This window comes from Pseudomonas poae RE*1-1-14 (assembly GCF_000336465.1).
In the GTDB taxonomy this organism is placed as follows: domain Bacteria; phylum Pseudomonadota; class Gammaproteobacteria; order Pseudomonadales; family Pseudomonadaceae; genus Aquipseudomonas; species Aquipseudomonas poae.
Genome location: NC_020209.1, coordinates 971105 through 1201790 on the forward strand (window position 1 = coordinate 971105; position 230686 = coordinate 1201790).

At 59.4% G+C, this 230686-nt stretch carries 205 protein-coding genes, 4 tRNA genes and 7 pseudogenes (1 of these 216 only partly in view); 136 read left to right on the forward strand and 80 right to left on the reverse strand.

Annotated elements, in window-relative coordinates:
• Positions 1 to 863, reverse strand: the 5' portion of a protein-coding gene (gene punR / locus H045_RS04500; RefSeq protein WP_015371550.1) for a DNA-binding transcriptional activator PunR. It extends 52 nt beyond the left edge of the window; only the first 863 of its 915 coding nucleotides appear in the window; it begins with the start codon at positions 861 to 863; its stop codon lies beyond the left edge, outside the window.
• Between the two features lie 123 nt (positions 864 to 986).
• Here punR and punC point away from each other — a divergent pair, with 123 nt between their 5' ends.
• Positions 987 to 2177 (forward strand): purine nucleoside transporter PunC, encoded by a 1191-nt coding sequence (punC, locus tag H045_RS04505; RefSeq protein WP_015371551.1) that lies wholly within the window; start codon positions 987 to 989, stop codon positions 2175 to 2177.
• A gap of 77 nt (positions 2178 to 2254) precedes the next feature.
• On the forward strand, positions 2255 to 3757 hold the full coding sequence (locus H045_RS04510; RefSeq protein ID WP_015371552.1) for a nucleobase:cation symporter-2 family protein: 1503 nt from the start codon (positions 2255 to 2257) through the stop codon (positions 3755 to 3757).
• A 42-nt stretch (positions 3758 to 3799) separates the two neighbouring features.
• On the opposite strand, the gene H045_RS04515 is transcribed toward H045_RS04510, so the two are convergent.
• Positions 3800 to 4732, reverse strand: a complete 933-nt coding sequence (locus H045_RS04515; protein ID WP_003235313.1) for a proline iminopeptidase-family hydrolase — start codon at positions 4730 to 4732, stop codon at positions 3800 to 3802.
• 92 nt (positions 4733 to 4824) lie between these two features.
• Complete coding sequence (locus H045_RS04520; RefSeq protein WP_003235316.1) at positions 4825 to 5589, reverse strand: LuxR family transcriptional regulator; 765 nt, start codon at positions 5587 to 5589, stop codon at positions 4825 to 4827.
• Positions 5590 to 5772: 183 nt separating this feature from the next.
• Between H045_RS04520 and H045_RS04525 the strand changes: the two genes are divergently transcribed.
• Genes H045_RS04525 through H045_RS04550 form a run of 6 tightly spaced genes read left to right on the forward strand, consistent with a single transcriptional unit; the run spans position 5773 to position 11934 of the window.
• Positions 5773 to 6660: a proline iminopeptidase-family hydrolase gene (locus H045_RS04525; RefSeq protein ID WP_015371553.1), complete on the forward strand. Its 888-nt coding sequence runs from the start codon at positions 5773 to 5775 to the stop codon at positions 6658 to 6660.
• 3 nt (positions 6661 to 6663) lie between these two features.
• Positions 6664 to 7611: an ABC transporter permease gene (locus H045_RS04530; protein WP_015371554.1), complete on the forward strand. Its 948-nt coding sequence runs from the start codon at positions 6664 to 6666 to the stop codon at positions 7609 to 7611.
• Positions 7608 to 8465 carry an ABC transporter permease gene (locus tag H045_RS04535; protein WP_003235322.1) on the forward strand — a complete coding sequence of 286 codons (858 nt, stop codon included), beginning with the start codon at positions 7608 to 7610 and terminating at the stop codon, positions 8463 to 8465. Before H045_RS04530 ends, H045_RS04535 begins: the two co-directional genes overlap by 4 nt.
• Positions 8462 to 9418 (forward strand): ABC transporter ATP-binding protein, encoded by a 957-nt coding sequence (locus H045_RS04540; RefSeq protein ID WP_015371555.1) that lies wholly within the window; start codon positions 8462 to 8464, stop codon positions 9416 to 9418. The genes H045_RS04535 and H045_RS04540 overlap by 4 nt, the downstream gene beginning before the upstream one ends.
• Positions 9415 to 10386, forward strand: a complete 972-nt coding sequence (locus H045_RS04545) for an ABC transporter ATP-binding protein (RefSeq protein WP_015371556.1) — start codon at positions 9415 to 9417, stop codon at positions 10384 to 10386. Before H045_RS04540 ends, H045_RS04545 begins: the two co-directional genes overlap by 4 nt.
• Before the next feature lie 33 nt (positions 10387 to 10419).
• Complete coding sequence (locus tag H045_RS04550) at positions 10420 to 11934, forward strand: ABC transporter substrate-binding protein (RefSeq protein WP_015371557.1); 1515 nt, start codon at positions 10420 to 10422, stop codon at positions 11932 to 11934.
• A gap of 238 nt (positions 11935 to 12172) precedes the next feature.
• Here H045_RS04550 and H045_RS04555 read toward each other — a convergent pair whose 3' ends face one another.
• The 4 genes from H045_RS04555 to H045_RS04570 form a co-directional block, all read right to left on the reverse strand.
• Entirely contained in the window at positions 12173 to 12913 is a 741-nt protein-coding gene (locus H045_RS04555; RefSeq protein ID WP_015371558.1) for a YciK family oxidoreductase, read from the reverse strand.
• A gap of 78 nt (positions 12914 to 12991) precedes the next feature.
• On the reverse strand, positions 12992 to 13663 hold the full coding sequence (mupP, locus tag H045_RS04560) for an N-acetylmuramic acid 6-phosphate phosphatase MupP (RefSeq protein ID WP_003235332.1): 672 nt from the start codon (positions 13661 to 13663) through the stop codon (positions 12992 to 12994).
• A 4-nt stretch (positions 13664 to 13667) separates the two neighbouring features.
• Entirely contained in the window at positions 13668 to 14366 is a 699-nt protein-coding gene (gene ubiG, locus H045_RS04565) for a bifunctional 2-polyprenyl-6-hydroxyphenol methylase/3-demethylubiquinol 3-O-methyltransferase UbiG (protein ID WP_003235334.1), read from the reverse strand.
• A 62-nt stretch (positions 14367 to 14428) separates the two neighbouring features.
• Positions 14429 to 15760, reverse strand: a complete 1332-nt coding sequence (locus H045_RS04570) for a TRZ/ATZ family hydrolase (protein ID WP_015371559.1) — start codon at positions 15758 to 15760, stop codon at positions 14429 to 14431.
• A 109-nt stretch (positions 15761 to 15869) separates the two neighbouring features.
• On the opposite strand from H045_RS04570, the gene mtnA reads away from it, so the two are divergent.
• From mtnA to H045_RS04700, 26 genes are all read left to right on the forward strand, one after another.
• On the forward strand, positions 15870 to 16940 hold the full coding sequence (gene mtnA, locus H045_RS04575; RefSeq protein ID WP_015371560.1) for an S-methyl-5-thioribose-1-phosphate isomerase: 1071 nt from the start codon (positions 15870 to 15872) through the stop codon (positions 16938 to 16940).
• 151 nt (positions 16941 to 17091) lie between these two features.
• Complete coding sequence (locus H045_RS04580; RefSeq protein ID WP_015371561.1) at positions 17092 to 21915, forward strand: membrane-targeted effector domain-containing toxin; 4824 nt, start codon at positions 17092 to 17094, stop codon at positions 21913 to 21915.
• Between the two features lie 379 nt (positions 21916 to 22294).
• Complete coding sequence (gene gyrA, locus H045_RS04585; protein ID WP_003235343.1) at positions 22295 to 24949, forward strand: DNA gyrase subunit A; 2655 nt, start codon at positions 22295 to 22297, stop codon at positions 24947 to 24949.
• Between the two features lie 246 nt (positions 24950 to 25195).
• Complete coding sequence (serC, locus tag H045_RS04590) at positions 25196 to 26281, forward strand: 3-phosphoserine/phosphohydroxythreonine transaminase (protein ID WP_015371562.1); 1086 nt, start codon at positions 25196 to 25198, stop codon at positions 26279 to 26281.
• Positions 26281 to 27375 carry a prephenate dehydratase gene (pheA, locus tag H045_RS04595; RefSeq protein WP_015371563.1) on the forward strand — a complete coding sequence of 365 codons (1095 nt, stop codon included), beginning with the start codon at positions 26281 to 26283 and terminating at the stop codon, positions 27373 to 27375. Before serC ends, pheA begins: the two co-directional genes overlap by 1 nt.
• Before the next feature lie 9 nt (positions 27376 to 27384).
• Positions 27385 to 28497, forward strand: coding sequence for a histidinol-phosphate transaminase (gene hisC / locus H045_RS04600; protein ID WP_015371564.1), 1113 nt, complete (start codon positions 27385 to 27387; stop codon positions 28495 to 28497).
• A gap of 28 nt (positions 28498 to 28525) precedes the next feature.
• Positions 28526 to 30736, forward strand: a complete 2211-nt coding sequence (locus tag H045_RS04605; RefSeq protein ID WP_015371565.1) for a bifunctional prephenate dehydrogenase/3-phosphoshikimate 1-carboxyvinyltransferase — start codon at positions 28526 to 28528, stop codon at positions 30734 to 30736.
• Positions 30733 to 31422 carry a (d)CMP kinase gene (cmk, locus tag H045_RS04610; RefSeq protein WP_015371566.1) on the forward strand — a complete coding sequence of 230 codons (690 nt, stop codon included), beginning with the start codon at positions 30733 to 30735 and terminating at the stop codon, positions 31420 to 31422. The genes H045_RS04605 and cmk overlap by 4 nt, the downstream gene beginning before the upstream one ends.
• 119 nt (positions 31423 to 31541) lie before the next feature.
• The gene (rpsA, locus tag H045_RS04615; protein ID WP_003235361.1) at positions 31542 to 33233 is read left to right on the forward strand and encodes a 30S ribosomal protein S1; all 1692 of its coding nucleotides are present in this window, start codon (positions 31542 to 31544) and stop codon (positions 33231 to 33233) included.
• A 160-nt stretch (positions 33234 to 33393) separates the two neighbouring features.
• Positions 33394 to 33678, forward strand: a complete 285-nt coding sequence (locus H045_RS04620) for a hypothetical protein (protein WP_003235363.1) — start codon at positions 33394 to 33396, stop codon at positions 33676 to 33678.
• Positions 33679 to 33799: 121 nt separating this feature from the next.
• Positions 33800 to 34096, forward strand: a complete 297-nt coding sequence (ihfB, locus tag H045_RS04625; RefSeq protein WP_003189779.1) for an integration host factor subunit beta — start codon at positions 33800 to 33802, stop codon at positions 34094 to 34096.
• 24 nt (positions 34097 to 34120) lie between these two features.
• Positions 34121 to 34363, forward strand: a complete 243-nt coding sequence (locus tag H045_RS04630; protein WP_015371567.1) for a lipopolysaccharide assembly protein LapA domain-containing protein — start codon at positions 34121 to 34123, stop codon at positions 34361 to 34363.
• 419 nt (positions 34364 to 34782) lie between these two features.
• Positions 34783 to 36120, forward strand: coding sequence for a Wzz/FepE/Etk N-terminal domain-containing protein (locus H045_RS04635; protein WP_414860459.1), 1338 nt, complete (start codon positions 34783 to 34785; stop codon positions 36118 to 36120).
• A gap of 478 nt (positions 36121 to 36598) precedes the next feature.
• A complete protein-coding gene (gene tviB, locus H045_RS04640) occupies positions 36599 to 37876 on the forward strand; it encodes a Vi polysaccharide biosynthesis UDP-N-acetylglucosamine C-6 dehydrogenase TviB (RefSeq protein WP_015371569.1) in 1278 nt (425 codons plus the stop codon).
• 44 nt (positions 37877 to 37920) lie between these two features.
• On the forward strand, positions 37921 to 38946 hold the full coding sequence (locus tag H045_RS04645) for an NAD-dependent epimerase/dehydratase family protein (protein WP_015371570.1): 1026 nt from the start codon (positions 37921 to 37923) through the stop codon (positions 38944 to 38946).
• Between the two features lie 50 nt (positions 38947 to 38996).
• Positions 38997 to 40421 (forward strand): lipopolysaccharide biosynthesis protein, encoded by a 1425-nt coding sequence (locus tag H045_RS04650; RefSeq protein ID WP_041931436.1) that lies wholly within the window; start codon positions 38997 to 38999, stop codon positions 40419 to 40421.
• Positions 40422 to 40500: 79 nt separating this feature from the next.
• Entirely contained in the window at positions 40501 to 41334 is an 834-nt protein-coding gene (locus tag H045_RS04655; RefSeq protein WP_244159691.1) for a glycosyltransferase family A protein, read from the forward strand.
• Between the two features lie 49 nt (positions 41335 to 41383).
• Positions 41384 to 42607, forward strand: coding sequence for an O-antigen polymerase (locus H045_RS04660; RefSeq protein WP_015371573.1), 1224 nt, complete (start codon positions 41384 to 41386; stop codon positions 42605 to 42607).
• Between the two features lie 10 nt (positions 42608 to 42617).
• A complete protein-coding gene (locus H045_RS25350; RefSeq protein ID WP_208597734.1) occupies positions 42618 to 43649 on the forward strand; it encodes a glycosyltransferase family 4 protein in 1032 nt (343 codons plus the stop codon).
• A gap of 56 nt (positions 43650 to 43705) precedes the next feature.
• Positions 43706 to 45592 carry an asparagine synthase (glutamine-hydrolyzing) gene (asnB, locus tag H045_RS04670; protein ID WP_041931438.1) on the forward strand — a complete coding sequence of 629 codons (1887 nt, stop codon included), beginning with the start codon at positions 43706 to 43708 and terminating at the stop codon, positions 45590 to 45592.
• Positions 45589 to 46731, forward strand: a complete 1143-nt coding sequence (locus H045_RS04675) for a glycosyltransferase family 4 protein (RefSeq protein WP_015371576.1) — start codon at positions 45589 to 45591, stop codon at positions 46729 to 46731. The genes asnB (H045_RS04670) and H045_RS04675 overlap by 4 nt, the downstream gene beginning before the upstream one ends.
• Complete coding sequence (gene asnB / locus H045_RS04680) at positions 46731 to 48686, forward strand: asparagine synthase (glutamine-hydrolyzing) (protein ID WP_015371577.1); 1956 nt, start codon at positions 46731 to 46733, stop codon at positions 48684 to 48686. The genes H045_RS04675 and asnB (H045_RS04680) overlap by 1 nt, the downstream gene beginning before the upstream one ends.
• Position 48687: 1 nt before the next feature.
• Positions 48688 to 49815, forward strand: coding sequence for a glycosyltransferase family 4 protein (locus tag H045_RS04685; RefSeq protein ID WP_041931439.1), 1128 nt, complete (start codon positions 48688 to 48690; stop codon positions 49813 to 49815).
• Between the two features lie 104 nt (positions 49816 to 49919).
• Positions 49920 to 50522 (forward strand): sugar transferase, encoded by a 603-nt coding sequence (locus tag H045_RS04690; RefSeq protein ID WP_015371579.1) that lies wholly within the window; start codon positions 49920 to 49922, stop codon positions 50520 to 50522.
• A gap of 74 nt (positions 50523 to 50596) precedes the next feature.
• Entirely contained in the window at positions 50597 to 51772 is a 1176-nt protein-coding gene (locus tag H045_RS04695; protein ID WP_015371580.1) for a DegT/DnrJ/EryC1/StrS family aminotransferase, read from the forward strand.
• Between the two features lie 74 nt (positions 51773 to 51846).
• The gene (locus tag H045_RS04700) at positions 51847 to 53841 is read left to right on the forward strand and encodes a polysaccharide biosynthesis protein (protein ID WP_041931593.1); all 1995 of its coding nucleotides are present in this window, start codon (positions 51847 to 51849) and stop codon (positions 53839 to 53841) included.
• Between the two features lie 65 nt (positions 53842 to 53906).
• On the opposite strand, the gene H045_RS04705 is transcribed toward H045_RS04700, so the two are convergent.
• The 5 genes and pseudogenes from H045_RS04705 to H045_RS25415 all read right to left on the reverse strand — a co-directional run.
• Positions 53907 to 54761 (reverse strand): 3-hydroxyacyl-CoA dehydrogenase family protein, encoded by an 855-nt coding sequence (locus H045_RS04705; RefSeq protein WP_015371582.1) that lies wholly within the window; start codon positions 54759 to 54761, stop codon positions 53907 to 53909.
• Between the two features lie 14 nt (positions 54762 to 54775).
• On the reverse strand, positions 54776 to 55432 hold the full coding sequence (locus tag H045_RS04710) for an acetyltransferase (RefSeq protein ID WP_015371583.1): 657 nt from the start codon (positions 55430 to 55432) through the stop codon (positions 54776 to 54778).
• A gap of 463 nt (positions 55433 to 55895) precedes the next feature.
• Positions 55896 to 56320: pseudogene (locus H045_RS24325) on the reverse strand (transposase); the annotation flags it as partial.
• Positions 56321 to 56469: 149 nt separating this feature from the next.
• Positions 56470 to 57654: an acyltransferase family protein gene (locus H045_RS04720; protein ID WP_081602875.1), complete on the reverse strand. Its 1185-nt coding sequence runs from the start codon at positions 57652 to 57654 to the stop codon at positions 56470 to 56472.
• 276 nt (positions 57655 to 57930) lie between these two features.
• Positions 57931 to 58101 (reverse strand): annotated as a pseudogene (locus tag H045_RS25415) (IS66 family transposase); the annotation flags it as partial.
• A 147-nt stretch (positions 58102 to 58248) separates the two neighbouring features.
• Between H045_RS25415 and H045_RS04725 the strand changes: the two are divergent.
• Both H045_RS04725 and H045_RS25710 read left to right on the forward strand, forming a co-directional pair.
• Positions 58249 to 58581 (forward strand): ComEA family DNA-binding protein, encoded by a 333-nt coding sequence (locus H045_RS04725; RefSeq protein WP_015371586.1) that lies wholly within the window; start codon positions 58249 to 58251, stop codon positions 58579 to 58581.
• A 185-nt stretch (positions 58582 to 58766) separates the two neighbouring features.
• Positions 58767 to 58972 (forward strand): annotated as a pseudogene (locus tag H045_RS25710) (hypothetical protein); the annotation flags it as partial.
• A 7-nt stretch (positions 58973 to 58979) separates the two neighbouring features.
• Here the strand turns inward: H045_RS25710 and H045_RS24340 are convergent.
• Together H045_RS24340 and eat are read right to left on the reverse strand one after the other, a co-directional pair.
• On the reverse strand, positions 58980 to 59147 hold the full coding sequence (locus H045_RS24340) for a DUF2897 family protein (protein ID WP_003238624.1): 168 nt from the start codon (positions 59145 to 59147) through the stop codon (positions 58980 to 58982).
• 111 nt (positions 59148 to 59258) lie between these two features.
• Positions 59259 to 60623: an ethanolamine permease gene (gene eat / locus H045_RS04730; RefSeq protein WP_015371587.1), complete on the reverse strand. Its 1365-nt coding sequence runs from the start codon at positions 60621 to 60623 to the stop codon at positions 59259 to 59261.
• 397 nt (positions 60624 to 61020) lie between these two features.
• On the opposite strand from eat, the gene kdpF reads away from it, so the two are divergent.
• The 6 genes from kdpF (at position 61021) to H045_RS04760 (ending at position 69131) form a co-directional block, all read left to right on the forward strand.
• Complete coding sequence (gene kdpF, locus H045_RS04735) at positions 61021 to 61110, forward strand: K(+)-transporting ATPase subunit F (protein WP_003218754.1); 90 nt, start codon at positions 61021 to 61023, stop codon at positions 61108 to 61110.
• Positions 61111 to 61119: 9 nt separating this feature from the next.
• Positions 61120 to 62814 carry a potassium-transporting ATPase subunit KdpA gene (gene kdpA / locus H045_RS04740; protein WP_015371588.1) on the forward strand — a complete coding sequence of 565 codons (1695 nt, stop codon included), beginning with the start codon at positions 61120 to 61122 and terminating at the stop codon, positions 62812 to 62814.
• Positions 62815 to 62825: 11 nt separating this feature from the next.
• Positions 62826 to 64883, forward strand: a complete 2058-nt coding sequence (gene kdpB, locus H045_RS04745; protein WP_015371589.1) for a potassium-transporting ATPase subunit KdpB — start codon at positions 62826 to 62828, stop codon at positions 64881 to 64883.
• Between the two features lie 33 nt (positions 64884 to 64916).
• A complete protein-coding gene (kdpC, locus tag H045_RS04750; RefSeq protein WP_003238631.1) occupies positions 64917 to 65462 on the forward strand; it encodes a potassium-transporting ATPase subunit KdpC in 546 nt (181 codons plus the stop codon).
• A gap of 290 nt (positions 65463 to 65752) precedes the next feature.
• Positions 65753 to 68404, forward strand: coding sequence for a sensor histidine kinase (locus H045_RS04755; RefSeq protein ID WP_015371590.1), 2652 nt, complete (start codon positions 65753 to 65755; stop codon positions 68402 to 68404).
• A gap of 37 nt (positions 68405 to 68441) precedes the next feature.
• Positions 68442 to 69131, forward strand: a complete 690-nt coding sequence (locus H045_RS04760) for a response regulator (protein ID WP_015371591.1) — start codon at positions 68442 to 68444, stop codon at positions 69129 to 69131.
• Between the two features lie 115 nt (positions 69132 to 69246).
• Here the strand turns inward: H045_RS04760 and H045_RS04765 are convergent, their stop codons facing one another.
• On the reverse strand, positions 69247 to 70284 hold the full coding sequence (locus tag H045_RS04765) for a patatin-like phospholipase family protein (protein ID WP_015371592.1): 1038 nt from the start codon (positions 70282 to 70284) through the stop codon (positions 69247 to 69249).
• A 217-nt stretch (positions 70285 to 70501) separates the two neighbouring features.
• Between H045_RS04765 and H045_RS04770 the strand changes: the two genes are divergently transcribed.
• The 3 genes from H045_RS04770 (at position 70502) to H045_RS04780 (ending at position 72488) form a co-directional block, all read left to right on the forward strand.
• Positions 70502 to 70780, forward strand: coding sequence for a hypothetical protein (locus tag H045_RS04770; RefSeq protein ID WP_003238638.1), 279 nt, complete (start codon positions 70502 to 70504; stop codon positions 70778 to 70780).
• A 38-nt stretch (positions 70781 to 70818) separates the two neighbouring features.
• Positions 70819 to 71580: a CHAD domain-containing protein gene (locus H045_RS04775; RefSeq protein ID WP_015371593.1), complete on the forward strand. Its 762-nt coding sequence runs from the start codon at positions 70819 to 70821 to the stop codon at positions 71578 to 71580.
• A gap of 110 nt (positions 71581 to 71690) precedes the next feature.
• The gene (locus H045_RS04780) at positions 71691 to 72488 is read left to right on the forward strand and encodes an acyl-CoA thioesterase (protein ID WP_015371594.1); all 798 of its coding nucleotides are present in this window, start codon (positions 71691 to 71693) and stop codon (positions 72486 to 72488) included.
• Positions 72489 to 72497: 9 nt separating this feature from the next.
• On the opposite strand, the pseudogene H045_RS04785 reads toward H045_RS04780, so the two are convergent.
• The 5 genes and pseudogenes from H045_RS04785 to H045_RS04805 all read right to left on the reverse strand — a co-directional run.
• Positions 72498 to 72707 (reverse strand): annotated as a pseudogene (locus tag H045_RS04785) (terminase); the annotation flags it as partial.
• Positions 72708 to 73276: 569 nt separating this feature from the next.
• Positions 73277 to 73687, reverse strand: coding sequence for a hypothetical protein (locus tag H045_RS04790; protein ID WP_015371595.1), 411 nt, complete (start codon positions 73685 to 73687; stop codon positions 73277 to 73279).
• A complete protein-coding gene (locus H045_RS04795; protein WP_015371596.1) occupies positions 73684 to 78321 on the reverse strand; it encodes an RHS repeat-associated core domain-containing protein in 4638 nt (1545 codons plus the stop codon). The genes H045_RS04790 and H045_RS04795 overlap by 4 nt, the downstream gene beginning before the upstream one ends.
• Before the next feature lie 198 nt (positions 78322 to 78519).
• Entirely contained in the window at positions 78520 to 79989 is a 1470-nt protein-coding gene (locus tag H045_RS04800) for a methyl-accepting chemotaxis protein (RefSeq protein ID WP_015371597.1), read from the reverse strand.
• 97 nt (positions 79990 to 80086) lie between these two features.
• On the reverse strand, positions 80087 to 80893 hold the full coding sequence (locus H045_RS04805) for a TatD family hydrolase (RefSeq protein WP_015371598.1): 807 nt from the start codon (positions 80891 to 80893) through the stop codon (positions 80087 to 80089).
• A 235-nt stretch (positions 80894 to 81128) separates the two neighbouring features.
• On the opposite strand from H045_RS04805, the gene H045_RS04810 reads away from it, so the two are divergent.
• From H045_RS04810 to H045_RS24345, 3 genes are all read left to right on the forward strand, one after another.
• Positions 81129 to 82550 carry an MltF family protein gene (locus tag H045_RS04810; protein ID WP_041931441.1) on the forward strand — a complete coding sequence of 474 codons (1422 nt, stop codon included), beginning with the start codon at positions 81129 to 81131 and terminating at the stop codon, positions 82548 to 82550.
• Between the two features lie 102 nt (positions 82551 to 82652).
• Positions 82653 to 83087 carry a DoxX family protein gene (locus H045_RS04815; RefSeq protein WP_003233408.1) on the forward strand — a complete coding sequence of 145 codons (435 nt, stop codon included), beginning with the start codon at positions 82653 to 82655 and terminating at the stop codon, positions 83085 to 83087.
• A 258-nt stretch (positions 83088 to 83345) separates the two neighbouring features.
• Complete coding sequence (locus tag H045_RS24345; protein ID WP_081602876.1) at positions 83346 to 83654, forward strand: hypothetical protein; 309 nt, start codon at positions 83346 to 83348, stop codon at positions 83652 to 83654.
• Between the two features lie 4 nt (positions 83655 to 83658).
• Here the strand turns inward: H045_RS24345 and H045_RS04820 are convergent, their stop codons facing one another.
• The 3 genes from H045_RS04820 to H045_RS04830 are packed head-to-tail and all read right to left on the reverse strand — an operon-like array spanning position 83659 to position 87053.
• Positions 83659 to 85389, reverse strand: a complete 1731-nt coding sequence (locus H045_RS04820; protein ID WP_015371600.1) for a GldG family protein — start codon at positions 85387 to 85389, stop codon at positions 83659 to 83661.
• A 15-nt stretch (positions 85390 to 85404) separates the two neighbouring features.
• Positions 85405 to 86130, reverse strand: coding sequence for an ABC transporter permease (locus H045_RS04825; protein WP_015371601.1), 726 nt, complete (start codon positions 86128 to 86130; stop codon positions 85405 to 85407).
• The gene (locus H045_RS04830) at positions 86127 to 87053 is read right to left on the reverse strand and encodes an ABC transporter ATP-binding protein (RefSeq protein WP_041931442.1); all 927 of its coding nucleotides are present in this window, start codon (positions 87051 to 87053) and stop codon (positions 86127 to 86129) included. Before H045_RS04830 ends, H045_RS04825 begins: the two co-directional genes overlap by 4 nt.
• 246 nt (positions 87054 to 87299) lie before the next feature.
• Here H045_RS04830 and H045_RS04835 point away from each other — a divergent pair, with 246 nt between their 5' ends.
• Both H045_RS04835 and greB read left to right on the forward strand, forming a co-directional pair.
• Entirely contained in the window at positions 87300 to 88292 is a 993-nt protein-coding gene (locus H045_RS04835) for a hypothetical protein (RefSeq protein WP_003233402.1), read from the forward strand.
• A 127-nt stretch (positions 88293 to 88419) separates the two neighbouring features.
• Positions 88420 to 88893 (forward strand): transcription elongation factor GreB, encoded by a 474-nt coding sequence (gene greB, locus H045_RS04840; RefSeq protein ID WP_003233400.1) that lies wholly within the window; start codon positions 88420 to 88422, stop codon positions 88891 to 88893.
• Between the two features lie 45 nt (positions 88894 to 88938).
• Here greB and H045_RS04845 read toward each other — a convergent pair whose 3' ends face one another.
• Positions 88939 to 91449 (reverse strand): ABC transporter permease, encoded by a 2511-nt coding sequence (locus tag H045_RS04845; protein ID WP_015371604.1) that lies wholly within the window; start codon positions 91447 to 91449, stop codon positions 88939 to 88941.
• Positions 91449 to 92132, reverse strand: a complete 684-nt coding sequence (locus tag H045_RS04850; protein ID WP_003233397.1) for an ABC transporter ATP-binding protein — start codon at positions 92130 to 92132, stop codon at positions 91449 to 91451. Before H045_RS04850 ends, H045_RS04845 begins: the two co-directional genes overlap by 1 nt.
• A 10-nt stretch (positions 92133 to 92142) precedes the next feature.
• Here H045_RS04850 and H045_RS04855 point away from each other — a divergent pair, with 10 nt between their 5' ends.
• From H045_RS04855 to H045_RS04865, 3 genes are all read left to right on the forward strand, one after another.
• Entirely contained in the window at positions 92143 to 92748 is a 606-nt protein-coding gene (locus H045_RS04855) for an arylesterase (RefSeq protein ID WP_003233395.1), read from the forward strand.
• 58 nt (positions 92749 to 92806) lie between these two features.
• On the forward strand, positions 92807 to 93100 hold the full coding sequence (locus H045_RS04860) for a hypothetical protein (protein ID WP_003233393.1): 294 nt from the start codon (positions 92807 to 92809) through the stop codon (positions 93098 to 93100).
• Between the two features lie 112 nt (positions 93101 to 93212).
• Entirely contained in the window at positions 93213 to 94181 is a 969-nt protein-coding gene (locus H045_RS04865; protein ID WP_003233391.1) for a L,D-transpeptidase family protein, read from the forward strand.
• Positions 94182 to 94377: 196 nt separating this feature from the next.
• On the opposite strand, the gene oprI is transcribed toward H045_RS04865, so the two are convergent.
• Positions 94378 to 94629 carry an outer membrane lipoprotei OprI gene (oprI, locus tag H045_RS04870; RefSeq protein ID WP_003172710.1) on the reverse strand — a complete coding sequence of 84 codons (252 nt, stop codon included), beginning with the start codon at positions 94627 to 94629 and terminating at the stop codon, positions 94378 to 94380.
• Between the two features lie 608 nt (positions 94630 to 95237).
• On the opposite strand from oprI, the gene H045_RS04875 reads away from it, so the two are divergent.
• Positions 95238 to 95519, forward strand: a complete 282-nt coding sequence (locus H045_RS04875; protein WP_003233387.1) for a GNAT family N-acetyltransferase — start codon at positions 95238 to 95240, stop codon at positions 95517 to 95519.
• A gap of 58 nt (positions 95520 to 95577) precedes the next feature.
• Here H045_RS04875 and H045_RS04880 read toward each other — a convergent pair whose 3' ends face one another.
• Entirely contained in the window at positions 95578 to 96654 is a 1077-nt protein-coding gene (locus H045_RS04880; protein ID WP_015371605.1) for a 3-deoxy-7-phosphoheptulonate synthase, read from the reverse strand.
• Positions 96655 to 96843: 189 nt separating this feature from the next.
• Here H045_RS04880 and H045_RS04885 point away from each other — a divergent pair, with 189 nt between their 5' ends.
• The 5 genes from H045_RS04885 (at position 96844) to cysB (ending at position 100699) form a co-directional block, all read left to right on the forward strand.
• Complete coding sequence (locus tag H045_RS04885) at positions 96844 to 97179, forward strand: YbbN family protein (RefSeq protein ID WP_003233385.1); 336 nt, start codon at positions 96844 to 96846, stop codon at positions 97177 to 97179.
• The gene (locus H045_RS04890) at positions 97176 to 98129 is read left to right on the forward strand and encodes a putative 2-dehydropantoate 2-reductase (RefSeq protein WP_015371606.1); all 954 of its coding nucleotides are present in this window, start codon (positions 97176 to 97178) and stop codon (positions 98127 to 98129) included. Before H045_RS04885 ends, H045_RS04890 begins: the two co-directional genes overlap by 4 nt.
• A 16-nt stretch (positions 98130 to 98145) precedes the next feature.
• On the forward strand, positions 98146 to 99051 hold the full coding sequence (locus H045_RS04895; protein ID WP_003233380.1) for a 5'-nucleotidase: 906 nt from the start codon (positions 98146 to 98148) through the stop codon (positions 99049 to 99051).
• A 68-nt stretch (positions 99052 to 99119) separates the two neighbouring features.
• Complete coding sequence (locus H045_RS04900) at positions 99120 to 99620, forward strand: universal stress protein (RefSeq protein WP_003233378.1); 501 nt, start codon at positions 99120 to 99122, stop codon at positions 99618 to 99620.
• A gap of 104 nt (positions 99621 to 99724) precedes the next feature.
• Positions 99725 to 100699: an HTH-type transcriptional regulator CysB gene (cysB, locus tag H045_RS04905; RefSeq protein ID WP_003233376.1), complete on the forward strand. Its 975-nt coding sequence runs from the start codon at positions 99725 to 99727 to the stop codon at positions 100697 to 100699.
• Positions 100700 to 100704: 5 nt separating this feature from the next.
• Here the strand turns inward: cysB and H045_RS04910 are convergent, their stop codons facing one another.
• Complete coding sequence (locus tag H045_RS04910) at positions 100705 to 101187, reverse strand: GreA/GreB family elongation factor (RefSeq protein WP_003233374.1); 483 nt, start codon at positions 101185 to 101187, stop codon at positions 100705 to 100707.
• 5 nt (positions 101188 to 101192) lie between these two features.
• The gene (locus H045_RS04915; RefSeq protein WP_003233372.1) at positions 101193 to 101561 is read right to left on the reverse strand and encodes a hypothetical protein; all 369 of its coding nucleotides are present in this window, start codon (positions 101559 to 101561) and stop codon (positions 101193 to 101195) included.
• A 132-nt stretch (positions 101562 to 101693) separates the two neighbouring features.
• Here H045_RS04915 and earP point away from each other — a divergent pair, with 132 nt between their 5' ends.
• From earP to H045_RS04930, 3 genes are all read left to right on the forward strand, one after another.
• Positions 101694 to 102827 carry an elongation factor P maturation arginine rhamnosyltransferase EarP gene (earP, locus tag H045_RS04920; RefSeq protein WP_015371607.1) on the forward strand — a complete coding sequence of 378 codons (1134 nt, stop codon included), beginning with the start codon at positions 101694 to 101696 and terminating at the stop codon, positions 102825 to 102827.
• Positions 102828 to 102876: 49 nt separating this feature from the next.
• Positions 102877 to 103449 (forward strand): elongation factor P, encoded by a 573-nt coding sequence (locus H045_RS04925; RefSeq protein ID WP_003233368.1) that lies wholly within the window; start codon positions 102877 to 102879, stop codon positions 103447 to 103449.
• Positions 103450 to 103615: 166 nt separating this feature from the next.
• Positions 103616 to 104365, forward strand: coding sequence for a sulfite exporter TauE/SafE family protein (locus H045_RS04930; protein WP_015371608.1), 750 nt, complete (start codon positions 103616 to 103618; stop codon positions 104363 to 104365).
• Here the strand turns inward: H045_RS04930 and H045_RS04935 are convergent.
• Positions 104355 to 105236: a LysR family transcriptional regulator gene (locus tag H045_RS04935; RefSeq protein WP_032870343.1), complete on the reverse strand. Its 882-nt coding sequence runs from the start codon at positions 105234 to 105236 to the stop codon at positions 104355 to 104357. The genes H045_RS04930 and H045_RS04935 overlap by 11 nt on opposite strands.
• 70 nt (positions 105237 to 105306) lie before the next feature.
• On the opposite strand from H045_RS04935, the gene H045_RS04940 reads away from it, so the two are divergent.
• Complete coding sequence (locus H045_RS04940) at positions 105307 to 105513, forward strand: DUF1127 domain-containing protein (protein WP_015371609.1); 207 nt, start codon at positions 105307 to 105309, stop codon at positions 105511 to 105513.
• Between the two features lie 205 nt (positions 105514 to 105718).
• Here H045_RS04940 and H045_RS04945 read toward each other — a convergent pair whose 3' ends face one another.
• Positions 105719 to 107065 carry a class II 3-deoxy-7-phosphoheptulonate synthase gene (locus H045_RS04945; RefSeq protein WP_015371610.1) on the reverse strand — a complete coding sequence of 449 codons (1347 nt, stop codon included), beginning with the start codon at positions 107063 to 107065 and terminating at the stop codon, positions 105719 to 105721.
• A 125-nt stretch (positions 107066 to 107190) separates the two neighbouring features.
• Here H045_RS04945 and H045_RS04950 point away from each other — a divergent pair, with 125 nt between their 5' ends.
• Positions 107191 to 107946: a spermidine synthase gene (locus H045_RS04950; protein ID WP_015371611.1), complete on the forward strand. Its 756-nt coding sequence runs from the start codon at positions 107191 to 107193 to the stop codon at positions 107944 to 107946.
• A 106-nt stretch (positions 107947 to 108052) separates the two neighbouring features.
• Here H045_RS04950 and H045_RS04955 read toward each other — a convergent pair whose 3' ends face one another.
• Positions 108053 to 108844, reverse strand: coding sequence for a crotonase/enoyl-CoA hydratase family protein (locus H045_RS04955; RefSeq protein ID WP_015371612.1), 792 nt, complete (start codon positions 108842 to 108844; stop codon positions 108053 to 108055).
• Positions 108845 to 109266: 422 nt separating this feature from the next.
• Between H045_RS04955 and H045_RS04960 the strand changes: the two genes are divergently transcribed.
• The gene (locus H045_RS04960; protein WP_003233351.1) at positions 109267 to 110940 is read left to right on the forward strand and encodes a DEAD/DEAH box helicase; all 1674 of its coding nucleotides are present in this window, start codon (positions 109267 to 109269) and stop codon (positions 110938 to 110940) included.
• Positions 110941 to 111107: 167 nt separating this feature from the next.
• On the opposite strand, the gene H045_RS04965 is transcribed toward H045_RS04960, so the two are convergent.
• A complete protein-coding gene (locus H045_RS04965) occupies positions 111108 to 111875 on the reverse strand; it encodes a DODA-type extradiol aromatic ring-opening family dioxygenase (RefSeq protein ID WP_015371613.1) in 768 nt (255 codons plus the stop codon).
• A gap of 103 nt (positions 111876 to 111978) precedes the next feature.
• Between H045_RS04965 and H045_RS04970 the strand changes: the two genes are divergently transcribed.
• Complete coding sequence (locus H045_RS04970; RefSeq protein WP_003233347.1) at positions 111979 to 112635, forward strand: thiopurine S-methyltransferase; 657 nt, start codon at positions 111979 to 111981, stop codon at positions 112633 to 112635.
• A gap of 185 nt (positions 112636 to 112820) precedes the next feature.
• On the opposite strand, the gene htpX is transcribed toward H045_RS04970, so the two are convergent.
• Positions 112821 to 113708: a protease HtpX gene (htpX, locus tag H045_RS04975; RefSeq protein ID WP_015371614.1), complete on the reverse strand. Its 888-nt coding sequence runs from the start codon at positions 113706 to 113708 to the stop codon at positions 112821 to 112823.
• 304 nt (positions 113709 to 114012) lie between these two features.
• The gene (locus tag H045_RS04980; RefSeq protein WP_003233343.1) at positions 114013 to 115224 is read right to left on the reverse strand and encodes a pyridoxal phosphate-dependent aminotransferase; all 1212 of its coding nucleotides are present in this window, start codon (positions 115222 to 115224) and stop codon (positions 114013 to 114015) included.
• A 202-nt stretch (positions 115225 to 115426) separates the two neighbouring features.
• Between H045_RS04980 and msrB the strand changes: the two genes are divergently transcribed.
• Positions 115427 to 115819, forward strand: a complete 393-nt coding sequence (msrB, locus tag H045_RS04985; protein ID WP_003233342.1) for a peptide-methionine (R)-S-oxide reductase MsrB — start codon at positions 115427 to 115429, stop codon at positions 115817 to 115819.
• A gap of 121 nt (positions 115820 to 115940) precedes the next feature.
• The gene (locus H045_RS04990) at positions 115941 to 116426 is read left to right on the forward strand and encodes a glutathione peroxidase (protein ID WP_015371615.1); all 486 of its coding nucleotides are present in this window, start codon (positions 115941 to 115943) and stop codon (positions 116424 to 116426) included.
• 31 nt (positions 116427 to 116457) lie between these two features.
• On the opposite strand, the gene H045_RS04995 is transcribed toward H045_RS04990, so the two are convergent.
• Positions 116458 to 118767, reverse strand: a complete 2310-nt coding sequence (locus H045_RS04995; RefSeq protein ID WP_049818525.1) for a hybrid sensor histidine kinase/response regulator — start codon at positions 118765 to 118767, stop codon at positions 116458 to 116460.
• 170 nt (positions 118768 to 118937) lie between these two features.
• Between H045_RS04995 and H045_RS05000 the strand changes: the two genes are divergently transcribed.
• Both H045_RS05000 and H045_RS05005 read left to right on the forward strand, forming a co-directional pair.
• Positions 118938 to 119828 (forward strand): ATP-binding protein, encoded by an 891-nt coding sequence (locus tag H045_RS05000; protein ID WP_003233336.1) that lies wholly within the window; start codon positions 118938 to 118940, stop codon positions 119826 to 119828.
• On the forward strand, positions 119825 to 120307 hold the full coding sequence (locus H045_RS05005; protein WP_003233334.1) for a GAF domain-containing protein: 483 nt from the start codon (positions 119825 to 119827) through the stop codon (positions 120305 to 120307). Before H045_RS05000 ends, H045_RS05005 begins: the two co-directional genes overlap by 4 nt.
• Here H045_RS05005 and H045_RS05010 read toward each other — a convergent pair whose 3' ends face one another.
• The 8 genes from H045_RS05010 to H045_RS05045 form a co-directional block, all read right to left on the reverse strand.
• Positions 120308 to 123946 (reverse strand): transporter substrate-binding domain-containing protein, encoded by a 3639-nt coding sequence (locus H045_RS05010; RefSeq protein WP_015371616.1) that lies wholly within the window; start codon positions 123944 to 123946, stop codon positions 120308 to 120310.
• An 8-nt stretch (positions 123947 to 123954) separates the two neighbouring features.
• Positions 123955 to 124581 carry a response regulator transcription factor gene (locus H045_RS05015; RefSeq protein ID WP_015371617.1) on the reverse strand — a complete coding sequence of 209 codons (627 nt, stop codon included), beginning with the start codon at positions 124579 to 124581 and terminating at the stop codon, positions 123955 to 123957.
• Positions 124582 to 124837: 256 nt separating this feature from the next.
• The gene (locus tag H045_RS05020) at positions 124838 to 125233 is read right to left on the reverse strand and encodes a response regulator (protein ID WP_003233329.1); all 396 of its coding nucleotides are present in this window, start codon (positions 125231 to 125233) and stop codon (positions 124838 to 124840) included.
• Between the two features lie 169 nt (positions 125234 to 125402).
• On the reverse strand, positions 125403 to 126734 hold the full coding sequence (locus tag H045_RS05025; protein WP_003233327.1) for a deoxyguanosinetriphosphate triphosphohydrolase: 1332 nt from the start codon (positions 126732 to 126734) through the stop codon (positions 125403 to 125405).
• Between the two features lie 71 nt (positions 126735 to 126805).
• Entirely contained in the window at positions 126806 to 127969 is a 1164-nt protein-coding gene (locus H045_RS05030; RefSeq protein ID WP_015371618.1) for an EAL domain-containing protein, read from the reverse strand.
• 102 nt (positions 127970 to 128071) lie between these two features.
• Entirely contained in the window at positions 128072 to 128413 is a 342-nt protein-coding gene (locus H045_RS05035) for a hypothetical protein (RefSeq protein WP_003233325.1), read from the reverse strand.
• Entirely contained in the window at positions 128410 to 128799 is a 390-nt protein-coding gene (locus H045_RS05040) for a phage holin family protein (RefSeq protein WP_003233323.1), read from the reverse strand. The genes H045_RS05035 and H045_RS05040 overlap by 4 nt, the downstream gene beginning before the upstream one ends.
• 3 nt (positions 128800 to 128802) lie before the next feature.
• Positions 128803 to 129117, reverse strand: a complete 315-nt coding sequence (locus tag H045_RS05045; RefSeq protein WP_003233321.1) for an ElaB/YgaM/YqjD family protein — start codon at positions 129115 to 129117, stop codon at positions 128803 to 128805.
• A gap of 220 nt (positions 129118 to 129337) precedes the next feature.
• On the opposite strand from H045_RS05045, the gene H045_RS05050 reads away from it, so the two are divergent.
• The 3 genes from H045_RS05050 to H045_RS05060 all read left to right on the forward strand — a co-directional run bounded on the left by H045_RS05050 (position 129338) and on the right by H045_RS05060 (position 130944).
• Positions 129338 to 129574, forward strand: coding sequence for a glutaredoxin family protein (locus H045_RS05050; protein ID WP_003233319.1), 237 nt, complete (start codon positions 129338 to 129340; stop codon positions 129572 to 129574).
• 74 nt (positions 129575 to 129648) lie between these two features.
• Positions 129649 to 129984 (forward strand): hypothetical protein, encoded by a 336-nt coding sequence (locus H045_RS05055; protein WP_032870336.1) that lies wholly within the window; start codon positions 129649 to 129651, stop codon positions 129982 to 129984.
• Positions 129985 to 130053: 69 nt separating this feature from the next.
• The gene (locus tag H045_RS05060) at positions 130054 to 130944 is read left to right on the forward strand and encodes a pseudouridine synthase (protein ID WP_003233316.1); all 891 of its coding nucleotides are present in this window, start codon (positions 130054 to 130056) and stop codon (positions 130942 to 130944) included.
• Between the two features lie 53 nt (positions 130945 to 130997).
• On the opposite strand, the gene H045_RS05065 is transcribed toward H045_RS05060, so the two are convergent.
• Both H045_RS05065 and mobA read right to left on the reverse strand, forming a co-directional pair.
• Positions 130998 to 131219, reverse strand: coding sequence for a YgdI/YgdR family lipoprotein (locus H045_RS05065; protein ID WP_015371619.1), 222 nt, complete (start codon positions 131217 to 131219; stop codon positions 130998 to 131000).
• Positions 131220 to 131300: 81 nt separating this feature from the next.
• Positions 131301 to 131903 carry a molybdenum cofactor guanylyltransferase MobA gene (mobA, locus tag H045_RS05070; RefSeq protein ID WP_015371620.1) on the reverse strand — a complete coding sequence of 201 codons (603 nt, stop codon included), beginning with the start codon at positions 131901 to 131903 and terminating at the stop codon, positions 131301 to 131303.
• A 76-nt stretch (positions 131904 to 131979) separates the two neighbouring features.
• On the opposite strand from mobA, the gene moaB reads away from it, so the two are divergent.
• The gene (gene moaB, locus H045_RS05075) at positions 131980 to 132519 is read left to right on the forward strand and encodes a molybdenum cofactor biosynthesis protein B (RefSeq protein ID WP_003233310.1); all 540 of its coding nucleotides are present in this window, start codon (positions 131980 to 131982) and stop codon (positions 132517 to 132519) included.
• Positions 132503 to 133729, forward strand: coding sequence for a molybdopterin molybdotransferase MoeA (locus H045_RS05080; RefSeq protein ID WP_015371621.1), 1227 nt, complete (start codon positions 132503 to 132505; stop codon positions 133727 to 133729). The genes moaB and H045_RS05080 overlap by 17 nt, the downstream gene beginning before the upstream one ends.
• 275 nt (positions 133730 to 134004) lie before the next feature.
• On the opposite strand, the gene H045_RS05085 is transcribed toward H045_RS05080, so the two are convergent.
• Both H045_RS05085 and fliK read right to left on the reverse strand, forming a co-directional pair.
• A complete protein-coding gene (locus H045_RS05085) occupies positions 134005 to 134334 on the reverse strand; it encodes an EscU/YscU/HrcU family type III secretion system export apparatus switch protein (RefSeq protein ID WP_003233306.1) in 330 nt (109 codons plus the stop codon).
• The gene (gene fliK, locus H045_RS05090; protein WP_041931598.1) at positions 134331 to 135908 is read right to left on the reverse strand and encodes a flagellar hook-length control protein FliK; all 1578 of its coding nucleotides are present in this window, start codon (positions 135906 to 135908) and stop codon (positions 134331 to 134333) included. Before fliK ends, H045_RS05085 begins: the two co-directional genes overlap by 4 nt.
• Before the next feature lie 199 nt (positions 135909 to 136107).
• Here fliK and ccmA point away from each other — a divergent pair, with 199 nt between their 5' ends.
• From ccmA to H045_RS05150, 13 genes and pseudogenes are all read left to right on the forward strand, one after another.
• Positions 136108 to 136743 carry a cytochrome c biogenesis heme-transporting ATPase CcmA gene (ccmA, locus tag H045_RS05095; protein ID WP_003233303.1) on the forward strand — a complete coding sequence of 212 codons (636 nt, stop codon included), beginning with the start codon at positions 136108 to 136110 and terminating at the stop codon, positions 136741 to 136743.
• The gene (gene ccmB / locus H045_RS05100; RefSeq protein WP_041931599.1) at positions 136740 to 137408 is read left to right on the forward strand and encodes a heme exporter protein CcmB; all 669 of its coding nucleotides are present in this window, start codon (positions 136740 to 136742) and stop codon (positions 137406 to 137408) included. Before ccmA ends, ccmB begins: the two co-directional genes overlap by 4 nt.
• Before the next feature lie 70 nt (positions 137409 to 137478).
• Positions 137479 to 138234, forward strand: a complete 756-nt coding sequence (locus H045_RS05105) for a heme ABC transporter permease (protein ID WP_015371624.1) — start codon at positions 137479 to 137481, stop codon at positions 138232 to 138234.
• Positions 138231 to 138407 (forward strand): heme exporter protein CcmD, encoded by a 177-nt coding sequence (ccmD, locus tag H045_RS05110; RefSeq protein ID WP_003233298.1) that lies wholly within the window; start codon positions 138231 to 138233, stop codon positions 138405 to 138407. The genes H045_RS05105 and ccmD overlap by 4 nt, the downstream gene beginning before the upstream one ends.
• Positions 138404 to 138865, forward strand: coding sequence for a cytochrome c maturation protein CcmE (ccmE, locus tag H045_RS05115; RefSeq protein ID WP_015371625.1), 462 nt, complete (start codon positions 138404 to 138406; stop codon positions 138863 to 138865). Before ccmD ends, ccmE begins: the two co-directional genes overlap by 4 nt.
• Entirely contained in the window at positions 138862 to 140850 is a 1989-nt protein-coding gene (locus tag H045_RS05120) for a heme lyase CcmF/NrfE family subunit (RefSeq protein ID WP_015371626.1), read from the forward strand. Before ccmE ends, H045_RS05120 begins: the two co-directional genes overlap by 4 nt.
• Positions 140847 to 141383 (forward strand): DsbE family thiol:disulfide interchange protein, encoded by a 537-nt coding sequence (locus H045_RS05125; protein ID WP_003233293.1) that lies wholly within the window; start codon positions 140847 to 140849, stop codon positions 141381 to 141383. Before H045_RS05120 ends, H045_RS05125 begins: the two co-directional genes overlap by 4 nt.
• Positions 141380 to 141853, forward strand: a complete 474-nt coding sequence (locus H045_RS05130) for a cytochrome c-type biogenesis protein (protein WP_015371627.1) — start codon at positions 141380 to 141382, stop codon at positions 141851 to 141853. The genes H045_RS05125 and H045_RS05130 overlap by 4 nt, the downstream gene beginning before the upstream one ends.
• Entirely contained in the window at positions 141846 to 143030 is a 1185-nt protein-coding gene (gene ccmI, locus H045_RS05135; RefSeq protein ID WP_015371628.1) for a c-type cytochrome biogenesis protein CcmI, read from the forward strand. Before H045_RS05130 ends, ccmI begins: the two co-directional genes overlap by 8 nt.
• Positions 143031 to 143045: 15 nt before the next feature.
• The gene (locus H045_RS05140) at positions 143046 to 143441 is read left to right on the forward strand and encodes a lipoprotein (RefSeq protein WP_015371629.1); all 396 of its coding nucleotides are present in this window, start codon (positions 143046 to 143048) and stop codon (positions 143439 to 143441) included.
• A 172-nt stretch (positions 143442 to 143613) separates the two neighbouring features.
• A complete protein-coding gene (gene phnN / locus H045_RS05145; RefSeq protein WP_015371630.1) occupies positions 143614 to 144174 on the forward strand; it encodes a phosphonate metabolism protein/1,5-bisphosphokinase (PRPP-forming) PhnN in 561 nt (186 codons plus the stop codon).
• A 115-nt stretch (positions 144175 to 144289) separates the two neighbouring features.
• Positions 144290 to 144477, forward strand: a pseudogene (locus tag H045_RS24355) (type II toxin-antitoxin system HicA family toxin).
• Between the two features lie 11 nt (positions 144478 to 144488).
• Positions 144489 to 144892, forward strand: a pseudogene (locus H045_RS05150) (type II toxin-antitoxin system HicB family antitoxin).
• Here the strand turns inward: H045_RS05150 and H045_RS05155 are convergent.
• Complete coding sequence (locus tag H045_RS05155) at positions 144889 to 146085, reverse strand: MFS transporter (RefSeq protein ID WP_041931443.1); 1197 nt, start codon at positions 146083 to 146085, stop codon at positions 144889 to 144891. The pseudogene H045_RS05150 and the gene H045_RS05155 overlap by 4 nt on opposite strands.
• Positions 146086 to 146225: 140 nt before the next feature.
• Here H045_RS05155 and H045_RS05160 point away from each other — a divergent pair, with 140 nt between their 5' ends.
• The gene (locus tag H045_RS05160; protein WP_015371632.1) at positions 146226 to 146840 is read left to right on the forward strand and encodes a DUF5666 domain-containing protein; all 615 of its coding nucleotides are present in this window, start codon (positions 146226 to 146228) and stop codon (positions 146838 to 146840) included.
• A gap of 65 nt (positions 146841 to 146905) precedes the next feature.
• Here the strand turns inward: H045_RS05160 and H045_RS05165 are convergent, their stop codons facing one another.
• From H045_RS05165 to gcl, 5 genes are all read right to left on the reverse strand, one after another.
• A complete protein-coding gene (locus tag H045_RS05165) occupies positions 146906 to 147910 on the reverse strand; it encodes a sulfate ABC transporter substrate-binding protein (protein ID WP_015371633.1) in 1005 nt (334 codons plus the stop codon).
• A gap of 94 nt (positions 147911 to 148004) precedes the next feature.
• Positions 148005 to 148829: an ion transporter gene (locus H045_RS05170; RefSeq protein WP_015371634.1), complete on the reverse strand. Its 825-nt coding sequence runs from the start codon at positions 148827 to 148829 to the stop codon at positions 148005 to 148007.
• A gap of 136 nt (positions 148830 to 148965) precedes the next feature.
• Positions 148966 to 149856, reverse strand: coding sequence for a 2-hydroxy-3-oxopropionate reductase (locus H045_RS05175; protein WP_015371635.1), 891 nt, complete (start codon positions 149854 to 149856; stop codon positions 148966 to 148968).
• An 18-nt stretch (positions 149857 to 149874) separates the two neighbouring features.
• The gene (gene hyi / locus H045_RS05180; RefSeq protein ID WP_015371636.1) at positions 149875 to 150657 is read right to left on the reverse strand and encodes a hydroxypyruvate isomerase; all 783 of its coding nucleotides are present in this window, start codon (positions 150655 to 150657) and stop codon (positions 149875 to 149877) included.
• A 10-nt stretch (positions 150658 to 150667) separates the two neighbouring features.
• A complete protein-coding gene (gene gcl / locus H045_RS05185) occupies positions 150668 to 152443 on the reverse strand; it encodes a glyoxylate carboligase (RefSeq protein ID WP_015371637.1) in 1776 nt (591 codons plus the stop codon).
• A 240-nt stretch (positions 152444 to 152683) separates the two neighbouring features.
• Between gcl and H045_RS05190 the strand changes: the two genes are divergently transcribed.
• On the forward strand, positions 152684 to 153124 hold the full coding sequence (locus H045_RS05190; RefSeq protein ID WP_015371638.1) for a GlcG/HbpS family heme-binding protein: 441 nt from the start codon (positions 152684 to 152686) through the stop codon (positions 153122 to 153124).
• 105 nt (positions 153125 to 153229) lie between these two features.
• On the opposite strand, the gene H045_RS05195 is transcribed toward H045_RS05190, so the two are convergent.
• The 4 genes from H045_RS05195 to H045_RS05210 form a co-directional block, all read right to left on the reverse strand.
• Positions 153230 to 153688 (reverse strand): REP-associated tyrosine transposase, encoded by a 459-nt coding sequence (locus H045_RS05195; protein WP_015371639.1) that lies wholly within the window; start codon positions 153686 to 153688, stop codon positions 153230 to 153232.
• Positions 153689 to 153893: 205 nt separating this feature from the next.
• Complete coding sequence (locus H045_RS05200) at positions 153894 to 154499, reverse strand: TetR/AcrR family transcriptional regulator (RefSeq protein ID WP_015371640.1); 606 nt, start codon at positions 154497 to 154499, stop codon at positions 153894 to 153896.
• Positions 154500 to 154684: 185 nt separating this feature from the next.
• The gene (locus tag H045_RS05205; RefSeq protein ID WP_003233263.1) at positions 154685 to 155473 is read right to left on the reverse strand and encodes an MlaA family lipoprotein; all 789 of its coding nucleotides are present in this window, start codon (positions 155471 to 155473) and stop codon (positions 154685 to 154687) included.
• Positions 155466 to 156764: a serine protein kinase PrkA gene (locus H045_RS05210; RefSeq protein ID WP_015371641.1), complete on the reverse strand. Its 1299-nt coding sequence runs from the start codon at positions 156762 to 156764 to the stop codon at positions 155466 to 155468. The genes H045_RS05205 and H045_RS05210 overlap by 8 nt, the downstream gene beginning before the upstream one ends.
• A 237-nt stretch (positions 156765 to 157001) precedes the next feature.
• On the opposite strand from H045_RS05210, the gene H045_RS05215 reads away from it, so the two are divergent.
• Positions 157002 to 157370, forward strand: a complete 369-nt coding sequence (locus H045_RS05215) for a hypothetical protein (RefSeq protein ID WP_003233259.1) — start codon at positions 157002 to 157004, stop codon at positions 157368 to 157370.
• Positions 157371 to 157476: 106 nt separating this feature from the next.
• Here H045_RS05215 and H045_RS05220 read toward each other — a convergent pair whose 3' ends face one another.
• Positions 157477 to 159030, reverse strand: a complete 1554-nt coding sequence (locus H045_RS05220; RefSeq protein WP_015371642.1) for a glycoside hydrolase family 17 protein — start codon at positions 159028 to 159030, stop codon at positions 157477 to 157479.
• A 332-nt stretch (positions 159031 to 159362) separates the two neighbouring features.
• Between H045_RS05220 and H045_RS05225 the strand changes: the two genes are divergently transcribed.
• From H045_RS05225 to H045_RS05235, 3 genes are all read left to right on the forward strand, one after another.
• The gene (locus H045_RS05225; protein WP_003233255.1) at positions 159363 to 160214 is read left to right on the forward strand and encodes a glycine betaine ABC transporter substrate-binding protein; all 852 of its coding nucleotides are present in this window, start codon (positions 159363 to 159365) and stop codon (positions 160212 to 160214) included.
• A 259-nt stretch (positions 160215 to 160473) separates the two neighbouring features.
• Complete coding sequence (locus tag H045_RS05230; RefSeq protein WP_003233253.1) at positions 160474 to 160785, forward strand: DUF485 domain-containing protein; 312 nt, start codon at positions 160474 to 160476, stop codon at positions 160783 to 160785.
• Positions 160782 to 162440 carry a cation acetate symporter gene (locus tag H045_RS05235; protein WP_003233251.1) on the forward strand — a complete coding sequence of 553 codons (1659 nt, stop codon included), beginning with the start codon at positions 160782 to 160784 and terminating at the stop codon, positions 162438 to 162440. Before H045_RS05230 ends, H045_RS05235 begins: the two co-directional genes overlap by 4 nt.
• Before the next feature lie 241 nt (positions 162441 to 162681).
• On the opposite strand, the gene gltA is transcribed toward H045_RS05235, so the two are convergent.
• Positions 162682 to 163971, reverse strand: a complete 1290-nt coding sequence (gene gltA, locus H045_RS05240) for a citrate synthase (protein ID WP_003233249.1) — start codon at positions 163969 to 163971, stop codon at positions 162682 to 162684.
• A 364-nt stretch (positions 163972 to 164335) separates the two neighbouring features.
• On the opposite strand from gltA, the gene sdhC reads away from it, so the two are divergent.
• The 11 genes from sdhC (at position 164336) to H045_RS05295 (ending at position 178365) form a co-directional block, all read left to right on the forward strand.
• On the forward strand, positions 164336 to 164710 hold the full coding sequence (gene sdhC / locus H045_RS05245) for a succinate dehydrogenase, cytochrome b556 subunit (RefSeq protein WP_003233247.1): 375 nt from the start codon (positions 164336 to 164338) through the stop codon (positions 164708 to 164710).
• Entirely contained in the window at positions 164704 to 165072 is a 369-nt protein-coding gene (sdhD, locus tag H045_RS05250; RefSeq protein ID WP_003233245.1) for a succinate dehydrogenase, hydrophobic membrane anchor protein, read from the forward strand. Before sdhC ends, sdhD begins: the two co-directional genes overlap by 7 nt.
• Positions 165073 to 165075: 3 nt before the next feature.
• A complete protein-coding gene (gene sdhA, locus H045_RS05255; protein ID WP_003233243.1) occupies positions 165076 to 166848 on the forward strand; it encodes a succinate dehydrogenase flavoprotein subunit in 1773 nt (590 codons plus the stop codon).
• Positions 166849 to 166859: 11 nt separating this feature from the next.
• Entirely contained in the window at positions 166860 to 167564 is a 705-nt protein-coding gene (locus tag H045_RS05260) for a succinate dehydrogenase iron-sulfur subunit (protein WP_003172807.1), read from the forward strand.
• A 261-nt stretch (positions 167565 to 167825) separates the two neighbouring features.
• The gene (locus tag H045_RS05265; protein ID WP_015371643.1) at positions 167826 to 170657 is read left to right on the forward strand and encodes a 2-oxoglutarate dehydrogenase E1 component; all 2832 of its coding nucleotides are present in this window, start codon (positions 167826 to 167828) and stop codon (positions 170655 to 170657) included.
• Positions 170658 to 170701: 44 nt separating this feature from the next.
• Positions 170702 to 171925 (forward strand): 2-oxoglutarate dehydrogenase complex dihydrolipoyllysine-residue succinyltransferase, encoded by a 1224-nt coding sequence (gene odhB, locus H045_RS05270; protein WP_003233239.1) that lies wholly within the window; start codon positions 170702 to 170704, stop codon positions 171923 to 171925.
• Between the two features lie 100 nt (positions 171926 to 172025).
• Positions 172026 to 173462, forward strand: a complete 1437-nt coding sequence (gene lpdA / locus H045_RS05275; protein WP_003233237.1) for a dihydrolipoyl dehydrogenase — start codon at positions 172026 to 172028, stop codon at positions 173460 to 173462.
• A 204-nt stretch (positions 173463 to 173666) separates the two neighbouring features.
• Complete coding sequence (sucC, locus tag H045_RS05280; RefSeq protein WP_003233235.1) at positions 173667 to 174833, forward strand: ADP-forming succinate--CoA ligase subunit beta; 1167 nt, start codon at positions 173667 to 173669, stop codon at positions 174831 to 174833.
• A complete protein-coding gene (gene sucD, locus H045_RS05285) occupies positions 174833 to 175714 on the forward strand; it encodes a succinate--CoA ligase subunit alpha (protein WP_003233233.1) in 882 nt (293 codons plus the stop codon). Before sucC ends, sucD begins: the two co-directional genes overlap by 1 nt.
• Before the next feature lie 430 nt (positions 175715 to 176144).
• Positions 176145 to 177458, forward strand: coding sequence for a branched-chain amino acid transport system II carrier protein (gene brnQ / locus H045_RS05290; RefSeq protein WP_015371644.1), 1314 nt, complete (start codon positions 176145 to 176147; stop codon positions 177456 to 177458).
• 169 nt (positions 177459 to 177627) lie between these two features.
• On the forward strand, positions 177628 to 178365 hold the full coding sequence (locus H045_RS05295; RefSeq protein WP_015371645.1) for a DUF599 domain-containing protein: 738 nt from the start codon (positions 177628 to 177630) through the stop codon (positions 178363 to 178365).
• Between the two features lie 92 nt (positions 178366 to 178457).
• Here H045_RS05295 and H045_RS05300 read toward each other — a convergent pair whose 3' ends face one another.
• Positions 178458 to 178700, reverse strand: a complete 243-nt coding sequence (locus H045_RS05300) for a hypothetical protein (RefSeq protein ID WP_003233227.1) — start codon at positions 178698 to 178700, stop codon at positions 178458 to 178460.
• A 158-nt stretch (positions 178701 to 178858) separates the two neighbouring features.
• On the opposite strand from H045_RS05300, the gene H045_RS05305 reads away from it, so the two are divergent.
• The 5 genes from H045_RS05305 to H045_RS05325 all read left to right on the forward strand — a co-directional run bounded on the left by H045_RS05305 (position 178859) and on the right by H045_RS05325 (position 183736).
• Positions 178859 to 179335: a PaaI family thioesterase gene (locus H045_RS05305; RefSeq protein ID WP_015371646.1), complete on the forward strand. Its 477-nt coding sequence runs from the start codon at positions 178859 to 178861 to the stop codon at positions 179333 to 179335.
• Complete coding sequence (locus H045_RS05310; RefSeq protein WP_015371647.1) at positions 179332 to 179784, forward strand: PaaI family thioesterase; 453 nt, start codon at positions 179332 to 179334, stop codon at positions 179782 to 179784. Before H045_RS05305 ends, H045_RS05310 begins: the two co-directional genes overlap by 4 nt.
• Positions 179785 to 179873: 89 nt before the next feature.
• Positions 179874 to 181778, forward strand: a complete 1905-nt coding sequence (gene htpG, locus H045_RS05315) for a molecular chaperone HtpG (protein WP_015371648.1) — start codon at positions 179874 to 179876, stop codon at positions 181776 to 181778.
• 67 nt (positions 181779 to 181845) lie between these two features.
• On the forward strand, positions 181846 to 182574 hold the full coding sequence (locus H045_RS05320; RefSeq protein WP_003233221.1) for a dienelactone hydrolase family protein: 729 nt from the start codon (positions 181846 to 181848) through the stop codon (positions 182572 to 182574).
• A 154-nt stretch (positions 182575 to 182728) separates the two neighbouring features.
• A complete protein-coding gene (locus H045_RS05325; RefSeq protein ID WP_015371649.1) occupies positions 182729 to 183736 on the forward strand; it encodes an amidohydrolase family protein in 1008 nt (335 codons plus the stop codon).
• Between the two features lie 122 nt (positions 183737 to 183858).
• Here the strand turns inward: H045_RS05325 and fabB are convergent, their stop codons facing one another.
• The 5 genes from fabB to H045_RS05350 all read right to left on the reverse strand — a co-directional run bounded on the left by fabB (position 183859) and on the right by H045_RS05350 (position 190805).
• Positions 183859 to 185079, reverse strand: coding sequence for a beta-ketoacyl-ACP synthase I (fabB, locus tag H045_RS05330; RefSeq protein WP_003233214.1), 1221 nt, complete (start codon positions 185077 to 185079; stop codon positions 183859 to 183861).
• Positions 185080 to 185090: 11 nt separating this feature from the next.
• A complete protein-coding gene (gene fabA, locus H045_RS05335; RefSeq protein ID WP_003210552.1) occupies positions 185091 to 185606 on the reverse strand; it encodes a 3-hydroxyacyl-[acyl-carrier-protein] dehydratase FabA in 516 nt (171 codons plus the stop codon).
• Between the two features lie 249 nt (positions 185607 to 185855).
• On the reverse strand, positions 185856 to 187757 hold the full coding sequence (locus tag H045_RS05340; RefSeq protein WP_003233212.1) for an ATP-binding protein: 1902 nt from the start codon (positions 187755 to 187757) through the stop codon (positions 185856 to 185858).
• Positions 187754 to 188683, reverse strand: coding sequence for an ABC transporter substrate-binding protein (locus tag H045_RS05345; protein ID WP_015371650.1), 930 nt, complete (start codon positions 188681 to 188683; stop codon positions 187754 to 187756). Before H045_RS05345 ends, H045_RS05340 begins: the two co-directional genes overlap by 4 nt.
• A gap of 1 nt (position 188684) precedes the next feature.
• Positions 188685 to 190805, reverse strand: a complete 2121-nt coding sequence (locus H045_RS05350; RefSeq protein ID WP_329609550.1) for a TonB-dependent receptor plug domain-containing protein — start codon at positions 190803 to 190805, stop codon at positions 188685 to 188687.
• A gap of 195 nt (positions 190806 to 191000) precedes the next feature.
• Between H045_RS05350 and H045_RS05355 the strand changes: the two genes are divergently transcribed.
• The 8 genes from H045_RS05355 to H045_RS05390 all read left to right on the forward strand — a co-directional run bounded on the left by H045_RS05355 (position 191001) and on the right by H045_RS05390 (position 197104).
• Positions 191001 to 192026 (forward strand): NAD(P)H-dependent glycerol-3-phosphate dehydrogenase, encoded by a 1026-nt coding sequence (locus tag H045_RS05355; RefSeq protein WP_003233207.1) that lies wholly within the window; start codon positions 191001 to 191003, stop codon positions 192024 to 192026.
• 10 nt (positions 192027 to 192036) lie between these two features.
• The gene (locus H045_RS05360; protein WP_003233205.1) at positions 192037 to 192384 is read left to right on the forward strand and encodes a DUF4389 domain-containing protein; all 348 of its coding nucleotides are present in this window, start codon (positions 192037 to 192039) and stop codon (positions 192382 to 192384) included.
• Complete coding sequence (gene sixA, locus H045_RS05365; RefSeq protein ID WP_003233203.1) at positions 192381 to 192830, forward strand: phosphohistidine phosphatase SixA; 450 nt, start codon at positions 192381 to 192383, stop codon at positions 192828 to 192830. Before H045_RS05360 ends, sixA begins: the two co-directional genes overlap by 4 nt.
• A gap of 32 nt (positions 192831 to 192862) precedes the next feature.
• Positions 192863 to 193306: a hotdog fold thioesterase gene (locus H045_RS05370; protein WP_003233201.1), complete on the forward strand. Its 444-nt coding sequence runs from the start codon at positions 192863 to 192865 to the stop codon at positions 193304 to 193306.
• A 97-nt stretch (positions 193307 to 193403) separates the two neighbouring features.
• The gene (locus H045_RS05375; RefSeq protein WP_015371652.1) at positions 193404 to 194207 is read left to right on the forward strand and encodes an alpha/beta fold hydrolase; all 804 of its coding nucleotides are present in this window, start codon (positions 193404 to 193406) and stop codon (positions 194205 to 194207) included.
• The gene (locus H045_RS05380; protein ID WP_015371653.1) at positions 194204 to 195058 is read left to right on the forward strand and encodes an alpha/beta hydrolase; all 855 of its coding nucleotides are present in this window, start codon (positions 194204 to 194206) and stop codon (positions 195056 to 195058) included. Before H045_RS05375 ends, H045_RS05380 begins: the two co-directional genes overlap by 4 nt.
• Before the next feature lie 102 nt (positions 195059 to 195160).
• Complete coding sequence (locus H045_RS05385) at positions 195161 to 195979, forward strand: DUF4892 domain-containing protein (RefSeq protein ID WP_015371654.1); 819 nt, start codon at positions 195161 to 195163, stop codon at positions 195977 to 195979.
• Between the two features lie 72 nt (positions 195980 to 196051).
• Entirely contained in the window at positions 196052 to 197104 is a 1053-nt protein-coding gene (locus H045_RS05390; protein WP_003233193.1) for an AI-2E family transporter, read from the forward strand.
• 373 nt (positions 197105 to 197477) lie between these two features.
• Here the strand turns inward: H045_RS05390 and H045_RS05395 are convergent, their stop codons facing one another.
• On the reverse strand, positions 197478 to 198515 hold the full coding sequence (locus H045_RS05395) for a sensor histidine kinase (RefSeq protein WP_003237164.1): 1038 nt from the start codon (positions 198513 to 198515) through the stop codon (positions 197478 to 197480).
• Positions 198515 to 199276, reverse strand: a complete 762-nt coding sequence (locus H045_RS05400) for a response regulator (protein ID WP_032871333.1) — start codon at positions 199274 to 199276, stop codon at positions 198515 to 198517. The genes H045_RS05395 and H045_RS05400 overlap by 1 nt, the downstream gene beginning before the upstream one ends.
• A gap of 248 nt (positions 199277 to 199524) precedes the next feature.
• Between H045_RS05400 and pyrF the strand changes: the two genes are divergently transcribed.
• Positions 199525 to 200223 (forward strand): orotidine-5'-phosphate decarboxylase, encoded by a 699-nt coding sequence (pyrF, locus tag H045_RS05405; protein WP_003237161.1) that lies wholly within the window; start codon positions 199525 to 199527, stop codon positions 200221 to 200223.
• A 138-nt stretch (positions 200224 to 200361) separates the two neighbouring features.
• Here pyrF and H045_RS05410 read toward each other — a convergent pair whose 3' ends face one another.
• A complete protein-coding gene (locus H045_RS05410; protein ID WP_015371655.1) occupies positions 200362 to 201369 on the reverse strand; it encodes an NADP-dependent oxidoreductase in 1008 nt (335 codons plus the stop codon).
• A 227-nt stretch (positions 201370 to 201596) separates the two neighbouring features.
• Between H045_RS05410 and H045_RS05415 the strand changes: the two genes are divergently transcribed.
• The 4 genes and pseudogenes from H045_RS05415 (at position 201597) to H045_RS25720 (ending at position 206054) form a co-directional block, all read left to right on the forward strand.
• A complete protein-coding gene (locus tag H045_RS05415; RefSeq protein ID WP_003237158.1) occupies positions 201597 to 202358 on the forward strand; it encodes an SDR family oxidoreductase in 762 nt (253 codons plus the stop codon).
• Between the two features lie 201 nt (positions 202359 to 202559).
• On the forward strand, positions 202560 to 203972 hold the full coding sequence (locus H045_RS05420; RefSeq protein ID WP_015371656.1) for an aminotransferase-like domain-containing protein: 1413 nt from the start codon (positions 202560 to 202562) through the stop codon (positions 203970 to 203972).
• Positions 203973 to 205040: 1068 nt separating this feature from the next.
• Positions 205041 to 205148, forward strand: a pseudogene (locus H045_RS25715) (HAMP domain-containing protein); the annotation flags it as partial.
• Positions 205149 to 205349: 201 nt separating this feature from the next.
• Complete coding sequence (locus tag H045_RS25720) at positions 205350 to 206054, forward strand: methyl-accepting chemotaxis protein (protein WP_422394099.1); 705 nt, start codon at positions 205350 to 205352, stop codon at positions 206052 to 206054.
• A gap of 36 nt (positions 206055 to 206090) precedes the next feature.
• Here H045_RS25720 and H045_RS05430 read toward each other — a convergent pair whose 3' ends face one another.
• Both H045_RS05430 and H045_RS05435 read right to left on the reverse strand, forming a co-directional pair.
• Entirely contained in the window at positions 206091 to 206903 is an 813-nt protein-coding gene (locus tag H045_RS05430) for an alpha/beta fold hydrolase (protein ID WP_015371658.1), read from the reverse strand.
• Between the two features lie 292 nt (positions 206904 to 207195).
• Entirely contained in the window at positions 207196 to 207954 is a 759-nt protein-coding gene (locus H045_RS05435) for a hypothetical protein (RefSeq protein ID WP_041931444.1), read from the reverse strand.
• A gap of 371 nt (positions 207955 to 208325) precedes the next feature.
• Here H045_RS05435 and H045_RS05440 point away from each other — a divergent pair.
• The 5 genes from H045_RS05440 (at position 208326) to gltS (ending at position 210178) form a co-directional block, all read left to right on the forward strand.
• Positions 208326 to 208401, forward strand: a tRNA-Glu gene (locus tag H045_RS05440).
• Between the two features lie 3 nt (positions 208402 to 208404).
• Positions 208405 to 208480: transfer RNA gene (locus tag H045_RS05445), tRNA-Gly, on the forward strand.
• 105 nt (positions 208481 to 208585) lie between these two features.
• Positions 208586 to 208661: transfer RNA gene (locus H045_RS05450), tRNA-Glu, on the forward strand.
• Positions 208662 to 208664: 3 nt separating this feature from the next.
• Positions 208665 to 208740 (forward strand) — tRNA-Gly (locus H045_RS05455).
• Positions 208741 to 208966: 226 nt separating this feature from the next.
• Complete coding sequence (gene gltS, locus H045_RS05460) at positions 208967 to 210178, forward strand: sodium/glutamate symporter (protein ID WP_003237150.1); 1212 nt, start codon at positions 208967 to 208969, stop codon at positions 210176 to 210178.
• A gap of 63 nt (positions 210179 to 210241) precedes the next feature.
• Here the strand turns inward: gltS and H045_RS05465 are convergent, their stop codons facing one another.
• From H045_RS05465 to H045_RS05490, 6 genes are all read right to left on the reverse strand, one after another.
• Positions 210242 to 211981: a dipeptidase gene (locus H045_RS05465; RefSeq protein WP_015371660.1), complete on the reverse strand. Its 1740-nt coding sequence runs from the start codon at positions 211979 to 211981 to the stop codon at positions 210242 to 210244.
• Between the two features lie 145 nt (positions 211982 to 212126).
• A complete protein-coding gene (locus H045_RS05470; RefSeq protein WP_015371661.1) occupies positions 212127 to 213344 on the reverse strand; it encodes a phospholipase D-like domain-containing protein in 1218 nt (405 codons plus the stop codon).
• A gap of 55 nt (positions 213345 to 213399) precedes the next feature.
• The gene (locus H045_RS05475) at positions 213400 to 214047 is read right to left on the reverse strand and encodes a MotA/TolQ/ExbB proton channel family protein (RefSeq protein WP_003237144.1); all 648 of its coding nucleotides are present in this window, start codon (positions 214045 to 214047) and stop codon (positions 213400 to 213402) included.
• A gap of 17 nt (positions 214048 to 214064) precedes the next feature.
• Positions 214065 to 216344: a TonB-dependent receptor gene (locus H045_RS05480; RefSeq protein WP_015371662.1), complete on the reverse strand. Its 2280-nt coding sequence runs from the start codon at positions 216342 to 216344 to the stop codon at positions 214065 to 214067.
• A 23-nt stretch (positions 216345 to 216367) separates the two neighbouring features.
• Complete coding sequence (locus tag H045_RS05485) at positions 216368 to 217132, reverse strand: energy transducer TonB family protein (protein WP_015371663.1); 765 nt, start codon at positions 217130 to 217132, stop codon at positions 216368 to 216370.
• Positions 217133 to 217134: 2 nt separating this feature from the next.
• Positions 217135 to 217542, reverse strand: a complete 408-nt coding sequence (locus H045_RS05490) for an ExbD/TolR family protein (protein ID WP_003237138.1) — start codon at positions 217540 to 217542, stop codon at positions 217135 to 217137.
• Between the two features lie 190 nt (positions 217543 to 217732).
• Between H045_RS05490 and H045_RS05495 the strand changes: the two genes are divergently transcribed.
• Positions 217733 to 218287 (forward strand): GNAT family N-acetyltransferase, encoded by a 555-nt coding sequence (locus tag H045_RS05495; RefSeq protein ID WP_015371664.1) that lies wholly within the window; start codon positions 217733 to 217735, stop codon positions 218285 to 218287.
• Positions 218284 to 219858, forward strand: a complete 1575-nt coding sequence (locus H045_RS05500; protein WP_015371665.1) for an alkaline phosphatase D family protein — start codon at positions 218284 to 218286, stop codon at positions 219856 to 219858. The genes H045_RS05495 and H045_RS05500 overlap by 4 nt, the downstream gene beginning before the upstream one ends.
• Positions 219859 to 219928: 70 nt before the next feature.
• Here the strand turns inward: H045_RS05500 and H045_RS05505 are convergent, their stop codons facing one another.
• Both H045_RS05505 and H045_RS05510 read right to left on the reverse strand, forming a co-directional pair.
• Complete coding sequence (locus H045_RS05505; RefSeq protein ID WP_015371666.1) at positions 219929 to 220336, reverse strand: PA2817 family protein; 408 nt, start codon at positions 220334 to 220336, stop codon at positions 219929 to 219931.
• Between the two features lie 75 nt (positions 220337 to 220411).
• Entirely contained in the window at positions 220412 to 222859 is a 2448-nt protein-coding gene (locus H045_RS05510) for an acyl-CoA dehydrogenase (protein WP_015371667.1), read from the reverse strand.
• A 277-nt stretch (positions 222860 to 223136) separates the two neighbouring features.
• Between H045_RS05510 and H045_RS05515 the strand changes: the two genes are divergently transcribed.
• The 3 genes from H045_RS05515 to H045_RS05525 all read left to right on the forward strand — a co-directional run bounded on the left by H045_RS05515 (position 223137) and on the right by H045_RS05525 (position 225598).
• Positions 223137 to 223754: a glutathione S-transferase family protein gene (locus tag H045_RS05515; RefSeq protein ID WP_015371668.1), complete on the forward strand. Its 618-nt coding sequence runs from the start codon at positions 223137 to 223139 to the stop codon at positions 223752 to 223754.
• 135 nt (positions 223755 to 223889) lie between these two features.
• Positions 223890 to 224822 carry an ABC transporter ATP-binding protein gene (locus tag H045_RS05520; protein ID WP_003237125.1) on the forward strand — a complete coding sequence of 311 codons (933 nt, stop codon included), beginning with the start codon at positions 223890 to 223892 and terminating at the stop codon, positions 224820 to 224822.
• A complete protein-coding gene (locus tag H045_RS05525) occupies positions 224819 to 225598 on the forward strand; it encodes an ABC transporter permease (RefSeq protein WP_015371669.1) in 780 nt (259 codons plus the stop codon). Before H045_RS05520 ends, H045_RS05525 begins: the two co-directional genes overlap by 4 nt.
• Before the next feature lie 59 nt (positions 225599 to 225657).
• On the opposite strand, the gene H045_RS05530 is transcribed toward H045_RS05525, so the two are convergent.
• On the reverse strand, positions 225658 to 226197 hold the full coding sequence (locus H045_RS05530; protein WP_080627577.1) for a TetR/AcrR family transcriptional regulator: 540 nt from the start codon (positions 226195 to 226197) through the stop codon (positions 225658 to 225660).
• Positions 226198 to 226288: 91 nt separating this feature from the next.
• On the opposite strand from H045_RS05530, the gene H045_RS05535 reads away from it, so the two are divergent.
• From H045_RS05535 to H045_RS05545, 3 genes are all read left to right on the forward strand, one after another.
• The gene (locus H045_RS05535) at positions 226289 to 227488 is read left to right on the forward strand and encodes an MFS transporter (RefSeq protein WP_015371670.1); all 1200 of its coding nucleotides are present in this window, start codon (positions 226289 to 226291) and stop codon (positions 227486 to 227488) included.
• A gap of 77 nt (positions 227489 to 227565) precedes the next feature.
• Positions 227566 to 228714: a TDT family transporter gene (locus H045_RS05540; RefSeq protein WP_015371671.1), complete on the forward strand. Its 1149-nt coding sequence runs from the start codon at positions 227566 to 227568 to the stop codon at positions 228712 to 228714.
• Positions 228715 to 228772: 58 nt separating this feature from the next.
• Positions 228773 to 230647 carry an MFS transporter gene (locus H045_RS05545; RefSeq protein WP_015371672.1) on the forward strand — a complete coding sequence of 625 codons (1875 nt, stop codon included), beginning with the start codon at positions 228773 to 228775 and terminating at the stop codon, positions 230645 to 230647.
• Positions 230648 to 230686 lie beyond the last annotated feature (39 nt).

Here is a 230686-nt window from a genome sequence, read left to right on the forward strand (position 1 = left end):
AGGTACTCCAGCAACCACGTCATGGCCGGCGACACTCTGTTCTGCGCCCAGGCCACACACGACGGGCTGGCGGGGAAGGGCCGGTGCAGGTGCAGCGCCATCAACTCGCCACGCTCGATCCACGGCAACACCTGATGTGCCGGTGCCATGCCCACGCACAGACCGTCGCGCAGGCAGTCGATGGCCGAGGCCCAGTTGGGCACCACCAGCCGCCGTTGGTTGTCCAGGGTCCATGTGTCGCGCTTGGGCAGGTTGCGAGAGGTATCGGTCATGCACAGCGAGGCGAACGGGCGCAGTTGATCGTCGCTGAGCAAGCCGTCCACCGCCGCCAACGGATGCCTGGCACTGACCACGCACAGCCAGCTCATGAGGCCCATGTCACGAAAGGTGAAATGGCTGGCCACCGGCACCGCGCTGGTCGCGCCGATCACAAGATCGGTGCGCTCATCGGCGAGGGCGTCCCACACGCCGTTGTACACCTCGTATTCCAGCAGCAACTCCACCTCGGGAAACTGCCGGTAGAAATCCACGACCAACTGCCGACAGCGCTGCGGTTTGACGATGGAGTCCACCGCCACCTTCAACTGACCGCTCCAGCCATTGGCCACCTGCTGGCACAGGCGCCGGGTGCCGAGCATTTTTTTCATCACGCCACGGGCTTCATCGATAAACAGACGGCCTGCGGGAGTCAGCTCCACATCCCGGTGGCGGCGGATGAACAGCGGCACCGCCAGCCATTCTTCAAGCTGGCGCACGGTGTAGCTGATAGCCGATGGCACACGGTGCAGCTCTTGGGCAGCGGCACTGAAACTGCCATGGCGCGCCACGGCATCCACCACATCCAGCGAATATTCGGACCACATGAGTGACTGCCTTCAAAATAGTTGATAGGAGTATCCAATTATTCTCGCTTCACACAGGATTTGTCAGCCTCATAATGGGTGCTATCCAGCAAATAGTTTGATGGCAAGGTTAAAAAGGCTTCAATGAAAAATTCGTTTGGTTTTATCGGCTATTTGGCGGGGCTGAGCATGCTCGGTTATCTCGCCATGGACATGTACTTGCCGGCGTTTGGCGCCATGGGCGAGCAGCTGCAGATCGGCGCGGGCGCAGTGGGCGCCAGCCTGAGTGTTTTTCTCGCAGGTTTTGCCGTGGGCCAGTTGCTGTGGGGGCCGCTGTCGGACCGCCTGGGGCGCAAGCCGATCCTGCTGGCAGGCCTGAGCCTGTTCGTGCTGGGTTGTGCCGGGATGTTCTGGGTCGAAACTGCGCCGCAGTTGCTGGCCTTGCGTTTCATTCAGGCGATTGGCGTGTGTGCCGCGGCCGTGAGCTGGCAGGCGCTGGTGATCGACCGCTACCCGGCCGCCAAGGCCCATCGTGTGTTCGCCAGCATCATGCCGCTGATGTCGCTGTCGCCGGCCCTCGCGCCGCTGTTGGGGGCGATGGTGTTGAACCACTTCGGCTGGCAGGCGATTTTCGCCGTGTTGCTCGGGGTGTCGCTGTTGCTGCTGCTGCCCACCTTGTTCCTGCGCAGCTTGCCGAACCCCCCTGCAGACAAACCGGCAGCACGCCTCAGCTACGGGCAGTTGCTCACCTCGCGAGTGTTCACCGGCAATGTGATGATTTTTGCCGCGTGCTCTGCGAGCTTCTTCGCCTGGCTCACCGCTTCGCCGTTCATCCTCGGGGGCATGGGCTACAGCCCCAGCGATATTGGCCTGAGCTATGTGGTGCCGACGCTGGCCTTCCTGATCGGCGGCTACAGTTGCCGCAGTGCCCTGCGGCATGTTGAGGGCAAGGCGTTGCTGCCGTGGCTGCTGGTGGCGTACTGCATCAGCATGATGGCGCTGTACCTGGTTGCCACCTTTACCGCCCCGACCCTCACCACCTTGCTGATTCCCTTTTGCCTCATGGCGTTGGTCAACGGTGCGAGCTACCCCATCGTAGTGGCGAATGCGCTCATGCCGTTCGCGGAAAACTCCGGCAAAGCAGCAGCGCTGCAAAACACGTTGCAGTTGGGGTTGTGCTTTCTCGGCAGCCTGCTGGTGTCGTCGAGGCTCGACCAGCCGCTCATGATCACCGTAGGCGTGATGCTGGCAACCGCACCGGTGGCGGTGTTGGGTTATTGGCTGGCGCGGCCGAGGGCTGAGTGCGGCACGCTGGCGAGTGAGATGTCCGACTGATTGTATACAACTCTATGGACATATAACCTTTACATTGCATACAGTGGTCTCACAACAAAAACAGAGACCTTCTCACCATGACTACCCCGAAGGCATCACCGCAGCGGCCAGAAGATGAGAATCTGGGCGTTGCCGCCAACCTGGCTTACGGCCTGCAGCATGTGTTGACCATGTATGGCGGCATCGTTGCCGTGCCGCTGATCGTCGGCCAGGCGGCCGGGTTGGCGCCGGCACAGATCGGCCTGCTGATCGCCGCATCTCTGTTTGCCGGTGGCTTGGCGACCCTGTTGCAGACCCTTGGCGTGCCGTTTTTCGGCTGCCAGTTGCCACTGGTGCAGGGCGTGTCGTTCGCGGGCGTGGCAACCATGGTGGCGATTGTCGGCGACGACGGTGCGGCGGGGCTGCCGGCAGTTCTCGGGGCGGTGATGGCCGCGTCATTTATCGGCCTGCTGATCACCCCCGTATTCTCGCGGATCACCCGTTTTTTCCCGCCGCTGGTGACCGGCATCGTGATCACCACCATCGGCCTGACCTTGATGCCCGTGGCTGCGCGCTGGGCCATGGGCGGCAACAGTCATGCGGCGGATTTTGGCAGCGTATCGAATATCGGACTGGCCGCGCTCACGCTGGTATTGGTGCTGCTGCTTAGCAAGATCGGCAGCGCGGCCCTCTCACGGTTGTCGATCCTGCTGGCAATGGTGATCGGTACCGTGATCGCAGTGGTGCTCGGCATGGCGGACTTTTCCGGCGTTACCCAAGGGCCGATGTTCGGTTTTCCCGCCCCCTTGCACTTCGGCATGCCCACTTTCCAGGTGGCCGCGATCATTTCCATGTGCATCGTGGTGATGGTGACGCTGGTGGAAACGTCGGCGGACATCCTGGCGGTGGGTGAGATCATCGACACCCGGGTCGACTCAAAACGCCTGGGTAATGGGTTGCGCGCCGATATGCTGTCAAGCCTGTTCGCGCCGATCTTTGGCTCGTTCACCCAAAGCGCGTTCGCCCAGAATGTCGGGCTGGTGGCCGTCACCGGAGTGAAGAGCCGGTTTGTGGTGGCCACGGGTGGGGCGTTCCTGGTGATTCTTGGCCTGCTGCCGTTCATGGGCCGGGTGATTGCCGCCGTGCCCACGTCGGTGCTGGGCGGCGCGGGCATCGTGTTGTTCGGCACCGTGGCGGCCAGCGGTATTCGCACGTTGTCGAAGGTGGATTACCGCAACAACATGAACCTGATCATCGTCGCCACTTCCATCGGTTTCGGCATGATTCCGATTGCCGCGCCGAGTTTCTACGACCAGTTTCCCGGTTGGTTCGCAACCATTTTCCATTCAGGGATAAGCTCGTCGGCGATCATGGCGATCGTGCTGAACCTGGCGTTCAATCACTTCACCGTCGGCAACTCGGACCAGCAGTCAGTGTTCGTGGCCGGCACCGAGCGCAGGCTGTGCTTTCACGATGTGGCGGCGTTGCGTGATGGCGATTATTTTCGCGGCGGCAAACTGTTTGATGCCGAGGGGAAGGAGGTTCCGTTGTTGGCCGACATTCCAGGGAAAACAGCGAAGCCTGAAGTCACTAAGGTCTGAATGTGAGAGGGGGATTGCCATTGCCCCCCTCGCATCACCTGTTCAACCGGCCTTGAGTTCACCGTGCCGTACCGAACACACCTCATCCAGAAACTTCACCACCGTGCCCATGCACGCCTGGCGTTCTTCTACATGGGGCATGTGGCTGGAGTCTTCAAACAGTGCCCAGCGCACATCGGCGATCTCATCCAGGAACGGCTTGACCACCAGCGGTGTGGCCTCATCGTGCCGTCCGGAGATCACCAGCGTCGGCACGTTGATCGCCGACAGCCGACCGATCACATTCCAGTCCTTCAAGCTGCCGATCACATGGAACTCGGTCGGGCCGCTCATGGCGTGGTACACCGTTGGATCGGCGTCGACCTGGGCGAAGGTGCGTGCCACTTCTTCGGGCCACGGGTTGACCCGGCACACATGCTGGTCATAGAAAATTCGCGAAGCGGCGAGGTATTCCGGGTCCTGATAGGTGCCGGCTGCTTCGTGCTTGAGCAGGGTTTCATCGACGCCTTCGGGCAATAATTTGCGCAGGCGGTTGGCTTCGCTGACCCAGGTGCGCATGCAGGTGGGCGAGTTGGCCGGGATGAAGGCGCGCAGGCCCTTGGGTTGCGCAATGGCGTGTTCGCTGCCGAGCATACCGCCCCAGGATTGCCCGAGGATTGCGTAGTCATTGCTGATTTGCAGGTGGTCCAGCAGGTTGTTCAACTCGTCGAGGAACAGGCCGACGGTCCAGAAGGCGGCGGGTTTGTCGGGCAGGTGGGTGGAGCGGCCGTTGCCCAGCTGGTCGTAGTGGATGACGGCGTGGCCGCTGGCGGCGACGTCCTTGAACGCGTCGACGTAATCATGGGTGCAGCCGGGACCGCCGTGAATGATAACCAGCGGCGTGCGCCCGGTGCTCAGGTCGCCGGTGACGCGGTACCAGGTCTGGTAGGCGCCGAAGGCCGCGTAGCCTTCGCGGATTTTGTCGATGAATTCCATTTCGTACCCTGCTCTGAAAAAAAGGATCAGGGCTACGATAATTGGCCTGGGCGATTCAGGTAACTAGCAAAACAGCTAGGTTTTGCCGAGTTTCAGTCTTCCAGTAGCCGGTAATGGCTGGCACGCACCACCGCCTGCACGCGGTTCCTGGCCCCCAGCTTGTGCATCGCCGAGGCCAGGTGCAGGGTGACCACCGCCAGCGAGCGGCTCAATTGCGCAGCGATTTCGGCGGCGGTCATGCCCTCGGCGGCCCATTTGAGGCACTCGCGTTCGCGTTTGGTCAGGTGAATATGCGGGTAGGTGCGCAGTTCTTTGCTGAACAGCGGGTAGGCCGCTTCCTGCAAGGCGTGGGTAATGAGGCTGAAGTCCGGCAGCGTCTGCCGTGCATCCTGCAGCACCGCGCCGGCCTTGCCGGTGCGCAGGCCGGTCAGCGAAGCGAAGCCGCCGCGCGGCAAGTGGATGGGCACGCTGACGCCGCAGGTCAGTTGCTGGTCGTGCAGGTAGGAGGATACCGGGGCGTGGCAGGGATCGATGATGGTTTGCAGTGCGGTTTCGGCCTTGGCTTCGTAGGACCAGACAAACGGCGACACCGTGCGCAAGGCCAGGTGCTGCACTGGATCGATCTGGTAAAACCCTTCGCCGCACCACAAGGCATGCCAGTCGGGCGGTGTGTTGCGCAGCTCCAGCACCGAGGGAGTGATCAGGCTGCCGTCGTGATCGATCGGCACCGGGGTGTAGTCGTACACCAGCGCATCGAAACCCAATTGCTGAGCAAGAACAAACGTATTGTCCATCTGCTCATCCAGGCTCCTGCCCGGCATCAGACGATTGTTGAAGGCAGTTAGCTTGGCCAGCATCCGTTCTGCTCCCGAATTCATTTGAATCTCGACTTGCGGCAAGTAGAATGCCACGCCCCGGCGAAGGACTGCCAGACCAAACCTATAAGAAATACTAGGTTATGGACACGCGGCATCCTCGGTAGTGTTGGCCTGATCAGCGGCCACTGCCAGCCAGGCCGATACCACACAAGGAATGTACGCATGTGGCGTGAAATTGCCCCCGACCAGCAGTACAACGTGCAAGTCGACGGCCACAACCTCGTGGTCTACAGCTTCGGCGAAGGCGATGAGGTGTTGCTGTGCCTCAACGGCGGCCCGGGCCTGCCATGTGACTACTTGCGCGACGCCCATGGCTGGCTCAAGGACCATAACCTGCGAGTGGTTGCATTCGACCAGCTTGGTACGGGCGCTTCTGCCAGACCCACCGACGTCTCCTTGTGGGAAATCGGCCGTTATGTCGAAGAAGTTGAAACCGTACGCCAAGCCCTGGGCCTGGGCCGCGTGCATCTGCTCGGCCATTCCTGGGGCGGTTGGCTCGGCATCGAATACGCCATTCATTACCCGCACGCGCTGAAAAGCCTGATCCTGGACAATACCGTCGGCGACATCCCGCACCTGTCCCAGGAGCTGCAACGCCTGCGTGGCGCCCTGGGCAGTGAGACTGTGGCGATGATGCAGCGCCACGAAGCCATGGGCACCCTGGACCATCCGCAATACCAGGCCGCAATCACCTTGCTCAACTATCGCCATCTGTGTCGCCTGGACGAGTGGCCGGAGCCGGTCAAACGCTCCCTCGGCGACTGGAACATGGGGCCCTACGAAACCATGCAGGGCCCCAATGAATTCCTCTACATCGGCAACCTCAAGGACTGGAACCGTCTTGAGGAGATGGCCGCGTTCAGCATGCCGATTCTGATCACCACCGGCCAGCACGACGAACTCACGCCGGCCTGCGCACTGCGCATGAAACTCGCGGCCCGGCACGCCGAGTTGCATGTGTTCCCCAACAGCAGCCATATGCCGTTCTACGAAGAACCCCAGGCGTATTTTCCGGTGCTGCTGGACTTTCTCGCGCGTCATCGAGGCTGACGAATGAACCTTGCGCGCTACCGTTTCGTGCTGTCCCGGCCGCTGCAATTGCTGCCGGTGCTGTTTGGCATCAGCCTGATCACCTTTGTGCTGGTGCGCTCGATTCCCGGCGACCCGGCGCGGGCCTTGCTCGGTTCGCGCAGCACGCCGGATGCGTTGCTGAAGATTCGCGCGCAATTCGGCCTCGACCAGCCGCTGTGGCTGCAATATTTCTACTTCCTGAAGAACCTGCTCAAGGGCGACCTTGGCCAGTCGCTGCTGTACAAGGTTGACGCCCTGAAGCTGATCGTGACCCGCATCGAGCCGACCCTGGTGCTGGTGCTCGGCAGCGTGCTGCTGGCGCTGCTGATCGCGGTGCCGCTGGCCACGGTGGCGGCACGCCGCAAAGGTGGCTGGGCAGATAACCTGATCCGCGTGTTCACCACCTTCGGCCTGGGCATGCCGGCGTTCTGGCTGGGCCTGATGCTGATTCTTGTGCTGAGCGTGCAATGGGGCCTGTTCCCGGTGTCCGGTTACGGTCGGACCTGGCTGGACAAGGCCCACCACATGGTGCTGCCATGCCTGACCATTGCCCTGGCGCTCTCGGCGGTGCTGGTGCGCAACCTGCGGGCGAGCATGTTGATGGAGTTGCAGGCCGACCATGTCACTGCCGCCCGTGCCCGTGGGCTGTCGGAAGCGGCGGTGTTTCGTCGGCATGTGCTGCCCAATTCCCTGGTGCCGGCGGTCAACCTGCTGGCGGTGAATATCGGCTGGTTGATCAGCGGCACAGTGGTCATTGAAAGCCTGTTCGCCATTCCCGGTATCGGCCAACTGTTGGTACGCGGCATTTTTACCCGCGACTACATGGTGGTGCAGGGCGTGGCGATGGTGCTGGCGTGTGCGACGGTGCTGGTCAACTTCATCGCGGACATAGTGACCGTGACCCTCGACCCACGGGTGAAGATGCAATGACCAGCCGCCCGATGATTGCGCCATGGCGCCTGCGCCTGCGTCTGGGTTTTCGTAATGGCCGGCTGACCGCTGCGTGGGGGCTGTTGATGCTTCTGGTGTGGCTGGCCCTGGCGCTGTTTGCGCCCTGGATCGCGCCCTATGACCCGATTGCGCAGAACACCGAGTTCAGTCTGCTGGCGCCGAGCCTGGCGCACCCGTTCGGCACCGACAACTATGGGCGCGACATCTTGTCCCGAGTGATCTGGGGCGCGCGGATTGACCTGCAACTGGCCATTATTGGGGTGATCTTTCCGTTCATGATCGGCACCTTCGTCGGCGCGGTGTCCGGTTATATCGGCGGGCGCTTCGACAGCGTGTGCATGCGGGTGATCGACGTGATCCTGGCGTTCCCGTTCCTGGTGCTGATGCTGGCGATCATGGCCATCCTCGGCCCTGGCCTGAAGAGCTTTTATATCGCCATGGCGCTGGTGGGCTGGGTGTCTTACGCGCGGCTGATCCGCTCGCAGATTCTGGTGCTCAAGGAAAGCGAGTTCGCCCTGGCCGCCAAGAGCCTGGGCTTTGGTCATGGGCGCATCCTGTTCCGCCATTTGCTGCCCAACGCGATGTTTGGCTCGATTGTGTTTTCCATGTCGGATGCGGTGCTTGTGCTGCTCAACGGCGCCGCCGTGAGTTACCTGGGCCTGGGTGTGCAGCCACCGACAGCTGAGTGGGGCACCATGGTGGCGGAGGGGCAGGCATTCATCACCACGGCCTGGTGGATCTGCACTTTTCCAGGGCTGGCCATCGTGACTCTGGCCATGGGCTTCAGCCTGCTGGCCGACGGCGTGGCGCAGGTATTGGGGGACCGCACATGAGCCTGCTGCAGGTGCGTGACCTGAGCGTGATCGCCAACAACGCCGGGCGCGATGTCACGCTGGTCGACCGCGTGTCCTTCGACCTGGCCGAAGGCGAAATCCTCGGCTTGGTGGGCGAGAGCGGCTCGGGCAAGACCATGGCCTGTCGTGGCCTGATACGTTTGCTGCCGTCGCCGAACCTGCGGGTGCAGGGCGGCGCCGTGCGGCTGGCCGGCCAGGACTTGCTGGCGCTTGATGAGGCCGGCATGCGTGCGGTACGTGGTGGGCAGTTGGGCATGATCTTCCAGAATCCCAGCAGTCACCTTGACCCGTTGATGCGCATCGGCGAGCAGATCGCCGAAGGCATCCGCCTGCATCAAGGCGCTTCGAAAAAGGAGGCGCGCCAGCAGGCCATCGAGGTGTTGCGCCAAGTGGGCATCCCTGACCCGCAGGCGCGGGTCGATAATTATCCCCATGAGTTTTCCGGTGGCATGCGCCAGCGCGCGATGATCGCCGTGGCCCTGGGCTGCAACCCGCAGGTGCTGATCGCCGACGAGCCGACCACCGCGCTGGACGTGACGGTGCAGGCGCAGATCCTGCGCCTGTTGCTGGAGCTGCGTGACACGCGCGGCCTGTCGATCATCATGATCACCCACGACCTCGGCGTGGTCGCGCAAACCTGTGATTCCATCGTGGTGATGTACGCCGGGCGCCTGTGCGAGCACGGCAGCAAATACGCGGTGCTGGCTAATCCGCAGCATCCCTACACCGCCGGCCTGATCGACTGCCAGCCTGCCCACAGCAGTGGCCACGCCTTGCTGCGCACCATTGCCGGCCAGCCGCCATTGCTGGATGCGCTGCCGCCCGGTTGCCGTTTCAATCCACGCTGCCCGCAGGTGGGCGCGTTGTGCACCGAGGTGCTGCCCGAGGGCGCGCGGGTGGCGTGCCACTATCCGTTGGGAGAACGCCCATGAGCCTGCTGCAGATCAAGGATCTGGAGGTGAAGTTTGCCGCGTCCGGCACGGGCGTGTTCGGCTTGAATAAACAGTGGGTGAGGGCGGTGAACGGGGTGTCGCTGAACCTGGCGGCGGGGCAAACCCTCGGGTTGGTGGGCGAGTCCGGCAGCGGCAAAAGCACCCTCGGCCGCGCGATCCTGCACCTGAGCCCCATCAGTGCCGGTCAGGTGCTGTTCGATGGCATCGACATGGCCCACGGCAGCGCCATCGACATCGCCCGCCTGCGCCATGAAACCGCAATGATCTTCCAGGACCCGTACGCGGCGTTGAACCCGCGCCACACCATCGGCGAAACCATTGCCGAAGTGTTGCGGGTGCAGCGCAAAGTTGCGCCGCAGCAGATCCCGGCGCGCGTGAATCAATTGCTCGATCTGGTCGGCCTGCGCCCCGAGTTGGCGTCGCGCAAGCCTGGCGCCCTCAGTGGCGGGCAGTGCCAGCGCGTCGGCATCGCCCGTGCGCTGGCGGTGGAGCCGCGCCTGATCATCGCCGATGAATGCGTGGCGGCGCTGGATGTGTCGATCCAGGGCCAGATCATCAACCTGCTGCTGGAACTGCAAGAACGCATGAACCTGGCGATTCTGTTTATCGCCCACGACCTCGCCATCGTGCGCCGCCTGTGCGACCGCGTGGCAGTGATGTACCTGGGCAAGATCGTCGAAGAGGGGCCGGTGGAAGCTGTGTTCACCGCGCCCCGTCATCCGTACACGGCGGCGCTGATCCAGGCGATCCCGGAGATCGATCCTCACCGGCCGTTACCTGCCGAGCCGCTGCCGGGCGAGCCGCCAAGCCCGCTGAACCTGCCCGAAGGCTGCGCGTTTCACCCGCGTTGCCGGCATGCGCGGACCATGTGTTCCGTGGTGTTGCCGCCTACCCATTTCCTGCACGAGCATCGGTACAGTTGCGTGCTTGAAGAACCTTTGCTTTGACCCCCCTGCCATTCATAGACAAGGAGTTATGACATGCCATCACGCCACTTGAAGTTGCTTGCCGCCGCCACATTGACCGCCTGGTCCCTCACCGCCGGGCTGGTCCAGGCCGCCGGGGTGCTGACCATCGGCTGTCGCGAGGACAGCACCACGTTCGACCCGATCAAGAGCGCGCAGAACCGTGACACCTGGGTGTTCGCCAACGTCTACGACACCCTGGTGCGCGTGGATAACCAGGGCACCAAAATGGAACCTGGCCTGGCCGAAAGCTGGGAGATTTCCAAGGACGGCCTGACCTACACCTTCAAGTTGCGTGATGCGAAATTCTCCGACGGCTCGATAATCACCGCCGCCGATGCGGCTTTCAGCCTGCTGCGCATCCGTGACAACAAAGCCTCGCTGTGGGCTGACCCGTTCAACCTGATCAACACTGCCAAGGCCGCCGACGCGAAGACCCTGGTTGTCACCTTGAAGACCCCGGCCGTGGCCTTCCTCTCGCAACTGGCGTCGCCAACCGTCTCGATCCTGTCGGAAAAAGCCATGACCGAAATGGGCGAAGACGCCTACTCGGAAAACCCGGTGACCTCCGGTGCGTTCACGGTGGATGAATGGCGCAAGGGCGACCGTGTGATCCTGAAAAAGAACCCGAACTTCTGGCAGGCCAAAAACGTCAGCCTCGATGGCGTGGAATGGGTGTCGGTGACCGATGACAACACGCGCATGCGCATGGTGCAGAACAACGAGTTGGATACGGCGATCTTCGTCCCGTTTTCACGGGTTGAAGAGCTGAAGAAAGACAAGAACGTCGTAATCCACGCCGACCCATCCACCCGTGAGGATCACTTGTTGATCAACCACGCCCACGGCCTGCTGGCCAAACAGCAAGTACGTGAAGCGCTGGACATGGCCATCGACAAACAATCGCTGGTGAAGGCCGCCACCTACGGTCAGGGCACTGTGGCCTATTCCTACATTCCGAAAGGTTCGCTGTACCACTACGCCGACAACCTGCAACGCCCGTACGACCCGACCGCCGCGAAAAAGCTGCTGGAAGCGGCCGGTGCCAAGGACTTGAAGCTCAACTATGTGGTCAACGCCGGCAACGAAGCCGACGAGCAGATTGCGGTGATCATCAAGGACCAGTTGGCCAAGGTCGGCGTCACCGCCAACCTGCAGAAGGTCGACCCGACCCAGAGCTGGCAGATGCTGGTGGACGGTGAGTACGATATTTCGGTGATGTACTGGACCAACGACATCCTCGACCCGGACCAGAAGACCACCTTCGTGCTGGGCCACGACACCAACCAGAACTACATGACCCGCTACAAGAACGACAAGGTCAGGGAGTTGGTGGCCGCCGCGCGGATCGAAGCTGACCCGGTCAAGCGCGAACAGATGTATGTGGAGTTGCAGAAGTTGGCCAAGCAGGACGTGAACTGGATCGACCTGTACTACAGCCCGTACATCAATATCTCGCGCAAGAATGTGAGCAACTTCCTGCAGAACCCGCTGGGCCGCTTCACCCTCGAAGAAGTGGTGAAGAACTGACCTTGCAAACCCGATGTAACAGGGTACCTGTGGCGAGCGGGCAAGCCCTAATGCCGTTCAGTTAAGGAAAATGTATGGGCTTATTGTGGCGAGCGGGCTTGCCCCGCGTTGGGGTGCGAAGCGCCCCCAATCCAGCAAACCGCGGTGTGCCTGATACGGCTCAGCGCCTGGTTTTGGGGCTGCTGCGCAGCCCAACGCAGGACAAGCCTGCTCGCCACAAAGCCCCTCCCAAACTGGATTACTGCGCGTCGAATGCCTGCCCGCTCACCCCGGCACTGTCCGGACCCATCAGGTACAGATACACCGGCATGATGTCTTCCGGTGCCGGCCTGTCCATCGGGTTTTCCCCCGGGTACGCCTGGGCACGCATGCTGGTGCGGGTGCCGCCCGGGTTGATGCTGTTGGCGCGCACCGCCGCCACGTCTTCCAGCTCATCGGCCAGGGTTTGCATCAAGCCTTCGGTGGCGAACTTCGATACCCCATAGGCGCCCCAATGGGCCCGGCCCTTGCGCCCGACGCTGCTGGAGGTGAACACCACCGACGCGTCCTGGGACAGCTTGAGCAGTGGCAACATGGCGCGAGTCAGCATGAACATCGCGTTGACGTTCACCTGCATCACCTGCATGAACTGCTCGCCGGACAATTGCTCGAGCGGCGTGCGCGGGCCGATGATGGACGCGTTGTGCAACAGGCCGTCGAGGCGGCCGAAGGCTTTTTCGATCATCACGGCCAGCTCATCGTACTGATGGGGCAGGGCGGTCTCCAGGTTGAGCGGGATCACCACCGGTTGTGGCTGGCCGGCGGCCTCGATGTGGTCATACACCTCGCCCAGGTTGGCTTCGGTCTTGCCCAGCAACAGGACGGTGGCGCCATGGGCGGCATAGGTTTTCGCCGCCGCAGCGCCAATCCCGCGACCGGCACCGGTCACCAGAATCACCCGGCCTTTGAGCAGTTCCGGGCGTGCGGAGTAATCAAACATAAACAACCTCGACGTTGAAAAACACTGACGATCCCTTGTGGGAGGGGATGTTCATGGGATAACAAGGCCTTGCAACGCTCAGCAACTGCACAGTGCGTTATCCAGCACCTTGCGCAGCTCCAGCGGGTGGTCCACCACCACATCCGCGCCCCAGTGACGCGGGTTGTCGTCCGGGTGGATATAGCCATAGGTGACTGCGGCCGTACGCGTGCCGGCATCACGGCCGGATTCGATGTCGCGCAGGTCATCGCCCACGAACAGCACGCTGGCCGGGTCGAGGTCGAGCATCTTGCACGCAAGGATCAGCGGCTCCGGGTCCGGCTTGCTGTTTTTCACGTGGTCAGGGCAGATCAGCAAGGCCGAGCGCTCGGCCAGGCCCAGTTGCTGCATGATCGGCTCGGCGAAGCGCAGCGGCTTGTTGGTGACCACGCCCCAGATCAGCTTGGACTTCTCGATGTCCTGCAGCAGTTGCTCCATGCCATCGAACAATGTGCTGTGGATGGCGCAGCCTTTGAGGTAGCGTTCGAGGAATTCCTGGCGCAGGTCTTCAAAGCCTGGTGACTCCGGGTCCATGGAGAAGGTCACCGCGACCATCGCCCGTGCGCCGCCGGAAATTTCATCGCGCACATGGTCGGGGTTGATCGGCGCCAGGCCGCGGTCGGCGCGCATGGCCTGGCAGATGGCGATAAAGTCCGGCGCGGTGTCCAGCAGGGTACCGTCCATATCGAAGAGAACTGCTCGCAGCTTCACAGGCTCACTCCTCGCGCAGGGTCTGCATCATGTAGTTGACGTCAACATCGTTGGCCAGCTTGTAGTGCTTGGTCAGCGGGTTGTAGGTCAGGCCGATGATGTCCTTGACGGTCAGGCCGGCCTGGCGGCTCCAGGCACCCAGCTCGCTCGGGCGGATGAATTTCTTGAAATCATGGGTGCCGCGCGGCAGCAGCTTCATGATGTATTCGGCGCCGATGATCGCGAACAGGTAGGCCTTGGGGTTGCGGTTGATGGTGGAGAAGAACACCTGGCCGCCGGGCTTGACCATGCGGAAACAGGCGCGGATCACCGAAGACGGGTCCGGCACGTGCTCCAGCATTTCAAGGCAGGTGACCACGTCGAATTGCTCGGGCATCTCTTCGGCCAGGGCTTCGGCGGTGATCTGGCGGTATTCGACGCTCACGCCCGATTCCAGCTGGTGCAGTTGGGCCACGGCCAGCGGCGCCTCGCCCATGTCGATGCCGGTCACGGTGGCGCCGCGCAGGGCCATGGCTTCACTGAGGATGCCGCCGCCGCAGCCCACGTCCAGCACCTTCTTGCCGGCCAGGTTGACGCGTTCATCAATCCAGTTGACCCGCAGCGGATTGATATCGTGCAGGGGTTTGAATTCGCTCTCGCGGTCCCACCAGCGATGGGCCAGGGCTTCGAATTTGGCGATTTCGGCGTGGTCGACGTTGCTCATGGTCAATCCTCTGAATCTGATAATCGGTGTGTCGGTGCTGAACGTGTGGTCCGGCCCCTTCGTTATTCGTTATGCCCGCTGATGCGTTGGCCCCAGGCGATGGCCCTGGCGGTCAACTGTCGTTCATCCATGCGGGTCAGTCGCCGGTCGTCGAGCAACTGCTTGCCGGCGACCCACAGGTGTTTCACGCACTCGCGCCCGGTGGCATAGATAAGTTGTGAGACCGGATCATAGATCGGTTGTTGCGCCAGGCCTGAAAGATCGAAGGCGACCATGTCGGCGGCCTTGCCCACTTCCAGCGAGCCGATCTGGTTTTCCAGGCCCATGGCCCGCGCGCCGTTGAGGGTGGCCATGCGCAAGGCGCGGTGGGCATCCAGCGCGGTGGCCGAGCCAGCTACAGCCTTGGCCAGCAGCGCGGCGGTGCGGGTTTCGCCGAGCAGGTCGAGGTCATTATTACTGGCGGCGCCGTCGGTACCGATGGCCACATTGACCCCGGCCTGCCACAGGCGCTCCACCGGACAAAAGCCGCTGGCCAGTTTCAGGTTGGATTCGGGGCAGTGGATGAGGCTGGTGTTGCTTTCAACCAGCAAGGCCAGGTCGTCCTCGCTGATCTGCGTCATGTGTACGGCCTGGAAGCGCGGGCCGAGCAAACCGAGGCGGCCCAGGCGCGCCAGGGGGCGCTCGCCGGTCTGCTCGACGGCCTGCTGCACCTCCGACGCCGTTTCATGCACATGCATCTGGATCGCGGCGTCCAGCTCTTCGGCGATGACCCGGACCTTTTCCAGGTTGGCGTCGCACACCGTGTAGGGGGCGTGCGGGCCGAAGGCGATCTTGATGCGCGGGTGGTGCTTGAGGTCGCCGAACAGTTCGATGCCCTGGCGGATCGCCTCATCGGCGGTGCTGGCGCCGGGGATCGGGAAGTCGAGGATCGGGATCGCGATCTGCGCGCGCATGCCGCTGTTGTGTACGCAGTCGCTGGCGACCTTGGGGTGGAAGTACATGTCGGCAAAGCAGGTGATGCCGCCCATGAGTTGCTCGGCGATGGCCAGGTCGGTGCCGTCGCGTACGAAGGCCTCGTCGACCCACTTGGCTTCGGCGGGCCAGATGTGTTTTTCCAGCCAGGTCATCAGCGGCAGGTCGTCGGCGAGGCCGCGAAACAGGCTCATCGCCGCGTGCCCGTGGGCGTTGATCAGGCCCGGGCTGAGCAGCATGCCCGGCAGCTCGCGTACTTCGTTGGCCGAAAGCTTCAGCGCGGCCGCCCGTGGCCCGATAAACGCAATGCAGCCATCGCGAATGCCCAGTGCGTGCTCCTTGAGCACCACGCCGGCGGGTTCGACAGGTACCAGCCAGGTCGGCAGCAGCAATAAGTCGAGCGGGGCGGCGGTAGCGGTCATCGCAGGCTTGTTCCCTGGCAGCTATAAAAGAAGGGCGAAGTATACCCGAGCGTCCTGGCTGGCGGATCGCTATAATCGGCGGCTTTTGTTCATGAGTGCGGGGTTAGGCATGCGCGACCGACTGTTGGCTGCAGAGAAAGTGAAGGCCATCGAGTGGCGTGATGGCGCACTGTTCCTGCTCGATCAGCGTATCTTGCCGGCCCGGCAAAGCTGGGTGGTCTGCTCGACGGTAGAGGAAGTGGCCACGGCCATTCGCGCAAGGGTGGTGCGTGGGGCGTCCGCCATCGGCATCAGCGCCGCCTACGGCCTGGTGCTGGCCGCCCGCACGCGTATCGCCGAAGGCGGTGACTGGCAGGCGGCGTGGGAGGAAGACTACGCGCTGCTGGCCGAAACCCGTCCGACTACCGCCAACCTGTTCTGGGCGCTCAAGCGCATGCGTGACCGCCTGGACCGCCTCAAGCAGCACGCCGAGCCCCTGGCCGCGCTGGAAGCTGAAGCGATCACGATCCATGAGAGCGACCGTGAAGCCAATGTCGTCATGGCCCAATTGGGCATGGAGCGGATTCGCAAGCATCAGGGCAACCTCCAGGCGATCCTCACCCACGGCAACGCAGGCGCCCTGGCGACGGGCGGCGTCGGCACTGCACTGGGGGTCATTCGCGCGGCCTTCCTGGAGGGCCTGGTCGAGCAGGTGTATGCCAACGAGACCCGGCCCTGGCTGCAGGGCTCGCGACTGACCGCCTGGGAGCTGGCAGGCGATGGGGTGCCGGTCACGGTGAATGCCGATTCTGCCGGCGCGCATATCCTCAAGACCAAAGGCGTGACCTGGGTGGTGGTCGGCGCCGACTGTATTGCGGCCAATGGTGATGTGATCGGCACTATCGGCACTTATCAGTTGGCCGTGTGCGCCATGCACCATGGCGTGCGCTTCATGGTGGTGGCGCCGAGTTCGACGGTCGACTTGATGATGGCCACCGGTGAAGACGTGACGCTGGAACAGCGCGATGTGGAGGAGTTGCTGGAGATTGGCGGTCAGCGCCTGGAAGTGCAGGCGTTGAATCCGGCGTTCGATGTGACGCCCGCCGACCTGATTGATGTGATCGTCACTGAGAAAGGCGTGGTAGAGCGACCCGATACCGCCAAGCTGGCCAGGTTAATGTGCCGCAAGCGCCTGCACTGAGGTTCAAGCGCCTTCGATGTAACCCTTGATTCGCTATATGTACTGCCATGTGAACGACGTCATTTTGCAGAGTTGAGCCTCTATCGCTTCTGCAATCGGCGCTCGTGCGTCGGATTTCATGGCAGAGCGACCATCTTCAGGGGATCTCTACATGGTTTCTGTGACCTCATCATCCACGGCCAGTCCCGACCTGGTCGGCGGGCTTGCACCTGTCAGTCAGGCATCGTTGCTCAAGAATCTGCAGGACGTCGCGGTCCTGGCTCAGCGCTTTCTGGGTTATCAACCCGATGCGGCGCAGGTCAGCAAAGACGTCTTCCGGCAGGCGCTCGAGCAGCAATTCAAGGGCATTGACCTGGACCCTGACCAGATATTCATCCACGCAGACGCTGCCGGGGCATCAGTGCGGTCTTTGACATCGGTGATGCAGGACATGCTGGCCAGCGGACGGGTCACTGTCGATCCGCCACTACACGGATTTTTTCGCAGTTCCAGTGCGGGGGGCGGTGCACGACGCGTGGACATGACTGCGCAAGCCTTCGTGCAAGTGGTGCTGCGTCACGCACAGTTGCTTTTCGGGCATTACGAACGGGCCTTGACGCGCTTTTGGAACAGCCCGGGGCCATTTACCGGCAATTTAATTGCACGCGATGCGATGCTCCACTTTCGCCGCAATCAATTGGCGGCAGAGGCCAACCTGCGCCGGGCTGACAATGTGATAGATCCGACACAAGGGATCGGTGAACAAGGGCTTGCGCTGGTGCTGGGTGTGATCGGTGCGGCAGTCGCCGCCCCGGTGGTGCCAGTTCTGTACCGTTTGAGCGTGACCGTCAAGGATCGCGATGTGGGACTTGCCGGAGCCTTCGCGATAGCGCCGGAGGGTGGTTTGGGCAGCGTTCAGCCCGTGCTGCTCTATACGCCGCAGCGAGGTCTTGAAGCGTTCTCGGGCTATTCGGCGTTGCTCGATGCGCTGGGTTTGCGCGGTGCGAACGGTGACTGCGATGAAATTTTGCTTAACGTGCCTGTCGCCGACCGTGAGGCGGTGGCGCAGTTGCTCAAGGCAGGGCGCGGGCGATGGGTGACTGCTCAGTTACTTGCTGATGCTGGTGGATCTTTGCTGGGCCGGGTGCTGGACGAGCAACTGGTGTTGCAGAGGGCTAACCTCTACAGCGCATTTTTACCGTTCAGGGCGGGGGTTCTCGACCGCGTGCCCGAGGTCCTGGCGCTTGCCGGCGGATTGCCTGCCGACCTCGTTGCCCGGCCTCTGCGTGCCGATACTCTGCCGGTTGTGCCGCCTGCGGACCTGGCTCTGGGTGATCAGCAGATTTACCTCATGGAAAAACTCGACGCGCTCAATGCGTTGACCGCCAACCTGCTCAGGGCAATGCCTGAATTCAACGGGTTTTTCCAGCGGCGGCTGGCGCTGATGTTCCCCTCGCTCAATACGCCGATCGATCCCGACGGTATTTACCTCACCCATTACCGTGTCGATGAGACCGGGCGCAAGCAATTGGTGTCGTCCAAGGCATTGGGCTCGGTGCTGCTGGCATTGCTGGCGTCCACTGAGCCAGGCAATGAGCAGGATGGCGCACCACTTGACTGGGCGTTTTTCCGCGAGGCCCTCACGCTGAACGAAGAGTGGCAGCTGCCGCACGTCGGTTCTGTGAATGACCTGGCGCACGCCGTGAAAAAAACGTTCGCCGGCGAGGTCCAGGTATTCTGGAGCTCGATACAGGCAGGCCAAGGTCCGCAGCGTGAGTTACTGGTTCGACTGCGCAAGAGCGTCATGGCCACCTTGGCGGCGTTGGGCAGTGTGGATGGTACGTTGCAGGCTTCCAGCCGTGCGGCCATTGACAGTGTGCTGCGCTACCCGACCAGGGCGGCGCGCGCGTTGGCGTTTCCCGCCGAGCCTTGTCCCCAGGTTTACAGGTTGTCCATGGCAGACGGTACGCCATTGGCCGGCGTGTTTGTCGTAGGCCCCGACAGCGTGAGCGATGCCACGGGTTCCTGGGTGCTTTACACCCAGGGTGAGGGGTTCGAGGTGTTTTCCCGTCTGGCCGAACTACTTGCTGCATTGACGGCGCGGCTTGACGCAGGCGCCCAGCCCGGGCGTTTACTGGCCGCAAGCCTGCCCAGTGCTGTCGTGGAGCAGCAAGCAGGCATGTGGGCTGGGCAGCGTGAACTGACAGTGCACGCGGTCAGCGATGATTTTGTGTTCGAGGGGGTGAGTGAGTTGCTGGCCAAGCAACAGCGAGATCTGTCTGCCGTGCTTGGCAGTGACAAAGCATTGGACGCCCAGGCACTGGCGCAGGCGATAGACCTGGCGGCGCAACTGGACGTTGCCCATGCGTTCATGGCGCGTAACCGGCAGTTGGAGCGTTTGAACACACATGACTGGATTAATGCGTTGAGCGCTGTGGACCGCGGGCAGTTGCAGGCGCTTGAAGAAATTGCCCAAGAGAAGAATCAACTGTTGGGGTCGCTGCTTGAGGCCATTCCCACCCTCGGCAGTTATACGAAGGACAAGCTGCGTGGCAAATTGCGTGAGTTTCTGGACGATAAACGCTTGTACAGCGTTTCGCAGGCCGATATTGATCCAGACACCGTCAACGTTGTTAAAAGTGAGTGGGTCAGAATCAATTACGTGCCGGCTCCGGGGCTGACGCCTGTTCAGGAAAGAACCAGAACCGTCGTGTACAGCCTGACCGAGCTGGCCCTGAAAAACCTCACCCCTTGGGAGAAGTCGCTCTCATGGGTTTCAAGGGACAGCCTCGACGCCACGCTGACTTACGCGGATGGTCGGCAAGTGATCGACAGTGAGGGGCAGGCCGTCAAGCTTACGCGGGAAGTGCTGGAGCAATGGGTCAAGGCGCTGGATATCGGCCAACGTTACAAAAAAGACGTTTTCCAGCCGGCATTCGATCTGTCGGACAGCCCGGGGCAGGCCCGCCATTTAAGGGAAGTCTGGTTGGAGGCCCAGGCGGCAACGCTGAAGTACGAAGCGCAGCAGGCGGCGTTGAGTCCTATTGCGTACAGGACGCCGTCGACCAGCGATGCTGGCAAGAAACGCGGCGCGCAATGGCTGTCAGCCGTACTGGACACACCGGACCCAGCCCGCAGGGCAAAGGTGGATGGCGACACGGTCGGCGTCAGCCACCTGGCGTTGGGCAAGTTGGGCGTGCCGCCTCTGGAGGGTGGCAGTCAGTTGGTGCAGGGTGTTTTCATCGTTGGGGTGCAGGGGCGGGCGGAGATGGTTCTTTATGCGTCAGGTGCGCCCGATGGACGTGATATTCGCGAGATTCTCAATCAGGCTCAGTTGCGCAAGCTATTGGTGAAGCCGCAATGGCAACAGTATCTCGGGAAACAACTGGCGACCAATGATCCTCTGGTCATCAAGCGCGTGCTGCCGTTGCCCCAGCGGATGGTCATACGGCTGGTGCCCTGCGAAACGCCGATACTGCCGGAAATGTACCGCTTGATGGTCGCCCGCATGAGTCTGCACGTAGAGCGAGGCGCGGTAAGCAACGCGCAACTGAACCGTCGCTCCACGATCAACAAAGTGCTGTTTGGCATTGAGGTGGCGGGGCATTTGCTGGACATGATGCCGTGGGCTGAGCACTGGTTGTCTCGCACGCTGACGCGATGGGCGCGCCTGTCCAAAACAGCCGTGCGAACCTTTAGTACGCGGGGGCAAAATATCCCTGGCTTGATCGTGCGCGATGGCGCTGTCGGCAGGATACTGACAGTGGAAATGGCGTCCGGTGCCGCACCTAAAGGTACCGCATTGGGAGTCAAACCATTGGCTACTCAGGTTTTGAAATCCCGGCAAGTCACCACCGCCTCTGAATTTGCCCTGCACGTCTCTCCTTCAACAAGGGTCAGCTCATTTATTCCTCCGGCATGGGAAGTTTCGGCGGTGCCGGCACTTGAAGCCAAGACGTTGATCAGGGGGCTTGAGCCCAATAGTCGTGGAATCTACCGTACCTCCGCCGGGGAGTACCTGATACGCCCTGAAAGTGCGCAGGGACATTCACGGGTTTACAGAATCAAGGGCGATTTCAAGCTCTATGGGCGCGAGGATCTCGTCGTCCAGGTCGTTGACGCGCGCAGCGGTATTGAAGTTGGGGCGTTGGTGCGTGGCTATCGTGGCGGTTGGAAGCCGCAAGCGCTCAAAGGTGGGGGAGGGGCCAGTTCGTCATTGAGTGGCTTGCCCGATTATGAATTTCTCCAAACCCCGGCGTTCCATCGCCGGGAGCACCAGTTGGCGATGCTTTCGTCGTTTGAAAGGCGTTTCTACCAGCAGTGGTTCAATCGGGACAAATCTCGCTTCTTCAAGCGCCTGGCACTGCCGCCCAGGCCAACGCCGGTTTTGATCGACAGTAATACGACAGTGGATGAGTTGATTGAGAAAGTGCTCAAGCAGTCAAATGGCCTCGTGCTGGGGGAGGCGCACAATGAGTTGGCCAGCAAGCTGTTTCTCAAGGAGAAAATGCAGGTATTGAAAGACCATGGAGTTCGCACGATTTACGTCGAGGGACTCAATGCAGCAGACACGCCCTTGAGGCGCGTACGGGCTGCAAGCAAAGAACCGGTTCATCAGGTGATGGAGGCTGCGCAGGCACTCGATCTCAAGGTTCGAGGTCTGGACGACGATCTCTTGACCTACCACCTGAATCCAAAAAAGGGCACTGGAATCGTGGATCTTTCCAAGCGACTCAAGGAGATGAACTATTTTGCGTTCAGGCAAATCGAGCGGCATCACCCCAAAGATGGCGGGAAGTGGGTGGCGCTGGTGGGCGCGGCCCATATGAATACGACGGAGGGAGTCGCCGGTCTGGCCGAGTTGACGGGGACGCTCGGTGTGCGGATTCGCACTGTCGGCCCTGATTGGCCGGTCGGCATCACGATTCCCAAGGCAAGAGGGGCGGACGGCAGATTGTCTGATATTCGGCTTAATTTCGCGTCGGGCATGCCCTGAGCGACGCGTGGGGGTACGTGACGTTCGGTCCTTGAAGTACGACGACGGGTAGCGGCTATTTTATCGGCTGGAATGTCGATTTATCGCCGGTGAATATGCCTGGCCTTCGCGTCTGAGCCCCTGTCGTCCCCCTCAAGCCTGTCATCCGTCAAATTACTAGCCTCCATGCGCATCAGGGGGATAGGTGCGTGGCGGCGATTGTGATAACATCCGGCGGTTTCCAGGGCCGCCCAAAGGGGTTGCCTGTAACGTGCAGATCCGTGTCATAACTCGTTGATTTGTCGTAAGTCGTTGCCAGGCACCCTGCCGGCAGCGGCGAGCTTCGTTCATCCCGAATGGATGTGACGAGGTTTCACCCGAAAAAGGAATCAGGCTTCTCATGGGCGAACTGGCCAAAGAAATCCTCCCGGTCAATATCGAAGACGAGCTGAAACAGTCCTACCTCGACTACGCAATGAGCGTAATCGTGGGTCGGGCACTGCCTGATGCGCGCGATGGCTTGAAGCCCGTGCACCGGCGTGTGCTGTTCGCGATGAGCGAGCTGGGTAACGACTGGAACAAGCCGTACAAGAAATCTGCCCGTGTTGTCGGTGACGTGATCGGTAAGTATCACCCTCACGGCGACACCGCGGTGTACGACACCATCGTTCGAATGGCCCAGCCATTTTCCCTGCGCTACCTGCTGGTAGACGGCCAGGGCAACTTCGGTTCGGTCGACGGCGACAACGCCGCGGCCATGCGATACACCGAAGTGCGCATGACCAAGCTGGCGCACGAGCTGCTGGCCGACCTGCACAAGGAAACCGTGGACTGGGTGCCGAACTACGACGGCACCGAAATGATCCCGGCCGTCATGCCCACCCGTATTCCCAACCTGTTGGTCAATGGCTCCAGCGGTATCGCCGTGGGCATGGCCACCAACATCCCGCCGCACAACCTCGGTGAAGTCATCGACGGTTGCCTGGCCCTCATCGACAATCCCGAGCTGACCGTCGATGAGCTGATGCAATACATCCCCGGTCCGGACTTCCCGACCGCCGCGATCATCAACGGTCGCGCCGGCATCATCGAAGCCTACCGCACCGGCCGCGGCCGCATTTACATGCGCGCCCGCTCGATCATCGAAGACATCGACAAGGTCGGTGGTCGCCAGCAGATCGTCATCACCGAGCTGCCTTACCAGCTGAACAAGGCGCGTCTGATCGAGAAGATCGCCGAGCTGGTTAAAGAGAAGAAGCTGGAAGGCATCACCGAGCTGCGCGACGAGTCCGACAAAGACGGCATGCGCGTGGTGATCGAGCTGCGTCGTGGCGAAGTGCCCGAGGTGATCCTCAACAACCTCTATGCCCAGACTCAGCTGCAAAGCGTGTTTGGTATCAACGTGGTTGCACTGATCGACGGCCGCCCACGCATCCTTAACCTCAAGGACCTGCTGGAAGCCTTCGTGCGCCACCGCCGCGAAGTGGTCACCCGCCGTACCGTGTTCGAACTGCGCAAGGCCCGCGAGCGCGGTCACATCCTGGAAGGCCAGGCGGTTGCGCTGTCGAACATCGACCCGGTGATCGCGCTGATCAAGGCTTCGCCGACGCCGTCGGAAGCCAAGGAAGCGCTGATCAAGATGCCGTGGGAATCCAGCGCCGTTGTGGCGATGGTTGAACGCGCTGGCGCCGACTCCTGCCGTCCCGAGACCCTCGACCCGCAATACGGTCTGCGTGACGGCAAGTACTTCCTGTCGCCGGAGCAGGCCCAGGCCATCCTCGAGTTGCGCCTGCACCGCCTCACCGGCCTCGAGCACGAGAAGCTGCTGGCCGAGTACCAGGAGATCCTCAACCAGATCGGCGAGCTGATCCGCATCCTCAACAGCGCCGTGCGCCTGATGGAAGTGATCCGCGAAGAGCTGGAAGTGATCCGCGCCGAATACGGCGATGTGCGCCGCACCGAAATCCTCGATGCCCGCCTCGACCTGACCCTGGGCGACATGATTCCGGAAGAAGACCGCGTGGTGACCATCTCCCACGGCGGCTATGCCAAGACCCAGCCGCTGGCGGCTTACCAGGCCCAGCGTCGTGGCGGTAAAGGCAAATCGGCTACTGGCGTGAAGGATGAGGACTACATCGCTCACCTGCTGGTCGCCAACAGCCACACCACGCTGCTGCTGTTCTCCAGCAAGGGCAAGGTGTACTGGCTCAAAACCTACGAAATCCCGGAAGCCTCCCGCGCTGCCCGTGGTCGTCCGCTGGTCAACCTGCTGCCGCTGGACAGTGATGAATACATCACCACCATGTTGCCGGTCGACGACTATACCGAAGGTCACTTCATTTTCATGGCGACCGCCAAAGGCACCGTCAAGAAGACCCCGCTGGAATCCTTCAGCCGTCAGCGCAGCGTCGGCCTGATCGCCCTGGAGCTGGATGAAGGTGACGTACTGATCTCCGCTGCCATTACTGATGGCGCGCGTGAAGTGATGCTGTTCTCCGATGGCGGCAAGGTGACGCGCTTCAAGGAATCCGACGTGCGTGCCATGGGCCGTACCGCCCGTGGTGTGCGTGGCATGCGTCTGCCGGAAGGGCAGAAGCTGATTTCGATGCTGATCCCGGAAGAAGGTAGCCAGATCCTCACCGCATCCGCGCGTGGTTACGGCAAGCGCACGGCCATCAGCGAGTTCCCCGAGTACAAGCGTGGCGGCCAGGGCGTGATCGCCATGGTCAGCAACGACCGCAACGGCCGTCTGGTTGGCGCGGTGCAGGTGCTCGACGGCGAGGAAATCATGCTGATTTCCGACCAGGGCACACTGGTGCGGACTCGTGTGGCCGAAGTCTCGAGCCTGGGCCGTAACACCCAGGGCGTAACCTTGATCAAGCTGGCCAAGGACGAGAAGCTGGTAGGTCTTGAGCGCGTGCAGGAACCGTCGGAAATTGAAGGCGAAGAGCTGGAAGGAGAAGAGTTTGACGGTGAGGTGATCGCAACCGGCGATGACAACATCGACGAGCCAACCCTTGATGCTGCCGCAGACGAAGAAGAACCGCAGGAATAAGCGGACATACAGGGGGCGGATGAAGATTCGCCCCCTTGTTGTTTGTGTCCCCTTTGAAATACATGTCCTTGGTCTGGCTTCGATCCCTGTGGGAGCTGGCTTGCCTGCGATAGCATCACCTCGGTATCACTGCAGCTACCGCGGTGCCTGTATCGCAGGCAAGCCAGCTCCCACAAGGGCTCGCTCCAGCTCAAGGCCGTTGCCGAACATGATTGCAGCCCCAACCAGATCAGAGTGAGATTGGATGTGAGCAAGAGAGCCTATAACTTCTGTGCCGGTCCCGCGGCGCTTCCTGAAGCAGTCCTGCAACGCGCGCAGGGTGAACTCCTCGACTGGCATGGAAAAGGCCTCTCCGTGATGGAAATGAGCCATCGCAGCGATGAGTTCGTCTCCATCGCCACCAAGGCCGAGCAGGACCTGCGCGACCTGCTGAACATCCCTTCAAACTACAAGGTGCTGTTCCTGCAGGGCGGCGCCAGCCAGCAGTTTGCCCAGATCCCGCTGAACCTGCTGCCCGAGGGCGGTACGGCCGACTACATCGACACCGGTATCTGGGGGCAGAAGGCCATTGAAGAGGCCTCCCGCTACGGCAACGTGAATGTGGCCGGCACCGCCAAGCCCTACGATTACTTCGCCATTCCAGGTCAGAACGAATGGAAATTGTCGAAAGACGCGGCCTACGTGCATTACGTGGCCAACGAAACCATCGGTGGCCTGCAGTTCGACTGGGTGCCTGACGTGGGCGACGTCCCGCTGGTGTGCGACATGTCCTCGGACATTCTTTCGCGTCCGATCGATGTATCGCGCTACGGTATGATCTACGCCGGTGCGCAGAAGAACATCGGCCCGAGCGGCATCCTGGTCAACATCATCCGCGAAGACCTGCTGGGCCGCGCCCGTGCCCTGTGCCCGACCATGCTCAACTACAAGGTCGCGGCCGACAACGGCTCAATGTACAACACGCCGCCGGCGTTCGCCTGGTACCTCTCGGGGCTGGTGTTCGAATGGCTCAAAGAGCAGGGCGGTGTCGCCGCCATGGGCAAGCTCAACGAAGAGAAAAAGCGCGTCCTGTACGACTTCATCGACGCCAGCGGCCTGTACAGCAACCCGATCAACCTCAGCAACCGCTCGTGGATGAACGTGCCGTTCCGCCTGGCTGACGACCGCCTGGACAAACCATTCCTGGCCGGTGCCGACGCACGCGGGCTGCTGAACCTCAAGGGCCACCGCTCGGTGGGTGGCATGCGCGCCTCCATCTACAACGCTGTCGACATCCACGCGATCAACGCGCTGGTTGCCTACATGGCAGAGTTCGAAAAGGAACACGGCTAATGTCTGAGCAAGAACTCAAGGCCCTGCGGGTCCGCATCGACAGCCTGGACGAAAAAGTCCTGGAACTGATCAGTGAGCGCGCGCGTTGCGCCCAGGAAGTGGCTCGGGTGAAGATGGCGAACCTGGCCGAAGGCGAGGTGCCGGTGTTCTATCGGCCCGAGCGTGAAGCGGCGGTGCTCAAGCGTGTGATGGAGCGCAACAGGGGCCCACTGGGCAACGAGGAGATGGCGCGGTTGTTCCGCGAAATCATGTCTTCGTGCCTGGCCCTCGAGCAGCCGCTGAAAGTGGCTTACCTCGGCCCCGAAGGCACCTTTACCCAGGCGGCGGCCATGAAACACTTCGGCCACGCCGTGATCAGCAAGCCGATGGCGGTCATCGACGAAGTGTTTCGTGAAGTGGCGGCCGGCGCGGTGAACTTTGGCGTGGTACCGGTGGAAAACTCCACCGAAGGCGCGGTCAACCACACCCTCGACAGCTTCCTTGAGCACGACATGGTGATCTGCGGTGAAGTCGAGCTGCGCATCCACCATCACCTGCTGGTGGGCGAAAACACCAAGACCGACAGCATCAGCCGTATCTACTCTCACGCCCAGTCCCTGGCCCAGTGCCGCAAGTGGCTGGACGCCCATTACCCGAATGTCGAGCGCGTGGCGGTGTCCAGCAACGCCGAGGCGGCCAAGCGGGTCAAGGGTGAGTGGAATTCGGCGGCGATTGCCGGTGACATGGCGGCAGGCCTGTACGGGCTGACGCGCCTGGCCGAAAAGATCGAAGACCGCCCGGACAACTCCACGCGGTTCCTGATGATCGGCAGTCAGGAAGTACCGCCGACCGGCGACGACAAGACCTCGATCATCGTGTCCATGAGCAACAAGCCAGGCGCCCTGCATGAACTGCTGGTGCCGTTCCACGACAACGGGATTGACCTGACGCGCATCGAGACGCGTCCTTCGCGCAGCGGTAAATGGACCTACGTGTTCTTTATCGACTTCATCGGCCACCACCGCGACCCACTGGTCAAGGGCGTGCTCGAGCAGATCAGTCAGGAAGCCGTGGCACTCAAGGTGCTCGGCTCTTACCCGAAAGCGGTTTTGTGAGGCTTTGACATGAGTGGCAACTTCCTCGCCCTGGCGCAGCCGGGCGTGCAACAACTCTCGCCTTATGTGCCGGGCAAGCCTGTGGACGAACTGGCGCGAGAGTTGAATCTGGACCCCTCGAAGATCGTCAAACTGGCGAGCAACGAGAACCCGCTGGGCCCGAGCCCCAAGGTGCTGGCGGCGATTCGTGAAGAACTGACCGAGCTGACCCGTTACCCGGATGGCAACGGTTTTGCGCTGAAGTCGCTGCTGGCGCAAAACTGCGGTGTGGCGCTCGACCAAGTGACCTTGGGCAACGGCTCCAACGACATTCTTGAGCTGGTCGGCCGTGCCTACCTGGCCCCCGGCCTGAATGCGGTGTTCAGCGAGCATGCATTTGCGGTCTACCCCATCGTGACCCAAGCCGTTGGTGCAGATGCGCGGATCATTCCGGCCAGGGATTGGGGCCATGACCTGCCGGCAATGCTGGCGGCCATCGACGCGCAGACGCGCGTGGTGTTTATCGCCAACCCGAACAATCCGACTGGCACCTGGTTCGATGCGAAGGCGTTGAACGACTTCCTGCAAGACGTGCCCGAGCACGTGCTGGTGGTGCTCGACGAGGCCTATATCGAGTACGCCGAAGGCGGCGAGCTGCCAAATGGCCTCGACTTTCTTGCCGCCTACCCGAACCTGTTGGTGTCGCGCACCTTCTCCAAGGCTTATGGCCTGGCGTCGCTGCGCGTTGGCTACGGTTTGTCCACGGCGGTGGTTGCGGATGTGCTGAATCGCGTGCGCCAGCCCTTCAACGTCAACAGCCTCGCCCTGGCGGCAGCCTGCGCCGCGGTGAAGGACACTGAGTACCTGGAAGAAGGCCGTCGCATCAATGAGCGCGGCATGCTGCAACTGCAGGACGGTTTCCGTGAGCTGGGCCTGGGCTGGATTCCGTCCAGGGGCAATTTCATCTGTGTCGATCTCGGCCAGGTTGCGGCGCCGGTATTCCAGGGCCTGCTGCGCGAAGGCGTGATCGTGCGCCCGGTGGCCAACTATGGCATGCCGAACCACCTGCGTATCACCATCGGCCTGCCGGCCGAGAACGGTCGCTTCCTTGAGGCGCTGGCCAAGGTTCTGGCCCGTGGTTGATGTCACTGCATTGCAACCTGCTGTGCCTATGATCGGTCGCCTGGTGGTGGTCGGCCTGGGGTTGATCGGCGGCTCCTTTGCCAAAGGCCTGCGTGAAAGCGGGCTGTGCGGCGAAGTGGTCGGTGTGGATCTGGATCCGCAATCGCGCAGGTTGGCGGTCGAACTGGGCGTGGTCGACCGCTGTGAAGCGGACCTTGCAGTGGCTTGCCAGGGCGCGGATGTGATCCAGCTGGCGGTGCCGATCCTCGCCATGGAAAAACTGCTTGGGGTATTGGCCGGCATGGACCTGGGCCACGCGATTCTCACCGACGTGGGCAGTGCCAAGGGCAATGTGGTGCGCGCGGCGCAGCAGGCGTTTGGCGGCATGCCGGCGCGCTTTGTGCCGGGCCACCCGATTGCCGGCTCCGAGCAGAGCGGGGTGGAAGCCTCCAATGCACAGTTGTTTCGTCGGCATAAAGTGATTCTGACGCCGCTGGCGCAAACCGATCCGGCCGCGCTGGCGGTGGTTGATCGTTTGTGGCGCGAGCTGGGGGCGGATGTGGAGCACATGCAGGTCGAACGTCACGATGAAGTGCTGGCGGCGACCAGCCACCTGCCGCATTTGTTGGCGTTTGGTCTGGTGGATTCTCTGGCCAAGCGCAATGAAAACCTGGAGATCTTCCGCTACGCCGCTGGCGGCTTTCGTGATTTCACACGGATTGCCGGCAGCGACCCGGTGATGTGGCACGACATCTTTCTCGCCAATCGCGAAGCGGTGTTGCGCACCCTGGATACCTTTCGCAGTGATCTCGACGCCTTGCGCGACGCGGTCGATGCCGGAGATGGTCATCAGTTATTGGGCGTGTTCACCCGTGCGCGGGTGGCGCGCGAGCATTTCAGCAAGATCCTGGCGCGCCGGGCCTATATGGAAACCGCGGTGAGCGCTGAAGCGTTGGTCTTCGTGGCCAGCCCGGGTGGCCGCTTGAGCGGGCGCATCCGTGTGCCGGGCGACAAGTCGATCTCCCATCGCTCGATCATGCTGGGCTCGTTGGCCGAAGGGGTCACCGAAGTTGAAGGCTTTCTAGAGGGCGAAGATGCCCTGGCGACCTTGCAGGCTTTTCGCGACATGGGCGTTGTGATCGAGGGGCCGCATCATGGGCGCGTGACAATCCATGGCGTTGGCCTGCAGGGGCTGAAGGCGCCACCGGGTCCGATCTACCTCGGCAACTCCGGCACCTCGATGCGCCTGCTCGCCGGGCTGCTCGCGGCGCAGCGCTTTGACAGCGTACTGACCGGCGACGCCTCGCTGTCCCGGCGCCCGATGAACCGCGTGGCCCAGCCGCTGCGGGAGATGGGCGCGGTGATCGAGACAGGGCCTGAAGGGCATCCGCCGTTGAGTATCCGTGGCGGGCAATCGCTGAAAGGGTTGAATTACACGCTGCCGATGGCCAGCGCCCAAGTGAAGTCCAGCCTGCTGTTGGCGGGGTTGTACGCTGAGGGTAAAACGGCCGTGACCGAGCCTGCGCCGACCCGCGACCATACCGAGCGCATGTTGCGCGGTTTTGGTTGCCCGGTGGCGGTGGAGGGCGCGACAGCTTCGGTGGAGTCGGGTCATGGACTGAGTGCAGCGCATATAGAAGTGCCCGGGGACATTTCCTCGGCGGCGTTTTTCCTGGTGGCGGCTTCGATTGTCGAAGGCTCCGAGTTGCTGCTGGAGCATGTCGGCATCAACCCGACGCGCACTGGCGTGATTGATATCCTGCGGTTGATGGGGGCTGATATAGGCCTTGAAAACCAGCGTGAGGTGGGCGGTGAGCCTGTCGCGGATCTGCGGGTGCGTTCGGCTGCGTTGAAGGGGATTGAAATTCCTGAGGCACTGGTGCCGTTGGCGATTGATGAGTTTCCGGTGCTATTCGTGGCTGCCGCCTGTGCTGAGGGTAGAACGGTGCTGCGCGGTGCTCAGGAGCTGCGCGTGAAGGAATCCGACCGCATCCAGGTCATGGCCGATGGTCTGCTGATGCTTGGGGTGAAGTGTGAACCGACCCCCGATGGGATTATTATCGACGGCGGTGCGTTAAGCGGCGGTGAGGTGCAGGCCCATGGCGACCACCGGATTGCCATGGCCTTCAGCGTGGCTGGTCTGCGGGCTGCTGCGCCGATTCGTATCCATGACTGTGCCAACGTAGCGACGTCTTTTCCGAATTTTCTTACCCTGTGTGCCCACGTCGGCATGCGCGTTGCCCAAGAGGCTCAATTGTGAATATCAAAGCACCGGTGATTACCATCGACGGACCAAGCGGCTCGGGCAAAGGCACGATTGCCGGCATCCTGGCCAAGCGCCTGGGCTGGTGCCTGCTGGACTCCGGCGCGCTGTATCGCCTGCTGGCGTTTGCCGCACGCAACCATGGCGTCGACCTCACCAACGAAGAGTCCCTGACGCTGCTGGCGGCGCATCTGGATGTGCAGTTCGTCGGCGCAACCGAGGGTCATCCGCAGCGCATCATCCTCGAAGGCGATGATGTGACCGACGACCTGCGTAACGAGCAGGTGGGCTCGTGGGCGTCCCAGGTCGCCGCGCTGCCGGCGGTGCGTGATGCCTTGCTGCAGCGCCAGCGTGCTTTTCAGGAGCCGCCAGGCTTGGTGGCGGATGGCCGCGACATGGGCACCGTTGTGTTTCCTGAAGCGCCGCTGAAGATTTTTCTGACAGCCAGTGCCGAGGAGCGAGCGCGCCGCCGTTACTTGCAGTTGAAGGGCAAAGTCGATGGTGTTAGTCTGTCGAGTCTGCTAGATGAGATCCGTGCACGCGATGAGCGTGATACCCAGCGTGCGGTAGCCCCGCTCAAGCCGGCGGCTGACGCCATACAGCTGGATTCAACGGAGCTTTCCATCGAGCAGGTGCTGGAACGCATCATGAGTGAAATCGCCATTCGCGATATTGCCGGATGACCAAGAAGGCTGCAGGGGACCAGTCAAAGTCCTGCGGTGCTTCTTCTAAATGAAACTGACCCACACCGTCTGGGGTGTGGAGATGGGCGTATTCTTCGCCCTTATCAACAGGAATTAAAATGAGCGAAAGCTTTGCGGAACTCTTTGAAGAAAGCCTAAAAACCCTGAACCTTCAGGCAGGCTCCATCATCACCGGTGTTATCGTTGATATCGATTACCAAGCTCGTTGGGTAACCGTTCACGCTGGTCTGAAGTCTGAAGCTCTGATCCCGCTGGAACAGTTCTACAACGATGCTGGCGAGCTGAACATCAACGTCGGTGACGAAGTTCACGTTGCTCTGGACTCGGTTGAAGACGGTTTCGGTGAAACCAAGCTGTCCCGTGAAAAAGCCAAGCGCGCTGAATGCTGGATTGTTCTCGAAGCAGCCTTCGCAGCTGAAGAAGTGGTCAAGGGCGTTATCAACGGTAAGGTTAAAGGCGGCTTCACTGTCGACGTTAACGGCATCCGTGCGTTCCTGCCAGGTTCTTTGGTCGACGTCCGTCCAGTGCGCGACACCACGCACCTGGAAGGCAAGGAACTCGAATTCAAGGTCATCAAGCTCGATCAGAAGCGCAACAACGTTGTCGTTTCCCGTCGTAGCGTCCTGGAAGCAGAGAACTCCGCCGAGCGTGAAGCTCTGCTGGAATCCCTGCAGGAAGGCCAACAAGTCAAAGGTATCGTCAAAAACCTCACCGATTACGGCGCATTCGTCGATCTGGGTGGCGTCGATGGCTTGCTGCACATTACCGACATGGCCTGGAAGCGTATCAAGCATCCTTCCGAAATCGTCAACGTTGGCGACGAGATCGATGTCAAGGTTCTGAAATACGATCGCGAACGCAACCGTGTTTCCCTGGGCCTGAAGCAACTGGGTGAAGATCCATGGGTTGCTATCAAAGCTCGTTACCCGGAAAGCACTCGCGTTACCGCGCGTGTAACCAACCTGACCGACTACGGCTGCTTCGCTGAGCTGGAAGAAGGCGTGGAAGGCCTGGTACACGTTTCCGAAATGGACTGGACCAACAAGAACATCCACCCTTCGAAAGTCGTACAAGTCGGCGACGAAGTGGAAGTTATGGTTCTGGACATCGACGAAGAGCGTCGTCGTATCTCCCTGGGTATCAAGCAGTGCAAATCCAACCCATGGGAAGATTTCTCCGGCCAGTTCAACAAGGGCGATAAAATCTCCGGCACCATCAAGTCGATCACCGATTTCGGTATCTTCATTGGTCTGGACGGCGGCATCGACGGCCTTGTTCACCTGTCCGACATCTCCTGGAACGAAGTCGGCGAAGAAGCTGTTCGTCGTTTCAAGAAGGGCGACGAGCTGGACACCGTTATCCTGTCGGTTGATCCAGAGCGCGAGCGCATCTCCCTGGGTATCAAGCAACTGGAAAGCGATCCGTTCTCTGAATTCGTTCAGGACAACGACAAAGGCGCCATCGTTAAAGGCATCGTGAAAGAAGTTGACGCTAAAGGCGCCATCATCACGTTGGCCGACGATATTGAAGCGACTCTGAAAGCCTCCGAAATCAGCCGTGACCGCGTTGAAGACGCGCGCAACGTTCTGAAAGAAGGCCAGGAAGTAGAAGCCAAGATAATCAGCGTTGACCGCAAGAGCCGTGTAATCCAGCTCTCCATCAAGTCGAAAGACGATGCTGAAGAGAAAGAAGCCATCCAGAGCTTGAAAGACAAGCCTTCGGATAGCATCGCTGCTGGTCCTACCACTCTGGGCGACCTGTTGCGTGCACAAATGGAAAAACAGAACTAAGTTCTGTCAGACCATAGAAAAGGGGCGACTTCGGTCGCCCTTTTTTGTGCCTGAAATTCGTTGAATCATCCTTGGAGGGCTCTGGTCTACAGGTCGTTGTCAGAACTGGCTATAGTCATTGTAAAAGCGCTCTCGGCGTTTTGTTTCAGTAAGGACTTGAATGAACAAGCTTATTGTGGTGCTCGTATTGGTGGTGCTGTCAGGATGTTCCGTCACCAGCGCAAAAACGCACGTCAAGCGCGGCGTGAGTGGGATAGAGATCGACTGCTCTGGCCTTGGCGGTAATTGGGAGAAGTGCGAGAAGCGCGCTGCTCGCGAATGCAAGATGCAGGGCTATAAGGTGGTCACGCGGTCCAGCGATGCTAAGGATGAGGAGGGCGATTACTTGTTCGGTTGGAATCCTGCCGGTGCAGTCACTCGAACCATGCTGGTGATCTGTAAATAAGCTCACGTGTGGTCTCGGATTAACCTGCACATAAGTTATTGTATAGGCTGTTCAAATTCATCAAGTCATGCTAAAACCTTCGAAGCGCTTTTCCTAGCTGCTTGAAAAAGAAGGGAAAAATATGACGAAGTCGGAGTTGATCGAACGAATTGTCACCCATCAGGGGCTGCTCTCATCCAAGGATGTTGAGCTGGCTATCAAGACCATGCTTGAGCAAATGTCCCAGTGCCTGGCTACCGGAGATCGCATCGAGATCCGTGGCTTCGGCAGTTTCTCCCTGCACTACCGTGCCCCCCGCGTTGGCCGCAATCCAAAGACAGGCCAATCCGTCAGCCTTGACGGTAAATTCGTCCCTCACTTCAAGCCGGGCAAAGAGTTGCGCGACCGGGTGAACGAAGAAGAGGAAGAGGGCGTCTGAGTGTTTTTGGAGTAGGAGAAGGTTATGCGTGGGGTTAAACGCGTTGTTGCGGTGTTTGCAGTGCTGATTGTTGCTTTGGTAGTGCTGGCGTTTGTATTGGAAAATCAGCAGGGCGTATCGCTTTCGTTTCTGGGGCAGGCTACTGGGGAGCTGCCGGTTTCGGTGTTTGTGGTGGTGGCGTTGATTGTAGGGATGTTGGTAGGGCCGTTGCTGGGTGTTGTGGTAGGTCGTCGTGATCGTGTCTCTGTCGCAGAGAGGCGAAGCTGAAGCGTACTCTCGCTTCTTTGGGCTGGTCTGAGTAAAGGATTTTAGGACCGTCTGTCAGAAAATGTCGCTCGTGGAAATGCTCAAGTGCTCAGTCTTTTTTCTAATTGAGAGTGCTTCAATGGCTGGCATTCCGTTAAATCATTGGTTGCCATCTTCAGATCTGAAATTTTCCCTACGCCTCCTTGTCGCTCAGCATAACTGATAGAGATTTGCCCGGCTTTGTAAGTAAAGACCTACAGACATGTCAAGGCTTGTAATAAACCAAAGAGATGGCAAAATGAAATCTGTTCTCGATAACAGGCAGTTTGTGCGCTCGGAATTTGGCAGAGACGCTCGGTTCAGGCGATCATCCAATTAGAAAAAACACATTTTGTCTGCATAACGAGCCCGCAGTTTCTTCTTGAAGGCAGGTTTTTGTTGTGAGTAGTAGTCTTCGCGTCACCCCGGTGCATCTTGCGGGAAAATTTGGCCTTGAAATGCTTTTTCAGGGGCTGTGGCAAAATAAGGTTCTAATTTTTGCTGTCGTTGTGCTTGTCGGCGCTCTGTCGGCCGTTTACGCCTTTTTAGTTACGCCAGAGTATCAAGTGACCAGCATGCTGCGCCCTGCCGCAATTAACGAGTTGGACGCTTTGAATAGGTCTGAAGTTTATACGCTTCCACCGGCGCAAGCGTTGATTAAAGTGGGGGAGGCGCTTGAGTCTTACGATATTCGTCTTGGTTTCTTTCGCTCGCATCAAAATCTGTTCAAGGCTTTCTCGCGCCCAGGGAGAACATTGGAGCAGAGTTTTGAGGAATTCAACAAAAATTCAATAAATCTTGAAGTTCCGGATCCCAAGAAAGCGGACGCACTAAGCAACTACATTAAGCTTGAAATGACCTATCCCAAGGGAGTAGACGGGGTCTCTATTCTCAATGGGTTTATCGAATACGCAATTAATGCGGAGCGGCAACAGATTGCTGCTGACTTGAGTGTGATTGTTAAAAATCGATTAACGGAAATTGAAGGAAAGTTAAGCGCGGCTCGCTCAAGTTACGAAATGGATAAAGAGGCCAAGATTGCAAAGTTGGCCGAGAAAGATGTGCTTCATCGTGCTCAATTGCAAGATGAGCTCAAGGCGTTGCGCGCTCAGCTAACGGCCGTTCGTAGCGATCGACTGGCTTTGTTGGGTGAGTCCATTGCAATTGCTAAATCACTTGGAATACAAAAACCATCTACGCTTTCGTCATTAGGTGATAAAACCAATAATCGGTCATCCAACGTGATTCGTACCGAAATCAATAATCAGCAAGTCCCTCTGTACTTCATGGGGGTCGAGGCGCTGGAGGCAGAGCGTAGCGCTCTGCTACAGCGCAAGAGTGATGACTTTACCGATGTCCGTATCGCGCAAATCGCCAAGGACCTTCAATTGCTGCAGTCTAATCGCGAGATTGAGTTGCTGAATAATCGTAAGAACGAAGATCTGTTTTTAAGTAATGTTGCGCCTCTTCGGGGTGAGCAGGCCCGGCTCCGTAGTCTGAATCTTGATATGGCGCAGTTGAAATTGGTCGTCATAGATAAGCTGGCGCTCGAGCCGATTAAGCCGATTAAACCGAAAAAAGTTCTTATTCTGCTGTCCGGTCTGATTTTGGGTGGAGTCCTCGGTGTTTTGATCGCCCTGGCGCGTTCACTGCTGTTAATTAGGCGCAATGCCGCAGTTGATAGAGCGGCGCACTCACAGCATGCCGTGATCGCAGAGCCAGCAAAAATTGAGCGGTGAGCTGGCATCAGGGCTATCACGCGCTCTGGCTCAAGGCGTTGACTTGCTGATCTGAGACCAAAACGATCACGCATTCGGGCCGCTGGTAGCAGATCTGGCTTTGGCGGATTCATATGGTGAAGTTAATGTAGCGCCAACGCTTATTTGGTGAGTCATCTCGTAGTATGCTTGCCACGCGTCTTCGCTCTGGCGTATGGAGCAATTACGAAGTTTTTTGCAGCGAATTGCACTTGAAAGGCTAAACTCGACGAAACCGTCCGGGTGCGGGCATGGCATAGTGATATTAGCTGTGGCGTTCACGATGTTGCCGTGACGCCCAGCTGGCGCGCAAAGAGTGTCAGCAAGTCGTTGGGATTTCTCGCCGATGGGTGAGATAGGCCTGCGAAGCCTGTTGTCAGAGGTCTTGATTCACAGGATGTTGAAGTATTCAGTGCTGAAGATGGTTCAGTGAAATTTTATTTTTTATTAGGCTTTGATTATGCAAAAACTGGAAGATATTAAGCTCGCCATTATAGGTCTTGGATATGTTGGCTTGCCCCTTGCGGTGGAGTTTGGCAAGCATCGGACGGTGGTTGGGTTTGACATCAACCAGCCGCGTATCGAGGCCCTGAGAGCAGGGCACGACGCCACGTTGGAAGTGAGCGATGAGGAGTTGAAGCAGGCCGGTAAGCTCAGCTTCAGTTTTAATCTGGACGAATTGTCCAGCTGCAATACGTTCGTCGTGACAGTGCCTACGCCGATTGATGAGTACAACCAGCCAGACCTTACTCCACTGATCAAAGCGTCAGAAAGTATCGGTAAGGTACTGAAGAAAGGCGACTTGGTTATTTATGAGTCGACCGTCTATCCCGGCGCAACCGAAGAAGACTGTGTGCCCATACTTGAGAAGTTTTCAGGATTAAAATTCAACGTCGATTTTTTTGCCGGATACAGCCCTGAGCGTATTAATCCGGGAGACAAGGAGCATCGTGTCACTACGATCAAGAAGGTGACTTCCGGATCTACACCTGAGATCGCTGACCTAGTGGATGCTCTTTACAACCAGATCATTATTGCGGGCACGCACAAGGCAAGCAGCATTAAAGTTGCCGAAGCTGCAAAGGTTATTGAAAACACACAGCGCGACTTAAACATCGCTCTAATCAATGAATTGGCCATTATTTTCAATAAAATGGGTATTGATACGGAGTCAGTGCTCCAGGCTGCGGGTACGAAATGGAATTTCCTGCCATTTCGGCCTGGCTTGGTGGGCGGTCACTGCATCGGCGTCGACCCCTACTACTTGACTCACAAGGCTCAGTCCATCGGCTATCACCCCGAAATCATTCTCGCGGGTCGTCGTCTCAATGACGGAATGGGCGCGTATGTGGTCTCCCAGTTGGTAAAAACGATGGTTAAGCGCCGTATTCATGTCGATGGCGCTCGTGTACTGATTATGGGCCTGGCGTTCAAGGAGAACTGCCCGGACCTGCGTAACACGCGAATCGTGGATATTGTCAATGAGTTGAAAGAGTACAATATTGCAGTGGATATTTATGATCCATGGGTCAGCCCTGAAGAGGCCAACCGTGAATATGGCATAACGCCTATTGCCGAACCGGGCACTGATGTCTATGACGGTATTGTGCTGGCCGTTGCACATAATGAATTCAAGGCACTGGGCGCTGAAAAAATTCGCAAGTTTGGTAAGTCTGAGCATGTTCTTTACGATCTAAAATATCTGCTGAGTCGTGAAGAGTCTGATATTCGTTTGTAATTTTATTTATGTGTTCTATTTTTCAATAAACGAAGAGCCAATTTATGTCCCGCTATGAAACGCTCCTGGAAACACTCAAGACCTCACCTAAAACGTGGTTGATCACTGGGGTGGCTGGATTTATTGGCTCCAATTTATTGGAGACCTTGCTTGGTCTGAATCAAGTTGTTGTCGGCCTTGACAACTTTGCGACGGGCCATCAGCGCAATCTCGATGAGGTTAAAGGTACGGTCGCTGCGCAGCAGTGGGCTCGTTTTAGCTTCATCGAAGGTGATATCAAGGTATTGGATGACTGTCAGCGCGCATGTGGAGGGGTGGATTACGTATTGCACCAGGCGGCGCTTGGGTCGGTACCACGTTCCCTCAATGACCCAATCGCTACAAATGCTACCAATATTGATGGCTTCCTTAACATGTTGGTGGCGGCCAGGGATGCGCAAGTAAAAAGTTTCACTTACGCTGCCAGTAGTTCTACTTACGGAGATCACCCGGGTTTGCCGAAAGTGGAAGACGTTATTGGCAAACCACTCTCCCCATACGCAGTTACCAAATATGTCAACGAGCTCTACGCTGATGTTTTCGCAAAGTGTTATGGCTTTGATACTATTGGTCTTCGGTATTTTAATGTTTTCGGTAAGCGTCAAGACCCTGAGGGAGCATATGCAGCAGTGATACCCAAATGGGCTGCCTCCATGATCAATGACGAAGACGTTTTTATCAATGGCGATGGCCAAACGAGTCGGGATTTTTGTTTTATCGAAAATACCGTCCAAGCTAACTTGTTAGCTGCCACCACTACAGATTCGACCTCACGTAATCAGGTTTACAACGTTGCAGTCAGCGGTCGAACAGATCTAAATATGCTGTTTACTTCTCTACGTGACGCATTGGCGAAAAATGGGATTAAATATGATAAGCCACCAGTGTATCGGGATTTTCGAGCGGGGGACGTTCGCCATTCGCAAGCAGATATCAGCAAAATAAAAAATAAACTTCAGTATGAGCCGCATTTTAACATCGTTGAGGGTGTTGAAAAAGCTATGCCATGGTACGTACAGTTTTTGAGTTAAAGTTATTTTTGACTATATGTACGTATAAATGGTAGATAGGGGGCAACAAGTTGCTAGCAAAACACGGGGCCGCTTATCTGGTCGTAAAGTTGATACCAGCAATATTGTCTCTTTCGGGGTTGGTGATTTTTACGCGTATTTTGACGCCTGCTGAGTACGGAGTTTATTCGCTCACTATCTTGGTTGCTGGTGTCGGTAATGCGGTATTACTACAATGGTTAAGCTTGGGCGTCGGCAGGTATCTTCCTGCCGCAGGTGACAAAGAGGATGAAAATAGGCTGCTAACGACTGCAAAATCGATTTCATTTACTGTTTTTGTTGTTGTTATTGTTTTGTCACTTGGTTGCGCAGCCCTAGGTGGGTTTTCAAAATTTTCAATAATATTCTGGGTTGTCGGTTTTTTATTTGCGGTTCAAGGTTGGCATGAACTTAACTTAAAAATTTTAAATACGTCATTAAAACCTTTTGATTATGGGAAGGTACTCATTGTAAAAAGTGCGGTTGGCTTTTTTTTATCTGTGCTTGCAGCTTACCTGGGCTTTGGTGTCGCAGGTATATTGGTCTCTATTATAGTGGGTTCAATGATGGCTTGCATAATCAGCAGGCAGATATGGAATGGCTTACCTTGGTTTTATATTGACAGGGGTTACTTGGGTAAATTATTCGCTTACGGCGCTCCGTTAACGGTTACTTACCTCCTGATATTTATCATTGATGCATCTGATAGGTTTTTTATCGAGCGCATGGTGGGTGTTGAGGCTGTTGGCGTATATTCAGCATCGTATGAGCTGAGCCAGTATTCAATCGGCATGCTGACATCCGTCGTCCATTTGGCTGCCCTGCCATTGGTGATAAATGCATTGGCTAAAGAAGGCTTGCTGGCGGCGGGTTTAAAACTACGACAGACTTTTTCATTAGTTTTTGCGGTTGCTGTACCATTGTCGGCAGGGATGGCGTTGACCGCCCCTGATATAGCATATTCTATACTCGGAGATAAGTTTAGAGTGGGCGCTACTGTAATCATACCTTGGATCGCGTTGGCTATGTTTTTAAGTACAATGAAATCATATTACTTCGATTATGCATTTCAGTTGTCAGGATCTACTCGAATGCAGATGGGTATTGTGTTCGTAAGTGCGATCGTGAATGTTGTCTTCAACTACTTCTTAATTGCTGCGTATGGTGCTACAGGCGCAGCGATTTCGACGGTGATCGCTTTTCTTGTTTCCTTGATACTAAGCTGGATTCTAGGGTTGCATGTATTTGCCATGCCGCGCCTCCCCTATAAAAATGCGGCGCAAGTCATACTTGCTGTGGTCGTTATGGCTGTAATTGTAAGTAGCATTAATCTTGAGCTTTCTTTATTTTCCTTTTTCTTAAAGGTCATTTTGGGTGGTGCGGCCTATATAGCTGTGTTACTAGTGTTTAATGCGCGATATTTGATTGCCAATGTTCCAGTATTTTTAAAAAAATAATCACTGAGTGTTAGGGGGGATTTTGCCATATTTTACAGTGTTTACGCCGACATATAATAGAGCGTATATTTTGAGTCATGTGTATGAGTCGCTTAAGGCTCAAACCTTTCAAGATTTCGAGTGGCTTATTATAGATGATGGTTCCACCGATGGAACGCGATTACTTGTCGAAGAATGGATGCAAGAGAAAAAGTTAAATATTCGTTACATTTATCAAAATAACAAAGGTAAGCACGCGGCGCATAATAATGCGGTCGAGAATGCAAAAGGCTATTTGTTTTTGGTTTTTGATTCTGATGATAGGTGCGTTAGCACAGCTCTGGAACGATTGAAGTTTTATTGGGAGGATATTAGCCCATTGCAGAGAGAGCAGTTCTCAACGCTTTCAGTTTTATGCATGGACGATAATCATAATGTTTTAGGTCACGAGTATCCAAATTATATATGTGATGTTGCTGATCCTGACCTGCAGCGGCAATACCGTTCCACTGGAGATAAGTGGGGCGTTAATGTCACAGATATATTGAAGCAATATAAATTTCCAATCATCGAAGGTGAGCGATTTATTGCGGAAAGCATCGTTTGGAATAGAATATCACTTGCCTATTCTGCTAGATTTGTTAATGAAAAGTTATGCGTAAAGGTTTATCGCAGTGACGGGCTTACGCAGTCCTCGGTGCGAGTCAGAGTTAACAATCCTCGTGGCACCAGCATGGTGTACCTTGAAGAGTTTAAGGTGCTGAGGGGGCTCGTTTATAGGTTTAAGTCGGCTATTAATTACGTTCGATTTGCCCTAAGGACAAAAAAAGTGGAAATAATTTTTCCAAGTTATAAGTCCTCGCTGTTGATGATTTGTGCGCTGCCCGTGGGCTTTGTTTTTTATCTTGTTGATTCCTATCGAGTGAAGAAGTAGGTGTCAGGTTGTGGGGTTTTGTCGACTGTTTATCAGAGGTTGAGGCGATATGTATAGCTTTATAGCAGGCTTTACTCTATTGATAGTCGCAACTATATCGCGTGTAACTATAAAAGATGCGTTCCATCCATCTTTTATATTTCCTGCTATTTGGGGTGTTGGATTATGCTTAATAGCCTTCACTCCTTTATTAGGTTTTTATGCCGTTGAGTCTGAGGCGCTGCTGATTTTTATTTTGGGTGGTATGATATTTAGTGCGGTCTCTATTTGTATAACCTTTTTTGCCAAGAATTTCGTGTACGAAGGTTTTTTTTATCGCACACTTAATTTTAATGGTTTATTTTTCCTTTTTGCTTTTTCGCATCTTCTGGTTTTACCGGTTGCTTACAGTGATTTATCTGCGCTCGGTTCTGACTTTGAGCAAATATCATATAACGCAAGGGCAATGACGGTCGCTGGAGAGTCAATATTTGGCCGTCTAACAGCAAACTATCTGCTTCTAGGGCTGGTAATAATTCCGTTATTCACAATAGCCTTGGCTCAGAGAAGAATAGGATGGCTGAAGTATCTTGTAATCGCTTTACCATGGTGTGCTCTAATCTTAGTTGGTAGCGGCAGGGCTGGGTTGGTTCAGATGTTGTTAGGCTTGGTATTTATTTATCGAGTTGTAAATAAAAAACTTCCTATTAAGATAATGGTGTACTTGGGGTTGTTGCTTTTGATAATTTTATTTGTTGGCGCTATCGCAACAAATAAAATTAATGTTAGCTCAGATGAAAGTTTGGGCGAAATTATTTTTATAATGCTAAAGCATGTAGCAAGTTATGCCCTGCAAGGGCCAATCCTGTTTTCACTGTATTTTGATGGTGCCGTTCAAGTCTTCGAAAATTGGAGCCCCTTTATATCGGTTTGTCACTTACTGTCCATGTTTCAGTTATGCACGCCTTCAGCCATGCACGCCGAGTTTAATTTGTACGGTGATGGATTAGATGGTAATGTTTATAGTTTGTATTTCTCCATTTTTCCTGGATTTGGTGTTATGGGTGTAGTTTTTTTCATAGCACTATATTCCGCAGCTTCAACCTATGCTTATTTGAAGGCTAAGCAAGGCCACGTTTTCTACATGGTTATTTCGGCTTACTTATATTCGGCGATTGTCCTGTCATTGTTTTCGGATAATTTTTTGCCTTCGTTATGGTTCTTTATTAAGGTCTTTGTGATTGTGATTTTTGTTTTGTTATTTTTTTCAAAAAACCAATTTCACAAGGGCTAGGGTTAAATTTATGAAAAAAGAAATTTCGGTTATGGCATTCACGCAGGGCGAAAAGGTGCCAAGTACACGGTTTAGAGTGGACTATTTAAAATGTGGATTAAAAGAAAAAAAAATAAAAATCAATATCTCTAACGCTTATGAAAGTGCTTATCCGCCCAGTGAGCGTAAGCAAAGATTGCTTTGGGCTATCAAAGAGTTTTGCTCCAGGCTTTTTGGTGTCTGCAAAAGTTTCAAATTTGATGTGGTTATATTGCAGAGGGAGATGATTTCGACGATACCTACTCTGGAGAGGTTTACCAAAAAACCACGAATTTTAGATGTTGATGACGCAATTTGGGTACGCCGAGATGGATGGGCGGCCAATGCGATTGCGAAACACGTTGATCATATAGTTTGTGGAAATACTTATATCGCCGACTATTTTCGTAGGTTTGGCAAGCCAATAACTGTTATTTCCACTCCGGTTAATATTGATAGGTTTTTTCCTTTAAAAAAAGATTGCGTTGCCAAGATAATTGGATGGTCTGGAACGTCCGGAGGTTTCAAGTTTTTATATGATATAGAAGATGTCCTGGCTCAGGTGCTTAAGGATAATCAAGGTTGGAGGTTGCGCATTGTTTCTGATCAGTACCCGCGCTTCAACAAAATACCTGATGAGTCGGTTGAGTTTGTACAGTGGGCAGTGGAGAATGAAGTCAACTCAATCGCCACTATGGATATTGGGCTGATGCCACTGGATGATACTGAATGGTCGCGAGGCAAGTGCAGCTATAAGATGTTACTTTATATGGCTTGCGGTGTTCCGGTCGTTGTATCTGACTTTGGTATGAATAGCGAAATTTTAAAAAATGGGTTTGTCGGTTATGGAGCCATTACGCCTGCTGAATGGTATAGCTCTTTAAACGCATTGATTAATAGTCCGCTAGACAGAGATCTTGCGGGTCAGCATGCCAGAGATATCGTTGTAAAAAAATATTCCCAATATCAGGCTTTTAATGAATGGGAGAGAGTGATCAGAGAGACTGCTGAAAAAAGCCGCTAATGAAGAAGTAAATTTATACTGTTTGCCTGAAAAATTAATTAGGGAAGGGTTTCGTAGTGTGTGGAATAGCCGGTTACTTTCATTCGAAGCCGTCCTATATAACTGATCGTCATGTCGTTCAGATGGTTAAGGCCATAAATAAGCGTGGCCCCGACGGTTCTGGAACATGGACTGATAATGCCCAGGTTGTATTAGGTCATGCTCGTCTGGCTATTCAGGACCTCTCACCCGCAGGCCATCAGCCGATGCAAAGCGCGAATGGCCGTTATGTGATCGCGTTCAACGGCGAAATTTACAATCATCGGACCCTCCGAAAATCACTCGAAATCCATTCCGAGGCGCCTGTTTGGCGCGGGCACTCAGACACGGAGACTCTTTTAGCATGCTTCAACAGCTGGGGGGTCGAGAAAACGCTTCAAGCTACAGTGGGAATGTTTGCTATCGCTTTGTGGGATCGTGTAGAAAATAAGCTTGTGCTTGCACGTGACCGACTGGGTGAAAAGCCGCTTTATTGGGGGTGGTTGGGTGATATTCTGGTTTTCGGGTCTGAGCTTAAAGCGCTTAAACAACATCCCGATTTCGAAGCAGCTATTGATAGGGACGCGTTAGCTTTATACCTCCGCCATAATTATGTACCGGCCCCTTATAGTATATATAAAGGTATAGAAAAACTCATGCCTGGTCAATATGTCAGTATTGCCTTGGGCCAAAACAGAAAGTCGGTTAAACCAGCATATTTTTGGACGTACAATGAAGCTGTTGTAAGGGGGTTGGATCAGCCCCTGATTGGCAGCGAAACTTCCATTGTAAACGCTCTTGAATTTCAGCTAGATGAAAGTGTCGGAATGCAAATGCTATCCGATGTGCCACTAGGCGCGTTTTTAAGCGGCGGCGTCGACAGCAGCCTAATTGTTGGGCTGATGCAGAAACAAAGTCAGCGGCCAGTCAAAACTTTCACCATCGGTTTCAGTGAGGCTGGCTTTAACGAGGCGGAACATGCCTTGGCTGTTTCCCGCCACCTGGGTACCGAGCATACGGAAATATACATTCAGCCTAAAGACGCTTTGGATGTTATTCCTCACTTGCCGGAAATTTATTGTGAGCCATTTGCCGATAGCTCACAGATTCCAACGTTTTTGGTTAGCCAGCTTGCAAAACAGCAAGTCACGGTTGCTCTGAGCGGTGACGCTGGCGATGAGCTGTTCGGCGGCTATAATCCTTATCAATTCACACCGCGGGCGTGGAATTACATCAGTAAATTGCCGGTCTCTTTACGGCGGTTGGCGGCGTCATCCCTGAAAGTTCTGCCGTTGGAAGGTAGGATCGAAAAGCTGGTGGATATTATGCACACCTCTACCCGAGAAGATTTTTATCGGCAGATGATCAGCCACTGGAAGGACCCCCTTATCGCGGTAAGAGGTGCGAAAGAGCCTGCAACGCTGTTGGATACACCCCCCAGCTGGCCCTTGGTTAAGTGTAGGTATGAAGAGTGGATGATGGCGATGGATGCGCAAACCTATATGGTCGACGATATCTTGGTAAAGGTTGATCGCGCCGCGATGGCCAATAGTCTTGAAACACGTGTTCCACTCTTAGATCATCGTGTTGTCGAATTCGCTTGGCGTATTCCCTTGCATTTGAAAATTCGTCAGGGTGTAGGCAAGTGGGTATTAAGAGAAGTGCTCTATCGGCATGTTCCTCGGCAGTTGATTGAACGTCCCAAAAAAGGATTTTCCATTCCTATCGCTTCTTGGTTGCGTGGACCATTGCGTGAGTGGGCGGAAAATCTGTTGAGCGAAAGCCGACTACGTCAGGAAGGTTATTTTCACCCAGCGCCTATCCGGTATATCTGGACGCAGCACCTTGCTGGACGTTCGGATTATTCAAGCAAGCTGTGGAGCGTTTTGATGTTCCAGGCGTGGCTGGAGGAGCAGGGCCGGTGAAAGTTACCCATATTATTGTTGGTCTTAATATCGGTGGCGCTGAGTTAATGCTGCGTCGACTCTGTGAGTCTTTCAACTCCAATTTCGATGACGAACACAGTGTCATTTCTTTAACGGATCTGGGCGAAGTCGGTTCATTGTTGCGTGCTCAGGGTGTTACCGTTGATACCTTAGGCATGCGAGGTGCCTGGGACGTTTTTAGCGCATTCAGCAAGCTTGTGCGTTTTTTACGGTCTACTAAGCCTGACGTGGTACAAACTTGGATGTATCACGCTGATTTGCTGGGCGGGCTCGCTGCACGTCGGGTCGGTATAAAGGCGGTTATCTGGGGGATCAGAACCACGGACGTTAGTAGAGGGGGAGGAAAGGCGACAATCGTTATTCGCAGACTTTGTGCGTGGTTTTCGTCGAGAGTGCCTAGCGTCATCGTCTGTGCTGCGCAAGCGTCGAGAGCGTCGCATGTCGCGGTAGGCTACTCCCCAGGCAGAATGACTGTCATTCCCAATGGGTTTGACCTGGACCGCCTGGTTGCTGTACCTCAAGAACGTGAAGCAATTCGATCGACCCACGGTATCGATGAGGATGATTTGGTTATTGGTAGTCTCGGACGTTATAACAAAGTTAAAGACCACTCCAGTTTCGTCAAGGCAGCCGGGTTTGTTGCCGCCCGATTTGCACATGTCAAGTTCCTGATGGTAGGTCGTGACGTGGATCGCGCCAACGAGGCGCTAATGGCCGAAATTATGGCAACTGGATACGCTGATCGGTTCGTGCTTCTGGGTGAGCGTCGTGATGTCCCTGCATGTTTTAAGGCGATGGATATATTTTGCCTGCACTCTCTCACCGAAGGCTTTCCCAATGTTTTAGGCGAAGCCATGAGTATGGCGTTGCCTTGCGTGACGACAGATGCCGGAGATGCTGCTTTTCTGCTGGGTGAAAATGGACTTGTCGTGCCAGTACAAGACCCTCTGGCATTGTCTGAGGCCTTGGCGAAGATTGCAGTGTTGACTGCCGACGAACGCTCAGCGATGGGACAGGGGGCCTATAAGCGGATCGTTGAAAATTTCACGATGAAATGTGCAGAGCATAAATTTAAAGCAATCTATGACAGTCTTTACTCAAATCAGGACATTCATTGATGTGTGGTTTTAGCGGGATTTTCCAAGCCGGTAATGATGATTTGGTCTCTGTCATTACCCGGATGAACGATGCCCTTACGCATCGTGGCCCCGACGATCGTGGAGTGTGGGTCGACGATAATGTGGGGTTGGCCCTCGGGCATCGACGCTTGGCAATTGTCGAGTTGTCGGAGGCTGGTCACCAGCCTATGTATTCCAGTTGCGGACGATTTGTAATTGCTTTCAATGGCGAGATCTATAACCACGCCGAACTCCGGCGGAAGTTGGACATTGAGGGGTTGTCGCCGCCGGTATGGCGAGGTAATTCTGATACCGAGGTACTGGTTACAGGCCTTGCTCGCTGGGGAGTCGAAAAGACCTTACAAGCTTCGGTGGGGATGTTTGCCTTCGCGCTGTGGGATAGGCAAGAACAAGTATTGACACTTGCGCGTGACCGGATGGGTGAAAAGCCTTTGTATTATGGCTGGCAGGACGACACTCTGCTTTTGGGTTCAGAGCTTAAGGCTATCAAGGCTTTCCCGCAGTTCATCTGGGAAGTGGATCGCAACGCTTTGGCGTTGTTGCTTCGTCACAACTGCATTCCGGCGCCTTACAGTATTTACAAAGGCATCGCGAAGCTTGAGCCTGGTCACTACGTAATGCTTGCACTGAACAATCTCCCTGCCGCGAAAGCCGCAGTCCCTCAGGCTTATTGGCGTTTCAATGACGCAGTTGCGAATGGCATCGCCAATCCCTTCCAGGGAACCCCCGAACAAGCGACGGATTTACTAGAGGCACAACTACGTTCCACTATTGGCCAGCAAATGCTTGCAGATGTGCCTTTGGGGGCGTTTCTGAGCGGCGGTGTTGATAGCAGCACAATCGTAGCTATGATGCAGGCACAAAGTACTCAGCCGGTTCTTACGTTCACTATAGGATTTGACGAAGGCGGTTATGACGAAGCTACACATGCCAAGGCTGTCGCCCGGCACTTGGGTACGCAACATACAGAGTTGTACGTGCGTCCTGAGGACGCATTAGCGATGATTGCGCGTCTACCCTCGATGTATTGCGAGCCGTTCAGCGATAGCTCGCAGATTCCTACGTTTCTGGTCAGCCAAATGGCCAGCAAGCATCTGAAGGTTGTATTAAGTGGTGACGGGGGAGACGAGCTCTTCGGCGGTTATAACCGGTACCTCACCGCCAAGAAGGTCTGGTCGAAAATGCAGCAGTTGCCGCCATTTGCCCGTCAATTAAGCGCCGAGCTGTTACGGTCACTTTCGCCCTCTAGCTGGGATACTCTGTTCCATATCTTCAAGCCATTGTTGCCTCGGCGTTTACATCTTAGTACGCCAGGTGATAAGGCGCATAAATTGTCTGAGGTTCTTAAGCTCGCCGACGGTCACGAGTTCTACCACCGGTTGAACAGTCACTGGGCCGATCCTGCTAGCGTCGTGATCGATGGTAAAGAGCCCAAAACCATTTTCACTGATTCTTCACGCTGGCCGCAAACCAATAGCTTTGAACATTGGATGATGGCAATGGATGCGCAAACCTATATGTCGGATGACATCATGGTTAAGCTTGATCGTGCAACCATGGCGGCTAGCATCGAGGGGCGTGTGCCGTTGCTTGACCATAGAATCGTCGAACTGGCTTGGCGTATGCCGCTTGATCTGAAAATTCGCAATGGGCAAGGCAAGTGGTTGCTGCGTGAGGTGTTGTATCGACATGTTCCCAAGGAACTTATCGAACGCCCGAAGCAAGGATTTGGCATTCCTCTGGACAGCTGGCTTCGAGGGCCTCTACGGGATTGGGCGGAGGAGCTTTTAAGCGAGGATCGGCTGCGTAGCGAAGGATATTTTCATGCAGAGCCTATCAGGCATAAATGGGCGGAGCATTTGAGTGGCAAAAAAAATTGGCAGCACCACCTCTGGGATATCCTAATGTTTCAAGCATGGCTGGCTGAGCAATAAAATGAAATTTTTTTTAATCGCAAGTTATGCTGACTCACTGATAAATTTTCGTGGTCCTTTAGTTGATGCGTTACGTGCACAGGGACAGGAGGTTCACGTTGCCGCTCCGGATATGCCTTTTGGCTCAGATGTTCGCGTGCACCTCGAGCAGAAGGGCGTAGTGGTGCACGAGATACCTCTAAGACGAGTGGGTATGAACCCATTTTCCGATCTAATGACTCTTTTTGCACTTTGTAAGCTGATGCGGGATATCAAGCCTGATTCGGTATTAGCCTATACAGTCAAACCGGTTATCTATGGTTTGTTAGCCGCGCGGATCATGAAGATAAAGCGCCGTTTCGCGCTGATTACGGGTTTGGGTTATGCGTTTCAGTCAGAGGATAACCAGGCTGTTAGCTCTCGAGGAATGCTTAAGATACTCGTTCAACGCCTGTACGCACTTGCTCTGAGCTTCGCAACACGGGTTTTCTTTCAGAACCCGGACGACGAAGCTCTTTTCAGGTATTTGCACTTGATCTCGGTTGATACACCATCGACTATTGTAAATGGTTCGGGTGTCGACGTTAACGATTTCAACGTTGCGTCCTTTCCAGAGCATCTCAGTTTTCTCCTGATTGCTCGACTACTGGGCGATAAGGGTATCCGAGAGTTTGTCAGCGCAGCGCGTGAGGTGAAATCTACACGCGCAGATGTGATGTTCAGGATCGTGGGATGGATTGATGAAAATCCTAACGCTATTCTCCGCGAGGAACTCGATGCGTGGATTGCAGAGGGCACAGTTGAATATCTGGGTCGGCTGAAAGATGTAAGGTCCGCCATTGCAAGCTCAAGTGTTTATGTTCTGCCCTCTTATAGGGAGGGTACGCCTCGAACTGTTCTGGAGGCTATGGCCATGGGACGGGCAGTAATTACAACTGATGCTCCTGGATGTCGGGAAACTGTGGTTGATGGTGTGAACGGGTTCCTGATTCCGGTCAAGAATGTCGATAAGCTTACTGCGGCCATGTTGAAATTTGCTGAGAACCCGCATCTTGTTTCTACGCTGGGTAGGAAGTCTCGTGAGCTGGCAGAACTTAAGTACGATGTTAAAAAAGTCAATGCAGCGATGTTGCAAGGCATGGAGATTTAATTATGATTTCCCGTTTCAGCTACACGTTATTCTCTAAAAAGTAGAAGCGTCTGGTTCATAAATATATTTTAATTGTTGCTTGTATAATATATGTCAGGTGGATAATGTTGAAGCGTTCATTAGATTTTTTAGTTTCGTTGTGTGCTCTGCTTTTATTGGCCCCGGTCATGGTCGTAATCGCTTGGTTGGTCAAGCGGAAGCTTGGTTCGCCCGTCCTTTTTAGTCAAGTCAGACCGGGGCTGAACGCGAAGCCATTCACGATGCTAAAGTTTCGGACGATGCGTGATGCGGTTGGCAGTGATGGCAAACCTTTGCCCGACTCAATGCGCATGACTCGGTTCGGCACCTTTCTACGCTCCAGTAGTATGGATGAACTTCCTGGCCTCTTTAATGTACTCAAAGGGGACATGAGCCTTGTTGGACCCAGGCCGCTTCTTATGGAGTACCTCCCTCTTTATAGCGCCGAGCAATATCGCCGTCATCATGTCAGGCCTGGTGTGACGGGATGGGCTCAGGTGAATGGCAGGAACTCTTTGAGCTGGGAGGAGAAATTTAAACTAGACGTATGGTATGTTGACAACCGGAACCTTTGGCTTGACATTAGAGTGGTTTTTTTGACGCTGAAGAAAGTCGTGGCCAGGGAAGGTATTAATGCAAGTGGTGAAGCAACAATGCAGCGGTTTACGGGCTCAAAGGAGCCTGAATAAATAGTGATGAATTTTTATGAGATTGAACTTTATAGTAATATGTCCTTTTCGGCATAAAAATTAGGATTCTGTGTATGTTGGGTACAACATTTTCTGCTTGGCCTTCCTTCAGTGAAGAAGAGGGCAACGCTGTTCGCGATGTTATCCTTTCAAATAAGGTAAATTATTGGACCGGCCAAGAATCCCGCCAATTCGAGGTTGAGTTCGCGGTCTGGGCTGGTACCAAATACGCGGTTGCGCTTGCCAATGGCACGGTCGCCTTAGATCTTGCGCTCAAGGCACTGGGAATAGGCAAGGGCGATGAAGTAATAGTAACGTCTCGAACCTTCCTGGCTTCAGTATCCAGTATCGTTAACGCTGGCGCCATTCCAATATTCGCTGACGTAGATCTGGACTCCCAGAACTTCACCGCTCATTCCATTGAAGCGGTCTTGACGCCTCGTACCCGGGCGTTGATCTGTGTGCATCTAGCCGGTTGGCCCTGCGACATGGATCCAATCATGGACCTTGCTCTGCAGCGGGGTCTAAAAGTAATCGAAGACTGCGCACAAGCTCACGGTGCTCACTATAGAGGGAGGCCTGTCGGCTCCATCGGTCATATAGGGGCTTGGTCCTTTTGCCAGGACAAAATCATGACTACCGGTGGTGAGGGTGGCATGGTTACGACTAATGACAAGGAGCTTTGGGCACGCATGTGGGCATATAAAGACCATGGAAAGAGCTGGAAGGCTGTTTATGAAAGCTCTCATCCTCCGGGTTTTCGCTGGCTGCACGAAAGTTTCGGCACCAACTGGAGAATGATGGAGGTTCAGGCTGTCATTGGTCGCATTCAATTGGCCAGAATGAAGGACTGGCAAGCTAGCCGCGCGAACAATCTTGAAGCTATATGGAATTCTGCCCGTCTCTTGCCAGCCTTGAGGGTGCCGGATTTCCCTAAAGGGGATGTGCACGCCGCTTATAAATGCTATGTATTCGTTCGGCCTGAATGCTTGAAGGAGGGATGGTCCCGTGATCGAATCCTCAGCGAAATAGTCTCGCGCGGGGTGCCTGCATTCTCCGGCTCTTGCTCGGAGGTATATCTTGAGAAAGCGTTTGATGATACCGGTTTACGGCCGCCATTCCGCTTGCCGAACGCCAGGGAGCTGGGTGAAACGAGTATGATGTTTTTAGTGCACCCGACCTTAGAAAATAGTGAGATTGAGCTGACGTGTAAGGTACTGACTGATGTAATGCAACAGGCTTCTGTTTAGTAGCTCCTTCGTTATAATACTGCGTTATTTGGCAATAAAAGCTTGGCTGGGAGCAAAAAGTGTACAAGGGATTTATAGATCGTATACGTGCGTATTTGTTGAGCCTTCCTCGCCGACAGAAACGCATACTGCAGGTGCTTACGGACGTTATTTTAGTCTGGGTTGCGCTGTGGCTGGCTTTTTTAGTTCGTCTGGGAATGGACGAAATGATCAATCCAGTTAAGATGCACTTATGGCTATTTATTTGCGCACCGGTAGTTTCTGTTCCCTTGTTCATTCGATTTGGTATGTATAGGGCGGTAATGCGGTATTTCGGCAATGATGCTCTTATTGCAATTGTTAAAGCGGTGAGTCTCTCAGCGTTGGTGCTTGGTGTGGTCGTATACTGGTACAGCAACCATCAAAATGTAGTCCCTCGATCCATTATATTCAACTACTGGTGGTTGAGCCTTATCATGTTGGGCGGCTTGCGCCTCGCAATGAGGCAGTATTTTCTTGGCGATTGGTTCGCGGCGGCTCAACACGTACCATTCACCAGCCGTGAGGATGGTTTGCCACGTGTGGCTATCTATGGTGCAGGCGCCGCTGGAAATCAGTTAGTTGCTGCTTTGCGCATGGGGCGTGTCATGCGGCCAGTTGCCTTCATTGATGATGATGACAGCATTTCTGATCGAGTAATTGCAGGATTGCAGGTTTATAAGTCCAAACATATCCAACGGATGATTGATGCAACAAGCGCTCAGGAGATTCTCTTGGCTATTCCCTCAGCCAATCGAGCAAGGCGCCGTGAAATTCTTGGCTTTCTTGAGGGCTATCCTTTACACGTGCGCAGTATTCCGGGGTTCATGGACTTGGCAAGTGGGCGCGTCAAGGTCGACGATATCCAGGAGGTGGATATCGCTGATCTATTAGGGCGCGACTCGGTACCTGCCCAAGGCGAACTGCTCGAACGCTGTATCCTTGAACAGAACGTCTTAGTGACCGGAGCAGGTGGCTCCATCGGCTCAGAGCTGTGTCGGCAGATCTTGGCCCTCCATCCCAAGACTCTTCTATTGTTTGAGCACAGTGAGTTCAATCTTTACTGTATTTTGTCAGAGATTGAGCAGCGTATTGTGCGTGAGTCGCTGCCGATTCGAGTGTTGCCCATCCTTGGCTCAGTTCGCAATCAGGAACAGTTGATTGATGTAATGAAGACATGGCGTGTCGATACCGTTTATCATGCTGCGGCCTATAAGCATGTACCCATCGTAGAGCACAATATTGCTGAAGGTGTCTTAAATAACGTTATTGGAACTTTGAATACCGCGCAAGCTGCATTGCAGGCGGGAGTTTCAAACTTTGTACTGATTTCCACTGATAAAGCTGTGCGTCCGACCAATGTCATGGGTAGTACTAAGCGATTGGCGGAATTGACTTTGCAAGCGCTCAGTTTGGAGGTCGCACCGGTTTTGTTCGGAGACGAGTCTAATGCTCCCAAGGTCAACAAAACTCGTTTTACCATGGTTCGTTTTGGCAATGTGCTTGGGTCGTCGGGCTCTGTGATTCCTTTGTTTCATAAACAAATCAAGTTGGGGGGACCATTAACAGTCACACACCCGAAAATTACCCGGTATTTCATGACCATCCCTGAAGCAGCTCAGTTAGTGATTCAGGCGGGGTCTATGGGGCAGGGGGGCGATGTATTTGTGCTCGATATGGGTGAGCCGGTCCGGATAGTCGAGTTAGCTGAAAAAATGGTTCATCTGTCGGGTCTCAGTCTGCGTTCCGAAAAAAATCCTCATGGTGATATTGCTATTGAGTTCACAGGGCTTCGACCTGGAGAGAAGCTGTATGAGGAGCTTCTGATCGGTGACAATGTGGTTGCCACACAGCACCCAATGATCATGAGTGCGAACGAGGACCATATTGAATGGGAAGTACTGAAGTCCAAGTTGACTGAGCTGTTGGACGCAGTCAAGAGAGATGACTATGCTCGTGTACGGCAGCTGCTTCGTGACACTGTAAGTGGTTATACGCCGGACGGTGAGATCGTTGACTGGATCTATCAGCAACGCAGGTTGGAACCTTAGGCCTACAGTTCACGTAGCAGGTTATTGAAGGCTGGGAGGATGATCGGACTGTGCAGTCCGATTCCCTAGTAGCTGTAAAAACCTGAGCCGGATTTTCTTCCTAGCTTATTAGCTCTTACCATTTTTCTCAGCAAGGGATGAGCCCTATATTTCGGGTCTCCGGTCTCATTATGCAGTGTTTCCATGATTGAAAGATTGACGTCGTTGCCGATCAAATCTGCCAGCGCTAGCGGCCCGATAGGATGATTGGCGCCAAACTTCATCGCTCTGTCTATTTCTTCCGCGCTCGCGACACCCTCAGCCAAGATTCCTATTGCTTCATTTATCATTGGAATCAACATTCGATTGACGATGAAGCCCGGGGCTTCATTCACTAATACCGGCTCTTTGTGCAGTGTCTTGGCGAAGTCGAAGGCCCAAGAGGCTGTGTGTTTCGAGGTCGAGAAACCTACAATGATTTCCACCAGCTTCATCACGGGGGCCGGATTAAAAAAGTGCATGCCTACTACATTTTCTGGATTTTTTGTGAGGCTTGCCAGTTCAGTGATGGATAGTGAAGATGTGTTCGATGCTATTATTGAGGAATCTTTTGCATAGGACGCTATATCGCGAAATATCTTATGCTTGATAAGCATATCTTCAGATACTGCCTCAATAATTAAATCAGTGTTTTTGATTGCTTCATACTCATTGGAGACAATTACTTTTTCTGAAAAAGATATTGCATCTTTAGTAGACAATCTTTTTTTGTTAACCATACGCTCCCAGCTGAACTTGAGGCTTTCGTAAGCCGCTTTGCAACCGGTCTCGGAGCGACCTATCCATACGATAGAGGAGGTTACCTCGCTCTGCGCAAGTAATTGAACGATCCCTTTTCCCATGGTTCCTGAGCCGATGACGGCAACTTTTATCTCTTTCATGTAGTGTTTAGTCCTTACTGGGAAGCTGAACGAAGTGGCTTTGCGGGATTGCCAAACACCGTAGTATAGGGGGCTACGCTTTTAGTCACGACTGAACCCATCCCAACAACCGCTCCCTCACCAATTACAATGGGCCTTTCCGGCGTACCCTGACGAATCATTGCTCCGGTACCGATATAGGCATGGTCTTCAATAACTACACTGCCATTGCATTGAACGTTAGGAGCGAAGGTCACAAAATCGCCGATGACGCAATCATGGGCTACATAAGAATAAATGTTCGCATGGAAAAATTTTCCGATTTTCGCGTTTGCGGTAACCGTCGTGAATGGGCAAAAAACAGCTCCCTCGCCAATTGTATTATGGCTGAGGTTGACAGCACTTAGCGCTGAAACTGTAAACGATGATGCGCCTTCTGATATGAGGCGCTCAGAAATTTTCTGTCTGACCTTGCTATTGGCGATAGTAATGTTAAAAAATTTCTCTCCTTCCATCCTAAGAAAAGACTCAACATTTACTAGGCGGTAGCCGTTGAGACTGTCTTCCTGAGCATTATCGTCCACGAAAATAATTTTGAGATTTTCCTGAGATGTTGTACCTAGCATCTGGCTGACCAGAGGTATAACCTCACGCCCAAAACCGCCTGCTCCTACAATTGCGTAAATTTTCATATCCGTTCCTCATGATTCATCTGAATTATCTCGTAGGTTTGGCAATTCTACAGATGAAATCTGGCAGTGTCAGGCACCTGTTTATCCGTTTTCAACATAAGGTCATTGCTCAAACTCAACGTTACAAACAAGACTGGCTAACCATTCATTGCAGAGTGTTCTAAAATATCAATGTGTGAAGTTTCTAAGATTTCCTAGTGGTCTTGACAGCTCCCATTAATTATGGGGTCTCTTGTTCGGGTAAACGGACAGAGGGGGCTGATTAGTTACTCCCTTTCTTGAATTAGCAGATAGTAACCTTAAACATAAGAAATCATTACTATCAATGGCGCTGTCGAAGAATATGGTATGCGCTCCATAAAGCCCACCTTAAATGATTGCGCGCTCTGCTATACGGCGTGAGCAAGCAGTTTCACGGTAGCAAGGCTTCGTAATCTTCAATTGATGTCTCCCTTAGCAAGTGTTCGAGTGCGTGGCGACCCATTACTTTTTCAAAGCGGTGCAGGGAAACCGTCCACATATTTTAGTATTCAGCAGCATTGTCAGAACGCTGGGGCTGGCCATGTTTTTCTCAATCACCTGAGCCGGTTTGTCCGCAGTGACCAGCGCACTCTCGCAGTCGCGGCAACCGTGGATTTTACGAACGTCTTTGATCACCCGTATCTGCATCGGGACGATTTCAAGTTGTTTGCTGATTTCCTCGCCAATGGCGTGTTTGCGGCAACGGCAGGCGCAGGTCAATTCATGCTCGGGCAGTTCGTGAATTACTTCGATGCGCGGCAGAACGGCGGGCAGAGGCTTGCGCTTACCACGGCGCTTGGCAGAGGCTACGACTTCTTCTTCATAGTCTTTATCGATAGCTTCGACGACGCTCTCTGCTGCGTTGAACGGGCCAACAGACGCGTCGCTGTACGATGAGCATTTTCTTGAGACTTCCCTCATAGAGTTCCCCGCTGGAGAGCAATCTGGAATCTTGAAGGTGCACGCACTCGATCAAAACACTCGCCCAGCGTTTTTTCGCTGTTCCCCAGCTTCACCTAGAGCTTTACTTGAGTTGATTTTTCCCCTCTAAGCCAATCTGTGATAACGGCAACTTTTTTCATCGTGGGTCGCTCAATAAGGGAGAACGTTAGGCCACATATAAAAACCAAAATCGGGGTGAGCGCCAGAATGAAAAAGCAGTATTTAAGTGCACTTATCTGACTAATTATTGTGCTCTCAAAAACTAACTTAAACATCACATACAATAGAATGCCGTGCAGGAGATACATGCTGTAAGCCAGCTCTCCCATTGTTCGCGAGACTTTGCTTTTAAATAAGCCAAAAACACTGTTGCCACCTGCAATCAGACAGAAAGCAGCTACCAATAACATTTTCGCCAGCGAGCTTTCATATACTGAAGGAAAACCTATAAAGACCAAAATCAGCAATAACAATATAATTATAGAAGAGCGTTTAGATTTGGAGAAAGCCTTAAAGAGCTCTAATCTTACAACAATGGCCGCGAACATACCGCCGACGAACAACCAATACAAACCATTTACAAAATACAGGCTGCCGAACCCATACATGCATAGCGCACTCAATAAAAGATATTTGATTGATGACTTGCCGCCAATGGCCAAAAATATTAAAGGGAGTGCGAAGTAAAAAGTCCACTCATATGGGAGGCTCCATGCAACACTAGCATTAATTAGATTTGTGTTCGCTAGGCCATTTATATCAGGGGAACCATATTGAATGGTAAAAAACAGCCATTTTGAGATACTCAAAATTATTTCACTGAGTTCAGCTGGCGGATTATTCCTGGTAATTATAAAAACAACTAAAAACAGTAACCCCATTGAAAAAAAATAAAGAGGTACTAGCCTTAAAAATCTAGACACATATAGCCTGAGCCAATCAACTCCAGAGTTACGAGAGTCAAGCAATTTAGAAAAAAACAAAAATCCCGTTATCATAAAAAACAGCGAAACTCCGACCTGTCCAAAATTTACGAAAACCCTAATTGGAGGATTGGTCCAGCTGCCAGTCTTCAAATAAAAAAACCATATACAAGAGTGATGGAGAAAAACAAAAAAAGCTAAATAGCCTCTTAGCCCATCAATAGTAATAAATCGATGAGCATTATCCGAAACAGATAGTCTGCTAGAAATAAAATACGTCGACAACAAAGCTATAAGCATCGCCAAAAAGGCGAAAAGTACGCCGATTATTTCCACTGTTTTTATTCCCTATTGTATTTTTACCATTCAATCTTATCATGATATCTTTTTTACTCGCTCTGCATTTTAAACGAAAGGGCTCCTCAGCACCCCATCGGTGAGTCATTTTGATTGCTCTGACATACGCTTGGCACGCACGTAAGGCAATTACCGCGTTATCTCCGTCATTGGCGATCGCGACAATTTTTTTGCGCATGCGCTGGTTCAAGTTAAGCTCGACGGGTTGCGTGGACCAGGCTGACGGCGTCGAGGTTGGCAGGCATGTAGCATCCACGCATAGGACTCTCGGCCGTTGGAAGAGGCGTTGTTGTCGATCGGCAGGTAACCTTCCTCGACGTATCGTTCCAACTTGCTCCAGTTAATTGCGAGGTAACTGATGGCTTTGCCCAAGGCACTCTGAGCGGTGACCTGGGGCTGCGTTTCAATCCGGCTTTTCAACTGAGCCTTTTTCTATGCTTTCCTATGCGCCATTTTTTCAGCGTTCACACCCTGTAACTCAAGTACTTTTGACGCCCTCCAAACATCGCCTACCTTAGAAAAGCAGCTTCGGAAAAGCTGCTTCTCTCTAACCGATGTCATGGAGCGTCAACAATGAAAAACACTTACATCTCCTCCCTAGTCTTCGCTCTCCTCACCAGCCTCTCGGCCGCGACCACCGCAGCCCCGTCCATCAAACCCGAGCCTCCAACCCCCATCTCTGCCCAGATGATGAAGGCAGAGCAATCCGCCAAGGTCAATCTCAATGCCGCCGACGCCGAAACTCTTCGTCGTGACCTCTTCGGAATTGGCGCGGCAAAGGCTAAGGCAATCGTCGCCTATCGCGATACCAATGGTCCCTTCACGGCGATTGATGAGTTATTGGAGGTCAAAGGTATCGGCAAGGCTTTGTTGGAGAAGAACCGCGAACGGTTGGTGATCAACTAAGCGAAGTACAGAAGGAGGCCGGTCATTGATCGGCTTCTTCCTTCTCATAAATCTAGCCTTCGAATTTATCGAGTGCAACTTCCATAAGCCGATCCGCCAGAGTGGGATCCTGAATACGGTCGAATAACACCAACGCGCAAACTCTCAGCTTCTTTCCATCCTCCACCTAAAATCGACCCGTGCAACTGCGCGCGCCGTCGACGTGCCCCGTTGGGATTTATAGTTGCCGATATGAGGCCCGCAGGCACAGGACCCGCTGACGGTATGTCACCCGTTAGGCGTCGAGATCTACAGGCTGAAGGATAAGCTGCTGACCGGCTGGAGCCAGCCTCAACGTGCCGCCTATAAAGGCCAGCACGGTTTGCATATTGCCAGCGCAGAAGTGAAGTAAACCCGGTTCAGCGCTCCTGCGCGTCCTTGGCATCCGCTTGCGCATTGCGCTGGGCCACGCGCTTGCGTTGTTCGTCGGTGAGTTCGACCTTGTTGGCGCTGTCACGCAGCATCATGAGGCCACCGACGATCGACCCGATCGCTACTACCATAATCAACCACGCATACCACGGCATAACGCTCTCCTTGAGGCAGATCGCCGTGGGAGAATTTTCCCACGGTAATAACTGCTTTGAGTGACGGGCTTTCTGAGTAGTTCAGTGTAGGCCCGTTCTGCCTCGCACGTCTTATAGCCCGGTCAGCATGGCATCCGCCGGCGCATCAGCGCGGTCTTGTGCGGTCAATTGGAAGTACACGAAGCCGACGGCCATGAAACCCAGGAAGATCAGACCGATCAAGGTGTTGAACCAGGCCATCGCCACCAGGCACACCACGGCCAGTACGAGTGCGATGCCGGGTACGAGGGGATAGCCGGGCGCGCGGAAGGTGCGTTCCAGCAGCGGCTCGGTTTTACGCAGTTTGAACAGGCTGAGCATGCTCATGATGTACATGACGATGGCGCCAAACACGGCCATGGTGATCATCGCGGCGGTCAGGGTCATGCCGCCGAGGTTGATCAGGCCATCGCTGTAGATGGCCGCGATGCCGACTACACCGCCAGCGATGATTGCGCGGTGCGGTGTCTGAAAACGCGACAGTTTGGCGAGGAAGGAGGGCAGGTAGCCGGCGCGTGCCAGGGCGAAGAACTGCCGCGAGTAGCCGAGGATAATGCCGTGGAAGCTTGCCACCAGGCCGAACAGGCCGATCCACACCAGCATGTGCAACCAGCCGGAGTTGTCGCCTACCACGGTTTTCATGGCTTGGGGCAGCGGATCGTTGATGTTTGCCAGGGTGCGCCAGTCACCTACGCCGCCGGCGAAGAACATCACGCCCATGGCCAGAATCACCAGGGTGAGGATGCCGCTGATGTAGGCTTTTGGAATGGTGCGCTTGGGATCTTTCGCTTCTTCGGCCGCCATGGCCGCGCCCTCGATGGCGAGGAAGAACCAGATGGCGAAGGGAATCGCTGCGAACATCCCGGCAATCGCCGGCGCGCCAAAGGTATCTGACCCGGCCCAGCCATTGAGGGCGAAGTGGCTGAAGCTGAACGCGGGTGCGACCACGCCCATGAACACCAGCAGCTCGGCGACGGCGAGTACGCACACCACCAGTTCGAAGGTGGCGGCGAGTTTTACGCCGAGAATATTCAGCCCCATGAACACGACGTAGGCGCCAACCGCCGCATGTTTAGGGTCGAGGGCCGGGAACTGCACGTTCAGGTAGGCGCCGATGGCCAGTGCGATGGCGGGCGGAGCGAACACGAATTCGATCAGGGTTGCGAGGCCGGCGATCAAGCCGCCTTTTTCACCAAAGGCGCGGCGGCTGTAGGCAAAGGGGCCCCCTGCGTGAGGAATCGCGGTAGTGAGCTCGGTGAAACTGAAAATGAAGCAGGTGTACATCGCGGCGACCATCAATGACGTCACCAGGAACCCGAGGGTGCCGGCCACGCCCCAGCCATAGCTCCAGCCGAAGTATTCCCCGGAGATCACCAGCCCGACGGCGATACCCCATAAATGCAGGGTGCCCAAAGTGGGTTTGAGGTGTGTGCTCATTGTGCTGCGCTCCTTGAACGGTTTGGAATGATTCAAGGTGTTGCAGCGGGCATGCCAGCATGAAAATCATAGTCGTAAAGTGGCGCATCCGTCGTATCGGGGACGGTTTGGTGTCTGAACATCCCCACCACTGCACCAGGCAGGTGCAGTGCTGCCCCTGGCCGCCGCCATCGCGGGCAAGCCCGGCTCCCACAGGTAACCGCATTCCAATGTGGAAGTCGGGCTTGCCGGCGATGGGGCCCGTTCAAGCAATGCAAACCTTCGGTGTAAACCCTGCATAAACCCACTCTTTACGCCGTCTTTACGCCCCACCCACGGCCTCGCTCTCGTTCCTTTACACCACTCCTGCGGACAATTGCCCCACACGCGGCACTCGCCGCACAACGGAGAGACTTCCATGAGCGTTCTGGACGGGGTGTCACTGCTATTGGCCGTGGCGCTGTTCATTTATCTGCTGGTTGCGCTGTTACGCGCGGATCGGAACTAGGAGTTGGGCATGCACAGTTATGACTATTGGCTGATCATTGCCTTCTTTGCCGTGGTGCTGGTACCTGCACCCTTGCTCGGGCGTTTTTATTACAAGGTGATGGAAGGCCAGCGCACCTGGCTGACCCCCGTACTGGGGCCGGTGGAAAGAGCCTGCTATCGCCTGTCCGGCGTGGATGAACAACAGGAACAGAGCTGGCAGAAATACGCGCTGGCGTTGCTCGCGTTCAACCTCGCGGGTTTCCTGCTGTTGTTCGCGATCCTGCTGTTCCAGAACTACCTGCCGCTCAATCCGCAGAAGCTGCCGGGTCAGGAATGGACGCTGGCTTTCAACACGGCCGTCAGTTTCATGACCAACACCAACTGGCAGTCCTACAGCGGGGAGGCGTCCCTCAGTTACCTCAGCCAGATGGCCGGCCTGACCGTGCAGAACTTTGTCAGTGCGGCCACGGGGCTCGCAGTCCTGGTCGCGCTGTGCCGTGGGATCGGTCGCAAATCCGCCGCGACATTGGGTAACTTCTGGGTCGACATGACCCGCGCCACCCTCTACGGCTTGCTGCCGTTGTGCTTGGTGTTCGCGCTGTTCCTGGTGTGGCAGGGCGTGCCACAAACCTTTGCCCATTACGTCGATGCCGTGACGCTGCAGGGCGTGGATCAAGTGATCCCCCTCGGTCCTGCGGCCAGCCAGATTGCGATCAAGCAACTGGGCACCAACGGCGGCGGTTTCTTCGGCGTCAACTCGGCGCATCCGTTCGAGGACCCGACCGCCTGGTCCAATCTGTTCGAGTTGGCGGCGATCATCCTGATCCCCGTGGCGCTGGTGTTCACCTTCGGTCACTACGTCAAGGACCTGCGCCAGAGCCGCGCGATCCTGGGCTGCATGCTCGCGTTGTTCCTGATTGGTGGCGCGACCTCGCTGTGGGCCGAATACCAGCCCAACCCGACCCTGAACAACACTGCCGTGGAGCAGGCCGCGCCGCTGGAAGGCAAGGAAGCGCGCTTCGGCACCACCGGCACCGTGCTCTGGTCGGTGGCTACCACGGCGGCGTCCAACGGCTCGGTCAACGGCATGCAGGACAGCCTCAATCCACTGAGCGGCATGGTGGCGCTGGTCAACATGATGGTCGGCGAAGTGATCTTCGGCGGCGTTGGCGCCGGTATGTACGGCATGCTGCTCAACGTGCTGATCGCGGTGTTCCTCGCCGGCCTGATGATCGGCCGCACCCCTGAATACCTGGGCAAGAAACTCCAGGCCAAGGAAGTGCAACTGCTCGTGGTGACCCTGTTGGTGATGCCGGTTGGCGTGCTGGTGCTGGGCGCCATCGCCGCCAGCCTGCCAGGCCCGGCCGGCGCCATCAGCAACCCCGGCCCCCATGGTTTCAGCCAGTTGCTCTACGCCTACACCTCGGCCAGTGCCAACAACGGCTCGGCGTTCGGCGGCTTCAGTGGCAATACGACGTTCCACAATCTGATGCTGAGCCTGGGCATGTTGATCGGTCGCTTCGGCTACATCCTCCCGGTCCTGGCCCTGGCCGGCAGCCTGGCGATGAAGAAGACCGCGCCGATTGGCCAGAACAGCTTTCCCACCCACGGCCCGCTGTTCGTGACCCTGTTGACCGTGACCATTTTGCTGGTAGGCGGCCTGACGTTCCTGCCGACGCTGGCATTGGGCCCTATCGCTGAACACTTGAGCATGGGCTTCTGAGGGATATGAAAATGAATATGCCTGCAAACAACGCGGCCCCGGTCAAACCCCAGGAACCCGCCAAAACCGCAATCTCCGCGCTGTGGCGCCCGGCGCTGGTCCAGGCCTTCGTCAAGCTCGACCCCCGTCAGTTGCAACGCTCGCCGGTGATGCTGGTGGTCGAGTTGACGGCCATCCTTACCACCGTGCTGTGTTTCGTCCCTGATACCGCCGTGCCCACCTTTGTGGCCGCGCAGATCGCCGTGTGGCTGTGGTTCACCGTGCTGTTCGCAAACTTTGCCGAAGCGCTGGCCGAAGGCCGTGGCAAAGCCCGCGCCGACAGTCTCAAGGCGGGCAGTGAAGGCCTCAGCGCACGGCGCAAGGAGGCCGACGGCACCTTCAAGGTGGTTCCGGCCGCCAGCCTGCGCAAGGGCGACGTGGTACGCGTGGTCGTCGGCGAAATGATCCCCGGTGATGGCGAAGTCATCGAAGGGATCGCGGCGGTCAACGAAGCGGCGATCACGGGCGAATCCGCCCCGGTCATTCGCGAATCCGGCGGCGATCGCTCGGCCGTCACCGGCAATACGCGGCTGGTGTCCGACTGGCTGCTGGTGCGCATCACCGCCAACCCCGGCGAGTCCACCCTGGACCGCATGATCGCGCTGGTGGAAGGCGCCAAGCGTCAGAAAACCCCTAACGAGGTGGCGCTGGACATCCTGCTGATCGGCCTGACGTTGATCTTCCTGATGGTGGTGGTCACCCTGCAGCCGTTCGCCCACTTTGCCAATGGCAGCTTGCCTCTGGTGTTCCTTGTCGCACTGTTGGTGACGCTGATTCCTACCACCATTGGCGGCTTGTTGTCGGCCATCGGTATCGCCGGCATGGACCGGCTGGTGCGCCTCAATGTGATCGCCAAGTCCGGCCGCGCCGTGGAAGCGGCGGGGGACGTGCACGTGTTGTTGCTGGACAAGACCGGCACCATCACGTTTGGCAACCGCCGTTGCTCGGCGGTGGTCGCCGCGCCAGGTGTCAGTGGTCGCGAGGTGGCCGAAGGTGCCTTGTTCGCGTCCCTGGCGGATGACACGGCGGAGGGCAAATCCATCGTCGAGTATCTGCGCGCCTTGCATCCTCAGGCCGAGCCGTCGCTGGATGAGTTGACTGCCGTGCCGTTCAGTGCCGAAACCCGTCTGTCCGGTGTCGACTATCAGGGCCGCGTATTTCGCAAAGGCGCAGTGGACTCGCTGCTGGCGTTTATCGGTTTGCAACGCAGTGACCTGTTACCGGCACTGTCGCGGGAAATCGACAAGATCGCGCAAAGCGGCGGCACGCCGTTGCTGGTGTGCGCCGACGGCAAATTGCTCGGCGCGATCCACCTCAAGGACGTGGTCAAGCCCGGCATCCGCGAGCGTTTTGCCGAGCTGCGCAAGCTGGGCATCCGCACCGTGATGGTCACCGGCGACAACCCGCTGACCGCCGCCGCGATTGCCGCCGAAGCCGGCGTGGACGACGTACTGGCCGAGGCCACTCCGGAGAAAAAACTCGCCCGCATTCGCCATGAGCAAAATGACGGGCGGCTGGTTGCCATGTGCGGCGACGGCGCCAACGACGCCCCGGCGCTGGCCCAGGCTGACGTAGGCATGGCGATGAACGACGGCACCCAGGCCGCGCGTGAAGCGGCCAACATGGTCGACCTCGACAGCGATCCCACCAAGCTATTGGACGTGGTGCAGATCGGCAAGGAATTGCTGGTGACCCGAGGCGCGCTGACGACGTTCTCGATCGCCAACGACGTGGCCAAGTACTTCGCCATCCTGCCCGCGCTGTTCGCCGCGATCTACCCGCAGTTGGGCGTGCTTAACGTGATGCACCTGCAGAGCCCGCAGAGCGCGATCCTTTCGGCGATTGTGTTCAACGCGCTGATCATCGTGGTGCTGATTCCCCTGGCTTTGCGCGGTGTGCGCGTGCAGGCGGCGAGTGCGGCGGCGTTGCTGCGGCGCAACCTGTTGATCTACGGCCTGGGTGGCCTGTTGGTGCCGTTCGTGGGCATCAAGGCGATCGACATGCTGCTGACGGCGCTGCACCTGGTGTAACGCTCGCTTTCCCGACTTAGTGAGGATTTGACCATGACTAACATGATCCGCCCGGCCCTGAGCCTGCTGGTTCTGATGACCCTGATCACTGGCGTTGCCTATCCATTGGTGGTCACCGGCGTGGCCCAGGTGGCATTCCCTGCCCAGGCCAACGGCAGCCTGGTGCGCGATGCCAGCGGCAAGGTGCGCGGCTCCAGCCTGATCGCCCAGGACTTTACCGGCGACGGCTGGTTTCACCCGCGACCTTCGGCCGGTGCGTTCGCCACCGTATCCAGCAGCGCCAGTAACCTGGGGCCAAGCAACCCGGCGCTGGCCACTCGCGTGTTCGACGATGCAACCAGGCAGCAGGTGCCAGGCCAGGGCCCGGTGCCGCTGGCCTCGCTGACCACCTCCGGCAGCGGCCTGGATCCGCACTTGCCACCGCCGGCGATTGCCTATCAACTGGCGCGGGTGGCCGCGGCGCGAAATGTGCCGGTGGCGACCTTGCAACGCTTGCTGGATGAACACATCGAAAGCCCCTTGGTGGGCCCGCCGGTGGTAAACGTTCTGGCGCTGAACATGGCCCTGGAAAAATTGTAGGCCGCGTCGCCATCATCGCGGGCAAGCCCTAATGCCATTCAGTTAAGGAAAATGTGTGCGCTTATTGTGGCGAGCGGGCTTGCCCCGCGTTGGGGTGCGAAGCGCCCCCACTCCAGCAAAACGCGGTGTACCTGATACGGCTCAGCGCCTGGTTTTGGGGCTGCTGCGCAGCCCAACGCAGGACAAGCCTGCTCGCCACAGGGAATCTGCGCTTAACTGAACGGCATTAGGGCTTGCCCGCGATGAGGCCATAAAAGCCCCTCCATAAACACCTGAAGGAACCCTGAAGCATGAGCGACTCCGGCCGCGCCGACGCCCTGTTAGCCGATCTGCCCCGGGATGGCCGTGGCCGCCTCAAAGTTTTCCTCGGCGCCGCGCCCGGTGTGGGCAAGACCTACGCGATGCTCCAGGCTGCTCATACCCAATTGCGCCAGGGCATGCGGCTGATCGCCGGCGTGGTCGAAACCCACGGCCGCGCCGAGACTGAAGCCTTGCTCGGCGGCCTGCCGCAACTACCGTTGCTGCGCAGCGAATACCGCGGCGTGATGCTTGAGGAAATGGATCTCGACGGCTTGCTCGCTGCCCGGCCCGGATTGGTGCTGGTGGACGAACTGGCCCACAGCAATGCGCCCGGCAGTCGCCACGAAAAGCGTTGGCAGGATATTCAGGAGTTGCTGGCGGCCGGTATCGACGTGTTCACCACGGTCAACGTCCAGCACCTGGAAAGCCTTAATGATCAGGTGCGCGGTATCACCGGCGTGCATGTGCGTGAAACCCTGCCGGACTGGGTGCTGCAGGAGGCCGACGAACTGCTGCTGATCGACCTGCCGTCCCGTGAGTTGCTCGAGCGCCTACGCGACGGCAAGGTTTATGTGCCGGAACAGGCCCGCGCTGCCATCGATGCGTTTTTTACCCAGACCAACCTGATGGCCCTGCGCGAGCTGGCGATGCAAACCGCCGCCGCCCATGTCGACGATGACCTCGCCCAGGGCTATCGCCAACTCGGCCAGGCCGCGCCGGCGGTGCGTGGCCGTTTGCTGGTGGGGGTGGACGGCGATGCGCAGGCCGAGCGGCTGGTGCGCCATGCCAGTCGCGTGGCCCAGCGCCGGCATTTGCCGTGGAGCCTGGTGCATATTGATAACGGCCGGGCGCGGGATGAGCAATCGCGCCTGCGCCTGCAAAACGCCCAGCAACTGGCTGAGCGCCTGGGTGGCGAAGTGGTGCTGTTGCGCGCTGGCGAGGTGGCCAGGACGTTGATTCAGCATGCCGCCGAACGCCGAGCCAGCCTGTTGCTGGTGGGACAGTCGCGGATGCGCTGGCGCCGCCGGCTGCTGGGGGGCGGTCTGGCCGCACGCCTGTTGCGCCAGGCGCGGGGGCTGGAAATCAACGTGCTCGACAGCGACGAGTTGCCCGCGCCGCCGCGCTTGCCGCAGGTGATGGGGCTGCGCTGGTTCGATTACGCCCTTGCGGTGGTGGCCACACTGGTGGCGGCTGCCGTGGCGTGGGGGGTGTCCAGTGTGATGCCGTTGCCGAACATCTCGCTGGTGTTTCTTGCCGCCGTGTTGCTGGTGGCAGTGCGCAGCAGCCTCGGCCCGTCGCTGGTGTGTGCCGCGCTCTCGTTCATGGCCTACGACTTTCTGTTTATCCCGCCGAATTTTTCTTTCGCCATTCAGCGCGAAGAGGACGTGCTCACTCTGTTGTTCTTCCTGCTGATGGCGGCGCTCACCGGCAACCTGGCCGCGCGGCAGCGCCAGCAACTGCAAGCGTTGCGCGATACCCAGGAGGAAACCAGCGAGCTGCTGGACCTGTCTCGCAAGCTGACTGCCGCCACCGATCGCCAGGCAGTGATCAGCGCGGCGACGCTGCACCTGCAAGGTTGGAGCGACCTCGACCTGTGCCTGGTCAACCGCGACGGGCAGGGCGGCTGGATGGTCGAAACCGGTGGCCCGTTGACGTTCACCGAAGCCGAGCGCGCCGCCGCCGACTGGTCCTGGCAGCATGACCAGCCGGCAGGCAGGGGCACTGGCACCTTGCCGTTCGGGCGCTGGTGGTGGTGGCCGCTGTCGGGCGAAGAGGGCCCATTGGGCTTGCTCGGTGTGAGCGCCAAGCCGGGCCTGGAACTGAGCGGCCAGCGTCGACGGTTGCTCACGGCCTTGAGCCAACCGCTGGCGCAGGCCCTGGCCCGCGCGCAGTTGGCGCAGGAGCTTGAGTCCGCACGGTTGCATGGCGAAACCGAGCAACTGCGCAGTGCCTTGCTCGCCTCGGTGTCCCATGACCTGCGCACGCCGTTGACCTCCATGCGTGGCAGCATCGACAGCCTGCTGGCGCTCGGCGAAGCGATTCCCCTGGACGACCGCCGTGAACTGCTGGAAGGCACTCGCGACGAAGCCGAGCGCCTGGACCGCTACATCCAGAACTTGCTCGACATGACCCGCCTGGGCCATGGCGCACTCAAGCTGGCGCGCGACTGGGTGTCGCCCGGCGATATCGTCGGCAGCGCCCTCGGCCGTCTGCGCGCGGTGCTGGCGCCTTTGCAGGTGACCACCGATGTGCCAGCGGAACTGCCGTTGCTGTACGTGCACGCGGCGCTGATCGAGCAGGCGCTGGTCAACGTGCTGGAAAACGCCGCGCGCTTTTCACCGGTTCACGGCCGCTTGCAGTTGAGCGCCGGCGTCGCGGACGACCAGCTGTTTTTCGCCGTGGCCGACGAGGGGCCGGGGATTCCCGAAGACGAACGCGCGAAGATTTTCGACATGTTCTACACCGCTGCACGCGGTGACCGGGGCGGGCAGGGCACGGGCCTGGGTCTCGCCATCTGCCAGGGCATGGTCGGCGCGCACGGTGGGCATATCCGTGTGGCCGATGGCATCGACGGGCGCGGCACTTGCATCACCTTATTTTTGCCTTTGCCGGCACAACCTGGCCTGGAGCGTGAGGCGTGAGATACCCTGTGTTCTTGACGATTTATGATTGGACACCATGAGCCAGACCGCGACGATTTTGGTCATTGATGATGAGCCGCAGATCCGCAAGTTTCTGCGCATCAGCCTGGCTTCCCAGGGCTACAAAGTGATCGAGGCCGGGACCGGCACCGAAGGCCTGGCCCAGGCCGCGCTGAACAAGCCGGACTTGCTGGTGCTCGACCTGGGCCTGCCGGACATGGACGGCCAGCAGGTGCTGCGCGAGTTTCGCGAATGGTCCACGGTACCGGTGCTGGTGCTGTCGGTCCGCGCCAGCGAAGGGCAGAAAGTCGAAGCGCTGGACGGTGGCGCCAACGATTATGTGACCAAGCCGTTCGGCATTCAGGAGTTCCTCGCGCGTATTCGCGCGTTGTTGCGTCAGGCGCCGGCGGGCGAGGCTCAGGAGGCCGCGCTGCGCTTCGGCCCGCTCACCGTGGACCTGGCCTATCGCCGGGTATTGCTCGACGGCGCCGAAGTGGCGTTGACCCGCAAGGAGTACGCGGTGCTGGCGCAACTGGCGCGCCATCCGGGGCGGGTGATCACCCAGCAACAACTGCTCAAGGACATTTGGGGGCCGACCCACACCGAGGACAGCCACTATCTGCGTATCGTGGTGGGCCACCTGCGGCAGAAGCTGGCGGATGATCCGACTCAGCCGCGGTTTATCCTGACGGAGCCGGGGGTTGGGTATCGGTTGCTGAGTAGCTGAGTGCAGTTGGGTCTGGACTGGCCTCATCGCGGGCAAGCCCGCTCCCACAGGTTGATCGCGTTCCAATGTGGGAGCGGGCTTGCCCGCGAAGAGGCCATCGGTACACCGCTAAATATCAACTCTGCTCACTCTCATACCGATCCAGCGTATCACTGGCAATCTCCCGCCCCAGCGCGATCAATTCCGGCGCCTTGTAAAACTCGAAAAACCGACATACCCGCTTGGGCACATTGATCAGCACATCCGGCGGGTACCCGGCGATCTTGTACTGCGCCAGCGATGTTTGCATCACCTCGAAACTCTGATTGATCAAGTCCAGCAGCGACGCTGGCCCGACGTTGTCGATAATGAACGAACCGGTGGCCGACTTCGGCGCGCCGGGTTTTTCCGGCGCGGCGGCGGGCTGCTGGGAGTCGGGCTCGGCCGACTCCAGCCACGGGTTGATTTCCGCCGCATGGGCCTGCAGGGCTTCCTGCTCGAGCTTCATCAACTGTTCGGCCTGCTTGCGGCGAAACGGCAGGTGCGAGCCGAGTGATTTGGCCAGGCTGTTGAAGCGGCTCTTGAACGCCGGCGGGCGCTGGATCACCGGCAAATGGTAGTGCTTCTGGTGGGTGGCGTTTAGGTTGACCGCGATGATCAGGTCGCAATGGCTCGACACCACCGGCACGATCGGCAACGGGTTGAGCAACCCACCGTCCACCAGCATGCGGTTGCCTTGCATCACCGGCGTGAACAGGCTGGGAATCGCCGCCGAGGCGCGCATGGCCTGGTGCAGGCAGCCTTCCTGGAACCAGATTTCCTGCTGGTTGGTCAGGTCGGTGGCGACGGCGGTGTAGGGGATGCGCAGGTCTTCGATATTGATCTCGCCGACGATCTTGCGGATCTGCCCGAACACTTTCTCGCCACGAATCGCCCCCAGGCGAAAGCTCACGTCCACCAGGCGCAACACATCGAGGTAGTCGAGGCTTTCGATCCAGTTGCGATAGTCGTCCAGCTTGCCGGCGGCGTAGATCCCGCCCACCACCGCGCCCATGGAGCAACCGGCGATACAGGCGATGTCATAACCGCGCCGTTCGATTTCCTCGATCACGCCGATATGGGCGTAACCCCGGGCCCCGCCGGACCCCAACACCAAGGCAACACGTTTCTTCATAGTTCCTGCCCTACGCAAAACAGGTGCCCACAATGCACCCATTGAGGGGGCCGCTTCAATCGCCGCGGCGGCTTCACAATAGTTCTCCAGAATAACGACGGGGCTAGGGTATGCTTCGGCAATCAGCGCTTCGGTTACAGGCTGTCCTACAAGGCACTTTTCTTCGTAGGCACCGTCTACAGCGTACGACTGTTTTTCTTATTTTGAGGTGTCATCGATGAAAGCCTGGATGTGTGTGCCCGTGATCCTGTTGGCCCTGGCCGGTTGCGCCGGGAAAACCGCCTACCGCGACAGCTGCGGATCGCAATTGGACGCCGCCTGGAAAGAGCTGGACCTGGCCAAGGCCGAAGGTTTTGCCGGCACCGTCAGTTATTCCAAGGCGTTGTCGCTGTTGACGGGCGCCAAGACCCAGCAGCAGTTCGAGGCGTTCGAGGGCTGCTCCAACAAGGCCGAAAAGGCGCGGTTCTATATTCGTGAGTCGCGCGCCGGTCGTTGATCGGTTAAACGGGGTTTTCATCGAAACGGGAGGACAGGATGTCAGCGTTGGTTGATCAGTTGGTCGCTCAGGTCATTGGCCTGGAAGTAGGGTTGCTGAGCTGCCAGGCTCGCCTTGCCGCCGTCACCGATGATGAAGCCTTGCACGACCTGCGCACCAGCGTGCGCCGCCTGCGCAGTCTGTTGCGCCCTTTGCGTGAATTGCCAGGTGTCGAGCAGCTTGAATTGGCGGCCGGCACGGTGGGCCGTTTGACCACGCCGCTACGCGACCGCGAGGTGCTGGCGGCGTATTTGCTTGAGCAGGGTTATCAGGTGGCCGCGCAACGTCGCCTGCAGCTGCAGCCGGACGTCTATCGCCAAGTGGCGCAAAGTCCTGAGCTGGCGCACCTGCTACAGATTCTCGATGCATTCCCTCGGTTCATTCGTGCCGCCCAGCGCCAGAAATTACTCAAGGGATTACGGGCGCGTATCGAAAAGCGTCTTGCCAAACAATGGCGCAAGCTGGGTGATGCGCTGAACGATCCGAGCCACGATCGCCACCGCTTGCGGTTGTTGATCAAGCGTGTTCGTTATGCTGCCGAGGCTTATCCGAATCTGGACAAGCTGCCTGCCAAGGCAGTACCGCGTCTGAAAAAAGCCCAGGGCGCCCTGGGTGACTGGCATGACTGTTGGCAATGGCTGGCCCAGTCCGAACAACAACTCGACCTGCTTCCCTGCGTGCCGGTCTGGCGTACGACCATGACAAAGGCCGAGGTGCAGGCGGATCGCGTGCTGGATAAACTGCGCGCCGATTGTTTCTGAACCGTATCGTGCCCGCTGACGCCGGTCCGGTTTTTGGCGGGAACAGGCGCTGTACCTTGAAGGCGTGATGGTTAAGATGCGTCGATCGATTTTCTGGATATGAGGCTGCCATGCGCTTTAGTGACTTACTCGACGCTGTTCGGCGCAACCCGCAGGATGTCACCATACCGGCCGAATGGGGCCAGGGCCGCGCCAGCTTTGGCGGTCTGGTCGCCGCCCTTTTGTATGAAACCATGATTGCCCAAGTGCCCGCCGGGCGGCCACTGCGCTCCCTGGCGATCACCTTTGTGGGGCCTGTGGCGCCGGATGTATCGGCCAGCTATCAGGTCGAAGTGTTGCGCGAAGGCAAGGCCGTCAGCCAATTGCTCGGTCGCGTGGTGCAGAACGGCGAAGTCGCCACCTTGGTGCAGGCCAGCTTCGGCGCTTCCCGCGCATCGGAAATTGAAGTGGTCAGCGAACCGGCGCCGGTGTTCAAGCATTGGGACGAGGGGCAGGATGTGCCTTATATCAAGGGCGTCACGCCGGAGTTCATGCGGCATTTGTCGATGCGCTGGACCGTGGGCGGCCTGCCGTTCAGCGGTCAGAAATCCCGCACCATGGGCGGCTGGATTCGTCTGCGTGGCGATGTGAAGGAGGAGCCGCTGACCGAAGCGCATATCCTCGCGCTGGTCGACGCCTGGCCGCCGGCCTTGCTCTCGCACCTGAGCCAACCGGCGCCAGGCAGTTCACTGACCTGGACCATCGAGTTCATTCAGCCCTTGCAGGACCTAACCACCCTCGACTGGTGTCAGTACCATGTCACCATCGAACACGCCCGCGACGGCTATGGTCATATTGCCGCCGCCTTTTGGAGCCCGAGCGGCGCACTGATCGCTATCAGCCGCCAGACGGTGACCGTATTCGCCTGACCCTCAGCGACGCTGCAGCCCCATGCCTGCTAGAATGCCTACTACACCTACGGCAACACTGGCCAGGCTGGTGCTGAACACGCCCGAAGCGATCAGCAGAAAGCCGGTGATAAACAGCGGCACAGCGATCAATTGCAACGCTTGGTGAGTGGCGTGTTGCTGGTTTTGCGGGAAGTTGCGCCATTGCCAGGCGGGGAAATCAGGATGACGTTTGCCCATGATGGTAAATCCTCTGTCCGTTTAAACAACATGGGCAGAGTTTAGGTGGGCAGGGTAGGGGGCGGCGAATTGGGGTTGGCTATGGGGGTCATAGCGTTCGCGTATTCATCGTCTTGGCCTTTCCAATCTATCGAGCCCAACTGCTTTCGAGGCATCTATGAGTTCTTCCTTACTGTTGTACGAACTCTTATGGAGGCCTATCTTTTCGATCAGCTTTATAGTAACTAGCGTATGTGTTTGTCTCGCCGCCGAAGCTCGATGGTGAGATTTATCGTTAGCTCGACATCATAGGTTTTTCCTATCTCTATTTCATAAGTGCAGTAGCTGATAAAGCAATTTATGAGTGTCCCTTCGAGGAGTAAAGTAACGTCATCGCCAATGTAATCGTTGAGCGCTATCACCAAAGCTTTTTTGTGTTTATTTACTGTAAGGTCTGATGGTCTTTTTATTGGCGTCTCCGCTTATCATCTTTCCCAATTTTTTTTCAATTTTTAGTATTTGATGTGGTGGTTTGTGACTGCATCAGATATGTTACTTTTCAAGCGATGTTGGTTATCTATAGGGCCGAGCTAAAAATTTGCGAAATCAATATCGCCCTCAAATGAAATGCAAGCAATCCAATCCAACTGTTTTTGAAGTATGTACGTATGTTGGGGTATTTTTGAAAAAATTTGCAGTGATTGCATAAGGTCTCTGGCTGAAATTGAATAGGCATTGTCGGTGGCGTCACCAATAAAAATTGCATTGTGTTTAGTGGCTGCTTTTATTTTTTTCTCTAATAGTTCTAGCGTAGCCTGTGATGGAAACGGACCAATATGAGTGTTTTCGTTGAATTGGCTCCAAGCTATCTGGTTTCCAAAGAAAGGAACGTTTGCATTTATGTTTTCAACAATTAAATCGTGCTCGGCTTCTGGCAAGACTTCGAATTCGATATTCAGTTGGTTAAAATTTTTGACTATTTCGTCGTCAAGATAGCTCATTTTTTTGCGAACCTCTTGGTGAGTTGGAATACAGTTTTTGCCGTGCCTTCAAACGTGTAATGAGAGCCTTTTTTTTTGTGAGTCCAGACATTAATGTGGGCGCCATTCCTCTCGTCATGTTCAACACGATAACCTGTCCTCGCGTCAGTTGTTTGCATGCCGATGGGCTGGCCTTTGCGTTCGCCGAATTTTCCTAATTTTGGTTTTTCCGCCCGAAAGTCATTCTCCAGTAGCCACTCAAGCGCTTTGTTCAATGCTTGCTCATAAGTGGAGTAATGAGTTGAGTTCCCTACCTTTGGCGTTTCTTCTCCGTGTATGGGAGAGGTTTGGCTTTGTTGTCCCGCGCAATTACCCCGCGTACATGCCAGCCCCAGTGGATCGACCCACCCCGTAGGATTCGGTACGTACTGGTAAGCATTGATCCCGCCCGCCAGCTTCACTGGATCCGGCGTCAGATAGCGTCCAACATCCGGATTGTAGTAGCGATGTCGGTTGTAGTGCAGGCCGCTTTCTTCGTCGAAGTATTGGCCTTGAAAGCGCAGCGGGTTGTCGATTTTGCCGACGTCGAGGCGGCTGATGTGGCCGTAGGCGCGGTAGTGGGCGGACCAGACGATTTCGCCGTCTGGTGCGGTGAGTTCCTGTGGCGTGCCGAGGTGGTCGAGTTGGTAGTGGTAGGGGTTGGTGGCGTCGGGGCCGAAACCATCCAGCAGCGCTAAAGGGCGGAAGCTGTCGGGTTCGTAGAGGTAGCTGCGGTGGCGGTCGGCGTGGTGTTCGGCGATCAGTTTGTCGCCTTGCCAGAAGAATTCGGTGGTTTTGTCATCCACGGTTTTACTGATGCGCCGGCCAAAGGGATCGTAGCGGTAGTGGGCGGTTTGGCCGTTGGGTTTCTTGACGGCGATCAGGCGGTGCTGGCAGTCGTAGCGGTATTCGCTGACCAGTGCCTGGCCTTTGCCCCGGCGCTCGCGGATCAGGTTGCCGAAGGCGTCGTGGTCGTAATGCCGGTCGCCCTGGATCATCAGGCGATTGCCGGCGACGATGTCCGGGCCGGGGCGGTCGTGCATCAGCAGGTTGCCGGCCGGGTTGTGGCCGAAGCGTTCCTGTAAGTCCTGCGAGTGATCGGCGCGGGTCAGGCGGTGAAGCGGGTCGTAGGCGTAGTGATGTTCGCCTTTGCGCGTATCGAGAATGCGGGCGAGGTTGCCGGATTTGTCGTAGTCGTATTGGCGGCGGTAGTAGCGGTTTTCCTGTTGCGTGATGGCGTGGGCGTGGAGGCGGTGTTGGTCGTCGTAGTGGTAATGGCTGAGCAGTTGGCCTTGCTGTCGTTGCTGCTCCTTGCCCGCTTTGAATAGATGCGAGGTGAGCACTTCACCGTTCAGTTCGACGGTGCCAAGGTGGCCACCTTTATCGTGGTTAAACGTGACGCGGTTGTTATCCGGCAGGCGCAGGCGCTGCAGTTGTCCGCAGGCGTCATAGCCATAACGCAAGGTGCCCCAGCCTTGATGCTCGGCGGTGAGGCGGTTTTGTCGATCGTATTCGTAGGCCAGCGCCCAGCGGCCGTCTTCGACGCTGAGGAGGTTGCCCTGGCGGTCGTAGGCGTAATCCACCTTATTGCCGTCTGGCAGGGTTTTTCTGACAAGGCGCCCGGCAGCGTCTCGCTCATAACGGGTGATGAGCTGACTGCCATCGTCGCCATGTTCGGTCTTTTCCTGCAGATTGCCGTTGAGGTCATAAACGTAGGCGGTGCGCTGGCCGTCAAAGCCGATTTCCTGCTGGATCAACCCGTTGGGATGGTAGGCAAGCCGGTAGGTCTCGCCCACCTCGTTTTCGATCTCGGTCAGCAATAACCGCGCGTTGTCGTAGCGATACTGGACCTGCGTGCCGTCGGCATTGAGTCGCCGACTGATCAAGTGCAGCCCGTCGGCATACTCGTAGCGCGTAACGTTGCCCAGTTCATCGCGTTCAGCGGTGATTTTTCCGTAAGCGTTGTAGCTGTATTCCCTGCATGCACCGCCCGGCAATATCAGGCGAACCAACCGCCCCACGCTGTCCCATTGGTATTGGGTCAGCGCGCCATGCTCATCCTCGCGGGCCACCTGTCGCCCCAGGTCGTCATAGCGATAGCGCCTGATCCCGCCATTGGGCAACTGTTCCTCAAGCAGTTGCCCGCGCTCATTCCAAACCAGCCGTTGGCAGCTGTGATCGGGATACCACACCCCAATCAGTTGCCCGTATTTGTTGTAGCTGTAGTCAGTGATATGGCCGTCTGGATCGGTCCTGCGCGTTACGTCGCCTTGTTCATTACGCTCGTACTTCCAAACCGCCTCACCCCGACGCACCACCCGTACGAACCCGTTGTCATGCTCGTAGGACGTCGGCTCATCGTCCCCCGGAAACAGCGCCACTAACCGCCCTGCGTCGTCGTACTGATACGCCGTCACCGCGCCCAACGGGTCCTGCTCAACCGTCAGTCGGCCTTGTTCATCGTAGGATTTGAAGTGCTGAGCGCCATCCGGATCCACCCGCTGCACCAGGCGTGCCCGCTGGTCATGCACATACACTTCCTGGCTGCCATCGGCGTTATGCACGGTGACGCGCCCGTCATCGCCCCACACATAGCGCGTGTCCATCTGCGCAAAACTGGCCCAATGCCGTACACAGCGCGCCGCCTTGCCGGACCGTTCCCACGCCCAGAAGAAACGCGCGCCACCGGCCAGCCCACGTTCCAGAATCACGTGCTGCTCGTCGTACCGGTAAACCTCGCGTTCACCTACGGCATTGGTCGCCGACACCAGTCGGCCCGCGTCGTCGTAGGCGTAGGACACAACCGTCTGCTCAGTCACCCACTCGTAAGGCTCACGGCCCTTGGCGCGATGAACCTGATAGTCCACCGCGCCAATCCGGCCCTGCGCATAGCGCAACCACAGCGAGCGCCCGGCGCCATTGTCCAGCCGCTCAATGCGCCCCAGCACATCACGGGAAATGCGCAGCCGGTTGTCGTACGCATCGCTGATCGCCACCAGCACGCCATCGCGAAAGTGATAAAACCGCGACGCCTGGGCCAGCACCAGCTCATCCGGCAAGTCCCCCAAAAAGATCGCCGCTTCCGCCAGGCTGTTGGTGATTGCCGGTCGCGAAACGGTGGGCAAGGGCAGGGTGGTCGAGCGATTTTCATGGTCCGTCCACACCACCGAATCGCCGGACATCTCCAGCCGCTGGGCGAGGGCATGGCTCCAGCCAAACCCCAGCCCGACATCGATTTCCACCGCACTGGTGCGATACACCCGCGTCCACTCGAACGGCAAAATGCCGTCGAGGGTGCCGTCGGTGAGGGTGAGTAATTCCTCGCCAGTGACCATCGACACCGGGCAGCCATTGGTGACGGTTTTATCGGAAGAGGCGGCCGCTTCCCCCGCCGGGTTTTTTGCCGACACCGGCACGTCATCCACGGGCGATTCGTGCACGAGTGCCGTGCGCTGCGTCTTTTTTCGCACCGTCGGCACCGCGTTCGGCACCAACTCCTCGCCCACCTTCAGCGGCGCCACCGCCTTGATCGGCGTGGCCGCACTGCCCAACAGCAACGGCTTGGCCGTCTCGACATGCTGTGCCAACCCCGGATGGGCCAACTGCTCGGCGAGCATCTCCAGCCAGCGGCGCACCCGCCCGGACTTGATATGACCCACCACCTGCACACCCAGGCGAATCTTCACGCCCATGCCCCGCGTGGCCCAGATCAGCAACAGGTTGATCAGCACCTCGCCGGTGATTTCGCCCACCAGCTCAACCATCTGCGGTGGCGGCAGCAGGCGGATCCAGCCGATCATTGCTGACAGATAGATAAACAGCAGCGGCTCATCACTGAGCACCAGCAGGCCATGGGCAATGGCGTCCTTGCCCAGTTTGAGCAGCTCATCCAGCTCGCGCTGGGAGACATAGCGCAACCACTGCTCGCTGTTGGCCTTGAGGTTGGCGATCAGGTCGTACAGTTGCGTGATGTTGTCCCACAGGTTGTAGAGGGCTTTGGCCAAGCCGCCCGCGAAGGCGGTGCCCTGCAGGGCGCTGCGCTTCAGGGGAGGGGCTTTGGCGAACTCAGCCCACTGCGTTTGAAAGGTGTCTTTCCATTCCTCGCGCAGGCGAGTTTCCAGCCCGGCGATCAGCGACTGATAAGACGCATACAGCGCCTTGACGTGGTCTTTGGAAACGTTGGGGTAGAAGGTGATGTGATACGGCTGGCTGCGGGTGCATTCCGGGATTTCAAGCCGGCCGCTGGCATCTATTGTGCGATGGAGCGGGGCACCGAGAGCGCTGCCATCCGTGGCGATGGCCTGCACCCTCACGGGGGTATTACCGATGGGCACAAGGCGCGTGCTTTCGAACAGATGCACCAGGGTCAGCGAACCCTGGGCCGGGCAGGTCGCGACAACAGCGCTTGGCGTGCGCGAAGACACCGGCGCACTCAGTGTGACGTCTTCGCCGACGTTGAAGACTTGTTCAAGCTCCAGCGCCGAGCCGCTCCAAAAACGCTCGGCCCAGGTGTCGAAGGTGTTCAGGCAATCGCGAAAGTCACGAAAAACGCTTTCGACGTCTGGTGCCGTGGCGTCCATTGGTGTCAGCACCAGCTTGGCAATGACCGGAATCATGAAACAGCCCCGTAACCGGGGGCTTTAGCCAGCAAATCCATCTGCAGTCCCTCGCACTGTGTGATCAGGCGAAGGACTTTGCAGAGGTTGGGAGATAAAAGAAGTCGGCGTTATTCGTGGGGATAGCTAGGAAATTTCGCCAAAGCTTCAAGGTAACTGAGGCCCGGTTGTAGGAACCGGATTACGGGTTGAATAGCCTTACAGCTTCAATTGCCCAATCGCCTTGCTCAGCTCACCTGCCAGCGTCGCCAGCTCACTGCTGGTCGTGGCCGAACCCACCGTCTGCCGCACGGTGTTTTCGGTCACATCGCGAATGCTCACCACCGCGCGGTTCATTTCTTCGGCGACGTGGCTTTGCTGCTCGGCGGCGACGGCGATCTGCGTGTTGCTCTCGCGCATCTGCGCCACGGCGCGGGTGATGTCGGCCAGTGCGGCGCCCGCTTCCTGTGCTTGCTGTACGCAGTCGTCGGCCTTGAACGAGCTTTCCTGCATGAAGTCCACCGCGTCGCGAGTGCCGGCTTGCAGGGCTGACACCATGCCGGTGATTTCGTCGGTGGAGCTTTGCACGCGTTTGGCCAAGTTGCGTACTTCGTCGGCGACCACGGCAAAGCCACGGCCCATTTCTCCGGCGCGGGCGGCTTCGATGGCCGCATTCAGCGCCAGCAGGTTGGTTTGTTCGGCGATGCTGTGAATGACCCCGACCACGCTGTTGATCTTGTGACTGTCTTCGGCAAGTTTCTGGATCATTTCGGCGGTTTGCTGCACGCCGGTGGACAGCCCGGCAATCGAATGCTGCACACGGGTGACCACGGCCTGGCCGCTGCCGGCGAGGGTGTCGGCGGCCTGCGACAGGTCGCGTGTGGCGCCGGCGTGCTGGGCGATATGGTGAACGGTGGTCGTCATTTCATTGATCGCGGTGGCGGCCTGGTCGGTTTCGCTCTGCTGACCGAGCATGCCGTGCTGCACTTCATTCATGCTGCTGGCCAGTCGTGCGGCGCCTTCGTCCAGTTGCCGGGCGGTGTTCGCGACGGTATTCACCACCCTTTGATAGCCAGCCTGCATGGCGTTAAAGGCACTGGCCATCTGCCCGACTTCGTCCTTGCATGCCAGCGGCACGCGCGCCGACAGGTCGCCGGTTTTCTCCACGTGCAACATGATGTCCTTGAGGGTGTTGAGCTGGCTGAGCAGGAAGCGGATCAACAGTTGCGAGGCGCCCAGCATCGCCAGCATCAGAATCGCCACCGCCGCGGCGTAGCGGGTGAAGCGTTCGCTCAGCACCTGGCTCAGGCTGGGTGCATGGGCCAGAATGGCTATGTGTTGGCCATCGACGCGGTTGATCACTTCAGCGCCGGTCAGCGGGTTTTCGCCGAACAGCGGCTCATGTTTCAGTTCGACCCAGCCGCTGGCGCCTTTCAAGGCTGACAGATCCTGTGGGATTTGATCGTCGGTAAACGTCAGCCATGACTCGCCGGAAGGCAGCGGCTTATCGGCAGGCCAGGCGCTGAGCAAGCGACCTTGCGCCTGCGCCGAAGCCTGGGACGCCTGGCTGCGCGCCTGTTGCTCCAACTGCACGGCGTACAGCACCAGCAGCAGGGTGGTGATGAAGGCGACCGCGTTGACCGCCCAGAATTTGTATTTCAGCGAGATGTTGCTAAGCCAGGCACCCATGGAAGGTTTTCTCTGATAGCGGGAACAGTATTGGCAAGGTGCCATTATTGTGCCGCTACTCAGCAACGCCTTTGTTGATATGGGTCAATGCGCTGTATCACGCCACGACGGGTAATCCAAAAAAGGCGCGGGCGCAGGCGGTGCTGTGTCGGGCCAGGTCTTCAGCGCTTTCGTTACGGTGCAGGGCGACTTCGCGCAGCACCTCCGGCAGATAAGCTGGTTCATTGCGCCCGTTTTTCGGCTTGGGCCGCAGCGTGCGTGGCAGCAGGTAGGGCGCGTCGCTTTCCAGCATCAGACGGCCACGGGGAATTTCCCTGACCAGCGGATGCAGGTGCGTCCCACGGCGTTCGTCGCAGATCCAGCCGGTGATGCCAATGTGCAAGTCGAGGTCGAGGTAGCTGAACAGCGCCGCCTGTTCGCCGGTAAAGCAATGCACCACGGCAGCGGTGAGGTGGTCGCGGTAATCCTTGAGGATCTCCAGCAGGCGCGTGTTGGCGTCACGCTCGTGCAAAAACACTGGCAGTTTCAGCTCCACGGCCAGTGCCAGGTGTTCCTCGAAGACTTTTTCCTGCTGCGGGCGAGGGGAGAAGTCCCGGTTGAAGTCCAGCCCGCATTCACCCACGGCACGCACGCGCGGTTGGCCGAGCAACCCGCGCAAACGCTGGGCGCTGTCGCCGTTCCAGTCGTTGGCGGAGTGGGGATGAAGACCTGCGGTGCTGAACAGGTGTTGCCCGCTTTCGTCGAGTGTCTCGCACAGCTCCAGCGCCTGTTCGCTGCCCTCGACGCTGGTGCCTGTCAGCACCAATTGCTGCACGCCGGAAGCATAGGCGCGCTCAAGAACGGCCTGATGCTTCCCGTCGAAACTTGGGTTGGTCAGGTTGACGCCGATATCAATGAGTTGCATGGTGCTATCTCCGCCTTTGGCCGGAAAGCATATCAGAGCTGTAGATTTATAAGAAAATCTAAGAACTACAACAGGTTATAGCTGTCTTTGAACGTCACTCGCGACATTGTGATGGGCGCGCCGCCTCTCATCCTGTCGCCATTGCGTGCAAAGCCTGCGCATAAAGCGCTCTGTTTCTGACCTCCAGCACCGCGCTTTCATACCGGCGCTGGCCAGTATTCTTTCCGGAGAGCGGATGATCCGACCCTCGGCAATGCTTGTGATGTGCTTGACGTTGCTGATGCCATTGGCGGCCGCCGCGCGTCTGGATGGGCCGGTGGAAGTGATCAAGCCCGGCAAGGTGCGAGACCTCGCGCAAATTCGTTCCAGTCGCACGCTGCGCGTGCTGGTCAACCAGAGTCGTAACAGCTCCGGCGAGGTGCAGGGGCAGGCCATTGGCGTTGAATATCATCGCCTGCGCGCCTTCGAGCAATACCTCAATGGCCACGCCCGTGATGGCCAGGAAATCAACCTCAAGATCATTCCCAAGGCCAAGGACCAACTGCTCGGCGCGCTGGCCCGTGGTGAAGGCGATCTGGTAGCGCCCGGCGAACTGCTGGACGTGAAGGCCGCGCACAAGATCAGTACCAGCGACCCGATTGTCAGCGATGTGCCGTTGTGGCTGGTCGGGGTCAAGGGTGAACGACGCTTTACCCGGCTTGAGCAGTTGTCCGGCCGCACCTTGACGCTCACCACCGGCAGCGCGGCGGCGGACGCGATCAGCCAGGTCAACCAGAAACTGGCCCTGCACAAGCAGGCGCCGATCAAGGTGGAATGGGTCGATCCGAGCCTGGCCGTGGAAGATGTACTGGAAATGGTTCAGGCCGGGATCTTCCACCTGACCGTCGTGGAAAAACCGATTGCCGAACGCTGGTCGAAAATCCTGCCCCGGTTGCGTTTCGATAAACAGGTGGTCATCAGTGAACCCGGCGACGAGTACTGGTTCGTCCGTCAGGATGCATCCATGCTGCGCGCCAGTATTGACCGCTTTCTCAAGACCTACCGAACCCCGGCCGATCAGGACGTGGCGTTCCAGCGCATCTATCGTCGTCTCTACCAGGCGCGTAATCCATTGGCGCGTGCCGACCGCCAGCGCCTGGAGAAACTGCGTCCGATCCTGCAAAAGCATGCGCAGGAACAAGGCATGGATTGGTTGAACCTTGCCGCGCTGGCGTTCAAGGAATCAGCGCTGGACCCCGGCGCGCGCAGCAGCGGTGGCCCTACCGGCCTTATGCAGATCACGCCATCGGCGGCGCAGCGGGTGGGCGTGAATAATATCGAGAGCCTGGATAGCAATGTGCAGGCGGGCGCGCGTTACCTGGCGATGATCCGCCGCAAGTTCTTCTCCAGCCCCAAGCTCAACGAGCGTGAGCGCATGGCCTTTGTGCTGGCGGCCTACAACATGGGGCCGGAGCGTGTGCAGGGCATGCGCACCGAGGCGAAACGCCGTGGGCTGAATCCTAATCAGTGGTTTTTTCAGGTAGAACGCATTGCCATGGAGCAGGTGGGGATGGGCGGCGTCAGCTATGTGAATAGCGTCAACAAATATTACCTGGCGTTTGATCGAGAACGGGAGTCACTGGAGCCGCGCGCGGCGAAAGTCGCCTCACGCAAATAATCGATTTTATAGATTATTAGAGTGGGTTTTTTCGACTTTTAACATTCTTTAAACTGATTAATATAGCGGCCAACCCCTCCTACCCATAAAAGGATTCCTCCCATGAGCCCACTGATCACACGCGTTCTGTCTACCCGCGCCGGCTACGGCCTGACGATTCTGCGCGTCTTTGTCGGCATCGTTTTTGCGGCGCATGGCTCGCAGAAACTCTTCGGTTGGTTTGGCGGCGGTGGTCTGGCGGGTACGGCGCAGTTCATGGAGAGCGTCGGCCTGGCACCTGGCACGCTGATGGCCCTCCTGTCGGGTGGCACCGAGTTCTTTGGCGGCCTGGCGTTGATCATCGGTCTGCTGGCACGCCCCGCAGCATTGGGCCTGAGCGTTCTGACGCTGGTGGCGATTTTCTCGGTACACATCCATAACGGCCTGTTCATGGCCAACAACGGTTATGAGTTTGCCCTGGCCTTGCTTGGCGGCGCGCTCGCGGTGTTGTTGGAAGGGGCGGGCAAGCTGTCCGCTGACCGCGCCATCACCCGCTGAGGCCTGCTTTAGCCCTTTCAAAAGGCCCGCCATGTGCGGGCCTTTTGGTTGCTCGGGATTCTTGACACTGCCCCATCGGCTTCTCTAGGATGCTGCTCATGCGCCGATTTAAACAGCTAATTGCGGGGCGCCACTGGACTGAATGCAGTCCGACAGAACCTTGCACTCATCAGCACCAGGGTTCGAAATACCGCTAAAGCGCTGGTTCGGTGTTGCCTCTCACCTGCCCGCAGACTTTTGAGGCAGAGACACGACACGATGAATGCACCACGCCCCCTTATACGCCTGGCTCCGATTACTGCGGACCTGACCCAGCGCAATCCGAAAATTCTCCTCGGCGGCAAGCATCAGCCAACGCTCCTTCGTTACCTGGACGGCTGGCCGCGTCGTACGGGGCGGCCTTCGGCGTTCCTCATCCAGTTTGTGGAAGATGGCGATCCCCTCTCGCGGTTTGCGAACAACAGCTTTGACCTGGCGGTTATTCAAGCACCTAGTGCGGATGACGCTCCTGAAGTGATTCGCCAGTTGACACGTATTGCCAGGCAAGGATTGATTGCGCGTCGCTGACTGATCAGTAAGCGGCCGCTGCGTGGGCTGAACGGCGTCGACGCTGGTGCAGCGAAAGTGCCCAGGCAATCAGGCATAGCGGTAGCGGCACCGCCAGGACCATAAGTAATACCAGCTCTCGCTCCAATCGCACGACCTGCGCGTAGGCGTCGACCTTCAATGTGTGCATTTCAAAGGGTAGGCGCAGGCGTTCTTTATTGAGTGCTTGCAGTTGGACGGTGGTATCCACCGCTTGGGTGATAACGCCGTCAGTACGCGGATTTTGTTGTCGCCACGCCTGATCCGTGCGCGCAAACCTTCGTTCAAGTTCGCCGGCTTTCTGTAAATAGATTTGTGCGGCGGCCTCGCGCATTTGCGTCAGCAGAGGGGGCGTCGGGCTCTTCCTTGCGCGCGAACGAATGTTCGCAAGTGCAGTGGGTGCAGCCAGGCTGTCCAGCGTATTCAAGACAAACTGCAGGTTACTGTTGGGCGTTGCACTGACGACGGTGTCTGAGAGCAGATCGGTGTCCGCGACCACCGCGACCTGGATCCGCGCTGCGTCTTGCAGGCCGGCGGGCTGACCCTTGATGCCGCTGGGAAATACCGAGTAGGCGGGCCCTTCGATGCGGGCAGCGATCACTTGGGACTGCATGGGAGCATTCGCTTCATCGAGTGGTTCCAGCGCAAGCGCGGAATCAAAGCGCCGGGTATTCAGCAATATTGAGCGCTCTGAACTCTGCAGCAGCGGTGTCAACGTCGCATGGCTTTTGCGGATAAGGGACAGTGCGCCGCTGCTCGACACGGTCACTGAGCTTAGATTCCAGCTGCTTGTGTCACGGGGGTTCATGCCCTGGCGGAGCACGTTCAAGCGGGCGGCCTGTCGTACCGTGTTTGTTAAGGTGGACGAGGCATAGACGTTATCGATCAGTAACTGGTCGCTGGGCATCTGAATGCCCCAGGCAGTAAGCATTTCATCTAGCGCGGAGTTCGCCGGTGCTGGAGCCGATGCCGTCTCGCTTAACGGATCAAGAAAAATCATCAGCTTGCCGCCCCGCAGAACAAATTGTTCAATCGCATAGAGCGCGCCCTCGGGCAGCAAACGGGGGTGCGCCACCATCAGTGTCTCGATGGAGGACGGAATCTGATCGGTAGTTGGCGACAACTCCATCAGCTTGAAATGCTTGTGCATCTGCTCAAGCAACTGTCCGGCAATGGTTTGAAGTTTCAACCCTGACAGCACGCCAACGGTCGGCGGTTCGGAGCGCGTCAATGTGTGGATCAAGTGGCCGACCTCATATTCAAGCAATGCCTCGTGCTCAGGGCTGAATGTATTGATACGCTGAGTGCCGATGCCCTCGCGGGCGGCGATGAGTCCGAGAAAACCCTGTTGGTCGTCAAGGCCGTACAACGCGGCTTTGTAAGCGTCTTCCGAATAAGGAGGCGGGTCAATGATGTGCAGATTGAGCATGCCTTTCGCCGCCTTTTCGTACTGCTTGAGCAGGTCTTCCACGCGTTCGCCATAACGGTTCAATACCTGGCTTCTTCTCGGGTCATTTCTTGAGTTGAAATAATACAGGTCGATCGGGCTTTCCAGTGTGGCGAGCAACTGCCGAGCGGGTAGCGATAAGGTGTGGATTTTTTGTTGAGAGGCGTCCCAGCGGATATCGGGGATGTATTTGACCCACACCAGATTAAAGGCCAGAAACAGCAATGATATGACGATAAGCGTCATACCTGTACGAAGAGCGGATCGCATACGTTACTTCGCTTCTCAACGGCTTTTATAAGTGAGCGTGACCGTAGATGCCGATACAAAGGCAAGGATCATGCTAATAAAGAATAAACTGTCACTCAGTGTCAGTTTTCCATTATCAATAGTGTCGAAGCGTGAGAGCGGATCAAGCGAGATTAAACTGTCAATGACCCAGATCGGCATTTGATGTTCAAGCGCCTCAATTGCCGAATAAATGCAGCTGACGGAAAGTAGTAATCCTAGGGTTAACAGGAAAATAACCACCTGTTGGCGGACCAGCGTACATATGAAACAGGCTGCGGATAAATAACTTCCTGCCAGCAACCAGCTCGACAGAAATTGTGAGCGGATAACGCTGTTGTCCGGCGCGCCCAGGTGATTGGCGATGAGCACGATGGGAAACATCAGCATCAGGACAATGCCGCACACGAACCAGGCGGCCAGGAATTTGCCGAACACACACTCGAATGGAGTAATGGGCAGGGTTTTTAGCAGCGTGTGAAAGCCTGGATCGTGTTCGTCCGACCATAGCTGGATCGATAGCGCTGGAGTCAGTATCAGGTACAGCCAGGGATGCAACTGGAAAAAGACCTGCAAGTCGCTGCTGTCCCGCTCAAGCCACTGGCCCACGTGCAACCCCAGTGTCGCGCACAGCACCAGAAAAACCGCAGCACTCAGGTAAGTGCTGGGCGAGCACCCATACCGGGTGAGCTGATGCATGAAAATAACCGGAATCTGTTTCAAGGACGCACCTCCTGACTCAGGTGGTGAACGACATCATTCAGGCGACCCTGCTCCAGGCTCAGCGAGGTGATATGCCAGCCGCGGCTGGCAATGAGGGCGTTGATATGGGGATAGATGGTTTGTCCCGGCAGGGCGAGCACAGTTACCGTACCGGGCGCATGCTGGTCTTCTTCGATGCCTGCAACACCGGGTAAAACGGCGAGCGCCAGTAAGTCCAGCGGTGTTTGCGCAGCCAGGGTTACCGCATGGTAGTGCCGGGAGTTGCGCTGCAACTCGGGCAGCGGTGTGTCAGCCACCAGTTGGCCGTCTGCCATAACCAGTGCGCGCGTGCAGAGTGTGGACAGTTCGTCGTAGCGGCGAGAGGCAATCATGATGGTCATCTCGTCGCTCAAGGATTTGATGAGCATTTTGAATTGGAGCAATTGCTCGGGTGACATGCCCTCAGTCGGCTCATCCAGCAGCAACAGGTGAGGTGTATGCAGGACGGCCTGGGCGATGGCAACTTTGCGCTTCCATGGCATGGGCAGTACGGCCAGTGGGGCGTCCATCACAGGAAATAATTCCAGTCGCGTGGCGGCTTTATTTATCCGCTCGCGCTTTTCCGCGCCGCTGAAACCGCGAACGGCAGCAATGAAGTTGAGGACGCTTTTGACCGACATACGGTGATGATTGAGGTCACCCTGAAGTTGATAGCCGACAGCTTCCCGGACTTGATACGGATGAGTTTGAGCATTGAAACCTGCAACGCTGATTCGCCCGCCCGACGGAGTCGACAAGCTGGCGATCAAATTCAACAGTGTCGTCTTTCCCGCACCACTTTCCCCGAACAGACCAATGCATTCCTGGCGTTGAGCGCAAAACGAAAGGTTATGAATCAGTTTTCTTTTGCCCAAGTACTTTGTAATACCGTCTATCTCGAGCATGTTCTTACCGAATAGTTTTACAGAATCTGATATAGGTGATGCCGTTCTGGCATCGTTCAGCGCCTGAAAAAGGGTACGGTTAAACCTGATGCTTGGGAACGTGGGGGTGAATCAATAAGATAAGTCCTACGTCCGGCTGCCTGGCTAACTGAAACAATAAATTGACTGTTGGCTCGTCAATGACCGGATATCTGTCTGGTGTTTACTTATATAAGGTTTGCTCTTTTTCAGTGAGGCCTGATTATCATGATGCTGTTACGTACCCTTGTTCTTGAACATGGCGAGCAGGGAGGGCCGGTCAACGGCGCACTCCTGTGTGGGTTTGCCGTGGCGCAGATTCAATCCAACTTCCTGGTCTACAGTCTCGACGAAGAGGTGGAGCCCGGAAATTCCAGAGTCTATATTGCAGCGTTGCGTAAAAAAGCTGACCGTCACTTCCTGAGTGGCGTCGAGTCCACTGACGACCTGCAAGTGGCTATGCAGGTGTTCAAACAAATTCTGATGACGGCAGCGGCCTCTGCAACCAAGGCCGCGTCTGTTGAGAGCACGGTCCCGTATCATTTCATTGATATGAAAGGTTGCAAGCTGCCTCCCGCCAGGCCCGAGGATCATCACTCGATGATCATCAAGAAGGCTCTGGTGATGAAGGTCATTACCCTGGGTATTTCTGCGCCAGTGTTGCCGGCGATAGAAAATGCTTCATTGATCGTGCCGTCCATTCGCTTCTCGTCGCAAATGGTCTCGCCTCCCAGAATTGCAAAACCGTCCAGGCAGGCAGCAGAGCCGTTGAGCGAGCCTGCCGTTAACCTGCCGTTGCAGGCTACCCCCGCACTGGCGCAAGTCTCGACCCAGGTTGAGCCCACACCGGTTGCTCAATTTGAGCCTGATGAGTCGGCGTCGCGCCAACCTCCTGTGCAGTCGGAACACGCCACGCTGGTTGAGGTGGACAATACGCTGACCAATCTGGCCAAGGTCGCTCAGGAGCTGGCGCAGAAGCAGCTCGCCGTTGTCGAGCGAGAGCAGATGCTTGAGCAGTGGGAAGCTCGACTGCAACAGGCGCAGGCCGCGCATGATGAAAAAAACCGTGATCTGGAGCAGCGCGAAACACAACTGCACCAGCGAAATCTGCAGGTTGACCAGAAGGCCGGACGACTCTCGCAGGCGACAGCACAGGTGTCGGACATGCGACAGCACCTGCAGGATGTGCTCCTTGAGTTGGACCGGTCCCTGGACAGCTAGCCCGGAGCCAGGATGTTCTCTCACGTGCTTTCCACGGTTCATTTATCATCTGCCCTTGCCGGTCGATGCCAGGGCATGAAGCTGTGGCATATCGGCACCATTGGACATTGCCTGGGGATGCAAGGGTTTGAGTACCAAGCTGATTACCAAAGAAGGCCACGAAGCGCTGAAGAAAGAGCTGGATTACCTCTGGCGGGAAAAGCGCCCGGACACCACACGCAAGGTGACCTGGGCTGCTTCCTTGGGGGATCGCAGCGAGAACGCGGATTACCAGTACAACAAGAAACTGCTGCGTGAGATTGACCGACGGGTGCGCTATTTACGCAAACGCCTGGAAGACATGCGCGTGGTCGAGTACATGCCTGAACAGGAAGGGCGGGTATTTTTCGGCGCGTGGGTCGAGATCGAGAACGAGCAGGGCGAGACCAAGCGTTTTCGTATTGTGGGCTATGACGAGATTTATGAGCGGATGGACTATATCTCCATCGACTCACCCATGGCCCGTGCATTGTTGCGCAAGCAAGTCGATGACGAGGCCATCGTGCAAACCCCGGGCGGCGAAGTCTGCTGGTGGATTACCGCGATCGAATACATGAAGTAGGCATTGATGGCCCGCCGTCTGTAAGGACGGCGGGCCATCGAGTTTTCAACCTTCGCGCAATACCGTCAATGGGCTGGCATTCAGCGCCCGGCGTGTGCCGAATACGCCGGCGCCGCCGATTAGAACCGCGCCGATCACCGGCAGCAGCAACAACCATGGGTGCGGTTGCCAGGCCAGGTCAAAGGCGTAGCGATACAGCACCCAGGTAACCAGTTCGGTGCCCAGCGCCGCCAGCACTCCACTGACCGCCCCCAGCAAACCGAACTCGATGCGCCGCGCCTTCACTAGCAACTTGCGTTCCGCCCCCAGCGCACGCAGCAACGCCCCCTGGCGAATCCGCTCATCGAGGGTGGCCTGCAAGCCGGAAAACAGCACCGCCATTCCCGCCGCCAACACAAACAGCAATACGTATTCGACGGCCAGGGTGACCTGGGCGAGGATGCTGCGCAGCTGTTCCAGCAGGGCTTCGACTTGCAGGATAGAGACGGCCGGGAAGGCCCGAGACAGGTCGACGACCTGCTGGTCGTGGCCGGGCGCCAGGTAGAAGCTGGTCAGGTAGGTTGCAGGTAGGTCCTTCAGAGTGCCAGGCTGGAAAATCATGAAGAAGTTGGGCTGGAAATTATCCCAGTTGATGGTGCGCAGGCTGGTAACCCGCGCTTCACGGTTTTCCCCGGCAATGGTAAACACCAGATGGTCATCGAGCTTGAGCTTCAGGCTTTCAGCGACCTTGGCTTCCACCGATACCCCCGGCACGTCATCCGTGGGTTGCGACGACCACCAGGCGCCCGCCGTCAGGGTATTGCCCGGCGGGAGGTCGGCGGCCCAGGTCAGGCTGAGGTCACGCTGCACGGCGCGGTCGCCACTGGAGTCCTTGCTGACAATATCCTGCACCGCCTCGCCATTGATGCTGATCAAGCGGCCGGGCACCACCGGATACAATGGCGCCGATTGCGCCTGCACCTCCATAAGGCGGGCGCTGAAGGCTTCCTTGTCGGCGGGCAGAATGTTCAACGCAAAATAATTGGGCGCGTCCTTGGGCAACTGGTTTTGCCAGGTGTCGAGCAGCTCGCCGCGCAACAGGGCGATCAAGCCCATGGACAGCAGGATCAACCCGAACGCCAGCGACTGGCCCGCCGCCGCCAGCGGGTGGCGCAACAATTGGCCCAGGCCCAGGCGCCAGGGCAGGGAGGCGCGGGCCAGAAGGCGACGCAGGCTTTGCAATAACAGCAGGAGCAGACCGCCGAGGATCAGCGCAGCGACGACACCGCCGCCGAGCAGGGCGAAGGTGAGTACCAGGTCCAGGCTCAGGCGCCACATGATCAGGCCAAGGGCAAACAAGGCGGCGCCGTACACCATCCAGGTGCTGGAAGGAATCGGCAGCAGGTCGCGCCGCAATACCCGCAGCGGTGGCACGCGGCCCAGCGCCGCCAGGGGAGGCAGGGCGAAGCCGGCGAGGGCGACTAGCCCGGTGCCGATACCGGCCACGGCCGGCAGCAGCCCGCCGGGCGGCACATCGGCCGGCAGCAGGTCGTGCAGGAAGTAGAACAGGCCAAACTGCGCCAACCAGCCCAGCAAGGCGCCGGTCAGGCTGGCCAACAGGCCCAGCACGCTCAGTTGCAGGCTGAACAGCAGCATCGCTTCGCGACGTGACAGCCCGAGACAGCGCAGCAGCGCGCTGGCATCGAAACGGCGACTGGCAAAGCGGTTGGCCGACAGCGCTACCGCCACGCCCGCCAGCAGCACGGCGACCAGGCTGGCCATGTTCAGGTAGCGCTCGGCCTTACCCAGCGCGCCGCCGATCTGCTGGTTACCGTCGCGCGAATCCTGCAGACGCTGATTGGCCGCAAGGCCGGGCTTGATCAGGTCGCGATAGGTTTGCAGCGCCGTGCTGCCTTGTGGTGCGCGCCACAGTTCGCGGTAGCTCACGCGGCTTCCGGGCTGAACCACGCCCGTGGCGTCCAGATCGGCCAGGTTGATCATTACTCGCGGCGTGAGGCTGTAGAAATTGCCGGCGCGGTCTGGCTCGTAGGTCAGGATGCGGCTCAGGCGCAGGGTTTTCATGCCCACGTCGATGCTGTCGCCTACTTTCAGGTCCAGCGCGGTCAGCAGCCGCGCCTCCACCCAGGCTTCACCAGGCTTCGGCTCGCCCCCGGAGGTTTCATCACCGAAGGGCACGGCAGCGCTTTTGAGTTGGCCGCGCAACGGGTACTGCTCGTTGACCGCCTTGATGCTGGAGAGCTGGATACCGTTGTCGGTGGCGATGACGCTGGAGAACTCCACGATGCGCGCGTGATCCAGGCCCAGTTCGGTGCCGGAACGGATTTGCTCCTCGCGTGCGGGTGAGCTGCCCTCAAGCACCAGGTCGGCGCCGAGAAACTCGGTGGCACGCAGCAGCATCGCGCTATTGAGGCGTGCGCCGAAGTAGCCGATGGCTGTACTCGCAGCCACGGCCACCAACAGGGCGAAGAACAACACGCGTAACTCACCGGCGCGGGCATCGCGCAGTAATTGACGCATGGCAAGGCTGAACAGACGCAACAGCGGCAAACGTGCCATCAAGGCTCCAGGGGCGCGACCATCAGGCCGGCTTCAAGGCGGATCAGGCGCCGGCAACGGTGGGCCAGGCGTTCGTCGTGGGTGACCAGCACCAGGGTCGTGCCGCTCTCCTTATTGAGTTCGAACAGCAGGTCGCTGATGCGCTCGCCGGTGTGGCTGTCGAGGTTGCCGGTGGGCTCGTCGGCAAACAGCACGTCCGGTTCTGCGGCGAATGCCCGTGCAATCGCAACGCGTTGCTGCTCGCCACCGGACAACTGGCGCGGCGAGTGAGTAAGTCGCTGGCCCAGGCCGACCCGCTCAAGCAAATGCCTGGCGCGCTCGCGGGCGTCCTTGCGGCCGTCCAGCTCCAGCGGCAGCATCACGTTTTCCAGAGCATTGAGGCTGTCGAGCAACTGGAAGGATTGGAATACGAAGCCCACGTGCTCGGCGCGGATGCGCGCGCGCTGGTCTTCGTCCAGCGTGCTCAGGGCCTGCCCTGCGAGGGTGACTTCGCCACTGCTGGGCAGGTCGAGGCCGGCCAGCAGACCCAGCAGGGTGGATTTGCCCGAACCGGAGCTGCCGACGATAGCCAGGCTATCGCCCTTGTTCAGTTCCAGGCTCAGTTCGTGCAGGATAGTCAGATCACCTTCCGCGCTGGGAACCACTTTGCTGAGGTTCCGCGCGGTGAGAATGCTTGCGCCCATGGAGAATCCGATGCGAATGTGGTTTTTGAGTGCTGGCCTGGCCTTGATGTGCATGGCCCAGAACGCAGCGGCGGGTACAGTCCTGATCGTTGGCGATAGTATCAGTGCCGGTTTCGGGCTGGATACCCGCAAAGGGTGGGTGGCCCTGCTGGAGCAGCGGCTCAAGCAGGAGGGTTTCGACGATAAAGTGGTCAACGCTTCCATCAGCGGCGACACCAGTGCCGGAGGCCTGGCGCGGCTGCCGGCGGCGCTTGCAGAGCATAAGCCGGACGTGGTGGTGATCGAGCTTGGTGGCAACGATGGCCTGCGCGGACAGCCGCCAGCGCAATTGAAACAAAATCTTGCGTCGATGATCGAGCAGTCCAGGGCCGGCGGTGCCAAGGTGCTGCTGCTGGGCATGCAGTTGCCGCCCAATTACGGCCCGCGATACACCACGGCGTTTGCCGAAGTCTATGGCACGCTGGCCAAGGAAAAAGACATCCCGCTGGTGCCGTTTTTCCTTGAAGGGGTGGGTGGTCATCCCGAGCTGATGCAGGCCGACCAACTGCACCCGGCGGTCGCCGCCCAGGGCAAGTTACTGGAAAATGTCTGGCCGACGCTCAAACCGCTGCTTTGACGCTTTTCTACCGGCAGGCTTTCGGCTAAGGTGGCGCCCCCCTGATCTGGAGCCCCCGATGTCGCGTCCTGCCTGGTCCCTGTTTAACTACCAACTGATCGAGCCGGACGAGCAGCTGGACCTGTTTGCCTGCCAGGAAGTGCGGGTGCATCTGGTGGCGCGTCAATTGGAGTTGGGCGGCTCGATCGATCGCACGCTGTGCGGCACCTTGTTGCCTGCGCAACCGCGCTGGTCATCGGTGGATCGGACGGTTTTTCAGGACCAGCGCCTGTGCCCCCTGTGTCGGGCGATCCTCGAATCGCAGAAGCGCGGCACGCCGCCGATCTGGCCCGAGCTGCGTTTTGAGTTATAGAAGCAGCTGCAAGCTGCGAGCTATAAGCTGTAAGCTAGCGGCTGAAGCTTTGCAACTTATGGCTTGAAGCTGCTTCTGAAACCTCCCCGTCGTTCTGCGAAGGATTTACCGGATGTTGTCGCGCCTCTCCGTCGTCACCTGCTGCCTGTCTCTTGCTGCCCTCTGCGCGGCCGGTTCCGCAGCGGCGTTGCAGTTGCCCTTGCCGCCGCCAGGCGAAGACATTGTCGGCCAGGTCCAGGTGATCAAGGCCAAGTATGAAGATACCTTCGCCGATCTCGGCACCACCTACGACCTGGGTTACTCGGAGATGGTCGCCGCCAACCCAGGGGTGGATGCGTGGTTGCCGGGAGCGGGCACCGAAATCGTGCTGCCGACCCGCTTTATCCTGCCGCCGGGACCTCGCGAAGGTATTGTGATCAACCTGGCGGAGTACCGTCTCTACTACTTCCCCAAGGGCCAGAACGTGGTCTACACCTTCCCGTTGGGGATTGGACGTGAAGGCTGGGGCTCGCCGATTGCCCACACCAGTATCATCGCCAAGACGCCAAATCCGACCTGGACGCCGCCCGCGTCGATCAAGGCCGAGCACGCCGCCAATGGTGATCCGTTGCCCAACGTAGTGCCAGCGGGGCCGGACAACCCCCTCGGGCCGTTCAAGTTCACCCTCGGCACTCCCGGTTACCTGATCCACGGCTCCAACATGAAGTTCGGCATTGGCACGCGCACCAGCCATGGCTGCTTCCGCATGTTCAACAACAATGTGCTGGAAATGGCAGACATGGTGCCGGTGGGCACGTCAGTGCGCATCATCAACGATGCCTACAAGTTCGGCAGCAGCGGCGGCAAGGTCTATCTCGAGGCGCATACGCCGCTCAACGATGACGGCACGCCGTCGGTGGTCGACAAGCATACGGCCGTGATCAATGCCCTGCTCAAGCGCGAAGACTTGGCCAATACGTTGCGGGTGAACTGGGATCAGGTGCGTGACGTGGTTGCCGCAGAGGACGGCCTGCCGACCGAGATCGGTGTGCCAGGCGGGGCACCGGTGGCGTCGAGTGCGCCCATCGACCTGCAGCAGTAAAAAAAACCATGTGAGATTGGGCTTGCTCTCTATAGCGCTGGATCAGCCACCCAATGCAGTGCCTGATACCCACCATCGGGAGCAAGCCCCCTCCCACATGGGGGCCGGTGTACGTCCAGAGCCTTACACAGAAAATCCGGGCAATAAAAAAGCCGACCCAAACATGGATCGGCTTGATAACAACCCCGAAGGGTTATTACTTGCGGCTTGCTTTTTCAAGCATGCGCAGAGCGCGCTCGTTAGCTTCGTCAGCAGTCTGTTGTGCTTTTTGAGCAGCAGCCAGCGCTTCATCAGCTTTACGGTAGGCTTCGTCTGCACGAGCCTGGGAGCGAGCTGCTGCGTCTTCAGTTGCAGTCAGACGAGCTTCGGTTTCTTTGGAGACGCTGCTGCAACCGGTAGCCAGAACTGCGGCCAGAGCCAGAGCAGAGAATTTCAGAACGTTGTTCATCGTGTTCCCCTTCAAGGACTTTCTATTAAATGACTACTGTCTCAGAGTGAGCTAATAGCCGGCGTACATACTACCCATTACTTGTAGTAAGTAAACTGACGTTGCGCAAGAAGCAGAAAAAATTCTTGCGCGGAATCTGTTCTGGCGGGTCAGGGGGCGGTTCGTATAACAAATGTTCGCTGTTTTACAATCCTCTTAACATTGGATCCAGCCTGGAAGGGCCGGCCCGCATGCTTCGAGCCAGGTACATAGATGAAATTTTATATATCGAGCCTGGCACTTTCGTGCAGCCTGCCTTTACCGTCGGCAGCATCTTTCTCTCATGTAGAGGTGACTTTAAGAGCAGCAGTTCGTCTTAAGGTTCAACTGCCGGCGTTGTTCGGGCTTTCGGTCGCAGGTATCGAAGCCCATTCTATATCCGCCCAGGGCAGGGGATGACGAGCGCGCCTTGAGCGATGCAGGTTGGGTGCCTACTATTCCCAGGTGCAGGGTATGAGCGCCAGAGGTTTTCTCGTTGTCGAAATCGGCAGGGGATGGCGTAGATGTTTCTTCGCCGGAAAAACATCGGTAAGGTAGGGGTCAGAATCAAAGACCCGCGAGGAGTAGTGATGAGCGAGGCGTTGTCCATCCACCATGACCAGGCTGGTCATCAGTTCGAGACCAATGTGGACGGTCATCGTGCCTACCTGACCTACATGGATCTCGGGAAGCAGACCCTGGATATCTATCGCACCTTCGTGCCCAACGCGCTTCGTGGTCGTGGCATCGCGGCAGCGTTGACTGAAGAGGCCCTGAAGTTCGCCGAAGAGTCCGGTTACACCGTGATCCCATCGTGTTCCTATGTGGAGCGCTACATGGAACGCCACCAGCGCCACGCCGCCAAACTCTGAGCGAGCCGCATAAAAAACGCCGGGACAAGCCCGGCGTTTTTGTGTGCGCAGTTCAGGTTCAGGTGCGTTTGCGCTGGGGCAATACGTCCTTGAGCTTGGCATGCATGCTGCGCAGAGTGGTCTCGGTGGCAGACCAGTCGATGCAGGCGTCGGTAATCGACACGCCGTATTGCAGGTCGGCCAGGTCTTTTGGAATCGCCTGGCAACCCCAGTTCAGATGGCTTTCGACCATCAGGCCGATGATCGACTGGTTGCCCTCGAGGATCTGGTTGGCGACGTTCTCCATCACCAGCGGTTGCAGGGCCGGGTCCTTGTTGGAGTTGGCGTGGCTGCAGTCAACCATGATGTTCGGCTTGATCTTGGCCTTGTTCAGCGCCTGCTCGCACAGTGCAACGCTGACCGAATCATAGTTGGGCTTGCCGTTGCCGCCGCGCAGCACCACGTGACCGTAGGCATTGCCCTTGGTGGTGACGATGGACACGCCACCTTCCTGGTTGATGCCCAGGAAACGGTGCGGGCTGGACACCGACTGCAGTGCGTTGATCGCCACGGTCAGGCCGCCATCGGTGCCGTTTTTGAAGCCCACGGCCGAAGACAGGCCGGACGCCATTTCCCGGTGGGTCTGGGATTCGGTGGTCCGCGCGCCAATGGCCGACCAGCTGATCAGGTCCTGCAGGTACTGCGGCGAGATCGGGTCCAGCGCTTCGGTCGCGGTAGGCAGGCCCATTTCGGCCAGGTCCAGCAGCAACTGGCGACCGATGTGCAAGCCGTCCTGGATCTTGAACGAGTCGTCCAGGTATGGATCGTTGATCAAGCCTTTCCAGCCGACGGTGGTACGCGGCTTCTCGAAATACACGCGCATTACCAGATACAGGGTGTCGGACACCTCTGCCGCCAGCACCTTGAGGCGCTCGGCGTATTCGTGGGCAGCCTTGAGGTCGTGGATCGAGCAGGGGCCGATCACCACGAAGAGGCGGTGGTCGGTGCCGTCGAGAATGTCACGGATGACTTCGCGACCCTTGGTGACGGTCTGCAGGGCAGCGTCGCTCAGGGGGATTTCGCGCTTGAGCTGATCGGGCGTGATCAGGGTCTCGTTGGATTCGACGTTCAGGTCGTTGATCGGTAAATCAGCCATCGTGTTACTCGTCAGGGTCACGGGTGCCGGCCGCCAGCCATCCCCGTGCGGCGGAGCACAGCATGATTTGGATGCAAGGGGGGAGGAACCTTAGCGCGTAACCGGGCTGCGCGACAATGGGCAATTGTGCGCCGCGCGGGCCGTCCTGATAGTGTATGGCCTGGTCGACGCCCCCCAACTGGAGATTGTGTGGAAGAGTTGCAGCTGTCCGATTTCGATATTGATCGTCAATTGCTGACGCTGCCGGGTGCGTCGCTGCTGATATTCACCGGCGCCGGCTGCTCCAGTTGCCGCTGGGCGCGCCAGCAGTTGCCGGGCTGGCCTCTGCCTGTGGCACGGTTATGCTGGGTCGACGCCGGGCACAACGGTGGCGCGGTCGAGCGCTACCAGATCTTTCATTTGCCCGCGCTGTTCGTGGTGTGCGACGGTCAGTTCCTTGGGCAGATTCATGCCCGTCTTGCGCCCGCCGACATCAGCGAAGCCGTCACAACAGCGCTCACTCGCACTCCGGAGGATTTGCCATGACAGCACAGTCGCCACGTATAGGCATTATCGGCACCGGCGCCATCGGCGGTTTTTACGGCCTGATGCTGGCCCGCGCCGGGTTCGATGTGCACTTTTTGCTGCGCAGCGAATACGCCGCCGTCAGAGACCGTGGACTGCACGTCAACAGCAGCCTCCATGGAGCATTGAAACTGCACCCCGTGCAGGCCTACGCCAATCCCGCCGACATGCCGCCCTGCGACTGGCTGCTGGTGGGCACCAAATCCACGGGCAATGTCGAGCTGGCGCCCACCCTGGCGCAGGTGGCGGCGCCAGGCGCGAAGGTGGTGCTGCTGCAAAATGGCCTCGATGTGGAAGACAGCCTGCGCGAACACTTGCCGGCCTCACTGCATCTGCTCGGCGGCCTGTGTTACATCGGTGTGTACCGCTCCGCCCCTGGTGTAATCGAGCATCAGGCGCTGGGCCGGGTCAACCTGGGTTATCACAGTGGCACGGCGGCCAATAACGAGGCCCTTCAGCAAGTGATCGTGGAGGAGGGCGCCGCGCTGTTCCACCAGGCGGGTATCGAGTCCCAGGCCATGGCCAGTGTGCACCTGGCGCGCTGGCACAAACTGGTGTGGAACGTGCCGTTCAACGGTCTTTCGGTGTTGCTGGGCACCGGCACCACGGCGCTGATGGCGGATGAGTCCAGCCGCGAGCTGATTCAGGCCCTGATGGTCGAAGTGATCAGGGGCGCCCATGCCTGTGGTCACGATATCCCGGCCAGTTATGCCGGGCAGATGTTCGCCATGACCGAAACCATGGACGATTACTTGCCCAGCATGTACCACGACCACCTGCACAAGCGCCCACTGGAGCTGGCGGCGATCTATGCCCGACCACTGGCGGCCGCCAGGGCTGCTGGCTGCGAGCTGCCGCGCATGCAGGCGTTGTACCAGGCCTTGAGTTTTATTGATCGGCATAACCGCTGATTCGGGAGAAGAGCCTATGACGAAGGGATTGGGCGACAAACTGGTGCTGGCGATTTCATCGCGCGCGCTGTTCGACCTGAGCGAGAGCCACAAGGTGTACCTCGCGGAGGGGGTTGAGCCTTACCGCAAGTACCAGATCGAGCACGAGGAGGAAATCCTCGAACCCGGCGATGCTTTCCCGCTGGTGAACAAGTTGCTCAGCCTCAATGCCAGCCTGGGCCGGGCCCGGGTTGAGGTGGTGCTGGTGTCGCGCAACAGTGCCGACACTGGTCTGCGGGTATTCAATTCGATCCAGCATTACGGTCTGGACATTTCCCGCGCCGCTTTCGCAGGCGGGCGTAGTCCCTATCCTTATCTGGCCGCCTTTGGTTGCCATCTGTTTCTATCCACCCACGCTGAAGATGTGCGCAGTGCCCTCGATGCCGGGTTCGCCGCGGCGACGATCCTGTCGGGCGGCCCGCGTCGGGCCATGAGCGAGGAGCTGCGCATCGCCTTCGACGGCGACGCGGTGCTGTTTTCCGATGAGTCCGAGCGGGTCTACCAGACCGGCGGGTTGGCGGCGTTCCAGGCCAATGAGCGCGAGTCGGCGCGCCAGCCGTTGCCTGGCGGCCCGTTCAAGGGGTTTCTGGCGGCACTCAATTTATTGCAGCGCGAGTTTCCTGACGAAGCCTGTCCGATCCGCACCGCGCTGGTCACCGCGCGTTCGGCGCCTTCCCACGAGCGGGTGATTCGCACCCTGCGTGAATGGGATATTCGCCTGGACGAGTCGTTGTTTCTGGGTGGTTTGGAAAAAGCAGCGTTCCTCGAAGCGTTCGCCGCCGATGTGTTTTTCGATGACCAGGCCGGTCATTGTGAGAGGGCAAGGGAGGTGGTGGCCACCGGGCACGTGCCACACGGCATCAGCAACGAGATCAAGGTGTGACCCGGCCGAACTCCGCGCCGCTGCTAAGCTGAGTCAATCTTCGCCATCCTGGCAGCCCAGGAGGTTCTATGATTCGTTCGATGCTGTACGCCACGGACCTCGGCCTTTACGCGCCTTACGTGATGCAACATGCGCTGACGTTGGCGCAGACGTTCAAGGCTGACCTGTATGTGATCCATGTGGTCGAGCCCATCGGGTTGTTCGCCGAGTCGGTGTTGCAAAGCTACCTGGACGAGCAAGCCCTGAGTGAGTGGCAGAACCAGGGGCTGACCAAGGTGATGGCTACCATTGAGCAGCGTGTGCTGGACAGTTTTCGCGAGGAGTTGGGGGACGGGGAGCAGGACTTGAAGGTCATCCGCTCGGTCAAGGTGATCCAGGGTGATCCCTGCGACGTGATACTCGACCAACTGCGCAAACTGTCCGTCGACCTGCTCATCCTGGGCAGTCACAGCCATGCAACAACAGCGGCGACGCCTCTGGGACGCACCGCGACCCGGGTATTGCAGCTGTCGACGGTTCCCGTTTACATGGTGCCGTCGCTGCGGCGCCGAAGCCGCGAAGAAATGTGATCGCTTCAAGTTAATAAAAAGTTCTAGATTTATCTGTCTGACCTTTAATATAGTTATATAACGTCGCTGATACCCGTGGCGTCTATCTGCTTTGAGGGACACATATGAAGCTCCAACAACTGCGCTACATCTGGGAAGTGGCGCACCACGACCTCAACGTTTCCGCTACCGCTCAAAGTCTTTACACCTCGCAACCGGGTATCAGCAAGCAGATCCGCCTGCTCGAAGACGAGCTGGGCGTGGAAGTGTTCGCACGCAGCGGCAAGCACCTGACCCGCGTCACTCCCGCCGGCGAGCGCATCATCACCACCGCCGGCGAGATCCTGCGCAAAGTCGAAAGCATCAAGCAGATCGCTCAGGAGTTCTCCAACGAGAAGAAGGGCACGCTGTCCATCGCCACGACCCATACTCAGGCACGCTATGCCTTGCCGCCGGTGATCCGCGACTTTATCAAGCAGTACCCGGACGTCTCGCTGCACATGCACCAGGGCTCGCCGATGCAGATCGCCGAGATGGCCGCTGACGGCACCGTTGATTTCGCGATTGCCACCGAAGCGCTGGAACTGTTCGGCGACCTGGTGATGATGCCGTGCTACCGCTGGAACCGTTGCGTCGTGGTGCCCCAGGGCCATCCATTGGCCAAGCTGCCGAAGTTGACCCTCGAAGCCCTGGCCGAATACCCGATCGTGACCTACGTGTTCGGTTTCACCGGCCGCTCCAAGCTCGACGAGGCCTTCAGCCATCGCGGCCTCACGCCAAAGGTGGTCTTCACCGCCGCCGATGCCGACGTGATCAAGACATACGTGCGCCTTGGCCTGGGCGTGGGGATCGTGGCAAAAATGGCGGTCGACACTCAGCTCGACAAAGACCTGGTGGTGCTTGATGCCAGCGAGTTGTTCGAGTCCAGCGTGACCAAAATCGGCTTTCGCCGTGGCACCTTCCTGCGCGGTTTCATGTGCGACTTTATCGAGAAGTTTGCGCCGCATCTCACCCGTGAAGTCATGGCCAAGGCCATTCAGTGCCACAACAAACAGGAACTGGAAGCGCTGTTCGACGGCGTTGAACTGCCGGTCCATTAAAGCGTTTATCTGGCCTCGGTAACTGTGAAGTGTTGCCGGGCGCCTGCTACCAGAATCTCCACCTCATCCCCTTCGAACTTGCCCAGCAGGCTTTTGCCCAGGGGTGAGCGCGGGGTGATGACGGTCACCGGTTGCCCGACCACATCCACTTTCAAGCCCGCCGCATCCGGTGCGAGAAACAGCCATTGCTGGCGCCCGTTCTCGTCTTCCAGGCCCAGCAGCGCGCCGACCTCCACCCCCCGCTGATCATCGTAGGGCCGCAATGGCAGGTTCTGGCACAGCGCCAGCGATTGTTTGATTTCCTCGACCCGCCGGGCTTGTCCGGCCGCCAGATAGGACGCCTCCAGACCCAGGGTGTCGTACTTGTTCTCGGCGATATTTTCTTCGTGGGTCGCGGTTTCGTAGGCGGTCTGCGCGGCGCGCTGGGCGATATCCAGGTCGACGGCGAGTTTGTCCAGAATCAGCTGGAGCACGGCGTGTTTATTCATGGTGATCAGTCGCAGAGTTGCAGCACATTGGCGCGGGTCTTTTCAGTGGGCGCATTCTGGTCCTGTTGCAGCCAGAACTGGCATTTGGGGTTGGACAGGTTGCGCGGGTTGCTGCGCGCCTGTTCCAGGGTCTGTTGTTGTTCCTGTCTCTGCAGATTCTGCTGGTACTGCTCGAACATGCGGTTGGGCGGCTCCGGCGCAGCGGCCGCCGGTTTGCCCAACTGTTGGACCGCCTGGGCCACAGGCGCGAGGCTCTGCGGAAACAGGTAGCGGGACGCCAGCCAGGTAGTCAGCACAATGGCGATGAACCCCAGCCACACGCCCAGGGCAATGGCGATACAGAGCTTGAGCAGCGACAACGGACGATCAGTCATGGTGGCCTCCCGGCGGGCATTGACGGCGTAGTGGCGATTGTCGCACAGCCACTGTGCAGAATAATCGCGATCAAGCCTTCTGCATCCGGGCATTTATGCGGACAATCGAGCCTTTGAGCCCTGGAGCCCGGAATGAAAGCCCGCTGGGATATTTTTTGCAGTGTTGTCGACAACTACGGCGACATCGGCGTGACCTGGCGCCTGGCCCGACAGTTGGTGGCCGAACATGGGTGTGATGTGCGCCTGTGGGTCGACGACTTGCGCGCCTTCGAGCGCATGTGCCCCGAGGTTGACGTGCAACTGAGCCAGCAATGGCAAGCGGGCGTGGACGTGCGCCATTGGCCGGCCGACTGGCCGGAAACGTCGGCAGCGGATGTGGTGATTGCCGCGTTCGCCTGTCAATTGCCGCCGGACTATATGGAGGCCATGGCCGCCTGCGCACGCACGCCGTTGTGGATGAATCTGGATTACCTGAGCGCCGAAGACTGGGTGGTGGGGTGTCATCGGCTGCCTTCGGTGAAGTTCAAAGGCGTGCAGAAGTACTTCTTTTTCCCCGGCTTTCGTCCGGGCACTGGTGGCCTTTTGCGTGAGGCCGGGTTGCTGGTCCAGCGTCAGGCGTTTCAGCAGGATGCCGCTGCCCGGGAAAGCTTCCTGCAGGATATGGGCGTATTTGCCGCCGCTGATGCACGATTGATCTCGCTGTTCGCCTATGAAAACGCCGGGCTGGCCGGTTGGCTCGACGTGTTGTCGACGGACGGGCGTGCCACCCATCTGTTGGTGCCGCAAGGGCGCATCCTTGGCGATGTGCAGCGCTGGCTCGGCGTGGAGGGCCTGGCAGTGGGTGCTGTGCATCAACGCGGCGCGCTGACCGTGCAAGTGTTGCCGTTCGTGCCCCAGGCGCACTACGACCGGCTGCTGTGGTGCTGCGACTTCAATGCGGTGCGCGGCGAGGACTCGTTCGTGCGTGCGCAATGGGCCGGGCGCCCGTTGTTGTGGCACATCTACCGTCAGGATGATGACATTCACCTCGACAAGCTCGATGCCTTCCTTGCGCTGTACACCGCCGCGTTGTCACCGGCCGCCAGGGCTGCATTGATTACATTGTGGCAAGTCTGGAACACCGAGGGTGATATGGCCCAGGCATGGAAAAAACTGTTGGAACACTGGCCTGAAGTCAGCCGGCATGCCGAATCCTGGTGTCTGGAACAAGGCTTGCAGGCCGATCTTGCGACGGCGCTGGTACAGTTTTATGAAAGTTGGATATGATACGCCACCTTGAATTTTGTAAATCCCATCCAAATTTCGGATATATGCAATGAAAACTGGTAAAGAACTGAAACCCGGTACAGTGATCCGTCTCGAAAACGACCCTTGGCTGGTTCAGAAAGCTGAGTTCACCAAGTCTGGTCGTAACAGCGCCATCATGAAGACCAAGCTGAAGAACCTGCTGACCGGTTACAAGACCGAGATCGTCTACAGCGCCGATGACAAACTGGACGACGTGATCCTCGACCGCAAGGAAGCGACCCTGTCGTTCATCAGCGGCGACACCTACACGTTCATGGACACCACCGACTACACCATGTACGAGCTGAACGCTGAAGACATCGAAGCCGTTCTGCCGTTCGTGGAAGAAGGCATGGACGACGTCTGCGAAGCCATCTTCTTCGAAGAGCGCCTGGTTTCCGTAGAGCTGCCGACCACCATCGTGCGTAAAGTCGCTTACACCGAAGGTTCCGCTCGCGGCGACACTTCCGGCAAGGTGATGAAGCCCGCCAAGCTGGCCAACGGTACCGAGCTGCAAGTAGCTGACTTCATCGAAATCGACGACCTGATCGAGATCGACACCCGTGAAGGTGGTTCGTACAAAGGCCGCGCCAAGAAGTAATTCCGGCCCCGCCGCTGTAACAAGCCCGACCTTGCGTCGGGCTTTTTTGTGGGCGCCTGGCAGGCGACAAAGCCCTGCGCCGTGGTTTATCTCAAGCGAACCTGCTTTGCCACCCAAGGGTGCACTGCGTAGCATGCACGGCTTGGGATCTGTGGAGTGACATGCGGTGTGGGATTTGCTGATGTATCTGCTACTGGGCGCGGCCCTGGGCACGGTGGGCGGTGTGTTTGGCATTGGTGGCGGGCTGATAGCCATCCCTGTGCTCGGTGTTTTGTTCGGGCTCGATCAACAGATTGCTCAAGGCACCGCGCTGGTGATGGTGGTGCCTAATGTGATGCTTGCCCTGTGGCGCTACCACCAGCGCAACCGCATCGAATTGCGCCACGCGCTGCCGCTCGGGGTGATGGGGTTCAGTTTTGCCTGGCTCGGGTCGATCTGGGCGGTGGGCCTGGATGCCGCTGCGATGCGTATCGGTTTTATCGTGTTTCTGGTGGTGCTGGCGGCCTACAACGGAGTGCGCATGTTCACGCGTAACGCGCCGCCGACGGCGCAGATACGCTATGCCTGGCCTTGGTTGGGCGTACTGGGCGCAGCGTCCGGCGCCATGGGGGGGTTGTTTGGCGTCGGTGGCGCGGTGGTTGCCACGCCGGTCCTGACCAGTGTGTTCGGCACCACCCAGGTGGTCGCGCAAGGTCTGTCGCTGGCTTTGGCATTGCCCAGCACCGGCGTGACCCTGGTGACCTACGCCTGGCACCACGAGGTGGACTGGGCAATCGGCGTGCCCCTGGCCGTCGGCGGCCTGCTGAGCATCAGCTGGGGCGTGAAAGTCGCCCATGCGCTGCCCGAGCGCGTGCTGCGCGGGTTGTTCTGCGGCTTTCTGGTGGTGTGCGCGGTGATGCTGACCTTTAAAGTCTGAAGCCTTCGAGGATGTAATCCGCCAGGCATTCGGTAATGGGCGAGGCCATCGATGGGTTACGCAGCAGCCTCAGGTTCATCGACGGCAGTGGCGGAAAACCGTCCTCGCTGCCGAGTATGCGCAGGTCGTCGGTCATCAGGCTTTCCATGCTGACCATCACCGCCAGGCCCGCGCTGACCACGGCCTGGATCGCCGCCACATTGGAACTGTGATAGGCCAGCCGGTAATCAAGCCCGACGCTGTCCAGTGCGGCCTGGCTCCAGTGAGTGCCGAAGCACTCGACGCCGGACACCGCCAGGGGCAAGGTGTCGTGCTCGTCCACGCAAAAACATGTGGCGGCGGCCCACACCATTCGCTCGGTGCGCAGCAGTTCACCGACGTCGTCACCGGGCTGGCGGCTGATCACCGTCAAGGCCAGGTCACGGCGTTGCATCAACACCGTGGATGCTTCGCAGTGCATCTCGATCTGGATCAGCGGATAAGCCTTGGAAAACCGCGTGAGAATCCCCGGTAGAAAGCGCATCACGTAGTCATCCGGCGTGCCGATGCGCACCAGCCCGACCATATGCGGCTCGCGCAGCGTATTGAACACTTCACTGTGCAGTTTCAGGATGCGCCGCGCGTAGCCCAGCAGCACCTGGCCCTCGGGCGTCAGGCGCACCTGGCGTCCGTCACGCTCGAACAGCTTGCGTTGCAGCACGTCCTCTTCCAGACGTTTCATCTGCATGCTCACCGCCGATTGGGTGCGATTCACCCGTTCGGCGGCGCGGGTAAAGCCGCCTTGGTCGGCGATGGCGACGAAGGTGCGCAGCACGTCAGTGTCGATGCTCGGGTAGCCGGACAATTGATCAATCTCCGAGATGTATTTCATAAGAAACATTCGTTGGATTGATCATAAGGCCAGGCACACACTTTCGTCATCCCCAAGGGAGGGCGAGAAGATGAAAGGGCAGAAAGGGTTTGTGTTGGTCGCCAAGCGGCCTTTGGCCGGGCTGTTTCACGGCATTGCGCGTTGGCACGCTGTGTATCGTGAGCGCCGGTTATTGGAGACCCTGAACGACGATGCGCTCAAGGACATTGGGCTCAGCCGCGCCGACGTGGAGCAGGAAAGCCAACGGCACTTTTGGGATGATCCGTTGCGAAAGTAACTCGGGTTTTGGCTAGAGGGCGTGATTGTGCTTGATTGTGGCGAGCGGGCTTGCCCCGCGTTGGGGTGCGCAGCGCCCCCAATCCAGCAAAGCGCGGTGTACCTGTTACGGCTCAGCGCCTGGTTTTGGGGCTGCTGCGCAGCCCAACGCAGGACAAGCCTGCTCGCCACAGACAGTCCGTCAGCATGCATTTCCAGCCACGGCCTTAACGCTTGACCTGCTTCAAGGTCTCGGCAATCAGGAACGCCAGTTCAAGCGACTGATCGGCATTCATCCGTGGATCGCAGTGGGTGTGATAGCGGTCCGATAAACCGTCTTCGGTAATCGGTCGCGCGCCGCCGATGCATTCGGTGACGTTCTGCCCGGTCATCTCGATATGAATCCCGCCGGCATAGCTGCCTTCGGCCTGGTGCACCTGGAAGAACTCCTTAACTTCGCCCAGGATCTGCGCGAAGTCGCGGGTCTTGTAGCCGCTGCTGGCCTTGATGGTATTGCCATGCATGGGGTCCGAACTCCACAGCACCTGCTTGCCTTCACGCTGCACGGCGCGGATCAGGTGGGGCAGGTGATCGCCGACCTTGCCTGCGCCCATGCGCGCGATCAGGTTGAGACGGCCGGGATCGTTATCCGGGTTGAGAATGTCGATCAGGCGGATCAGGTCGTCGGGGTTCATGCTTGGGCCGACCTTGACGCCAATCGGATTGTTCACCCCGCGCAGGAACTCGACGTGGGCACCATCGAGCTGCCGGGTGCGGTCGCCGATCCACAGCATGTGGGCCGAGCAGTCGTAGTAGTCGTTGGTCAGGCTGTCGCGACGCACAAAGGCTTGCTCGTAGTTGAGCAGCAGCGCCTCGTGGGCGGTGAAGAAACTGGTCTCGCGCAGTTGCGGCGAGCTGTCCATGCCACAGGCGCGCATGAAGGCCAGGGTTTCGTCGATGCGGTCTGCCAGTTGGCTGTATTTTTCAGCCAGGGCAGAGTTGGCGATGAAATCCAGGTTCCACTTGTGCACCTGGTGCAGGTCGGCGAAACCGCCCTGGGCAAACGCGCGCAGCAAGTTGAGCGTGGCGGTGGACTGGTGATAGGACTGCAGCAGGCGGTCCGGGTCGGGCGCGCGGCTTTTTTCGTCGAAGCCGATGCCATTGACGATATCGCCGCGGTAGGCGGGCAGGGTGATACCGTCGATGGTTTCATCGTTGGACGAGCGCGGCTTGGCGAACTGGCCGGCCATGCGCCCGACTTTCACCACCGGGCAGCCGGCGGCGAAGGTCATCACGATCGCCATCTGCAACAGCACCTTGAACGTGTCGCGGATTTTGGCGGCGGAGAACTCGGCAAAGCTTTCGGCGCAGTCGCCGCCTTGCAGCAGGAACGCGCGGCCCTCGGTGACTTCGGCAAACTGACGGCGCAACTCGCGGGCTTCCCCGGCAAACACCAGCGGGGGGTAGCTGGCCAGGTTCTGCTCCACTTGCAGCAAATGTGCGGCGTCAGGGTACCGGGGTTGCTGCTGGATAGGCAGGGCGCGCCAGCTGTCGGGGCTCCAGGGTTGGCTCATCGTGAACTCGATTGGTTGGTTGACGGTCGGGCGCCAATGTTATCAGCAATTAGTGCGTGACCTGTTGCCGCCGGTTGGCCGACAATCGCGCCTTTGCTGTGCAGTAAAAGCCTTTAGGAGTAGTGATGACCGAGGAGCGTGTCGAGCGCCTGCTGGCCGAGGTCCATGATGACTTCGGCATGATCCGTGTGCTGGAAGTGGCCGATTACCGCTTTCTCGAATTTGGCGATGCCATTGAGCAAAGCTGCGTGTTCACCGCCGACCCGAGCTGGCTGGAGTACGACTACACCCGCGCGATGCTGATTGGCGCGTTGTGCCATGAACAGCCGGACAGCGCGCTGTTCCTCGGTCTGGGCGCAGGCACCCTGACCCAGGCGTGTCTCAAGTTCCTGCCGCTGGAAGACGTCGAAGCCATTGAGCTGCGGCCAGATGTGCCGCGTCTGGCTATCGAATACCTGGGGCTGGATGATGATCCGCGCTTGTACATCCGTATCGGCGATGCCTTGCAGTTGCTCGACAGCGCTGAGCCGGCTGACCTGATCTTCGTCGACCTCTATACGGATGTCGGCCCCGGCGTCGGGCACCTGGCTTGGACATTTCTGGAAAACTGCCAGAAAAAACTCAACCCGGGCGGTTGGCTGGTGATCAACCAATGGGCCACCGACGATGGCAAACCCTTGGGCGCGGCGCTGTTGCGCGGGCTGTATCACCGGCATTACTGGGAGTTGCCGGTGAAGGAGGGCAATGTGATTTTGCTGGTGCCTTCGGAGCTGGATCAGGAACTGGACATGGACGCGCTCTCGGCTCGAGCCGAAGCGCTGGCGCCACGATTGGGGTATTCGTTGCAGGCGTTGATCAAGGTCATTCGGCCGGCGACTTAGGTGGCTGTCAGGGCCTCATCGGGGGCAAGCCCCTCCCACCTTTGATCTGTGAACATATTCCAGTGTGGGAGGTGGCTTGCCGCTGATGAGGCCCTCACTGTCGCCATCAAATCCCCTTGAAAACCCCCGGCCGCTTCTCGATCATCGCCCGCACGCCTTCCTTGGCATCCTCACTGTTAAGCAATTGATCCACTACAGCAGGCAGTGCGGCGGCCGCCACGGTTTCGCCTTCCATGCGCGCCAGGCGTGCCGAGGTCAATGTGGCCTGAACACCGAGCGGCGCCTGGCGGGCAATGCGGCTGGCCAGTTCGATGGCGCGCGGCAACAGGTCTTCGCTGGCCATGACCTCCTGCACCAGCCCCCGGCGCAGGGCTTCATGGGCGTCGAACTCGTCGCCGGTGAGTAGCCAGCGCATGGCGTTGCCCCAGCCGGCGAGCTGGTGAAAGCGCAACGTCGCGCCACCGAAGGGAAGGATCCCGCGCTGCACTTCCATTTGCGCAAAGCGGGTATTGCTGGCGCAGAGGTTGATGTCCGCCGCCAGCATCAGCTCGATGCCGATGGTCAGGCAATACCCCTGGGCCGCGATGATCACAGGCTTGGTGACACGTGGCCCGGCAAACACGCCCCAGGGATCGCAGCCTCCCGGCGGCGGTTGCCAGCCGCCGGCCATCACGCCGCTGACATTGGCCAGGTCCAGCCCGGCGGTAAAATGGTCGCCATGGGCGAATACCACAGCCACTCGCGCGTCTTCGTTTCGATCAAATTCGCCATACGCCAGGCTCAGGTCATTGAGCAAATCGAGGTCGAAGGCGTTGCGCTTGGCCACCCGGTCCAGGCCCAACAGCAGGACATGGCCCCGGAGTTCACGGCTGACGCGGCTACTGCTGGCTTGATTCATCGGTGTGCCCTCGGGCGCGAAGTTAAGGTTTCGGACCGAAGGTCCGATCCAATGGGTGAATCGTTTAAGCGTTATGCCCAGCAGGGCCGGGCGTTTGCAAAACAGACCTTGCTGCGGGTCTGTGCAGAACCTGTGACGCAGCGCGGTATATCAATGCGTTGCATGAAAAAAAGCTCCCTTTTTCAGGTATTTCCGGTATAGTGCGCGCCGGCCTTTAACCGGGCCGCGTTCAGGTAGCGCAATTCCCCGAAGCCAGCTTCGGCTGCACGTCCGCCCAGCGGACTCTTCCTTGACGAATCTTTTTCATTCATTCGTTTTCGCAAATCCCCGCCGACAAAGCAGCCAGGGCGACTCTTGAGTCTCAACACGGCATGCGCAGCTTTGGAGCATGGGTCTTTGCGGATGCACTTAGAGGCAGACCCATGACCCAGGAAACCGGCGGCTTCGCCGCTTTTAATCTTAACCCGAACATTCTTGCTGCCGTCATCGCGACCGGCTACGAAGAACCTTCGGCTATTCAGCAGCAATCGATCCCGATCATCATGGCCGGCCAGGACATGATTGGCCAGGCGCAAACCGGTACCGGTAAAACCGCCGCGTTCGCCCTGCCTATCCTGCACTGCATCGATCCTGCCAAGCGCGAACCGCAAGCCCTGATCCTGGCGCCAACCCGTGAGTTGGCGCTGCAAGTAGCAACCGCTTTCGAAACCTACGCCAAGCAAATGCCAGGCGTTACCGTTGTGGCCGTTTACGGCGGCGCGCCCATGGGCCCACAGCTGAAAGCCATTCGTAACGGCGCACAGATCGTTGTCGCCACCCCAGGCCGTCTGTGCGACCACCTGCGTCGCGACGAGAAAGTCCTGTCCACCGTGAATCATCTGGTGCTGGACGAAGCTGACGAAATGTTGAAGCTGGGCTTCATGGATGACCTGGAAGTCATCTTCAAGGCACTGCCACCAACCCGTCAGACCGTACTGTTCTCGGCTACCCTGCCGCAGTCTATCCGTGCCATTGCCGAACGCCACCTGCGCGATCCGCAACACGTGAAAATCCAGACCAAGACCCAGACCGTTACCGCGATCGAACAGGCTCACCTGTTGGTTCACGCTGACCAGAAGACCTCGGCTGTATTGAGCCTGCTGGAAGTCGAAGACTTCGACGCGCTGATCATGTTCGTGCGCACCAAGCAAGCAACCCTGGACCTGGCCAGTGCCCTGGAAGCCAAAGGCTACAAAGCCGCTGCGCTGAACGGTGACATTGCCCAGAACCAGCGTGAGCGCGTGATCGACTCCCTCAAGGATGGCCGTCTGGACATCGTTGTGGCGACCGACGTTGCCGCCCGTGGCCTCGACGTTCCACGTATCACCCACGTGTTCAACGTTGACATGCCTTACGATCCAGAGTCCTACGTTCACCGTATCGGCCGTACCGGCCGTGCCGGTCGCGAAGGTCGTGCACTGCTGCTGGTGACGCCGCGTGAGCGCCGCATGCTGCAAGTGATCGAGCGTGTAACCGGTCAGAAAGTTGCCGAAGTCCGCCTGCCGGATGCCCAGGCTGTTCTCGATGCGCGCATCAAGAAACTGACCAACAGCCTGGCGCCGCTGGTGGCTGACGCTGAATCGACCCATGGCGATCTGCTCGATCGCTTGACCGCCGATATCGGTTGCACCCCACGCGCCCTCGCTGCTGCCCTGCTGCGCAAGGCTACCAATGGTCAGGCCCTGACCTTGGCAGCCATCGAGAAAGAACGCCCACTGGTGCCGAACAACGCCCCGCGCGGTGATCGTCCAGAGCGTACTGGCGACCGTCCGGACCGTGGTGATCGTGAGCGTCGCGCTCCGGTTCCATTGGCCGAAGGCCGTGCTCGTTGCCGCACCGCGCTGGGCGCGCGTGACGGTATCGCTGCCAAGAACCTGCTGGGCGCTATCCTCAACGAGGGTGGCCTGGCACGTGAAGCCATCGGTCGCATCCAGGTGCGTGACAGCTTCTCCCTGGTGGAACTGCCGGAAGACGGTCTGGAAAAACTGCTGACCAAGTTGAAAGACACACGCGTTGCCGGTAAGCAGCTGAAGCTGCGTCGCTACCGCGAAGATTGATCCGCCCTCGGGCTGATTGATCGCACATAAAAAATCCCCGACTGGTTCGGGGATTTTTTTTGCCTGATCTTTTTCGGATAAGTCCCCAATCGAGCGTGGGCGAGGGCTCGCTCCGATAGCGGTGCAACCGTCACCACCTGAATTGCTGAGTGGGAGCAAGCTCCGTGTCAGCCGAAGCGGTAGATGTCCATTCCAAGCGCGCCCAAGGTGAAGCCCTGATGCTCGATGCTGAAACGGCCACCCGCGCCGCGCGCGAAATACAGCGGCAGCAAATGTTCATCACTGGGATGGCTGCGCTGCGCATTTGGCGCCAGGCGTCGATAGTCGTGCAGGGTTGCCTCATCATCGGCGGCGAGGGTGTTCACCATCCAGTCACGAAACTCCCTGGCCCAGGGCTCGATGCTGTTCGGCCCAGCGCGCCAATCCAGTTCACCCAGGTTATGGGTGATGCTGCCGGAACCGATCAACAGCACACCTTGCTCGCGCAGATCAGCCAGCGCACGTCCGACCCGGGTTTGCAGGGCGGGGCCTATGCGGCTGGGCAGTGAGATTTGCACCACCGGGATATCCGCCGTCGGGTACATCAACGAAAGGGGCACCCAAGTGCCGTGGTCGAATGGGCGGCGCTCGTCGATCTGTGCCTCCAGGCCGTCTGCTCGAAGCAACTGGACAATGGCGTTCGCCAACTGCGGATCGCCTGGCGCGGGGTACTGCACCGCGAACAATTCGCGGGGGAAGCCGCCGAAGTCGTGCCAGGTTTGCGGTGCGGGGCTGCCGCTGACCAGCAGCTCGGCGCTTTCCCAATGCGCCGAGACCACCACGATCGCCTTGGGCTTGGGCAGTGCTGCTGCCAGTCGCTGCAGGGCAGGGCCGCTGGCGCCCGGTTGCATGGCGAGCATGGGCGAACCGTGGGAGATAAACAGGCTGGGCAACATGCGTAGGGTCCTGAGGGTTAAGATGCTGCCATCTTTAGTCAGATCATTGATCTAAATCCAATATAAGTTTTAGCGCCTTTTGATCGAATTTCCCGGGGGATGTATGCAGCCTGAATTTTGGCAAGCGCGTTGGGCGCGCAATCAGATCGGCTTTCACCTGCCTGAGGTCAACCCGTACCTGCAACGCCACTGGCCTACACTGGGCGTGGCCGAGGCTGCAAAAATACTGGTGCCGTTGTGCGGCAAAAGCCTGGATTTGATCTGGCTGGCCGCGCAGGGGTATCGCGTGATGGGCGTGGAGCTGTCGCAGCTGGCGGCAGAGGCGTTCTTCAGTGAGCAGGGCCTCACGCCACAGGTGGTTGAGAAGGGCGTCTTCAAGGTTTATCAGTCGGGGCTGATCGAGGTGTGGTGCGGTGATTTCTTCGCCCTGGATGCGCAGGCGGTGGGCGATTGCAGTGGTCTGTATGACCGTGCGGCGCTGATCGCGTTGCCGCCGTTGATGCGCGCGCGGTATGCCGAGCATCTCACTGCGTTGCTGGGGGTTGGCACAAGAGGACTGCTGGTCGCCCTCGACTACGACCAAGTGCAAAAGGCCGGCCCGCCGTTTGCGGTGAATGACGACGAAGTGCGAATGTTGTTGCGTGAGCGCTGGAGCATGGAAGTGCTGCAAGAGCAGGACATCCTGGGCGAGAGCTGGAAGTTTGTGCAGGACGGCGTCACGCGACTTGAAGAGCGCGCCTATCGGCTGGAGCGGCGCTGAGGTCTGCGCCGTTCATGGCAACGCTATCGCGGGCAAGTCGAATCGTCGCACCGCCGCTCCCACATTGACCGAGTCGTTTACTGTCTTTTTGATATCTCTGTGGGAGCGGGGCTTGCCCGCGATGACGCTTCAAGTACCCACAAAAAAGGAGCGATCAAGTCGCCCCTTTCAATGTCACTAGGCTGTCAGCCGCGACGGCGCAGTGCGTCTATTCGTTCTTCCAGCGGTGGATGGCTCATGAACAAGCGCGCCATGCCTTGTTTGATGCCGCCGTTGATGCCAAAGGCGGTCAGGCTATCGGGCATGTGCACAGGCAGGCCTTGTTCGGAGCGCAGGTGCTGCAAGGCTGCAATCATCGCCGCTGTACCCGCCAGACGCGCACCGGCTTCGTCTGCGCGGAATTCGCGTTTGCGCGAGAACCACATGGTGATCGCGCTGGCCAGGAAGCCCAGCACCAGTTCCGCAAAGATAGTTGCCACGAAGTAGGCAATGCCGCGACCCTCTTCGTTCTTGAAGATCACCTTGTCGACAAAGTTGCCGATGATCCGCGCGAAGAACATCACGAAGGTGTTCACCACGCCCTGCACCAGCGCCAGGGTGACCATGTCGCCATTGGCCACATGGCCGATCTCGTGGGCCAGGACCGCTTTCACTTCATCGTAGGAAAAGCGTTCCAGCATCCCCTGGCTGACCGCAACGAGCGCGTCGTTCTTGTTCCAGCCGGTGGCGAAGGCGTTCGCTTCATAGGCCGGGAAAATCCCGACTTCGGGCATCTTGATGCCGGCCTCGCGGGACAATTGCTCGACGGTCTGCAGCAACCATTGCTCATGCCGGGTACGAGGCTGGGTGATGACCTGGGTGCTGGTGCTCATTTTCGCCATCCATTTGGAGATGAACAGCGAAAACAGCGAGCCGGCAAAACCAAAGACCGCACAGAAAACCAGCAGCTGATTGAGGTTCAGGTCAACCCCGTTGGCCGCCATGAACCCGTTGAAGCCAAACAGGCTCAGGGTGATGCTGGCAATCAGCACGACCGCCAGGTTAGTGGCCAAGAACAGCAGAATGCGCATCATGGTTGTAGAGTTCTCCTCATGCTTAATATGTCGCTTACTGCGGGGTATATAAGGTGCAGCCTGGGGTGATTCAACCGGGCGACTATTTCAAACTGTGTCCTACAGACTTTATGTAAACCCTTGAAGGGATTTTCCCACCTGAGAAACCTGTCCTGACCTCTCTCCCATGGCCTTGCCGCCTCGCAATTACGGGGCCTGACGGCTACAGGCAGGCCAGGCGTCGAGTACGCAGCAGGGCAGGGCAGAGAAGTGTTGCCAGATAATCACGGTACGGCCAAAAGCTGGCAGTACCGTGTCATTTTCATTACTGGCGATAAGACTTGAGGAAATTGCCGATACGACCAATGGCCATTTCCAAGTCATCCACACGCGGCAGGGTCACCACGCGGAAGTGATCCGGCCACGGCCAGTTGAACGCAGTGCCCTGTACCACCAGCAGCTTTTCCGACAGCAGCAGGTCGAGCACGAACTTTTCGTCATTGAGGATCGGGCACACCTTCGGGTCAATGCGCGGGAAGGCATACAGCGCGCCCATGGGTTTGACGCAGCTCACGCCGGGAATGTCGTTGAGCAGCTCCCAGGTGCGGTTGCGCTGCTCCAGCAGGCGTCCCTGGGGCAATACCAGGTCGTTGATGCTCTGGTAGCCGCCGAGGGCGGTCTGGATCGCGTGCTGGCTCGGCACATTGGCACACAGGCGCATGTTGGCCAGCATGTCGATGCCTTCGATGTAGCTTTGAGCATTGTGCTTGGGCCCGGAAATCGCGATCCAGCCGGAGCGGAACCCCGCCACCCGATAAGACTTGGACAGGCCGTTGAACGTCAGGCACAACAGGTCCGGCGCCAGGGAGCCGGTGCAGATGTGCACGGCGTCGTCGTAGAGGATCTTGTCGTAGATCTCGTCGGAGAACACCACCAGGTTGTGCTGGCGCGCCAGTTCGAGCATGCCCAGCAGGACTTCCCTCGAGTACACCGCGCCGGTGGGGTTGTTCGGGTTGATGATCACCAGCGCTTTGGTATTGGGCGTGATCTTGGCCTTGATGTCGGCCAGGTCCGGGAACCAGTCGGCGCCCTCATCGCACAGGTAATGCACCGGATGGCCACCGGCGAGGGTCACGGCGGCGGTCCACAGCGGATAGTCCGGCGCAGGCACCAGCACTTCGTCACCGTTGTTGAGCAGGGCCTGCATGGACATCACGATCAGCTCGGACACCCCGTTGCCCAGGTAAATGTCCTCGATACCGACACCGTCGACCTGCTTCTGCTGGTAGTACTGCATCACCGCCTTGCGCGCGCTGAACAGGCCTTTGGAGTCACTGTAGCCCTGGGCGGTGGGCAGGTTGCGGATCACATCCTGGAGGATTTCCTCCGGCGCTTCGAAACCAAAGGGCGCCGGGTTGCCGATGTTCAGCTTGAGGATGCGATGGCCTTCCTCTTCCAGGCGCTTGGCGTGCTTGAGCACCGGGCCGCGAATGTCGTAGCAGACGTTGGCGAGCTTGTTCGATTTGCTGACCTGCATGGCGATGTGATCCTGAAAATGAACGATCCAGACGGTGAAGACACTACCGTACTGTGAATCCTGCGCGGTCCGCACCTGTAAATACGTTTGAATGGCGGTGGCGCGGGTGCCAGACTGGCGTTTTGAAGAGGCGCAATCATACGTGCCGCCTGATCCGTGGAAAAGACACAGATCAGGGTTTTTCAGTGACCGAGGTGTACCCATGGATAAGTTGCAGAAAACCGTTGATGAATGGAAAGCGATGCTTGATCCGGAGCAGTACAACGTATGCCGTCTCAAAGGCACGGAGCGCCCGTTCAGCGGCAAGTACAACGACACCAGAACCGACGGCGTCTATCACTGCATCTGCTGCAATGAACCGCTGTTCGACTCCACCACCAAATTCGATTCCGGTTGCGGCTGGCCCAGCTTTTACGCGCCGATTGCCGACAGCGCGATGATCGAGATTCGCGACGTCAGCCACGGCATGATCCGCACCGAAGTGACCTGTGCCAAATGCGATGCGCACCTGGGTCATGTGTTCCCTGATGGCCCGCCGCCGACCGGCCTGCGTTACTGCATCAACTCGGTTTGCCTGGACCTCGTCCCGCGCTGAGATCCAATGGGGGCGAGCCCCTCCCACGCCCTGATTGCGCGCCATCAGCGCCATCTATGCAAATTGCACAGGATTGAAGGGCCGACTATCTTCAAGCCCTTTCACTGATCGAGACGCTGCCATGGCCGACACGCTGCTGAGCATCCCCTGCACCACCATCAAGGGTGAGCAGAAGACCCTGGCCGATTTCGCCGGCAAGGCCATTCTGGTGGTCAACACCGCCAGCAAATGCGGCTTCACCCCGCAGTACAAGGGCCTGGAGCAACTCTGGCAGGAGTACAAGGACCAGGGCCTGGTGGTGCTGGGGTTCCCGTGCAATCAGTTCGGTAAACAGGAACCGGGCGATGAGGGCGCGATTTCAGAGTTCTGCGAGCTGAACTTCGGCGTCAGCTTCCCGTTGTTCAAGAAAGTCGATGTCAACGGCAGCGATGCTCACCCCTTGTTTGTGCAGTTGAAAAAACAGGCGCCCGGCCTGTTGGGTTCCAAGGGCATCAAGTGGAACTTCACCAAGTTCCTGATCGGCCGCGACGGCCGGCAGGTCAAGCGGTTTGGCCCGACCACCAAGCCGCAGGACCTGACCCGGGAGATCGAAGCTCTGCTCAAATGAGCGATGCGACTACCGTGTTGTTTTGCGCAGCTCAACGCGCTGGCGCTTCAGGTACCCACAGGTCCAGCAGGGCATTGAGTTCCTCGCGGCGGAACGGTTTGGCCAGGTAATCGTCCATCCCCGCCGCTCGGCAGCGCTCGCGCTCTTCGGACAGCGCATTGGCCGTCAAGGCGACAATCGGCAGATCCGGCCAGCGGCCACTGCGGCGGATCTGGCGGCTGGCTTCGTAGCCGTCCATCACCGGCATGTTGCAGTCCATCAACACCATGTCAAAACGCTGTTCCTCGAGAAACCTGAGCGCTTCGCCGCCATGGGCCGCCACGATCACCTCACAACCCAGCTTGGCGAGCATGCCTTTGGCCACCAATTGGTTGACCGGGTTGTCCTCCACCAGCAGGATGCGCGCCCTGTGTGCCGTCGGCGCGGTTTCCCGCTGCACGGTATCGAGCGCCAATTGCGTGTCGCTGCGCAGGTTGCGCTGCAGGATCTGGTACAACGCATTGCGGCTCAACGGACGCGCCTGTTGCTGCAAGGGCGCGAACGTGGCGACCTCTTCGCTGGGCATGAAATTACCGTAGGCGGTGACCACAAGTATCGGCGCGCAAATGCCCGGGCGGATGCGGAACAGGCATTCCGGGCAGTCGGTGATCAGCAGGTCGGGCGCTTGCCCGGTCATGTCGTCATCCATCGTCACACAGCGCGTGCTCAGTCCCCAGTGCGGCAACAGGGACGTGAGCAGCTCCGTCAGCCCGCTGCCTGCGTGGGTGATCACCAGCACTTCACCTTTGAGTGGTGCTTGTCGGCTGGCGGGCAGGTGGGTGGGCAGCGGCAGTTCGGCGCAGAACTGGCTGCCAAAGCCCACTTCGGAACTGATGCTCAACCGTCCGTGCATGGCTTCGCACAGGTTATGGGTGAGCGCCAGGCCCAGCCCGGTGCCGCCAAACTGGCGAGTGATGCCGGCGCCTGCCTGGGTGAACGGCTGGAAGATTTTCACCTGCGCGTCCTGGGCGATGCCGATGCCAGTGTCGCAGACCTCGATTTTTACCTGACCGTCCTGGGCGCTGAGCCGTACGTCCACACGGCCGAAACGCGTGAACTTCAACGCGTTGGAGAGCAGGTTGCTGACGATCTGCCGTACCCGCGTCGGGTCACCGAGCACCTGTGCCGGAAAATGCGGGTCGATCAGGCAGGTCAGCTCGACGCTCGGCGCCGCGTTTTGCGACAGCAGGTTGGCGGTGTCCTCCACCATGGAGCCCAGGTCGAACGGGATGCGCTCCAGCTCCAACTGGCCCGCGTCGAACTTGGAGAGGTCGAGAATATCGTTGAGCAAGTCCACCAGCACCTTGCCGGAGTCGTGGGCGATCGACAGTTGCTGACGCTGTTCGGCGTTCAGCGGGCTGTCCAGGGACAGCGCGATCATGCCGAGCAAGCCATTGAGTGGTGTACGGATCTCGTGGCTCATGTTGGCCAGGAACGCCGCCCGCGCCTGGGCCATGCCCAGGGCGTTCATCTTCGCTGCCTCCAGCTCATCGTTCGATTGGCTCAGGCGCTGGTTGCTGGCCTTGAGCTCCAGAGTGCGCGCCGAAACGATATCTTCCAGCTGCCCCAGGTACTCGGTGAGTCGGTCTTCGGCGTGGCGGCGCTGCTGGATTTCGGTCTGCATATTGTCGAATTGCTGGTTGGCCATGTTGACCAGTACACCGATCTCATCCTGTTCATGCCCTGGCGGGCAGTCCAGGCGCGCCTGCTTGCGGGTGCTCAACTCGCGGATGATGCGCACCAGCGGCTGCGTCAGCATCACGTAGAACAGGCCCAGCAGAATTCCGCTCAGCAGCAGGCTGCGCACGAACCCGTTGAGCAGCGTGATCTCGGCGCGGCGCAGGAAGCGGCTGCCGAAGGCATAAGTGTCAACGTCCAGGTACAGCACGCCGAGTGACTCGTCGGGCATGTGGCTGAGGAACAGACGGTCTTCGAATTGGCGATTGGCGCCAAACAGGAAATCACTGATGGGCCTATAGGTGCCTTCGCTGCGCGGACGATTGACGTCGGCCAGTATGACGCCGTTGTTATCGACCACTTGCGCGCGAATAATGGCGGGGGAATGCAGCAGGCCGAGGGTCAGTTCCTTGGCCAGTTCAGCGTCGATGTTGTAGGCGATGCGTGACGCAGGGTTATGGCTGATTTCGATCAGCGAGCGAATTTCACGGTTGATGGAGGCGTCTTCGCTGGCATAATCAATGCCAATTTGCCCAAGGCTGAGCAAGGTTCCCAGGATGAAACCTACCAGCACAGTCAATCTGGCTTGTTTATAAGACAAGCGGTGGGCGAACCTGATATCCATCGAGTGTTGAACCACTTCACGTTTCCTTTCGCCCGGCAAGCATAGCTGAACATCCAGAGGCCAAGGCTCGCCCGGCACGAATCGGTTATTTTTACAGGTGCAGCCTGCTGCGGCCAGCAGCACAGCTGCCAATACGCCATCTTTTTCAGGAACTTGCCAGAGGAACAGACGTGGACTCTCGATTGAACGCTTTTCTTGAGCGTGCCGACGCGGTACTCGCGCGGCTGGAACCCTTGTTACCCGCGCCACGCCAAGCCATCGACTGGCACCAGTGCCTGGCCGCTCGCTGGCAGCGCGAAGGCCGCAGTGGCTTCCTGCTGCCGCTGGAAGTCAGCCTCGACATGCGCCTGTCCGACCTGATCGGCGTAGACAAACAGCGCGAGCAACTGGCACGCAACACCCAGCAGTTCCTTGACGGCCTGCCCGCCAACCATGCGTTGCTGTGGGGCTCGCGTGGCACCGGCAAATCGTCCATGGTGCGCGCCTTGCTGGCTCAGCATGCCAAGGCCGGCTTGCGCCTGATCGAGATCGAGCGTGACCACCTGGCTGATCTGCCACGTGTGGTCGAGCAGCTGCTCAAGCTGCCGCAGCGTTTCATCCTGTTCTGCGATGACCTTTCGTTCGAGGCCGGTGAGGGCGACTACCGCATCCTCAAGAGTGTGCTGGACGGCTCCCTGGAGCAGGCGCCGGATAATGTGCTGTTGTATGCCACCTCCAACCGCCGTCACCTGGTTCCGGAACACCAGAGCGACAATGACAACTGGAAGCACGTGGACGGCGAACTGCACCCCAGCGAAGCGGTGGAAGACAAGATTGCCCTGTCCGACCGATTTGGCTTGTGGCTGTCGTTCTATCCGTTTAGCCAGGAACATTTCCTCGATGTGGTCGAACACTGGATCGGCGAGTTGGCAAGCAAGGCCGGGCTGCAGTGGCAGCGCGATGAAGCCCTCGACATCCTCGCCGTGCGCTGGGCCACCGGGCGCGGCAACCGTAACGGCCGCTGTGCGTATCAATTCGCCCGCTATTGGGTGGGTCTCAAATTGCTGGAGCGTCAACCATGATCGATTTACAACACGCGGGCACCGGCCTGGACGGCTACGCCATGTTATGCGCGCAGTTGGAGTCGCTGCTGGCGGATGAACGTGATTTCATCGCCAACAGTGCACAGTTTTCCGCGTTTCTGTTCAACCAGTTGGACGACCTTAACTGGGCCGGTTTCTACCTCAATCGTGACGATGAGCTGGTGCTTGGCCCGTTCCAGGGCCAGATTGCCTGTGTGCGCATTCCGTTTGGTCGCGGTGTATGCGGCGCGGCGGCGGCCTCGCGGCAAACCCAGCGGGTTGAAGATGTTCACGCATTTGCCGGGCATATCGCCTGTGACAGCGCTTCGAACAGCGAGCTGGTGGTGCCGCTGATCAAGAATGACCAACTGATTGGCGTACTCGATCTCGACAGCCCGTCGCTGGCCCGTTTTACCGAGCAGGACCAGGCGGGTATCGAACAACTGGCGGCCATTTTTCTGCGTTTGACGGATTGCTGATCAGTCTTGCGCCTTCAGGCTGTTGAGTTGTATGTGCAGCGTTCTTTCCAGCTCGAGCATGCCTTTTTCCAGGACCTTGATCGCGGCTTCGATTGCAGGCCAATCATCTTCCCGGGCACAGGCCTGTTCCACGGCCTCGCACTGAGCGGCCAGGGCGCCGGCCTGGACGATGCGTGCGGCGCCCTTGATTTTATGCGCCTGCTCGATGAACTCTTGAAGCTGCGCGCGCCGCGTCGTGAGGGCCATCAACTCCTGACGGTCATCACGGCTGCTGCTCAATAACTCTTCCAGCAGGCGACGACTTAATTGGGCGTCTCCTCCCGTCAAGTGGTCGAGGCTGGCAAGGTCCAGGGGTGTGCCACGCGATTGGCGCTCCACCTGCGCCAGTTGTCGCTCCAGCACCGTTAGGCTGATCGGCTTGAACAGGCAGTCGTCCATGCCAGCCTCCTTGCAGCGCAGTTTCTCCTCCGGCTGGGCGTTGGCGGTAAAACCCAGCACCACGCAGGGCGGCAGTTGCTCGCGCTGTTCATACTCGCGGATCGAGCGGCTCAACTCGTAGCCGTTCATGATGGGCATGTTGCAGTCCGCGATGACCAGGTCGAAATGTTCCTGGCGCCACGCCTGGAATCCGGCCGCACCGTGTGGAGCGGCGGTGAACTGATGACCCAGGTAACCCAGTTGCTGGCACATCAGCAGGCGGTTGGCGGGGTGGTCATCCACCACCAGCACGTTGAGTACCGGCGCAGGGGCGGGGTCGGCCGGTTTTGGCTCGTCCATCCGCTCGACCGGCTGCAGGCTGGGCATTTTCAAATGGACATGCACTTGGGTGCCGACCATCGGCACACTGCTCAGACTCAGTTGACCGCCCATCATGGCGCACAGGCTGCGACATATCACCAGCCCCAGTCCTGCGCCGCTCCTGGCCAGGTGTCCGGAATTGTCGGCCTGGGCGAAGGGTTCGAACAGGCGCATCTGGTCGTCCCGGCTGATGCCGATGCCGGTATCCTCGACTACCAGTTTCATCTCGACCTGCTGCGGCTGGTCGGTGGGTTGCACGTCCACCTTGATCTTTACCTGCCCGTGTTCGGTGAACTTGATGGCGTTGCTGACCAGGTTCGACAGTACCTGTTTGAAGCGCAGCGGGTCGATCAGCACTTCGGTGGCGTCCAGCTCCGGCTTGAACTCAAGCAGCAGGCTGAGGGTTTTCTGCCGCGCAAGGCCGTCGAATACGCGCACCACCGATTCAATCACTTCCCGCAGGTTCACCCGCTCCGGTGCCAGGCTCAAACGGCCGGACTCGATGCGCGCAATGTCGAGGATATCGCCAATCAACTCCAGCAAGTCCTTGGCCGAGTTGTAGGCCACCTCGATGGCCGGGCGATCGAGGTGGCCCTGGTCGGCGCGCTTGAGTGTCAGCTCGAGCATGCCGATCACTGCGTTCATCGGCGTGCGGATTTCATGACTCATGGTCGCGAGGAAGGTGCTTTTTGCCCGATTGGCTTCGTCGGCGCGCTCCTTGGCGGCGCGCAGCTCGTCGAACAGTTGGCGGCGATCACTGATATCGATCCAGCCACCGATGATGCCCTGGACCTCCCCGACCGAGTCGCGATAGGGAAGAATCCAATGGTAGATGGTCATTTTTTTACCCTGGATATGCAGGGTGCGATCCAGAATCAGCGGGTTGCCCTGTGCTACGACGCGCTGGTAATCAGCGTGGTATTGCGCGGCCTCGGCCTCGATGGCCATGTTCATCTGGATCACGCTTTTGCCGATCACGTCTTCTCGCTTGACGCCGAACACTTGCAGGTAACTGTCGTTACAGGTTTGCAGCAAGCCCTTGCGGTCTCGCACATAGATCGGATGTGGGGTTTCGTTGACCAGTGCACGCATGAACTCGAACTGGTCGTTAAGCGCTCGCTCAGCCAGTTTTCGCTGGGTGATCTGGCGGCGCATGTAGGCGTTCCAGGTCAGGGAAATCAGCAGTAGCAGCCCGGCGCCGATGATGATCTGCGTGATCAGGCGGTGGTAGTTGCGCCAGTAGCTGTCGGAGGCCGCGGAGTATCCCCGCCAGCGACTGTTGATGACGCCCAGCTCGTCCGGGGCAATGCTGAGCAACGCCTTGTCGAGGATCGAACTCAGCTCGGTGGCCTTGCGCGATGTGGCCAGGGCAAAAGTGGCTGAAAGGGTGCCGATGCTGGTGCTGATCTGCAACTTGTCCTGAAACGCCTGGGAAGAAAGCAGGTAATTGGCAATCACCAGAGAATTCACTGCGCCATCCACCTGTCCCTGGACCAGCATTTCAGAGGCCTTGAAGGTATTGCCGGCCTCCACCAGTTGAATCTGCGGGAAGTCCTGGGCGAGCATGTTTATCAGTGGATTGCCTTGGGTGATCGCCAGGCGCTTGCCCGCCATCTGCTCCAGGTTCAAGGGGGCTTGCGGCTCCTTTCGCGTCAACAGTACGTAGGAGTTTTCCAGATAGGGGCGGCTGAAGTTGAGTTGGTCCTCGCGTTCATCGCTGGGAATAATGGCCCCGATGATATCGGCTTTCCCCGCGCTGACCTCCTCGATCATCGAGCTGACTTCGCGTGATCGCCGAATCTCGAAGCGCAGGCCGGTGCGCAGCCGAATCAGTTCCAGCAAGTCGGCCGTGATGCCGCGGAAGTTGCCGTCAGCGTCGAAAAACGTCAGCGGTGCGAAGGTTTCATTGACCAGCACGCTGACTACCGGATGGTCCTGCAGCCAACGTTCTTCGCGCGGGGTGAGGTGCAGTTTCTTGTCGGTGAGCAGGATGTCGCTGCCGGCGCTCCAGCGTTTGGCAATACTGTCCCGTTCGTTGATGGGCACTGCGGCCAGTACCGAATCGACAAGGGACAGCAGAACGCGCTGGTCCTGGCGTAACGCAAAGCTGAAACCGTAGGCTTCATGTTTGCCGAAATTGGCCATGCGCACGTTTTTCAGGTAGCCCTTGTTGATCATGTAGTGGGTGGAGATGGTATCGCCCAGGAACACGTCGGCCTGGTCGAACGCCACCGCGTTCAACGCGTTCTGATAAGAGGGATAGGTACTGATGTGCGCTTGCGGGTACAGCTTTTCCACTTCTTCCAGCGGCAGGTAGTGATACACCAGGCTCAAGCGCAGCCCGGCCAGGTTATCGTTCAGGCTGCGGGTTTCTTCCTCGCGGGTCACCAGCACGGGTTGGTCCACCGCGTACGGCTGCGACAGGATAAGGTTCGGGTTGGCAGCCTCAAAACCGTTGGAGGAGCCCAGCAGGTCTATGTCGCCCGATTCGAGGGCGCGGATTGCGGCCTCGCGTGTGGGATAGCGCAACACGGAGATAGGCAGGTTCAGGGCATTGGCCAGCAACCCTGCGTAATCGGCGGTCCACCCCTCGTAGTCGTAACCGCTGGAGGTGAGGTCGAAGGGCGGGTAATCGGGCGCAGCAGTCCCCAGCACCAGTTCGCGTTTGTTCTGCAACCACTGACGCTGAGTCTTGTCCAGTCGAGACTCCAGTTGAACGGCACCCGCACGGCTCAGTAAGGTGAAGTGTTCCGGGCCGGTTTGATGATCGGCGGGCGCGGTCGTGCTGAAGCATACGCCGGCAATTAATATAACCAAATAATCCTTTATACGGCTGGGCATCCGCTTTCTCACACTAGCGCGTTTCGTTTTGCCATCTCGATAAGTTCTACCAAGGACTTCGCTTTCAATTTTTGCATGAGTCGTTTTTTGTAAGTGCTTACGGTTTTATTACTTAAAAACATACCTTTAGCTATTTCCTTGTTAGTGCGACCCTGTGCAAAAAGTTGCAAGACCATCAGTTCCCGGTCATTTACCATTTTAAATAATTCAAGTTCCTCGATGTCGTTGCCGTCCACGTTGCCGGCGTTCAATGCCTGGCTGGGAAAGTAGTTGTAACCGGACAGCACGGCACGGATGGCGCTCAGCAGTTCACTCAGGTCACCCTCTTTGCACACATAGCCGTCGGCACCTGAGCGCATGCAGCGTGTGGCGAACAGGGTCGGGCACTGGGCCGTGAGGATCAGGGTCTTCATCGACGTGTTCATGGCGTTGAAACGGCAGAGCACTTCCAGGCCATCCAGTTTCGGGATACTGATATCCAGAATGATCAGGTCGGGCATGCATTCGCGCACCATCTGTATGGCGTCGCAGCCATTATCCGTTTCACCGACGACTTTATAACCTTCATGCTCCAGCAACATTCGAATCGCCAGCCTGATAACGGGATGATCATCAATGATAAAAACGGTGTTCATAATCTCATTCCATGCGAGTGCAAATAAAGCGGGCACATTAGCTCAGAAGATGAGGGGGGAGCATGAGCCTTGGGGGCGACAGGTATAAAACAGGAAAATTCCTACATAAAAAGAGGTGGCAACCTACGCAGCGGTAAGGCGTTGTAGTGTCTGGTGTAAGCAAATTATGATTAGAGAACATCACTGGCAGTGCGAGATGAGGTCGTTAGTTTTTCAACTCATGGGTTCGCGCAGCTTGATGTTTAAAGTCCTACATTCAGCGTTGAAGTAGCGGCGCCATCAGAATGGAAAGTTCGTCTTTATTTAATGGCTTGGGCAAGTAACCCAGGATGGGCAGGCCGCGTTGCAAAGCCTGTACGGTAAGGCTCGATAGCTCCACTGCCGGTAGCCCGCTCAGAAGAATGGCTGAGGTAATGAAATGCTGGCGGCTGGCAATTTCCACCAGCTCCAGCCCCGGCAGGTCAGGCAGGCATTGGTCGCAGAGCATGAGATCGAAAGGGGCGTTGGCCGCGCACATCGAATGGATGGCTTGTTCAGCGTTTTCTGCGAGGGTCAGGTGCTCGAAGCCGAAGCTTTTGAGCAGACATTGGGTGGCCAGGAGTTGAAAGGGATGATCCTCCACCAACAGGATGCGAACGGTGCGAGCGGGCATGGAAGGCACACGGGGAAGTCAATCGTCGATAGGGGGCTTGGGAATGACTCGCTGAGTCGGCCAGAAGCTTGCGCAATTATTCTTTGGATAACTGCGCGAATTCGATCAGGCCGCTCTGTTAGCTCTGTAGGCAATTTCTGCTCACACAACAGGCGGCTTGATCCCAGGGTCACTTCGGACTCGAACGCCCAGTCATCTCCCGTGCCATTTGCGTGGCGTAGCTGTCGGTCATGCCGGCGATAAAGTCGATCATTCGCAGGAAAGAAGCGTGCAGCGACCAGGCCGGGTCCGGCGCGCTGTTGCCCAGCAGGTCAAGGATGCGCCGGTTCTTGAACGACGGCGTGCGTCCGCCATGCTGCTCCAGTGCGGCACCGCAAAAAGCGTTCAGCAGGATTTCCAGCGTGGTGTAGGCGCCGATTTCATGCAGGGTCTTGCGCTTGTCCTGGAATATTTTCTTGCGCGCCATGTCCTTGGCATCCAGTACGCAGCGCTTGGCCGGGCCGTGCATGTGCTCCACCAGATCGCCCGGCAGGGTACCGGCCAACAAGGCGTCCTGCTGCTCAACGAAGGCGCGCGCCGCAGCGTTGGTGAGATGTTCGATGGCCTTGCCACGCAGGATTGCCAGCTTGCGCCGCCGCGAATCCTCGGCACCCAGCTGCCGGTAGGTCTGCGGCAGGTCGTCGCCCACCAGGTCGAGCAGCAATGACTCGACCTCGGCGTATTCCAGCAGCTCCATTTCCAGGCCGTCTTCGAGGTCGATCAAGGCGTAGCAGATGTCGTCGGCGGCCTCCATCAGGTAAACCAGCGGGTGGCGAGCCCAGCGTTGTTCCTCAAGTTGCGGCAGACCGAGCTTGTGGGCGATCTGTTCCAGAATCGGCAACTCGCTCTGGTAACAACCGAACTTGTGCTTTTTATAGCCCAGGGCGTCGGCGTGACGTGCGGTCCAGGGGTATTTCAGGTAGGTGCCCAAGGTGGCGTAGGTCAGGCGAGTGCCACCGTCGAACTGGTGATATTCCAACTGGGTGAGTACGCGAAAGCCCTGGGCATTGCCTTCGAAATTGAGGAAATCGTTGCGCTCGGCGCCGCTCATATCGTCCAGCCAGCCGCGGCCTGCGGCCTGCTGGAACCAGTGGCGGATGGCATCTTCGCCGGAATGGCCAAATGGCGGGTTGCCGATGTCGTGAGCCAGGCAGGCCGATTGCACCACCATGCCCAGGTCGCTCGGGTCGCACCAGTCGGGCAGGGCGCTGCGCAGGGTTTCGCCCACGCGCATGCCCAGGGAGCGGCCCACGCAACTGACTTCCAGGGAGTGGGTCAGGCGCGTGTGGATGTGGTCGTTACTCGACACGGGGTGCACCTGGGTTTTGCGGCCCAGGCGGCGAAATGCGCCGGAGAAAATGATGCGGTCGTGGTCTTTGTGAAACGGGCTGCGGCCTAGTTCTTCCGGGCTGTGCAGGGGTTTTCCAAGACGTTCGCGGGTCAGCAGGGTGGGCCAATCCAAGGCGGTTACTCTCCGTGCGGTGAATGACCCGCCCAGCTTCCCGTTTCCGCCCTGGCGGGGCAAGCAAAAATCTACAGGCCGGCCGCATCGATGTCGATTAACAGCAAGCGCTGACCGTTGTCGAAGAATTGTCCGGCCGTGAGGCAGTATTGGTTGGTGGTGGCGTCGCGGTAGGTCGACGAAAGGATCAGGCGCCGCTCTTCCCAGCCTTCGGCAAGCAAGTGGTAGAAGTACGGACGCCATGACCAGTTGTGGCCCAGGTAGCGGCTGTCGCCCTGCCAGGCAGACTCGCGCCATTCGATATTGGGTGTCAGCTGGGTGCCATGGCGGTCGCACTGGTAGAACCGCAACAGCCAGGGGAACGCCGCCATGGGCGGTAATTGGTCCAGCGGCGCCTGGCCCTGGGCCCAGCTCTGCAGGATGCTCATCAGTTGCGTCAATTGCTCGCGCAGGTGCATGACGCGCCCGCGTTCTGCCAGCTTCTGCCGCACGTACGCGTTGCGCAGGTGGGCAAAGCGCGGCACGAAGGTGTCGGTGGCGAACCAGTCCAGCTGCGCCTGGGCGAACAGGTAGCCTTGCACATAGCGCGAGCCGCATTCCAGAGCGAAGCTCAACTGGGCTTCGGTTTCCACGCCTTCGGCGATGATCCAGCAGCCGGTTTTTTCCGCCATCTGCGCCAGTGCCCGCACCACATCGCTGCTTGGCCCGCCTTCGGCCGCCGCCTGGAACAGCCGCATGTCCAGCTTGAGGATGTCCGGTTGCAACGCCAGCACCCGGTCGAGCTGGGAATAGCCGGCGCCAAAGTCATCAATGGCGATACGCGCACCGGCCTCGCGGTAACGCACCACTACATCGGCCAGGCGCTGGATATCGCCGCCCAGCTCGGTGATCTCGAACACGATGCGTCGTGGGTCGACAGCGTGGCTCTGCAGCTGTTTCAGACTCGGCAGCGCCTGGCCTGGGCGCAGGCGATTGATCCAGCGTGGCGAGATATTCAGGCTCAGGAACCAGTCCTGCGGCGCTTCATGCAGGCGGCTCAGGGCGTTGTCGCGGATCCGCCGGTCCAGGCGACGCAAGGCCGCCCCCGGCGTGCGTGGGTCGGCAAACAGCGGGCCCACCGATTGCAGGCTCCCGTCAGCCTGGCGCAGGCGGCCCAGGGCTTCGACGCCGGCAATGCGTCCGGTGGCGGTATCGATAAACGGTTGGAAACAGGCGAGCGGTTGCCCGTCGATCACGGGGCCTCCTTAGCACGTGGGCAAAAAAAGGCCCGGCTCTCGATATCGAGGCCGGGCCGTTTCTATCTCTGACGATGCTTGCAAGAATGCAGCCAGCAGCGCTCAGCGTTTGCGTGAAGCACCCGCCATCGCCAGTTTTATCAGCGGGATCAGGCCGGCGCCCAGTCGCACCAGGCGCGTCACGCTGCTGATGCTGCCGCTTTTAGCGCCCTTGCCGGTGAAGAACCCCATGAGGGTGACGGCTGCCATACCCCACAGTGGCGCATGTTTCACGCCCAGGCTGTCCTGCCAGTTGTGGCGCATGTCGCGCATCTTGTGCAGGGGCGCCATCAATTGCTGGGATTCGTGGCGAATCTCCTGCCGGTGCATTTCCATGCGCAGGCGAATCAATGCCTTGCGCATGTCGCGGCGGGAGTCGGTGTTTACAACTTCATTGCGGCTCATGGCAACAGGCGCTCCCGATCATTGGCCAGCTCTTCGAGGGTGGCGTGGAACGGCGTGGATTCATCGAATACCGCCGCTTTCAAACGCACCCCGCAGAAGACTGCAGCCAGGCTGTAGAACACACACAGGCAGATGATGCCGGTCAGGCGATAACCCGTGTCCCACACCAGGATCATCACCAGCGTCGACAACCCCACCAGTAACAGCAGCGCAAACACCAGCGCCAGACCGGCGAACAGCAGCAGGCTGACGGTACGGGCTTTCTGTTCCTGCAATTCGATGCCGAACAACTCGACGTGACTGTGCAGTAAGCCCAGTACGGCTGCGCCCAGACGTCGTGAAGTCGAACCTTGGCCCGTGGACGAGCCGCTTTCGCCGATAGCCATGATTTAGCGCCTTGTAGCCAGCAGACCGATCAAAAAGCCAACGCCGGCAGCAATGCCGACAGACTGCCAAGGGTTGGCCTGCACGTAATCCTCAGTCGCGGTAACGGCCGCCTGCCCGCGCTCGCGAAGGGAGTCCTCGGTGGCTTGCAGGGTTTCGCGTGCCTTGAGCAGGCTCTCGTGAATCTTGCTGCGCAGCTCATCAGCCTGGTCGCCGGCGAGGATTGCGGTGTCGTCCAGCAACTTTTCGGTATCGCTCACCAGGGTTTGAAAATCCGCCATGAGGATCTCTTGGGCGGTCTGTGCTGTTTTTCTGGCCATGGTTATCTCCGTGATTGGCTGATCGGTACGTGTGGTTTCGAGTCGCGGGCGTTGCCGAAGGTTCAGTGTAATTGTCTGCTGAAGCTTTTGCCGTACCTTGGTGCGCAGGCTTCGCGGTTGCGCTGAATGTGGGCGGGCTGGCTGTGAACTTTGCAAGGCTGTGCTGAATGACTGAAACGCTTAAAATGATCGCCTGTTTTTCGATCAGGTCCCCTGCACCATGCTGCCTGAATGCCAGCTGTTCGGCACCCTGGGTTGCCACCTGTGTGAGATAGCCGAGGCCCAAATCATACCGTTGGTCGAACATGGGTTGTGGGTGGAACGAGTGGATATCACCGCTCCCCAGGACCTTACCGACCTTTACGGCCTAAGGATTCCGGTACTTCGCCGGGTGGACACGGGCGCCGAACTGGATTGGCCGTTCGACACCGCCCAAGTGGTTGCCTTCCTTGGCTGACATGCAGCCCATGGCGGATTTCCGAATATTACTTTACTGTATGTTTGTACAGCGATTGAATTGAGGGAACGCCCGTGGTGAATGTTGAACAATTGAAAAGCAGCGTCAATCGCATGTCCGCCGACATCGTGCGCGATGCGGTGAACGAGCTGCGCCTGGATGGCTTGGTCACGGAAGGCAAGACGCCGTTTAACAAAGTGCATTTCAACACCTGCTTTGCGGAAATCGAGGCACTGTTTCAGCGCGCCGGTTATCACAAGCAGCTGGATGTGGTGGGTTACCAAGGCTTGTTATATGCGCTCTACGATCCTGGCCGCTGGGAAGCGGTGGACGTGTTGCGCTGGCTCAAGGAATTCACCGAGGCGGCCAGTGCTTCACCGGTTCTGCGTGCGCAGTTGGCCAAGGCCTGAGATCTGCCCTAGGCTCAATCCCGCTCCATGCGGGATAATGCCAGCTGTTTCAGTCAAGGCCTCTTACGCATGTCCACTTCAGGTTTTTCTGCTTCCCGGCACCAAGCCAGTACCTTGTATTTGCCCCCCGGCCGTTGGCCGACGGTGCTCGAATGCCTGTGCGCGCATTTCCCGGCGATCAGCCGTGAGCAATGGCTTGACCGCATTGCCCGTGGCCGGGTGCTGGACAGCAATGGCAAGCCGATCGACACGCAACTGCCATACAGGGAAGGGCTGTGCATCCATTACTTTCGTGAAGTACCCAACGAGAAAGTGATTCCGGTGCAGGAAACCATCCTCTACGCCGACGAGCATCTGGTGGTCGCCGACAAACCGCATTTTTTGCCGGTGACGCCCGCCGGTGAGTACGTCGAACAGACCCTGTTACGCCGTCTGATTCACCGCCTGGACAACCCGTCGCTGGTGCCCTTGCATCGGATTGACCGACACACCGCCGGGCTGGTGCTGTTTTCTGCCAACCCTCAGAGTCGCTCGGCCTATCAGCAACTGTTTCCCACGCGGCGCATCGACAAATTCTACGAAGCCATCGCCCCTGCCTTACCGAATCTCGTCTTTCCTCTGGTGCACAAAAGTCGTCTCGTGGAGGGCGAACCGTTCTTTCGCATGCAGGAAGGGCCTGGCGTCAGCAATACCGAAACGTCGGTGCAAGTGCGCGAAAAGAATGCCGGGTTATGGCGTTACGGCCTGTTTCCCGTCACCGGCAAGAAGCACCAGCTGCGCGTACACATGACCGCGCTCGGCGCGAGTATCTGCAATGATCCGTTCTATCCAGACGTGGTCAAGGATGCCGAGGACGACTACGCCAACCCTCTCAAGCTGCTGGCCCAGGGCGTACGGTTTATCGACCCGGTCAGCGGGCAACTTCGCAGCTTTCGCAGCGATATCACCCTCGACTGGTAACCCGCGCATACGAAAAGGCCCGCGCGAGGCGGGCCTTGTGTGCAAGCCGTGGCTTACAGCTCTTTAACGGTGCGAACCTGATCTTTATTCAGGCGGGTGCGCTTGCCGTCCAGTTGTTCGAACTCGTAGAAGCCCGAAGACTTGTCGAACGACGGGGTATCGACGGCCTGGATTTCGCGACCGTCATTCAGGGTGATCACTGTCGGCGAGGCGCAACCGGCGAGGGTGGCAAGGCCCAGTGCAAGCATGAGAGCGGCGATGGTCCGTTGAGTCATGAGTTTGTCTCCGAGAGAATACTGCTTCTTAATGGCTGACCTTGAGACGTGTACTACGCCTGCAAGTTCCTTGTGCGAGCTTCATTCTGACACGCCGGGGCTCGGGAGCAACAGGTCCGGCGTATTCAGGTTGGCCAGGCGCGGGTCATCGGCCGGGCATTGCAGGCCGGTCGCACCGCATTGCAGGAAGACTCTGCGCGGGCTGCGCTCACCGCTGTCCCAGGCCCGCTCCACCTCGGCCCTGAGGGTCGTGGGAATGATGCTGATCAAGGGTTCCCAGAACTCGCCGTGACGAACCATGACCGGAAGGTTGGGATTGCGTTGCGCAATCTGACGCAGGTCGGCAAGTAAATGCGCATCGATCTGCGGAGCGTCGCACGGCAGTATCAGCAAATGCCCGTGACGTGCGGCGGCCAGTCCTACGCGGATTCCGGCCAAGGGCCCGGCAAAATCAGCGCTGTCATCGCTCACCAATTGATCGGCATACGGCGCGTACCGTTCCTGGTTGCGGTTGCACGAGATGATCAGATCATCGGTGAGCGGACGCACCAGGCGCTGCAAGTGGGCGATCAGGGGCAGGCCGCGCCAGTCCAGCAAGCCCTTGTCCTGACCGCCCATGCGCTGGCCGCGGCCTCCGGACAGCAGCAGGACCGAGCAGGGCAGGGGGGAAGAATCAACAGACATGGTGGCTCCGCAGCGGCAGCTAAACAGGGGCCTGTGATATAACACCGGGCTGTTCCCTCGACAACCGGACCGAGCCATGAAAGCCAAGGCTGATGCGCCTTTCGTACCCCTCAATATTGCCGTACTGACCGTCAGTGACACTCGTACCCTGGAGACCGACACTTCGGGCCAGGTCTTCGTCGACCGTTTAACCGCCGCCGGCCATCGTCTGGCCGAACGCGTATTGCTCAAGGACGACCTCTATAAAATTCGCGCTCAGGTGGCCCACTGGATCGCCGAAGACGTCGTGCAAGTCGTGTTGATCACCGGCGGCACTGGCTTCACTGGCCGCGACAGCACGCCCGAAGCCGTAAGCTGCCTGCTCGACAAGCAGGTCGATGGCTTTGGCGAACTGTTCCGCCAGATTTCCGTGGTCGATATCGGCACCTCCACCGTGCAGTCCCGCGCCCTGGCTGGTCTGGCCAATGGCACTCTGGTGTGCTGCTTGCCGGGCTCCACTAATGCCGTGCGCACCGGCTGGGACGGCATCCTCGCCGAGCAACTGGATAACCGCCATCGCCCCTGCAACTTCGTGCCCCATTTGAAGCAGGCCGAGCCCTGTGAATCACGTGGGTAAGCCTGGCAAGACCGGTGCGCTGATGCCGGTGGAAGACGCCCTGCAACGCTTGCTGGACATGGCTGACGCAGCGCGCATCACCGAGCGCGAAGTGCTGGCGCTTGCTGACTGCGATGGCCGCGTGCTGGCGCAGGACTTGGTGTCCACCCTCGACCTGCCACCCTGGCCCAACAGCGCCATGGACGGCTACGCGCTGCGCCTGAGTGACTGGAACGGCGAGCCATTGGCGGTGAGCCAGCGCATCTTCGCCGGTCAGGCGCCGGCGCCGCTGGCGGCAGGCACCTGTGCACGGATCTTCACGGGGGCGCCGGTGCCCGAGGGCGCCGACTGCGTCGAAATGCAGGAGAACGCGGTTGTTCACCTCGATGAACGCGTGAGCTTCAGCGAGCCGTTGCAAGTGCAGCAGAACATCCGGCCCCAGGGCCAGGAAACCACTGTCGGTGAGCAGGTGCTGGCCGCCGGCACGCGCCTGAGCCCGATAGAACTTGGGCTGGCTGCCTCGCTTGGGCGTGATCGCCTGGACGTGGTGCGCCGCGTGCGCGTGGCCGTGCTGTCGACCGGCGATGAGTTGATCGAACCCGGGCTGCCCCTCGGCCCTGGCCAGATCTACAACAGCAACCGCCGCGTATTGTGCAGTTGGCTGACGCGCATGGGCTGCGAAGTGATCGACACCGGCATCCTGCCGGACGATCTGGAACAGACCCGCGAACGCCTGGCGGGCCTTGGCAGCGTCGACCTCATCCTCTCCACCGGCGGGGTCTCCGTGGGCGAAGCGGACTTCCTCGGCATCGCGCTGCGTGAAGAGGGCGAACTGGCCCTGTGGAAGCTCGCGATCAAACCCGGCAAGCCGCTGACGTTCGGACATTTTCGTGGCGTGCCGGTGATCGGCCTGCCCGGCAATCCGGCGTCCACCCTGGTGACCTTTGCGTTGCTCGCTCGGCCTTACCTGTTGCGCCGCCAGGGCGTGCCCGACGTCGAGCCGCTGCGTTTTGACGTACCGGCGGGATTCGTCTGGCCAAAGCCGGGCAATCGCCGCGAATACCTGCGCGGGCGCATCGAACAGGGCCGGGCGATCATCTACCGCAACCAGAGCTCCGGCGTGCTGCGCAGTGCGGCGTGGGCCGAGGGGTTTGTGGAAGTGCTGGAGGGCACCACACTGGCCATGGGTGACCGGGTCAGCTTCATCCCCTTGAGCGAAGTCTTGAACTGACCACCGATCCCACTGCGGGCGAGGGTAAGCCCTCTCTTGTATCAAGCAAAAAATAACCTGTTGATTTTAAAGCCTGAAAATTTCAGGCGACCAAATCTCTGTGGCGAGCGGGCTTGCCCCGCGTTGGGCTGCGCAGCAGCCCCAAAACCATGCGCTGAGCAGTGTCAGGTACAACGCGTGCTCTTTAATGGGGGCGCTTCGCACCCCAACGCGGGGCAAGCCCGCTCGCCACAATGAACCCGTTCGCCACAGAGGCCATTGAATCCTGGGTGGGTTCAGTAATCGTCGCCACGCTCGGTAATGTCGCGCTCCACCGGCCCGGCATCCGGGTCATAGCCCACCGGGAACTTACCTTTCAGCGTCCATGCAAACGCGATGATCTCCGCGATGGTGCGGTACAACTCTTCGGGAATGCTGTCGCCCAGTTCCATGCGCGCCAGCAGCTTCACCAACTCGGCATTCTCATAAATGGGCACCTCGTTTTCCCGGGCCAGCTTGAGAATGGCTTCAGCCAGGGCGTCGTCGCCCTTGGCCGTGAGGGTCGGCGCCTGCTGGCCGTCGTACTTGAGGGCAATCGCCTGGCGGGGTGAGTGAGCGTCATTCATGCGGTTTCATCCACCCAACGTTGTTCCAGTCCGGTTTTGGGGCCCCGTGGCGGTGTGCCCAAATGGCAATCCAGGTCGCCGACATTGATGCCGGACGTCACCAGGCGTTCGCGCAACGTGCTCAGATGGCTTTCGATCAGGCTGGCCGTAAACGGGCGTGTTGCCCACAACTGGCTGGACAGTTTGCCCTGGCTCAACTGCGCCTGGACCTGCAACGGCCCCAGCGGCTCCATGTCAAACGCCAACTCGACGCGCCAGAGCATCTGCTTGGGGTCCTTATTGGTTTTGCGTTCGGGCTCATCCTTGTCCGGCGAAGGTTCCTCGCGCTGGAACTTCACCTGCAACGGCACGATGTCCTGCAGGTTGCGCATGGGGATTTCCATCTGCCAAGTGGTTTGCAGACGGCCATCGGCGGTGAGACCGGTTTGCTCCAGGCTCGACAGTTGGTGGCTCTGTAGCCGGGAAATCGCTCCGGCCGCCAGGCGCAGCAGGTTTTCCAGGTCGCCTTCGCCTTCCAGTTTCGCCATCAGCCGCTCGGGCAGCGGGAAGCCTGCGGGCGCTTGACGCGCACCGACCTGACCCAGCGTGCCCAGCGGGCTACGCACGAAGTTCGGCATGGCCTGGGCCAGCGTGTTGGCGGCAAGAATGGCGTGCAGATTGGTGGAGGCAGGCAGGGCAGGCAACAGATCGGCGACCAGGCGCAGCAACGCGCCTTTCATATCCAGTGGCGGAATCTGCGGGTTTTGCCCGACCAGTAATTTGGCTTCAAGAAACGCGCCACTGTTCTGGATCACCTGCGCCAGCACCTTGGGATTGCTCACCTGGGCCAGGTCCGGCAACGCCGCCAATAAGCGATCGGCCGCCGCGCGCAGGTCGGCTGAGGTGCTGTCGCCCCGGGGCAGGTTCTGCAGGGCAGTGAACACCGCATCCAGCGAGCCCTGGCGACTTTGCTGGGTCGCGAGCTGCTGGGTGACGGCCAGTTGATCCTTGAGCCCGCTCAGCGGTACAAAATTGAGGGTTTGCGCATTCTGCACCACAGCGCTGAGCAAGCTGCCCACCCGCAACGGCTGCGGGCTCTCCACCGTCAGGGTGGCGCCGGCCAGCGCATTATTGAGCACCGTGACCAGCGAGCGATAGACCGCCGGTTGCGTGGTGCCCTGGGGCAGCACCTGGGTGGTCAGCACCTTGGCCTGCAACAGCGTGCCCACTGGCAACTGGTCGGTGTCCAGGCTGGTCAGGGCGGCGACGTTGGCGCTCATGGCCTGCTGCAAACTCAAGGTCAGGTTGCCCGCCTGCGTCTGGCTGACCGCGACGTTACTGCCCAACGGCAGCGGTTGCGGGCTGCTGGCCTGCACCAGCGTCTGGCGGCCGCCGTCGAGCGTCAGCTTGAGCAGCAACTGAAACGCCTCACCGCCTTGTTTGAGCGCGATGACTTCGGCATTCGCCGTTTTTCCCGCGTCGATCAGCCCGACCTGTGGCTCCAGCAGTTTCAGCAACTGACCTGCCGCGGGCGCAGCACTGGGCCCTGCCGCGGGGGCGGGAGCAAGCGTGGGAAGGTTGATTTCACCGGTCATCGTGCGCGCCATCTCTGGGGAAATTGCCCTCTTTAGCGTAGGGCATCGCATGTATAATGCCGCCCGTGCGCAAAGAGAGCGCTAAAAACCTCACAACCATTTGATCCAGCTCTCTAAATCAGTCGCCAAAGCCGTTATTGTGCTGCTCTCTATAACGGCCGCCGCACCGTCGACTTGAACCGTAAAGGCCCGCGATCTTTTGACCAGCCCTCTTCTTGAAGCCATAGCGCTTGCCTGTGAACGCGACCTGCGCTTGCTGTTCGAACACCTCGAATTGCGGATCGCGGCGGGCGACATGGTGCAGGTCAGCGGCCCCAACGGCAGCGGCAAGACCAGTCTGCTGCGCCTGTTGGCCGGCTTGATGCAGCCGACCGCAGGCGTTGTGCGGCTCAATGGCAAGCCCCTGGACGAGCAACGCAGCGAGCTTGCACGCAACCTGATCTGGATCGGCCATGCCGCCGGAATCAAGGACGTGCTCAGCGCTGAAGAAAACCTCAGTTGGCTCTGTGCGCTGCATCGCCCGGCCAGTCGCGACGCGATCTGGCGGGCCTTGGCCGCTGTCGGCCTCAAGGGCTTTGAGGACGTGCCCTGCCACACCCTGTCCGCCGGCCAGCAACGCCGTGTGGCCCTGGCGCGCCTGTATCTGCCCGGCCCGCTGTTGTGGATCCTCGACGAGCCGTTTACCGCCCTGGACTCGCAAGGCGTCGCCCAACTCGAAACGCACCTGGCCAGGCACTGCGAAGAGGGCGGCAGCGTGGTGCTCACCACTCACCACACCCTCGCGCGCACGCCCGCCGGTTACCGCGAACTGAACCTGAACCGGTGGCCGGCATGAGTGTGTTCGCCCTGTTGGTCGCCCGCGAAGCGCGGCTGTTGTGCCGCCGCCCGGCCGAGTTGGCCAACCCCCTGGTATTCTTTGCCATCGTCATCGCGCTGTTCCCGTTGGCCGTCGGTCCCGAAACTGGGCTGTTGCAACGCTTGTCCCCAGGCCTGGTGTGGGTGGCCGCGCTGTTATCTGTGCTGCTCTCGCTGGACGGGCTGTTTCGCAGTGATTTCGAAGACGGCTCCCTGGAACAGTGGGTCCTTTCGCCGCACCCGTTGCCGCTTCTGGTATTGGCCAAAGTGCTGGCACACTGGGTGTTTTCCGGCCTGGCACTGGTGTTGCTCGCGCCGCTGCTGGCGATGATGCTGGGCTTGCCCGTTGAGTGTCTGCCGGTGTTGTTACTGTCGTTGTTGCTCGGTACGCCGGTGCTCAGCCTGCTGGGGGCGGTGGGCGCCGCGTTGACCGTTGGTTTGAAGCGCGGCGGCCTGCTGCTGGCCCTGTTGATCCTGCCGTTGTACATCCCGGTGTTGATCCTCGGCAGCGGCGCGTTGCAGGCCGCGCTCATGGGCCTGCCTGCAAGCGGTTACCTGTTGTGGCTGGGCAGCCTGACCGTCCTGGCGGTAACCCTGACACCCTTTGCCATAGCCGCCGGCCTGAAAATCAGTGTCGGCGAATAATGAGGTCTGGCTCGGCCAGTAAAGACCCTACGCGTCCTGCCACGGCAAGACGCAACCGTGAGAAACAGCAATGAACTGGACCTGGTTTCACAAGCTCGGCTCGCCCAAATGGTTTTACGGCATCAGCGGCAAGCTGCTGCCGGGGTTGAGCATCGCCGCACTGCTGCTGATTGGCATCGGTCTGGTCTGGGGCCTGGCGTTCGCGCCGCCGGACTATCAGCAAGGCAACAGTTTTCGCATCATCTACATCCACGTGCCCGCCGCCATGCTGGCGCAATCCTGCTACGTGATGCTCGCGGTGTGCGGCATCGTCGGCCTGGTGTGGAAGATGAAACTGGCCGACGTGGCCCTGCAATGCGCCGCGCCCATCGGTGCGTGGATGACCGCCGTGGCGCTGGTGACGGGCGCGATCTGGGGCAAACCCACCTGGGGTTCGTGGTGGGTGTGGGATGCGCGCCTGACTTCGATGCTGATTCTGCTGTTCCTGTATTTCGGCCTGATTGCCCTGGGCAACGCGATCAGCAACCGTGACAGCGCGGCCAAGGCCTGCGCTGTGCTGGCCATCGTCGGCGTGATCAACATCCCGATCATCAAATACTCGGTCGAGTGGTGGAACACCCTGCACCAGGGCGCCACGTTCACCCTCACCGAAAAACCGGCCATGCCGGTGGAAATGTGGGCGCCACTGCTGCTGATGGTGCTGGGCTTCTACTGCTTCTTCGGCGCCGTGCTGCTGCTGCGCATGCGCCTCGAAGTGCTCAAGCGTGATGCCCGCGCCAGTTGGGTCAAGGCTGAAGTACGGCGCTGCCTGGGAGTACGTCCGTGAGTTTTGCGTCGTTCAGTGATTTCCTCGCGATGGGCCACCACGGCCTGTATGTGTGGACGGCCTACGGCATCTGCCTGGCGGTGCTGGCCCTCAACGTCGCCGCGCCGATCCTGGCCCGCAAGCGTTACCTGCAACAAGAGGCGCGTCGTGTGCGCCGGGAGACCGAAAAGTGAATCCGCTGCGTAGAAAGCGCCTGTTGATCATCCTCGCCATCATGGCCGGCGTCGGCATTGCCGTGGGCCTGGCCTTGAGTGCGCTGCAGCAGAACATCAACCTCTTTTACACGCCGACCCAGATCGCCAGCGGCGAAGCGCCGGTCGACACCCGGATCCGCGCCGGCGGCATGGTGGAAAAGGGCTCGCTGAAACGCTCCGGCGACTCGCTGGACGTGACCTTCGTGGTCACCGATTTCAACAAGGCCGTGACCATCAGCTATCGCGGCATCCTCCCGGACCTGTTCCGCGAAGGCCAAGGCATCGTCGCCTTGGGCAAGCTCAACGCCAACGGCGTGGTGGTGGCCGATGAAGTGCTCGCCAAGCACGACGAGAAATACATGCCGCCCGAGGTGACCAAAGCCCTTAAAGATAGCGGCCAATCCGCGCCAACCCCGGCCAGGGAGGCCAAGCCATGACGTCCGTACTGTTTATTCCGGAGCTTGGCCAGTTGGCGATGATCCTCGCCCTGTGCTTCGCCGTCGTGCAGGCCGTGCTGCCGTTGCTCGGCGCCTGGCGCGGCGACCGGCTATGGATGAGCCTGGCCCAGCCGGCCGCCTGGGGCCAGTTTGCCTTCCTGCTGTTCGCGTTCGGTTGCCTGACCTACGCCTTCATGACCGACGATTTTTCCGTCGCCTATGTCGCCAATAACTCCAACAGCGCCTTGCCCTGGTACTACAAGTTCAGCGCCGTGTGGGGTGCCCACGAAGGTTCGCTGTTGCTGTGGGCCTTGATCCTCGGCGGCTGGACGTTCGCCGTGTCAGTGTTCTCGCGCCAATTGCCACAGGTGATGCTGGCCCGCGTGCTGGCGGTGATGGGCATGATCAGCATCGGTTTTCTGCTATTCCTGATCATGACCTCCAACCCGTTCACCCGCATCCTGCCGCAGATTCCGGTGGACGGGCGCGACCTCAACCCATTGCTGCAGGACATCGGCCTGATCGTGCACCCGCCGATGCTCTATATGGGCTATGTCGGTTTTTCCGTGGCCTTCGCTTTTGCCATCGCTGCATTGCTCGGCGGGCGACTCGACGCGGCCTGGGCACGCTGGTCGCGGCCGTGGACCATCGTCGCCTGGGCCTTCCTTGGCATTGGCATCACTCTGGGTTCGTGGTGGGCCTACTACGAGCTCGGCTGGGGGGGCTGGTGGTTCTGGGACCCAGTGGAAAACGCCTCGTTCATGCCCTGGCTGGTGGGCACTGCGCTGATTCACTCGCTGGCGGTCACGGAAAAACGCGGCGTGTTCAAAAGCTGGACGGTGTTGCTGGCGATTGCCGCGTTTTCCCTCAGCCTGCTCGGCACGTTTCTTGTGCGTTCGGGCGTGCTGACGTCGGTGCACGCGTTCGCGTCCGACCCTGCACGGGGCGTGTTCATCCTGATCTTCCTGCTGTTCGTGGTCGGCGGCTCGCTGACCCTGTTCGCCTTGCGCGCACCGGTGGTCAAGAGCCAGGTGGGCTTCAACCTGTGGTCGCGGGAAACCCTGCTGCTGGGCAATAACCTGGTGCTGGTGGTGGCCGCCTCGATGATCCTGCTCGGCACGCTGTATCCGCTGGTGCTGGATGCCCTGAGCGGCGCCAAGCTGTCAGTGGGCCCGCCGTATTTCAACGCGATGTTCGTTCCGTTGATGGGCCTGTTGATGGCGGTGATGGCGGTCGGCATGCTGGTGCGCTGGAAAGACACCCCGCTGAAATGGCTGGCCGGCATGCTGATGCCGGTGCTGCTGGGCAGCGTGGTCCTGGCGGTGATCGCAGGCATTGCCTATGGCGACTTCAACTGGGCGGTGCTCGCCACCTTCCTGCTGGCCGGCTGGGTATTGCTCGCCGGTATGCGCGACATCGTCGACAAGACGCGCCACAAAGGCTTGATCAAAGGCCTGCCCGGCCTGACCCGCAGCTACTGGGGCATGCAGATTGCGCACCTGGGCATCGCGGTGTGTGCGCTGGGCGTGGTGTTGTCCAGCCAGAACAGCGCCGAGCGCGACCTGCGCCTGGCGCCAGGCGAGTCCATGGACCTGGCCGGTTACCACTTTGTTTTCGACGGCGCCAGGCACTTCGAAGGGCAGAACTTCACCTCCGACAGAGGCACCGTGCGCGTCATCCGCAACGGCGAGGAAGTAGCCGTGTTGCACCCGGAAAAACGTTTGTACACGGTGCAGAGTTCAATGATGACCGAAGCGGGCATCGACGCCGGGTTTACCCGTGACCTGTATGTCGCCCTGGGCGAACCGCTGGGCGAGGGCGCCTGGGCGGTGCGCGTGCACGTCAAACCGTTCGTGCGCTGGATCTGGTTCGGCGGGCTGCTCACCGGCGCAGGTGGTTTGCTGGCTGCGCTGGACCGGCGCTATCGCGTCAAAGTGAAAAGCCGGGTGCGCGAAGCCCTCGGCCTGCAAGGAGCTGCGGTATGAGGCGTGGGTTGATGCTGGTGCCATTGGCGCTGTTTCTGCTGGTGGTGGTGTTTCTCTATCGCGGGTTGTACCTGAACCCCGCCGAGCTGCCGTCGGCCATGATCGGCAAGCCGTTTCCCGAGTTCTCATTGCCAAGCGTCCAGGGCGATAAAACCCTGACCCGCGCCGACCTGCTGGGCAAGCCGGCGCTGGTCAACGTGTGGGGCACCTGGTGCATCTCCTGCCGCGTCGAGCACCCGGTGCTGAACAAACTGGCCGAGCAGGGCGTGCTGATCTACGGCATCGACTACAAGGACGACAACGCCGCCGCGCTGAAATGGCTGGCCGAGTTTCACAACCCTTATCAGCTGAATATTCGTGATGACGACGGCAATCTCGGGCTGAACCTTGGCGTGTACGGCGCTCCGGAAACCTTCTTCATCGATGCCAAAGGCGTGATCCGCGACAAGTACGTCGGCGTGATTGACGAAGCGGTCTGGCGCGAGCAACTGGCCGCCAGGTATCAGGCGCTGATCGATGAGGCCAGGCCATGAAGCGTCTGCTTGCCGCTGCCGTACTGGCCCTGGGATTGGCCGGTGTGGCCCACGCCGCCATCGACACCTACGTGTTCGCCAACGACGCCGAGCGCGCGCGGTTTCGCGAATTGACCCAGGAACTGCGCTGCCCCAAGTGCCAGAACCAGGACATCGCCGACTCCAACGCGCCCATCGCCGCCGACCTGCGCAAGGAGATCTTCCGCCTGCTGGGGGAGGGCAAGGACGACCAGCAGATCATCGACTTCATGGTCGACCGCTACGGTGATTTCGTGCGCTACAAACCGGCCCTCAATGCTAAAACCGCGCTGCTCTGGTTCGGGCCTGCCGGGCTGTTGCTGACCGGGTTGGTCGTCATGGCGGTGATCGTGCGCCGTCGGCGCGCTGCGCCCACCGATGGATCCGACGCGCTGTCCCCTGAAGAGCGCAAACGCCTCGACCACTTGCTGGAAGCCAAGACCGATGATTGATTTCTGGCTCGCCGCCGGCTTGCTGCTGCTGACCGCCCTGAGTTTTCTGTTGATCCCCGTGTTGCGTGCAAGGCGCGTCCAGCGTGAAGAGGATCGCACCGCACTGAACGTGGCGCTGTATCAGGAGCGCGTCGCCGAGCTGCAGGTGCAGCAGCAGGAAGGCGTACTCAACGTTGCGCAACTCGAGACGGGCCGTGCGGAAGCGGCGCGCGAATTATTGGCCGATACCGAAGGGGTGCAACCGCCCCGCGAGTCGCGCCTGGGCAAACCGCTGCCATTGTTGGCGGCGTTTCTGGTCCCGGTGCTGGGCGTTGCGCTGTACTTGCATTACGGCGCCAGCGACAAGGTTGAGCTGACCCGTGAATTCTCGCGGCCGCCGGTGTCCATGGAGGACATGACCCACCGTCTGGAGCGCGCTGCTGCGGCCCAGCCCGACTCGGCCGAAGGCTTGTACTTTCTCGGCCGAGCCTATATGGCCCAGGGCCGCTCCGCCGATGCTGCGCAGGTATTCGAACGCACCGTGGCCCTGGCCGGGCGCCGGCCGGAACTGCTCGGGCAGTGGGCGCAGGCGCAGTATTTTGCCGACAACAAACACTGGTCGCCCAGGATTCAGGCACTCACGGACGAAGCATTGAAGCTTGACCCCAACGAAGTCACCAGCCTCGGCCTGCTCGGCATCGCCGCGTTCGAGGGCCAGCGCTATCAGGCAGCCATCGATTACTGGAACCGCCTGTTGGCGCTGCTGCCGGCCGAAGACAACTCCCGCGCCGCGCTGCAGGGTGGTATTGACCGCGCGACGCAGAAACTCGAGGAAAGCGGCGGCGCAGTGGCGCAAAAAACCGTGATGACGGTGCGCGTGGACCTGTCCGCCGCGGTCAAGGCCAACGTCCTGCCCACCGACAGCGTGTTCATCTTCGCCCGCGCGGTAAAGGGCCCGCCCGCGCCGCTGGCGGTCAAGCGCGTGACTGTCGCCGAACTGCCCATCACAGTCGAACTGGGCGATGCAGACGCGATGATGCCGTCGTTGAAACTGTCCAACTTCCCTGAAGTCCAACTGGTTGCGCGCATATCCCGGGCAGGCATTCCAACCGCCGGCGAGTGGATCGGCCGCAGCCAACCCCTGGCCAGCAGCATCACGGCATTGCAGCCGCTGACCATCGACAGTCCGGACAAGTAAATCGAGGAAACGCCTATGACCGCATTTGCACGTATCACCTTGCTCAGCCTGGTACTTGGGCTGAGCGCTTGTGCGGTCCACCGCCCACCTCCAGCCCCGACCGGCCCGACCATCCCGCCGTCAGGCCCGTCGACGCAGCCGAGCACGCAGCCTTCCGGCCCGGTCACCCCGCAGCCCAAGCCTGTGCCCAGCAAATCGCCCACCTTCGCCCCGCCACCAGGCGCCGCCAGCCACTGGGACGGCAAGATGCAGGTGTACGTGCTCGAAGAGCAGCCCGACACCTTCTATCGCCAGCGCACCTACTACCGCTGGAGCAACGGCTGGAGCCGTTCCATCAGCCCGAATGGGCCATGGGAAGACACCGACGTGCAGGGCGTGCCGCCGGGGTTGAGCAAGCAGTACGCGCAATGACAAAAGGCGACCTTCGGGTCGCCTTTTTTCGATCTTGCAAAACACTGTGGGAGATTTATTTAGCTATCAGGCCGCGGGCTATGCCCGACTCCGCATACCAATGGGTGTATGGCGGTCCGCGCTCCGGTAAGGTAGCCCCCATGTCTGGAAAACAAGCAAACAGGGTGTAGTGATGGCTGGCAGGTTGATCTATCTCATCGGGCCATCGGGTTCGGGCAAAGACAGCCTGTTGGACGCCGCGCGCTCACGTTTGGTCGAGCGCGGTTGTCGTATCGTGCGCCGCGTTATCACGCGTTCGGCGGAAGCGGTGGGCGAAGCGGCGCAGGGGGTGAGTGCGCAACAATTTGCCGCGCTGCAGGCTCAAGGTGCGTTTGCCCTCAGTTGGCACGCCAATGGGTTGTCCTATGGCATCCCGCGCGAGATCGACGACTGGCTGGCGGCCGGGGAAGACGTGCTGGTCAACGGCTCCCGTGCGCATCTGGCGCAAACCCGCGAGCGTTATCCGCAAGCGCAGGTGCTGCTGTTGACGGTGGATCAGGCCGTGTTGCGCCAGCGCCTGATCGCGCGTGGGCGTGAATCCCTGGCCGATATCGAAGAGCGTCTGGCGCGCAATGCGCAGTTCACGGCGCAGTTGATTGCCCGCAACGGCGCAGGGGTGTTGGTGCTGGACAATTCCGGCGCCCTGGAAGATACCGTCGAGCAGCTCCTTTCAGTGGCACTGTATTCTGCATAGTCATTCGCAATCCCAATATCCCGTCACATAACCGGCAGTCACCCAACTGAAATTTGTGCTTGAGTAAAGATAACTCTAGGGTTGTTTTTAATCGGGCCAAGCCAAGGAGGCTGAGGTGCAAAGCAGGTTGTTGATCAAGGAACTGCAGGAAGCCGGTTGGGTGCTGGATCGCGTCACGGGCAGCCATCATATTTTTACCCACCGCTATAACCCGTACACGATCCCGGTGCCCCATCCAAAAAGGATTTGCTGCTGGGCACGGTGAGAAGCATCAGGAAACGCGCCGGGCTGTTTCAGTTTTAAGGAGAGCATGCATGCAATACCCAATCTGTATCGAATGGGGTGATGACTTCACCGCCACTGGCATCCAGATCCCCGATATTCCCGGCGCTGTCACCGCCGGAGACAGTTTTGAAGAGGCGTACAACGCGGCGGTGGAAGTCGCGCACATCCTGCTGCAGGAGATTGCCGCAGAGGGGGGGTGATTCCGATGCCAACGTCGGTGGCCAATCATCACGCCGACGAGGCGTACGCCGGCATGGGCTGGGGGATGCTTGAGCTGGACATCTCGCCCTATCTGGGCCGTACCGAGAAGGTCAATGTGACCTTGCCCGGTTATGTCATCCAGCGCATCGACCGCTATGTGCGCGAGCACAAGGTCAAAAGCCGCTCGTCATTTCTGGCGGACGCGGCACTGGAGAAGTTGGTGCGTTCCTAAGCGGATGCGACCGCCGCGTGCCGTGATGCACTCAGAAAGCGCAACAACGCCAGCAGCGGGAATGCGCTGCCCACCAGCAGCACGCCCAGCCAGCCGCCGTGTTCATACACACTGCTGGCAATCGCCGAGCCGAAGGCGCCGCCGATGAAGATGCTGGTCATGTACAACGCGTTCAGGCGGCTGCGGCTGTTGGCGTCGAGGGCGTAAATGGCACGTTGGCCGAGCACCATGTTCATCTGCACGCAGAAGTCCAGCACCACGCCGGTCACGGCCAGGCCGATGACGCTGTACAACGGGTGCACCAGGGCCGGCAGGAAGCTCAACGCGGCAAACAGCATCGCCAGCAGCGAGGCGCGGTGCGTGTGGCCTGCGTCGGCCAGACGGCCGGCGATGGGCGCAGCGATGGCGCCGATGGCGCCCACCAGGGCGAAGAGTGCGATTTGTGTTTGGCTCAGACCGTGGCTGCGCACCAGCTCCAGCGGCGCGGCGGTCCAGAACAGGCTGAAGGTGGCGAACAGGCAGCCCTGGTAAAACGCGCGCTGGCGCAATAGCGGTTGCTCACGCAGCAGGGTGCCCAGCGAGCGCAGCAACTGCCCGTAGCTGGCACTGTGATCGGGTTGACGCTTGGGAATGGTCAGCATCAGCACCACGCTGATAAACGCCATCAACGCGGCGGCCGCCATGAACATCGCGCGCCAGCCGAAGTGGTCCGTCACCAGGCTGGACACCGGCCGTGCGAGCAAGATGCCCAGTAGCAGGCCGCCCATGATGCTGCCCACCACCCGGCCACGGGATTCGGCGGGTGCCAGGTGCGCGGCGAGCGGGATCAGGATCTGCACCGACACCGAACTGAAGCCGATCAGCAGCGACACCAGCAGGAACAGGTTCGGCTGCTCGGTAAACGCGGCGCCCAGCAGGCTGGCAATGGCCACCACGGTGGTGGTGATCATCAGCTTGCGGTTTTCCAGCAGGTCACCCAGCGGCACCAGAAAGAACAGGCCCAGGGCATAACCGATTTGCGTGAGGGAGACGATCAGGCTCGCCATGGCGGGCGTCAGGCCGATGTCCGGTGCGATCATTTCGATGATCGGCTGCGCGTAGTAGATGTTGGCGACGATGGCACCGCAGCAAAACGCAAACAGCATCACCATCGCGCGGGTCATGGTGGGTGCAGCGTGGGACTTAGCGTTCATGGTGTTCTCATAAAGCAAGGGAGGATGGCGAGCGAGAGTAGAGGCAACGCTCTGGGACGAGTAGGCTGTTTGGCGTGATATCACTTATGCCGGGCAATGATACATTCAGTCACAATTGCCGAAACAGGAAATCCACTGCGATGAAGATCACGTTGAACAAGATGATTGTGGCCTCAACCCTTGCCGCTGCCATGGCGGTTGGCCTGGCGCACGCGGCCGAGGCACCGCGCGTTGGCGTACGCGGCGCCATCACCGCGATGGACGGGGATGCCATGCACGTCAAGGTCAACAGCGGCGAAGACGTGGTCGTGCACCTCACTCCCTCGACCCAGGTGCGCGCCGTTACCCTGACCAAAATTGACCAGATCAAGCCGGGCAGCTACATCGGCTCGGCCGCCATGCCCAATGCTGACGGCACGCTGACCGCTCTTGAAGTCCACGTATTCCCCCCGGCCATGGCCGGCACGGGCGAAGGGCATCGAGCATTCGATTTAAAAGAAGGCAGCAGCATGACCAACGGTACCGTCGGGGATCTGGTGGTCAGCAAAGGGCGTACGTTGACCGTCAAATACAAGGGCGGCGAGCAGAAGATCGTGGTGCCGGAGGATGTGCCGATCGTCAATCTGGAGCCTGGGGATCGCACGTTGCTCAAGCCGGGCGTGAAGGTGGTGTTGTTCGCGTCCCAGGGGGCGGGCGGAAAAGTCACTGCCCAGGCCATCTCTGCCGGAAAAGATGGCGTTACACCGCCGATATAGTTGGCGAATGCAAAACCAATGTGGGATCGGGCAAGCCCGCTCCCACAGGTTCTGACCGCGTTTGATTATTGACCGGAGTAGATCTGGTCGAACACGCCACCATCATTGAAGTGGGTCTTCTGCACGGTGCGCCAGTCGCCAAAGGTCTTCTCCACCGACAGGAAGTCGACTTTCGGGAAGCGGTCGGTGTACTTGGCCAGCACCGCCGGGTCACGTGGCCGCAGGTAGTTGTTGGCGGCGATTTCCTGGCCTTCGGGCGACCACAGGTACTTGAGGTAGTCTTCGGCGGCTGCGCGAGTACCTTTCTTGTCGACGACCTTGTCGACCACCGACACCGGCGGTTCGGCTTCGGCGGAAACGCTTGGGTAGATCACCTCGAACTGATCGCGACCGAATTCACGGGCGATCATTTCCGCTTCGTTCTCGAAGGTCACCAGCACGTCGCCGATCTGGTTGGTCATGAACGTGGTGGTCGCGGCGCGGCCACCGGTGTCCAGCACCGGCGCCTGCTTGAACAGCTTGCCGACAAAGGCCTTGGCCTTGTCTTCGTCGCCACCGTTCTTGAGCACATAACCCCAGGCTGACAGGTAGGTGTAGCGGCCATTACCGGAGGTTTTGGGGTTGGGCACGATCACTTGCACGCCGTCTTTCAACAGGTCCGGCCAGTCTTTCAGGGCTTTCGGGTTGCCCTTGCGCACGATGAACACGGTGGCCGAAGTGAACGGCGCGCTGTTGTTCGGCAGGCGGGTGACCCAGTTGTCCGGCACCAGTTTGCCGTTATCGGCCAGCGCATTGATGTCGGTGGCCATGTTCATGGTAATCACGTCGGCCGGAAGGCCATCGATGACCGAGCGCGCCTGTTTGCTGGAACCGCCGAAGGACATCTGCAGGGTCAGCTTGTCGTTCGGGTGCTCGCTGTCCCAGTGCTTCTGGAAGGCTGTGTTGTAGTCCTTGTAGAAATCGCGCATCACGTCGTAGGAGACGTTGAGCAGTGTGACCGGTGCGGCCTGCACGGCGCCTGCGAGGGCAAGGCCGGCGGCCAGGAGAGAGGCGCTGACGAGTTTTTTCACTGCTCATTCCTTGTTGTGCGAGAAGAGGGGAGGCACTGTGCCAGCGACTATAGCGGCACCCGCCTGGCGCCTTAAAGATTAAAAAGAACTTTGCTTATTCCACTTTCCTGAAAAGATTACTGCCACAGCGCGAACAGAACGCCGCATTGGGCTCATGGCTGTTTTTGTTGCACACCGGGCAGTCGGTTTGCAGCTGTTCACCGCGCATGGCGCTGGCCAGTTCAGCGGTGAAGATCCCGGTGGGCACTGCGATGATCGAGTAGCCGGTGATCATCACCAGTGACGAAATCACCTGGCCCAACGGGGTTTTGGGCACGATGTCGCCAAAGCCCACGGTGGTCAGGGTCACGATCGCCCAATAGATGCCCTTGGGAATGCTGGTAAAACCGTGCTCCGGGCCTTCGATCACATACATCAAGGTGCCGAACACGGTCACCAGGGTGCACACGCTGACCAGGAATACCACGATCTTCTGCTTGCTGCCGCGCAGCGCCGCCATCAGGTAGTTGGCCTGCTTGAGGTAGGGGCTGAGCTTGAGCACACGGAAAATCCGCAGCATGCGGATGATGCGGATGATCAACAGGTACTGGGCGTCGCTGTAATACAGCGCGAGGATGCCGGGCACGATGGCCAGCAGGTCCACCAGCCCGTAAAAGCTGAAGGCATAACGCAATGGCTTGGGCGAGCAATACAGGCGCAGGCAGTACTCGACGGCGAAGATCAGGGTGAAGCCCCACTCGATATAGGCCAGCACATCGGCGTAGTTCTGGTGGACCTGGTCGATGCTGTCGAGCATCACGATCACCAGGCTGGCGAGGATGATCAGCAGCAGGATGCCGTCAAAGCGCCGCCCGGCGACGGTGTCGCTCTGGAAAACCATGACGTAGAGCTGCTGACGCCAATCGTTATTACTGTGCATAAAGAACGCCCGAATCGAAGATCGGGCAAGCCTAGGGGGATTCGAAGGGGCTGTCCATGTGGGGGCGGATTTTGGGTGAGTCAGCGAGACCGTGGTGAACCCATCGGGCGCAAGCCCCCGCCCACAGGGATCGCATTTACTGTTCGCGAATCGAGAAGTTCGCCATGTGCTCCAGGCCCTTGATCAGTGCCGAATGGTCCCAGTTGCCGCCCCCGAGTGCCGTGCAGGTGCTGAACACCTGCTGGGTGGAGGCGGTATTGGGCAGGTTGATCCCCAGCTCTTTTGCCCCGGCCAGCGCCAGGTTCAAATCCTTTTGGTGCAGGTTGATACGAAAGCCGGGATCGAAGGTGCCGTTGATCATGCGCTCGCCGTGCACTTCGAGGATTCGGGAGGCGGCAAAGCCACCCATCAGCGCGTCACGCACCCTGGCCGGATCGGCGCCGTTCTTTGCCGCGAACAGCAGCGCTTCGGCCACCGCCTGGATGTTCAGTGCCACGATGATCTGGTTGGCCACCTTGGCTGTCTGGCCATCGCCATTGCCGCCAACCAGCGTGATGTTCTTGCCCATGCTCTGCAGCAGCGGCAGGGCGCGCTCGAAGACCCGCGGCTGGCCACCGACCATGATGCTCAGGCTGCCGGCCCTGGCGCCGACTTCACCGCCGGACACCGGTGCATCGAGGTAGTGGGCGCCGCTCTCGTTGATCTTTGCCGCAAAGGCCTTGGTGGCGGTGGGAGAGATCGAACTCATGTCGATCACCACGTTGTCCGGCGACAGCCCGGCGGCCACGCCCTCGGCACCGAACAGCACATCCTCGACCTGCGGGGTGTCGGGCACCATGACGATGATGAATTCGGCTTCCCGGGCAACTTGTTGCGGGGTGGCCAGGGCCACGGCGCCGGTGCTGATCAATTCGGCCGGCGCCTTGCCGTGATGTTCGGAGAGGAACAGTTGGTGACCTGCTTTCTGCAGGTTCGCAGCCATGGGCATGCCCATGATGCCGGTGCCGATAAATCCGATGTTAGCCATGATGAAAGCCTCTTTTTATTAGATGGCGTTATGGCTTTTCAGCCAGCCAAGCCCTGCTTCGGTGGTGGTCAGCGGCTTGTATTCACAGCCGACCCAACCCGGGTACCCGATGCGGTCCAAGTGTTCGAACAGGAAGCGGTAGTTGATCTCGCCGGTGCCTGGCTCGTTACGCCCTGGGTTGTCGGCCAGTTGGATGTGGTTGATCACATCCAGGTGAGTGGCCATGGTCCGGGCCAGGTCGCCCTCCATGATCTGCATGTGGTAGATGTCGTATTGCAGGAACAGATTGTCACTGGCCACCTGCTCGCGGATCGCCAGGGCCTGCGCGGTGTTGTTCAGGTAAAACCCCGGGATATCGCGGGTGTTGATCATTTCCATCACCAACCGGAGGTCGGCCGCCTTCAGATGTTCGGCGGCGTATTTGAGGTTGGCGACAAAGGTCTGCTCCACGGTTTTATCGTCGACCCCTTCGGGGCGAATGCCCGCCAGGCAGTTCACCTGGGTATTGCCCAGCACCTGGGCGTAGGCGATGGCGAGCGTGACACCGGCGCGGAACTCCTCGACCCGCTCCGGGTGGCACGCCAGGCCGCGCTCGCCCTTGGCCCAGTCACCGGCCGGCAAGTTGAACAGCACCTGGGTCAGGCCGTTGGCCTTGAGCTGCGCCTTGATTTCGGTGGCGCTGAATTCGTACGGGAACAGGTATTCGACGCCGGCGAAACCGGCGTCGGCGGCCGCCTTGAAGCGGGCGAGAAAGTCCTGTTCGGTAAACAGCATGGACAGGTTGGCGGCAAAGCGTGGCATAGGGTTCTCCTTAATCGAGCAGGGCAATGGCTGTCGGCGCATCGTGGCCGACCAGGGCCAGGTCCTCGAACTCATTGACAGCGTTGATCTCGGTGCCCATGGAAATATTGGTCACCCGTTCCAGAATGATCTCAACGATCACCGGCACCTGGAATGCCTCGATCATTGCCTGGGCCTTGCGCAACGCGGGCTGGATCTGGCCCGGCTCGAACACCCGCAGGGCCTTGCAACCCAGGCCCTCGGCGACGGCCACATGGTCGACGCCATAGCCGTTCAACTGCGGCGCGTTGAGGTTGTCGAAGGACAGCTGTACGCAGTAGTCCATGTCGAAGCCGCGCTGGGCCTGGCGTATCAAGCCCAGGTAGGCATTGTTCACCACCACATGGATGTACGGCAGCTTGAACTGCGCGCCCACCGCCAGCTCTTCGATCATGAACTGAAAGTCATAGTCGCCCGACAGCGCCACCACCGTGCGGCTCGGATCGGCCTTGACCACGCCGAGGGCCGCCGCAATGGTCCAGCCCAGGGGCCCGGCCTGGCCGCAGTTGATCCAGTGGCGGGGTTTATAGACGTGCAGGAATTGTGCGCCGGCAATCTGCGACAGGCCGATGGTGCTGACGTAGCAGGTGTCTTTGCCGAATACCTGGTTCATCTCTTCGTATACCCGCTGCGGCTTGACCGGCACATTATCGAAGTGGGTCTTGCGCTGCAGGGTGGCCTTGCGCTGCCGGCAGTCATGCAGCCAGGCGCTGCGGTCCTTGAGTTTGCCGGCGGCTTTCCATTCGCGGGCCACCTCGATGAACATCGTCAGTGCGGCACCGGCGTCGGACACAATGCCCAGGTCTGGGGTGAATACGCGGCCGATCTGCATCGGCTCGATGTCGACATGGATGAACATGCGCCCCTCGGTGTACACCTCCACCGAGCCGGTATGGCGGTTGGCCCAGCGGTTGCCGATGCCCAGCACCAGGTCTGATTCGAGCAGGGTCGCGTTGCCGTAACGGTGCGAGGTTTGCAGGCCGACCATGCCCACCATCTGCGGGTGATCATCGGGAATGGTGCCCCAGCCCATCAGGGTCGGGATCACCGGAATGCCGGTCAGCTCGGCGAATGCCACCAGCAAGTCGCTGGCGTCGGCATTGATCACGCCGCCGCCGCTCACCAGCAACGGGCGTTCGGCCGCATCGAGCAGGGCCAGGGCCTTTTCTATCTGAGTACGGGTGGCCAGCGGTTTGGCCGGGAGCAGCGGTTGGTAGGCGTCGATGTCGAATTCGATCTCGGCCATCTGTACATCGAACGGCAGGTCGATCAGCACCGGGCCAGGGCGGCCGGAGCGCATTTCATAAAAGGCTTTCTGGAACGCGTAGGGCACCTGGCCCGGCTCCAGCACGGTGGTCGCCCATTTGGTCACCGGCTTGACGATGCTGGTGATGTCCACGGCCTGGAAGTCTTCCTTGTGCAGGCGGGCACGAGGTGCCTGGCCGGTGATGCACAGGATTGGAATCGAGTCGGCCGACGCGCTGTAGAGGCCCGTGACCATGTCGGTGCCCGCAGGCCCCGAGGTGCCGATGCACACACCGATATTGCCGGCCCGTGCGCGGGTGTAGCCCTCAGCCATGTGCGAGGCGCCTTCAACGTGGCGAGCGAGGATGTGATCAATGCCGCCGATCTTCTGCAAGGCCGAATACAGCGGGTTGATCGCGGCGCCCGGGATGCCGAAGGCGGTGTTAACGCCCTCGCGACGCATCACCAGCACGGCGGCTTCGATTGCTCTCATTCTGCTCATTTTGGCGCCTCGTATTGTTTTAATTGTATACAATTTTTTCTTGGTCGGAGTTTATTCACGGCGTGCTGCGCAGGTCAATGTCTTTCCGATAAGGAGCTTTTTCCTCAGTCGAAACGGATTTTTCGATGAATCAACGCTATCTGTTATTTATTTTGTATACAAAATAATTGTTGAATGTATTCTTTTTGTCTGGCTGAACACCCTCCAGCGCATTCTAATAAAAAGAAGAAGGACGGCACCATGAGCGCGTTAACCTTGAAACTCGCCACTCAATTGACCTGCCACGCCATCACTGCTGGCCGCGCAATGTCCGCCGCGCCCCTGAGCATCGCGGTGCTCGACAGCGGTGGCCATCTGATCACCCTTCAACGTGAAGACGGCGCCAGCCTGCTGCGCCCGCAGATCGCCATCGGCAAGGCTTGGGGGGCTATTGCAATGGGCAAGGGCTCACGCCTGCTGGCGCTGGACGCACAACAGCGCCCCGCTTTTATCGCCGCGTTGAACAGCCTGGGACACGGCAGCGTGGTGCCGGCACCGGGCGGGGTGTTGATTCGGGACGAGGCGGGCGCGGTGCTGGGGGCGATCGGGATCAGCGGAGATACGTCGGATATTGATGAGCAATGCGCGATTACGGCGGTTGAGGGGATGGGGTTGCTGGCGGATGCGGGGGTGCCAGATTGATTGGATTATCTTTAGGGCCCCATCGCAGGCAAGCCAGCTCCCACATTGGACGGTGTAATCCTGTGGGAGCTGGCTTGCCTGCGATGGCAGCGACTCGGTCCCAAGTCAAAGCCAAATGGCATCCCACAGTGGATAGTCGCCAAATTTCTTCACCAGGCCAGCCCTCAAGGGGTTGGCCACAATATATCGGGCCACCCCTTGAAGGCTTTCTTCCCTACGCAATGCATGATCATGGAAGCCTGGTTGCCAAAGGCGTCCTTGGCGCCGGGCAACTGCATTCACAACGCGAGTGCTTCTGGATTTGACTTGGCGCATCAGATCGGCCAACGATCCTTTCTCCAGTGATATCAGCCAGTGGAAATGGTCTGGCATCACGACCCAGGCCAGTGAAGTAGCCAGACCTTGATTCTGGGCAATCCGCAATTGCTGTACGACCAGACGACCGAGTTTGAAGTCACTGAAGATGGGCTCACGGCCCAGGGTATTGCTGGTCAGCAGGTAGATACGATTGAGTTCGTCACAACGACCTATGCGCAGACGCTTTGAAGCGGGGAGATCGGACATTCCTTTGCCTTCGTTCAGATGGAGTTCTGAGAGGCTAGATCTCGGCTGCCAATGCTGATCGATAGGCTTTTGGCAGGATGTGTCTGGAAGGACGCTATCGCGGGCGAGCCCGCTCCCACAGGGGATTTGGGTTGTTAATACATGTTGTGTACGACGCAGAGCAAGGTGGGAGCGGGATTGCCCGCGATGGTTTCACCCCGATCCATCAGTCCGGCTCACACCCTTTCAATACCAACCGAATAATCGTCTGCGCCGCCGCTTCATAGTCCGCCTCATCCAGCTTGGCCTTGCCGGTCACCGCTGAAATCTGCCAGTCGAAATCGGCATAGGTCTGGGTGGCCGCCCAAATGCTGAACATCAAGTGATGAGGATCAATCGCCGCGATCAACCCGCGATCCACCCAGCTCTGGATGCAGTCGATATTGTGTCTGGCCTGGGCATTGAGTTGTTCGACCTGTTCGCCGCTCAAGTGCGGCGCGCCGTGCATGATTTCGCTGGCGAATACTTTGGAAGCGAAGGGCAGGTCGCGGGAGATGCGGATTTTCGAGCGGATGTAGTTGCTCAGTACGTCCTTGGGGTCGCCCTGGGGATTGAACGGCGTGGAGGCGGCCAATATCGGCTCGATGATGCTTTCGAGCACCTCGCGGTAGAGATTGTCCTTGGACTTGAAGTAATAGTAGACGTTGGGCTTGGGCAGCCCGGCCTTGGCGGCTATGTCGCTGGTTTTGGTCGCGGCGAAGCCCTTGTCGGCAAACTCCTCGCTCGCCGCCCGCAGGATTTTTTCTTTATTGCGCTCGCGAATGGTGCTCATAAACCAGAGGTTTCCTTGCCAGGACAGGCGGTTGCGCATGGTAGCACCGGCCATCCGCGAGCCTCAACAATGTGCCCGTAAAGCATGGCGCCGCAGTCTGTGCCGAAATAGTTAATTGGGTTTTGTCTGGTTAAAGGCAATAAAAAAGGCCATTCGGTTGAATGGCCTTTTTATATCGACGCGGTTTACTCGGCAATCTGCAACTTGCGCGATTCGGTATAGATATACCGCACCTTCTCATACTCGAATGGCGAGTTCATCTGACCGTAACGGAAGCTGGTCTGATAGCGCCGGTCTACGGCACGCAACGCCCAGATCTCCGGGTGGTTGGAGCTGACTTCGGCCACGTTCAGGAAGTTGATCTGGTTCTCGGCGGTGTAGTCCACCAGCAGGCCCGCGGTGTCGCGCAGGTTGGAGGGGCCGAAGATCGGCAGCACCACGTAGGCGCCGCCCGGGACGCCGTAGAAGCCCAGTGTCTGACCGAAGTCTTCGCTCTGGCGCGGCAGGCCCATGGCGGTGGCGGGGTCCCACAGGCCGGCGATGCCGATGGTGGTGTTGACCAGCAGGCGCCCGGTGGTTTCCAGCGAGCGGTGGCCCTTGAGCTGCAGCAGGCTGTTGAGCAGGTTGGGCACGTCGCCCAGGTTGTTGAAGAAGTTGCTCACGCCGGTGCGCAGGAAACTGGGCGTGACGTAGCGATAGCCGTCGACCACCGGCAGGAACACCCATTGGTCGAAGCGGTAGTTGAAGTGATACACGCGGCGGTTCCACGATTCCAGCGGGTCGTACACGTTGAGCGCGGTGAGGGACGAACGCTCGAACTCGCGCTGGTCCAGGCCCGGGTTGAACTTGAGCTTGGTCAGCGGTTCCTTGAAGCCATCGGCGTCGACCTTGATCGGCTCATGGGCCTTGCTGTTGTCGGCATTGGCCACGCCTGCGCACATCAGAGCGGCAAGCAGCAGAAGATATTTAGCCACGGAAGAACTCCAGCATGGCGTCGGCGTTGACGCGGTAATTGAGGTTGCCGCAGTGGCCGCCCAGTGGATAGACGGTCAAGCGATCGCCGAAGGTTTTACGCAGGAAGCCCAGGTCGCCAGGGCCGAGGATCACGTCATCGGCGTTGTGCATCACCGCGATTTTAGAGCTGGCGTGCAGGTAGTCCTTCAACGCATACAGGCTCACCTGGTCGACCAGTTGCAGCAGGCTGCCGCCATCGGAGCGCGCACGCCACATCGGAATGACTTGCTCGGTGAGGTAGCAGTCGAAGTCGCACTGCAGCGCACGCTTGAGGAACGGCGTGAGGCTGGTGCCTTCGGTGATCGGATATTTGGGTGGAATGATCAGGCCGCGACGGTTGATCAGGTCCGAGGTAAAGGCAATGTCGGCAGCCGAGAAGCGGAACGAGGTGCCGATCAGCATGGCCATCTGTTCGTTGGTCAGGTGCTGCTTGGATTGCTGGAAGTCGTAGAGCAGGGCGTCGTTGAGGTCGATGTAGCCCTTTTGCTGGAAGTAACGGGTCAGCTTGTTCAGTACCAGCTCATAGAAGGTGGTGGTGTTGTTGATGCCCTTGACCTCGGTCTGCACCAGTTTGTCGAGGTTGGTGATCGAGGTGTACAGGTTCACTGGCGGGTTGAGCAGCAGCACTTTCTTGAAATTGAAGCTGCGGCGGGTCTCGTCGAGCTTGCTGACGAAGGCTGCATCCAGCGCACCCAGGCTGTAACCGGTGAGGTAAAAGTCGGTCACCGGCAGCGAGGCATTCTGCGCACGCACGGCCTGCATCACGCGGTACATGTCTTCGGCGTCTTCCTGGGTGATGCCCGGGGTGGCGAAGCGCGAGGCGGCGCTGATGAAGTCGAAGCTGGTGGGCGACGAGAGTTGCACCACGTGGTAGCCGGCCTGGTAATACAGCTTTTTCAGGTATTCGTTGATGCTGCTGTCGAACCGCGCGCCGGTGCCGGCGATGAGGAAGATCAGCGGCGCGGCGTGGTCCTGTTTGGCGATGCGATAGGTGAGTTTCTTCACTGCCCAGAAGTTGTCCGGCAGGCTGAACTCGCGCTCGGGGCGCATGTTCAGGGTGTGGTCGGACTGGTTGATCTCGTCGTCGGTCGGCAGGGTCGGCCGAAGGTCAGGCGGGGTGGTTGCGATGGTCGCTTCGAACGGGTTGGTCAAAGGGTAGCCATAGCTGGCCTGGTCGATATCGACCGCCAGTGCTGACGCACTCAAAAATAGGCTGCCCAGCAAGGCAGCGCAGCGCAAGGAACGGAGCATGACTGGATCCCTAAGAGGAAAAGGTGCTGAATGAAGTTCGCAGGCTATGACCACCACGTAATCGCCGAAGTGCCATCACTCGGCACTAAAATGTCGGAAAATTACATCAGAATTGGGCTATAGCAGGCAGAAGATACACTTTGCCACGCATTGGTGAACACTAATTGTGTGTATGTCCCTTGCCATCGGCCGGCGGGGCATTAAGCTGAGCGCCGTTTTTGCCTATCGGAGTGCCCCATGTCTCGCCGCTTCTCCTTGATTTTGCTGCTGATTGCCCTGTCGTTATGGCTGGCTGCCAGTTATGGCGCGCGCTATGGTTTTGTGGAAGATGCGCAGTGGGTTGGCCTTTGCGCCGACGAGGCCAGCCGCTGGGAATGCCAGGTGCGTTCGAACCTGGGGTTGATGATTCACTTCCAGATGCTGGGCTGGCTGACGTTGGTACCGGCTGTGCTGGCGTTCTTTGTGCCAGGGCGCGCGGGACTCGGGTTGGCGCTGTTGGCCTTGCTGTTTGGGGTGCCGGCGCTGGTGTTGTACAACGCCAATTTTGCGGTGTTTGCGTTGGTGATTGCGGGGTTGCGGTTGGTCAGAACGCCGCGCGCCGCCTGAAAGGCCTCATCGCGGGCAAGCCCGCTCCCACAGTTGATTGGGTTCACATATTGCTCACTGTGAACGCGGTTAAAATGTGGGAGCTGGCTTGCCTGCGATAGCGGTTTCAGACCTTGCGCACCCTCAGGCACCGCCATAATGCCAAAGCCATGAACAGGCTGACCACCGCCCAACCCCATGCCTGTTGATTGTGCAATCCTTCCTGATACAGCTGCGGCGCAATGCCCGCACCGATGATCACGGTCAGCAGCACCAGCTCCCGACGCGGCCCGCTGACCGGGCGCAGCAGGTACACCAATGCCGGCAACACCAGCGCCGCGCTGGGAAAGCTGCGATAACGCGGGTCGAACACCATGGCGAGCATCATCACCGCGCCTGCGAACCCGGCCATCCCCACCAGCCAGCCCGCCCGCCGCTCCATCCAGGCGAATGCCCGCTCACGCCAACCCTCACGGGTACTCAGGGCGAGAGCCGCGTGAGCCAGTATCAGCAGGTTCAACATCACCAGCACAGCGGCCCAGGCCCATTCATCCGTGGAGCGAGCCGTTACGCGGGCCAGCTCGGCCCAGGTGCCGATGGAAGCCGCGGCGACGGCGCCCAACAGCGGCAGCGCCAGGGCGTTGCGCGTGCTGCGTACGCGGCCGCCCAGCACCAACACAGTCAATAGAATGACTGCGCCGGCGCCCAGCCACACCTGCCAGTAGGGCACATTGCTCACCGGTCCGGCGAGGATGCCCTTTTCCTGACGATCAGCATCGAACAGCCCCCAATAGCCGCCCACTGCGCCTTCATTGATGCGTTTCCACGGCTGGTCAAAGGCTTCGATCAGGTTGTAGTGCCAGCCATTGGCTTCGGCCATGGCAACGAAGCCGCGCATGAACTTCGCCTGGTTGACCCGACTCGGCACAGCCGTCTCGCGCTGGCGGCCCTGGCTGGGCCAGCCGGTTTCACCGATCAGAATGTCCTTGTCAGGGAACCTGTGGCCGAAGGTCTGGCGCACATCGCCCACATGCTGGAGGGCCTGGTCGATGCCGGACGGGTCATCTTCCCAGTACGGCAGCAGGTGAATGGTCAGGAAGTCCACAGCCGGAGCGATTTCCGGGTGCTGCAGCCAGAACTCCCACACATCGGCGTAGGTTACCGGCTGTTTGATCTGGCTTTTGACGGTCTGGATGAGCTTCACCAGTTGCGCGGCGGTGACTTCCTTGCGCAGCAGCGCTTCGTTGCCGACGATCACTGACGTCACCACATCGGGGTTGGCGTTGGCAGCGACGATCAGCAGCTCGACTTCCTTTTTGGTGGCGATCGGATCACTGCTGACCCAGGCCCCAATCATCAACTTCAAGCCGTGCTTGCGGGCCAGCGCCGGCATGGCCTCAAGGCCGTACATCGAATAAGTGCGGATGCACTCAAATCGCGTGGCCAGCAGGGCCAGGTCGGCGTCCATGCGCTCGGGGCGCAGGGTGAACGGCTGGTCATAGGGCGATTGGTCCTTGTCGAACGGCGTATAGGACGCGCATTGCAGCTTGTGGCTGGCGCTGGCGACGTCCGGCAGCACCACGGAACGGCCCAGGCCGTACCAATAGCCGACGAGGGCCAACACGCTGAGGAGCAAGGCTAGGACATAGGGCAGGGCAGGGAAGCGGGCGGTCGCGGGCATGGTCGGCTTTTCTGGGGGGAGCAAAGGCGCGCATCTTACCCGGATTTGTCGCGTCCCAGTGGGGCTGCATACTTTTGACATGCAAAGTTCGGGCGGGATTTTGGCGACAAATCCTACAAATCGTCCTACTGGCTATGTGGTGTCGTTTCTTGCTTAACCGAGGTCGCTGACAGAGCAGGTCGAATGCCCGCTCAGGTTGATGATCCAAGCGTCAGCACTCCACTGATGACGTACCACCGTGATCGACGCGCGTGATGGGGGCGCGGTGCACCCTATAACAACAGGTTGACGTCGCTCGGCATCCGCCGGGCGCAGCACTTTCGGGGAAGACTATGAAGATGCGACGACTCTTGGGCGCAGCTGCCACTCTGGTAGTTGCGATGGGCTCCACACTGGCCAGCGCCGACAGCAAGACCCTGAGCATCGGCTACGTGGATGGGTGGTCCGACAGCGTTGCCACCACTCACGTGGCGGCAGAGGTGATCAAGCAGAAGCTCGGCTACGACGTAAAACTGCAAGCGGTCGCTACCGGGATCATGTGGCAGGGCGTTGCCACCGGCAAACTCGACGCCATGCTCTCCGCCTGGCTGCCGGTGACCCACGGTGAATACTGGACCAAGAACAAGGACAAGGTGGTCGACTACGGCCCCAACTTCAAGGATGCGAAGATCGGCCTGATCGTGCCGGAGTACGTCAAGGCCAAGTCCATCGAAGACCTCAAGACCGATACCACCTTCAAGAACAAGATCGTCGGCATCGACGCCGGTTCAGGCGTGATGCTCAAGACCGACGAAGCGATCAAGCAGTACGGCCTCGATTACAAGCTGCAGGCCAGCTCCGGCGCCGCAATGATCGCCGAACTGACCCGCGCCGAAGACAAGCAGGAATCCATTGCGGTCACCGGTTGGGTGCCACACTGGATGTTCGCCAAGTGGAAACTGCGTTTCCTGGACGATCCAAAAGGGATTTATGGTGCTGCTGAAACCGTCAACAGCATCGGCAGCAAGGGCCTGGAGAAGAAAGCGCCGGAAGTCGCGGCCTTCCTGAAAAAATTCCAGTGGGCCTCCAAGGATGAAATCGGCGAAGTCATGCTGGCCATTCAAGAAGGCGCCAAGCCTGATGCAGCAGCCAAGGACTGGGTGGCCAAGCACCCTGAGCGCGTAGCCGAATGGACTGCTAAGTAACCCCAGCCTTGATGCAACCCCTTGTGAAAGGGGGCTTGCTCCCGATGGCGGCATGCCAGTCACAGGTATTTTGACTGACCCATCGCCATCGGGAGCAAGTCCCCTCCCACATTATTTTCGTCCCCCGCAAATGTTTCTGCACCCTCCCAATCCCTCGCTACACTCCCTCTACTACTAAGGTCGTCTGGAACCTGTTCCAGAGCCGCATACAGTGCCTATGTTCCAATAATAAAAAAGCTGTGCTGCGAGGATAAAAATAATGAACGACAGCATTTACCTCTCGATTCAAAACAGCCCGCGCTTCAAGGAGCTGGTGAGAAAAAGGGAAAGGTTCGCCTGGATTCTCTCGGCGATCATGCTCGGGCTGTACTCCGCTTTCATCCTGTTGATCGCCTATGGGCCACAAGTGCTGGGGGCCAAGATCAGCCCCGGTGCGTCGATTACCTGGGGCATTCCCCTGGGCGTCGGCCTGATTGTGTCGGCCTTTGTCCTGACCGGCATCTACGTGCGCCGGGCCAATGGCGAATTTGACGACCTGAACAATGCGATTCTCAAGGAGGCTGCGCAATGATCCGGCGTCTATTGGCTATATTCGGCGCTTCGCTGTTTGCTCCGGCTGTCTGGGCGGCTGACGCATTGACCGGTGCCGTGCAAAAGCAACCGCTGAACATCTCGGCGATCGTGATGTTCGTTGCGTTTGTGGGGGCCACCTTGTGCATCACCTACTGGGCTTCCAAGCGTAACAAGTCTGCCGCCGACTATTATGCGGCGGGCGGCAAGATCACCGGTTTCCAGAACGGCCTGGCGATTGCCGGTGACTACATGTCTGCGGCGTCTTTCCTGGGCATATCCGCACTGGTTTACACCTCCGGCTACGACGGCTTGATCTATTCGATCGGCTTTCTGGTGGGCTGGCCGATCATTCTGTTCCTGATCGCCGAGCGCCTGCGCAACCTGGGCAAGTACACCTTCGCCGATGTGGCGTCCTATCGTCTGGGGCAAACCCAGATCCGCAGCCTGTCGGCCTGTGGCTCACTGGTGGTGGTGGCGTTCTACCTGATCGCGCAGATGGTTGGCGCTGGCAAGTTGATCCAACTGCTGTTCGGCCTGGACTATCACGTCGCGGTGATCCTGGTCGGCATCCTGATGTGCATGTACGTGCTGTTCGGCGGCATGCTGGCGACCACCTGGGTGCAGATCATCAAGGCGGTGCTGTTGCTGTCCGGTGCTTCGTTCATGGCACTGATGGTGATGAAGCATGTCAACTTCGACTTCAACATGCTGTTCTCCGAGGCGATCAAGGTTCACCCCAAAGGTGAAGCGATCATGAGCCCTGGTGGTCTGGTGAAGGATCCGATTTCGGCATTCTCGTTGGGTCTGGCGCTGATGTTCGGTACCGCCGGCCTGCCGCACATCCTGATGCGCTTCTTCACCGTGAGCGACGCCAAGGAAGCGCGCAAGAGCGTCCTGTATGCCACCGGTTTCATCGGCTACTTCTACATCCTGACCTTCATAATCGGGTTTGGCGCGATCCTGCTGGTCAGCACCAACCCTGCGTTCAAGGACGCGGCCGGCGCCTTGCTGGGCGGTAACAACATGGCAGCGGTGCATCTGGCCGACGCGGTGGGTGGCAGTATTTTCCTGGGCTTCATCTCGGCCGTGGCGTTCGCCACCATCCTTGCGGTGGTTGCCGGCCTGACCCTGGCCGGTGCCTCGGCGGTGTCCCATGACCTATATGCCAGCGTGATCAAGAAAGGCAAGACCAACGACAAGGATGAGATTCGCGTCTCGAAGATCACCACCGTGGCCCTTGGCGCGTTGGCAATCGGCCTGGGCATCCTGTTCGAAAGCCAGAACATTGCGTTCATGGTGGGCCTGGCGTTCTCGATTGCCGCCAGCTGTAACTTCCCGGTGCTGCTGCTTTCCATGTACTGGAAAAACCTCACCACCCGTGGCGCCATGATCGGCGGCTGGCTCGGTCTGATCAGTGCCGTGGGCCTGATGATCCTGGGCCCGACCATCTGGGTCTCGATCCTGCATCATGAAAAAGCGATTTTCCCGTACGAATACCCGGCGCTGTTCTCGATGATCATCGCGTTCGTGGGTATCTGGTTCTTCTCCATTACCGACAAGTCGGCGGCGGCAGAGAAAGAGCGTGCGTTGTACTTCCCGCAGTTTGTGCGTTCGCAGACTGGCCTGGGGGCGAGTGGGGCGGTTAATCACTAAGGTTGTAGCGGGATAGGAAATGCCCCGGTCGAAAGGCCGGGGTATTTTTTTGCCTGGGGTTCGGTGCTGTCTGGGCCATTGCTATCGCAGGCAAGCCAGCTCCCACATCCGACCGGGTACACCCTTTGGAATGCAGTTAAATGTGGGAGCTGGCTTGCCTGCGATAGCGGTAGACCAGTCGGCACAAACAAAAACGGCCTCCACTAAGGGAGGCCGTTCTCAGTACAACTAAGCTAAGTGCTTACTTGCGATCTTCCAACTTGGTAATGTCACGCGACTCGTAGCCGGTGTACAGCTGGCGCGGGCGGCCAATCTTGTACGGGCTGGAGAGCATTTCCTTCCAGTGGGAGATCCAGCCCACGGTCCGCGCCAGGGCGAAGATCACGGTGAACATGCTGGTTGGAATGCCGATGGCCTTGAGGATGATCCCCGAGTAGAAGTCGACGTTCGGGTACAGCGAGCGTTCGATGAAGTACGGGTCGGTCAGGGCGATCTCTTCCAGGCGCATGGCCAGTTCGAGTTGCGGATCGTTCTTGATGCCCAGCTCCTTTAACACTTCGTCGCAGGTCTGCTTCATCACGGTGGCGCGTGGGTCGCGGTTCTTGTAGACCCGGTGACCGAAGCCCATCAACTTGAACGGATCGTTCTTGTCCTTGGCCTTGGCGATGAATGTGTCGATGTTCGAAACATCGCCGATTTCATCGAGCATGGTCAACACGGCTTCGTTCGCACCGCCGTGGGCAGGGCCCCAGAGTGCGGCAATGCCGGCGGCAATACAGGCGAACGGGTTGGCACCCGAGGAGCCTGCCAGGCGCACGGTGGAGGTCGAGGCGTTCTGCTCGTGGTCGGCATGGAGGATGAAGATCCGGTCCATGGCCTTGGCGAGCACCGGGCTGATCGGTTTGATCTCGCACGGCGTGTTGAACATCATGTGCAGGAAGTTTTCTGCGTACGTCAGGTCGTTGCGCGGGTACATCATGGGCTGGCCCATGGAGTACTTGTAGACCATCGCGGCCAGGGTCGGCATCTTGGCAACCAGGCGGATCGCGGAGATTTCGCGATGCTGCGGGTTATTGATGTCCAGGGAGTCGTGATAGAAGGCCGACAGGGCGCCGACCACGCCGCACATGACGGCCATTGGGTGGGCGTCGCGACGGAAGCCGTTGAAGAAGGTCTTCAACTGCTCGTGAACCATGGTGTGGTTCTTCACAGTGCTGACGAACTGGGCCTTTTGCTCGGCTGTTGGCAGTTCGCCATTTAGCAGCAGGTAGCAGGTTTCCAGGTAGTCCGACTGTTCGGCGAGTTGCTCGATCGGATAGCCGCGGTGCAGCAGAATGCCATTATCGCCATCGATATAGGTGATCTTCGACTCGCATGAGGCGGTCGACATGAAGCCTGGGTCGAAAGTGAAACGGCCCGTGGCCGTCAGGCCCCGTACGTCGATTACATCGGGACCAACGGTGCCGGTTAAAATGGGCAGCTCGACGGGGGCTGCGCCCTCGATGATCAACTGCGCTTTTTTGTCAGCCATGTGGCCTCCTATTTATGCTTCAAATCATCAGACAGCCCCCCACGCAGGGCCCGCACCACTATAGTGAGATAAATTCAGATGTCAATTTGCCTAAAGTCTTGCTCCAGAAGGCTTTAACCGTACTTTTTCGTCGAAATTGACTGCCGTTTACGCCTTTTATAGCGCCAGCGCAATCCACTATTAGGGTGAGGAGTGCGCGTTGTCATTAGTAGCCTAACTGTCTATACTCGGCCACCGACCGCCAAGGGCTTTTGGGCTTGCTTTCATTGGGGGTCGCACTCCCTGGGTGGTGCTTACCTGACCAGTCGCACTCCCCAACAACTTTGCCCTGATTGTTAGGGGCTCTTCAGTGTGAAAAAAAGCCGTGAATAGCCAACGACCTGTAAACCTAGACCTAAGGACCATCAAACTCCCCATCACCGGCGTTACGTCGTTCCTGCACCGTGTTTCCGGCATCATCCTGTTCCTCGGCCTGGGCATCATGCTTTACGCATTGAGCAAATCCCTGGAGTCCGCGGAAGGTTACGCCGAGGTGAAGGCATACTTGACCAGCCCGCTGGCCAAGTTCGTAGCATGGGGCCTTCTGTCCGCTCTGCTGTATCACCTGGTAGCCGGCGTGCGCCACTTGATCATGGATGCAGGCATCGGTGAGACGCTGGAAGGCGGCCGCCGGGGCTCGAAAATCATCATCGCCATTTCCGTGGTGCTGATCGTTCTGGCAGGAGTTTGGATATGGTAACCAGCGTAACGAATCTGTCCCGTTCAGGCCTCTATGACTGGATGGCACAGCGTGTGTCTGCGGTCGTTCTCGCGGCTTATTTCATTTTCCTGATCGGATACCTCGTCGCAAACCCGGGCATCGGCTACGAACAATGGCACGGCCTGTTCGCCCACAATGCGATGCGAATCTTCAGTCTGCTGGCCCTTGTGGCCCTGGGCGCTCACGCCTGGGTCGGCATGTGGACCATCGCAACCGACTACCTGACGCCGATGGCGCTGGGCAAGTCCGCGACCGCAGTCCGTTTTCTCTTTCAGGCAGTCTGCGGCATCGCGATGTTCGCTTACTTCGTCTGGGGTGTGCAGATTCTTTGGGGTATCTGATTCATGGCTAACATTCCAACTATTTCCTTCGACGCCATCATTATTGGTGGCGGCGGTGCCGGCATGCGCGCTGCGCTGCAGCTGGCCCAGGGTGGTCACAAGACTGCCGTGATCACCAAGGTGTTCCCGACCCGTTCGCACACCGTATCCGCCCAGGGTGGCATCACCTGCGCCATCGCTTCCGCCGATCCGAACGATGACTGGCGCTGGCACATGTACGATACTGTCAAGGGTTCCGACTATATCGGTGACCAGGACGCTATCGAATACATGTGTCAGGAAGGCCCGGCTGCAGTGTTCGAGCTGGACCACATGGGTCTGCCGTTCTCCCGTACCGAGCAAGGCCGTATCTACCAGCGTCCATTCGGCGGCCAGTCGAAGGATTACGGTAAGGGCGGGCAGGCTGCCCGTACCTGCGCAGCATCCGACCGTACCGGTCACGCGCTGCTGCACACCCTCTATCAGGGCAACCTGAAAGCCGGTACCACGTTCCTGAACGAGTACTACGCGGTGGACCTGGTGAAGAACGCCGACGGCGCATTCGTCGGTGTGATCGCCATCTGCATTGAAACCGGTGAAACCTCCTACATCCGCGCCAAGGCCACTGTATTGGCGACTGGCGGTGCAGGCCGTATCTACGCCTCCACCACCAACGCCCTGATCAACACCGGTGACGGCGTTGGCATGGCCCTGCGTGCCGGCGTGCCGGTGCAGGACATCGAAATGTGGCAGTTCCACCCAACCGGCATCGCCGGCGCCGGTGTACTGGTTACCGAAGGCTGCCGTGGTGAAGGTGGTTACCTGATCAACAAGAACGGCGAGCGTTTCATGGAGCGTTATGCGCCGAACGCCAAGGACCTTGCCGGTCGTGACGTCGTGGCCCGTTCCATGGTTAAAGAGATCATTGCCGGCAACGGCTGTGGCCCTAACGGCGACCACGTACTGCTCAAGCTCGATCACCTGGGCGAAGAAGTGCTGCACAGCCGTCTGCCAGGTATCTGCGAGCTGTCCAAGACCTTCGCCCACGTTGACCCTGTGGTTGCGCCGGTGCCGGTTGTTCCAACCTGCCACTACATGATGGGCGGCGTGCCGACCAACATTCATGGCCAGGCGATCACCCAGAACGCCGAAGGCGTGGACGAAATCATCCATGGCCTGTTCGCCGTAGGCGAAGTGGCTTGCGTGTCGGTACACGGTGCCAACCGTCTGGGCGGCAACTCGCTGCTCGACCTGGTGGTATTCGGCCGCGCGGCCGGCCTGCATCTGGAAAAAGCGTTGACCGACGGCATCGAATACGATGACGCCACCGACGCCAACATTGAAGCGGCCCTGGCCCGCCTGAACGCGCTGAACGAGCGCACAGATGGCGAAGACGTGGCTACCTTGCGTCGCGAGCTGCAAAGCTGCATGCAGAACTACTTCGGTGTGTTCCGTACCGGCGAATACATGCAGAAGGGTATCGCCCAGCTGGCGGATCTGCGCCAGCGCATCGGCAACGTCAAGATCAACGATAAGAGCCAGGCATTCAACACCGCTCGTATCGAAGCCCTTGAGCTGCAAAACCTGTTGGAAGTGGCTGAAGCGACGGCGATCGCCGCCGAGGTTCGTAAAGAATCCCGTGGTGCTCATGCCCGTGAAGACTTTGAAGACCGCGACGACGAAAACTGGTTGTGCCACACCCTGTACTTCCCGGGTGACAAGCGCGTAACCAAGCGTGCCGTGAACTTCTCGCCGAAGACTGTTCCGACGTTTGAACCGAAAATTCGGACTTACTAAGGGTGGCTGCCATGTTGAAAGTCAGTGTTTACCGCTACAACCCTGATCAGGACGCTGCGCCGTTCATGCAGGAATTCCAGGTCGATACCGGTGGTAAGGACCTGATGGTGCTGGACGTGCTGGCACTGATCAAAGAGCAGGACGAGGGTTTCTCCTATCGTCGCTCTTGCCGCGAAGGTGTGTGCGGTTCCGACGGCATGAACATCAACGGCAAAAACGGTCTGGCGTGCATCACGCCGCTGTCGGCCGTGGTTAAAGGCAACAAGCTGATCGTTCGTCCACTGCCAGGTTTGCCGGTTATCCGTGACCTGGTTGTCGATATGAGCATCTTCTACAAGCAATACGAGAAAGTTAAGCCGTTCCTGCAGAACGACACGCCGGCTCCGGCCATCGAGCGTCTGCAGTCCCCTGAAGAGCGTGAAAAGCTCGACGGTCTGTACGAGTGCATTCTGTGCGCCTGCTGCTCGACCTCGTGCCCGTCCTTCTGGTGGAACCCGGACAAGTTCCTGGGTCCAGCCGCTCTGCTGCAAGCGTACCGCTTCCTGGCAGACAGCCGTGACACCAAGACATCCGAGCGTCTGGCTTCGCTGGATGACCCGTTCAGCGTATTCCGCTGCCGCGGGATCATGAACTGCGTCAACGTATGTCCCAAAGGCCTGAACCCGACTAAGGCCATTGGTCACATCCGCAACATGCTGCTGCAAAGCGGCGTGTAACCGGCGTTGTAACAAGGCAGGACCGTTGTGCCCGTAAATGCTGCGGCGCAGGCTTCAACCGGCGCCGTAGTTTTAACTTGAGCAGCGACTTACAAAGCCGCAGCTCTTATTTTGAAGAAATGAGACAAGCAGGGGCATTCGGGTTGGTACCCGAACTATCAGCGTGATCCTAAGTGGCTTGTTTTGGTCGCTGCACTTGGCCTTTTGCAAGCAAACTCGGTGTTTTCGCCGGTGGTGTCCCCAAATCGAGGGTGACCAAGCATGCAAGAAAGCGTGATGCAGCGCATGTGGAACAGCGGCTATCTTTCAGGTGGTAACGCTGCCTATGTGGAAGAGCTTTATGAGCTCTACCTGCACGACCCTAACGCTGTGCCAGAAGAATGGCGCACCAAATTTCAGACGTTGTCTTCAGGCGGCAACGCTGCCACCGATGTATCGCACGCAACAATTCGCGATCAGTTCGTGTTGCTGGCCAAGAACCAGCGCCGCGCCCAACCGGTTTCCGCCGGCAGCGTGAGCAGTGAGCACGAGAAGAAGCAAGTTGAAGTACTGCGACTGATCCAGGCTTACCGGATGCGTGGCCACCAGGCGGCCCAGCTTGACCCGCTGGGGCTCTGGAAGCGTCCTGCACCCGCTGACCTGTCGATCAATCATTACGGCTTGACCAATGCCGATCTTGATACGACCTTCCGTGCCGGCGACCTGTTCATCGGCAAAGAGGAAGCGAGCCTACGCGAAATTCACGAAGCGTTGCAGCAGACATATTGCCGCACCATCGGCGCTGAATTCACGCACATCACCGATTCCGAGCAACGTCACTGGTTCCAGCATCGCCTGGAAGGCGTGCGTGGCCGTCCGGTGTTGTCCGCCGATGTACGCAGCCACCTGCTCGAGCGCGTAACCGCCGCTGAGGGCCTGGAAAAATACCTGGGCACCAAATACCCGGGCACCAAGCGTTTCGGCCTGGAAGGCGGCGAAAGTCTGATTCCGATGCTCGACGAGCTGATCCAGCGTTCCGGTTCCTACGGCACCAAGGAAGTCGTGATCGGCATGGCCCACCGTGGTCGCCTGAACGTGCTGGTCAATACCTTCGGCAAGAACCCGCGCGAGCTGTTCGACGAGTTCGAAGGCAAGAAAAAGGTCGAGCTGGGTTCCGGTGACGTCAAATACCACCAGGGCTTCTCGTCCAACGTCATGACCTCGGGCGGCGAAGTTCACCTGGCCATGGCGTTCAACCCCTCCCACCTGGAAATCGTTTCTCCAGTGGTCGAGGGTTCGGTGCGTGCTCGCCAGGACCGTCGCAACGACGCCACCGGTGAGAAAGTGCTGCCGATTTCCATCCACGGTGACGCGGCATTCGCCGGTCAAGGCGTGGTGCTGGAAACCTTCCAGATGTCGCAGACCCGTGGCTTCAAGACGGGCGGCACGGTCCACATCGTTATCAACAACCAGGTCGGTTTCACCATCAGCAACCCGCTGGACGCGCGCTCTACCGAGTACGCCACCGACGTTGCCAAGATGATCCAGGCGCCGATTCTCCATGTGAATGGCGATGATCCGGAAGCTGTGCTGTTCGTCACCCAACTGGCCGTCGACTACCGCATGCAGTTCAAGCGTGACGTGGTGATCGACCTCGTGTGCTACCGCCGTCGCGGTCACAACGAAGCGGATGAGCCAAGCGGCACCCAGCCGTTGATGTACCAGCAGATCACCAAGCAGCGCACCACCCGTGAACTGTATGCCGAAAGCCTGACCAAGGCCGGCATCGTTGACGAAGCCCGTGTGCAGGCGAAGATCGACGAATACCGCAACGCGCTGGACAACGGCCTGCATGTGGTAAAAAGCCTGGTCAAGGAACCGAACAAAGAGCTGTTCGTCGACTGGCGTCCGTACCTGGGTCACACCTGGACCGCGCGTCACGACACCTCGTTCGACCTCAAGACCCTGCAGGAACTGTCCGCCAAGCTGCTGGAAATTCCGGATGGCTTCGTCGTACAGCGCCAAGTGTCGAAGATCTACGAAGACCGTCAGAAGATGCAGGTCGGCGGCCTGCCGATCAACTGGGGTTACGCCGAAACCATGGCGTACGCGACCCTGGCGTTCGAAGGTCACCCGATCCGCATGACCGGCCAGGACATCGGCCGTGGTACGTTCTCGCACCGTCATGCCGTGCTGCACAACCAGAAAGACGCGGGCACCTACGTTCCGCTGCAGAACCTGTATGAAGGCCAGCCGCGTTTCGACCTGTACGACTCGTTCCTGTCGGAAGAAGCCGTGCTGGCGTTCGAATACGGTTACTCCACCACCACGCCGCAGGCGCTGGTGATCTGGGAAGCCCAGTTCGGCGACTTCGCCAACGGTGCCCAGGTGGTGATCGACCAGTTCATCACCAGCGGCGAGCACAAGTGGGGCCGCCTGTGCGGTCTGACCATGCTGCTGCCGCACGGTTATGAAGGCCAGGGTCCGGAGCACTCTTCGGCGCGTCTGGAGCGTTACCTGCAACTGTGCGCCGAGCACAACATCCAGGTATGCGTGCCGACAACCCCGGCACAGATCTACCACTTGCTGCGTCGTCAGGTGATCCGTCCGCTGCGCAAGCCGTTGATCGTGCTGACGCCGAAATCACTGTTGCGTCACAAGCTGGCCATTTCGACCCTGGAAGACCTGGCCGAAGGTTCGTTCCAGACCGTTATTCCAGAAATCGACACACTCGATCCGGCCAAGGTCACGCGCCTGATCCTGTGCAGCGGCAAGGTCTACTACGACCTGCTGGAAAAACGCCGCGCCGAAGGCCGCGAAGACATCGCCATCGTGCGTATCGAGCAGCTTTACCCGTTCCCGGAAGATGACCTCATGGAGATCATCGCGCCTTACACCCAGCTCACGAACGTGGTGTGGTGTCAGGAAGAACCGATGAACCAGGGCGCCTGGTACAGCAGCCAGCATCATTTGCGTCGCAGTATCGGCAACCACAACCGGGCGCTGAACCTGGAATATGCCGGTCGTGATGCTTCTGCTGCACCTGCGTGTGGTTATGCGTCGATGCACGCCGAGCAGCAGGAAAAACTGCTGCAAGATGCTTTCACTGTTTAACGCCTTCGCGCTGACTGAAACCGAATTTTAAGGACCTACAGATAATGGCTATCGAAATCAAAGCCCCGTCATTCCCGGAATCGGTTGCCGATGGCACCGTTGCCACCTGGCACAAGAAACCGGGCGAGGCCGTCAAGCGTGACGACCTGATCGTCGACATCGAGACTGACAAAGTCGTGCTGGAAGTGTTGGCCGAAGCCGACGGCGTACTGGGCGCGATCGTTGCCGAAGAAGGCGCTACCGTTCTGTCGAACCAGGTGCTGGGCTCGATCGAAGAGGGCGGCGCTGCCGCTCCGGCGCCTGCTGCCGCTGCTGCACCGGCTGCTGCTGCACCTGCCGCCGCACCGGCTGCAGGTGGCGAAGATCCAATCGCCGCCCCGGCTGCGCGTCAATTGGCGGAAGAAAACGGCATCAACCTGGCGTCCGTCAAGGGCACCGGCAAAGATGGCCGTGTGACCAAGGAAGACGTGGTTGCCGCCGTTGAAGCCAAGAAGAACGCACCTGCTGCCGCACCGGCCAAGGCTGCCGCCCCGGCTGCTGCTGCGCCAGTGTTCGCCGCCGGCGACCGTACCGAGAAGCGCGTGCCGATGACCCGTGTGCGTGCCACCGTGGCCAAGCGCCTGGTTGAAGCACAGTCGAACATGGCGATGCTGACCACCTTCAACGAAGTCGACATGACCGAAGTCATGGCCCTGCGTTCGAAGTACAAGGACCTGTTCGAGAAGAGCCACAACGGCGTGCGCCTGGGCTTCATGTCGTTCTTCGTGAAAGCGGCTACCGAAGCGCTCAAGCGCTACCCGGCAGTCAACGCTTCCATCGATGGCACCGATATCGTCTACCATGGCTATGCAGACGTCGGCGTTGCCGTGTCCAGCGACCGTGGCCTGGTAGTGCCGGTACTGCGTAACGCCGAGCTGATGAGCCTGGCTGAAATCGAAGGCGGCATCGCCGGCTTCGGCAAGAAAGCCCGTGACGGCAAGCTGACCATCGACGAGATGACCGGTGGTACCTTCACCATCACCAACGGTGGTACCTTCGGTTCCATGATGTCGACGCCGATCGTCAACCCACCGCAAGCCGCGATCCTGGGCATGCACAACATCATCCAGCGTCCGATGGCCATCAACGGCCAGGTCGTGATCCGCCCGATGATGTACCTGGCGCTGTCGTACGATCACCGCCTGATCGATGGTAAAGAAGCCGTGACTTTCCTGGTGACCATCAAGAACCTGCTGGAAGACCCGGCGCGTCTGCTGCTGGATATCTGATAAAAGCAGCTTCAAGTTGCGAGCTGCAAGCTGCAGGAAAAATCAGCTTGGCTTGCAACTTGTTGCTTGAAGCTTGTCGCTAAATAGAGGATCTATTTTCATGTCGCAGAAATTTGACGTTGTAGTGATTGGTGCAGGTCCTGGCGGCTATGTTGCCGCCATCAAGGCCGCACAACTGGGCCTCTCGACTGCTTGCATCGAAAAATACACCGACAAGGAAGGCAAACTGGCGCTGGGCGGTACTTGCCTGAACGTTGGTTGCATTCCTTCCAAGGCGCTGCTGGACAGCTCCTGGAAATTCCATGAAGCCCAGGACGGTTTCGCGATCCACGGCATCAACCATGCCGGCGTGACCATGGACGTGCCGGCGATGATCGGCCGCAAGGCCAACATCGTCAAAGGCCTGACCTCCGGCGTTGCCACGCTGTTCAAGGCTAACGGCGTCACCTCCCTGCAAGGTCACGGCAAATTGCTGGCCGGCAAGCAGGTTGAAATCACCAAGCCGGACGGCTCGGTAGAAGTCATCGAAGCCGAGAACGTGATCCTGGCCCCAGGCTCGCGTCCTATCGACATTCCACCGGCACCGGTTGACCAGAACGTGATCGTTGATTCGACCGGCGCGCTGGAGTTCCAGGCCATTCCAAAACGCCTGGGCGTAATCGGCGCTGGCGTGATCGGCCTGGAGCTGGGTTCGGTCTGGTCCCGTCTGGGTTCCGAAGTCACTGTGCTGGAAGCCCTGGACACGTTCCTGCTGGCTGCCGACACCGCCGTGTCCAAGGAAGCCTACAAGACCCTGACCAAACAGGGTCTGGACATCAAGCTGGGTGCCCGCGTGACCGGTTCCAAGGTCAACGGCGAAGAAGTCGTGGTGACCTACACCGATAAAGACGGCGAGCAGACCATCACCTTCGACAAGCTGATCGTGGCCGTGGGCCGTCGTCCGGTGACCACCGACCTGCTGGCTTCCGATAGCGGCGTGAACATCGACGAGCGTGGTTTCATCCACGTTGACGATCACTGCGCGACTACCGTGCCTGGCGTTTACGCCATCGGCGACGTGGTGCGCGGCATGATGCTGGCGCATAAGGCTTCCGAAGAAGGCATCATGGTTGTCGAGCGCATCAAGGGTCACAAAACCCAGATGAACTACGACCTCGTGCCATCGGTTATCTACACCCACCCGGAAATTGCATGGGTCGGCAAGAACGAACAGCAGTTGAAAGCTGAAGGCGTAGAAGTTAACGTCGGCACCTTCCCGTTTGCCGCTTCCGGCCGTGCCATGGCAGCCAACGACACCGGTGGTTTTGTCAAAATCATCGCTGATGCCAAGACTGACCGCGTATTGGGCGTCCACGTGATTGGCCCGAGCGCTGCAGAACTGGTTCAGCAAGGCGCTATCGGTATGGAATTCGGCACCAGTGCCGAGGACCTGGGCATGATGGTCTTCTCCCATCCGACCCTGTCCGAAGCGTTGCACGAAGCAGCGTTGGCTGTGAATGGCGGCGCCATCCACATCGCCAACCGCAAGAAGCGCTAAGCGAGATAATAAGAAACCACGGCGGAGTTGCCCGTCGTGAGTCTTGCGCGCAGGACTCACCGCGGAATATCCGCTGGACGCAGCCTTGTGCAGCTTTACGGGCCATAAGCCCCGCAGGTTGCGCAAGCAGCAGTCACAGGTGGCGCGGCACTCATAATGAGCGCAGCGCCGAATGCGCAGTACCTAACGAAGACGGTAAAAAGCATGAATCTTCACGAGTATCAGGGTAAGCAGCTGTTCGCTGAATACGGCCTGCCAGTATCCAAGGGCTACGCAGTAGACACCCCGGAAGCAGCAGCAGAAGCTTGCGACAAGATCGGCGGCACCGAGTGGGTGGTCAAAGCCCAGGTCCACGCTGGTGGTCGCGGTAAAGCGGGCGGCGTCAAGCTGGTTCGCAGCAAAGAAGACGCCAAGGCCTTCGCACAGCAGTGGCTGGGCAAGCGTCTGGTGACTTACCAGACTGATGCCAATGGCCAGCCAGTCACCAAGATCCTGGTTGAATCGTGCACTGATATCGCTAAAGAGCTGTACCTGGGCGCTGTCGTTGACCGTTCGAGCCGTCGCATCGTGTTCATGGCTTCCACCGAAGGTGGCGTGGACATCGAGAAAATCGCTCACGAAACCCCAGAAAAAATTCTGAAAGCCACCATCGATCCACTGGTTGGCGCTCAGCCATTCCAGGGTCGCGAGCTGGCTTTCCAGCTGGGCCTGGAAGGCAAGCAAGTTGCCCAGTTCGCCAAGATCTTCGTAGGTCTGGCCAAGCTGTTCCAGGATCACGATCTGGCCCTGCTGGAAGTTAACCCGCTGGTGATCAAGGCTGACGGCGATCTGCACTGCCTCGACGCCAAGATCAACATCGACGCCAACGCCATGTACCGTCAGCCCAAGCTGAAGACTTTCCACGATCCGTCCCAGGACGATCCGCGCGAAGCGCACGCTGCCAAGTTCGAACTGAACTACGTAGCCCTGGAAGGTAACATTGGCTGCATGGTCAACGGTGCCGGTCTGGCCATGGGTACCATGGACATCGTCAACCTGCATGGCGGCAAGCCAGCCAACTTCCTCGACGTAGGCGGCGGTGCCACCAAGGAACGCGTTACCGAAGCGTTCAAGATCATCCTGTCCGACTCCAATGTCGCAGCAGTACTGGTCAACATCTTCGGCGGCATCGTTCGTTGCGACATGATTGCCGAAGGCATCATCGGTGCAGTGAAAGAAGTCGGCGTTAAAATCCCGGTTGTTGTTCGCCTTGAAGGTAACAACGCTGAACTGGGCGCCAAAGTACTGGCAGAAAGCGGTTTGAACATCATCGCGGCTACCAGCCTGACCGACGCTGCTCAACAAGTTGTCAAAGCTGCGGAGGGCAAGTAATGAGCGTCCTGATCAATAAAGACACCAAAGTTATCTGCCAGGGTATTACCGGTTCGCAAGGTAGCTTCCACACCCAGCAAGCCATCGAATACGGCACCAAGATGGTTGGCGGCGTAACGCCAGGCAAAGGCGGCACCGAGCACCTGGGTCTGCCAGTGTTCAACACCGTGAAAGATGCTGTAGAAAAAACTGGCGCCACCGCCAGCGTGATCTACGTTCCAGCACCTTTCTGCAAGGACTCCATCCTGGAAGCGGCATTCGGCGGCATCAAGCTGATCGTCTGCATCACCGAAGGCATTCCTACCCTGGACATGCTGGACGCCAAGGTTAAGTGCGACGAGCTGGGCGTGGTCCTGATCGGCCCTAACTGCCCAGGCGTGATCACCCCAGGCGAATGCAAGATCGGCATCATGCCAGGTCACATTCACTTGCCAGGCAAGGTCGGTATCGTTTCCCGTTCCGGCACCCTGACCTACGAAGCTGTGAAGCAGACCACTGACGCCGGTTTCGGTCAGTCGACTTGCGTCGGCATCGGCGGTGACCCGATCCCGGGTTCGAACTTCATCGACATCCTGAAGCTGTTCCAGGAAGACCCGAAGACCGAAGCGATCGTGATGATCGGTGAGATCGGCGGTTCGGCTGAAGAAGAAGCAGCGGCCTACATCAAGGCCCACGTGACCAAGCCGGTTGTTTCCTACATCGCTGGTGTGACTGCCCCTGCGGGCAAGCGCATGGGCCATGCGGGCGCAATCATCTCCGGCGGCAAAGGCACTGCAGACGAGAAATTCGCTGCACTGCAGGACGCAGGCGTTAAAACCGTGCGTTCGCTGGCAGACATCGGCAAGGCCCTGGCCGAGCTGACCGGTTGGGCCGTCAAGTAAGCCTCACGCTTAACTGACGCTTCACCCCACAAAGGCCACCTTCGGGTGGCCTTTGTGCATTCCGGGTATTCCTGTTTCTTGAGCTGAGCTCATTCCAGTGTGGGAGCTGGCTTGCCTGCGAAAGCATCGACTCGGTTTGGCTGATGCACCGAGGTGCCTGCATCGCAGGCAAGCCAGCTCCCACAGGTTGTCGCATTGCTCTGCAAAAAGTGTAAAAACGCGACATTAAAATGTCGCTTATCGGACAGTGCGCCCCGCAACAGTGCGTTTGTCAGCCTATTTCTGTACCCTAGCCGCCTCTTTACGCGCCGGCATCCCAAAAGGAAGCCGAGCGCTGGACCGGTCGGCCCCCACCAGGGCCGACAGCATTTCCCTCATCCACAGGGAAGCCCTCTCTAAATTCCGATTCAGTAGTGTGGTATTTCCTCGAATGAAAGTGTTGAAAAGCCAGGACATCCTGGCGCTGGGCTTCATGACGTTCGCGCTGTTTGTGGGCGCCGGCAACATCATCTTCCCGCCTATCGTTGGTTTGCAGTCCGGGCCTCATGTCTGGATGGCGGCGCTGGGCTTCCTCATCACCGCAGTCGGTTTGCCGGTGGTCACCGTGATCGCCCTGGCCAAGGTCGGCGGCGGCATGGATGCATTGAGCAGCCCGATCGGCAAAGTCGCCGGCGGCCTGCTCGCGGCAGCGGCTTATCTGGCGGTAGGCCCGCTGTTCGCCACCCCGCGTACCGCGACCGTTTCGTTTGAAGTCGGCCTGGCGCCGCTGACCGGCGAAAGCCCGCTGGCGCTGTTCCTCTATAGCTCGGTGTATTTTTTGGTGGTGTTCTTCGTGTCCCTGTACCCAGGGCGCCTGCTGGATACCGTCGGCCGTTTCCTTGCGCCGTTGAAGATCATCGCACTGGCGATCCTCGGTATCGCTGCGTTTGCCCTGCCGGCCGGTGAAGTGGGCGTCGCCACGCCGGAATACGTCGCCGCGCCGTTCTCCCAAGGCTTTATCAATGGCTACCTGACCATGGATACCCTGGGTGCGCTGGTGTTCGGCATCGTCATCGTCAACGCAATCCGCTCCCGCGGCGTCGAATCGCCCAAGCTGATCACCCGCTACGCGATTATCGCCGGGCTGATCGCGGGCGTGGGCCTGGCGCTGGTGTATATCAGCCTGTTCCGCCTGGGCTCTGGCAGTCATGCCGTGGCGGCGGGCGCCAGCAACGGCGCGGCCGTGCTGCATGCTTACGTGCAAAGCACCTTCGGCTCCCTGGGCAGTGGCTTTCTGGCCGTGCTGATCTCCCTGGCATGCCTGGTGACGGCCGTGGGCCTGACCTGCGCCTGCGCCGAGTACTTCAGCAAAATCCTGCCGCTGTCCTACAAGACACTGGTGGTGATCCTGGCGTTGTTCTCGCTGTTCGTGTCCAACCTGGGCCTGACCAAGCTGATTGCGTTCTCCATCCCGGTCCTCACCGCCATCTACCCGCCGTGCATCGTGCTGGTGGCGCTGAGCTTCTGCAAAGACTTCTGGCAGGAGCAGGGCCGTATCGTCGGTCCGGTGATGTTGGTGTCATTCATTTTTGGCGGCATCGACGCGCTCAAGGGCGCCGGCCTCGCCAATTGGATGCCCGCACAGCTGACGCATTTGCCATTAAGCGAGCAGGGCCTGGCCTGGCTGGTGCCCTCTGTGATGACACTGGTCGTGGCGGTGGTGGTGGATCGCATGCTTGGCAAGCGCAGCGAAGCGATCGCCTGACACGGTGGCACGGCTGCACAGAAATGCCTCGTATCAATCGATACGGGGCATTTTTTATGCCTGCTTGTCGACAAGGTTCTAGAGTTGCAACGCGGTCAGTAGGGGAGCGGGCTTGCTCGCTCTCACATGTTGACTGTGTGTCCATATTTTCTTGTTTATCAGGAGCCCTATGTCGTTCATCGAAACCAACCAAGTCCACGTGCTCGCCGCCCTGTGGTTCGTGCTGTGCTGGGGCGGTTACACCCGTTATGCCCTCTGGAAAGCCGGCGACACCGCCTGCCTGGCCAGCGTGCTGCACCTGTATCGCGAAGACTGGATGCGCCGCATGCTGCTGCGCGACAACCGCATCGCCGACGCCAGCGTGATCGGTAATCTGGAGCGCAACGCCTCGTTTTTCGCCTCCAGCACGCTGATCATCCTCGCCGACATCCTTACCGTGCTGGGCGCCTCGGAGCGCGCCGTATCGCTGCTGGCGGACATTCCCATGGTGCAGCAGGCGTCCCAGGGCATGTCGGAAATCAAATTGCTGTGTCTGGCGCTGGTGTTCGTCTACGCGTTTTTTACGTTCAGTTGGTGCATGCGCCAGTACAACTTCGCGGCGGTGCTGGTGGGATCAGCGCCGATGATCGGTGAGCGCCAAGTGTCCGAGCAAGAGCGCAAGGCGTTTGCGCTACGGGCGGCGCGCGTCATCTCCATGGCTGCCAACCAGTTCAACTTCGGCCTGCGGGCCTATTACTTTGGCATGACCATGCTGGCGTGGTTTGTCAGCCCCTGGCTGTTCATGTTGATGAGTGCCGGAGTCGTGGTGGTGTTGTATCGCCGTGAGTTTCACTCCGATGTACTGCAAGTGATGGTGTATACGCAGACAGACACGCCTTCGCCCGAGGCGGTCAAGGACGCGGTTTAGTTAGAGGCATGTCGCATTAAAAACGCCAGACAAAGAAAAGCCCGCTATTAAGCGGGCTCTCTTTTACAACCAGGCTACATCAGACCGCGGTATCAGGAACCGGTCGAAGGCGTGGCTTCTTTTGCAGCGGCTGCGTTCGATTCGGCCTGAGCTTTGGCAGCTTCGGCGTTTTCTTTTGCAGCATCGTTCACTTTATCCTGAGCCTTCGCCATGTCTTTCTGAGCTTGCTCAGAGTGCGAAGCGGCGTCTTGGGCTTTGTCTTCGGATTTCTTGTCGCAGGCAGCGAGGCCAAGGGCAGCAGCCAACATCATGGAAACAGCTAAAGTCTTGCGCATGGGGTGTTTCTCCTTATTGAAGATATCTTCTGGCCTTTCGAGCCTGAGGGTTCAGCATTAGTTCCTTTTATTGCGCAGATATATAAACAAAGGTTGCCAAGGAACTTAAACCCGCACTGCCTGTTCCGCGGATCACTGCCAAAAAGAGTCTAGACCCAATGACCGAAAACTCGTTGCTGGAACGTGCAACACGCTTTGTTTGCGCTTTGCGCCATTGCCAGGTGCTGGGCATTACCGTGCATGAAGCCAGCGATAGGGGCATGACGCTGCTGCTGCCCTATGCGGCAGGTATCGTGGGCGACCCCGAGACCGGCGTCATCCATGGTGGCGCGCTTACCTCGCTGATGGACACCGCCTGCGGCATGGCCACCCTCTGTGTATTGCCCGAGTTCGAGGTGTGCCCGACCCTGGACCTGCGCATCGACTATATGCACCCGGCCGCACCGCACCAGCCAGTCTATGGGTTTGCCCAGTGTTACCGGGTCACCGCCGACGTTATCTTCACGCGGGGCTTTGCCTACCAGGATGATCCGCAGCAACCCATCGCCCATGTGGTGGGAACGTTCATGCGCATGGGCAAGCTGCTCAAAGGCGCACAGGGCCTGAGTGCCACGCTCGACGGAGATCAGGCATGACGCACCGTTTCAACACTCGCCTTGAGCAAGCCCACGCGCGCGGCGATTACACAGCGCTGCTCGAACTCATCCCTTACGCCAACCTGATCGGCATCCAATGCACGCGCCAGGGCGATGAATTGCTGTTCCGCCTGCCGGCCAACAAGGACAACATTGGTAACCCCATATTGCCGGCGCTGCATGGCGGAGTGATTGCCGGTTTCATGGAGCTGTCGGCAGCGCTGCACTTGCTGGTGTCCACCGGCGCGCCGGGCCTGCCGAAAATCATCGATTTTTCCCTGGATTACCTGCGTGCCGGGCAGTTTCGCGACACCTACGCCACCTGCCAGGTATGGCGTCAGGGCCGGCGGGTGGCCAACGTTTCGGTCACCGCCTGGCAAAGCGCGGCGGCAGAACCGATTGCCACCGCTCGTGCGCATTTCAAAATCGAGGCACCTTGCGGCCCTTGAAATCCTCCCGTTAGCCCCCAACTTTGATGACAACCCGCCGCCAACCCTTTCGGGCGCGGCCATTGCCATCCAATTGGAGTTTGATGACCATGAGTGTGGAAACTCAAAAGGAAACCCTGGGCTTCCAGACCGAGGTGAAGCAACTGCTGCACCTCATGATCCATTCGCTGTATTCCAACAAGGAAATTTTCCTTCGCGAATTGATCTCGAACGCCTCTGACGCTGTCGACAAATTACGCTTCGAAGCCCTGTCCAAGCCTGAGTTGCTGGAAGGTGGCGCTGAGCTGAAAATCCGTGTGAGCTACGACAAGGACGCGAAAACCGTCACGCTCGAAGACAACGGTATCGGCATGAGCCGTGACGATGCGATCACCCACCTGGGGACCATCGCAAAATCCGGCACCGCAGATTTCATGAAGAACCTGTCGGGCGATCAGAAAAAAGATTCGCACCTGATCGGTCAGTTCGGTGTGGGCTTCTACTCGGCCTTCATCGTCGCCGACAAGGTTGAAGTGTTCAGCCGCCGTGCCGGTCTCGCGGCCAGCGAAGGGGTGCACTGGGCGTCCAAAGGCGAGGGCGAGTTTGAAATCGCCACGATCGACAAGGCCGACCGTGGTACCCGTATCGTGCTGCACCTCAAATCCGGTGAAGACGAATTCGCCGATGGCTGGCGCCTGCGCAACATCATCAAGAAATACTCCGACCACATCGCATTGCCGATCGAGTTGCCCAAGGAGCAGACCGCGGCTGAAGGCGAAGAGAAGCCTGCCGAGGAGTGGGAAACTGTCAACCGCGCCAGCGCCTTGTGGACCCGTCCGCGTACCGAGATCAAGGACGAGGAATACCAGGAGTTCTACAAGCACATCGGTCACGACTACGAAAACCCGCTGAGCTGGAGCCACAACAAGGTTGAGGGCAAGCTCGAGTACAGCTCGCTGCTGTACGTGCCGGCCCGCGCCCCGTTCGACCTGTACCAGCGCGAAGCCCCCAAAGGCCTGAAGCTCTACGTGCAGCGCGTGTTCGTGATGGACCAGGCGGAGTCCTTCCTGCCGCTGTACCTGCGCTTCATCAAGGGCGTGGTCGATTCCAATGACCTGTCGCTGAACGTGTCGCGGGAAATCCTGCAGAAAGATCCGATCATCGACTCCATGAAGTCGGCGCTGACCAAGCGCGTACTCGACATGCTGGAGAAGCTGGCGAAGAACGAGCCTGAGCAATACAAGGGTTTCTGGAAAAACTTCGGTCAGGTCATGAAAGAAGGCCCGGCTGAAGATTTCGCCAACAAGGAAAAAATTGCCGGCCTGCTGCGCTTTGCCTCCACCCAGGGCGAAGACGGCGAGCAGATTGTGTCGCTGGCCGACTACCTGGCGCGCGCCAAGGAAGGTCAGGACAAGATCTACTACCTCACCGGTGAAACCTACGCGCAGGTCAAGAACAGTCCGCACCTGGAAGTCTTCCGCAAGAAAGGCATCGAAGTGCTGCTGCTGACCGACCGTATTGATGAGTGGCTGATGAGCTACCTCACCGAGTTCGACGGCAAATCGTTCGTCGATGTGGCCCGTGGTGATCTGGACCTGGGTAACCTTGACTCTGAAGAAGAGAAGAAGGAAGCCGAAGAGGTCGCCAAGTCCAAAGAGGGCCTGGTTGAGCGGATCAAGGCATCCCTGGGCGAGGCTGTCAGCGAAGTGCGGGTTTCCCACCGCCTGACCGACTCTCCGGCGATCCTGGCCATCGGCGAGCAGGACCTGGGCATGCAGATGCGTCAGATCCTCGAAGCCAGCGGGCAGAAGGTTCCGGATTCCAAGCCGATCTTCGAATTCAACCCGGCGCACCCGCTGATCGAGAAACTCGATGGCGAGCAGAGCGAAGAGCGTTTTGGCGACCTGTCGCACATCCTCTTCGACCAGGCAGCCCTGGCCGCTGGCGACAGCCTGAAAGACCCGGCCGCCTATGTGCGCCGACTGAACAAGCTGTTGGTTGAACTGTCGGTTTAACACCGCTGCAGGAAAAACCCGCTTCGGCGGGTTTTTTCATTTTAGTGCACCTCAACTGGAGTAAATCATGAGCCAAGTCACCGTGCGTTCCGTGGTCTATCAGATCGATGGCCAGTCTTATGAAAGCCGCCTGGCGTTCGACGCCAGCCACAAGGGGCCGCTGCCGGGCCTGCTGATGGCGCCGAACTGGATGGGCGTGAGTGCAGGGGCCGAAGAAATTGCCAAGAGCGTCGCCGCCAAGGGCTACGTGGTGCTGATTGCCGACCTCTACGGACAAACCGTGCGCCCGTCGAACGGCGATGAAGCCGGCGCGGCGATGATGCCGTTGAAGAACGACCGCCCCTTGCTCAACACGCGCATGCAGGTGGCGTTCGAGCAACTGCAAGGCCAGACCGAAGCGGCAGTGGATACCTCGAAACTTGCGACCTTTGGTTTCTGCTTCGGCGGTTGCTGTTCCCTGGAGCTGGCGCGCACCGGCGCGCCTGTGAAAGCCGCCGTGTCGTTCCATGGCACCCTCGATACGCCCAACCCGGCGGACGCGAAGAACATAAAGGGCTCGGTGCTGGTGCTGCACGGCGCCTCCGACCCGTTGGTGCCCAAGGAGCAATTGCCGGCGTTCGAAGATGAAATGAACGCGGCCGGTGTGGATTGGCAACTGCTGAGCTACGGCGGCGCGGTGCACTCCTTCACCGACCCCCATGCGAACGTGCCGGGCAAGATGATGTATGACGCGAAGACCTCTGCACGCGCGTTCCAGTCCATGCATAACTTGCTGGATGAAGTGTTCAAGGGCTGATGCTTCGGCGTCTGTTCGGGCCTCATCGGGAGCAAGCTTCCTCTCACATCGTGATCGTGTTCACCGATCTGAATGTGGGAGGGGGCTTGCTCCCGATAGCTATCTGGCAGGCAACCCCATTCCCCTGAATCACCTCGATGGAGATCGCCCCCCCGTGCCCTGGACTCGCCTGAGCCTCGCCTTGTTGCTCACCTTCGCCAGCCTCGCCGCACAAGCCCGCGACTATGCCTACAGCGATGCCCACCTGCATTACGTGGATTTCTTTCAGGAAACCGCCGGCATGGACAAGCTGCTCAAGGCCATGGCGGACAATCGCATCGAGCAGGTGATGATTTCCGGCATTCCCGTGGCGAAAAAATGGCACGAAGACGAGCCCAAGCGTCCGCGCTATTACGCCGGTGACGATGCCGATGCCTACTGGTACAGCGCCACCGACGTGATCGTCGCGGCGGCGGTCGATAAGCTCACGCCTGAACAGCGCCTGCGCTTTCATCCTTTTCTGTCCGGCTTCAACCCCAATGACAAGAATTCCGCTGCGCATATCCAGCGCACGCTCGACCTCAATCCCGGCCTGTGGCAGGGCATCGGTGAAGTGTTCACCCGCCATGACGACCTGACAGCCCTGACGGCGGGGGACACCCCGCGCGCCAACAACGAGGCCATGACGCGTATTTACCACCTGGCGGCCGAAAACGATTTGCCGGTGATGCTGCATTCCAACATCACCTCCAAGCGCGAGCGCAACCCGTTGTATCTGGCAGAGGTCGAAGAGCCGCTGCGCAATCACCCGCACACGCGGTTTATCTGGGCGCATGCCGGTACCAGCCTGGAGATCCACCGTCATCAAGTGCAGATGGACTTTTTGCTGCCCACCTTGACGCGCCTGCTGGAGGCCTACCCCAATCTGTACATCGACCTCTCCTGGAGCATGCTCACGCCTTATCTGCTGGACGAGGCGGGCAAACCCAGGCTTGAGTGGGTAAAGCTGGTGGAGCGCTTCCCGGAGCGCTTCATGCTCGGCTCTGATGTGGTAGGTCGCTTCAACAAGCTGGGTAAGGAAATGCGCCGCTTTGACCCCTTCCTCGATGCGCTGCCCGAGGACGTGGCCCGCAAGGTTGCGCGGGACAATTTCCTGGCCGTGCTGCCCAAGACCTCTCGCTGAGCGCAGTATCCAATGTGGGAGGGGCTTGCTCCCTCCCACATGTTGATTTTTGATATCTGGTGATCACCCACAAAAAAGCCCCGAACCAGTCGGGGCTTTTTTGTGGGGTCAAGCTGCAGGCCTTACTTGCCCTGCCAGCGCTTGAGTACCAGCGTCGCGTTGGTGCCGCCAAAGCCGAAGCTGTTGCTCATCACGGTATTGATGGTGGCGTTTTCAACGGTCTTGGTCAGGATTGGCATATCTGCCACAACCGGATCAATCTCGTCGATGTTGGCCGAACCGGCCATGAAGTTGCCTTCCATCATCAGCAGGCAGTAGATCGCTTCGTGAACGCCAGCGGCGCCCAGGGAGTGACCCGACAGGCTCTTGGTGGAGCTGATGGCCGGCGCCTTGTCGCCGAATACCGCACGCACGCCTTCCATTTCCTTGGCGTCGCCGACCGGAGTGGAGGTGCCGTGGGTGTTCAGGTAGTCGATCTGGGTGTCAACGGTGGACATTGCCATCTGCATGCAACGGATGGCGCCTTCGCCGCTTGGCGCAACCATGTCGTAGCCGTCGGAAGTGGCGCCGTAGCCGACGATTTCCGCGTAGATCTTCGCGCCACGGGCCAGAGCGTGTTCCAGCTCCTCGACCACCACCATGCCGCCACCGCCGGCGATGACGAAACCGTCACGCTTGGCGTCGTAGGCGCGGGAGGCCTTTTCCGGGGTTTCGTTGTACTGGGTGGAGAGGGCGCCCATGGCGTCGAACAGGAACGACTGGCTCCAATGCTCTTCTTCACCGCCGCCGGCGAACACGATGTCCTGCTTGCCCAGCTGTATCTGCTCAACGGCAGTCCCGATGCAGTGGGCGCTGGTGGCGCAGGCCGAGGAGATCGAGTAGTTGACGCCCTTGATGGCAAACGGCGTGGCCAGGCAGGCCGACACGGTGCTGCCCATGGTCCGCGTTACACGGTACGGGCCGACGCGCTTCACGCCTTTCTCGCGCAGGATGTCCAGCGCTTCCATCTGGTTGAGGGTGGATGCGCCGCCGGAACCGGCGATCAAACCGGTGCGTACGTTCGATACCTGGTCTTCGCTCAGGCCTGAATCGGCGATCGCGTCTTTCATGGCCAGGTAGGCGTAGGCGGCAGCGTGGCCGACGAAGCGATAGATCTTGCGATCGATCAGTTCTTCGAGGGGCAGGTCGATGGAGCCGGAAACCTGGCTACGCAGACCCATTTCGGCATATTCCGGGTTGAAGCGGATGCCAGGGCGACTTGCACGCAGGTTAGCGGTGACGGTCTCTTTGTCATTGCCCAGGCAAGAAACGATGCCCAGACCAGTGATAACGACGCGGCGCATGCGGATAACCCTTAAAAGTTGTCAGTGGAAGTGAATACGCCGACCCGAAGGCCTTCGGCAGTATAAATCTCGCGACCGTCGACAGTCACCGAACCATCGGCAATGGCCAGGTTCAGCTTGCCCTTGAGGACGCGCTTGATTTGAATGTTGTAGGTGACTTTCTTGGCGGTCGGCAGGACCTGGCCGAAGAACTTCACTTCGCCGGAACCCAGGGCGCGACCGCGGCCTGGCAGACCCTGCCAGCCCAGGTAAAAGCCGACCAGTTGCCACATGGCGTCGAGGCCCAGGCAGCCTGGCATCACCGGATCGCCTTCGAAATGGCAGGCGAAGAACCACAGGTCCGGAGTGATATCCAGCTCGGCGACCAATTCACCTTTGCCGTACTTGCCACCCTCTTCGCTGATATGAGTGATGCGATCCACCATCAGCATGTTCGGGGCGGGCAGTTGCGCGTTACCTGGGCCGAACAGCTCACCGCGACTGCAGCGCAGCAGGTCTTCCCGAGTAAAGGCGTTTTGTTTGGTCATGCGAGCTCCTCAATAATCCCATGCGGCGGGGCAGGGCAAATCTTCCCGAACCGAATGAAGCGTTCATGCCTCATGCCGGCAGCCTACACGTAGACTATTGCGTTGTAGTGAAAGTCACAGCGTCAAGGCACTCAATGTACACTTGTTCACTGAAATTTTAAACCGGGCCTGTTTATCTGCCCGTTTGGGTGCCTAAGACTGCCGCAATTTAGTGTTTCACGCCAGTCGCAGATGCCTGATGGCGCCGCGCTATTGCACCCAGCGCTGCAGGATCTGCTGCAAATCCGTACGTTTGAACGGCTTGGCCAGGTAATCGTTCATTCCGGCTGCGAGGCACGCTTCACGGTCGCCCTGCAAGGCGTTGGCGGTGAGCGCAATGATCGGCAGATCGGCGCAGCCGGGCAGCTGGCGAATCTGCCGGGTTGCCTCGTAGCCATCGATCACTGGCAGCCGGCAATCCATCAGGATCGCGGTGAACATCAGGCTTTCTGCGCTACGGATCGCCTCGGCGCCGTCGGTGGCCAGGCTGACTTCAAAGCCGAGGCTGCGCAACATGGCTTCCACTACCGTGCGATTGACCGGGTTGTCCTCCACCAGCAACACATGGCGGCCATCGCCCGCGCCGTGCTTGCTTTGGGCATCCTGGGCAATCGCCGGCAGGCTCTGCTGATCGATGGCCAGGGGGATTTCCAGGGTAAACACCGAGCCACGGCCTTCTTCGCTTTGCGCGCGCAGGGTACCGCCCATGCGTTCGGCCAGGGTGCGCGCGATGGGCAGTCCCAATCCGGTGCCGCCATAGCGTCTGGAAATCGAGCTGTCAGCCTGCTGGAACGCGTCGAACATCGACTCCAGGTGTTCGGCACCGATACCGATGCCGCTGTCGCGCACGCTGCAAGTGAACCACACCAGCTCATGGTCGAGGGGTTGCCAGTGGGGCTCGACACTCACGCTGCCATGCTCGGTGAACTTGAGTGCATTGCCGATCAGGTTCACCAGGATTTGGCGGATACGCGTGGGGTCGCCCTTGACCCGCAGCGTATCGAGGCCCGGCGGCATCGGCAGGTTGAGCGTCAGCCCGCGCTGCTGGGCGCTGTGCCGGAAGGCGTGGGCGCTGCTGTTGACCAGGTCGGCGAGGTTGAACGCGATATGCTCCAGCTCCAGGGCCGCGCGCTCGATGCGCGAGAAATCGAGGATGTCATTGATGACCTTCAGCAGATGCTCGGTGGACTCGGAGGCCAGCGCCGCGTATTCGGTCTGCTCTTCGGTCATCTCGGTGGTTTCCAGCAACTGCAGCATGCCCAACACCCCATTCATCGGCGTGCGCAGCTCGTGGCTCATCATCGCCAAAAAGTCCGATTTGGCATTGTTGGCCCGCTCGGCTTCCTCGCGGGTCTGGATCAGCTGCGCCATGGCCTGTTGCTGTTCGCGGCTGGCCTGTTGCAGGCCGGCGGCCAGGTTGTTGATGTGACGTGACAGGTCGCCCAGTTCCGAGTCATCCACGATCGGCAGCGCAGTCTTGTATTCGCCTTGCTGGATGGCCTTCACCGCATGGCCCATCGCGCTGATCGGCTGCGACAGGCTGGCCGCCAGGCGCCGCGCCAGCAGGAAGGTAAACAGCAGGGCGAACAGTGCGAGGATGCCGGCCTTGAACAGAATCTCCTGCTGGCGCTGGCTGAAGGCATCGTTGGACATGCCGACGATCACGCGCCCCAGGTAATCCGCGCGCGGCGCCTTGGATTCGTTGAGGTTGTCCTGGAAAAAATCGCTGCCCAACTGGATATGCTGCAGGCGGATCGGTGCCTGAAACACCTTTACCGACAACGAGCGATCGTGCTTTTCCGACGGTTGCTCGACATACACCAGAATGTTTTCGGCGGCGTCCTGAATCTCCAGAAAGCGCACATGGGGCGTGGCCAGCGTGGCGCGCAGCAGGCTGTCGAGCACATCGTTGTTGCCGGAAATGACGCCGTACTCGGTGGCGGGCGCCAGTTGGTTGGCAATCAGCTGGCCGGTATGGTCCAGCTCCTGGCGCAAGTCCTGGATACGCACGAAGGTAAAGAAGCTGATCAACAGCAACGTGAGCAACAGCGCCGGGCCCAGGGTGATGAGCTGGGTGCGGGTGTTGATATCCCAACGACGACGCAAGGTCATGGGCGTTTTTCTCCTTCGGCGAGCCGCGCGGCGACGTTGCTTTCATCGACGTGTTCGATACCCAGTGAGCGCGCGACCTGCGGGTTGCCCACGACTTTGAAGTGTTGTGGGTACAACGTGCGCGGCCAGCTGGCCGGCGGGCGGTCAAGCAAACGGTCGAGCACGCCCAGCCAGTCGGTCTGGTCGCTGTAGGTGCTGGCCAGACTGCCGGCCTTGACGAAGCCGGCGTTGGGGCCCACCAGCGGCAGTTGTTGGGCGTAGCTGCTCAACAGCAGGTTCTTTGCGGTCTTGGGGTTGTACAGTTGCGGATCGTCGAGGCCGAGCAGCACGTCGCTGGTCCTGAACAGGCTTTGCAGCGGGCGACTGTCGTTAATGTTGTTCCACAATTGCGGCACGATTTCCAGGCCCAGGGGCGCGGCGTATTGGCTCAGCTCGCGCAGCAGGAATTCACTGTCGTTGCCATAGAGCACGCCGATGCGCCGGGCCTGCGGCAGGATGCCGGTGATCAGGCGTAACTGGCGGTCCAGCGGCGGGTCGCTCCACAGCAGGCTGATGTGCGCCGGCAAGTGGGTGCCCAGACGCTGGCGTGCTTGCAGGCGGCTGATGCGCAGCACCAGGGTCGGCGGCCCTTCGGCGTCTTGCAGGCGCCAGTCGAGGCCTGGCAGGTCGAGCAGGATCAGGCGCGTGTCGGCTGGCAATTGGCGCGGCGCCGGCAGGTCCTTGAGCGGAGTGAAGGTGACGTGGTCTGCGGGGCGCTGCCGGGCCAGTGCCTGGGCGAAGTCCTGCACGCCTGCGCTGTCTTCGGCTGCAGTCAGCAGGATGTTGGCGCTCCACGCCGGCGCGGTCATCAGCAGGCCGATCAGCAGCAGGGCGCGCTGCCACAGCCTGGCGAAAGAGAGGAGGGTCGTCCGTGACTGATTGGCCATGTCAGAACTCCAGCGCCGCGCTGAAGTAGAGGACATGACGATGATCATAAATATTGTCGGCCCAGGTGGTCGGCTGGTTGTCGAGGCGTTGTTGCAGCATGCCCGCCAGCTCCACGTTGGCGTTGCCCACGGCAATGCGCTTGGCCACCCGCAGGTCGACCCGTTCGAAGCGATATTGGTTGAGCGCGTCGTCGCCGTAGTAGAACAGCGCGCTGGACCAGCCGTCACCCCATTCACGCAACCAGCCGGCCGAGCCGCTGTTGCGGGCGGTCTGGGCCTTGTCCAGCGGGTTGCTCGCGGTGGCGTCGACGTAGGCGTAGGTGAACCGCAGACGGTCGGCGTCACTCAGGCGCCAGTCCAGTTGCGACTCGGCGCCGACAAATCGCGAGCTGTTGCCGTTGCTGGCGATGTATTGGTTGTTGCGTAGCGGCGAGCTGATCATGTCAGTGATTTCGTCATAGAACAGCTTCACGTCCAGGTTCAGCCCGAGGTCGGCAAAGAAGCCGTTATAGCCCAGTTCCCGCGATTTCATCAGCTCTTTATCGAGGTTGCCCGGGCCCCGTGTCACCACAAAGTATTGCCCGGCGTTCTGCCCATAGGCCGGCGAGCTGAGATTGTTGACGCGGTAGCTCCAGTTGACGTTGTTCTCGAACATGTCCGGCGAGCGGATGGCTTCGGAGTACACCGCGCGCAGGCCGTGGCGCGGGTTGATCAGGTAGTTCAGCGCTACCCGGGGCGTCAGTGAGTGACCGCTCAGGCGCGTGTCTTCATACATGGCGCCGCCCTGCAGCAGCCAGTGTTCGCTGGCACGCCATTCGAGCTGGCCGAACAGGCGCCAGGTGACGTCGTCGAGGGTGCCGTTGAAGTAGGTGTCCGAGTCGGCGCGGTCGTAGCGATAGTTCATGCCGCTGACCAGGCGCAGGCTGTCGGACAGGCTGAGGGTGTCCTGAATCTCCAGATCGTAGCGGCTTTCGCGGGTGCTCTGGTCGATGTCGCCGCACACGTTCTGGCTGGCACCGTTGCGCCATTGGTCGAGCACCTGATTGCCCAGCGTCTGTTCGGCGGCGCTGCCCGGCGGGGCGCTGCCCTGGCTGTAGGTGTCCATGTGCCGCGCGAGCCGTTCGGCGTAGTTGGGGTTCAGTTGCCACAGGCGGGTCAGCTCCGGGCTGAACGAGACTTTCGCGTCGCAAGCCTTCCAGACCTGGCGGCGGTCCCATTGCTGGGCCGAGCCCTGGATATAGAGGCTGTGGTCGGGATTGAAATCGATGTTCCAGCGCAGTGAGCCTGCGTAGTCCCTGGCGTTGACGTCGGAGTTATTGCCACCTTCGGTAATCCCGGCGAAGACTGGTGCGTAGGTGTAGGGACGCTGGTTGGTGCCTTCCTTGGCATTCAACTGCCAGTCGAGGCTTTGTTGCGCATTCAGCGTCTGGCTCACGGCCAGGCTGAAGCGGCTCAGGCGGCGACTGTCGCGACGGTCGGCACCCACGGCGTCGCTGTCGAAGCCATCGTCCTGCTGGCCGGACATCGACAGGCGCAAATCGCCGGTTTCCCAGCCCAGGCCCTGGCTGGCGTAGACATCATTGATGCCGCGTTCGCCGCGCTGCACCTTTACCCGCGTGCCCTGGCTGTTGGCCGGTGAGCGCGTGAGGATGTTGACCACCGCCATCAGCGCATTGGCGCCATAGCTGACGGTGTTGGGACCGCGAAACACTTCGATGCGCTCGATATCTTCCATAGCCACCGGGATATCGCTCCAGTCGACGGTGGCCAGGCCCGCGCGGTACACCGAACGGCCGTCGATCAGCACCTGCATGCGGCGCGCATCGCTGGCGCTGGTGCCGTGATAGTTCACGGCGGCCTGATTGCCGATGGTGTAGCCGACCATCATCCCCGGCACCAGCCGCAGCAATTCGGCAATATCCCGCGCGCCGCTGGCCTTGATCAATTCGCTGTCGATTACCGTCATGCTGCCGGGCACGGCGGCGGCCGATTGTTTGAGGCGCGTGGCGGTGAGCACCTGCGGCAGCGGCTGGCTGTCGAGGAACAGGTCATCGGCGCAGGCGGCAGCGCTGCACAACAGCATCAACAACAGGGATGAGCGGGGAGGAGGGCCCAAATACACGGCACGGCCTTGATCATTGCGGATAGCCGCCCATGGTAACTGAGGTGACGGTTTATGCCAGTCGTTGGAGTTGCAATAGGTTCATCCAATTGTGGCATTTTCCGACGAGCGTACGAATTGACGCGGGGGCTGGCTGCAATTGAGGCGCTCCGTATAATGCGGCGATTGCCACTGGTATGGATAAACGGATTGCATATGACTGAACAGCGCCCTATTGCGGTACTGGGAGGCGGAAGTTTTGGTACCGCCGTGGCTAACCTGCTGGCTGAGAATGGCCACGTGGTGCGCCAGTGGATGCGTGACCCCGAGCAGGCCGAGGCCATTCGCGTGCACCGGGAAAATCCCCGTTACCTTAAAGGCATCAAAATTCATGAGGCGGTCGAGCCTGTCACCGACCTGCTGGCCACCCTGAATGCCTGCGACCTGTGCTTTGTTGCGCTGCCCTCCAGTGCGTTGCGCTCGGTGCTGGCCCCTCACGCCGAACGTCTGGCCGGCAAGCTGCTGGTCAGCCTGACCAAGGGCATCGAGGCGCAAACCTTCAAGCTGATGAGCGAAATTCTCCAGGAGATCGCCCCGCAGGCACGTATTGGCGTGCTGTCCGGGCCGAACCTGGCACGGGAAGTGGCCGAGCATGCGCTGACCGCCACCGTGGTCGCCAGCGAAGACGAGCAACTGTGTGAGCGCGTCCAGGCCGTGCTGCATGGCCGCACGTTTCGCGTTTATGCCAGCGCCGACAGGTTTGGCGTCGAACTGGGTGGCGCGCTGAAGAACGTCTACGCCATCATCGCCGGCATGGCCGTGGCCCTGGGCATGGGCGAAAACACCAAGAGCATGCTGATCACCCGCGCCCTGGCGGAAATGACCCGCTTTGCGGTCAACCAGGGCGCCAATCCGATGACCTTTCTGGGGCTGGCGGGCGTCGGCGACCTGATCGTTACCTGCTCCTCGCCCAAAAGCCGTAACTATCAGGTCGGCTTTGCGCTGGGTCAGGGTTTGAGCCTGGACGAAGCGGTGACGCGCCTGGGCGAAGTGGCGGAAGGGGTCAACACCCTCAAGGTGCTCAAGGCCAAGGCTCAGGAAGTGGGCGTCTATATGCCGCTGGTGGCCGGCTTGCATGCGATCCTGTTCGAGGGGCGTACCCTGGAGCAGGTGATCGAGCTGCTGATGCGCGCCGAGCCGAAAACCGATGTCGACTTTATTTCCACCAGCGGTTTCAACTGAGGAACGCGTCATGAACGATCCCAAAGCAGCCCCCAAGTATGAATCCATTGTGCTGCGCATCCTTTGGATGCTGGTGTTCGCCCTGGTGTGGCAGGTCGCGCAGTTCCTGCTCGGCGCGCTGGTGGTGGTGCAGTTGGTATACCGTTTGATCTACGGCGCGCCGAACCTGGGCCTGATGAACTTCGGCGACAGCCTCAGCCAGTTCCTGGCGCAGATCGGCCGCTTCGGCAGTTTCCATACCGAGCAGAAGCCCTGGCCCTTCGCCGATTGGCCGACCCCGCGTGCGCCCGAAGGCGAAGCCGCCCACAGCGTGCCACCGGCGCCGCACCCGGTGCGCGATGAGGAGCCCAAGCTGTGAAGCTGTGGATTCTGCGCCACGGCGAGGCCGAACCCCACGCGCGCAGCGACGCCGAGCGTCACCTCACCGAGCACGGCCGTGGTGAAGTGTTGCGCAGTGCTGCGCAGCTGATCGGCCAGCCCATCAGCGCCATCATTGCCAGCCCTTACGTACGGGCGCAGCAAACCGCGCAGCTGGTACGCGAGGCCCTCGGTTTTCAGGCTGAGATCCGCACGGTACCGTGGTTGACGCCGGACGGTAATCCGCCCCAGGTGCTGCAAAACCTCGAAACCGATGACAACGTGCTGCTGGTCAGCCATCAGCCTCTGGTGGGCAGCCTGATCAGCTTTTTGCAGCACGGCCATCTGCGCCAGTCGCAGCCGATGCACACCGCGAGCCTCGCGGAACTGGAAGGCGATTTTCCGCTGGCGGGGCTGATGAGCCTGGTCAGCGTGAAAAACCCGTAGGCCCTCCTGATAACAATAGAAAGGACACTCCCATGAGCCTGTGGCGCACCCAACCGAACATCGAGCACCTCAATACCCTGCAGAAAAACACCATCGGTGAAGTGCTGGACATCCGTTTCGAAAGCTTCGATGAGCACTCCCTGACGGCGAGCATGGCGGTCGACCACCGCACCCATCAGCCCTACGGCCTGCTGCACGGTGGGGCGTCGGTGGTGCTGGCCGAAAGCGTCGGCTCCATGGCCGCCTACCTGTGCATCGATGCCAGCAAGTTCTATTGCGTGGGCCTCGAGGTCAACGCCAACCATCTGCGCGGTGTGCGCAGCGGGCGGGTGACGGCGGTCGCCACCGCGATTCATATCGGCCGTACCACCCAGGTATGGGACATTCGCCTGACCAGCGACGAGGGCAAGGCCAGTTGTGTATCGCGCCTGACCATGGCCGTCGTGCCCTTGGGCGAGAACCCGCCGGCGCGATAGGCGTGGCGTGAGTGCCATCATTCCTGGCAGTTACGGTCATTGCCGTGCAGGCCGTGCGTGGTGACAATCGCTCCACTGTCTGTGCAGAGGGTCCGGTATGTCGCAGCACGTGTTTTTTGCCCACGCCAATGGTTTCCCTTCGGCCACCTATGGCAAGTTGTTTGCCGGCCTGGCCCCGGAATACGAAGTGGCTCATTTGCCGCAGCACGGTCACGATCCCAGGTTTCCGGTGGATGACAACTGGCAGAACCTGGTGGATGAGCTGATCCATCATCTTGAGCAACAGCCCACGCCGGTGTGGGGCGTAGGCCATTCCCTGGGTGGCGTGCTGCACCTGCATGCGGCCATGCGCTGCCCGCAGCTGTATCGCGGCGTGGTGATGCTTGACTCGCCGGTACTCACTCGCGCCGACCGCTGGGTGATCCGCGCCGCCAAGCGCTTTGGTTTCATCGACCGTCTCACGCCAGCCGGGCGCACCCTCGGCCGCCGCGAAGAATTCACCGACCTGGCCGCTGCGCGCAGTTACTTTGCCACCAAGGCGCTGTTTCGCGGGTTCGACCCGGACTGTTTCGAGGCGTACCTGCAACATGGCCTCTGTCCGGTGGGCGATCGCCTGCGGCTGCGCTTCGACCCGGCCACCGAAATCAGCATCTACCGCGGCGTGCCCCATACCAGTCCGGGACAGGTGCGCCAGTTACGGGTGCCGCTGGCCATGGTGCGCGGTCGCCAGAGCCGGGTGGTGATGCGTCACCATGCCAGCGGCGTCGACCGACTGCCCATGGGCGAAACGCTCACCGTGCCCGGTGGCCACATGTTCCCCCTCGAACACCCACAGGACACCGCTGCCTTGATCAAGACCCTGTTCGCCCGTTGGGAAAGCCGTGAGCGCAGTTGCGCATGAGCACGCCCGTCGAAGAAGTGCGCCTGAGCCTGCCGCATATCGAATTGGCCGCCCACCTGTTCGGCCCCGAGGACGGCTTGCCGGTGATCGCCCTGCATGGCTGGCTGGACAACGCCAACAGCTTTGCGCGCCTGGCGCCGAAACTGACCGGGTTGCGCATCGTCGCGGTGGATATGGCCGGCCATGGTCACTCGGCGCATCGCCCGACGGGCGCCGGTTACGCCCTGTGGGATTACGTGTTCGATGTGCTGCAAGTGGCCGAACAGCTGGGCTGGAAACGTTTTGCATTACTTGGTCACTCCCTCGGCGCCGTCGTGTCCACCGCCCTGGCCGGTGCCTTGCCGGACAGGGTTACGCATTTGGGCTTGATCGACGGCGTGATCCCGCCGACCGCCAACGGCGAGCATGCCGCCGAGCGCCTCGGCATGGCGTTGCAGGCGCAACTGAGCCTGAAGGACAAGCGCAAGCCGGTCTACACCACCCTCGACCGTGCGGTTGAGGCGCGCATGAAAGGCCTGGTGGCAGTCAGCCGCGAAGCCGCCGAACTGCTGGCCCAGCGCGGCCTGATGCCGGTGCCCGGCGGTTACACCTGGCGCACCGACAGTCGCCTGACCCTGGCTTCGCCGATGCGTCTGACTGATGAGCAGGCAATGGCGTTCGTGCATCGCGTCGGTTGTCCTGCGCAGTTGATCGTGGCGGCAGATGGCATGCTGGCGAAACATCCCGAATTGCTTTCCCAACTGCCTTTTGCGGCGACCACGCTGCCGGGCGGCCATCATTTACACCTGAATGATGAGTCCGGCGCAGTTCTTGTTGCAGACTGTTTCAATCGGTTCTTCTCCGCGCCTTGACTTGGTGCGGTCAACTGCCGAGGCTGGGCGGATTGAAAGGGAGTCCACCATGAACAATTCAAACATAACGCCTGCTTGCACTGGCCCAGGCTCACCGATCCAATGAGCCTGGGTAAAAGATGTTTCCGTGTTCTGGGGCTGGGTATATTCAGCCCGCTGGTATTCGCCGCCGATGTGCCGGGTAGTCAGGATCTGCCCGCCGTCGCCCGTCAGGTCGACGCGCAGATCGTCGATTACCGCCCGGCGCAAGAGAAAGAACGCATCTACCCCATGGGGGCGATCCGCAGGATCAGCGGCCAGCTGCGTTCCGAAAGCCAGGCCACCATCCGTGGGCAAGCCACCGCCATCACCTATGAACTGCCCGCCGAACACACATCGAGCGCCGCGTTTACCGCCACGCGCGAAGCGTTGCAGGCCAACGGCGCGCAATTGCTGTTCTGGTGCCAGGCCCGTGATTGCGGCGAGAGCAGCCTGTGGGCCAATGAGGTGTTCGGCAACGCCAAACTGGTGGGCGCCGACGGTCAGCAGGAATACCTGCTGTTGCGCCTGGCGGCCCCGCAGGACAATTCCCTGGTGGCGCTGTACGGCATCACACGAGGCAATCGCCGCGCCTATCTTCACGTTGAGCAACTCGATGCCGGCACGCCCCTGGGCACACTGCTGCCCACTTCCGCGACGTTGCTGCGTGAGCTTAAAAGCACCGGCGAACTGGACTTTCCCGCATTGGCCGCCGAGCCGGATGCCACCTGGCTGACCCTGATTTCCCGGGGACTGAACCTCGACACCAACCTGCGCGTCAGCGTGAGCGGCCCTTCGGCCGAGGCCTGGCGCCAGGCGCTGGTTGATAACGGCGTGCGCGCAGCCCGCCTGGAAACCGGTACCGGTGACGCTAAAGGCTTGCACCTGCATCTGATACGCTGAGCATCCCCGGGCGAACGGACCCGTGCCGTTCGCCTAAGCTACGTTCCTGAGACCTTCCTTTCGAGATTTTCCATGCCCAATAATGATCGCCTGCTGGTGCAAATCCTGCTGCTGGTGCTGTTTGGTGCCAGCTTCTGGGTGATGGCGCCGTTCTGGTCGGCGCTGTTCTGGGGCGCGGTGCTGGCCTTTGCCAGCTGGCCGCTGATGCGCCTGCTGACCCGTGCACTGGGCGGGCGCGAGTCGCTGGCTGCCGGCATCCTGACCCTGGGCTGGATGCTGTTGGTGGCGGTGCCACTGGTGTGGCTGGGCTTCAACCTGGCCGACCATGTGCGCGATGCCACGGTATTGATCAAGGACATTCAGGTCGATGGCCTGCCCGAAGCGCCCACCTGGCTGGGTTCGATCCCGCTGGTGGGCGAGCGGCTGGTGGGCATGTGGGACAGCATTGACGAGCAGGGCGCCGCGCTGATGATCAGCATCAAGCCCTACCTTGGCCAGGTGGGTAACTGGCTGCTGGCGCGCAGTGCGCAGATTGGCGGTGGCATCCTCGAACTGACCTTGAGCCTGGTCTTCGTGTTCTTTTTCTACCGCGACGGGCCGCGCCTGGCGATGTTCGCCCACCGTCTGCTGGAACGCCTGATCGGCGACCGGGCCGGGTACTACATCGAACTGGTGGCCGGCACCGTGCAACGGGTGGTCAATGGCGTGATCGGCACCGCCGCCGCCCAGGCCTTGCTGGCATTGATCGGCTTCCTCATCGCCGGCGTGCCCGGTGCACTGGTGCTGGGCATCGTCACCTTCCTGCTCAGCCTGATTCCCATGGGCCCGCCGCTAGTGTGGATCCCGGCCACGGCCTGGCTGGCGTGGAAAGGCGACTACAGCCACGCGATCTTCCTTGGCGTCTGGGGCACGTTCATCATCAGCGGCGTGGACAACGTGCTCAAACCCTACCTGATCAGCCGCGGCGGCAACCTGCCGTTGGTGATCGTGTTGCTTGGCGTGTTCGGCGGCCTGATCGCCTTCGGCTTTATCGGCCTGTTCATCGGCCCGACCTTGCTGGCGGTGGCGTACAGCCTGTTGATGGACTGGAGCGCGAGCCAGGCCCAGGGGCGGCGGGAAACATAGGTCTGCAAATTACAATGTGGGTGGGCGTGGTGAGCGGGCTTGTTGTAGCGAGCGGGCAAGCCTCAATGCCCTTCAGTTAAGCGCAGATTCCCTGTGGCGAGCAGGCTTGTCCTGCGTTGGGCTGCGCAGCAGCCCTAAACCAGGCGCTGAGCCATATCAGGTACGCCGCGTTTTGCTGGATTGGGGGCGCTGCGCACCCCAACGCGGGGCAAGCCCGCTCGCCACAATAAGCCCACAAGTTTTCCTTAACTGAACGCGATGCTCAGAGTAACGAAGATCAAATGTGGGAGCTGGCTTGCCTGCGAAGGGCTGCGCAGCAGCCCCTAAACAACAGAGCGGCCCGGCACAGAGGCTCCCGTTTTCCTGCCAGGATTCAAGCCCGAGGCAACCACATCACCGCTGTCAGCCCACCCCCCGGTGTTTCTTCCAGGCTCAGGCGGCCGCCAAGTCGTTCGACGGCTTCCCTGGCGATCGTCATGCCCAGGCCGACGCCGCCGGAATTGCGGTTGCGTGAGCCTTCCAGGCGAAAGAACGGCTCGAACACGGCTTCGCGCTGATCCGCCGCAATCCCCGGGCCGTGGTCGATGACACGAATCACCAGGGCTTCGGGGTTATCCGTCAGTTCAACGCGTGCGCTGCCGGCATAGCGCAGCGCGTTATCGATCAGGTTATTGAGGCCCGAACGCAGGGCCATCGGCTGCACCTGCAGCGGTGTGCATGAACCCGCATATTGCACGTCACACCCCTGGTCCTGGGCGTTTTCGCTCAAAGACTCCACCAGCGCCTGCACATCGAGCCAGTGCCGGGTTTCGCTGGTGCGCTGTTCGTGCAGGTAGCTCAGGGTGGCGTCGAGCATGCCGATCATGTCGTCCAGGTCCTGGCGCATCTGGCCTTGCAGGCGGGTGTCGTCGATCTGTTCCAGGCGCAACTTGAGGCGCGACAGCGGCGTGCGCAGGTCATGGGACACGGCGCCGAGCATGCGCGCGCGCTGGCTGACCTGCTCGCGAATGCGCCGTTGCATGAGGTTGAAGGTCGAGGCCGCTTGTCGCGCCTCGCGGGGGCCGGACTCGTTGAGCGGCGGGCTGTCGAGGTCCAGGCTCAGACGCTCGGCCGCTTCGCTCAGGCGCTGGATCGGTCGGCTCAGCAGTTTGGCGCCGTACCACGCGGCAATGATCAGCGTGATGACCTGGAACGTCAGCGGCACGACCGGGCCGCCAAACCATGGGCGCTGGTGCTTCTGGTGCACGGGCGTGAAACTGCCATCGGCGCTCTGCACATACAGGTCGCCGGAGGGAGGCGGGGGCGGGCCGTAGTGGTGAAACCAGAAGATCGTCAGCCCGTGGGCCAGCACAATGGCCACCAGCAACACGCCGAACAGCCGCCCGAACAGCGTGTTGAAAGCGTTGCGCATCAGCCGATATCCCGTGCGTCGAACAGGTAGCCTTCGCCACGCACGGTCTTGATCAACTGCGGCGCTTTCGGGTCGTCGCCCAGTTTCTGGCGCAGACGCGACACCAGCAGGTCGATGCTGCGGTCGAACGCCTCGATGGAGCGACCGCGCGCAGCGTCCAGCAATTGCTCGCGACTGAGCACGCGGCGAGGGCGCTCGATAAACACCCACAGCAGGCGGAACTCGGCGTTGGAAAGCGGCACCACCAGCCCGTCGTCGGCCACCAACTGGCGCAGGACGCTGTTGAGGCGCCAGTTGTCGAAGCGGATATTCGCGCGCTGCTCGGTGCGGTCATCGCGCACCCGGCGCAGGATGGTCTGGATACGCGCCACCAGTTCACGGGGTTCGAACGGCTTGGACATGTAATCGTCGGCGCCCAGCTCGAGGCCGATGATGCGGTCTGTGGGCTCGCAGCGTGCGGTCAGCATCAGGATAGGAATGTCCGACTCGGCGCGCAGCCAGCGACACAGCGACAGGCCGTCCTCGCCCGGCAGCATCAGGTCGAGCACCACCACATCGAAGGTGCCGGCCTGCATGGCCACGCGCATCGCGGCGCCGTCGTTGACGCCGGTGGCGAGAATATTGAAGCGCGCCAGGTAATCGATCAGCAGTTCACGGATCGGCACATCGTCATCGACAATCAGGGCACGGGTGTTCCAGCGCTTGTCGTCGGCAATTACCGCGTCTTTGGGCTCGTCGTTTACGGTGGAGGGGGTCTGCATAATGCGGTTATCTGCCTGGTGGATACGCTCAGCATAGGCGCCCAGCCCCATGGCTGGAAGTGCTGGACGGTCGGTCGTGGACGCGAGGCTAGCGCCGGGGCGTGTTGAGGGCATGTCGTGAATGTATCGATGCCGACACAAATGCCATAAAACCCGGACCGTCGGTATTTACCGATCACCGGATCCCGCAATGGCGCCGCTTGCGCTACAATCCGCGCCGATTTCGACTTGCCTGAGAGCCCATGCCAATGTCCGTCTGCCAGACGCCTATCATCGTCGCCCTGGATTACCCTACCCGTGAAGCCGCACTGCAGCTGGCCGACCAGTTGGACCCTGCGCTTTGCCGGGTCAAGGTCGGCAAGGAGCTGTTCACCAGTTGCGCGGCAGACATCGTCGGCACCCTGCGCGACAAGGGTTTCGAGGTGTTCCTCGACCTTAAATTCCATGACATTCCCAACACCACCGCCATGGCGGTCAAGGCGGCGGCCGAGATGGGCGTGTGGATGGTCAATGTGCACTGCTCCGGTGGCCTGCGCATGATGAGCGCCTGCCGTGAAGTGCTGGAACAACGCAACGGCGCCAAACCGCTGTTGATCGGCGTGACCGTCCTCACCAGCATGGAACGTGAAGACCTGGCTGGCATCGGCCTGGATATCGAGCCCCAGGAGCAAGTGTTGCGCCTCGCGGCCCTGGCGCAGAAGGCCGGACTCGACGGTTTGGTCTGCTCGGCCCTGGAAGCCCAGGCGCTGAAAACGGCGCACCCGTCGCTGCAACTGGTGACGCCGGGGATTCGTCCGGCGGGCAGCGCGCAAGACGACCAGCGGCGTATCCTTACCCCGCGCCAGGCGTTGGACGCGGGCTCGGACTACCTGGTCATCGGGCGTCCGATCAGCCAGGCCGCCGACCCGGCCAAGGCGCTGGCGGCGGTCGTCGCTGAAATCGCCTGATACCCAAGGCAAACACAAAAGTGGGAGGGGGCTTACTCCCGATTGCAGTGTGACAGTCGACATAGGCATCGATTGATCCACCGCTATCGGGAGCAAGCCCCCTCCCACATGTGTATGTGGGTGTCCTGAGAGACTGCGTCAGCTGACTTTGAGCACCAGCTTGCCGAAGTTCTCGCCATTGAACAGCTTCATCAAGGTCTCGGGGAATGTTTCCAGCCCGTCGACAATATCTTCTTTGCTCTTGAGCTTGCCCTGGGCCATCCAGCCGGCCATTTCCTGCCCGGCAGCGGCGAAGTTGGCGGCATGGTCCATCACCACGAAGCCTTCCATGCGTGCGCGATTGACCAGCAATGACAGGTAGTTGGCCGGGCCTTTCACCGCTTCTTTGTTGTTGTACTGGCTGATGGCCCCGCAAATCACCACCCGCGCCTTCAGCGCCAGGCGGCTGAGAACGGCATCGAGAATATCGCCGCCGACATTATCGAAATACACGTCCACGCCTTTGGGGCATTCGCGCTTGAGGGCGGCGGGCACGTCCTCGCTCTTGTAGTCGATGGCTGCGTCGAAACCGAGTTCGTCCACCAGAAACTTGCACTTGTCGGCGCCTCCGGCAATACCGATCACGCGGCAGCCCTTGAGCTTGGCGATCTGCCCGGCAATGCTGCCCACCGCGCCGGCGGCGCCGGAGATCACCACGGTTTCGCCGGCCTTGGGCGCGCCGGTGTCCAGCAGCGCGAAGTAGGCGGTCATGCCGGTCATGCCCAGGGCCGACAGGTAACGCGGTAAAGGCGCCAGTGTCGGGTCGACTTTATAGAAGCCTCGCGGCTCGCCGACGAAGTAGTCCTGCACGCCCAGCGCGCCGTTCACATAATCGCCGACCTTAAACGTCGGGTTGTTCGACGCAATCACCTTGCCTACGCCCAACGCGCGCATCACTTCACCAATGCCGACCGGCGGGATGTAGGACTTGCCCTCGTTCATCCAGCCACGCATCGCCGGGTCCAGGGATAGGTATTCGTTGTGCACCAGCACTTGCCCGTCGCCAGGCACGCCTACCGGGACTTCCTGATAGGTGAAGGTGTCACGCGTGGCCGCGCCGACCGGGCGTTTGGCGAGCAGGAACTGGCGGTTGGTCTGGTCAGTCATGGCAGGGACTCTTGAGAAATGAACCCCGAGTGATAGACCTGCGGTGGCGTGAATGCAAGTGTTCGCCAGACGTGCGAATGCTCGCCGATAGACAGGAATGATAGTGCTGCCGGTGCACTTATCACTGCGATTCATGCAGCCACAACCGGGCTTTTGATAGTGCTGACGCGCCAGACCTGGCCTTGGCTAGACTCGCCCACAGTTATTTCTCCCACAGGACCTTCCCCATGAGCATGACATTTTCCGGCCAGGTCGCCCTGGTGACGGGCGCCGCCGCCGGTATCGGCCGCGCCACCGCGTTGGCGTTTGCCGCCGAAGGCTTGCAGGTGGTGGTCGCTGATCTGGATGTGGCGGGCGGCGAGGGTACCGTCGCGCTGATCCGGCAGGCCGGCGGTGAAGCAGTGTTCGTGCGCTGCAACGTCACCCTCGAAGAGGATGTGCAGCAGTTGATGGCGCACACCATCGCCGCTTATGGCCGCCTGGATTACGCCTTCAATAATGCCGGCATCGAAATCGAGAAGGGCAAGCTGGCGGACGGTAGCCTGGATGAGTTCGACGCGATCATGGGGGTCAACGTCAAGGGCGTGTGGCTGTGCATGAAGCACCAGTTGCCGTTGCTGCTGGCCCAGGGCGGCGGGGCGATCGTCAATACCGCGTCGGTGGCCGGGCTGGGCGCGGCGCCGAAGATGAGCATTTATGCGGCCTCCAAGCACGCAGTGATCGGCCTGACGAAGTCGGCGGCAATTGAGTACGCGAAAAAGAAAATCCGCGTCAACGCAGTGTGCCCGGCGGTGATCGACACCGACATGTTCCGCCGTGCCTGGGAAGCCGATCCGCGTAAAGCCGAATTTGCCGCAGCCATGCACCCGGTGGGGCGTATCGGTAAGGTCGAGGAAATTGCCAGCGCTGTGTTGTACTTGTGCAGTGATGGCGCGGCCTTCACCACGGGCCAGGCCCTGGCGGTGGATGGTGGTGCGACGGCGATCTAGGACGCGATGCCGCCCGCCATTCGAAAAGGCCGGGGGTGGTTGTGGGGCGTTTCCAGAACGGACGAACGCTTCTTCGAATGTGTGTCATCAGGTAAATAATTCAATAAAATCAATACTTTAATAAGAATTCAAAAAGGGCCTGAAGGGGCTTCTGTGCTTAACTGCTCGGGTTGAATAACTGACAGTTCAAGTGAGTGGCTCATGGATTTAGGGATCGATCGACAAGCCCTTGTACCGGTGGTGCAGCAAATCGTCAGCGCGGTGGCCGAGTGGATCCGCAGTAACGGAGTAAGCCCCGGCACGCGCCTGCCCTCCATCCGGCAATTGGCCCTCGACAACCTGCTCAGCCAGTCAAACGTGGTCGAGGCTCTGGAGCGGCTGGTCGCCCAGGGGCTACTGGCCTCCAGCAAGGGCTCCGGGTTTGTGGTGGCACCTGCGCCCGTGTTTCACGAACCGCCTTGGCATGAAGGTGCGGAACGCGAGTGGGGCGCCTTCACCGACAGCCCCCTGGGTGAGCTGAAACTGGGGTGCGGCTGGTTGCCAGACGACTGGCGCGAAAGCGATGACCTCAGTTATGCGATCCGCGAAGTCAGCCGTACCGACACCGCCGGCCTGTTCAACTACAGCACGCCCCTGGGGTTGCCGGCATTGCGCGAGCAATTGCTCAAGCGTCTGAACCAGATTCAGGTGAGCAGCAACCTGGAGTGCATTCTCACCACCCACGGTGCCAGTCATGCCCAGGACCTGCTCATTCGCACGCTGCTCAAGGCCGGGGATACGGTGGTGGTCGAGACGCCGGGCTATGGCAACCTTTACCGTCAATTGGCGTTTCACGGCGTCACGCGGCTGGAGGTACCCCGCACCGGTTGCGGCCCGGATATTGCGGCGCTGGAAGCGCTGCTGCAACGTCATCGGCCCAAGTGCCTGTTCACCAGCAGCCTCTACCACAACCCCACCGGGTCCAGCTTGAGCCGCGACGTGGCCGAACGCTTGCTGGCGCTTGCGTGCTGCAACGACTTTCTGATCATTGAGGAGGATGTCTACGGCGACCTGCAACCTGCCAGTTGCATACGGCTGGCGGCACTGGCCCATGCGGAACGTGTCATCTATATATCGAGCTTTTCCAAGACCCTGAGCAGCGCCTTGCGCGTGGGCTATTTGAGCGCGGGCGCTTCGCTCATTGCGCAACTGGCCCACCTCAAGACGCTGACGGGCATCGGCACCTCGCGTTTTGCCGAAGCCGTCGTGGCGACGCTGCTGGCCAACGGCACTTACCGCAAGTGGGCGCAACGCCTGCGCAAGCGCCTGAACGCGCAAATGGCCGCCACGGTGCAAGTGCTGGAAGACGAAGAATGGCAGGTGTTTACCGTGCCCGCCGGCGGCATGTTCCTGTGGGCGCGGCCGGGGCTTGGCGACCCATCGCATGTGCAGGCCTGTGCCCGGCGACTGGGGGTATTGTTGACGCCAGGCGCGCTGTTCAACCCGGTGGGTGAACCCAGCGATTGGCTGCGCATCAATGTCGCCTATGCCGGTGATGAGCGGGCGCTGGCGTTATTTCGCGCGATGGGGCCGGCCAGATCGACCTCGACCATTCTGAAAACGACCAGCACGTAGCTTTTTGCCATTATTGTGGCGTCAACGACTTGTGTTCAGGGCCTTGTGGTTGCCAATCTCGCTGCTGATAAAACCGGGCGTGTGGCATCCGCCATTGCTGGAGGGGCAAGTGCAATGATTTCGGGCGTGCAACGACGTTTCGCCAACCTCGGTATGGCGAAGAAGCTGGGCTTGGGTTTTGCGCTGGTATTGCTGCTGACGGCGCTGGTGGCTGCGATTGGCGTGTGGTCCCTGCACACGGTTGGTCAGCGTTTCGATGGGCTCAAGCGCATGTCGTCGCTCAATGACGGCTTGCTCAAGGTGCGCCTGATCGAGCAGGACTACGCGCTGCACGCCGACCCCAAGGCGGTGGATGCGCTGCATGAACGTGTCGATGCCCTGGCCGCTCTGGCGGCCAGTCTCAAGGCGCAGTCAGCCGCCAATGGGCCGGTGATGACCGATGTCGAGCAAGCCCTCGATGCCTATCGCAAGGCATTCGACGGGTTTGTGGAACTGACCCAGGCCAAGGACCTGGCGCTGGAAATGGCCAGTTGGTCGGTGTCCAGCGTGGCCAATAACCTCGATGTGTTGCAGTCCGGCCTGGCGGACGACGGCGCCGAAGGTCTCAAGGAGAGTCAGGGCCGGGAAGGCGCGGAGCTGATCGAGCAGGCGGGGCAGATCAGCCAGGTATCGCGCTTGATGCTGCAGGCGATGAACGAAGCCCGGTTACGTCTGGACCAGAGCCGCAGGGCGGATGCCGAGGACGCCGAGCAGGGCAAGATCGAACAGGCCGACCAGGCGCTGGCACAGGTCGAGCAGTTGAAAACGTCGGTCAAGGACGCCGGCTATCAGACCGTACTCAATGAAGTCTCCGGGCATATCGCCGCGTTCAGCGAAAAGCTCGGTGAATACACCGACCTGCTGGCCCAGGAAAAAGTGGTCTACCAACAATTGCGTGAGCGCGCCGATCAGGTGGTCAGCCGCGTCAATCAGGCGTATGACGCCGAAGACCAGTCGATGCAGGCGCAGTTGGTCAACAGCACGCTGCTGATCATTGGCTCGTCCGCGCTGGCATTGCTGGTGGGGCTGATGGCAGCGTGGCTGATTACCCGTTTGATCGTCGCGCCGCTGCGCAGCGTGATTGCGGTGGCCAGGCAGATTGCGGACGGCGACCTGACCGGGCGCATGGACGTCAGCCGCCGAGATGAAATCGGCCAGTTGATGCAGGCGATGCAGCAGATGGGTAATGGCCTGAGCCAGATGGTCAGCGGGCTGCAGGCCGGCATCGAGCAGTTGGCCGGTGCGGCGCAGTCGTTGTCCAGCGTTACCGAGCAGACCAACCTTGAAGTCAGCAGTCAGAAGGAGGAGACCGAGCAGGTCGCCACCGCGATGAACCAGATGACCGCCACCGTGCACGACGTGGCGCGCAATGCCGAAGAGGCTGCGCACGCCGCGCAGACTGCGGATGAGAAGGTCGACAGCGGTCAACAGGTGGTACGCCTGAGTCTGCAACGCATCGAATTGCTTGCCACCTCGAGCACCAGTGCCAGCGCCAGTATCGAAAGCCTAAGTGCCGAGATCCAGCACATCGGCACGGTTCTAGGCGTGATCAAGAGCGTGGCCGAGCAGACCAACCTGCTGGCCCTGAACGCCGCCATTGAAGCCGCCCGCGCCGGTGAGCAGGGCCGTGGCTTCGCGGTGGTGGCCGACGAGGTGCGAGCGTTGGCCAAACGGACCCAGCAATCGACGGAAGAAATCGAGCGGCTGGTCAGCACCTTGCGCAATGCGGCGCAGTCGTCGGTGCAGCAGATCCAGCAGAGTGGTGAACTGGTGAAGCTGGCGGTCAGTGATGCGCTGGAGACCGAAAGTGCCCTGGGCAGCATCGCGACGGCCGTGTCCTTGATCCAGCAGATGAACCAGCAGATTGCCGCTGCCGCCGAGGAGCAAAGCTCGGTGGCTGAAGAGATCAACCGCAGCGTCACCAGCATCCGCGCGAGTGCCGATCATTCGGCATTGAGCATGCAGGGCAACGCTGCGTCGAGCATCCAGCTGGCGCAGTTGGGGACTGAACTCAAAGGCATGGTAGGGCACTTCCGCCTTTGATCGCCGCGTAATACAGCGATCAAAGAGCGAGGGCAGTCAAGCGTGGTTGGCAAGGAACGTCAGCAGCGCTTCATTGACGAAATCCGCGTTCTCCCGGCTGGAAATATGCCCGGCCTCGGGGATCAGCGTCAGGGCGCAGCCGATCAACTCGGCCATCTCGGCAGACTCGGCCGGCGGGCGCGGCTTGTCCTGCTCGCCGCACATCACCAGGGTGGTATCGGCATCCAGGCGCGGCAGCTGTTGCAGGATGTCTTCACGGCTGAAGATCAAGCGGCCCAGGGGCACGATGCTGTGTATCAGGCGTTCTTTGGAGAAGGCCTGCAGGGCGCTGCGAAAATCCTGATAGAGCGCGCAGTCGCGGTCGATATCGGCGCGAAAGAAGATCGGCGCGACCACATCCAGCAACGGCTGGGGAATGGCGCCGGCGTCTTCGATCATCTGGAACAGTGAGAAATAGTACTGGCGCGTGGCTTCCGGTTCGGCACCGAGGTAGGTGTCCATGAGCACCACGCTGTTGATGCGCTCCGGTGCGCGCAATGCCAGGCGTGCGCCCCACATGCCGCCGACCGACAAGCCGACCAGGTTGACCTGGGGGATCTCCAACTGGTCCAGCAGGGCCAGGGTCTGGCGTGCCAAGTCATCGAGGGACTGGGTTTGAGGGGGCTGCGTGCCCGATTCGCCGTGGCCCCACAGCTCGGGGACTATGACGCGATATTGCTGCGACAGGGCTTCGATCTGCGGTGCCCACATGGTGTGGTCCCAGAGGTAGCTTGAGCCCAGCAGGACGACTGGGCCGGCGCCCTGGTCGAGGTAGTGGAGGGGTTGTCCATCAATTATGGCGACAGGCATGTGGGGCCTCGGGCTGGCGGGAGTTAGGGGACTTTTTTACGCTAGTCGGGGGCGGGGGGATAGGTGCAAAGTGATGGCACTGCTGGGGCTTTTATGAGGGGGAGCTTTTGTGGGGCGCGGTCCAATGTGGGAGGGGCTTGCTCCCGATGGCGGCATACTGCGCACATATCCGTTGACGCAGTAATGGCGGCTTGGGGGGCCGCTTTTACAGCGGGTCACTTTTGTAACGGCACAAAAGTAACCCTGGGCCTTCGCCTCACCACTCGGGCTTGAGCGGATCGGCGATGGTCGATCAGTCGTAGATTGCCTTCTTCTTCCACGCTGCATCAGCGTCGTCGGTTTTCAGGCCTTCGGTCAGTTCGTTGATTTCGTCTTCGGCGGGCTGGCTGTTGGTCAGGACGGTGGAGTTGGCGCGGGCCAGTTGGGATTCGAGCATTTTCAGTTGGGTGTTGTAGAACACCGGTTCCGGTTGTTTGCGCAGGTACTGCACGCCACGCTCGAAGGCCAGGCGTGCCTGGCCTGGTTGGCCTTGCTGCAAGGCGTGCTGGCCGAGGTTGTTGAAGAACTCGATATGCAGCAGCACCAGGATGTGACGAATTTCGCGGATCCAGTGCTTGGCTTCGTTGGCCGGCAGGAAGCCGTCCTGAGCGGCGCGGGTGACCTGGCCGTGCAGGGCTTCGAGCAGGAAGCGCACGTCCTTGGCCTTGGCTTCGGTCTGAATCGGGGCGGGCGGGTTGGCGACGGGGATCGATTCGCCCTGGGCGATCAGCGTATCGAGTTCGCCAATCCGCGCCTTGAGCGCCGCGCTGGATTTGTTGAGGTTGAGCAGGCGCTGGTTGACGTTGAGTTCCAGGCGGGTGAGCAACAGCTTGAGCGCCGGGGTCATCAACTGGCCGGGGAAGGTCTCGGTGATTTCGCCGCAGCGACGCAGCCGGTCGTTGAGTTCGATCTCGGTGCGTTTCTTTTCCAGCTTGTTGTTTTCCACCACGTGGTTCATGTAGCCAATGGCGATCAATATTACGATCCCGACTACTACCAGCAGGGTGATCATGAGTGGTGTCACCGGCGTGACCTCTTAATAGGGTTTGCTGTGGAGTGTAGTGACTGGGCCATCTGGCGGATAGGGCTGTTCGACCAGTTGCCCAGGTACCTTCTTCTATATAGGTATAGCGTTGGATGAATGAGCGCACATTGCCATCATCTGTTGGAGCGAACTATAGCGCCTTGTCGGGCGCCGGAATATAGGCGCCGGGTTACACGGCGGCGCAACGCCCGTATGGGCGCGTAAACACGGGGGAAGTCATTGATTTAAATAAATTTATCCTTGGGGGTTGACGACCTTTCAATCCATCCATAGAATGCGCGCCACTTACAGCGTAAAGCACACAGCGAAACGCGGTAGGGAGTGAATGTTGTACGTGTGTCCCCTTCGTCTAGTGGCCTAGGACACCGCCCTTTCACGGCGGTAACAGGGGTTCGAGTCCCCTAGGGGACGCCATATGCGGGAATAGCTCAGTTGGTAGAGCACGACCTTGCCAAGGTCGGGGTCGCGAGTTCGAGTCTCGTTTCCCGCTCCAGTTTTTAAGCAGTGCTGCTCTCGGGCGGCACTGAGTGAAACCAGGACCACGTCTTCGGACGCGGCCTCTGGGCACTGAAATACACACCATGTGTTTCAGTAGCGTGTCCCCTTCGTCTAGTGGCCTAGGACACCGCCCTTTCACGGCGGTAACAGGGGTTCGAGTCCCCTAGGGGACGCCATTTGCGGGAATAGCTCAGTTGGTAGAGCACGACCTTGCCAAGGTCGGGGTCGCGAGTTCGAGTCTCGTTTCCCGCTCCATATTCAACAAAAACGCCGATCAGAGATGATCGGCGTTTTTGTTTGTGCTTTTTTTGATCGGATACATTCCGCCTGCCGTTCTGATGAGCTAAACGCGAAAAATTTACCCTGCGCGTAGGTTTTTTTGTGAAGTGTGCGGGAAGGTTCTGCATTTCTCTTTGGGTAGCTGTGCACAGGTGCCTCTGTCTCTACTCTGGCCAGCCCATCATCCTTCAGCGGACTGCCCATGCTTCAACTCGACTTTTATTCAACCCTGGTCGCCGCTTCCCTGGTGCTGTTGCTGGGACGCTGGCTGGTGGCCCGTATGGGCTTCCTACGCACTTACAGCATTCCCGAGCCGGTGGCCGGTGGTTTGTTGGTGGCCGCGCTATTGGTGGTGTTGCGTCTAATGGCGGGTGTTGAAGTTCGCTTCGATGCATCGCTGCAAACGCCTTTGATGCTGGCGTTTTTCGCCACCATTGGCCTGAATGCCGATTTCGCCAGCCTGAAGGCAGGTGGACGCCTACTCGGCATTTTCCTGTTGGTGGTGACAGGCCTGCTGGTGCTGCAAAATGCCATGGGCATCGCGTTGGCCAGGATGCTCGGGCTCGATCCGCTGATGGGCTTGCTGGCCGGTTCCATTACCCTGTCCGGTGGGCACGGCACCGGTGCCGCCTGGGGCGGAGTCTTCAGCGCCAAGTACGGCGTTGCCTCGGCCTCTGAGCTTGCGATTGCGTCGGCGACTTTTGGCCTGGTACTGGGCGGTTTGATCGGCGGGCCGGTGGCGAGGCTGCTGATCAAGCGGGTGCAGGTGCCTGGGGTCGAGCAGGCATTGCCGCGCCTGCCCAAGGGGTTTGAGCAACCCCACCGGGAACGCATGATTACCTCGTCCTCGTTTATCGAAACCCTGGCGCTGCTGGCGATAAGCCTGCAGGTCGGTATGTTCCTCAACGGTTTGATCCAGGGTACGGCGTTCGAGTTGCCGACCTTCGTCTGTGTGCTGTTCGTGGGTGTTGTGTTGCGTAACGGTCTGTCGGCGCTGGGTTGGCACCAGGTGTTCGAGCGCGAGGTGTCGCTGCTGGGCAATGTCAGCCTGTCGTTGTTCCTGGCGATTGCCTTGATGTCGCTCAAGCTGTGGGATCTGGCGGCCCTGGCCTTGCCGATTGTGATTCTGCTGGCGGCCCAGGCGCTGTTGATGGCGCTGTTCGCGATATTCGTGACCTTCCGCGTGATGGGCAGCAATTACGACGCGGCGGTGTTGGCAGCGGGGCACTGCGGGTTCGGCCTGGGCGCCACGCCCACTGCGATCGCCAATATGCAGGCCGTGACGCAACGCTTCGGGCCCTCGCAGATCGCCTTTCTGGTAGTGCCGATGGTGGGCGCGTTTTTCATCGATATTACCAACGCGTTGGTGATCAAGCTGTACCTGGCGCTGCCGTTTCTGGGCACGGGCGGGTGAGGGGCCTCGCACTGCTGCGCTGACAAAAACGCCGATCATGAGTGATCGGCGTTTTTTATTGGGTCAGAGCTTCGGCAACTGGCCTATGCGGCCCATCATTTCAGTGACGATCTGCAAGTCCAGCAGGAACTGGTCGACGGTCTTGAATTCGCCGTCGGTGTGCCCGGTGTACTTGGTTTCCGGGCGCGCCAGACCAAATTGCACGCCATTGGGCAGGTCGTGCACGGAGGTGGCGCCGGCCGAGGTGCCGAATGTGTGCGGCATGCCGAGGTTTTCGGTGGACACCGCCAGCAAGGCCTTCACCCATTCACCTTCCGGGTTGCGGTACATCGGCGTGTCGAGCGAGCAGGTGAAGGTCACGTCGACCTTGGCATGAGTGTTCCACGCGTTCAGTTTCTGCTCGATCTGCGCCTTGATCGCCTCCGGTGATTTGCCTTTCGGAGCGCGCAGATTCACCGCCAGCTTGAAAGCCTCGTCGTCCTGGCTGACGAAGGTCAGCGAGGTGGTCAGCGGCCCCATGAACTGATCGGAAAAGCCTATACCCAGCTTGCCGCCCAGGTAATCCAGGCCCCAGTTGTCGGCGGCGTAGCGCGCAGCGTCAGTGATGTGGTTGTGCTTGAGCGCGATCTTGCCGTCGACGCTGTTGATCAGTTCCAGCATGCGCGCCACCGGATTGACCCCGGACTGTGGCGCCGAGGAATGGGCAGACACACCCGTGACGGTAAGCTTGACCTCCTTGCCGTCGACCTTGGCGCTCACCTGGAAATCATCGCCGTTGCGCTTGGCGTATTCAGTGCCGGCCTGCTGCAGAGCGGCGGCCAATTCTGCAGGTGTATCACTGACCAGCATGGCCACCGACGCTGAGGGAATCTGATTGGTGGCCTTGCCGCCGGTCATCGAAATGATTTCTGCGCCGTTGCCTTCGCCCTTGCGCACGGGGAACGTGGCCATGACGGTGCCCGAGCCCTTCTCGGCAATCACCACCGGGTAGCCACCATCCAGTGCCAGGTTGTATTGCGGCACCGGGTTGCGTGCGAAGTAGTAGGGGATGGCATCGCCGGCGGTTTCTTCGGTGGTGTCCACCAGCAATTTGAAGGTGCGCGCCAGCGGCAGGTTTTCTTCCTTGATCACCTTCATCGCATACATCGCCACCACGATGCCGTTTTTGTCATCCTCGGTACCTCGGCCGTACATGCGGTCACCGATCAGCGTGACCTTGAACGGGTCAAGCCTGGTGCCGTCCTTGAGCACCCAGTTCTCCGGCGTCACTGGCACTACATCGGCGTGGGCGTGGATACCCACTACTTCGTCGCCGCGGCCTTCCAGGGATATCTCGTACACGCGGTTGTCAACGTTACGGAAAGTGAGGTTGAACGACTTGGCCAGCGCCTGGATCTTGTCGGCGATCCTGAGAAATTCCGGGTTTTTATACTGCGGCACGCCGTCGACGTTGAAGGTTGGAATCTCGACCAGCTCGCGCAGGGTTTCGAGGGCGGCCTTGCCGTATTTCACGCGGGTGTAGATGCCCAGCAGGCGATTGATTTGGTTCTGCTGGTCGGCGCTCAGTGTTTTGCCGACCAGGAAGGCGTCAATGGCCGGGGTAACATCAGCGGTCTTCGCCATATCGCCCTGGGTCAGTGTGCCGAGAAAACCGCGGAAATCGCTGATCGGGGTATCGTTGAGGCTTTTGGCGATGGCCGCACTTTGTTGCTCGGTGAGGTTGGCAAAGACAGGGCTGGAGATAGCCGAAAGGCTCGCGGCGAACAGGCTGGCTGCGACGATTTTTTTCAGTGAAAAGTGCATTGTTGAAAGCATTCCTTTGCAGGTAGTGAGTCATGAATTTCTGATCATTAAGTCAGAAACATTTCCACACACTACCATCACCCGCGTCCAGGGTCAGGCGCAAATGTCAGCGCTCACACCACCCACTGTGCACGTACCTCGATATTCAAGGCGTGCCGGGATGCGGCTGCGGGTAGTGAGCCGTTACCTCCAATGCCCTGGCATAAGGCCCGTCCCACAGCTGCGCATGCAGCTCGCCGATACGCCTGGCCATTGCATCGCTGCGCATCACCACCTCGAGATTGCGCGAGTTATCCAGGTAGCCGCCGAGCCAGTTGCTGGTGCCAACCCAGGCGACGTGTCCGTCGATCTCCATGGTCTTGCTGTGAATCACCCGTGCATAAGGGATAAACCCCTGTTTGGCCTGGGGCAGGGTGACGATTTTGACTTCCACGTTGGGCAATACCGCCAGACTTTTCAGGTAGGGCAGCTCCAGTGCGTCGGTGTTCCAGTCAGACACCATCAGCTTGATCGACACCCCGCGTGCGGCAGCAGCGCGCACCGCGTTGTCGATCACTGCATAGTACGGACGGGTTTTGTCAGGCCCGTAGGACAGCGGCGCGTAGTCCAGCAGTTGCACACGCACCTCGTTTTTCGCCTCTCCCAGCAGACGCGGCAGTTCCAGCTCGGAATCTCCCACGCCCGGCGGGTTATAGCGTTGCGGGCTGGCGACCAGATAATTGCCGGTGCGCGCAGGCGCCTCACCCGCAACCGGCAGCGGCACGGGAGCGTGTGCGCCCAGCGCCGCCTGGGCTTGCCAGTCCTGATCGAAAATCGCCTGCACCTGGCCGACCACGTTTGCGTCACTGATGCGCAGCCCGGTTTCGTGGATATGTTCCAGGGAGCGCCAGTCGAAGTTCTGACTGCCGACAAACGCCTGCTTGCCATCCACCACCATGTACTTGGCGTGGATGATGCCGCCGCTCAGTTGCCCGTAGGGCAACACGCGCAAGGTCAGGTTGGGGATCGCACGCAAGCGCTCCAAGGTGGATGCCTGAGACAACTTGAGGCCTTTCTCCTCCAGCAAAAACCGAATCTTCACACCCCGTTTGCCGGCGGCTTCCAGGTGTTCGATCACCGTGTCCATGACCGAGCCCGGATGATTGGCGGCGTAGAACTGGCCGATATCGATGCGGGTTTGCGCGCCATCGAACAGCTCGATCCACACCGGTCCCGGCTGGCGCACGTCGGGCGTGGCGAGTTCAGTGTCAACCGGTACGGTGTGCACCAGTTCAAAGCCTGGAATGGCAAAGTCCGCCTGGGCCAGCGGACTCAGAAGCAAGCCGGCGAGGCCGGCCATACGCAGCGTGATCGATAGATGCATGGGGGTCTCATCACGATAAAAAAGCAGCGGGCACAGCACGCGCCCGCTTTAAAGGTCAGGCCGTGCGGCTGTGCAGTGGAGTGGGCACTCGATGCGGCACATCACTTTGCACGCGTGCACCGGTGGCGGCGCGAATCAGCAGGATCTTCAGTTGATCATTGATACGCTCCAGGCTGTCCTGAAAAAAGTTGTGGAACACCACGCAGAACAGCGCGATGGCGATCCCCAGGCCCGTCGCGAACAGGGCCGTGCCGATGCCACCGGAAATCTGCCCCGGATCGGACACGCCCGCCGAGGCCAGGGCCTTGAAGGTGTCGATGATGCCGAGAATGGTGCCCAGCAAACCCAGCAGCGGAGCGGCGGTGGTGATGGTTTCGATGATCCACAAACTGCGCGCCAGCGGCGCCCGGGTTTTGAGGTACTGGGTTTCGATTTCATCGTCCAGGTCCTTGCGCGAACCCTGGGACGCCTTTTGCGCGAGCACCGGCAGCACCATGTTCAACGGCAAGCTGGGGCGGTGCGTCAGATTCTCCGGCAAGTCACGCTCGCTGTGCACGCTGGCGCCCAACGCATCGGTCAAGGTGCGGGCCTGGCGGCGCACGTAGGCGAAGTAGATGCCGCGCTCGATGGCGATGAAGATGGCGATGGCCATCGCGGCATACATCACATAGAAGGTGATGTCGTGAAGCAGATTCATGTCCATGGTGGATGACCTCGCAATTAGAAATTGGCTTCCAGGGAAACGGTGACGGTGCGGTCCAGGCCGACGATGTACGCAGGGTCGCCGTCCTTGAAGCCGCTGTAGGTGCCCGAGTTGGTCTTGGTGGTGTACACGCCGTCCAGGTACTTCTTGTCGAACAGGTTGTCGACGTTCAGGCGCAAGGTGGCGTCCTTGACGACTTTTTTGTCCACCGGCAGGTAAATGCCGGCGCCGAGGTTGAACACGGTGCGCCCGGAAATCGCTTCGTCGTTGGTTAAATCGCCGAAAAGCTGGCTGGTGTACTTGCCGCCGAACGTGCCGTAGAAATGCCCGTCGTCGTAGCCGATATTGGCCGCCAGCATATTTTTGGGTACGTTGGGGAACTGCTTGCCACTGGTGGGCAATACAATTGCCCGGCCCGCGTTGAAGGCGGTGAAGTCATCCTGCTGCTCGGCCCTGGTGTAGGTGTAGGAGGTGTAGTAGTTGAAGTGATTGGGCAGCAGGCCGCTCCACTCCAGCTCCAGGCCGCGGTTATTGACGGAGCCTGCGTTGATGTCGGCGAAATCACCGTTGACGTTTTTGGATGACACCTGGCGATCCTTGAACTGCATGTAGAACAAGGTGGCCGCCACCGTCATGTCTTCTCCAGTGAAGCGCCAGCCCAGTTCGTGGTTCCAGCTGGTTTCCGGCTTGGCATCGATGGAACCTGCGCCTTGGTCGTACAGCACGTAGTTCTGCGGAATTCGCATATTGCGCGACAGGCTGTAGAACAACTGATCACGCTCATCCAACTGATATTTGAGGCCCGCATTGGGCAGCAGCTTGGTGTAGCTCTGATTACGTTTTTCCGGCTGCTCGGTGAGGCTGCCGTTGTTGGTGCCATCACGCTTGACGTTCATGTAGGCAAGGCCGGCCACGAGGGTCCAGTCCGGGTTGATGTACCAGGTGTCCTGAGCCCAGACCTTCTGCGCCGGAGTAATAGTGAAACGGTCGCGGCCCTGCACGGTGTTGCCGTTGGCATCGACTACCGAATCGCCGTCCGGCCAGGTGTCGGTCGGTTTGCCGCTGTTTTTAAGGCCAATAAACGGCTGGGTCTGGCTTTGACGTGCGCGCTCGTACCAGTAGCCGAACTGCAGGCTGTGGTCGCCCAGGTCCCAGTTGAGTTTGGTGGTGATGCCGGGGCGCCAGGTCTGGGTGCGGGAAGGACGGTAGTAAACGCCCGTGGTTGAAGACCCGTCGGCGTTGTATTGCGCGGCCGTAGGCAGATTGCCCAGGTCGAACACGCCGCCGGTGTTCGAGCCACGGTTGAGTGCGTAACTCGAAGCGTTGACGCCGCTGCCGTTGCCCCAGAAGTAATATGGGATCACCGACAGGGCCAGGTTGTCGGCCAGTTTGAATTGGGTGTTGAGCACGCCGGTAAAGGTCTGGAACGGGTTCTGCGCCAGGGCGTAGTAGCTGTTGAGCTTGCCGTTGCTGCCCACGGTCGGTGTGGCGGGGTAGGGATCATATTTGCGGCCATTTTGCTGGAACTGGCCTTTGGTCAACTGGCTGTAACTGTTGTTGTCCTGCTCGTGGTACTTGAGGATCAGGTTCGCGGTGTTGCCGTTGCCTGCGTCGAAGAAGCTGTTCCACTCGACCTTGTCGGCGCGCACGGCGCCCGAGCCGCGCCACATTTGCCCCTCGGTATGAGAGGCAGACAGCCAGTTGCTCAGGCCGTTGACCTCGCCGGTATTGAGCCGTGCGAAGGTCTTGCGGGTGGCGTTGCTGCCTACGATCTGTTTGACGAACGCCCCGGTTTCCTTGGTCGGACGTACCGTCACGATGCCGATGTTGCCGCCGCTGGAGCCGATGTGCGGGCCGTCGGCTTCCGACGCGCCTTGGGTGACGAAGATCTGGTCGATGTTTTCCGGATCGCCCAGCAGGTTGGAGTACAGCGCGTAGTTGCCCGAATCGTTGATCGGCATGCCGTCGACCGACGTGCCCACCTGGTCGGAGTTAAGCCCGCGCATGGTGAAGCGAAAGCCCGACAGACCAGTGTTGTCTTCGCTGGAGATATTCAGGCCTGGTGTGTACTTGAGTTTGTCGATCGCGTTGCCGGTTGCCGTTTGTTTATCCAGCGCTTCCTTGGTGACCGTCGAACGACCCTTGATGCTTTCTTCCTGCACCATGTAGCCGCCACCCGCAGTAGCCTTGCCTTGCACGCCAATCGTGCCGACGTCACTGTCGCGGGTATCTGCCATGACCATGCCCTGGCCCATGCTTGCGGCAACGAGTGCCAGATGAATCCGTGTGAATCTCATCACTGTCGTCCTGGTGTCGGTGCTCATTGCACGCTGTAGTTGAAGGTGGCGGTAAAGCGCTGCTCATTGCGCCCCCCGAAAGCTTGCTCGGGGAACGGTTTGACTTGCTTGATGCGCCGCAGGCTGTTGGTGGCGGCGCGGTTGAGCAACATGCTCGACGCTTGGGTTTGCAGGCCTGAATCCAGCACCCGGCCCTGGCGGTCGACCAGCAACCACACCACCACCTCACCGCTGGGACGTTCGAGTGACGCCTGGCGCCCTGTGGGGTACTGCTTGTAGGTGTCCAGATCGTTGCGTAAGCCCTTGAGATAACCGCCTTCCAGGGCCTGGCCGTCGACCTTTGGCGGTGCCGGTGCCGGTGCCGGTGCCGGTGCCGGTGCCGGTGGCGCGGGTGTCGGGGCGACTGCGGCAGGTGTCGGTTTGATCACGGCCGGTGCAGCGGGCTTGGCGGGTGCAGGGGACGGCGCCTGAGTCGGCTTGGCGGCCACGACCGGCTTGGGCACAGGCTTGGGTTTGGGCTCGGGTTTTGGCGCGGGCTTAGGGGGAGGTGGCGGTGGCGCAGGTTCTGCCTCTTCATCCTCGATCACGGGCGGCGGCGGCGGTGGCTCTACCACAGGTTCCGGGATCACTTGCGGCTCCGGCTCGACCAACGCCAGCTCGACCGCCGACTCGTCGTACACCGGTTCGACTTTCAAGGTCTGAGACTGGATGCCCATCGCAATCAACACCAGGGCGATCACGGCCGGGACGCTTCCCAGCAGCTGCCGCACACGAAACAGGCCGTACATGATCAGGACTTGCGCGTGGCGATGGACACGGAAGTGAAGCCACCCAGGCGCAGGGTGTCCATCACTTCCACCAGGCGCGAGACTTCAACGCCCTTGTCACTGTTGACGATGATCGTCGATTTGCTATCCGGCTTTTCGGCCGCCTTCAGCGCCGGCACCAGAGCGTCGACTGTGAGGTCTTTTCCATCGAGTTGCAGCTGACCCTCCAGACCCAGGGTCAGGATGAATTTGTTCTGCGGTTTGAGCTGCTGCGAACTGCTGGCGCTGGGCAACTGGGTCTTCATGCCGAGTGCCGGAATGACGTTCAGGCTCACCAGTACAAAGAACACCAGGAGAAACATCATCACGTCGATCATCGGGATCAGTTCGATGTGCGCCTTGCGTTTCTTGGGTTCATCCCAGGTTCTCATTCCTTTACCCCGTCATAGAATTAGGGGCGATACGCTAGCAACCAAAAATGACCGATTGGTTAACTTTAATTGACCGTTTGAAGGCTCTGTCACGGCACTTTCAGAGGGTTTTCCTTACGTTTTTATGACGTACTAAAACTGACACATTGCGCGTACAGGCTTGGACGATTTTCTTCCAGAGCCAACCGCCATGCCGTCCGAATTACCTCGATTGACCACCTCGCGACTGCTGCTACGAGCGCTGGAAAGCGATCAGGCGGAAACGCTTTTCAGACTCGCCAACGGACCGAACATTGCTGACAACACCGCCAATCTTCCCTCGCCCTATACCCTGGAGACTGCGCAGGATTTTATTGCGGGCCTTGGCGAAAAATTCCACGCCGGCGAGTTGCTGAATCTGGGCATGCATGTGCGCGAAACCAGTGAGTTGATCGGCATCGTCAGCCTTCGGCTCAGCGCGCGTCATCATTATGGTCATCTGGGCGGTTGGGTCGCGGCGCACGCTCGCAACCAGGGATATGCCGCAGAAGCGGCAAGCGCCCTGATGCACTTTGGTTTCACTGAGTTGCGGTTGCAGCGTGTGGGCAGTCAATGTTTTGCCCGCAACGAGGAGTCGGCCCGAGTGATGGAAAAAATCGGCCTGCGCTTTGAGGGCTGTTCGCGCCAGGCCTTTTTAAAGAATGGCCTATATGAGGATTTACTGACGTTCGCCAGCGTGCGTGATGACTGGGAGAACGGCCTGTGAACGATGCAGTGAACCACGACCGCAGGCGGGTACTCGGCGGACTGGCCGTCGCGACGGCGTTTTCACTCCTCAGCCCGTTTGCGCGCAGCGCCGGGGTGGATTATCCATTTACCCTCGGCGTGGCATCGGGTGATCCGTTGCCCGATGGCTTTGTGATCTGGACGCGCCTTGCACCGGTCTTCAATGCCGTCGATGGACGCGGTGGGTTGAGTCGGCCGGTGCCGGTGCGTTGGCGGGTGGCCAGCGATGCGGCGATGACGCGCATCGTCCGGCAAGGCGAGGTGATGGCGACCGGCACTTTCGCCCATTCGGTGCATGTCGAGGTCGGCGGGCTTGATCCGGGCAGACCGTATTGGTATCAGTTCGACGGACTGGGTGCACAGAGCCCGGTGGGTCAGGCGCGCACAACGCCGCCAGCGCACGCCATGGCGGCGGCACGTCTGGGTTTTGTGTCGTGCTCCCACTGGGAGCGTGGCTACTTCAGTGCCTATCGCCATCTGGCTGCGGAGCAACCTGACCTTGTGTTTTTTCTGGGCGACTACATCTACGACAGTTCCTACGCGGCGGACTCAGGCAAGATTATTCGTGCCCATGGAAGCGGCGACGCTTCGACCTTGAGTGACTACCGCAACCGTTACGCGCTTTACAAAACCGACCCTGACCTGCAGGCGCTGCATGCCGCGGCACCCAGTGTCGCAACGTGGGACGATCACGAAGTTCAGAATGACTACGCCAACCGCTGGTCCCAGGACCCGAAGGAGTCCGTGGCGCAGTTTCTCAAGCAACGCGCGGCGGCCTATCAAGCGTTTTACGAACATATGCCGCTACGTGCCAGCAGCCTGCCCAAAGGTCCGGACATGCGCATTTATCGGCATCTGGACTATGGCGCACTCGTACGTTTCCATGTGCTGGACGGTCGACAATACCGTTCCGAGCAGCCCTGTATTCTGGCCAATGGCAGCCATCAAGGGCATATCGCTTCCAACACCTGTTCCGACTTGCGCGACCCTCGGCGCACCATGCTCGGCTGGCAGCAGGAGGCCTGGCTCGACCGTGGTTTTGCCGAGTCAACGGCGCAATGGAATGTGATTGCCCAGGACCTGCTGGTCGCGCCGATTTTCCAGCGTGACCTGACGAACCACAAGCCTGGCCGCTGGACCGATGGCTGGGACGGCTACATGGCCAATCGATCAAGGATGTTGGCGTCCATCGAGCACCGACGCCTGAAAAATCCGGTGTTCTGGGGCGGCGATATCCATTCGTTCTGGACCACCGACCTGCACGCCGACGCCAATGACATGGACTCACCCGTGGTCGCCACCGAGTTCGTCGGTACCTCGGTGACCTCGGATGGTCCGCCGTTTGACGCCTTCACGCAGATTTTGCCGCTCAATCCTCACGTGAAGTTTTTCGACAGTCGCCAGCGCGGTTATGTGTCGGTAGAGGTGGACGCGCAAAAGATGCTGACGCATTTTCGCGTGATTACCGACCCCCGTGATCCTGCGGCGGCGCTGTCAACCCTCAAGTCGTTTGCAGTGGAGCCGGGGCGGGCGGGGGCGATTGAGGTGTAGGAAAGGCGAATATTGCCCGCTGGTTTATTGTGGTCACGGGGATGTGCAGGCCTCAAATAGCTCTTACTTTTCAGTGCTTGCTCTGATCATCCGGCATAGCCAGCAGCTGCTTTTCCTGGTCCCAGTCGAACGGTTCGTCATTGAGCTCGGCTTCATGACGACGTTCTTCCAGCGCCTGGTACAAATCCAGTTCTTCGTCGGGCATGAAGTGCAGGCAGTCGCCGCCGAAGAACCAGAGCAGGTCGCGTGGCACCAGGTGGGCGATTTGCGGGTAGCGCAGGATGACCTGGCTCATCAGGTCCTGGCCCAGATACTGACTTTCGATCGGGTCGATAGGCAGCAGGGCGCGCAGTTCGTCGAAGCGCTCCAGGAACAGGGTGTGGCTTTCCTCGTGCACTTGTTCGGCTTCGCCGACGGCAACCAGGATGCTGCGCAGGTGGTCGAGCAAGACGAGATGATCAGCAACGACGTTGGACACGAGATAAGTCCTCTAAAGCAAAAACGGGCGCGAGAGTATATAGCTCACGCGCCCGTAATTATATGACCGCAGGTATCAGCGGACTTTGCCCTCAGCCTGGGTCAGCTCTTCCTTGCTGAAATCATCCACGTCGATCACCTTGCGTCGCGCTGCTTCGGCGTCACGCAGGGTCTGCGCCTCGGCCGGTTGCAGCACGCCCGCTTGCAGGGCGGCGTCGATGGCGTGTTCGCCGGCAGTCGGTTTGACCTGGCCGCTTTTCAACGCGCTGTGCAGTTTCTTTTGCAGTGGATGGCTGGCGCCAAGCAGGTCATAGGCATGTTGCAGCGCGCCGACCGGATCCTGCGCCGATTGCGGGCGGTAGCAGCCGGCCAGCAACTCTTCGAGAGTCGGGTCGCCCTTGGCGCGGCCAATCACTGCGGCCACTTCGGCATCCAGTGCATCGGACGGCCCGGTATGGCGCCGTCCGAATGGAAACACGATGACCCGCAACAGGCAGCCCAGCACCTTGTTCGGGAAGTTGCTCAGCAATTCATCCAGCGCACGCTCCGACTCGCCGAGGCTCTCTTCCATGGCCCAGGCGAACAAGGGTTCCAGGTGGTCCGGCGAATCCAGGTCGTGGTAACGCTTGAGCGCTGCCGAGGCCAGGTACATATGGCTCAGCACGTCGCCCAGGCGCGCCGACAGGCGTTCGCGGCGTTTGAGCTCGCCGCCGAGCAGCATCATGCTCAAGTCGGCAAGCAATGCGAAGGCGGCCGCCTGACGGTTCAAGGCGCGGAAATAACCCTGGCTCAGACGGTTGCCGGGGGCTTTCTCGAAGTGGCCAAGGCCCAGGTTCAGCACCAGGGTGCTGGCGGCGTTGCTGACGGCGAAACCGATGTGCTGCATCAGCAGGCCGTCGAACTCCTTGAGTGCCTGGTCACGGTCTTCACGTCCTGCCAGCGCCATTTCCTTGAGCACGAACGGATGGCAGCGAATCGCGCCCTGGCCGAAGATCATCAGGTTGCGCGAGAGGATGTTGGCGCCTTCCACCGTGATGAAAATCGGCGCGCCTTGCCAACTGCGGCCCAAGTAGTTGTTGGGGCCCATGATGATGCCCTTGCCGCCGTGCACATCCATGGCATGGGTGATGCACTCGCGACCACGTTCGGTCAGGTGGTACTTGAGGATCGCCGACAGCACCGAGGGTTTTTCCCCCAGGTCGACGGCGTTGGCGGTGAGCATCCTTGCGCTGTCCATCAGCCAGGCGTTACCGCCGATGCGTGCCAGGGATTCCTGGATGCCTTCGAACGCCGCCAGCGGCACATTGAACTGTTCGCGCACCTGGGCGTACTGGCCGGTGACCAGACTGGTGAACTTGGCGGCCCCGGTGCCGACGGCGGGCAAGGAGATCGAGCGGCCCACGGACAGGCAGTTCATCAGCATCATCCAGCCCTTGCCGAGCATCTCCTGGCCACCGATGAGGTATTGCAGTGGGATGAACACGTCCTTGCCCGAGTTGGGCCCGTTCATGAACGCAGCCCCCAGTGGCAGATGGCGACGACCGATCTCCACACCGGGAGTATCGGTGGGAATCAGCGCGAGGCTGATGCCGAGGTCTTCTTCTTCACCCAGCAGGTGATCCGGGTCATGGGCCTTGAAGGCCAGGCCCAGCAGGGTCGCGACCGGGCCGAGGGTGATGTAGCGTTTCTCCCAGTTCAGGCGCAGGCCGAGGGTTTCCTTGCCTTCCCATTCGCCTTTGCAGATCACGCCGGTGTCGGGCATGGCGCCCGCATCGGAGCCGGCCAGCGGGCCGGTGAGGGCGAAGCACGGGATGTCATCGCCACGCGCCAGGCGCGGCAGGTAATGGTTGCGTTGTTCATCAGTGCCATAGTGCAGCAACAGTTCGGCCGGGCCCAGTGAGTTGGGCACCATCACGGTGGACGCCAGGTCGCCGCTGCGGGTGGCGAGTTTCATCGCCACCTGGGAGTGCGCGTAGGCGGAGAAGCCCTTGCCGCCGTATTCCTTGGGAATGATCAGCGCGAAGAAGCCGTGAGTCTTGATGTGCTCCCAGGCTTCGGGCGGCAGGTCCATGGCCTGGCCGATTTCCCAGTCGCTGACCATGGCGCAGAGCGCTTCGGTGGGGCCGTCGATAAACGCCTGTTCTTCTTCGGTGAGTTTTACCTTGGGGTAGGCCAGCAACTTGTCCCAGTCGGGGCGACCGCTGAACAGTTCGCCGTCCCACCACACCGTGCCCGCGTCGATGGCGTCACGCTCGGTTTCGGACATTGGCGGCAAGACTTTCTGAAACCAGCTGAACAGCGGCTTCGTGAAGTATTGGCGGCGCAGGTCGGGCAGCAGCAAGGGCACGGCCACCAGAGCGACCAACACCCAGAAGATCAGCAGCAGCCAACCCGGTGCATGGCTCCAGGCGCCCATCGCCAGCAGGTAAACGGCAACCACGCCGAGGGCGGGCAGGGGGGCGACGCGGCGGTGTGCCAGGTAGGCAATGCCGACCACCAGCACCAGTATCCACAACAACAGCATATTCAGTCCTCCGTGAAACCAGGGGCGAAACCACCAGGGAGCTTAGTCGGCATGCGAGCAAGCGCGGTGATCAAGGTGTTACCACGTGTTCAAGACAGTTCCAGTCGCTTACTGGGTAGTGACCGTCCCATGAGGGGGGAGTTCGTATGAGAATGTACCGGAACTCGTGCGGATTTATCTGACCTGCCAGTCATCCAGTACCGGTTTTCCACTCAGGCATCGTATGCTGCGGTTTCCATCACAACACGTTGTGCATTCACCCATCCAGGGAGCGGTCATGCTGAAAATCTGGGGTCGTAAAAATTCGTCGAACGTCAGAAAAGCGCTGTGGTGCGCCGAAGAACTCGGCCTGGACTATGAGGCGATTGATGCAGGCGGGGCATTCGGGGTCGTCGATACGCCGCAATACCGTGCATTGAACCCCAACGGTCGGGTGCCGATGATCGAAGATGGCGACTTTGTGCTGTGGGAATCGAACACCATCGTGCGCTACCTCTGCGCCAAACACGCGTCAGACTTTTACCCGGCTGACCTGCAAGCCCGCGCCAACGCGGAAAAGTGGATGGACTGGACCACCTCGACCCTCGCTGATCCGTTCAAAGCGGTGTTCTGGGGCATCGTGCGAACCCCGCCGGAAAAACAGGACTGGGACAGCATCGATGCCGGACGTCAGGCCTGTGTCGATGCACTGAACACCGTTGAGCAGGCGCTCGCCCGGCAACCTTATCTGTCCGGCAACGCGTTCGGCATGGGCGATATCCCGTTGGGCTGCTTCATCTACGCCTGGTTCGAAATGCCCATCGAGCGCCCGGCAATGCCGCACCTGGAGGCCTGGTACCAGCGCCTGCAACAGCGTCCGGCCTTCCGCAAGGCAGTGATGACCGCGTTGACTTAATACCCATTATTAATGCGGTTGACTGTACTTGTGCGACCCGGGCACTCACCATGCCCGCCATGCACCCAGGTTGAACTACCTGCGCTGCGCCTTCATCTACCCTTTCCATTCCCTTCTTTTGGTGCGTATTCCGATATGAGTTCCGCTCTGTCCATCCGGCAGCTAACCAAAACCTACGGCAACGGTTTCCAGGCCTTGAGTGGTATCGATCTGGACGTTGCCGAAGGTGATTTTTTCGCCTTGCTCGGCCCCAACGGTGCCGGCAAATCCACCACCATCGGTATTCTTTCCACCCTGGTCAACAAGACCAGCGGCACGGTGAATATCTTCGGCCACGACCTCGACAAGTCTCCGGCTGCGCTCAAGCGTTCCATCGGCGTGGTGCCTCAGGAATTCAACTTCAACCAGTTCGAAAAGACCTTCGACATCGTCGTGACCCAGGCCGGCTACTACGGCATTCCTTCGAAGGTCGCCAAGGAGCGCGCCGAGCAGTACCTGACCCAACTGGGCCTGTGGGACAAGCGTGACGTGCCTTCGCGCTCGCTGTCCGGCGGCATGAAGCGCCGTCTGATGATTGCCCGCGCACTGGTGCATGAGCCGCGCCTGCTGATCCTCGACGAGCCCACTGCCGGCGTGGATATCGAACTGCGCCGCTCCATGTGGACCTTCCTCACCGAGCTGAACGAGAAGGGCATCACCATCATTCTCACCACCCACTATCTTGAAGAGGCCGAGCAGCTGTGCCGCAACATCGGCATCATCGACCACGGCACCATCGTCGAGAACACCAGCATGCGTAATCTGCTGGGCCAACTGCACGTGGAAACGTTCCTGCTCGATCTGAAGAACACGCTGTCGGCGCCGCCGCAGCTGCTGGGCTACCCGAGTCGCCTGGTGGACAGTCGCACCCTGGAAGTCCAGGTGGACAAGGCCATGGGTATCACCGCGCTGTTCACCCAGTTGGCGACCCAGAACATCGAAGTATTGAGCCTGCGTAACAAAACCAATCGCCTTGAGGAGTTGTTTGTGTCCCTGGTGGAGAAAAATCTGGCGAAGGTGGCGGTATGAATTCAGAACTGCAACCCAACCTCGTCGCGCTGCAAACCATCGTCTACCGCGAAGTGAAGCGCTTCACCCGGATCTGGCCGCAGACGCTGCTGCCGCCGGCCATTACCATGGTCCTGTATTTCGTGATCTTCGGTAACCTGATCGGTCGGCAGATCGGTGACATGGGTTGTTTTACCTACATGGAATACATCGTGCCGGGCCTGATCATGATGTCGGTGATCACCAACTCCTACGGCAACGTGGTTTCCAGCTTCTTCGGCAGCAAATTCCAGCGCTCCATCGAAGAGTTGATGGTGTCACCGGTGTCGCCGCACACCATCCTGATCGGCTACACCGCAGGCGGCGTGCTGCGTGGTTTGATGGTCGGAGTGATCGTGACCCTGCTGTCGCTGTTCTTCACCCACCTACAGGTTCACCACCTGGGCGTCACCATTCTGGTGGTGGTACTGACGGCGACGATCTTTTCGCTGTTGGGGTTTATCAACGCGGTGTTTGCACGCAATTTCGATGATATTTCGATCATCCCGACCTTCGTGCTGACGCCGCTGACCTACCTGGGTGGCGTGTTCTACTCCATTACCCTGCTGCCGCCGTTCTGGCAGACCGTGTCGCTGGCCAACCCGGTGCTGCATATGGTCAACGCCTTTCGCTACGGTATCCTGGGCGTGTCGGATATCAAGATCAGCGTGGCGATCACTTTCATGATCGTGGCCACTGTTGTCTTGTACTTCGGCTGTGCACGGTTGCTGGTGAGCGGGCGCGGGATGCGCACCTAAGCCGGAAAAAGTGTGGGAGGGGGCTTGCTCTCTCCCACGTTTGGATTTGGGTATTGCCTTTACTCTTGCAGGGCCAGTTCGATCAGTGCGTGCAGTTCCTGCACGGTCAGCGGCACAGTTGAAAACAGAATCCGAAACACCGTCGGCGCCGCGATCAGATTGATCAAGTGGGCCACGCTCGGTGGGTTGCTGTCGGGATAGCGATCAACAATCGCTTGAAGCTGCCCGCTGAGGATGCTTACGCAGTAGCCCGGGGTCACGCTGCATTGCAGGTCGCGCATCATGTTGCGCCCTGGCTCGGAGCTCATCTCATCCAGATACTGCTCGGCCCAGGCCTGCAAATCGCCGCGCAGGCTGCCGGTGTTGGCCGGCTCACTGTCCGGGCGCATGCGGGCCAGGGCCACATCCGCGAGCAACACGCCAAGGTCACCCCAACGCCGGTAGATGGTCGAGGGCGTGACACCCGCACGTGCGGCAATCATTGGCACCGTAACACTGGAACGCTCATGGGTTTCCAGCAGTTCACGCGCCGCCGAATGTACGGATTCTTGTACCCGGGCACTACGGCCCCCCGGGCGGAGGCCTTCTTTTATCGCCATGGTTGCGACCTTAACACAAAGAATTTGCTTTAAGAGCCAGCCGGTAGCACACTTCGCAAAAGCAAAATATTAGCTTTAGCGGAGCGTGCCCATGTCCAGTACCACTTCTCATCGTCCCAGCCTGGTGTTCCTCGCGATCACCTTGCTGACGTTCCTGGCCGCTTCCAGCGCGCCGACGCCGCTGTATCACCTCTATCAGGAAGGTCTGCATTTTTCGGCGGGCATGCTCACGCTGATCTTCGGGGTGTACGCCATGAGCCTGCTGGCAGCGTTGCTGACAGTGGGTTCGTTGTCGGACCACCTCGGGCGCAAGCCGGTGATTTTTGCCGCACTGGTCCTGAATATGCTGGCGATGTTGCTGTTTATCAATGAAGGCAGTGTGGCCTGGCTGATTGCTGCGCGCACCCTGCAAGGGTTTGCCACCGGCATGGCCACTGCGGTGTTGGGCGCGGCGCTGCTCGACAGCGACCGCCAGCAGGGCCCGTTGGTCAACAGTGTGGCGCCGCTGCTGGGCATGGCGTGTGGGGCGATGGGCAGCAGTTTGCTGGTGGAGTTCGCGCCGCTGCCGACCCAGTTGATCTACTGCACATTGTTGCTGCTGATGTTATTGCAGGCCGTGTATGTGTGGCGTCTGCCGGAAAGCGTCAGCCGTATCCCGGGTGCATTGGCCTCGTTGCGTCCGACCCTGCATGTGCCGCCTCAGGCACGCCGGGCGTTGTGGCTGTCGTTGCCGGTGGATGTGGCGGTGTGGGCGATGGGCGGGTTCTATCTCTCCCTGGCGCCGTCGCTGGTGCGGGCGGCCACCGGCTCGACGTCCAACCTGATCGGTGGCGGCCTGGTGGCGGTGCTGACCTTGAGTGGCGCGCTGATGATCCTCACCCTGCGCAATCGACCCGCGGACAAGGTGCTGCGCCTGGGCGCCGGGTTGCTGGCCATCGGCGTGGCCCTGATTCTTACGGCGGTGCATAGCGCCAGCCTTCCACTGTTTTTCATTGCCACCCTGATCGCCGGCAGCGGCTTTGGCGCAGGCTTTCTGGGCGCCTTGCGCAGTGTGGTACCGCTGGCCTTGCCCCATGAGCGAGCGGGCTTGATGTCGGCATTTTATGTGCTGAGTTACTTGGCGTTCTGTTTGCCGTCGTTATTGGCGGGCAACCTGATTCGAAGTTTTGGCTTGATCGCGACCACCGACGGTTATGGCGCGGTGCTGATCCTGCTGGCGTCTGGTGCCCTGGCTGCGCTGATGTGGCAAGGCCGGCAGCCGGTGCATATTGGTAAAATAGATAACAGTTAGAGATATTACCCGTTATATAGATATTCGATCAGGTTCTATGATGGCCTCAACCTCATACGAGGAAGAGGATTGCCCGCATGACCTGCCCAAATACCATCAGTTACAAGCCGTTCAGCCACCTGACCCGTCCCCGGGAAGTGATCCGCCAGTTCACCCCCAACTGGTTCGCCGCCACCATGGGCACCGGCGTGCTCGCGCTGGCCCTGGCCCAATTGCCGGTCAACCTGCCCGTGCTGCGCACGCTGGGTGAAGGGTTATGGCTGTTCACCGTCGGCCTGTTCATCCTGTTCAGCGTGTTGTATGCCGCGCGCTGGGTGATGTTTTTCCACGAGGCGCGGCGCATTTTCGGGCACTCCACGGTGTCGATGTTCTTCGGCACCATTCCCATGGGACTGGCCACGATTCTCAACGGTTTACTGCTGTTCGGCCTGCCGCGCTGGGGCGGCGATGTGATCGCGGTGGCCGAAGTCATCTGGTGGATCGATGTGGCGATGGCCCTGGCCTGTGGCGTGTTGATCCCGTTCATGATGTTCACCCGCCAGGAGCACAGCATCGACCAGATGACGGCCGTCTGGCTGCTGCCGGTGGTCGCCGCCGAAGTCGCGGCGGCGAGCGGTGGGCTGTTGGCGCCGCACCTGGCCGATGCTCACGGGCAACTGATCATGCTGGTGACCAGCTATGTATTGTGGGCGTTTTCCCTGCCGGTGGCGTTCAGCATCCTGACCATTTTGATGCTGCGCATGGCCCTGCATAAACTGCCTCCCGCCAACATGGCCGCATCGAGCTGGCTGGCGCTTGGTCCCATCGGCACGGGCGCCCTGGGCATGTTGCTGCTCGGCGGCGATGCGCCGGCCATTTTTGCCGCCAACGGCTTGCCTGGGGTCGGCGAGATGGCCAACGGCCTGGGCCTGGTGGCGGGCATCACGCTGTGGGGCTTCGGTTTATGGTGGATGCTGATCGCCGTGTTGATCACCCTGCGTTACCTGCGCGTCGGTATTCCGTTCAACCTCGGTTGGTGGGGCTTTACCTTTCCATTGGGGGTGTATGCGCTGGCGACGTTGAAGCTGGCGAATCTGCTGCACCTGGGTTTTTTCAGTGTGTTCGGTAGCGTGCTGGTGGCGGCGTTGGCGCTGATGTGGCTGATTGTGGCCAGGCGCACGGTGCAGGGTGCCTATAAAGGTGAGCTTTTTGTTTCACCTTGCATTGCTGGGTTAGCGAATAAGTAGGCGGAGTTAGGTAAAGTCGTGGCCTGAATCAATAACAGGCCACGCAGGAACACGGACGATGAGCCACCCCTCACAATTCACCTTGCTGCGCACCCGGCGTTTCCTGCCGTTTTTCATCACCCAGTTGCTGGGCGCGTTCAACGACAACATTTTCAAGCAATCGCTGATCCTGGCGATTCTCTACAAGCTGACCCTCGACGGTGATCGCTCGATCTGGGTCAACCTCTGCGCCTTGCTGTTTATCCTGCCGTTCTTCCTGTTCTCGGCGCTGGCCGGGCAGTTTGGCGAGAAATTCAACAAGGATGCGTTGATCCGCGCGATCAAGATCGGCGAAATCGTGATCATGGCCGTGGGCGCCACCGGCTTGCTGACCCATCACCTGGAGCTGATGTTGCTGGCGCTGTTTGCCATGGGCACGCACTCGGCGCTGTTCGGCCCGGTGAAGTATTCGATCATGCCCCAGGCCTTGCATGACGATGAGCTGGTGGGTGGCAACGGTCTGGTGGAGATGGGCACGTTCCTCGCGATCCTGGCCGGCACCATTGGCGCGGGGATCATGATGTCATCCGTCCATTACGCGCCCTGGGTGGCCACCGCAATTGTCGGCGTGGCGGTGCTGGGCTACCTGGCCAGCCGCAGCATTCCGCGGGCAGCGGCGTCCACCCCGCACTTGCGCCTGGACTGGAATATTTTCACCCAGTCGTGGGCTACCTTGCGCATGGGCCTGGGGCAGACGCCTGCGGTGTCGCGTTCGATCGTCGGTAACTCATGGTTCTGGTTTGTCGGGGCGATTTACCTCACGCAGATCCCGGCCTACGCCAAGGAGTGGCTGTACGGCGACGAAACCGTGGTGACGCTGATCCTCACGGTGTTCTCGGTGGGCATTGCGCTGGGCTCAATGCTCTGCGAAAAACTCTCCGGGCGTAAGGTGGAGATCGGCCTGGTGCCGTTCGGCTCGTTCGGTTTGACGGTGTTCGGCCTGCTGCTGTGGTGGCATTCCGGCGGCTTCGTGCAGAACGTCCAGCCCAACGACTGGCTGGCCGTGCTCGGTTACGGCCAGGCGTGGTGGGTGTTGTTGGATATTCTCGGCCTGGGCGTGTTTGGCGGTTTCTACATCGTGCCGCTGTACGCGTTGATCCAGTCGCGCACCGCCGAAAACGAACGTGCGCGGGTGATCGCCGCCAACAACATTCTCAACGCATTGTTCATGGTGGTATCGGCCATCGTGTCGATCCTGCTGCTGAGCGTGGCCAAGCTGTCGATCCCGGAATTGTTCCTGGTGGTGTCGCTGCTCAATATCGCGGTCAACACCTACATTTTCAGGATCGTCCCCGAGTTCACCATGCGCTTCATGATCTGGCTGCTCAGCCATTCCATGTACCGCGTGGAGCACCGCAACCTGGAGCAGATCCCCGACGAGGGTGCCGCCTTGCTGGTGTGCAACCACGTGTCGTTTGTCGACGCGCTGTTGATCGGCGGCGCGGTGCGTCGGCCAATCCGCTTCGTGATGTATTACAAGATCTACCGTCTGCCGGTGCTGAACTTCATCTTTCGTACCGCCGGGGCGATTCCGATTGCCGGGCGGCATGAGGATATTCACATCTACGAGAAGGCATTCACGCGTATTGCCCGGTATCTGCAAGAGGGCGAACTGGTGTGCATCTTCCCCGAGGGCAAGTTGACAGCTGACGGCGAGATGAATGAGTTTCGCGGTGGTCTGACGCGCATTCTCGAGGAGACGCCGGTGCCAGTGATTCCGATGGCGCTACAGGGATTGTGGGGCAGTTTTTTCAGCCGCGATCCGCACAAGGGATTCTTTCATCGCATCTGGTCGAGGGTGGTGCTGGTGGCGGGCGAGCCGGTATCGGTCGAGTCGGCGACGCCTGCTCATTTGCAGGCGGTGGTGGGTGGGTTGCGCGCCAGTATCAGGTAGGTTTGTGTCGGCAGTGAGGGCCTCATCGCAGGCAAGCCA

Coding starts and splice junctions, on each gene's coding strand:
- H045_RS04810 (WP_041931441.1), top strand. CDS start 81,129: ATGATCCGACCCTCGGCAATGCTTGTGATGTGCTTGACGTTGCTGATG.
- H045_RS04570 (WP_015371559.1), bottom strand. CDS start 15,760: ATGACCGCTACCGCCGCCCCGCTCGACTTATTGCTGCTGCCGACCTGG.
- ccmI (WP_015371628.1), top strand. CDS start 141,846: ATGATTGATTTCTGGCTCGCCGCCGGCTTGCTGCTGCTGACCGCCCTG.
- pheA (WP_015371563.1), top strand. CDS start 26,281: ATGTCTGAGCAAGAACTCAAGGCCCTGCGGGTCCGCATCGACAGCCTG.
- H045_RS05510 (WP_015371667.1), bottom strand. CDS start 222,859: ATGCTGTTGTTGTGGATACTGGTGCTGGTGGTCGGCATTGCCTACCTG.
- eat (WP_015371587.1), bottom strand. CDS start 60,623: ATGAGCACACACCTCAAACCCACTTTGGGCACCCTGCATTTATGGGGT.
- H045_RS05040 (WP_003233323.1), bottom strand. CDS start 128,799: ATGGCTATCGGCGAAAGCGGCTCGTCCACGGGCCAAGGTTCGACTTCA.
- H045_RS05375 (WP_015371652.1), top strand. CDS start 193,404: ATGTCGCAGCACGTGTTTTTTGCCCACGCCAATGGTTTCCCTTCGGCC.
- H045_RS05060 (WP_003233316.1), top strand. CDS start 130,054: ATGTCCACTTCAGGTTTTTCTGCTTCCCGGCACCAAGCCAGTACCTTG.
- H045_RS05485 (WP_015371663.1), bottom strand. CDS start 217,132: ATGTACGGCCTGTTTCGTGTGCGGCAGCTGCTGGGAAGCGTCCCGGCC.
- H045_RS05260 (WP_003172807.1), top strand. CDS start 166,860: ATGTTGAAAGTCAGTGTTTACCGCTACAACCCTGATCAGGACGCTGCG.
- H045_RS05235 (WP_003233251.1), top strand. CDS start 160,782: ATGATCCGGCGTCTATTGGCTATATTCGGCGCTTCGCTGTTTGCTCCG.
- lpdA (WP_003233237.1), top strand. CDS start 172,026: ATGTCGCAGAAATTTGACGTTGTAGTGATTGGTGCAGGTCCTGGCGGC.
- H045_RS05125 (WP_003233293.1), top strand. CDS start 140,847: ATGAGGCGTGGGTTGATGCTGGTGCCATTGGCGCTGTTTCTGCTGGTG.
- H045_RS05170 (WP_015371634.1), bottom strand. CDS start 148,829: ATGCACAGTAATAACGATTGGCGTCAGCAGCTCTACGTCATGGTTTTC.
- H045_RS04690 (WP_015371579.1), top strand. CDS start 49,920: ATGTTGAAGCGTTCATTAGATTTTTTAGTTTCGTTGTGTGCTCTGCTT.
- H045_RS05200 (WP_015371640.1), bottom strand. CDS start 154,499: ATGAGCACCATTCGCGAGCGCAATAAAGAAAAAATCCTGCGGGCGGCG.
- H045_RS04880 (WP_015371605.1), bottom strand. CDS start 96,654: ATGGCTGATTTACCGATCAACGACCTGAACGTCGAATCCAACGAGACC.
- H045_RS05300 (WP_003233227.1), bottom strand. CDS start 178,700: ATGCGCAAGACTTTAGCTGTTTCCATGATGTTGGCTGCTGCCCTTGGC.
- H045_RS04830 (WP_041931442.1), bottom strand. CDS start 87,053: ATGCTCGAGATAGACGGTATTACAAAGTACTTGGGCAAAAGAAAACTG.
- H045_RS05225 (WP_003233255.1), top strand. CDS start 159,363: ATGAAGATGCGACGACTCTTGGGCGCAGCTGCCACTCTGGTAGTTGCG.
- H045_RS05490 (WP_003237138.1), bottom strand. CDS start 217,542: ATGAGAACCTGGGATGAACCCAAGAAACGCAAGGCGCACATCGAACTG.
- H045_RS04820 (WP_015371600.1), bottom strand. CDS start 85,389: ATGCGATCCGCTCTTCGTACAGGTATGACGCTTATCGTCATATCATTG.
- H045_RS04950 (WP_015371611.1), top strand. CDS start 107,191: ATGACCGAGGAGCGTGTCGAGCGCCTGCTGGCCGAGGTCCATGATGAC.
- H045_RS05530 (WP_080627577.1), bottom strand. CDS start 226,197: ATGGCGATAAAAGAAGGCCTCCGCCCGGGGGGCCGTAGTGCCCGGGTA.
- H045_RS04710 (WP_015371583.1), bottom strand. CDS start 55,432: ATGAAAATTTACGCAATTGTAGGAGCAGGCGGTTTTGGGCGTGAGGTT.
- mobA (WP_015371620.1), bottom strand. CDS start 131,903: ATGTCTGTTGATTCTTCCCCCCTGCCCTGCTCGGTCCTGCTGCTGTCC.
- H045_RS05520 (WP_003237125.1), top strand. CDS start 223,890: ATGAGTTCCGCTCTGTCCATCCGGCAGCTAACCAAAACCTACGGCAAC.
- mtnA (WP_015371560.1), top strand. CDS start 15,870: ATGCGCGACCGACTGTTGGCTGCAGAGAAAGTGAAGGCCATCGAGTGG.
- htpG (WP_015371648.1), top strand. CDS start 179,874: ATGAGTGTGGAAACTCAAAAGGAAACCCTGGGCTTCCAGACCGAGGTG.
- H045_RS05005 (WP_003233334.1), top strand. CDS start 119,825: ATGATCGATTTACAACACGCGGGCACCGGCCTGGACGGCTACGCCATG.
- fliK (WP_041931598.1), bottom strand. CDS start 135,908: ATGACCGGTGAAATCAACCTTCCCACGCTTGCTCCCGCCCCCGCGGCA.
- sucD (WP_003233233.1), top strand. CDS start 174,833: ATGAGCGTCCTGATCAATAAAGACACCAAAGTTATCTGCCAGGGTATT.
- H045_RS05130 (WP_015371627.1), top strand. CDS start 141,380: ATGAAGCGTCTGCTTGCCGCTGCCGTACTGGCCCTGGGATTGGCCGGT.
- earP (WP_015371607.1), top strand. CDS start 101,694: ATGAAAGCCCGCTGGGATATTTTTTGCAGTGTTGTCGACAACTACGGC.
- ubiG (WP_003235334.1), bottom strand. CDS start 14,366: ATGAGCAACGTCGACCACGCCGAAATCGCCAAATTCGAAGCCCTGGCC.
- H045_RS04530 (WP_015371554.1), top strand. CDS start 6,664: ATGAACCTTGCGCGCTACCGTTTCGTGCTGTCCCGGCCGCTGCAATTG.
- H045_RS04630 (WP_015371567.1), top strand. CDS start 34,121: ATGCGTGGGGTTAAACGCGTTGTTGCGGTGTTTGCAGTGCTGATTGTT.
- gltS (WP_003237150.1), top strand. CDS start 208,967: ATGCTTCAACTCGACTTTTATTCAACCCTGGTCGCCGCTTCCCTGGTG.
- H045_RS04865 (WP_003233391.1), top strand. CDS start 93,213: ATGTTGTCGCGCCTCTCCGTCGTCACCTGCTGCCTGTCTCTTGCTGCC.
- H045_RS05380 (WP_015371653.1), top strand. CDS start 194,204: ATGAGCACGCCCGTCGAAGAAGTGCGCCTGAGCCTGCCGCATATCGAA.
- H045_RS04695 (WP_015371580.1), top strand. CDS start 50,597: ATGTTGGGTACAACATTTTCTGCTTGGCCTTCCTTCAGTGAAGAAGAG.
- H045_RS04965 (WP_015371613.1), bottom strand. CDS start 111,875: ATGTTGCCCAGCCTGTTTATCTCCCACGGTTCGCCCATGCTCGCCATG.
- phnN (WP_015371630.1), top strand. CDS start 143,614: ATGGCTGGCAGGTTGATCTATCTCATCGGGCCATCGGGTTCGGGCAAA.
- H045_RS04895 (WP_003233380.1), top strand. CDS start 98,146: ATGACGAAGGGATTGGGCGACAAACTGGTGCTGGCGATTTCATCGCGC.
- H045_RS05140 (WP_015371629.1), top strand. CDS start 143,046: ATGACCGCATTTGCACGTATCACCTTGCTCAGCCTGGTACTTGGGCTG.
- H045_RS04795 (WP_015371596.1), bottom strand. CDS start 78,321: ATGATTCCGGTCATTGCCAAGCTGGTGCTGACACCAATGGACGCCACG.
- H045_RS04685 (WP_041931439.1), top strand. CDS start 48,688: ATGAAATTTTTTTTAATCGCAAGTTATGCTGACTCACTGATAAATTTT.
- H045_RS04725 (WP_015371586.1), top strand. CDS start 58,249: ATGAAAAACACTTACATCTCCTCCCTAGTCTTCGCTCTCCTCACCAGC.
- msrB (WP_003233342.1), top strand. CDS start 115,427: ATGGATAAGTTGCAGAAAACCGTTGATGAATGGAAAGCGATGCTTGAT.
- hyi (WP_015371636.1), bottom strand. CDS start 150,657: ATGCCACGCTTTGCCGCCAACCTGTCCATGCTGTTTACCGAACAGGAC.
- H045_RS04540 (WP_015371555.1), top strand. CDS start 8,462: ATGAGCCTGCTGCAGGTGCGTGACCTGAGCGTGATCGCCAACAACGCC.
- H045_RS05230 (WP_003233253.1), top strand. CDS start 160,474: ATGAACGACAGCATTTACCTCTCGATTCAAAACAGCCCGCGCTTCAAG.
- H045_RS04760 (WP_015371591.1), top strand. CDS start 68,442: ATGAGCCAGACCGCGACGATTTTGGTCATTGATGATGAGCCGCAGATC.
- H045_RS04890 (WP_015371606.1), top strand. CDS start 97,176: ATGACAGCACAGTCGCCACGTATAGGCATTATCGGCACCGGCGCCATC.
- H045_RS04845 (WP_015371604.1), bottom strand. CDS start 91,449: ATGGCACGTTTGCCGCTGTTGCGTCTGTTCAGCCTTGCCATGCGTCAA.
- punC (WP_015371551.1), top strand. CDS start 987: ATGAAAAATTCGTTTGGTTTTATCGGCTATTTGGCGGGGCTGAGCATG.
- H045_RS04915 (WP_003233372.1), bottom strand. CDS start 101,561: ATGACTGATCGTCCGTTGTCGCTGCTCAAGCTCTGTATCGCCATTGCC.
- H045_RS04550 (WP_015371557.1), top strand. CDS start 10,420: ATGCCATCACGCCACTTGAAGTTGCTTGCCGCCGCCACATTGACCGCC.
- H045_RS05295 (WP_015371645.1), top strand. CDS start 177,628: ATGTCGTTCATCGAAACCAACCAAGTCCACGTGCTCGCCGCCCTGTGG.
- H045_RS04510 (WP_015371552.1), top strand. CDS start 2,255: ATGACTACCCCGAAGGCATCACCGCAGCGGCCAGAAGATGAGAATCTG.
- H045_RS05390 (WP_003233193.1), top strand. CDS start 196,052: ATGCCCAATAATGATCGCCTGCTGGTGCAAATCCTGCTGCTGGTGCTG.
- H045_RS05525 (WP_015371669.1), top strand. CDS start 224,819: ATGAATTCAGAACTGCAACCCAACCTCGTCGCGCTGCAAACCATCGTC.
- brnQ (WP_015371644.1), top strand. CDS start 176,145: ATGAAAGTGTTGAAAAGCCAGGACATCCTGGCGCTGGGCTTCATGACG.
- H045_RS05540 (WP_015371671.1), top strand. CDS start 227,566: ATGACCTGCCCAAATACCATCAGTTACAAGCCGTTCAGCCACCTGACC.
- H045_RS04900 (WP_003233378.1), top strand. CDS start 99,120: ATGATTCGTTCGATGCTGTACGCCACGGACCTCGGCCTTTACGCGCCT.
- sdhA (WP_003233243.1), top strand. CDS start 165,076: ATGGCTAACATTCCAACTATTTCCTTCGACGCCATCATTATTGGTGGC.
- H045_RS04940 (WP_015371609.1), top strand. CDS start 105,307: ATGAAAGGGCAGAAAGGGTTTGTGTTGGTCGCCAAGCGGCCTTTGGCC.
- H045_RS04980 (WP_003233343.1), bottom strand. CDS start 115,224: ATGCAGGTCAGCAAATCGAACAAGCTCGCCAACGTCTGCTACGACATT.
- H045_RS25720 (WP_422394099.1), top strand. CDS start 205,350: ATGACCGCCACCGTGCACGACGTGGCGCGCAATGCCGAAGAGGCTGCG.
- H045_RS04925 (WP_003233368.1), top strand. CDS start 102,877: ATGAAAACTGGTAAAGAACTGAAACCCGGTACAGTGATCCGTCTCGAA.
- H045_RS05065 (WP_015371619.1), bottom strand. CDS start 131,219: ATGACTCAACGGACCATCGCCGCTCTCATGCTTGCACTGGGCCTTGCC.
- H045_RS04960 (WP_003233351.1), top strand. CDS start 109,267: ATGACCCAGGAAACCGGCGGCTTCGCCGCTTTTAATCTTAACCCGAAC.
- H045_RS05435 (WP_041931444.1), bottom strand. CDS start 207,954: ATGATCACCCTGCTGGTAGTAGTCGGGATCGTAATATTGATCGCCATT.
- H045_RS04545 (WP_015371556.1), top strand. CDS start 9,415: ATGAGCCTGCTGCAGATCAAGGATCTGGAGGTGAAGTTTGCCGCGTCC.
- H045_RS04875 (WP_003233387.1), top strand. CDS start 95,238: ATGAGCGAGGCGTTGTCCATCCACCATGACCAGGCTGGTCATCAGTTC.
- H045_RS05215 (WP_003233259.1), top strand. CDS start 157,002: ATGTCTCGCCGCTTCTCCTTGATTTTGCTGCTGATTGCCCTGTCGTTA.
- H045_RS05415 (WP_003237158.1), top strand. CDS start 201,597: ATGAGCATGACATTTTCCGGCCAGGTCGCCCTGGTGACGGGCGCCGCC.
- H045_RS04520 (WP_003235316.1), bottom strand. CDS start 5,589: ATGCTGGCCAAGCTAACTGCCTTCAACAATCGTCTGATGCCGGGCAGG.
- H045_RS05015 (WP_015371617.1), bottom strand. CDS start 124,581: ATGAACACCGTTTTTATCATTGATGATCATCCCGTTATCAGGCTGGCG.
- H045_RS05320 (WP_003233221.1), top strand. CDS start 181,846: ATGAGCCAAGTCACCGTGCGTTCCGTGGTCTATCAGATCGATGGCCAG.
- H045_RS05195 (WP_015371639.1), bottom strand. CDS start 153,688: ATGTCCGATCTCCCCGCTTCAAAGCGTCTGCGCATAGGTCGTTGTGAC.
- H045_RS05395 (WP_003237164.1), bottom strand. CDS start 198,515: ATGCGCAACGCTTTCAACACGCTGTTCGGGCGGCTGTTCGGCGTGTTG.
- H045_RS04705 (WP_015371582.1), bottom strand. CDS start 54,761: ATGAAAGAGATAAAAGTTGCCGTCATCGGCTCAGGAACCATGGGAAAA.
- H045_RS05160 (WP_015371632.1), top strand. CDS start 146,226: ATGAAGATCACGTTGAACAAGATGATTGTGGCCTCAACCCTTGCCGCT.
- H045_RS04945 (WP_015371610.1), bottom strand. CDS start 107,065: ATGAGCCAACCCTGGAGCCCCGACAGCTGGCGCGCCCTGCCTATCCAG.
- H045_RS05105 (WP_015371624.1), top strand. CDS start 137,479: ATGAACTGGACCTGGTTTCACAAGCTCGGCTCGCCCAAATGGTTTTAC.
- H045_RS05220 (WP_015371642.1), bottom strand. CDS start 159,030: ATGCCCGCGACCGCCCGCTTCCCTGCCCTGCCCTATGTCCTAGCCTTG.
- H045_RS04850 (WP_003233397.1), bottom strand. CDS start 92,132: ATGGGCGCAAGCATTCTCACCGCGCGGAACCTCAGCAAAGTGGTTCCC.
- H045_RS05210 (WP_015371641.1), bottom strand. CDS start 156,764: ATGCTCCGTTCCTTGCGCTGCGCTGCCTTGCTGGGCAGCCTATTTTTG.
- H045_RS05515 (WP_015371668.1), top strand. CDS start 223,137: ATGCTGAAAATCTGGGGTCGTAAAAATTCGTCGAACGTCAGAAAAGCG.
- H045_RS04805 (WP_015371598.1), bottom strand. CDS start 80,893: ATGCAACTCATTGATATCGGCGTCAACCTGACCAACCCAAGTTTCGAC.
- sucC (WP_003233235.1), top strand. CDS start 173,667: ATGAATCTTCACGAGTATCAGGGTAAGCAGCTGTTCGCTGAATACGGC.
- fabA (WP_003210552.1), bottom strand. CDS start 185,606: ATGACCAAACAAAACGCCTTTACTCGGGAAGACCTGCTGCGCTGCAGT.
- htpX (WP_015371614.1), bottom strand. CDS start 113,708: ATGATGCGCATTCTGCTGTTCTTGGCCACTAACCTGGCGGTCGTGCTG.
- H045_RS04990 (WP_015371615.1), top strand. CDS start 115,941: ATGGCCGACACGCTGCTGAGCATCCCCTGCACCACCATCAAGGGTGAG.
- H045_RS04835 (WP_003233402.1), top strand. CDS start 87,300: ATGATGCTGTTACGTACCCTTGTTCTTGAACATGGCGAGCAGGGAGGG.
- H045_RS04770 (WP_003238638.1), top strand. CDS start 70,502: ATGAAAGCCTGGATGTGTGTGCCCGTGATCCTGTTGGCCCTGGCCGGT.
- ccmB (WP_041931599.1), top strand. CDS start 136,740: ATGAGTGTGTTCGCCCTGTTGGTCGCCCGCGAAGCGCGGCTGTTGTGC.
- H045_RS04910 (WP_003233374.1), bottom strand. CDS start 101,187: ATGAATAAACACGCCGTGCTCCAGCTGATTCTGGACAAACTCGCCGTC.
- H045_RS05370 (WP_003233201.1), top strand. CDS start 192,863: ATGAGCCTGTGGCGCACCCAACCGAACATCGAGCACCTCAATACCCTG.
- H045_RS05355 (WP_003233207.1), top strand. CDS start 191,001: ATGACTGAACAGCGCCCTATTGCGGTACTGGGAGGCGGAAGTTTTGGT.
- asnB (WP_015371577.1), top strand. CDS start 46,731: ATGTGTGGTTTTAGCGGGATTTTCCAAGCCGGTAATGATGATTTGGTC.
- H045_RS04755 (WP_015371590.1), top strand. CDS start 65,753: ATGAGCGACTCCGGCCGCGCCGACGCCCTGTTAGCCGATCTGCCCCGG.
- H045_RS04935 (WP_032870343.1), bottom strand. CDS start 105,236: ATGAAATACATCTCGGAGATTGATCAATTGTCCGGCTACCCGAGCATC.
- H045_RS05495 (WP_015371664.1), top strand. CDS start 217,733: ATGCCGTCCGAATTACCTCGATTGACCACCTCGCGACTGCTGCTACGA.
- H045_RS05010 (WP_015371616.1), bottom strand. CDS start 123,946: ATGCCCAGCCGTATAAAGGATTATTTGGTTATATTAATTGCCGGCGTA.
- kdpC (WP_003238631.1), top strand. CDS start 64,917: ATGACTAACATGATCCGCCCGGCCCTGAGCCTGCTGGTTCTGATGACC.
- H045_RS05190 (WP_015371638.1), top strand. CDS start 152,684: ATGAGCGCGTTAACCTTGAAACTCGCCACTCAATTGACCTGCCACGCC.
- H045_RS05340 (WP_003233212.1), bottom strand. CDS start 187,757: ATGACCTTGCGTCGTCGTTGGGATATCAACACCCGCACCCAGCTCATC.
- H045_RS04580 (WP_015371561.1), top strand. CDS start 17,092: ATGGTTTCTGTGACCTCATCATCCACGGCCAGTCCCGACCTGGTCGGC.
- gcl (WP_015371637.1), bottom strand. CDS start 152,443: ATGAGCAGAATGAGAGCAATCGAAGCCGCCGTGCTGGTGATGCGTCGC.
- H045_RS05430 (WP_015371658.1), bottom strand. CDS start 206,903: ATGCCTGTCGCCATAATTGATGGACAACCCCTCCACTACCTCGACCAG.
- hisC (WP_015371564.1), top strand. CDS start 27,385: ATGAGTGGCAACTTCCTCGCCCTGGCGCAGCCGGGCGTGCAACAACTC.
- kdpF (WP_003218754.1), top strand. CDS start 61,021: ATGAGCGTTCTGGACGGGGTGTCACTGCTATTGGCCGTGGCGCTGTTC.
- H045_RS05045 (WP_003233321.1), bottom strand. CDS start 129,117: ATGGCCAGAAAAACAGCACAGACCGCCCAAGAGATCCTCATGGCGGAT.
- H045_RS05480 (WP_015371662.1), bottom strand. CDS start 216,344: ATGAGATTCACACGGATTCATCTGGCACTCGTTGCCGCAAGCATGGGC.
- H045_RS05085 (WP_003233306.1), bottom strand. CDS start 134,334: ATGAATGACGCTCACTCACCCCGCCAGGCGATTGCCCTCAAGTACGAC.
- H045_RS04765 (WP_015371592.1), bottom strand. CDS start 70,284: ATGAAGAAACGTGTTGCCTTGGTGTTGGGGTCCGGCGGGGCCCGGGGT.
- H045_RS05420 (WP_015371656.1), top strand. CDS start 202,560: ATGGATTTAGGGATCGATCGACAAGCCCTTGTACCGGTGGTGCAGCAA.
- moaB (WP_003233310.1), top strand. CDS start 131,980: ATGAAAGCCAAGGCTGATGCGCCTTTCGTACCCCTCAATATTGCCGTA.
- H045_RS04645 (WP_015371570.1), top strand. CDS start 37,921: ATGTCCCGCTATGAAACGCTCCTGGAAACACTCAAGACCTCACCTAAA.
- H045_RS04660 (WP_015371573.1), top strand. CDS start 41,384: ATGTATAGCTTTATAGCAGGCTTTACTCTATTGATAGTCGCAACTATA.
- H045_RS05305 (WP_015371646.1), top strand. CDS start 178,859: ATGACCGAAAACTCGTTGCTGGAACGTGCAACACGCTTTGTTTGCGCT.
- H045_RS05400 (WP_032871333.1), bottom strand. CDS start 199,276: ATGCAGACCCCCTCCACCGTAAACGACGAGCCCAAAGACGCGGTAATT.
- cysB (WP_003233376.1), top strand. CDS start 99,725: ATGAAGCTCCAACAACTGCGCTACATCTGGGAAGTGGCGCACCACGAC.
- H045_RS04995 (WP_049818525.1), bottom strand. CDS start 118,767: ATGGATATCAGGTTCGCCCACCGCTTGTCTTATAAACAAGCCAGATTG.
- H045_RS05360 (WP_003233205.1), top strand. CDS start 192,037: ATGAACGATCCCAAAGCAGCCCCCAAGTATGAATCCATTGTGCTGCGC.
- H045_RS25350 (WP_208597734.1), top strand. CDS start 42,618: ATGAAAAAAGAAATTTCGGTTATGGCATTCACGCAGGGCGAAAAGGTG.
- H045_RS04970 (WP_003233347.1), top strand. CDS start 111,979: ATGCAGCCTGAATTTTGGCAAGCGCGTTGGGCGCGCAATCAGATCGGC.
- H045_RS05465 (WP_015371660.1), bottom strand. CDS start 211,981: ATGCACTTTTCACTGAAAAAAATCGTCGCAGCCAGCCTGTTCGCCGCG.
- gltA (WP_003233249.1), bottom strand. CDS start 163,971: ATGGCTGACAAAAAAGCGCAGTTGATCATCGAGGGCGCAGCCCCCGTC.
- H045_RS05535 (WP_015371670.1), top strand. CDS start 226,289: ATGTCCAGTACCACTTCTCATCGTCCCAGCCTGGTGTTCCTCGCGATC.
- H045_RS04535 (WP_003235322.1), top strand. CDS start 7,608: ATGACCAGCCGCCCGATGATTGCGCCATGGCGCCTGCGCCTGCGTCTG.
- oprI (WP_003172710.1), bottom strand. CDS start 94,629: ATGAACAACGTTCTGAAATTCTCTGCTCTGGCTCTGGCCGCAGTTCTG.
- ihfB (WP_003189779.1), top strand. CDS start 33,800: ATGACGAAGTCGGAGTTGATCGAACGAATTGTCACCCATCAGGGGCTG.
- H045_RS04555 (WP_015371558.1), bottom strand. CDS start 12,913: ATGTTTGATTACTCCGCACGCCCGGAACTGCTCAAAGGCCGGGTGATT.
- H045_RS05545 (WP_015371672.1), top strand. CDS start 228,773: ATGAGCCACCCCTCACAATTCACCTTGCTGCGCACCCGGCGTTTCCTG.
- sdhD (WP_003233245.1), top strand. CDS start 164,704: ATGGTAACCAGCGTAACGAATCTGTCCCGTTCAGGCCTCTATGACTGG.
- H045_RS05175 (WP_015371635.1), bottom strand. CDS start 149,856: ATGGCTAACATCGGATTTATCGGCACCGGCATCATGGGCATGCCCATG.
- H045_RS24340 (WP_003238624.1), bottom strand. CDS start 59,147: ATGCCGTGGTATGCGTGGTTGATTATGGTAGTAGCGATCGGGTCGATC.
- H045_RS24345 (WP_081602876.1), top strand. CDS start 83,346: ATGAATGCACCACGCCCCCTTATACGCCTGGCTCCGATTACTGCGGAC.
- H045_RS04780 (WP_015371594.1), top strand. CDS start 71,691: ATGCGCTTTAGTGACTTACTCGACGCTGTTCGGCGCAACCCGCAGGAT.
- H045_RS04525 (WP_015371553.1), top strand. CDS start 5,773: ATGTGGCGTGAAATTGCCCCCGACCAGCAGTACAACGTGCAAGTCGAC.
- pyrF (WP_003237161.1), top strand. CDS start 199,525: ATGTCCGTCTGCCAGACGCCTATCATCGTCGCCCTGGATTACCCTACC.
- kdpB (WP_015371589.1), top strand. CDS start 62,826: ATGAATATGCCTGCAAACAACGCGGCCCCGGTCAAACCCCAGGAACCC.
- rpsA (WP_003235361.1), top strand. CDS start 31,542: ATGAGCGAAAGCTTTGCGGAACTCTTTGAAGAAAGCCTAAAAACCCTG.
- H045_RS05345 (WP_015371650.1), bottom strand. CDS start 188,683: ATGGCCAATCAGTCACGGACGACCCTCCTCTCTTTCGCCAGGCTGTGG.
- H045_RS05410 (WP_015371655.1), bottom strand. CDS start 201,369: ATGACTGACCAGACCAACCGCCAGTTCCTGCTCGCCAAACGCCCGGTC.
- kdpA (WP_015371588.1), top strand. CDS start 61,120: ATGCACAGTTATGACTATTGGCTGATCATTGCCTTCTTTGCCGTGGTG.
- H045_RS05265 (WP_015371643.1), top strand. CDS start 167,826: ATGCAAGAAAGCGTGATGCAGCGCATGTGGAACAGCGGCTATCTTTCA.
- H045_RS04790 (WP_015371595.1), bottom strand. CDS start 73,687: ATGAGCTATCTTGACGACGAAATAGTCAAAAATTTTAACCAACTGAAT.
- H045_RS05020 (WP_003233329.1), bottom strand. CDS start 125,233: ATGCCCGCTCGCACCGTTCGCATCCTGTTGGTGGAGGATCATCCCTTT.
- H045_RS05050 (WP_003233319.1), top strand. CDS start 129,338: ATGCTGCCTGAATGCCAGCTGTTCGGCACCCTGGGTTGCCACCTGTGT.
- H045_RS05035 (WP_003233325.1), bottom strand. CDS start 128,413: ATGAGCCGCAATGAAGTTGTAAACACCGACTCCCGCCGCGACATGCGC.
- H045_RS04855 (WP_003233395.1), top strand. CDS start 92,143: ATGCGAATGTGGTTTTTGAGTGCTGGCCTGGCCTTGATGTGCATGGCC.
- H045_RS05310 (WP_015371647.1), top strand. CDS start 179,332: ATGACGCACCGTTTCAACACTCGCCTTGAGCAAGCCCACGCGCGCGGC.
- H045_RS04775 (WP_015371593.1), top strand. CDS start 70,819: ATGTCAGCGTTGGTTGATCAGTTGGTCGCTCAGGTCATTGGCCTGGAA.
- H045_RS05120 (WP_015371626.1), top strand. CDS start 138,862: ATGACGTCCGTACTGTTTATTCCGGAGCTTGGCCAGTTGGCGATGATC.
- gyrA (WP_003235343.1), top strand. CDS start 22,295: ATGGGCGAACTGGCCAAAGAAATCCTCCCGGTCAATATCGAAGACGAG.
- fabB (WP_003233214.1), bottom strand. CDS start 185,079: ATGCGCCGCGTCGTTATCACTGGTCTGGGCATCGTTTCTTGCCTGGGC.
- H045_RS04800 (WP_015371597.1), bottom strand. CDS start 79,989: ATGGGTGCCTGGCTTAGCAACATCTCGCTGAAATACAAATTCTGGGCG.
- H045_RS04815 (WP_003233408.1), top strand. CDS start 82,653: ATGAGCCCACTGATCACACGCGTTCTGTCTACCCGCGCCGGCTACGGC.
- odhB (WP_003233239.1), top strand. CDS start 170,702: ATGGCTATCGAAATCAAAGCCCCGTCATTCCCGGAATCGGTTGCCGAT.
- H045_RS04860 (WP_003233393.1), top strand. CDS start 92,807: ATGTCGCGTCCTGCCTGGTCCCTGTTTAACTACCAACTGATCGAGCCG.
- H045_RS04955 (WP_015371612.1), bottom strand. CDS start 108,844: ATGAATCAAGCCAGCAGTAGCCGCGTCAGCCGTGAACTCCGGGGCCAT.
- H045_RS05475 (WP_003237144.1), bottom strand. CDS start 214,047: ATGGACATGAATCTGCTTCACGACATCACCTTCTATGTGATGTATGCC.
- H045_RS04515 (WP_003235313.1), bottom strand. CDS start 4,732: ATGGAATTCATCGACAAAATCCGCGAAGGCTACGCGGCCTTCGGCGCC.
- H045_RS05155 (WP_041931443.1), bottom strand. CDS start 146,085: ATGAACGCTAAGTCCCACGCTGCACCCACCATGACCCGCGCGATGGTG.
- H045_RS04605 (WP_015371565.1), top strand. CDS start 28,526: ATGATCGGTCGCCTGGTGGTGGTCGGCCTGGGGTTGATCGGCGGCTCC.
- tviB (WP_015371569.1), top strand. CDS start 36,599: ATGCAAAAACTGGAAGATATTAAGCTCGCCATTATAGGTCTTGGATAT.
- H045_RS05470 (WP_015371661.1), bottom strand. CDS start 213,344: ATGCATCTATCGATCACGCTGCGTATGGCCGGCCTCGCCGGCTTGCTT.
- H045_RS05385 (WP_015371654.1), top strand. CDS start 195,161: ATGAGCCTGGGTAAAAGATGTTTCCGTGTTCTGGGGCTGGGTATATTC.
- H045_RS04620 (WP_003235363.1), top strand. CDS start 33,394: ATGAACAAGCTTATTGTGGTGCTCGTATTGGTGGTGCTGTCAGGATGT.